Origin of the sequence: Microbispora sp. KK1-11, from assembly GCF_006874435.1 — a bacterium.
In the GTDB taxonomy this organism is placed as follows: Bacteria; Actinomycetota; Actinomycetes; order Streptosporangiales; family Streptosporangiaceae; genus Microbispora; species Microbispora catharanthi.
This window is the reverse complement of record NZ_VIRJ01000004.1, coordinates 1-229,120: the sequence shown is the minus strand read 5'-3', so window position 1 is coordinate 229,120 and position 229,120 is coordinate 1. Positions and strand designations below refer to the sequence as shown.

The 229,120-nt window shown below is 72.6% G+C and carries 200 protein-coding genes and 2 pseudogenes (1 of these 202 cut by a window edge); 116 read left to right on the top strand and 86 right to left on the bottom strand.

From position 1 onward, the window contains the following. Positions 1-316: the 3' portion of an ABC transporter ATP-binding protein gene (locus tag FLW16_RS08690; protein WP_142559450.1), read on the top strand. It extends 1,571 nt beyond the left edge of the window; the window shows 316 of its 1,887 coding nt (coding positions 1,572-1,887); its start codon lies off the left edge, out of view; the stop codon is at positions 314-316. A 68-nt stretch (positions 317-384) separates the two neighbouring features. On the opposite strand, the gene FLW16_RS08685 is transcribed toward FLW16_RS08690, so the two are convergent. Further along, positions 385-1,263 carry a sulfotransferase gene (locus FLW16_RS08685; protein WP_142559448.1) on the bottom strand — a complete coding sequence of 293 codons (879 nt, stop codon included), beginning with the start codon at positions 1,261-1,263 and terminating at the stop codon, positions 385-387. Between the two features lie 31 nt (positions 1,264-1,294). Between FLW16_RS08685 and FLW16_RS08680 the strand changes: the two genes are divergently transcribed. Further along, on the top strand, positions 1,295-2,257 hold the full coding sequence (locus FLW16_RS08680; RefSeq protein WP_142559446.1) for an LD-carboxypeptidase: 963 nt from the start codon (positions 1,295-1,297) through the stop codon (positions 2,255-2,257). A gap of 45 nt (positions 2,258-2,302) precedes the next feature. Further along, positions 2,303-3,208, top strand: coding sequence for a hypothetical protein (locus FLW16_RS08675; protein ID WP_226873960.1), 906 nt, complete (start codon positions 2,303-2,305; stop codon positions 3,206-3,208). A 58-nt stretch (positions 3,209-3,266) separates the two neighbouring features. Here the strand turns inward: FLW16_RS08675 and add are convergent, their stop codons facing one another. Continuing rightward, positions 3,267-4,274: an adenosine deaminase gene (add, locus tag FLW16_RS08670; protein WP_142559444.1), complete on the bottom strand. Its 1,008-nt coding sequence runs from the start codon at positions 4,272-4,274 to the stop codon at positions 3,267-3,269. Further along, positions 4,271-5,224 (bottom strand): nucleoside hydrolase, encoded by a 954-nt coding sequence (locus tag FLW16_RS08665; RefSeq protein ID WP_142559442.1) that lies wholly within the window; start codon positions 5,222-5,224, stop codon positions 4,271-4,273. Before FLW16_RS08665 ends, add begins: the two co-directional genes overlap by 4 nt. 132 nt (positions 5,225-5,356) lie before the next feature. Here FLW16_RS08665 and FLW16_RS08660 point away from each other — a divergent pair, with 132 nt between their 5' ends. Then, positions 5,357-6,340 (top strand): LacI family DNA-binding transcriptional regulator, encoded by a 984-nt coding sequence (locus FLW16_RS08660; RefSeq protein WP_142559440.1) that lies wholly within the window; start codon positions 5,357-5,359, stop codon positions 6,338-6,340. 55 nt (positions 6,341-6,395) lie between these two features. After that, positions 6,396-7,283, top strand: coding sequence for a GNAT family N-acetyltransferase (locus FLW16_RS08655; RefSeq protein ID WP_142559438.1), 888 nt, complete (start codon positions 6,396-6,398; stop codon positions 7,281-7,283). Here the strand turns inward: FLW16_RS08655 and FLW16_RS08650 are convergent. The 3 genes from FLW16_RS08650 to FLW16_RS08640 all read right to left on the bottom strand — a co-directional run bounded on the left by FLW16_RS08650 (position 7,265) and on the right by FLW16_RS08640 (position 11,642). Beyond that, positions 7,265-9,037, bottom strand: a complete 1,773-nt coding sequence (locus FLW16_RS08650; protein ID WP_142559436.1) for a glycoside hydrolase family 15 protein — start codon at positions 9,035-9,037, stop codon at positions 7,265-7,267. The two genes, FLW16_RS08655 and FLW16_RS08650, sit on opposite strands and share 19 nt — an antisense overlap. Before the next feature lie 51 nt (positions 9,038-9,088). Continuing rightward, positions 9,089-10,885, bottom strand: coding sequence for a glycoside hydrolase family 15 protein (locus FLW16_RS08645; protein WP_142559434.1), 1,797 nt, complete (start codon positions 10,883-10,885; stop codon positions 9,089-9,091). Between the two features lie 118 nt (positions 10,886-11,003). After that, positions 11,004-11,642 (bottom strand): YitT family protein, encoded by a 639-nt coding sequence (locus tag FLW16_RS08640; protein WP_142559432.1) that lies wholly within the window; start codon positions 11,640-11,642, stop codon positions 11,004-11,006. A gap of 64 nt (positions 11,643-11,706) precedes the next feature. On the opposite strand from FLW16_RS08640, the gene FLW16_RS08635 reads away from it, so the two are divergent. Next, positions 11,707-13,140 (top strand): PLP-dependent aminotransferase family protein, encoded by a 1,434-nt coding sequence (locus FLW16_RS08635; protein WP_142559430.1) that lies wholly within the window; start codon positions 11,707-11,709, stop codon positions 13,138-13,140. Between the two features lie 3 nt (positions 13,141-13,143). Here FLW16_RS08635 and FLW16_RS08630 read toward each other — a convergent pair whose 3' ends face one another. After that, the gene (locus FLW16_RS08630; protein ID WP_142559428.1) at positions 13,144-14,649 is read right to left on the bottom strand and encodes a peptide MFS transporter; all 1,506 of its coding nucleotides are present in this window, start codon (positions 14,647-14,649) and stop codon (positions 13,144-13,146) included. Positions 14,650-14,829: 180 nt separating this feature from the next. Between FLW16_RS08630 and FLW16_RS08625 the strand changes: the two genes are divergently transcribed. The 4 genes from FLW16_RS08625 (at position 14,830) to FLW16_RS08610 (ending at position 19,633) form a co-directional block, all read left to right on the top strand. Further along, the gene (locus FLW16_RS08625; RefSeq protein WP_142559426.1) at positions 14,830-16,671 is read left to right on the top strand and encodes a long-chain fatty acid--CoA ligase; all 1,842 of its coding nucleotides are present in this window, start codon (positions 14,830-14,832) and stop codon (positions 16,669-16,671) included. A 122-nt stretch (positions 16,672-16,793) separates the two neighbouring features. Further along, a complete protein-coding gene (locus tag FLW16_RS08620) occupies positions 16,794-17,699 on the top strand; it encodes a hypothetical protein (protein ID WP_142559424.1) in 906 nt (301 codons plus the stop codon). 169 nt (positions 17,700-17,868) lie between these two features. Then, a complete protein-coding gene (locus tag FLW16_RS08615) occupies positions 17,869-18,786 on the top strand; it encodes a hypothetical protein (RefSeq protein ID WP_142559422.1) in 918 nt (305 codons plus the stop codon). 190 nt (positions 18,787-18,976) lie between these two features. Next, positions 18,977-19,633: a DNA-binding response regulator gene (locus tag FLW16_RS08610; RefSeq protein WP_142559420.1), complete on the top strand. Its 657-nt coding sequence runs from the start codon at positions 18,977-18,979 to the stop codon at positions 19,631-19,633. Here the strand turns inward: FLW16_RS08610 and FLW16_RS08605 are convergent. The 9 genes from FLW16_RS08605 to FLW16_RS08565 all read right to left on the bottom strand — a co-directional run bounded on the left by FLW16_RS08605 (position 19,535) and on the right by FLW16_RS08565 (position 30,319). Next, positions 19,535-21,343, bottom strand: a complete 1,809-nt coding sequence (locus FLW16_RS08605) for an ABC transporter ATP-binding protein (RefSeq protein WP_142559418.1) — start codon at positions 21,341-21,343, stop codon at positions 19,535-19,537. The genes FLW16_RS08610 and FLW16_RS08605 overlap by 99 nt on opposite strands. After that, on the bottom strand, positions 21,340-23,103 hold the full coding sequence (locus FLW16_RS08600; protein WP_142559416.1) for an ABC transporter ATP-binding protein: 1,764 nt from the start codon (positions 23,101-23,103) through the stop codon (positions 21,340-21,342). Before FLW16_RS08600 ends, FLW16_RS08605 begins: the two co-directional genes overlap by 4 nt. A gap of 122 nt (positions 23,104-23,225) precedes the next feature. Next, on the bottom strand, positions 23,226-23,357 hold the full coding sequence (locus tag FLW16_RS08595) for a SapB/AmfS family lanthipeptide (protein WP_142559413.1): 132 nt from the start codon (positions 23,355-23,357) through the stop codon (positions 23,226-23,228). Positions 23,358-23,424: 67 nt separating this feature from the next. Further along, the gene (locus FLW16_RS08590; RefSeq protein ID WP_142559411.1) at positions 23,425-23,553 is read right to left on the bottom strand and encodes a SapB/AmfS family lanthipeptide; all 129 of its coding nucleotides are present in this window, start codon (positions 23,551-23,553) and stop codon (positions 23,425-23,427) included. 7 nt (positions 23,554-23,560) lie between these two features. After that, a complete protein-coding gene (gene lanKC, locus FLW16_RS08585) occupies positions 23,561-26,176 on the bottom strand; it encodes a class III lanthionine synthetase LanKC (protein WP_142559409.1) in 2,616 nt (871 codons plus the stop codon). A gap of 407 nt (positions 26,177-26,583) precedes the next feature. After that, positions 26,584-27,297 (bottom strand): sensor histidine kinase, encoded by a 714-nt coding sequence (locus tag FLW16_RS08580; protein ID WP_142559408.1) that lies wholly within the window; start codon positions 27,295-27,297, stop codon positions 26,584-26,586. A gap of 296 nt (positions 27,298-27,593) precedes the next feature. Next, entirely contained in the window at positions 27,594-28,655 is a 1,062-nt protein-coding gene (locus tag FLW16_RS08575) for an NAD(P)/FAD-dependent oxidoreductase (protein WP_142559407.1), read from the bottom strand. Further along, complete coding sequence (locus tag FLW16_RS08570) at positions 28,652-29,212, bottom strand: isoprenylcysteine carboxyl methyltransferase family protein (RefSeq protein ID WP_142559405.1); 561 nt, start codon at positions 29,210-29,212, stop codon at positions 28,652-28,654. The genes FLW16_RS08575 and FLW16_RS08570 overlap by 4 nt, the downstream gene beginning before the upstream one ends. A 39-nt stretch (positions 29,213-29,251) precedes the next feature. After that, positions 29,252-30,319, bottom strand: coding sequence for a type III polyketide synthase (locus FLW16_RS08565; protein WP_142559403.1), 1,068 nt, complete (start codon positions 30,317-30,319; stop codon positions 29,252-29,254). A 119-nt stretch (positions 30,320-30,438) separates the two neighbouring features. Here FLW16_RS08565 and FLW16_RS08560 point away from each other — a divergent pair, with 119 nt between their 5' ends. Then, positions 30,439-31,329 (top strand): UbiA family prenyltransferase, encoded by an 891-nt coding sequence (locus FLW16_RS08560; protein ID WP_260615034.1) that lies wholly within the window; start codon positions 30,439-30,441, stop codon positions 31,327-31,329. Positions 31,330-31,363: 34 nt separating this feature from the next. On the opposite strand, the gene FLW16_RS08555 is transcribed toward FLW16_RS08560, so the two are convergent. Beyond that, positions 31,364-32,521 (bottom strand): MFS transporter, encoded by a 1,158-nt coding sequence (locus FLW16_RS08555; protein ID WP_260615033.1) that lies wholly within the window; start codon positions 32,519-32,521, stop codon positions 31,364-31,366. 75 nt (positions 32,522-32,596) lie between these two features. Between FLW16_RS08555 and FLW16_RS08550 the strand changes: the two genes are divergently transcribed. Beyond that, entirely contained in the window at positions 32,597-33,340 is a 744-nt protein-coding gene (locus tag FLW16_RS08550) for a helix-turn-helix domain-containing protein (protein WP_142559401.1), read from the top strand. Positions 33,341-33,349: 9 nt separating this feature from the next. Here the strand turns inward: FLW16_RS08550 and FLW16_RS08545 are convergent, their stop codons facing one another. Beyond that, on the bottom strand, positions 33,350-34,888 hold the full coding sequence (locus tag FLW16_RS08545) for a DUF2079 domain-containing protein (RefSeq protein WP_185949324.1): 1,539 nt from the start codon (positions 34,886-34,888) through the stop codon (positions 33,350-33,352). A gap of 179 nt (positions 34,889-35,067) precedes the next feature. Between FLW16_RS08545 and FLW16_RS08540 the strand changes: the two genes are divergently transcribed. The 3 genes from FLW16_RS08540 to FLW16_RS08530 all read left to right on the top strand — a co-directional run bounded on the left by FLW16_RS08540 (position 35,068) and on the right by FLW16_RS08530 (position 40,083). After that, positions 35,068-37,761, top strand: a complete 2,694-nt coding sequence (locus FLW16_RS08540) for a helix-turn-helix transcriptional regulator (RefSeq protein WP_142559397.1) — start codon at positions 35,068-35,070, stop codon at positions 37,759-37,761. Between the two features lie 79 nt (positions 37,762-37,840). Continuing rightward, positions 37,841-39,088 (top strand): Xaa-Pro peptidase family protein, encoded by a 1,248-nt coding sequence (locus tag FLW16_RS08535; protein WP_142559396.1) that lies wholly within the window; start codon positions 37,841-37,843, stop codon positions 39,086-39,088. Further along, on the top strand, positions 39,085-40,083 hold the full coding sequence (locus FLW16_RS08530) for an MBL fold metallo-hydrolase (RefSeq protein ID WP_142559394.1): 999 nt from the start codon (positions 39,085-39,087) through the stop codon (positions 40,081-40,083). Before FLW16_RS08535 ends, FLW16_RS08530 begins: the two co-directional genes overlap by 4 nt. 78 nt (positions 40,084-40,161) lie before the next feature. Here the strand turns inward: FLW16_RS08530 and FLW16_RS08525 are convergent, their stop codons facing one another. The 3 genes from FLW16_RS08525 to FLW16_RS08515 are packed head-to-tail and all read right to left on the bottom strand — an operon-like array spanning position 40,162 to position 42,064. Further along, positions 40,162-40,773: a methyltransferase domain-containing protein gene (locus FLW16_RS08525; RefSeq protein ID WP_221890959.1), complete on the bottom strand. Its 612-nt coding sequence runs from the start codon at positions 40,771-40,773 to the stop codon at positions 40,162-40,164. Next, the gene (locus tag FLW16_RS08520; RefSeq protein WP_312847124.1) at positions 40,770-41,423 is read right to left on the bottom strand and encodes a TIGR04282 family arsenosugar biosynthesis glycosyltransferase; all 654 of its coding nucleotides are present in this window, start codon (positions 41,421-41,423) and stop codon (positions 40,770-40,772) included. Before FLW16_RS08520 ends, FLW16_RS08525 begins: the two co-directional genes overlap by 4 nt. Then, positions 41,420-42,064 (bottom strand): glycosyltransferase family 2 protein, encoded by a 645-nt coding sequence (locus tag FLW16_RS08515; protein ID WP_142559392.1) that lies wholly within the window; start codon positions 42,062-42,064, stop codon positions 41,420-41,422. The genes FLW16_RS08520 and FLW16_RS08515 overlap by 4 nt, the downstream gene beginning before the upstream one ends. A gap of 104 nt (positions 42,065-42,168) precedes the next feature. Between FLW16_RS08515 and FLW16_RS08510 the strand changes: the two genes are divergently transcribed. Beyond that, positions 42,169-43,431 (top strand): hypothetical protein, encoded by a 1,263-nt coding sequence (locus tag FLW16_RS08510; RefSeq protein WP_142559390.1) that lies wholly within the window; start codon positions 42,169-42,171, stop codon positions 43,429-43,431. A 12-nt stretch (positions 43,432-43,443) separates the two neighbouring features. Here FLW16_RS08510 and FLW16_RS08505 read toward each other — a convergent pair whose 3' ends face one another. Then, complete coding sequence (locus FLW16_RS08505; protein ID WP_142559388.1) at positions 43,444-44,457, bottom strand: NAD(P)-dependent oxidoreductase; 1,014 nt, start codon at positions 44,455-44,457, stop codon at positions 43,444-43,446. Positions 44,458-44,605: 148 nt separating this feature from the next. Between FLW16_RS08505 and FLW16_RS08500 the strand changes: the two genes are divergently transcribed. Together FLW16_RS08500 and FLW16_RS08495 are read left to right on the top strand one after the other, a co-directional pair. Beyond that, positions 44,606-45,754, top strand: a complete 1,149-nt coding sequence (locus FLW16_RS08500; RefSeq protein WP_185949323.1) for a cellulose binding domain-containing protein — start codon at positions 44,606-44,608, stop codon at positions 45,752-45,754. A gap of 58 nt (positions 45,755-45,812) precedes the next feature. Further along, entirely contained in the window at positions 45,813-47,096 is a 1,284-nt protein-coding gene (locus FLW16_RS08495) for a cytochrome P450 (RefSeq protein WP_142559384.1), read from the top strand. Here FLW16_RS08495 and FLW16_RS08490 read toward each other — a convergent pair. Continuing rightward, positions 47,084-48,238: an RtcB family protein gene (locus FLW16_RS08490; protein WP_142559382.1), complete on the bottom strand. Its 1,155-nt coding sequence runs from the start codon at positions 48,236-48,238 to the stop codon at positions 47,084-47,086. The genes FLW16_RS08495 and FLW16_RS08490 overlap by 13 nt on opposite strands. Positions 48,239-48,355: 117 nt before the next feature. On the opposite strand from FLW16_RS08490, the gene FLW16_RS08485 reads away from it, so the two are divergent. Further along, complete coding sequence (locus FLW16_RS08485; RefSeq protein WP_221890958.1) at positions 48,356-49,384, top strand: phosphotransferase; 1,029 nt, start codon at positions 48,356-48,358, stop codon at positions 49,382-49,384. Positions 49,385-49,445: 61 nt separating this feature from the next. After that, positions 49,446-49,574, top strand: a complete 129-nt coding sequence (locus tag FLW16_RS45040) for a hypothetical protein (RefSeq protein WP_260615031.1) — start codon at positions 49,446-49,448, stop codon at positions 49,572-49,574. Between the two features lie 24 nt (positions 49,575-49,598). Here the strand turns inward: FLW16_RS45040 and FLW16_RS08480 are convergent, their stop codons facing one another. From FLW16_RS08480 to FLW16_RS08460, 5 genes are read right to left on the bottom strand one after another with little or no spacing between them, the layout of a single operon-like run. Further along, positions 49,599-50,294 carry a nitroreductase family protein gene (locus tag FLW16_RS08480; RefSeq protein ID WP_142559380.1) on the bottom strand — a complete coding sequence of 232 codons (696 nt, stop codon included), beginning with the start codon at positions 50,292-50,294 and terminating at the stop codon, positions 49,599-49,601. After that, positions 50,281-51,594: an MFS transporter gene (locus FLW16_RS08475; RefSeq protein WP_142559378.1), complete on the bottom strand. Its 1,314-nt coding sequence runs from the start codon at positions 51,592-51,594 to the stop codon at positions 50,281-50,283. The genes FLW16_RS08480 and FLW16_RS08475 overlap by 14 nt, the downstream gene beginning before the upstream one ends. A gap of 22 nt (positions 51,595-51,616) precedes the next feature. Further along, on the bottom strand, positions 51,617-52,432 hold the full coding sequence (locus FLW16_RS08470; protein ID WP_142559376.1) for an alpha/beta fold hydrolase: 816 nt from the start codon (positions 52,430-52,432) through the stop codon (positions 51,617-51,619). Between the two features lie 10 nt (positions 52,433-52,442). After that, a complete protein-coding gene (locus tag FLW16_RS08465) occupies positions 52,443-53,207 on the bottom strand; it encodes an SDR family NAD(P)-dependent oxidoreductase (protein ID WP_142559374.1) in 765 nt (254 codons plus the stop codon). After that, positions 53,198-54,049 (bottom strand): sugar phosphate isomerase/epimerase, encoded by an 852-nt coding sequence (locus FLW16_RS08460; RefSeq protein WP_142559372.1) that lies wholly within the window; start codon positions 54,047-54,049, stop codon positions 53,198-53,200. Before FLW16_RS08460 ends, FLW16_RS08465 begins: the two co-directional genes overlap by 10 nt. A 169-nt stretch (positions 54,050-54,218) precedes the next feature. Between FLW16_RS08460 and FLW16_RS08455 the strand changes: the two genes are divergently transcribed. Then, positions 54,219-55,091, top strand: coding sequence for a LysR family transcriptional regulator (locus tag FLW16_RS08455; RefSeq protein WP_142559369.1), 873 nt, complete (start codon positions 54,219-54,221; stop codon positions 55,089-55,091). Positions 55,092-55,132: 41 nt separating this feature from the next. On the opposite strand, the gene FLW16_RS08450 is transcribed toward FLW16_RS08455, so the two are convergent. After that, positions 55,133-55,780, bottom strand: coding sequence for a nitroreductase family protein (locus tag FLW16_RS08450; RefSeq protein WP_142559367.1), 648 nt, complete (start codon positions 55,778-55,780; stop codon positions 55,133-55,135). 12 nt (positions 55,781-55,792) lie between these two features. Further along, positions 55,793-57,148 carry an MFS transporter gene (locus FLW16_RS08445; RefSeq protein ID WP_142559365.1) on the bottom strand — a complete coding sequence of 452 codons (1,356 nt, stop codon included), beginning with the start codon at positions 57,146-57,148 and terminating at the stop codon, positions 55,793-55,795. 133 nt (positions 57,149-57,281) lie between these two features. On the opposite strand from FLW16_RS08445, the gene FLW16_RS08440 reads away from it, so the two are divergent. The 4 genes from FLW16_RS08440 (at position 57,282) to FLW16_RS08425 (ending at position 59,999) form a co-directional block, all read left to right on the top strand. Then, positions 57,282-57,752 carry a MarR family winged helix-turn-helix transcriptional regulator gene (locus FLW16_RS08440; RefSeq protein ID WP_142559363.1) on the top strand — a complete coding sequence of 157 codons (471 nt, stop codon included), beginning with the start codon at positions 57,282-57,284 and terminating at the stop codon, positions 57,750-57,752. Between the two features lie 309 nt (positions 57,753-58,061). Next, entirely contained in the window at positions 58,062-59,051 is a 990-nt protein-coding gene (gene moaA / locus FLW16_RS08435) for a GTP 3',8-cyclase MoaA (RefSeq protein WP_142559361.1), read from the top strand. A gap of 43 nt (positions 59,052-59,094) precedes the next feature. Continuing rightward, complete coding sequence (locus FLW16_RS08430; protein ID WP_142559359.1) at positions 59,095-59,715, top strand: molybdenum cofactor guanylyltransferase; 621 nt, start codon at positions 59,095-59,097, stop codon at positions 59,713-59,715. 11 nt (positions 59,716-59,726) lie between these two features. Further along, complete coding sequence (locus FLW16_RS08425) at positions 59,727-59,999, top strand: DUF6457 domain-containing protein (protein ID WP_142559357.1); 273 nt, start codon at positions 59,727-59,729, stop codon at positions 59,997-59,999. A gap of 308 nt (positions 60,000-60,307) precedes the next feature. Here the strand turns inward: FLW16_RS08425 and FLW16_RS08420 are convergent, their stop codons facing one another. Next, positions 60,308-60,631 carry a DUF3099 domain-containing protein gene (locus FLW16_RS08420; protein WP_260615027.1) on the bottom strand — a complete coding sequence of 108 codons (324 nt, stop codon included), beginning with the start codon at positions 60,629-60,631 and terminating at the stop codon, positions 60,308-60,310. A gap of 85 nt (positions 60,632-60,716) precedes the next feature. Between FLW16_RS08420 and FLW16_RS08415 the strand changes: the two genes are divergently transcribed. Next, positions 60,717-60,932: a dodecin gene (locus tag FLW16_RS08415; RefSeq protein WP_139573056.1), complete on the top strand. Its 216-nt coding sequence runs from the start codon at positions 60,717-60,719 to the stop codon at positions 60,930-60,932. A 184-nt stretch (positions 60,933-61,116) separates the two neighbouring features. Here the strand turns inward: FLW16_RS08415 and FLW16_RS08410 are convergent, their stop codons facing one another. Both FLW16_RS08410 and FLW16_RS08405 read right to left on the bottom strand, forming a co-directional pair. Beyond that, positions 61,117-62,499 carry a metallopeptidase TldD-related protein gene (locus tag FLW16_RS08410; protein ID WP_142559353.1) on the bottom strand — a complete coding sequence of 461 codons (1,383 nt, stop codon included), beginning with the start codon at positions 62,497-62,499 and terminating at the stop codon, positions 61,117-61,119. Continuing rightward, on the bottom strand, positions 62,496-63,992 hold the full coding sequence (locus tag FLW16_RS08405) for a TldD/PmbA family protein (RefSeq protein WP_142559351.1): 1,497 nt from the start codon (positions 63,990-63,992) through the stop codon (positions 62,496-62,498). Before FLW16_RS08405 ends, FLW16_RS08410 begins: the two co-directional genes overlap by 4 nt. A gap of 77 nt (positions 63,993-64,069) precedes the next feature. On the opposite strand from FLW16_RS08405, the gene fabG reads away from it, so the two are divergent. The 3 genes from fabG (at position 64,070) to FLW16_RS08390 (ending at position 66,819) form a co-directional block, all read left to right on the top strand. Continuing rightward, positions 64,070-64,774 carry a 3-oxoacyl-[acyl-carrier-protein] reductase gene (fabG, locus tag FLW16_RS08400; RefSeq protein ID WP_030507227.1) on the top strand — a complete coding sequence of 235 codons (705 nt, stop codon included), beginning with the start codon at positions 64,070-64,072 and terminating at the stop codon, positions 64,772-64,774. A gap of 29 nt (positions 64,775-64,803) precedes the next feature. Next, positions 64,804-65,568, top strand: a complete 765-nt coding sequence (fabI, locus tag FLW16_RS08395; protein WP_142559349.1) for an enoyl-ACP reductase FabI — start codon at positions 64,804-64,806, stop codon at positions 65,566-65,568. Between the two features lie 240 nt (positions 65,569-65,808). Then, entirely contained in the window at positions 65,809-66,819 is a 1,011-nt protein-coding gene (locus tag FLW16_RS08390; protein WP_142559347.1) for a helix-turn-helix domain-containing protein, read from the top strand. 106 nt (positions 66,820-66,925) lie between these two features. Here FLW16_RS08390 and FLW16_RS08385 read toward each other — a convergent pair whose 3' ends face one another. The 5 genes from FLW16_RS08385 to FLW16_RS08365 form a co-directional block, all read right to left on the bottom strand. Next, the gene (locus tag FLW16_RS08385) at positions 66,926-68,083 is read right to left on the bottom strand and encodes an LLM class flavin-dependent oxidoreductase (RefSeq protein WP_142559345.1); all 1,158 of its coding nucleotides are present in this window, start codon (positions 68,081-68,083) and stop codon (positions 66,926-66,928) included. 10 nt (positions 68,084-68,093) lie between these two features. After that, positions 68,094-68,645 carry an NADPH-dependent FMN reductase gene (ssuE, locus tag FLW16_RS08380; protein ID WP_142559343.1) on the bottom strand — a complete coding sequence of 184 codons (552 nt, stop codon included), beginning with the start codon at positions 68,643-68,645 and terminating at the stop codon, positions 68,094-68,096. Between the two features lie 53 nt (positions 68,646-68,698). Then, positions 68,699-69,919: an SfnB family sulfur acquisition oxidoreductase gene (locus tag FLW16_RS08375; protein WP_142559341.1), complete on the bottom strand. Its 1,221-nt coding sequence runs from the start codon at positions 69,917-69,919 to the stop codon at positions 68,699-68,701. 4 nt (positions 69,920-69,923) lie between these two features. After that, the gene (sfnG, locus tag FLW16_RS08370) at positions 69,924-71,057 is read right to left on the bottom strand and encodes a dimethylsulfone monooxygenase SfnG (protein WP_142559338.1); all 1,134 of its coding nucleotides are present in this window, start codon (positions 71,055-71,057) and stop codon (positions 69,924-69,926) included. 160 nt (positions 71,058-71,217) lie between these two features. Further along, positions 71,218-72,144, bottom strand: coding sequence for a LysR family transcriptional regulator (locus tag FLW16_RS08365; RefSeq protein WP_185949322.1), 927 nt, complete (start codon positions 72,142-72,144; stop codon positions 71,218-71,220). 154 nt (positions 72,145-72,298) lie between these two features. Here FLW16_RS08365 and FLW16_RS08355 point away from each other — a divergent pair, with 154 nt between their 5' ends. After that, on the top strand, positions 72,299-73,522 hold the full coding sequence (locus FLW16_RS08355) for an acyl-CoA dehydrogenase family protein (protein WP_221890957.1): 1,224 nt from the start codon (positions 72,299-72,301) through the stop codon (positions 73,520-73,522). A 130-nt stretch (positions 73,523-73,652) separates the two neighbouring features. Here the strand turns inward: FLW16_RS08355 and FLW16_RS08350 are convergent, their stop codons facing one another. The 3 genes from FLW16_RS08350 to FLW16_RS08340 form a co-directional block, all read right to left on the bottom strand. Then, a complete protein-coding gene (locus tag FLW16_RS08350; RefSeq protein ID WP_142559336.1) occupies positions 73,653-74,249 on the bottom strand; it encodes a DUF2690 domain-containing protein in 597 nt (198 codons plus the stop codon). Positions 74,250-74,406: 157 nt separating this feature from the next. Further along, positions 74,407-75,459 (bottom strand): hypothetical protein, encoded by a 1,053-nt coding sequence (locus tag FLW16_RS08345; protein WP_142559334.1) that lies wholly within the window; start codon positions 75,457-75,459, stop codon positions 74,407-74,409. 150 nt (positions 75,460-75,609) lie between these two features. Beyond that, positions 75,610-76,548 (bottom strand): aldo/keto reductase, encoded by a 939-nt coding sequence (locus FLW16_RS08340; protein ID WP_142559332.1) that lies wholly within the window; start codon positions 76,546-76,548, stop codon positions 75,610-75,612. Positions 76,549-76,583: 35 nt separating this feature from the next. Between FLW16_RS08340 and FLW16_RS08335 the strand changes: the two genes are divergently transcribed. The 6 genes from FLW16_RS08335 to mshC all read left to right on the top strand — a co-directional run bounded on the left by FLW16_RS08335 (position 76,584) and on the right by mshC (position 81,595). Next, on the top strand, positions 76,584-77,402 hold the full coding sequence (locus FLW16_RS08335) for an undecaprenyl-diphosphate phosphatase (RefSeq protein ID WP_142559330.1): 819 nt from the start codon (positions 76,584-76,586) through the stop codon (positions 77,400-77,402). Continuing rightward, entirely contained in the window at positions 77,399-78,100 is a 702-nt protein-coding gene (locus FLW16_RS08330; protein ID WP_142559328.1) for a histidine phosphatase family protein, read from the top strand. The genes FLW16_RS08335 and FLW16_RS08330 overlap by 4 nt, the downstream gene beginning before the upstream one ends. Positions 78,101-78,109: 9 nt before the next feature. Then, on the top strand, positions 78,110-78,685 hold the full coding sequence (locus FLW16_RS08325; RefSeq protein WP_142559326.1) for a DUF3090 domain-containing protein: 576 nt from the start codon (positions 78,110-78,112) through the stop codon (positions 78,683-78,685). 55 nt (positions 78,686-78,740) lie between these two features. After that, complete coding sequence (locus FLW16_RS08320; RefSeq protein WP_142559323.1) at positions 78,741-79,502, top strand: SCO1664 family protein; 762 nt, start codon at positions 78,741-78,743, stop codon at positions 79,500-79,502. Between the two features lie 106 nt (positions 79,503-79,608). Beyond that, entirely contained in the window at positions 79,609-80,373 is a 765-nt protein-coding gene (locus FLW16_RS08315) for an NRDE family protein (RefSeq protein ID WP_260615024.1), read from the top strand. 10 nt (positions 80,374-80,383) lie between these two features. Continuing rightward, positions 80,384-81,595, top strand: a complete 1,212-nt coding sequence (gene mshC, locus FLW16_RS08310) for a cysteine--1-D-myo-inosityl 2-amino-2-deoxy-alpha-D-glucopyranoside ligase (RefSeq protein WP_142559319.1) — start codon at positions 80,384-80,386, stop codon at positions 81,593-81,595. Between the two features lie 68 nt (positions 81,596-81,663). Here the strand turns inward: mshC and FLW16_RS08305 are convergent, their stop codons facing one another. The 3 genes from FLW16_RS08305 to FLW16_RS08300 all read right to left on the bottom strand — a co-directional run bounded on the left by FLW16_RS08305 (position 81,664) and on the right by FLW16_RS08300 (position 83,238). Then, positions 81,664-82,251: a snapalysin family zinc-dependent metalloprotease gene (locus FLW16_RS08305; RefSeq protein WP_142559317.1), complete on the bottom strand. Its 588-nt coding sequence runs from the start codon at positions 82,249-82,251 to the stop codon at positions 81,664-81,666. Between the two features lie 179 nt (positions 82,252-82,430). Continuing rightward, a complete protein-coding gene (locus FLW16_RS43535) occupies positions 82,431-82,571 on the bottom strand; it encodes a hypothetical protein (RefSeq protein WP_185949321.1) in 141 nt (46 codons plus the stop codon). 16 nt (positions 82,572-82,587) lie between these two features. Then, positions 82,588-83,238, bottom strand: coding sequence for a class E sortase (locus FLW16_RS08300; protein ID WP_260615022.1), 651 nt, complete (start codon positions 83,236-83,238; stop codon positions 82,588-82,590). Positions 83,239-83,479: 241 nt separating this feature from the next. On the opposite strand from FLW16_RS08300, the gene FLW16_RS08295 reads away from it, so the two are divergent. The 3 genes from FLW16_RS08295 (at position 83,480) to FLW16_RS08285 (ending at position 86,636) form a co-directional block, all read left to right on the top strand. Beyond that, positions 83,480-84,199: a hypothetical protein gene (locus FLW16_RS08295; protein ID WP_142559313.1), complete on the top strand. Its 720-nt coding sequence runs from the start codon at positions 83,480-83,482 to the stop codon at positions 84,197-84,199. Then, the gene (locus FLW16_RS08290) at positions 84,189-85,955 is read left to right on the top strand and encodes a DUF4012 domain-containing protein (protein ID WP_142559312.1); all 1,767 of its coding nucleotides are present in this window, start codon (positions 84,189-84,191) and stop codon (positions 85,953-85,955) included. Before FLW16_RS08295 ends, FLW16_RS08290 begins: the two co-directional genes overlap by 11 nt. Positions 85,956-86,042: 87 nt before the next feature. Further along, positions 86,043-86,636 carry a low molecular weight phosphatase family protein gene (locus FLW16_RS08285; RefSeq protein ID WP_142559310.1) on the top strand — a complete coding sequence of 198 codons (594 nt, stop codon included), beginning with the start codon at positions 86,043-86,045 and terminating at the stop codon, positions 86,634-86,636. Positions 86,637-86,724: 88 nt separating this feature from the next. Here FLW16_RS08285 and FLW16_RS08280 read toward each other — a convergent pair whose 3' ends face one another. From FLW16_RS08280 to FLW16_RS08260, 5 genes are all read right to left on the bottom strand, one after another. Then, positions 86,725-88,131, bottom strand: a complete 1,407-nt coding sequence (locus tag FLW16_RS08280; protein ID WP_142559308.1) for a polysaccharide biosynthesis tyrosine autokinase — start codon at positions 88,129-88,131, stop codon at positions 86,725-86,727. 5 nt (positions 88,132-88,136) lie between these two features. Next, the gene (locus tag FLW16_RS08275; RefSeq protein ID WP_142559306.1) at positions 88,137-89,165 is read right to left on the bottom strand and encodes a glycosyltransferase family 4 protein; all 1,029 of its coding nucleotides are present in this window, start codon (positions 89,163-89,165) and stop codon (positions 88,137-88,139) included. Next, the gene (locus FLW16_RS08270; protein ID WP_142559304.1) at positions 89,162-90,160 is read right to left on the bottom strand and encodes an NAD-dependent epimerase/dehydratase family protein; all 999 of its coding nucleotides are present in this window, start codon (positions 90,158-90,160) and stop codon (positions 89,162-89,164) included. The genes FLW16_RS08275 and FLW16_RS08270 overlap by 4 nt, the downstream gene beginning before the upstream one ends. Before the next feature lie 65 nt (positions 90,161-90,225). Next, the gene (locus FLW16_RS08265; RefSeq protein WP_142559302.1) at positions 90,226-91,170 is read right to left on the bottom strand and encodes an NAD-dependent epimerase/dehydratase family protein; all 945 of its coding nucleotides are present in this window, start codon (positions 91,168-91,170) and stop codon (positions 90,226-90,228) included. Further along, a complete protein-coding gene (locus tag FLW16_RS08260; protein ID WP_260615018.1) occupies positions 91,167-92,324 on the bottom strand; it encodes a glycosyltransferase in 1,158 nt (385 codons plus the stop codon). The genes FLW16_RS08265 and FLW16_RS08260 overlap by 4 nt, the downstream gene beginning before the upstream one ends. A 448-nt stretch (positions 92,325-92,772) precedes the next feature. Here FLW16_RS08260 and FLW16_RS08255 point away from each other — a divergent pair, with 448 nt between their 5' ends. The 7 genes and pseudogenes from FLW16_RS08255 to FLW16_RS08225 form a co-directional block, all read left to right on the top strand. Continuing rightward, a complete protein-coding gene (locus tag FLW16_RS08255) occupies positions 92,773-94,956 on the top strand; it encodes a hypothetical protein (protein ID WP_185949320.1) in 2,184 nt (727 codons plus the stop codon). Positions 94,957-95,089: 133 nt separating this feature from the next. Then, a complete protein-coding gene (locus tag FLW16_RS08250) occupies positions 95,090-95,821 on the top strand; it encodes a class I SAM-dependent methyltransferase (protein WP_142559298.1) in 732 nt (243 codons plus the stop codon). Between the two features lie 61 nt (positions 95,822-95,882). Then, positions 95,883-96,962 carry a glycosyltransferase gene (locus FLW16_RS08245; RefSeq protein ID WP_185949319.1) on the top strand — a complete coding sequence of 360 codons (1,080 nt, stop codon included), beginning with the start codon at positions 95,883-95,885 and terminating at the stop codon, positions 96,960-96,962. Positions 96,963-96,968: 6 nt separating this feature from the next. Then, positions 96,969-98,231, top strand: coding sequence for a hypothetical protein (locus tag FLW16_RS08240; protein WP_142559295.1), 1,263 nt, complete (start codon positions 96,969-96,971; stop codon positions 98,229-98,231). A gap of 10 nt (positions 98,232-98,241) precedes the next feature. After that, positions 98,242-99,408 (top strand): glycosyltransferase, encoded by a 1,167-nt coding sequence (locus tag FLW16_RS08235; protein WP_142559294.1) that lies wholly within the window; start codon positions 98,242-98,244, stop codon positions 99,406-99,408. Positions 99,409-99,414: 6 nt separating this feature from the next. Then, complete coding sequence (locus tag FLW16_RS08230) at positions 99,415-100,734, top strand: lipopolysaccharide biosynthesis protein (RefSeq protein ID WP_142559292.1); 1,320 nt, start codon at positions 99,415-99,417, stop codon at positions 100,732-100,734. Further along, positions 100,647-101,678, top strand: a pseudogene (locus FLW16_RS08225) (glycosyltransferase family 4 protein); the annotation flags it as partial. The gene FLW16_RS08230 and the pseudogene FLW16_RS08225, both read left to right, overlap by 88 nt. On the opposite strand, the gene FLW16_RS45035 reads toward FLW16_RS08225, so the two are convergent. After that, complete coding sequence (locus tag FLW16_RS45035; protein ID WP_260615013.1) at positions 101,633-105,331, bottom strand: DUF4082 domain-containing protein; 3,699 nt, start codon at positions 105,329-105,331, stop codon at positions 101,633-101,635. The pseudogene FLW16_RS08225 and the gene FLW16_RS45035 sit on opposite strands and share 46 nt — an antisense overlap. A 424-nt stretch (positions 105,332-105,755) precedes the next feature. Between FLW16_RS45035 and FLW16_RS44405 the strand changes: the two genes are divergently transcribed. The 7 genes from FLW16_RS44405 (at position 105,756) to FLW16_RS08185 (ending at position 115,761) form a co-directional block, all read left to right on the top strand. Then, positions 105,756-106,940, top strand: a complete 1,185-nt coding sequence (locus FLW16_RS44405) for a hypothetical protein (protein WP_221890956.1) — start codon at positions 105,756-105,758, stop codon at positions 106,938-106,940. Positions 106,941-107,316: 376 nt separating this feature from the next. Continuing rightward, a complete protein-coding gene (locus FLW16_RS08210) occupies positions 107,317-109,371 on the top strand; it encodes a DUF4082 domain-containing protein (protein ID WP_185949317.1) in 2,055 nt (684 codons plus the stop codon). A 182-nt stretch (positions 109,372-109,553) separates the two neighbouring features. After that, positions 109,554-110,681: an ice-binding family protein gene (locus tag FLW16_RS08205; protein ID WP_185949316.1), complete on the top strand. Its 1,128-nt coding sequence runs from the start codon at positions 109,554-109,556 to the stop codon at positions 110,679-110,681. A gap of 108 nt (positions 110,682-110,789) precedes the next feature. Continuing rightward, positions 110,790-111,944, top strand: coding sequence for a dTDP-4-amino-4,6-dideoxygalactose transaminase (gene rffA, locus FLW16_RS08200; protein WP_260615012.1), 1,155 nt, complete (start codon positions 110,790-110,792; stop codon positions 111,942-111,944). Between the two features lie 91 nt (positions 111,945-112,035). Continuing rightward, complete coding sequence (locus FLW16_RS08195; RefSeq protein ID WP_142559284.1) at positions 112,036-112,467, top strand: GtrA family protein; 432 nt, start codon at positions 112,036-112,038, stop codon at positions 112,465-112,467. A 19-nt stretch (positions 112,468-112,486) separates the two neighbouring features. Then, positions 112,487-113,185 (top strand): bifunctional 2-polyprenyl-6-hydroxyphenol methylase/3-demethylubiquinol 3-O-methyltransferase UbiG, encoded by a 699-nt coding sequence (locus tag FLW16_RS08190; RefSeq protein WP_142559282.1) that lies wholly within the window; start codon positions 112,487-112,489, stop codon positions 113,183-113,185. A gap of 338 nt (positions 113,186-113,523) precedes the next feature. Beyond that, positions 113,524-115,761 (top strand): hypothetical protein, encoded by a 2,238-nt coding sequence (locus FLW16_RS08185; protein WP_142559280.1) that lies wholly within the window; start codon positions 113,524-113,526, stop codon positions 115,759-115,761. Here the strand turns inward: FLW16_RS08185 and FLW16_RS08180 are convergent. Continuing rightward, positions 115,728-116,462 (bottom strand): WbqC family protein, encoded by a 735-nt coding sequence (locus FLW16_RS08180; RefSeq protein ID WP_142559278.1) that lies wholly within the window; start codon positions 116,460-116,462, stop codon positions 115,728-115,730. The genes FLW16_RS08185 and FLW16_RS08180 overlap by 34 nt on opposite strands. Next, entirely contained in the window at positions 116,459-117,433 is a 975-nt protein-coding gene (locus FLW16_RS08175; protein ID WP_142559276.1) for a glycosyltransferase family 2 protein, read from the bottom strand. The genes FLW16_RS08180 and FLW16_RS08175 overlap by 4 nt, the downstream gene beginning before the upstream one ends. Positions 117,434-117,682: 249 nt before the next feature. Here FLW16_RS08175 and FLW16_RS08170 point away from each other — a divergent pair, with 249 nt between their 5' ends. The 4 genes from FLW16_RS08170 to FLW16_RS08155 are packed head-to-tail and all read left to right on the top strand — an operon-like array spanning position 117,683 to position 121,572. Further along, complete coding sequence (locus FLW16_RS08170) at positions 117,683-118,198, top strand: GNAT family N-acetyltransferase (RefSeq protein ID WP_142559275.1); 516 nt, start codon at positions 117,683-117,685, stop codon at positions 118,196-118,198. A gap of 37 nt (positions 118,199-118,235) precedes the next feature. Further along, on the top strand, positions 118,236-119,303 hold the full coding sequence (locus FLW16_RS08165) for a glucose-1-phosphate thymidylyltransferase (protein ID WP_142559273.1): 1,068 nt from the start codon (positions 118,236-118,238) through the stop codon (positions 119,301-119,303). Then, a complete protein-coding gene (gene rfbB, locus FLW16_RS08160) occupies positions 119,300-120,277 on the top strand; it encodes a dTDP-glucose 4,6-dehydratase (protein WP_142559271.1) in 978 nt (325 codons plus the stop codon). Before FLW16_RS08165 ends, rfbB begins: the two co-directional genes overlap by 4 nt. Before the next feature lie 38 nt (positions 120,278-120,315). After that, complete coding sequence (locus FLW16_RS08155; RefSeq protein WP_142559269.1) at positions 120,316-121,572, top strand: nucleotide sugar dehydrogenase; 1,257 nt, start codon at positions 120,316-120,318, stop codon at positions 121,570-121,572. A 67-nt stretch (positions 121,573-121,639) separates the two neighbouring features. Here the strand turns inward: FLW16_RS08155 and FLW16_RS08150 are convergent, their stop codons facing one another. After that, a complete protein-coding gene (locus tag FLW16_RS08150; protein WP_260615010.1) occupies positions 121,640-122,455 on the bottom strand; it encodes a peptidoglycan recognition family protein in 816 nt (271 codons plus the stop codon). A 471-nt stretch (positions 122,456-122,926) separates the two neighbouring features. Here FLW16_RS08150 and FLW16_RS08145 point away from each other — a divergent pair, with 471 nt between their 5' ends. From FLW16_RS08145 to FLW16_RS08115, 7 genes are all read left to right on the top strand, one after another. After that, a complete protein-coding gene (locus tag FLW16_RS08145) occupies positions 122,927-124,297 on the top strand; it encodes an MFS transporter (RefSeq protein WP_142559267.1) in 1,371 nt (456 codons plus the stop codon). Between the two features lie 236 nt (positions 124,298-124,533). Beyond that, positions 124,534-126,621 (top strand): molybdopterin oxidoreductase family protein, encoded by a 2,088-nt coding sequence (locus tag FLW16_RS08140; protein WP_260615074.1) that lies wholly within the window; start codon positions 124,534-124,536, stop codon positions 126,619-126,621. Then, positions 126,618-128,027, top strand: a complete 1,410-nt coding sequence (locus FLW16_RS08135) for an FAD-dependent oxidoreductase (RefSeq protein ID WP_142559263.1) — start codon at positions 126,618-126,620, stop codon at positions 128,025-128,027. The genes FLW16_RS08140 and FLW16_RS08135 overlap by 4 nt, the downstream gene beginning before the upstream one ends. Beyond that, positions 128,024-130,495: a nitrite reductase large subunit NirB gene (gene nirB / locus FLW16_RS08130; RefSeq protein WP_260615009.1), complete on the top strand. Its 2,472-nt coding sequence runs from the start codon at positions 128,024-128,026 to the stop codon at positions 130,493-130,495. The genes FLW16_RS08135 and nirB overlap by 4 nt, the downstream gene beginning before the upstream one ends. After that, positions 130,492-130,848, top strand: a complete 357-nt coding sequence (nirD, locus tag FLW16_RS08125) for a nitrite reductase small subunit NirD (RefSeq protein ID WP_142559261.1) — start codon at positions 130,492-130,494, stop codon at positions 130,846-130,848. Before nirB ends, nirD begins: the two co-directional genes overlap by 4 nt. After that, positions 130,845-132,023: a uroporphyrinogen-III synthase gene (locus FLW16_RS08120; RefSeq protein WP_142559260.1), complete on the top strand. Its 1,179-nt coding sequence runs from the start codon at positions 130,845-130,847 to the stop codon at positions 132,021-132,023. Before nirD ends, FLW16_RS08120 begins: the two co-directional genes overlap by 4 nt. After that, on the top strand, positions 132,020-132,751 hold the full coding sequence (locus tag FLW16_RS08115; RefSeq protein ID WP_260615008.1) for a sirohydrochlorin chelatase: 732 nt from the start codon (positions 132,020-132,022) through the stop codon (positions 132,749-132,751). The genes FLW16_RS08120 and FLW16_RS08115 overlap by 4 nt, the downstream gene beginning before the upstream one ends. A 32-nt stretch (positions 132,752-132,783) precedes the next feature. Here the strand turns inward: FLW16_RS08115 and FLW16_RS08110 are convergent, their stop codons facing one another. After that, positions 132,784-133,113 (bottom strand): ribbon-helix-helix protein, CopG family, encoded by a 330-nt coding sequence (locus tag FLW16_RS08110; RefSeq protein WP_142559258.1) that lies wholly within the window; start codon positions 133,111-133,113, stop codon positions 132,784-132,786. Then, the gene (locus FLW16_RS08105; RefSeq protein ID WP_142559256.1) at positions 133,110-133,373 is read right to left on the bottom strand and encodes a hypothetical protein; all 264 of its coding nucleotides are present in this window, start codon (positions 133,371-133,373) and stop codon (positions 133,110-133,112) included. The genes FLW16_RS08110 and FLW16_RS08105 overlap by 4 nt, the downstream gene beginning before the upstream one ends. A gap of 529 nt (positions 133,374-133,902) precedes the next feature. Here FLW16_RS08105 and epsC point away from each other — a divergent pair. Genes epsC through FLW16_RS08075 form a run of 5 tightly spaced genes read left to right on the top strand, consistent with a single transcriptional unit; the run spans position 133,903 to position 140,156 of the window. Next, entirely contained in the window at positions 133,903-135,873 is a 1,971-nt protein-coding gene (gene epsC / locus FLW16_RS08095; RefSeq protein ID WP_221890953.1) for a serine O-acetyltransferase EpsC, read from the top strand. Between the two features lie 47 nt (positions 135,874-135,920). Next, entirely contained in the window at positions 135,921-137,207 is a 1,287-nt protein-coding gene (locus FLW16_RS08090; RefSeq protein ID WP_142559254.1) for a hypothetical protein, read from the top strand. Then, positions 137,204-138,547 (top strand): MFS transporter, encoded by a 1,344-nt coding sequence (locus tag FLW16_RS08085; protein WP_221890952.1) that lies wholly within the window; start codon positions 137,204-137,206, stop codon positions 138,545-138,547. Before FLW16_RS08090 ends, FLW16_RS08085 begins: the two co-directional genes overlap by 4 nt. Continuing rightward, the gene (locus tag FLW16_RS08080; protein WP_142559252.1) at positions 138,547-139,224 is read left to right on the top strand and encodes a TRM11 family methyltransferase; all 678 of its coding nucleotides are present in this window, start codon (positions 138,547-138,549) and stop codon (positions 139,222-139,224) included. The genes FLW16_RS08085 and FLW16_RS08080 overlap by 1 nt, the downstream gene beginning before the upstream one ends. After that, positions 139,221-140,156: a PLP-dependent cysteine synthase family protein gene (locus FLW16_RS08075; RefSeq protein WP_142559250.1), complete on the top strand. Its 936-nt coding sequence runs from the start codon at positions 139,221-139,223 to the stop codon at positions 140,154-140,156. Before FLW16_RS08080 ends, FLW16_RS08075 begins: the two co-directional genes overlap by 4 nt. 21 nt (positions 140,157-140,177) lie before the next feature. Here FLW16_RS08075 and FLW16_RS08070 read toward each other — a convergent pair whose 3' ends face one another. Beyond that, positions 140,178-141,032 carry a PAC2 family protein gene (locus tag FLW16_RS08070; RefSeq protein WP_142559248.1) on the bottom strand — a complete coding sequence of 285 codons (855 nt, stop codon included), beginning with the start codon at positions 141,030-141,032 and terminating at the stop codon, positions 140,178-140,180. A 218-nt stretch (positions 141,033-141,250) separates the two neighbouring features. On the opposite strand from FLW16_RS08070, the gene metH reads away from it, so the two are divergent. The 8 genes from metH (at position 141,251) to FLW16_RS08030 (ending at position 152,354) form a co-directional block, all read left to right on the top strand. Further along, positions 141,251-144,715, top strand: coding sequence for a methionine synthase (gene metH / locus FLW16_RS08065; RefSeq protein WP_142559246.1), 3,465 nt, complete (start codon positions 141,251-141,253; stop codon positions 144,713-144,715). An 80-nt stretch (positions 144,716-144,795) separates the two neighbouring features. Further along, on the top strand, positions 144,796-145,437 hold the full coding sequence (locus tag FLW16_RS08060; RefSeq protein WP_142559244.1) for an HAD family phosphatase: 642 nt from the start codon (positions 144,796-144,798) through the stop codon (positions 145,435-145,437). A 69-nt stretch (positions 145,438-145,506) separates the two neighbouring features. Beyond that, on the top strand, positions 145,507-146,001 hold the full coding sequence (locus tag FLW16_RS08055) for a cellulose synthase (protein ID WP_142559242.1): 495 nt from the start codon (positions 145,507-145,509) through the stop codon (positions 145,999-146,001). 366 nt (positions 146,002-146,367) lie between these two features. After that, positions 146,368-147,360, top strand: a complete 993-nt coding sequence (locus FLW16_RS08050) for an ABC transporter permease (RefSeq protein ID WP_142559240.1) — start codon at positions 146,368-146,370, stop codon at positions 147,358-147,360. A gap of 52 nt (positions 147,361-147,412) precedes the next feature. Then, a complete protein-coding gene (locus FLW16_RS08045; protein ID WP_142559238.1) occupies positions 147,413-149,188 on the top strand; it encodes an ABC transporter substrate-binding protein in 1,776 nt (591 codons plus the stop codon). A 90-nt stretch (positions 149,189-149,278) separates the two neighbouring features. Beyond that, positions 149,279-150,298 (top strand): ABC transporter permease, encoded by a 1,020-nt coding sequence (locus tag FLW16_RS08040; protein ID WP_142559236.1) that lies wholly within the window; start codon positions 149,279-149,281, stop codon positions 150,296-150,298. Continuing rightward, positions 150,295-151,320 carry an ABC transporter ATP-binding protein gene (locus FLW16_RS08035; RefSeq protein WP_142559234.1) on the top strand — a complete coding sequence of 342 codons (1,026 nt, stop codon included), beginning with the start codon at positions 150,295-150,297 and terminating at the stop codon, positions 151,318-151,320. The genes FLW16_RS08040 and FLW16_RS08035 overlap by 4 nt, the downstream gene beginning before the upstream one ends. Further along, positions 151,317-152,354 (top strand): ABC transporter ATP-binding protein, encoded by a 1,038-nt coding sequence (locus FLW16_RS08030; protein WP_185949314.1) that lies wholly within the window; start codon positions 151,317-151,319, stop codon positions 152,352-152,354. Before FLW16_RS08035 ends, FLW16_RS08030 begins: the two co-directional genes overlap by 4 nt. A 210-nt stretch (positions 152,355-152,564) precedes the next feature. Here FLW16_RS08030 and FLW16_RS08025 read toward each other — a convergent pair whose 3' ends face one another. The 4 genes from FLW16_RS08025 to FLW16_RS08010 form a co-directional block, all read right to left on the bottom strand. Then, positions 152,565-153,248 carry a response regulator transcription factor gene (locus tag FLW16_RS08025; RefSeq protein ID WP_142559232.1) on the bottom strand — a complete coding sequence of 228 codons (684 nt, stop codon included), beginning with the start codon at positions 153,246-153,248 and terminating at the stop codon, positions 152,565-152,567. 160 nt (positions 153,249-153,408) lie between these two features. Then, complete coding sequence (locus FLW16_RS08020) at positions 153,409-154,608, bottom strand: sensor histidine kinase (protein ID WP_142559231.1); 1,200 nt, start codon at positions 154,606-154,608, stop codon at positions 153,409-153,411. 250 nt (positions 154,609-154,858) lie between these two features. After that, entirely contained in the window at positions 154,859-155,719 is an 861-nt protein-coding gene (locus FLW16_RS08015; RefSeq protein ID WP_142559229.1) for a PD-(D/E)XK nuclease family protein, read from the bottom strand. Positions 155,720-155,785: 66 nt separating this feature from the next. Then, complete coding sequence (locus FLW16_RS08010) at positions 155,786-156,034, bottom strand: sensor histidine kinase KdpD (protein ID WP_142559200.1); 249 nt, start codon at positions 156,032-156,034, stop codon at positions 155,786-155,788. A gap of 149 nt (positions 156,035-156,183) precedes the next feature. Here FLW16_RS08010 and FLW16_RS08005 point away from each other — a divergent pair, with 149 nt between their 5' ends. Together FLW16_RS08005 and FLW16_RS08000 are read left to right on the top strand one after the other, a co-directional pair. Then, positions 156,184-157,314, top strand: a complete 1,131-nt coding sequence (locus FLW16_RS08005; protein WP_142559198.1) for a site-2 protease family protein — start codon at positions 156,184-156,186, stop codon at positions 157,312-157,314. 187 nt (positions 157,315-157,501) lie between these two features. After that, positions 157,502-159,034 (top strand): FHA domain-containing protein, encoded by a 1,533-nt coding sequence (locus FLW16_RS08000; RefSeq protein WP_142559196.1) that lies wholly within the window; start codon positions 157,502-157,504, stop codon positions 159,032-159,034. Between the two features lie 42 nt (positions 159,035-159,076). Here FLW16_RS08000 and FLW16_RS07995 read toward each other — a convergent pair whose 3' ends face one another. Next, positions 159,077-159,667, bottom strand: coding sequence for a TetR/AcrR family transcriptional regulator (locus FLW16_RS07995; protein WP_142559194.1), 591 nt, complete (start codon positions 159,665-159,667; stop codon positions 159,077-159,079). Positions 159,668-159,719: 52 nt separating this feature from the next. On the opposite strand from FLW16_RS07995, the gene FLW16_RS07990 reads away from it, so the two are divergent. Both FLW16_RS07990 and FLW16_RS07985 read left to right on the top strand, forming a co-directional pair. Then, positions 159,720-160,640: a carbohydrate kinase family protein gene (locus tag FLW16_RS07990; RefSeq protein ID WP_142559193.1), complete on the top strand. Its 921-nt coding sequence runs from the start codon at positions 159,720-159,722 to the stop codon at positions 160,638-160,640. Between the two features lie 49 nt (positions 160,641-160,689). Continuing rightward, entirely contained in the window at positions 160,690-161,913 is a 1,224-nt protein-coding gene (locus FLW16_RS07985; RefSeq protein ID WP_142559191.1) for an aminotransferase class III-fold pyridoxal phosphate-dependent enzyme, read from the top strand. Positions 161,914-162,029: 116 nt separating this feature from the next. Here the strand turns inward: FLW16_RS07985 and FLW16_RS07980 are convergent, their stop codons facing one another. Continuing rightward, entirely contained in the window at positions 162,030-163,142 is a 1,113-nt protein-coding gene (locus FLW16_RS07980) for a GNAT family N-acetyltransferase (RefSeq protein ID WP_142559189.1), read from the bottom strand. Between the two features lie 301 nt (positions 163,143-163,443). Here FLW16_RS07980 and FLW16_RS07975 point away from each other — a divergent pair, with 301 nt between their 5' ends. The 4 genes from FLW16_RS07975 (at position 163,444) to dop (ending at position 169,337) form a co-directional block, all read left to right on the top strand. Further along, positions 163,444-164,307: a tRNA (adenine-N1)-methyltransferase gene (locus FLW16_RS07975; protein ID WP_139572988.1), complete on the top strand. Its 864-nt coding sequence runs from the start codon at positions 163,444-163,446 to the stop codon at positions 164,305-164,307. Between the two features lie 205 nt (positions 164,308-164,512). Beyond that, complete coding sequence (arc, locus tag FLW16_RS07970) at positions 164,513-166,276, top strand: proteasome ATPase (RefSeq protein ID WP_142559187.1); 1,764 nt, start codon at positions 164,513-164,515, stop codon at positions 166,274-166,276. 235 nt (positions 166,277-166,511) lie between these two features. Beyond that, complete coding sequence (locus FLW16_RS07965; protein WP_260615004.1) at positions 166,512-167,744, top strand: acyltransferase; 1,233 nt, start codon at positions 166,512-166,514, stop codon at positions 167,742-167,744. Between the two features lie 75 nt (positions 167,745-167,819). Next, a complete protein-coding gene (gene dop / locus FLW16_RS07960) occupies positions 167,820-169,337 on the top strand; it encodes a depupylase/deamidase Dop (protein WP_142559540.1) in 1,518 nt (505 codons plus the stop codon). A gap of 28 nt (positions 169,338-169,365) precedes the next feature. On the opposite strand, the gene FLW16_RS07955 is transcribed toward dop, so the two are convergent. Continuing rightward, on the bottom strand, positions 169,366-169,848 hold the full coding sequence (locus FLW16_RS07955) for a septum formation initiator (protein WP_142559185.1): 483 nt from the start codon (positions 169,846-169,848) through the stop codon (positions 169,366-169,368). Positions 169,849-169,941: 93 nt separating this feature from the next. Here FLW16_RS07955 and FLW16_RS07950 point away from each other — a divergent pair, with 93 nt between their 5' ends. From FLW16_RS07950 to FLW16_RS07935, 3 genes are all read left to right on the top strand, one after another. Further along, positions 169,942-170,634 (top strand): response regulator transcription factor, encoded by a 693-nt coding sequence (locus FLW16_RS07950; protein ID WP_142559183.1) that lies wholly within the window; start codon positions 169,942-169,944, stop codon positions 170,632-170,634. A 4-nt stretch (positions 170,635-170,638) separates the two neighbouring features. Continuing rightward, positions 170,639-171,919, top strand: coding sequence for a HAMP domain-containing sensor histidine kinase (locus FLW16_RS07945; RefSeq protein ID WP_142559181.1), 1,281 nt, complete (start codon positions 170,639-170,641; stop codon positions 171,917-171,919). A gap of 248 nt (positions 171,920-172,167) precedes the next feature. Continuing rightward, entirely contained in the window at positions 172,168-172,497 is a 330-nt protein-coding gene (locus FLW16_RS07935; protein ID WP_142559179.1) for a PepSY domain-containing protein, read from the top strand. A 114-nt stretch (positions 172,498-172,611) separates the two neighbouring features. Here FLW16_RS07935 and FLW16_RS07930 read toward each other — a convergent pair whose 3' ends face one another. Continuing rightward, entirely contained in the window at positions 172,612-173,661 is a 1,050-nt protein-coding gene (locus tag FLW16_RS07930) for a serine/threonine-protein kinase (RefSeq protein ID WP_142559177.1), read from the bottom strand. Positions 173,662-173,965: 304 nt separating this feature from the next. Here FLW16_RS07930 and FLW16_RS07925 point away from each other — a divergent pair, with 304 nt between their 5' ends. Further along, positions 173,966-174,175 carry a ubiquitin-like protein Pup gene (locus tag FLW16_RS07925; protein WP_079315247.1) on the top strand — a complete coding sequence of 70 codons (210 nt, stop codon included), beginning with the start codon at positions 173,966-173,968 and terminating at the stop codon, positions 174,173-174,175. A gap of 249 nt (positions 174,176-174,424) precedes the next feature. Here the strand turns inward: FLW16_RS07925 and FLW16_RS07920 are convergent, their stop codons facing one another. The 7 genes from FLW16_RS07920 to FLW16_RS07890 form a co-directional block, all read right to left on the bottom strand. Further along, positions 174,425-177,172: a glycoside hydrolase family 38 C-terminal domain-containing protein gene (locus FLW16_RS07920; protein ID WP_260615002.1), complete on the bottom strand. Its 2,748-nt coding sequence runs from the start codon at positions 177,170-177,172 to the stop codon at positions 174,425-174,427. Between the two features lie 10 nt (positions 177,173-177,182). Next, positions 177,183-178,394 (bottom strand): Gfo/Idh/MocA family protein, encoded by a 1,212-nt coding sequence (locus tag FLW16_RS07915; RefSeq protein WP_260615001.1) that lies wholly within the window; start codon positions 178,392-178,394, stop codon positions 177,183-177,185. A 68-nt stretch (positions 178,395-178,462) separates the two neighbouring features. After that, positions 178,463-179,722, bottom strand: a complete 1,260-nt coding sequence (locus tag FLW16_RS07910; RefSeq protein ID WP_260615000.1) for a CehA/McbA family metallohydrolase — start codon at positions 179,720-179,722, stop codon at positions 178,463-178,465. Continuing rightward, complete coding sequence (locus FLW16_RS07905; protein ID WP_142559175.1) at positions 179,719-180,777, bottom strand: ABC transporter ATP-binding protein; 1,059 nt, start codon at positions 180,775-180,777, stop codon at positions 179,719-179,721. Before FLW16_RS07905 ends, FLW16_RS07910 begins: the two co-directional genes overlap by 4 nt. Then, positions 180,774-181,598: a carbohydrate ABC transporter permease gene (locus FLW16_RS07900; RefSeq protein WP_142559173.1), complete on the bottom strand. Its 825-nt coding sequence runs from the start codon at positions 181,596-181,598 to the stop codon at positions 180,774-180,776. The genes FLW16_RS07905 and FLW16_RS07900 overlap by 4 nt, the downstream gene beginning before the upstream one ends. Next, positions 181,595-182,500 (bottom strand): carbohydrate ABC transporter permease, encoded by a 906-nt coding sequence (locus tag FLW16_RS07895; RefSeq protein WP_142559171.1) that lies wholly within the window; start codon positions 182,498-182,500, stop codon positions 181,595-181,597. Before FLW16_RS07895 ends, FLW16_RS07900 begins: the two co-directional genes overlap by 4 nt. A 2-nt stretch (positions 182,501-182,502) precedes the next feature. Then, positions 182,503-183,876 carry an extracellular solute-binding protein gene (locus FLW16_RS07890; protein WP_142559169.1) on the bottom strand — a complete coding sequence of 458 codons (1,374 nt, stop codon included), beginning with the start codon at positions 183,874-183,876 and terminating at the stop codon, positions 182,503-182,505. Between the two features lie 233 nt (positions 183,877-184,109). Between FLW16_RS07890 and prcB the strand changes: the two genes are divergently transcribed. The 5 genes from prcB to FLW16_RS07865 all read left to right on the top strand — a co-directional run bounded on the left by prcB (position 184,110) and on the right by FLW16_RS07865 (position 189,098). Further along, the gene (gene prcB / locus FLW16_RS07885) at positions 184,110-184,925 is read left to right on the top strand and encodes a proteasome subunit beta (RefSeq protein WP_142559536.1); all 816 of its coding nucleotides are present in this window, start codon (positions 184,110-184,112) and stop codon (positions 184,923-184,925) included. 21 nt (positions 184,926-184,946) lie between these two features. Beyond that, positions 184,947-185,771, top strand: coding sequence for a proteasome subunit alpha (gene prcA, locus FLW16_RS07880; RefSeq protein WP_185949313.1), 825 nt, complete (start codon positions 184,947-184,949; stop codon positions 185,769-185,771). Between the two features lie 178 nt (positions 185,772-185,949). Then, positions 185,950-186,636 carry a hypothetical protein gene (locus FLW16_RS07875; protein ID WP_142559168.1) on the top strand — a complete coding sequence of 229 codons (687 nt, stop codon included), beginning with the start codon at positions 185,950-185,952 and terminating at the stop codon, positions 186,634-186,636. 69 nt (positions 186,637-186,705) lie between these two features. Continuing rightward, positions 186,706-188,064, top strand: a complete 1,359-nt coding sequence (gene pafA, locus FLW16_RS07870; protein WP_142559166.1) for a Pup--protein ligase — start codon at positions 186,706-186,708, stop codon at positions 188,062-188,064. Between the two features lie 71 nt (positions 188,065-188,135). Continuing rightward, complete coding sequence (locus FLW16_RS07865; RefSeq protein ID WP_142559164.1) at positions 188,136-189,098, top strand: FKBP-type peptidyl-prolyl cis-trans isomerase; 963 nt, start codon at positions 188,136-188,138, stop codon at positions 189,096-189,098. A 77-nt stretch (positions 189,099-189,175) separates the two neighbouring features. Here FLW16_RS07865 and FLW16_RS07860 read toward each other — a convergent pair whose 3' ends face one another. Continuing rightward, a complete protein-coding gene (locus FLW16_RS07860; protein ID WP_312847123.1) occupies positions 189,176-190,042 on the bottom strand; it encodes a chitosanase in 867 nt (288 codons plus the stop codon). A 202-nt stretch (positions 190,043-190,244) separates the two neighbouring features. Between FLW16_RS07860 and FLW16_RS07855 the strand changes: the two genes are divergently transcribed. After that, on the top strand, positions 190,245-190,901 hold the full coding sequence (locus FLW16_RS07855; RefSeq protein WP_185949312.1) for a metalloregulator ArsR/SmtB family transcription factor: 657 nt from the start codon (positions 190,245-190,247) through the stop codon (positions 190,899-190,901). 14 nt (positions 190,902-190,915) lie between these two features. Continuing rightward, on the top strand, positions 190,916-191,392 hold the full coding sequence (locus tag FLW16_RS07850; RefSeq protein ID WP_142559162.1) for a DUF3291 domain-containing protein: 477 nt from the start codon (positions 190,916-190,918) through the stop codon (positions 191,390-191,392). Here the strand turns inward: FLW16_RS07850 and FLW16_RS07845 are convergent. Beyond that, entirely contained in the window at positions 191,338-192,405 is a 1,068-nt protein-coding gene (locus FLW16_RS07845) for a DUF3866 family protein (protein WP_142559160.1), read from the bottom strand. The two genes, FLW16_RS07850 and FLW16_RS07845, sit on opposite strands and share 55 nt — an antisense overlap. A gap of 39 nt (positions 192,406-192,444) precedes the next feature. Here FLW16_RS07845 and FLW16_RS07840 point away from each other — a divergent pair, with 39 nt between their 5' ends. From FLW16_RS07840 to FLW16_RS07815, 7 genes are all read left to right on the top strand, one after another. Then, a complete protein-coding gene (locus FLW16_RS07840; protein ID WP_142559158.1) occupies positions 192,445-193,386 on the top strand; it encodes a YafY family protein in 942 nt (313 codons plus the stop codon). Then, positions 193,383-194,333: a YafY family protein gene (locus tag FLW16_RS07835; protein ID WP_260614998.1), complete on the top strand. Its 951-nt coding sequence runs from the start codon at positions 193,383-193,385 to the stop codon at positions 194,331-194,333. The genes FLW16_RS07840 and FLW16_RS07835 overlap by 4 nt, the downstream gene beginning before the upstream one ends. A gap of 14 nt (positions 194,334-194,347) precedes the next feature. Beyond that, positions 194,348-194,491, top strand: coding sequence for a hypothetical protein (locus FLW16_RS43530; protein WP_185949311.1), 144 nt, complete (start codon positions 194,348-194,350; stop codon positions 194,489-194,491). Positions 194,492-194,605: 114 nt separating this feature from the next. Beyond that, positions 194,606-194,929, top strand: a complete 324-nt coding sequence (gene tatA, locus FLW16_RS07830; RefSeq protein ID WP_142559153.1) for a Sec-independent protein translocase subunit TatA — start codon at positions 194,606-194,608, stop codon at positions 194,927-194,929. A gap of 34 nt (positions 194,930-194,963) precedes the next feature. Continuing rightward, positions 194,964-195,833 (top strand): twin-arginine translocase subunit TatC, encoded by an 870-nt coding sequence (gene tatC, locus FLW16_RS07825; RefSeq protein WP_142559151.1) that lies wholly within the window; start codon positions 194,964-194,966, stop codon positions 195,831-195,833. Between the two features lie 48 nt (positions 195,834-195,881). Then, positions 195,882-196,778 (top strand): diacylglycerol kinase family protein, encoded by an 897-nt coding sequence (locus FLW16_RS07820; protein WP_142559150.1) that lies wholly within the window; start codon positions 195,882-195,884, stop codon positions 196,776-196,778. A gap of 79 nt (positions 196,779-196,857) precedes the next feature. Beyond that, positions 196,858-199,575: an RNA helicase gene (locus FLW16_RS07815; protein WP_142559148.1), complete on the top strand. Its 2,718-nt coding sequence runs from the start codon at positions 196,858-196,860 to the stop codon at positions 199,573-199,575. 21 nt (positions 199,576-199,596) lie between these two features. Here FLW16_RS07815 and FLW16_RS07810 read toward each other — a convergent pair whose 3' ends face one another. Genes FLW16_RS07810 through FLW16_RS07800 form a run of 3 tightly spaced genes read right to left on the bottom strand, consistent with a single transcriptional unit; the run spans position 199,597 to position 202,887 of the window. Beyond that, positions 199,597-201,024 carry an RNB domain-containing ribonuclease gene (locus FLW16_RS07810; protein WP_260614997.1) on the bottom strand — a complete coding sequence of 476 codons (1,428 nt, stop codon included), beginning with the start codon at positions 201,022-201,024 and terminating at the stop codon, positions 199,597-199,599. 50 nt (positions 201,025-201,074) lie between these two features. Beyond that, positions 201,075-201,965, bottom strand: a complete 891-nt coding sequence (locus FLW16_RS07805; RefSeq protein WP_142559531.1) for a 5'-3' exonuclease — start codon at positions 201,963-201,965, stop codon at positions 201,075-201,077. 25 nt (positions 201,966-201,990) lie between these two features. Further along, positions 201,991-202,887 carry a PP2C family protein-serine/threonine phosphatase gene (locus tag FLW16_RS07800; protein WP_142559146.1) on the bottom strand — a complete coding sequence of 299 codons (897 nt, stop codon included), beginning with the start codon at positions 202,885-202,887 and terminating at the stop codon, positions 201,991-201,993. Positions 202,888-203,105: 218 nt separating this feature from the next. Here FLW16_RS07800 and FLW16_RS07795 point away from each other — a divergent pair, with 218 nt between their 5' ends. From FLW16_RS07795 to FLW16_RS07785, 3 genes are all read left to right on the top strand, one after another. Beyond that, positions 203,106-204,224 carry a Xaa-Pro peptidase family protein gene (locus tag FLW16_RS07795; protein WP_142559530.1) on the top strand — a complete coding sequence of 373 codons (1,119 nt, stop codon included), beginning with the start codon at positions 203,106-203,108 and terminating at the stop codon, positions 204,222-204,224. A 66-nt stretch (positions 204,225-204,290) separates the two neighbouring features. Next, positions 204,291-206,066 carry a tetratricopeptide repeat protein gene (locus tag FLW16_RS07790; RefSeq protein ID WP_142559143.1) on the top strand — a complete coding sequence of 592 codons (1,776 nt, stop codon included), beginning with the start codon at positions 204,291-204,293 and terminating at the stop codon, positions 206,064-206,066. 76 nt (positions 206,067-206,142) lie between these two features. Beyond that, positions 206,143-206,616 carry an Lrp/AsnC family transcriptional regulator gene (locus FLW16_RS07785; RefSeq protein ID WP_142559142.1) on the top strand — a complete coding sequence of 158 codons (474 nt, stop codon included), beginning with the start codon at positions 206,143-206,145 and terminating at the stop codon, positions 206,614-206,616. 83 nt (positions 206,617-206,699) lie between these two features. Here the strand turns inward: FLW16_RS07785 and FLW16_RS07780 are convergent, their stop codons facing one another. From FLW16_RS07780 to FLW16_RS07755, 6 genes are read right to left on the bottom strand one after another with little or no spacing between them, the layout of a single operon-like run. Continuing rightward, a complete protein-coding gene (locus tag FLW16_RS07780; RefSeq protein ID WP_221890951.1) occupies positions 206,700-207,698 on the bottom strand; it encodes an N-acetylglucosamine kinase in 999 nt (332 codons plus the stop codon). After that, entirely contained in the window at positions 207,695-208,957 is a 1,263-nt protein-coding gene (locus FLW16_RS07775; protein ID WP_142559140.1) for a 6-phospho-beta-glucosidase, read from the bottom strand. Before FLW16_RS07775 ends, FLW16_RS07780 begins: the two co-directional genes overlap by 4 nt. Beyond that, positions 208,954-209,778 carry a carbohydrate ABC transporter permease gene (locus FLW16_RS07770; protein WP_142559138.1) on the bottom strand — a complete coding sequence of 275 codons (825 nt, stop codon included), beginning with the start codon at positions 209,776-209,778 and terminating at the stop codon, positions 208,954-208,956. The genes FLW16_RS07775 and FLW16_RS07770 overlap by 4 nt, the downstream gene beginning before the upstream one ends. Further along, a complete protein-coding gene (locus FLW16_RS07765) occupies positions 209,775-210,713 on the bottom strand; it encodes a carbohydrate ABC transporter permease (RefSeq protein WP_142559136.1) in 939 nt (312 codons plus the stop codon). The genes FLW16_RS07770 and FLW16_RS07765 overlap by 4 nt, the downstream gene beginning before the upstream one ends. A 4-nt stretch (positions 210,714-210,717) precedes the next feature. Further along, complete coding sequence (locus FLW16_RS07760) at positions 210,718-212,055, bottom strand: ABC transporter substrate-binding protein (protein WP_142559134.1); 1,338 nt, start codon at positions 212,053-212,055, stop codon at positions 210,718-210,720. Positions 212,056-212,068: 13 nt separating this feature from the next. Beyond that, positions 212,069-213,286 carry an ROK family transcriptional regulator gene (locus FLW16_RS07755; RefSeq protein ID WP_142559132.1) on the bottom strand — a complete coding sequence of 406 codons (1,218 nt, stop codon included), beginning with the start codon at positions 213,284-213,286 and terminating at the stop codon, positions 212,069-212,071. A gap of 175 nt (positions 213,287-213,461) precedes the next feature. Here FLW16_RS07755 and FLW16_RS07750 point away from each other — a divergent pair, with 175 nt between their 5' ends. From FLW16_RS07750 to FLW16_RS07735, 4 genes are all read left to right on the top strand, one after another. Next, positions 213,462-215,711, top strand: coding sequence for a PhoH family protein (locus FLW16_RS07750; RefSeq protein WP_142559130.1), 2,250 nt, complete (start codon positions 213,462-213,464; stop codon positions 215,709-215,711). Positions 215,712-216,192: 481 nt separating this feature from the next. Then, positions 216,193-217,749 carry an apolipoprotein N-acyltransferase gene (gene lnt / locus FLW16_RS07745; RefSeq protein WP_260614996.1) on the top strand — a complete coding sequence of 519 codons (1,557 nt, stop codon included), beginning with the start codon at positions 216,193-216,195 and terminating at the stop codon, positions 217,747-217,749. Beyond that, complete coding sequence (locus FLW16_RS07740) at positions 217,749-218,492, top strand: polyprenol monophosphomannose synthase (protein ID WP_139572946.1); 744 nt, start codon at positions 217,749-217,751, stop codon at positions 218,490-218,492. The genes lnt and FLW16_RS07740 overlap by 1 nt, the downstream gene beginning before the upstream one ends. 77 nt (positions 218,493-218,569) lie before the next feature. Beyond that, on the top strand, positions 218,570-219,106 hold the full coding sequence (locus FLW16_RS07735) for an FxsA family protein (protein WP_142559128.1): 537 nt from the start codon (positions 218,570-218,572) through the stop codon (positions 219,104-219,106). 182 nt (positions 219,107-219,288) lie between these two features. Here FLW16_RS07735 and FLW16_RS07730 read toward each other — a convergent pair whose 3' ends face one another. Next, a complete protein-coding gene (locus tag FLW16_RS07730; RefSeq protein WP_142559126.1) occupies positions 219,289-220,065 on the bottom strand; it encodes a PRC-barrel domain-containing protein in 777 nt (258 codons plus the stop codon). 476 nt (positions 220,066-220,541) lie between these two features. Between FLW16_RS07730 and FLW16_RS46140 the strand changes: the two are divergent. Further along, positions 220,542-222,620, top strand: a pseudogene (locus FLW16_RS46140) (DUF222 domain-containing protein); the annotation flags it as partial. A gap of 279 nt (positions 222,621-222,899) precedes the next feature. Here FLW16_RS46140 and FLW16_RS45020 read toward each other — a convergent pair. Then, complete coding sequence (locus FLW16_RS45020; protein WP_142559123.1) at positions 222,900-223,601, bottom strand: CBS domain-containing protein; 702 nt, start codon at positions 223,599-223,601, stop codon at positions 222,900-222,902. 223 nt (positions 223,602-223,824) lie between these two features. Here FLW16_RS45020 and FLW16_RS07715 point away from each other — a divergent pair, with 223 nt between their 5' ends. From FLW16_RS07715 to FLW16_RS07695, 5 genes are all read left to right on the top strand, one after another. Beyond that, positions 223,825-224,484, top strand: a complete 660-nt coding sequence (locus FLW16_RS07715) for a CBS domain-containing protein (RefSeq protein WP_142559120.1) — start codon at positions 223,825-223,827, stop codon at positions 224,482-224,484. 21 nt (positions 224,485-224,505) lie between these two features. Further along, positions 224,506-225,498 (top strand): Acg family FMN-binding oxidoreductase, encoded by a 993-nt coding sequence (locus FLW16_RS07710; protein ID WP_142559118.1) that lies wholly within the window; start codon positions 224,506-224,508, stop codon positions 225,496-225,498. Between the two features lie 20 nt (positions 225,499-225,518). Further along, complete coding sequence (locus tag FLW16_RS44400; protein ID WP_142559116.1) at positions 225,519-225,623, top strand: LamG domain-containing protein; 105 nt, start codon at positions 225,519-225,521, stop codon at positions 225,621-225,623. A 285-nt stretch (positions 225,624-225,908) separates the two neighbouring features. After that, positions 225,909-226,550 carry a hypothetical protein gene (locus tag FLW16_RS07700; protein ID WP_142559114.1) on the top strand — a complete coding sequence of 214 codons (642 nt, stop codon included), beginning with the start codon at positions 225,909-225,911 and terminating at the stop codon, positions 226,548-226,550. 55 nt (positions 226,551-226,605) lie between these two features. After that, a complete protein-coding gene (locus tag FLW16_RS07695; RefSeq protein ID WP_142559112.1) occupies positions 226,606-228,318 on the top strand; it encodes a GAF domain-containing protein in 1,713 nt (570 codons plus the stop codon). 16 nt (positions 228,319-228,334) lie between these two features. On the opposite strand, the gene FLW16_RS07690 is transcribed toward FLW16_RS07695, so the two are convergent. After that, positions 228,335-228,718: a hypothetical protein gene (locus FLW16_RS07690; protein ID WP_142559110.1), complete on the bottom strand. Its 384-nt coding sequence runs from the start codon at positions 228,716-228,718 to the stop codon at positions 228,335-228,337. Between the two features lie 151 nt (positions 228,719-228,869). Continuing rightward, a partial coding sequence (locus FLW16_RS07685; RefSeq protein WP_142559108.1) for a response regulator transcription factor occupies positions 228,870-229,120 on the bottom strand: 251 nt, incomplete at its 5' end.

Genomic DNA, 229,120 nt, shown 5'->3' with positions numbered 1-229,120 from the left:
GGAGAAGCAGCGCATCGCCCTGGCCCGGCTCCTGCTGAAGGCGCCGCGGGTGGTGGTGCTGGACGAGGCGACCGCCCACCTGGACTCGGAGTCCGAGGCCGCGGTGCAGCAGGCGCTGAAGACCGCCCTGCAGGGCAGGACGTCGCTGGTGATCGCCCACCGGCTGTCGACCATCCGCGAGGCCGACACGATCCTGGTGGTCGAGGACGGCAGGGTCGCCGAACGCGGCCGGCACGAGGAGCTGCTGGAGCGGGGCGGCGCCTACGCCGAGCTGTACCGCACCCAGTTCACCGGCTCTGGCCAGGGCGGTTCCTGAGGCGCCGAGACTCCCAGACGTCTGAGCCATGGTTCGAGCGGTAGTCATGGTTCAGCGGTAGTCACGGTTCAGCGGTAGCCGAGGCGGGCGAGCTCCTCCCTGGCCACCTTCTCCACCAGTTCGGCGTCCTCGGCCGACAGTCGCCTGCGCCAGCTTCCCGGCCGGGGGATCGCCGTGCCGTACAGCGCGATCGTGGAGATCTTGGCCTCCAGGAAGGACGACACCGCGTCGATCGCCTCTCCCGGCGAGGCCACCATGTCCTCGTACCGCAGGGTGAGCAGGTGCTCGCCGGGCAGTTCGCGGCGCAGGGCGGCGCTCAGCCGTACGGCGCCGCGCCAGCGCAACGCGCACTTGCCCGCGGGCGGCATCCCGGCCCATCGCTCGCGGTGCTCGGCCGAGCGCACGCCGAGGAACGGGTTGGGAAACTCCGCGTCCTCGCTCAGCATGTGGGGCTTGACCCAGGTCATGCAGGCGGGGTCGGCGAGCATGTCGGCGACGACGTCACGGCCGTCGCGGATGATCTGGATGAGCCGGGCGTCGGGGAACGCCCGCAGCAGCACCGGCGCGCTGTAGAGCAGGTCGGGGCTGGCGTCGCCGAACCGGGACAGCGTGCCCGGCCCGACGCACGGCCCCGCGCCGACGATGCCGCCCGCCTCACGACAGGCGGCCGGGCACTCCGCGCACGCCGCCGGGACCACCTGCCACGCCTCCGCCAGCACGTCGCGCAGCACCTGCGGGGCGCCGCCGCTGCGGGCGATCGAGGGTCTCCTGGCGAAGGCGTGGACGACCCGGGCCACCGGGCCCCTGCCCATGGTCACGTGGAACCCGGGCGAGCGCTTGAGGGCACGGCCCAGCAGGTCCGCGCCGGAGTGCGGCGCCGCGACAACGAACACCGGACGACGGACCTTGACACCGTTGACCACGAGGATGTGCGTCGGAGGTCGCATAGATACCGCTAAGTCTGACACCCTTTGAAGGGTGAGCGAGCGCTTCCGCGGCGGGGCGGGCGGTGACGCCTCTGTAACGGTCCCGAGCCTGCCCCGGCGGCTGCGGCCCGGCGACACCGTCGCGCTGGTCGCGCCGGCCGGCCCCGTCGATCCCGTACGGCTCGAGCGCGGCACCGAGGTCCTGGCCGGGCTCGGGCTGCGGGTCGTGCACGGGGCGTCGATCCTCGCGAGGGAGGGCTACCTGGCCGGGCCGGACGCCGCACGGGCGGCCGACCTCCAGGACGCGTGGTGCGATCCCGGGGTGGCGGCGGTCGTCTGCGCCAGGGGCGGCTACGGCACCACCCGGCTGCTCGGGCTGCTCGACTGGGACGCCATGGCGGCGGCCGGTCCGAAGATCCTGCTCGGGTCGAGCGACATCACCGCGCTGCACCGGGCCTTCGCCGACCGGCTGGGCCTGGCGACGCTGTTCGGGCCGATGCCGGCCTGCGCGACGATCAGCGACCCGGAGGGGCCCGAGCCGGTCACCTTCGCCCACCTGCGCGAGGCCCTGTTCGAGGGCGGCACGCCGGCGCCGGTCACGGGCGACCGGGTGATCGTGCCGGGCCGGGCCGAGGGCCGGCTCACCGGGGGCAACCTCGCCCTGCTGGCCGCCCTGTGCGGCACGCCGTACGCGCTGCGCGCGCGGGGCCGTATCGTGCTGCTGGAGGACGTCACCGAGGAGCCGTACCGGATCGACCGCATGGTGACGCAACTGCTGCAGGCCGGGTGTCTCGACGGCGCGGCGGGCATCGTGCTGGGATCGTGGGTGGACTGCGGTGACCCGCTGCCCGTGCTGACGGAACTCCTGGCCCCGCTGGGCGTGCCGACCGTCGCGGGCCTGCCAGTCGGCCACGGCACACCACAGATGGCGATGTGGTTGGAGACGAATGTGGCTATTGTGACCGAATCGTGCTCTGTCGCGGGCACCTTCCGCGACTCTTACGCGGCAACCTGAGACGCGCCCGGATGCGTGCCCGGGCCGTGGCGAAGGGATGGTGCGTTGGGACTCTTGCGGCGACTGCTCAGCCGGACGCGGCCGGACCATCCCGCCCCGAGAGCAGTCGAGGACGTCGATCTCGACTCCCTGCTCGCCCTGGTCGCCGAGACCATGGGCTACACCTGCGCGTTCGCGGCCGACGGCACGTCGCTGACGCTGACCTCGCCGGAGCGTGAGCGGGTGGTGAACCTCGTCGGCCTGCGCCGGGAGGCCGGTCGCCGCGCCCGCGAGGACTGGCCGATGCTGGTCTCCGAGCATCTGGCCCACGCGGTGTCGGGCGAGCCGTTCGACGCCTGCAACCTCACGCCCATCAAGCCGCTGCTGCGCACGCGGGTCCACGCCGCCGACGACCCCGCCTTCCCCGACCCCTCCCGGATCATCGGCCGCCACCTCAGCGCCGACCTGATCGAGGTGCTGACCATCGGCGCCCGTCCGGTGCGCCCGGAGGAGGCGTTCTGCTGGCCGATCCCGCCGGCCGAGGCGCTCGACGTGGCCATCGGCAACGCCCTGACCGACGAGCGGCCCACTGTGTCGCGGCTCGACCTCGCCGGGACCGAGGTCTCGCTGCTGACCGCGCCCAGCGCGGCGGCCCACCTGCGCCGCCTGACGGCGTACATGGACGTGCCCGAGGACGGCATGCTCGCCGTGCTGCCGCACCGGGGCATGGTCGCGGTGCACCCGGTGGCCGGCATCGGCGTGGTGCGCGCGATCGAGCGCCTGCGCATCTTCGCCCACCGGGAGCACGCCGGCCGGGCCGACGGGCTCAGCCCCCACGTGTACTGGTGGCGCCGGGGCAAGCTGACCCGCATCCAGGCCGACCTCATCAGCCACGACGGGCAGACCCGGCTGGTCGTCGCGCCGCCGCCGGAGTTCGCCCGGCTCCTCGCCCGCATCGCCGGCCAGTCGTGACCCCGCCCCGCGCCCGGGGTGACGAGTGCGGGAGGGACGGCGCCGGGGGAGGCCGCGGTCAGGCCGTCTCCGGGCTGGTGCCCTTCGGGAGGTCCGGCCGGGCCGGGGGCCAGGCGAAGGCGGCGGCGGCCGCGTGCGCCTGACAGGCCGTCTCCTCGTCGGCCGTCCAGCCGAACGTCTCCCGCAGCGCGTCGAACTCCCGCCGCAGCGTCGTCCCCGAGGTGGTTCGCGTGTCGGTGCTGATGGTGACGCCCAGGCCCGCCGCCAGGAGCGCGTGGGCCGGGTGGTCGGCCAGCCGGGGGACCGCGGCCGTCTGGACGTTGCTGGTGGGGCACATCTCCAGGGCGATCCGCTCGCGTCCGAGCCGGTCGAGCAGGGCCCGGTCGGAGGCGGACCGCACGCCGTGGCCGATGCGGCACGCGCCCAGGACGTCGATCGCCTCCCAGACGCTCTCCGGCCCCGAGGCCTCACCCGCGTGCACGGTGCAGGGCAGTCCCGCCGCCTGCGCGACGGCGAAGGCGGGCCGGTGCGGCGCGCCGGGGAACAGGCGCTCGTCGCCCGCCAGGTCGAGCCCCGCCACCTTGTCGCGGTGCCGCACCGCGGTCTCCGCGACGGCGACGCTCTCGTCCGGCGTCTGATGCCGCAGGCAGCACAGCACCAGCCCAGTGCGCACGCCCGTGGCCGCCGCGCCGGAGGCGAGACCGCCGGCGACCGCTTCGACCGCCTCGTCCAGGGTCAGGCCCCGCCGGCCGTGAAGTTGCGGGGCGAAGCGCGCCTCCCCGTACACCACGCCGTCCGCGTGCCAGTCCTCGACGAGTTCGCGCGCCGCGCGTCGCAGCGCGTCCGGCGTCTGCAGGACGCGCAACGGGAGGTCGATGAAGGTGAGGAACCGGGTCAGGCTCCCGCACCGGGCGGGCGCGGTCACGAGCGTGTGCGCGGGCCGCGTCAGCGTGATCCCCTGGGCCCTGGCGAGATCCGCGACCGTGGCGGGCCGGACCGAGCCGTCGAGATGGCAGTGCAGCTCGAAGCGCCCGTCCGGCCGCGGGGTGGACGATGCGAGGGTCATGCGGCCCGGCCCGTTCCGGCGCACGTGGAGAACAGCAGGTCCTTGAAGCCGGCCTCGTCGACGCGGCGCACCAGGGTCAGATTGGGCTCAGGGGCCGCACGGCGGCGATCGACGATCATCTGCCCCCGGGTCTCGTCGCCGAGTGCGACCGTCACGTGCGCCCGCTCCTCTTCGAGGACCAGATCGGGCCGCAGCGCCACGGCCATGGCGATCGGGTCGGGCAGGTCGTAGCCGGCCAGGCCGGTGACCTCGCGCGCCCATTCCGCGACCGTCCGGTTGATCCGATGGGCGAAGACGGCGATGGGAGTGCCGAGCCGTTCGAGACGCCGCTGGTCCTCCGGCGTCATGACGGCGTACTTGCGGGAGACGTCCCAGCCGACCCAGGTGACCGTGTCCGGGCGCGCCGCCCGCAGCACGACGCCGGCCGCCTCGGGATCCGCCCACACGTTGAACTCCGCGGTGGCGGTGATGTTGCCGTGGGCGTCCGCGGCGCCCGCCATGCAGTACACGTGCCGGAAGCGGCCGAGCAGGCCGGGCTCCCGCAGGAGGGCGGCGGCGAGGTTGGTCAGCGGGCCCAGGGTGACCAGGGTCAGCTCGCCGGGGAACCGCCGGGCGTAGGACAGCAGGACGTCGGCCGCGTGCCCCGGTTCCGGACCGCGCCGCGGGCCGGGCAGGCCGATGTCGCCCATGCCGTCCTGCCCGTGCACGTGCTGCGCGGTGGACAAGGGTCTCAACAACGGGCGGTCGCACCCTTGGTGGACGGGGACGTCGGCCGCTCCCGCGACCTCCAGGGAGATCAGCGCGTTGCGGGTGGCCGTCGGCAGCGGGACGTTGCCGGCCACGGTGGTGACGGCCCGCACGTCGCCCAGGCCGCTGGCGGCGGCCAGCAGCAGGGCCACGGCGTCGTCGGATCCGGTGTCGGTGTCGACCAGGAGAGGTGTCGGGGTCATGCGGGGGCTTTCTTCGCAGGGGCGGGACGGCGGATGAGGACGAGGCGGGGCCGGCCGTCCACGGACGGCTCACGTGGCAGTTCTAATCGTTTAGATGAGAGGATGCAAGCCGCACGAGGAAAGGAGCCTCCCATGGCCGTCACGCTCGCGGACGTGGCCCGCCGGTCCGGCACGTCCACGGCGGTGGTCAGCTACGTGATGAACAACGGCCCGCGCCCGGTGGCGCCCGGGACCAGGGAGCGGGTCCTCGCCGCGGCCGCCGAGCTGGGCTACCGCCCCAACCGGATCGCGCGGGCGCTGCGGGCCGGCACCACCGGGGTCGCCGGCCTGGTCCTGGCCGACGCGTCCAACCCCTACTTCGCCGCCCTCGCGCGGAGCGTCGAGCGTGCGCTGGACAGGCGCGACACGCTGATGATGACGGGCAACGCGGGCTACCTCCCGGACAGGCAGCAGCACCTCGTCGAACGTTTCCTCGCGGCGCAGGTCGACGGTCTGATCGTCGTCTCCGCCGACGGCGGCGCCGACGTCGCGGCCCAGGCGGTGGCGGCGGGCGTGCCCTCGGTCTACGTCCACCACCGGCCGGTTCCGGGCCAGGCCCCGCTCGTGTCCGCCGACAACGACGCCGCGGTCCGCGCGGCCGTCGAGCACCTGCGGGGCCACGGGCAGCGGCGCATCGCCTTCCTGTCCGGTCCCCACGACGCCGGCCCGGTCGCCGAGCGGCGGGACGCCTGGCAGCGCGCCGTCTCCTCCTCCGGCTCCGAACCCCTGCTGCTGCGCTGCGACTACTCGCGGGAGGCGGCGGCGCGGCTGACGGCGGAGCTGATCGCCGGGGGGACGATGCCGCGCGCCCTCATCGCGGCGACCGACGAACAGGCCATCGGAGTCCTCGCGGCCGCGTCGTCCGCCGGTCTGCCCGTCCCCGGCCGCCTCGCCCTGATGAGCTGCGACGGGACTCCGGACAGCGCCTACACGGCCCCCGCGCTCAGCGTCATGGAGCAGCCGCTGGACGCCATGGCCGAGCAGGCGGTCGCGCTGCTCCTCGACCGCGCGCCCGCGTCCGCGCCGCTTCCCGCCGCCCACCTGGTCCCGCGGCGCAGTTGCGGCTGCGACGCATGACCGCCGCGCGGAAAATCCCGTGCGGGGGACGCCGGCCGGGGGGAGACCGGCCGGCATGACGACCGCGCGCTTCGCCCGCAGACCGTACGCCGGGGTGGATGATCTGCGGGCGATGCAGGAGCTGACCGCCCGGTTGTGGTCGCCGGGGGCGACCTGGCACGTCGGGGATCTGGCGTGGGAACGCTTCCAGCACACGGGCAGGGAGCACGAGTGGGCGACCATGCTCTGGGACGCCGGCGACGCGACCACGGCCTGGGGATGGGCCGATTCCGGCCACCTCGGCCTGGTGGCCGATCCGCGGCACCCCTCGCCGGCCGGCGAGATCCTGGACTGGTTCGCCGCGACGGCGCCGGGGCCCGGGCAGGTCAGGACGGTCACGGTCTCCAGCACAGAGACACACCTGTTCGCGGCGCTCGACCGGCGCGGCTACCGGCGTACGGGCGAGGGGCCCTTCTTCCTGCACATGGTCATGGACCTGGACGACGGCCTGCCCGAGCCGAGCCGGCCCGCCGGATACCGCCTGCGCGCGGTTGCCGACGCCGACGTCCCCGAACGCGTCGCCGCGCACCGGGCGGCGTTCCATCCGTCGAGGGTGACCGAGGAGAGCTACCACGCGGTCCGGCGGGCCTGGCCGTACCGGTCCGACCTGGACTGGATCGCCGAGGCGCCGGACGGAAGCGCCGCGGCGTTCTGCCTGGTCTGGCTGGACGAGGCCAACCGGGCCGCCCGGATCGAACCGGCGGGCACCGCGCCGGGCCACCGCCGGCGCGGTCTCGCACGGGCCGTCTGCCTGGCCGCGCTGCATGCGGCGCGGCGGGCGGGAGCACGTCGGGCGGTGGTGAGCCCGCGCGGCGACGACGCCTATCCGGTGCCCGCCCGGCTGTACCGGTCGCTCGGATTCCGCGAGTGCGCCAGGAGCCTCGGCTACCGCCGCTCGGCGTAGCGGGCCAGCGCCTGGGCCGTGCGGATCAGGTGGATGTGGGTGAACGCCTGGGGGAAGTTGCCGAGTTGGCGGCCTGTTCTGGGGTCGTATTCCTCGGCGAGGAGGCCGACGTCGTTGGACAGGGCGATGAGGCGTTCGAACAGTTCGACGGCGTCGTCGTGGCGGCCGATCATCGCTCTGGCTTCGGCGAGCCAGAAGCTGCAGGCGAGGAAGGCGCCTTCGCCGCCGGGGAGGCCGTCGACGGGGTTGTCCTCCGCGAGGGGGTAGCGCAGGACGAAGCCGTCGGTCATGAGTTCGCGTTCGATGGCTTCGACGGTGCCGATGACGCGGGGGTCGTCGGGGGGCAGGAAGCCGACGATGGGGATCTGCAGCAGGGCCGCGTCCAGCTCACGCGAGCCGTAGGACTGGGTGAAGGTGTTGCGTCCGGGGTCGTAGCCCTTGTCGCAGACCTCCGTGTGGATGCGGTCGCGCAGGGCCCGCCAGCGCTCCACGTCGCCGCGCCGGCCCAGCTCCTCGATGACGCGGACCATGCGGTCGGCCGCGACCCAGGCCATGACCTTGGAGTGGACGAAGTGGCGGCGGGGGCCGCGCACCTCCCACAGTCCCTCGTCGGGCTGGTCCCAGTTGTGCTCGAAGAACTCCATGACCTTCGTGACCAGGGCCCAGGCGTGGTCGTCCGGCGCCATGCCCTGCTTGCGCGCCTGATAGAGCGCGTCGACGAACTCCCCGTAGATGTCGAGCTGGAGCTGGGTCGCCGCGCCGTTGCCGATCCGCACGGGCGTCGAGTTCTCGTAGCCCGGCAGCCAGTCGAGGGTCATCTCCGGCAGGCGGCGTTCACCGGCCACGCCGTACAGGACCTGGACGTCCTCGGGGCGGCCGGCGATGGCCCGCAGCAGCCAGGAACGCCAGGCGGCGGCCTCCTCGACGTATCCGGCCCCGGTCAGCGCGTCGAGCGTCATGGAGGCGTCGCGCAGCCAGCAGTAGCGGTAGTCCCAGTTGCGCACCCCGCCCAGATGCTCGGGCAGCGAGGTGGTCGGCGCGGCCACGATGCCACCGGTCGGGCTGTAGGTGAGCGCCTTGAGCGTGATCAGCGAGCGGACGACGGCGTCCCGCCAGGGACCCCGGTGACCGCACCGCGAGACCCACTCCTCCCACAGGAGCCTGGTCTCGGCCAGCTGCTCCAGCGGGTCGATCCGCTCCGGCTCCGGCTGATGTGACGGGTGCCAGGTGAACACGAACGGCACCCGCTGCCCGGCGGCGACCGTGAACGTCGCCTCGTGCCGGTAGTCGCCGCCGCGCAGCGGGACGCCGGAGTGGATCCAGACCGAGTCGGGGCCGCCGATGGCGTGCAGGTGCCCGTTCCTGCGGCGCACCCAGGGGACGATGCGGCCGTAGTCGAAGCGGATGCGGATCTCCGTCGTCATCTCCACGGTGCCGGACAGGCCCTCGACGATCCGTACGAGATCGGGGTTGGCGTGCCGGGGCGGCATGAAGTCGATGACCTTGACCGCGCCCGTGGGCGTCTCCCAGACGGTCTCGAGGATGAGCGTGTCCTCGACGTACGCGCGGCGCGTGGCCTGCTCGTGTCCCGCCGGGGCCAGGCGCCAGAAGCCGTTGGACTCGTCGCCGAGCAGCCGGGTGAAACAGGAGGGGGAGTCGAACCGCGGCAGGCACAGCCAGTCGATCGAGCCGTCCCGGCCGACGAGGGCGGCCGACTGCATGTCGCCCACCAGGGCGTAGTCCTCGATCCGCATGCCCGTCACGCTACCGGGCGCAGGCCGTCCTCTCACCCGCGAGCGTGGCTGTCACAGGCTCATCACCGTCGCCGTGCCCGCGCCGCGTACCTCCCGGCTCAGCGCCTGGGCGGTGTGGATCAGGTGGATGTGGCTGAAGGCCTGGGGGAAGTTGCCGAGTTGGCGGCCTGTTCTGGGGTCGTATTCCTCGGCGAGGAGGCCGACGTCGTTGGACAGGGCGACGAGGCGTTCGAACAGTTCGACGGCGTCGTCGTGGCGGCCGATCACCGCTCTGGCTTCGGCGAGCCAGAAGCTGCAGGCGAGGAAGGCGCCTTCGCCGCCGGGGAGGCCGTCGACGGGGTTGTCCTCCGCGAGGGGGTAGCGCAGGACGAAGCCGTCGGTCATGAGTTCGCGTTCGATGGCTTCGACGGTGCCGATGACGCGGGGGTCGTCGGGGGGCAGGAAGCCGACGATGGGGATCTGCAGCAGGGCCGCGTCGAGCTCGCGGGAGCCGTAGGACTGGGTGAAGGTGTTTCGCTCGGGGTCGTAGCCCTTGTCGCAGACCTCGGCGTGGATGCGGTCGCGCAGGGCGCACCACCGGTCGAACGGCCCGGTGCGGCCCAGCTCCGCGGCCCCTCGGGTCATGCGGTCCATCGCGAGCCACGACATGATCTTGGAGTGGACGAAGTGGCGGCGGGGGCCGCGCACCTCCCACAGTCCTTCGTCGGGCTGGTCCCAGTTGTGTTCGAGGAACTCGGCCCCTTTCACCAGCAGCGACCAGGTGTAGTCGTCGGGCGGCATGCCCTTCTTGCGTGCCTTGTAGAGGGCGTTGACCACCTGACCGTAGACGTCGAGCTGGAACTGGCCGGCGGCGTCGTTGCCGATGCGGACGGGGCGTGAGCCCTCGTACCCGGACAGCCAGTCGAGGGTCATCTCCGGCAGGCGGCGTTCGCCGGCCACGCCGTACATGATCTGGTGGTCCTCGGGGCGGCCCGCGATGGCGCGCAGCAGCCACACGCGCCAGGCGTCCGCCTCCTCGAGGTACCCCGCCCGCAGGAGCGCGTCGAGCGTCATGGAGGCGTCGCGCAGCCAGCAGTAGCGGTAGTCCCAGTTGCGCACCCCGCCCAGGCGCTCGGGCAGCGAGGTGGTCGGCGCCGCGACGATCCCGCCGGTCGGGCTGTAGGTCAGCGCCTTGAGCGTGATCAGCGAGCGGACGACGGCGTCCCGCCAGGGTCCCCGGTAGCCGCAACGGGCGGCCCAGTCCCGCCACGCCTGGACGGTCAGGCCGAGCTCGGCGAGGGGGTCGATGGCCTGGGGCTGCGGCTGGTGGGAGGGGTGCCAGGTGAACACGAACGGCACCCGCTGCCCGGCGGCGACCGTGAACGTCGCCTCGTGCCGGTAGTCGCCGCCGCGCAGCGCGACGGGCGAGTGGATCCAGACCGAGTCGGGGCCGCCGATGGCGTGCAGATGGCCGCCCGCCCGGCGTGCCCACGGCACGATCCGGCCGTAGTCGAAGCGGATGCGGATCTCCGTCGTCATCTTCACGGTGCCGGACAGGCCCTCCACCACCCGGACCAGGTCGGGGTTGCCGGAGCGAACCGGCATGAAGTCGACCACCCTGGCCGTCCCGGTGGAGGTCTCCCAGTCGGTCGCGAGCACCAGCGAGTCCTCGACGTACGCCCGCCGGGCGGCCGTGTCGCGTTCCGCGGCGGCCAGCCGCCAGAAGCCGTTGGACTCGTCGCCGAGCAGCCGGGCGAAGCAGGAGGGGGAGTCGAACCGCGGCAGGCACAGCCAGTCGATCGAGCCGTCCCGGCCGACGAGGGCGGCCGACTGCGTGTCCCCGATCAGGGCGTAGTCCTCGATCCGCATGCTGCTCACCTACCCGCGCCGGACGGCGTGTCCCGCCGGGCGGAGACCGCGTTCCCGCGCCCCGGAGGCCGCGGACATCCGGCAAGCCCGACCAGGCCTTACTGGAGCGCTCGCCTCATCATGACGGCTCCGCACCCGGCGGCCGGGCGGTGTCCCCGGCGGGAGCCCACAGCTTCATGAAGACCTGCGTCACGGGGCCGATCGTCAGGGCGAACACCACCGTGCCGATCCCGACCGTGCCGCCGAGCAGCCAGCCCACGGCGAGCACGGTGATCTCGACGACCGTGCGGGCGAGCCGGATGGACAGCCCGAGCCGGTTGAGGCCCGTCATCAGGCCGTCGCGCGGCCCCGGACCGAAGCCCGCGTGGATGTAGAGCCCCGAGGCGGCGGCGATGGCGACGATGCCGCCCAGGAGGAAGGCCCACTGGACCGGCCAGGCCGCGGGCGCGGGGACCAGCGCCATCACCCCGTCGGCGCTGGTGCCGACCACCAGGACGTTGCTGATCGTGCCGAGGCCGGGCCGTTGCCGCAGGGGGATCCACAGCAGCAGCACCAGCGCGCCCACCAGGTTGATGCACAGGCCGATCGACCACCCGGTGCGCACCGACATCCCCTGGTGGAAGACCTCCCAGGGGTCGAGGCCCAGCCCGGACCTGACGAGCAGGGCGATCCCGGCGCCGTACAGCGCCAGGCCGGTGTAGAGGCGGATGAGCCGCAACGGGAGCGAACGAGGGCGGGGGAGGGAGAGTTCGGTCATAGTCGGCCCATCGTGCAGGCATGCGGGGTTGCGAGAAAAGGGCCAATCAGAGAAATTGGCCTTTATGGACCGATATCTCAGCGCTCCCCAGCTCGCCAGGCTCGTCGGGAACGGCGCGGAAGATACGGCGGACGTGCGGCCCTACTACCGGGCGCTCGCGGAGGCCGTACGCGGCCTGGTCCTCGACGGGAGGCTCGCGGTCGGGGTGCGCCTGCCGGCCGAGCGGCACCTGGCAGAGGCCCTCGGCGTGAGCCGCACCACCGTGACCGCGGCGTACGACCGGCTGCGCGAGCAGGGCTACCTGGAGAGCAGGCAGGGATCCGGCAGCCGCGCGGCCCTGCCCGACCCCGGGGCGCTCGGGACCGACAACCCGTGGCTGGTGTCCGACGACGACGGGCTGCTGCCGCTGCACTCGGCCGCGCCCCCGGCGACCGCCCTGCTCGGCGAGGCCATCGAGGAGGCGGGCCGGGCCTACCACCGGTACGCGCTGGGCATGGGCTACCACCCGGCCGGACTCGCGCCGCTGCGCGAGGCGATCGCCCGCAGGTACGGCGAGCGTGGGCTGCCCACCCGGCCCGAGCAGATCCTCGTCACGGCCGGAGCCCAGCAGGCCATCCACCTGCTGATGTCGGCGTTCGCCGGGCCGGGCGACCCGGTGCTGGTCGAGTCGCCGACCTACCCGCACGCGATCGACGCGGCGCGGATGCGGGGAGCCCGCCTGGTGCCGGTCGGCGTGCAGGAGGACGGCTGGCATCTCGACCTGGTGAGCTGTGCGATGCGCCAGTCGGCGGCCCGTCTGGCCTACGTCATCCCCGACTTCCAGAACCCGACCGGCCATCTGATGGCCGACGCCGCCCGCGCCGAACTGGTGGAGGCGGCCCGCCGGTACGGCGTCACGCTGATCGCCGACGAGAGCTGGGCGGAAATCGTGCTGGACGAGACGGCACGTGCGGCGCCGCTGGCCGCGTTCGACACCGACGGCCGGGTGATCAGCGTGGGCTCGGCCTCGAAGCTGTGGTGGGGCGGCCTGCGGGTCGGCTGGATCCGGGCGAGCGCCGCGACCGTCCGCCGCCTGGCCGCGCTGCGGGCCGCCGTGGACATCGCGGGCGCGGTCTTCGAGCAGCTCGTGGTCGCGCGCCTGTTCGAGCGGATCGAGGAGGCGCGCGCCGAGCGCCGCCGTGCGCTCGGCGCCTCCTGCGCGGCGCTCGCCGCGGTCCTGCGCGAGGAGCTGCCCGGCTGGGCGTTCACGGCGCCACGCGGCGGCGGCTCGCTGTGGGTGCGGCTCGACGGGCCGGTGTCGCGCTCGGTCGCCGAGGCCGCCGCCGCCCGTGGCGTACGGCTGGCTCCGGGGCCGTGGTTCGGCGTGGACGGCACGCTGGAGCGCTACCTGCGGCTGCCGTTCACCCAGCCGCCTGCCGTGATGGAGGAGGCGGTGCGCCGCATCGCCCGCGACCCCGCCGGATATCGCCCGTGCGAGCCGCTCACGCCGACCCTGTGAGCGTCAGCTCGGTGTGGGCACGGACGGCATGTGGTGCTCGGCCATCAGCGTGCGGAGCCTGCGGACGAACAGCAGCATGACGAGCCCCGCCGCGATCGCGGCGAGCGCGAGGGTGAGGAAGTACACGGGCATCGGCACGACCTTGGTCAGCCGGTAGGCCTGGCCGCCGACGGAGTCGCCGAGGGCCATGGAGAGGAACCACAGGCCCATGAGCTGGTTCTCGAACGCCCGGGGGGCGAGCTTGTTGGTGACCGACAGCCCGGCCGGGCTGAGGAACAGCTCGCCGACGGTCTGGATGAGGTAGACCGACAGCAGCCACATGATCGAGACCTTCACCCCGCCGGAGGCGACGCCGGCCGCGACCGACATGACGACGAAGCTCAGCCCGACGATCACCAGGCCGACCGCGAACTTGAGCGGTGTGCTGATCCGGGTGCCCGCCCTGAGGAACATCTCCGCGAAGAGAGGGGCGACGATGATGATCGCGAGCGAGTTGACGTTGCCCACCCAGCCCGGGGGGATCGTGAAGCCGAGCACGTTCAGATCGGTGTCGTTCTTCGCGAACAGCAGCAGGGCGCTGCCGGCCTGGTCGTAGACGAGCCAGAAGATCGCGGCGGCCAGGAACAGCCACACGTACGCGAACAGCCCGGTCCGCTCCTCCTCGGTGACCTCGCGCGAGGAGAACAGGAAGGCGAAGTAGGCGACCGGCACGGCCGCCGTCACGACCGTGAGCACGAGGGCGAAGCGGTCCACGGTGAGCGTGCCGCTCAGCGCCCACAAGGCCAGCGCGCCCGCGCCGGCGGTCAGCGAGACGCCCGCGACGACCTTGAAGCGCCGCTCCTCGTCGGGGGTCAGGCGGTGGTCCGGCTCCTCGCCGGCGCCGCACAGGGTGGCCCGGCCCCGGATGTACTGCGTCAGGCCGACGGCCATGCCGAGCGCCGCCGCACCGAAGGCGAGGTGCCAGCGGCCGCCCGTCTGGAGCCAGGGCACGACCATGATGCCGAGGAAGGCGCCCAGGTTGATGCCCATGTAGAAGATCGTGTAGCCGGAGTCGCGCCGGGCGTCGTCCTCATGCCGGTACAGCTCGCCCACCAGCGCCGACATGTTCGGCTTGAGCAGCCCGCTGCCGAGCGCGATCAGCACGAGGCCGAGCCAGACGAACCCGCCGCTCATGGGCATCGCCATGCTGACATGGCCGCCCATGATGACCAGGGCGCCGAACAGCACGGTCCTGCGCGCCCCGAGCAGCCGGTCGGCGAGCCAGCCGCCCGCTAGGGCGAGCAGGTAGACCGAGGCGATGTAGACGCCGTAGATGCCGACCGCGGTCGTCTCGGGCAGGCCCATGCCGCCGCGCGTGACGGGCGCGGTCAGGAACAGCACGAGGACGGCGCGCATGCCGTAGTAGCTGAAGCGCTCCCACATCTCCGTGCCGAACAGCGTGGCCAGCCCCCGTGGATGGCCGAAGAACGTCCGCTCGCCCATCGGCGGACCCGATCTTCCGGATGCCATGCGATCCCCCCGATCACGCATCATCCCGTGTACCTTACCTGCCTTTATGTCTTGTTTGTCCGATTGTGATGGCCGCCCATAACACATCCCGCCGTGCTTCCCGCCATCGGGGTCTTGTCCGTGGCGATCTCGTGTGGTGCGATGCATGCCACGCGTGCGAGATGCCCGTTGGGAGGCGCGATGACCGGCGTGCTTGAGGAACGGGCCGCGATAGAGCGGGAGATCGCGGGCAGGACGGTATGCGAGCAGCTCAGGTGGGCCGGGCAGGAGCATCCGGACTCGCCGGCCTACTCCGACCCGGCGGGGGACGGCTGGACGACCCTGACCTACGCCGGGGCGCGGAGCAGGGTGCTGCAGATCGCCGCGGGCTACGCCGCGCTCGGCGTGCGGCCGGGCGACGCCGTCGCGCTGATGCTGGTCAACCGCAGCGAGCACGTGCTGGCCGACCTCGGGGCCGTTCACGCGGGCGCCGTCCCCTGCTCGATCTACGCGACCTTCGCCCCCGAGCAGGTCGCGTACGTCGCCCGCGACGTCGGGGCGCGGATCGCGGTGCTCGGCGGCCCGGCCGACCTGGCCCGCTGGGAGCCGGTCCTCGGCGAGCTGCCTGCGCTGACGAGGATCGTCATGCTGGAGGGCGCCCCCGAAGACGACGAGCGCTTCCTGAGCTGGGAGGCGTTCCTGAAGCTCGGCGCCGGCGCGCTGGCCGCCGACCCCGCCGCCGTGGACGCGCGCTGGCGCGCGGTGGCCCCGGAGGACACGCTGGCCGTCCTCTACACCTCGGGCACGACGGGCAACCCCAAGGGCGTCCCGCTGACGCACGCCAACGTGCTGTTCGAGATCGCCACGACCCAGCGGATGATCCGTCTGCCCATGCACGGCACGCAGATCTCCTACCTCACCTACGCCCACATCGCCGAGCGGGTGCTCAGCCTGTACCTGCCGCTGGTCAAGGTCAACCACGTCTACTTCTGCACGGACATGGCGAACCTGGGCGCCACGCTCGGCCGGGTGCGTCCCGTGCTGTTCTTCGGCGTCCCCCGCGTCTGGGAGAAGATGACGGCCCGGCTGCAGGCGCTGCTGGCCGGCCAGCCGCCCGAGCAGCAGGAGAACGTGCGCGCCGCGATGGCCGCCGGGCTCGCGTACGTCGAGGGGCTGCAACACGGCCACACGGTCACGCCCGAGGTGCGCGAGGCGTACGAGCGGGCCGACGCCGCGCTGCTGTCCGTCGTCCGCGGCCTGATCGGGCTCGACCAGGCCCGCTGGTGCGCGACCGCCGCCGCGCCGATGCCGGTCGAGGTGCAGCGGTTCTTCGCCGGCCTCGGCCTGAAGGTCATCGACGTCTACGGCATGACCGAGACGACCGGCGCCTTCACCGTCAACTCGCCGGACGTCTTCAAGCTCGGCACGGTGGGCAGAGCCGAGCCGGGCGTCGAGGTGCGGATCGCCGAGGACGGCGAGATCCTCACGCGCAGCCCGCTCAACACCCGGGGCTACCTCGGCCTGCCCGAGGCGACCGCCGAGCTCCTCGACGACGACGGCTGGCTGCACACCGGCGACGTGGGGTCGATCGACGAGGACGGCTTCGTCCGCATCGTCGACCGCAAGAAGGAGCTGTTCATCACCTCGGGCGGGGAGAACGTCTCCCCGGCCGGGATCGAGGGCCATCTGAAGGAGCACCCGCTCATCGGGCAGGCCCTCGCGTACGGGGACCGCCGGCCCTACCCGGTGGCGATCCTCACCCTGGACGGCGAGGTGGCGCCCGAGTGGGCGCGGGCGCGCGGCATCGCCTTCGGCTCCCTGGCCGACCTGGCCGCGCATCCGGACGTGCTCAAGGAGGTCGAGGCGGCGGTCGAGTCCGCCAACCGCAAGCTCGCCCGGGTGCAGCAGGTCAAACGCTGGCGGCTGCTGCCCGTCGAGTGGACGGCAGAGACCGCCGAGCTCACTCCCAGCCTGAAGCTCAAGCGCCGGGTCGTCCACGCCAGGTACGCCGAGGTGATCGAGGAGCTCTACACGACCGGCTGATCACGAGGCGGGTTCTCGGGCCGAATTCCTACCGGGCCGAATTCCTGCCGGGCCGAATTTTTACCGGGCCGGGAGTGTGTCGGGGGCGGGGCGGCCCACGGGCGTGCGTACGGTCACGGGGCATGATGAGACCTCTGCTCGCGACGCTGGTGCTCGCGGCCGCGACGGCCGCGACGACGGCGGCGGCCGCGCCTGCCCCCGCCTCCGGCGACCTGGCCATCCGCTCGGTCGAGGTGCGCCCGTCCGACCCCGTGGTCGGCCCGAGCGGATCGGTGCGGCTGGTCGTCGACGTGGTGGCGCGCGGCGCGGACCGCGTCTCCGTCGTCCTGGAACCCGGCCGCGCCCCCTCGGGAGGCGACGAGCCCGGAGGGGAGCCCGGCAAGGAGCCCGAGCCGGACGCGACCCCCTCGCCGCCGTCCGGCGACGCCGTGCCGGTGCCGCCCGGCTCCCCGGACCCGATGGTCCCCCCGGACGCCGCCGTACCCGCGGCCGTGCCCCTGCCGGGCCTGGGCGGGCTGGCGTCCGCCGCGATGCCCCGCATGGTGGGCGCGTCGCGGAACGGCCGCCCGGTCCGCCGGATCTCGTCGGGGGAGTGGGAGACCTGGCGGTTCCTCCCGGACAAGCCGCTGTCGCGGTGGTATCCGAGCGGCCCGTGGACGGTCACCGCGACCGCGGTGAACGCGCGGGGCGAGCGGGCCGTCGCCCGGGTGGGGTTCAACCTGCGCAGGGCGACCGAGATCGAGGGCCTCAAAGTGGTGCGCGACGGGGACGGCGTGCGCGTCACCGGGACGCTGCTGCGGGTGGACCCGGTCGGGAAGGTCGACTACCGGCCGTTCGCCGGGCAGCGGGTCAGGATCTGCTTCCGCCCCGCGGGGTCGTCCCGCTGGAAGACCGTCGGGGAGGCGGTCACCCGCAGGGACGGCTGGTTCACCGCCCGGGTCCGTGCGGACGGCGAGGGCGCGTGGCGTGCCGAATATGCAGGTACATCCCGGTATGCCGCCGATGCCAGCCCGCAACGAGAAGCATGAACAAGCCGCTAATACCCCAAAATTCATAAAGCAGACATAGGGGACAGTTATCGTTTTGTAATCTCTTTTCTGTAGGTGTGAGGCAACTTTCCTTCCCCTTGTGACGTCTATGACGTAGGCGCGCCCCAAACCGGGGGTGCGTTCCTGAACGGGGAGAGGAATTACCCTCATGGTGAAACGAGCTGCTACCACCCTGGTAGCGGTCGCCATGGGCGCCACGGCGCTCGCGACTGCGCCCGCGTACGCGGACACTGTCGCGCCTACGTCGTCGCCCACGCCGAGCCCCACTGGGGACAACTTCCACAAGCCGTACACGCCCGACCCGAGCATCGTGTCCGTCGCCGTCGACCCGAGCGTGGTCGTGGTGAGCAAGGGCCGTTCCGCCCAGGTCACCGCCCGGGTGACGACCAAGGACGTCCAGAGCGTGGACATCGACCTGTGGAGCCCGAGGGGCCACGGCGACCACGGCGGCGACCACTGGTTCGGCAAGCGGAAGGGCGGCCACAACGACGGTCCGAAGTTCGACCACGCCTCGCGCTCGTGGAGCTTCGACTGGAACGACCGGGCGGGCACCTATCGGGTGCACGTCGAGGCGATCGGGCTCGACGGCAAGAAGTACACGGCGGACCGCTCCTTCACGGTGAAGCGCAAGGAGTGGCACGCGCCGCGTCCGACGGGCGCCAAGGCGACCCGCATCGCCGGCTTCGACGCCACGCCCAACCCGGTCCGCAAGGGCCGCGCGCTGACCCTCAAGGGCAAGCTGCAGGTCGCGCAGTGCTGGGGTGACTGGTACTACGACGACTGGGACAACTTCTCCGGCCGTCGCGGCGGTGACCGCTACTGCTCCGACAGCCGCAACTACTGGAACGACTGGCGCTGGCTGGGCTCGCAGGACGTGAAGGTCTACTTCCAGTCCTCGGGCTCCCACAAGTGGCAGTACGTCGACACGATCGAGACCGACGGCGACGGCGACTTCGCCACCAAGGTGCGGGCCTACCGGTCCGGCACCTGGGCGGTGCGGTTCGACGGCAGCCGCGGGCTCAAGGGCTCCCAGGCGACCGACTACGTGAGGGTCTGGCGCCACTAGAAGACCCGACCGCGACGCCCGGCTCCCGCACAGGGGCCGGGCGTCCGGCTTTTCTCTGACGCGCTTCCTGATTAAAGGTGACAGTTCGGGTAGACAGGTCACGGAATACGCGCGGAACCTTCATAGTGAGTGAAGCGCGGCGGTCACCAACGGCGAGCATCCGCTCGCACCGCGTGTAGGGGGGTCTGGTTTGATCCGACTGATGCTCGCCGAGGACATGCACCTCATCCGCAAGGCGCTGGTCGCTCTGTTGTCGAGCGAGGACGACCTCGAGGTGGTGGCCGAGGCGGACAAGGGCGAGGACATCGTGCGGCTCGGCTGCCTGCGGCGCCCCGACGTCGCGGTGCTCGACATCGGGATGCCCGGTGTCGACGGCCTCACCGCGGCGGCCGAGCTGCACCGCCGATTACCCTCCTGCAGGACCGTCGTCCTCACCGGGCTCGGGACGCCCATGGCGCTGCGCAAGGCGCTGGACGCCAACGTGCGCGGCTTCGTCGTGAAGGACGCGTCCCCAGGCCACCTCGTCGACTGCATCCGCCGCGTGGCGAAAGGGGAGCGGGTCATCGACCCCGAGCTCGCCGTGGCCGCGCTCGACGCCGACAGCAACCCGCTGACCGCCCGCGAGCTCGACGTCCTGGAGACCGCGGCCGGCGGCGCCACCGTCGGCGAGATCGCCGACCGCCTGTCGCTGTCGCGGGGCACGGTCCGCAACTACCTGTCCCGCATCCTCACCAAGGTCGGCGCCCGCTCACGCGTCGAGGCGATCCAGATCGCCTCCGAGTGCGGCTGGCTGTGGCCGGCGGCCGGCCGCGACATCGGCATCCTCCGCTACCGCTCCCGCCGGTAGCCTCCCCGGGCCCTCCCAGTGACCCACCAGGTCGGCGTACAGCGGTGAGGAGGCCACCATCTCCTCGTGCGTGCCCAGCAGGACGCGGGTGCCGTCCATGACCAGCCCCCGCCGGGCCCGCAGGGCCGAGGAGATCCGGTGCGCCACGACGATCACCGTGCCCCCGCGCGCCGCGAAGGCCGCCTCCGCCCGCGCCTCCGCCGCGGGGTCGAGATGGCAGGTCGCCTCGTCGAGCACGACCAGCCGGGCGGGGGACAGGTAGGTCCTGGCCAGCGCGACGAGCTGCCGCTCGCCCGCGGACAGCTCGGCCGGGTCGAGCGGGCCGCCCGCGGCGCGCTGCGCGAGCTCCGTCAGCCCGAACGCCGCCACCGCCTCGTCCACCCGCTGGGGAGGCGTCCCCGGCGCGAGGTACGTCAGGTTCTCCGCCAGGGTGCCGGGGAAGACGTACGCCTCCTGGGGGATCAGCGCGCGGGCGGCCGGGTGGACCCGCGCGGCCGGGACGCCGCCGACGAGGACCTCGCCGTCGTCCGGGGTCAGCAGGCCGGCGACGAGCGCGGCCAGCGTGGACTTGCCGATCCCGCTCGGGCCGACGACGACCAGGTGGTCGCCCTCGGGCACGTCGAGGTCCAGGCCGTCGATCACCGGCTCGGGGGCCTTCTGCCCGGACGTGCCGTAGGCGAAGCGCACCCCGCGCAGCTCCAGACGCACCCCGCCGGGCTCCCGGTCACCGTGCGGCACGGGCGGGCCGGGCGCGTGCAGGATGCGCTCCAGCGTGACGGCCAGACGGACGCCGCTGACGCCGAGGCCCTGGACCAGGCCGCCGAGCGCGGGGGAGAGCGACTGCATCACGTAGGTCAGCGAGCCGAGGATCACCCCGCCGGTGATTCCCTGGCGCACCAGCCAGGGCGCGCCCGCGAGCAGGAGCACCACCGGCAGCCACGCCCCCACCGCCAGCGACAGCGTCCGCGACGCCGTCACCCGGGCCAGCGCCCGCGCGGCCCTCGCCTGCCGGGAGACCTCCCGCCCGACGCTCGCCGCGACGCGCGCCTCGCCGCCGCAGGCGGTCACGTCCCGCAGGCCGCCCGCCATCGCGGCCACCGCGGTGGCCGTGCGCTCGTCGGCGACGATGAACTCGCGCTGACGCCGGGCCAGGGCGGGCAGGGAGACGAGGAACAGGCCGAGCCCCAGGGCCACCGGCGCCAGCACGAGCGGGACGACCTCCGGGGCCAGGGTCGTCAGCCCCACCGCCACGCCGGCCAGCGTGAACACGAAGGTCCTGACCACCGTGATGATCGCGCCGAAGGCGTCCCTGGCCAGCTCGACCTGGTGGTTCATCCGGGCGACCGCCGCGCTGTCGCCGCCCCGCCCGGCCCGCAGCGCCCCGGTCACCACGCGCTCCAGCAGGTCGTCGCGGAACGGCTCGACGATCCCGGCGATGAGCAGCAGCACCTGCCGGGCGGCCACCGCGGCCACCCCCCACGCGGCGGCGAGCACGCCCAGCCACATCAGGCCGGTGCCGGGCCGCCCCGCGGCGAAGCCGTCGTCCACGGCCCGCGCGATCGCGTACCCGCCGGTCAGCGCGGGCAGGGCCTCCGCCACCGACCAGCAGGCCAGCCACAGCAGCCGGGAGGGCTCGCGCCGCAGGGCACTCACGACCACCTGTCTCGCGGCCGCTCCCGGCCGCCCTCCGGCAAGGGCGCGGCGCTTCACGAGGCCTCCTCGGCGCGGAAGACCGCGCGGTAGCCGGGGTCGTCCCACAGCCGCTCGTGCGTGCCGGTCGCGCGGACCCGCCCGTTCTCCAGCCACACGACCTGGTCGGCCTGCGCCGCCGTCGTCACCCGATGGGCCACCACCAGGCGGGTGCGGTCGGACAGGCTCCCGGTGAGCGCCCGCCCGACCTGCCGCTCGGTCACCGTGTCCAGGCTCGACATGGCGTCGTCCAGGATCAGCAGCCGGCCGGCCTGGGCGAACGCGCGGGCCAGGCCGACCCGCTGGATCTCGCCCCCGGACATCGGCGCCTCGCCGACCGGGGTGGCGTACCCGAGCGGCAGCCGCCGGATGAAGGCGTCGGCGCGGGCGGCGGTCGCGGCCGCCCGCACCGCGTCTCCGCTCCGCTCACCGGCGTCGTCCCCTGCGTCGTCCCCTGCGTCGTTCACTGCCCCGAGGCCGAAGGCGACGGCCTCGCCCAGCGTCTCGCCGAACAGCGCGGGCCGCTCGAACGCGTACCCGACCGCGCGGCGCAGCGGCTCCCTGCCGATCTCGCGCAGGGGCACGCCGTCCAGCAGGACCGCGCCGCGTTCGGGATCGACGAGCCGGCCGGCGACGGCGGCCAGCGACGACTTGCCCGAGCCCGAGCGGCCCACCACGGCCGTGCACGTGCCGCCGGGCACGACCAGGCTGACACCGCTCAGCAGCCGCACGCCGTCGGCCCGCACGGTCACGTCGCGCAGTTCCAGGGTGCCGGAGCCCGGTGGCAGCGGCCGGTCCCCGTACGCCGGGGGCGGCACGGCGAACAGCTGCTCCAGGCGCTGGGCGGCCGACCGGGCGCGGGCGATGCGGGCCGCGTAGCCGAGCGCCGACCCCAGGCCCGCCCCGAGCACGACGTAGCGCGCGGCGGCGAGCAGTTCCCCGACGGTGAGGCCGCCGGCCGCCAGGCGCAGCCCGCCGACGGCGAGCACGGCGATCTCCAGAAGCGGGACGACGACAGCGGCCTGGACACCGGCCCGGGCCTGCAGGCGCCACAGCGCCAGGCCGTGGGCGCGCAGGCGGGGGAGCGGGGCGAGCACGCGTGCGGCCTCGCGGTCCTCGGTTCCGGCCGCGGTGATGGTGCGGGCCCCGGCGAGCGCGCCCACCAGCATGGCCGCGATCTCCCCCTGCGCCTGCTGGTAGCCGCCGGAGGCCGCCGTGGTCCTGCGCATGAACGCGCGCAGCACGGCGACGATCAGGAGCAGACCGGCCACGAGCGTGACCGCGAGCCACGGGTCGATCAGCGCGAGGGCGACGACGCTTCCGGCCGCCGGAACGATCAGTGTGGCGGCGGTGACCACCGCCTCGGGGGTCCGTCCGGCCTCCTCGACGTTCACCCCGGCGCGGGTGACGATCTCACCCGGCGTGAAGTGGCGGGTCATGCCGGCGCCGACGGACAGGGTGTGGGTCACCACCCGGGAGCGCAGCCACCGCGCGGCCCGCGCCCCGCTCACCCCGGCCGCGAGCACGCCCAGCGCGTCGCACGCGACGACCAGCGCGACCAGCAGCGCGGCGGTCGCGAGCGGGCCGGTGATCCCGGAAGCGCCCCCCGCTTCGGCCCCCGCCTTGGTCCGCGCCACGGCGTCGACGGCGTGGCCGAGCGCCGCCGGGAGCAGCAGGTCGGCCGCGGCGCCCAGCAGCGCCGTCGCCGTCAGCGCCGCGAGCCACGGGCCGCCGCGACGCACGGCCCGCGCGATCAGCAGGTCCGCCGGACGAGAGCTCACCGGGTCCTCCAGAGGGGAAAGGCCGGACGGGAGACGGGAACGGCACCCGCGGCCGGCCGGGGCCGGAAACGCGGAAGCCTGGGCGGCCGCGACGGCCGCCCAGGACTCCGGTGCACGTGCTATCAGCCGCAGATCAGGCTCAGGCTGCTGTTCTCGTGCGGGGTGCAGCCCAGCAGCGACAGGTTGCTGCCGCCGCCACCGCCGCCGCCGTGGCCGCCGGGAACCTCGAGGGTCTGCAGGTCGAGAAGCGCCATGTTGAACATCTCCCTTGTATGAGTTCTGTCAGCCGTTGGCTGAAGTTCGTGTTCACCGGAGGATCCGTCAGCCGCAGATGATGCTGAGGCTGCTGTTCTCGTGCGGGGTGCACCCGAGCAGGCTCAGGTTGCTGCCGGCGTCACCACCGCCGTGGCCGCCGGGGGCCTCGAGGGTCTGCAGGTCGAGGAGCGCCATTGTGCGTTCACCTCCTCTCGGGGCTGGTCGGGACATGTGACCCGGCGGCGGTGCGCAGGGGCCCCTGCGCCTGGGACCGTCCGGGGGGCTCGAGGAACGGGAGGTGAACCGGCTCGTCGTGCAGCGCGGTGCCGAGCGCGAGCAGCACGCCGGCGCTCCCGGTGGAGAGGTCCATGGACAGGCGGAGCAACTGGGCTCCGGGGAAGGCCAGCCCGCCCCGGTAGGGAAGCTCGTGCCAGGCCAGCCGGGCGATCTGCGCCGCGGCGGCCTCCGGGTCGGGGCGGGAGCCGGACGACAGGCAGGCGATCATGCCGGCCCGTCCGGCGAACAGCCCCGACTGGACGTAGTAGTGCAGGGTCGTGACCGGCCGGATGGCGGCCAGCGACTCGGCGAAGGTCTCGTCGTGCCGGTGGGTCAGGTAGCGGTCCAGCACCAGGCCGATGCCGGCCGACCCCTCGTCGAGGTAGGGGTTGGTCCGCCAGCCCTGCTGCACCTGGAGCTGACCGTCCTCGCGGCCGACGCACCGGCGCAGGTCCTGCCGCAGCGCGGTGGCCGCGAGGTCGAACAGCCCGGGGTCGCCGGTGCGCTCGTAGGCGTGCAGGAACATCAGGGCGGGTCCCGACGAGCCGTACATCAGCCCCGCGTGCGGATACTTCCCGCCGCTGATCTCGGGCACGTCGTCCGGGCCGCCGAGCCGGTCGGCCACCACCTCCACGACACGCGCGGCCCGCTCGCGGAACTCCGGCTCGCCGGTCGCGTCGTGCAGGTGCATCAGGGCGAGGGCGATGCCGGACAGGCCGCGATAGAGGCTCAGGTCCAGCCCCTCACGGAGCTCCCGCGCGCATCGCCGCGCCACGTCGAGCGCCTCATCGCGGCGGCCGAGGGCCTCCAGGGCGTACGCCACCCCGTGCAGGCCGTTGTAGAAGCCGGGCCCGATGCCGGGCCTGGCGGCCTGCCTGAGCAGCCACTCCTCGTGCTCCGGGAAGCGCCCCGCCCCGGTCGCCTTCAGCGCGTACAGGACGCCGGCCGCGCCGTTGGCGAGGCTCACCCCGCCGCCGGGCTCGAACTGGACGATGTCGCCGGGGAACAGCCGGTCGTCGCGGTCCGGCGTCGCCGAGGCGAGGATCGCCTTCGCCAGCGCCTCCCGGACGGCGGGCCACCCCTCGATGAGCCGGTCCGGCCGGGGGAGCCTGCTCGGCTCCGGCGCGGGCGGATCCTGGCCGAGGATCGTCCGTACGGCTCCCTCGATCAGCGCGGGGGGCACGGGGAACATCTCGACGATCAGCCGGCCGAGCTGGGCGGCCTTGGGCCGGTGGAGCTGCAGCAGCATGGTGGTCATCGGGGCGAACACGCCCAGGTGCAGGCAGGCCAGCGCGTACTCGTCGGCCTCGACGCCGGCCAGCTCGCGCGGCGGCACGAAGCCGGGATTGGCGAGCGTGGGCCGTCTGCGCTCCTCGACGGGCGAGGAGACCTCGAAGTCGATCAGGACCACGCGGTCGCCGTCCACCAGGATGTTGAAGGGGTGCAGGTCGCCGAACACCACGCCGCGCCCGTGCAGCGCCGAGACCGCGGCCCGCACCTTGGCGAGCATCCCGATGGCCCACTCGGCGTAGTCCGCGTCCAGCTCGGGAGTGCGGTCGGCCCGAGTGAGGGGGTGCTTCTGGGCGATGAGCTGGCTGAGCGAGGTGCCGTCGACGTACTCCTGCACCAGGAAGTGGTGCTCGCCGACCGTGAAGTAGTCGCGCAGCGCCGGCACGACGTCGAGACCGGCCAGGCGCTCCATGATCGTGGCCTCGTGCCGCAGGCGGGTGACGGCGTCGCGTCCCTCGACGTCGAGCCCGGCGTGCGGGCGGGCCTCCTTGAGCACCACCTTCTCCCCGGTGCGCGTGTCGCGCCCCAGGTAGACGCCGCCGCCGTTGGAGAAGTGCAGGACGCCGTCCACCGCGTACGGCACGCCTTCGAGCGTCACCGCGTTGCGGGCGGCCAGGTGGGGTTCGAGGAACGCCGGCAGGGTCACCCAGGAGGGCAGGGCGAACGCCGGGCCGCGCACATCGGGGACGAGGGTGCCGTCGGCGTCCTCGATCGCCAGCACCCGCTCGCCGTTGTCGTCGAGGCAATGGCGCTCGGCGAACCCGCCGTACCGGACGAACAGGGGTCCTTCGCCGTAACGCAGGTCGCTGAGGATGTACGGGCCCTCGACGCCGTCGAGGATCCCGGCGAGCTCCTTGAGCGTCAGCTCCAGCTGAGCCTCGTCCACGGGATAGATGGTGACCAGCTTGCCGCTCGACCCGCGGAAGGCGTACTTGGAGTTCTGCATCGTCATCACGCGCCGGCCGCGCAGGAACTTGAAGGCCAGCCCGCGGGGCACGCAGTAGTCCCAGGCCGCCGCGATCACCCGCTCCGCCTCCGGCACGGAGGAGGAGATGTGGATCTTCCAGCCCTGTGTGGGCAGGGTCGCGCCGGCCGGCGCGTAGTGCAGCCAGGTGTCGCTCTCGGCGTGCGCCCACCCCTCGGGCGTGGGCCGGGCGGCGATGGCGAAGTCGGGATGCTCCGCGCGCTTCGTGTCGAGGGTGTCGTAGAACAAGGGATCTGCGAGGCAGTAAATCTCGTACTTACTAATCACCAGATGTCCCCTTAGGCCGGTCACATCAAAGAATTCCGGAAATAAAGAGAAGGGCCAAGTTACGCCCGTCAACTGCGCTATGTGAAATCTGCACATAACAAACCATGACGCAGTCATGGGTCGACGGTGATGCTTTTCACGGCCGTCTTCGGGATACCGAACGGACTATTCGGTCAAGGCGCTGGTCAAACGAGCCACGCCGCTGCGCGGGGCCTTGTGCAGGGACTTGTGCAGGGACTCGTGCAGGGCCTTGTGCAGGGGCTTGTGCGGGGCGGTGAGCGGGTGGGTCCGGGGCCCGGGTAGTGCGCGAGGCGCACGCGCGTGGCCGGCGGGCGCTCGGAGATGTGCGGCGGCCCGCGCATCGCGCCGCGGGGGCCGGGCCGCCCGGCGGGCGGGCGCGGCCGGCGTCAGCGGCGGTCCCCGCCCCTGCGGGGGATCTCGGCGATGAGGCGGAACCAGCCGTCCGGGTCGAGGACCGTTCCCACGACGCCGTCCAGCGCCGCCGCCCGGTTGCGGAGGTTGTCCAGCCCCGTGCCGTCGCCGGGCGGCGTGGAGGGGTCGACGCCGTCGTTGGCGACGGTGAGCGTCGCCACGCCGCCACGCACGACGATCTCGATCGCGCACAGGGTCGCCCTGCTGTGGCGCAGGACGTTGGTCACCGCCTCCCGCACCATGATCGCGAGCACCGCGCTCACCTCGTCGCCCAGCTCCGCCTCGGTCGCCTCGACCTTGCAGTCGGTTCCGTACGCCCGGAGCACGGCCCGCGCGTTGGCCAGTTCGGAGGCGAGCGAGACGTCGCGGAAGGAGCGGGTCACGTTGCGGATGTCGGCGGAGGCCTGGCGGATCGACTGCACCACGTCGGCCAGCGCCGGTCGCAGGGGGCTGTCGTCGTCCGCGAGCCGGTAGGCGAGTTCGCTGCGCAGGGTGGCCAGCCACAGGCGGCTGCTCACGAGGTCGTGCACGTCGCGGCCGAACTGCTCGCGGGCTTCGGCCGCCGCCTGCCGTACGGCCTCGGCCTGCATGACGCGCAGCCTGCGCAGGCGCATCCCGAGGACGACCAGCGCGGCGATCAGGAGCGTACCGAGCAGGGCTAGCAGTGCGAGCAGAGCGATGTGCGGCAAGTGGGGCAAGTGACGACCCTCCAGTCATCCTTGCCGTAACATCGGCCTCGCCATTCGGTACACACGCTAGATCTTTGCATACCGGTCACGAAATATGGCTACTTCATTCATGTCGAAGTAGGTTCTATTACTACCGCGTATAGAGACCTCCGGGGGCGACCTAAAAACGGGCGTTCATGAACTGTGAATCCGGCTGTAACAATTCACCGGCGCCGTGCCTGTTTCGCGCGGAAGGCGCGGGATCGCGGGAAGTGCGGGGGGCGCGGGAGGTGCGGGGGGCGGGGAAGGCGCGGCGCTCAGGCGAGCGACCGCACCGCCGCCCCGAACACCGCGGGCAGGCGCCGCGCGGCGGGCACGATCATCCGGGCCACGGGAGGATGCCGCCGGGCCTGCACCAGCGCGGCCGTCAGCAGGCGGGATCGCCACGACAGGCGCCGCCAGGCGGTCTCGTACTCCTCGGGACGGCCCGCCCGCAGGCACCCGACCAGGGCACGGGCCGACAGCAGCGCGAGCGAGATCCCCTCGCCGGTGAGCGCGTCCACGTAGCCCGCGGCGTCACCGACGAGCAGGACCGGCCCGGCCACCCGCCGCCGCACCCGCTGGCGCAGCGGCCCTGCCCCGCGCACGGGGGTGGCGGGCGGGCCGTCCAACCGGGCGAGCAGGCCGGGGAACCGCGCCAGGTGCTCGTCGTAGGTCCGCCGCTCGCTGCTCAGCACGGCCACGCCGACCAGGTCGTCGCCCACCGGCGTGACGTACGCCTCGCCGCCGGGCGCCCAGTGCACCTCCACGAAGTCGGTCCACGGCGCGATCCGGTAGTGGCGGCGCAGGCCGTACCTGCGGGGGCCGCCGCAAGGCAGGTCGAGCCCGAGCCGCGCCCTGATCGGCGAGTGCAGCCCGTCGGCCGCCACGAGCCACCGCGCGCCCAATTCCGGACCATACGGCTCCGGCCGGCACAGTTCAGGCCCGCCCGTCACGTGGGCGCGTACGCCCTCGCCGGTGGCGCGCACCGCGTCCACCCGGCCGGGCACCACGCGGACGCCGAGGTCCCGGGCGCGGTGGGCGAGCGCGGTGTGCAGGGCCGTTCTGCGCACGCCCAGCCCGGGGCCGTCCCGGAACTCCGCCTGCACCCGATGTGGCCCGTCCACGTAACGGATGCCGCGGAACGGCCTGCCGTCCGGCACCGCCACCCCCAGGTCCGCCAGGGCGGCGGCGCCGGTGGGCATCAGGCCCTCCCCGCACGCCTTGTCGACCGGGCCGGGCCGCGGCTCGACCACGACCGCCTCCATGCCGGCCAGCGCCGCGTGGATGGCCGTGGCCAGCCCGGCGGGCCCGCCGCCGGCCACCAGCACGTCGATCACGCCGCGGTCCCCGCCCCGGCCTCGGGCGCGGCGGATCCGGGGGCCGCGGTGGCGAGCGCGGCGTTCTCGCAGCGCAGGCGCACGACCATGAGCGGCACGTTGAGCAGGGTGAAGGCCAGCGCGGTCAGCCAGGCGGAGTGCACGAGCGGCAGCGCCGCGCCCTCCACCGCCACCGCGATGTAGTTGGGGTGGCGCAGCCACCCGAACCGGTACGGCCCGCGCGTCACGAGCGGCAGGCCGGGCACGACGATGACCTGGGTGTTCCACTGGGGGCCGAGCGTGGTGACGCACCACCACCGCAGCGCCTGCGCGGCCAGGACCAGCCCGAGCATCGGCCAGCCGAGGCCGGGGACGAACGGCCGGTCCGCCAGCCACACCTCAAGCAGGCATCCGGCCAGCAGCCCGGTGTGCAGGGCGACCATCCAGGGATAGTGGCCCCTGCCGTACATCACGCCGCCCCGGCCGAGGCTCCAGCGGGCGTTGCGGCGGGCGACGACCAGTTCGGCGAGGCGCTCGACCGCGACGAGCGCGACGAGCAGCACGTACCAAGGCGACACGGGCCAAGGCGACACGGGCCAAGGCGACACGGCTCCCCCCTACCAGCGCAGCAGGACGAGTTCGGAGCAGAACCCCGGGCCCATCGCCAGCAGCAGGCCCGGCGTGCCCGGCGGCGGGGGCCGCAGTGTGAGGGTGTCGCGCAGCACGTGCAGCACCGAGGCCGACGACAGGTTTCCGTTGGCGGCCAGCGAACGCCAGGTGAGGTCGAGCGCGCCGTCCGGGAGCGCGAGCGTCTCCGCGACGGCCTCCAGCACCTTGGGGCCGCCGGGGTGGCAGACCCAGGCGGTGACGTCGCCCGCGGTCAGGCCGTGGTCGGCGAGGAACCCGTGCACGTCGTCGCCCAGATAGGCGCGGACCACGCCCGGCACCCCGGCGTCCAGCACGACCCGGAAGCCGCTGTCGCGGACGTCCCAGCCCATCACGCGTTCCGAGCCGGGATACAGGCGGCTGCGCGTCGCCACCACAACGGGCCGCGCCGCGTCCGCGGGAGGCGGCTCGCGCTCGTCCCCGTACGCGACCACCGCGGCGGCGCCGTCCCCGAACAGGGCGCCCGCCACGAGGTTGGCCGTGGAGGTGTCGTCGCGTTGCAACGTGAGGGAGCACAGCTCGACCGAGAGCAGCACCGCCACGTGGCCGGGCCAGCCGCGCAGGTAGTCGTGCAGCCGGGCGATTCCCGCCGCGCCCGCCACGCACCCGAGGCCGAACACCGGCACCCGCTTCACGTCCGGGCGCAGCCCGATCCGGTTGGCCAACCGGGCGTCCAGCGACGGCGCGGCGACGCCGGTGACCGACGTGCACATGATCATGTCGACGTCCGCGGGGGTGAGGCCGGCCGCCTCCAGCGCCCCCGTGACGGCCTGCGCGCCCAGGTCGAGCGCGGCCTCGATGAACAGGTCGTTGGCCGCGCCGAAGCCGTCGAGCTTGCCGTACTGGTCGAGCGGCAGCACCAGGTTGCGGTGCTCCACCCGGGCACTGGCGTGCAGCCGGTCGAGAAGCCGGCGATCGGCGCCCGGCGGAAGGCAGACCCTCGCCAGCGCGTCCGCGACCTCCGCCTGTGAGTGGCGATGCGGGGGAACGACACCATGGACGGCCGCGATCCGCGTCATCTCACATCCCCGTGCAGGCGAAAACCTCGACAAGTCTGTCTTGCCCGTTGGTGGCCGCCGCATACCTTCCAGGGCCCGATCGTGATCTGTACCCGGGTTGCCCGGTTACGCTCGGGATCGTGACCGGTTCAGGGGAGCCGCCCGACGACGCGGCGGACGGGCGCCGCCGGGCCGCCGGGGCGGCGCGGACGGTGGCCGGACTGGCCCGGGCATGCCACCCGGGTCCGGCCGCGGCGGTGACGGCCCTGGTCACGGCGCTCGTGGCGGTCGCCGGGTGGGGTCCGGCGGGGACGGCGCTGACGGCGCTCGCCGTGCTGACCGGTCAGCTGTCCGTGGGCTGGTGCAACGACGCCGTGGACGCCGCCAGGGACGCCGCGGCAGGGAGGACCGCCAAGCCGATCGTCGCGGGCCTGGTGTCCGCGCGCACGGTGCGCGTCGCGGCGTTCGCCGCGCTGGCGGCCTGCGTGCCGCTCTCGCTGGCCTGCGGCGTGGTGGCCGGGGCGACGCACCTGCTGGCCGTCGCCGCGGCCTGGGTCTACAACGTGTGGCTCAAGGGCACGGCGGCCTCGTGGGCGCCGTACGCGGCCGGGTTCGGCGCGGTGCCGGTGTTCGTGACGGCCGGAACGCCGGGCGACGCCCTGCCGGCGTGGTGGGCCGTGCTCGCCGCGGCGCTACTCGGTTGCGCGGCGCACCTCGCCAACGTGCTGCCCGACATCGAGACGGACGTGGCGACGGGGGTGCGGGGCTGGCCGCAGCGTCTCGGCCCCGCCCGGGTGCGGGTTCTCCTGCCGCTGCCGTTGCTGGGCGCGTCCGCGCTGCTGGTGGCCGCGCCTCCGGGACCGGCCGGCCCGGTCCGATGGCTCGCGCTCGCCGGGGTGGCCGCGTGCGCCGCGGCCGGCCTGCTGCTCGGCCGGCGTGTGCCCGTGGCGCCCTTCGCCGCCGCGATCGCCGCCGCCGGGATCGACGTCCTGCTGCTCGCGGCCACGCCGGGCGTCGTCACCGCCGGCTGACTCCCCGCCGTGGCCAGGCTCCGTCCGCGGCAAGTCACCTGCGGGGGAGGAAGAGCCCCAGTCCCACGGCGGCGATCGGCACCAGGCAGAGGATCGTGAAGACGCCTTGCGGGCCGTACGCCTCCGCCGCGACGCCGAGCACGGGCGCGGCGAGCCCTCCGACGCTCACGGCGAGCCCGAGCGTGACACCGGCCGCGGTGCCCGGCCGGTTCGGCAGGTAGTCCTGGCCCAGCTTCACCAGGACGGCGAACGGGATGTTGATGGCGATGCCCGCCAGCACGGCGAACACCAGCGGCAGGTAGGGCCCCGGCAGCAGCCGCAGCCCGGCGAGCGCGGGGATGGCCAGCAGGCCGCCGATCTGCACGGTGCGCACGAGCCCGATCCGGTCGGCGAGGCGCCCCCCGATCAGCGTGCCCGCGACCCCGCCGACCAGGAAGCAGGCCAGGGCCGTGCCCGCGAGGCCGCGCCCGGCGTCCAGGTGCCTGATCCAGAACAGTTCGACGAAGGTGAGCACGCCGAAGAACGTCACCGACCTGACGATCTCGATGCCGGTGAGGACCATGAACGGCGCCCACCTGTCGGTGCCCGCGCGCGTGCCCGCGGTGGCCGCCCGGGCCGGGGGCCGCTTCCTGAGCAGCGCGAACGCGACGATCAGGGCCGGGGGGATGAACAGCGCCGTGGCGCCGACGCCCATCGCGATGAGGGCGGGCGTGGCCAGCACCGGCGCGAGGAAGAAGCCGACGCTCCCGCCCGCCGCGAAGACGCTCATGGCCGTGGCGCTGTCTCCCGCCGTCTCCCTGGCCCCCTTGCCCGCCGCGGGGTGGAACATGGCCACGCCGAGCCCGGACAGCAGGACGAGGGCCCAGACCGCGGGGTACGGCTCCATCAGCCCGGACAGGCCGAGGCCGAGCCCGGCCAGCGCGATGCCGGCGGCGGCCAGCCAGCCCAGGCGGAAACGGTCGACCGCCAGGCCGATGAACGGCTGCGGGATCGAACTGCCCAGGGCCGCGGCCAGCGTCAGCCCGGATGCCGCCACGTAGCCGTAGTGCCGGTCGAGCACGAAATAGGGCACGCAGGCCGGGACCAGTCCCTGGTAGAGGTCGTCGACGGCGTGCGCGGCCGCCCACAGCCACATGCGCCGCCACGCGGACGCCGCCCGCGCCGCCGGCGCCGAAACGGATGTCTGTGTCACTGATCGTCTCCTTGGGAGGCTCCGTCGAGCATCCCGGACGACCGAGTCGGCGAACTAGCGATACTCTGCCGAGTCATGTCGGCAACCCGCCATCCCGCGAGCGGCGGCCCGTCCCGCGTGCCGCTGGCCCACCGGCAGCGCATCGACTGGCACGACCACGCCGCGCACCAGCTCATCCATCCGCACCGCGGGGTGCTGCGGATCTCCACCCCGATCGGCGACTGGGTGGTGCCGCCGCATCGGGGCGTGTGGATACCGGCAGGGGTGGCGCACGCGCACGAGGCGTACGGGCCGACCGAGATGCGGGCGCTGGTCTTCGACCCCCCGGTCAACCCGCTGCGGCTGGACCGGCCCACAGTGCTGGCGATCACGCCGCTGCTGAGGGAGGTGGTGGTCGCCCTGACCGGCGACGACGAGCCGACCGCGACGCAGCGGGCCAACCTGGAACGCGTGCTGCTCGACCAGCTCCGCGAGGTCGAGGCGCTCCCGCTGTGCCTGCCGGCGCCGTCCGACCCCCGGCTGCGCGACGTGGCCGCGATCCTGGAGGCGGACCCGGCGGACGGCCGGACGCTCGCCGAGCTGGGCGCGGCGGTGGGCGCCTCGGAACGCACGCTCAGCAGGCTGTTCCGCGCGGAGACCGGCATGAGCTTCCCGCAGTGGCGCACCCAGCTGCGGCTGCATCGCGCGCTCATCCTGCTGGCCGGCGGCCGGTCGGTGACCTCGACGGCCGCCGCCTGCGGCTACAGCGGCCCCAGCGCGTTCATCCAGGCGTTCAAGCACGCCTTCGGCACGACCCCGCACGCGTACGTCCGCCCGTGAGGCGGCCGGCTACGGCCGGGTGAGCACCACGTAGCCGGCCTCCCGGAACACCACCCGGTAGCCCTGCCGAACCAGCGTCTCGACCCTGGCGATCTGCCGGCGGACCGAGTCGAACGGGAAGTCCCTGGCCCCCACGTCGGCGGCGACCCACGGCGCCCCGCGCGGCGTGCGGTCCCACAGCAGGGTCCGCGTACGCGGCGACAGGGCCGGGGCGAGGGAGCCGGCCGCCTCGACCAGCACGCCGTCGGGCACGGCCGCGACGGCGCGCCCGGCCGCGCGCGTCCGCGCCGTCTCCGCGTGGAAGGAGGGCGTGAACAGCGCCCCGAACGAGAAGAACGGCACGAGTGCGAGCGCGGCGGCGAGCACGAGCAGCGCCCATCCGTGCACGAGCCTCCCGGACCGTCGTGGAAAGCGGGCGGCCGCCCGCAGCGCCCCGTCGATCCCGGCGGCGAAGACGACCGCGACGACGAAGGCCGTGTAGTGGTATCTCGGGGTCCACCAGTTGGGATAGGTGCTGGCGAGCATCCGTTCCAGCAGCGGCGGCAGCAGGGCGAGGCCCAGCGGGGACAGCACGGCGGTGAACAGCACGGGGGCGAGCGTCAGCACGAGCGTGCGCGGCTTCAGAGGCGGATCGGCGAGCAGCGCGACGACGTCGCCGGGCCGTGTGACGGCGTGCACCGCGGCCCGGCGCAGGTCCGGGCCCAGCGTCCAGTACGCCCAGTAGTAGCCGGCCCTGCCGCCGAAGTGCGGGATGAGGATCCGCGTGGCGACCAGGGTCGCGGCGACGCCGCCGACGACGAGCAGCGCGCCCAGCATCCGGTCGCGGCGCCGGGTGAGGAGGAACAGCCCGAACCCGGCCAGCAGCAGGCCCATGTCCTCCTTGACCAGCAGAAGTGCCAGCCCCGCGAGGACCGCCGCCCGCCTGCGCCCGGCCTGGTGCCGTTCCAGCATGGCCGCCGTGAGCAGCGGCGCGAACGCCACCTCGTGGAAGTCGAAGGCCACGGCCTCGGTGATCGGCCACGACAGGGCGTAGGCGACCGCGACGGGATAGGCGACGCGCCGCCCGGCCGTGACCGCCGAGGAGGCGCGGAAGGCGTACGCCCACACGAACGGGATCGACAGCGCGAGCAGGACGGCCTGCGCGACGAGCAGGGTCGCGGGCCCGTCGTGGATCCAGTACAGCGGCGCCAGCAGCGCGAGCGCAGGGGACCAGTGGTCGCCGAGCACGCAGAAGCCCGGCCCGAACCCGTTGTGCACGCCCTTCAGCATCGACACCGGCGGCTGGAAGCGCGCGTACGAGCGGATCGCCTGGTCGAATATCACCAGGTCGTACGCGCCCGCCCGGAACCGCGCCAGCGTCACGCACGAGTAGAACGCGTAGAGCGCCGCCGCCGCGACGGTGAGAACCGAGACACAGGCGAGGTCCCCGCCGGCCACATTTCCGCCGGCCACATTTCGGGTCGCCACATTTGGGGTGGCGAGGTTTCCGGTGGTGCGGTTCCCGTGGATGCGGTCGCCGTGCCGCGCCCGCCCCCGTTTTGCGACCATCCGTGCGACTGCGCGCGCGATCCCCGCCATCCGTCCCGTTCGCTTCCGCCTGCCCCCCTACGGCAGCCTATCGACGCCGCCACGCCGCGCACCGGAACCGCCGCCTCGTTTCGCGGCAGGGAGACGCCCGGGTCGGACGAGTGGATCATCCCGCTCCTGTGTGCGGCACACTATGAGGCATGCTCCACGGCCGCGAAGCGGAACAGGCGGCGATCGATCGTCTGCTGGCCGACCGCACCGGTGTGATGATCCTCCGCGGCGAGGCGGGGATCGGGAAGACCGCGCTACTGGAGTACGCCGCCTCCGCCGCCAAGGGCCGCGTCCTGCGGGTGAGCGGGGTCGAGTCGGAGGCGGAACTGCCGTTCGCCGCCCTGCACCTGCTGCTGCGCCCGATGCTCGGCCGCATCGCGGCGCTGCCGGACCAGCAGGCGGACGCCCTGTTGAGCGCCCTGGGGCTGGGCCGGGCGGCGCCCGGTGACCGCTTCCTCGTCCGGCTCGCCACCCTGAGCCTGCTGACCGAGCTGGCGGCCGGCCAGCCGTTGGTCTGCCTGGTGGACGACGCCCAGTGGCTGGACCAGGAGTCGGCGGACGCGTTGCTGTTCGCCGCCCGCCGCCTGGACGCCGAGCCGATCGCTCTGGTCTTCGCCGCGCGGGACGACGGGACGTCCTTTCCCGCGCCCGGGCAGCCGGAGCTGTGGCTGACCGGGCTGGCCCGGCGGCCGGCCGCGAGCCTGCTCGCCGAGCGGGCCGGCGGGCTTCCGCTCGCCGTACGCGAGCTGATCGTGGACGAGGCGCAGGGCAATCCCCTGGCGCTGCTGGAGCTGCCGCGTACGCTCACCGCCGAGCAACGGGCCGGAGCCATCGGGCCGCCGGCCTTCTCCCTCGGCGGCGCCGAGCCGGTCTCCGGCCGGGTGCTGGCGGGCTTCCGCGCCGCGATCCTGGCGCTTCCCGCCGAGGCCCGGTCATGTCTGCTGGTGGCGGCGCTGGACGACAGCGGTGACGCCGACACGCTCAACCGCGCCCTGCGCGGCATGGGCGTCTCGCTCACCGACTTCGCGCCCGCCGAGCGCGCGGGGCTGGTCAGGGTCACCGCCACGGGCGTGGCCTTCCGCCACCCCCTCGTGCGCACGGCGGCGCGGCTGGCGACGGACGTGGCGCAGCGCGTCGCCGCGCACCACGCCCTGGCCGGGGCCACGGACGAGGACCGCCGCGCCTGGCATCTGGCGGCGGTGGCCACCGGGCCCGACGAGCGGGTGGCGGGGGAGCTGGAGGGGGCCGCGATCCGGGCCGCGAGGCGCAGCGGCCAGGCGGCGGCGTCGGCGGGGTACGAGCGGGCGGCCCGGCTCTCCGTCGATCCGCCGGCCGCGGCCCGCCGCTGGGCCGCCGCGGCGGCGGCCGCCCTGGACGCCGGCCTGCGGCGGCGCGCCGAGGAGCTCACCCGCCGGGCCTCTCCGGCGGCGCCGGACCCCGCGATGGCGGCCGAGCTGGCGAGGGTGCGGGCCACGCTGGCCTTCGAGGCGGGCAGGCCGCTGGAGGCGACCCGGCTGATCCTCGACGGCGTCGAGGCTCTGGTCCCGGTCGACCCCGAGGCGGCGCTGCCGATGCTGGGCCTGGCCGCCGTCTCCATCTGGAGCAGCGCTCCCCATCCCGACCAGATCGGCCTGGCCCGCCGCATCGCGGAACTGACGCCGCTCGTAGAGGGGCCCCTGAGCGTCATCAAGGAGTTCAACCAGAGCATCGTCCACCTGCTGGAGGGCGATGACACGGCCGTCTTCGGCATCCCGTACTCCAGCCTGGGGCGCCAGGCGGCGCTCCCGTTCGAGCTGCGCGCCATGGCGACCTACCTCGGCTTCGTCCACGGCCGGCAGCGCATGATGCTGGAGGATGCCGGCGATCTGGTCGCCGAATGCCGCCAGGCCGGGCGGGTCGGCCGTCTCCCGCAGGCCATGATGCTCCAGGCCGCGGCGCAGATCATCAACGGGCGCCACCGCGCCGCGCGGGCCGGCGTGAGCGAAGGGCTGCAGATCGCGGCGGACATCGAGCAGCCCTACTGGCACAACTACCTCACCGGAGTCTCCGCCTGGCTAGCGGCGGTGGCCGGAGCCGAGGAGGAGTGCCGCCGGCTGGTGGCGCAGGCATGCGCGGCCGAGGCGTGGATGACCGGCGCCACCTGGGGCACGTGCGCGGCCATCATGCTGGACCTGGGGGCGGCCCGCTACACGTCGGTGCTCGAGCGCATGGACGAGCGCATGACCGGACCCGGACGGCACGCGTTCATCTGGCGGTACGCCTACCCCGACTACGTCGAGGCGGCGGTCCGGGTGGGCACCCCCGAGCGGGCACGCGACGCGCTCGAGCGCTTCTCCACGTGGGCGCGTGCCATCGGGCAGCCTTGGGCGCTCGCCGTACTGGAGCGCTGTCATGCGCTGATGACCGGCGATGGCGCGGCGTACGAGCGGGCGCTGGCCCTGCACCGCGAGGCCGACCACCCCTTCGAGCAGGCCCGCACGGAGTTGCTGTACGGCGAATGGCTGCGACGTCACCAGCGCCGTGCCGAGGCCCGCACCCGGCTGAACGCCGCCATGGAGGCGTTCGCCCGCCTCGGCGCGGCTCCGTGGTCCGCCCGCGCGGCGGCGGAGCTGCGTGCCACCGGAGTCTCGCCGTCCCCCCGCGACCACGGCCGCGACCCGCTGGCCACGCTCACCCCGCAGGAGCTCCACGTGGTGCGGCTGGCGGCGGGCGGGGCGTCGAACCGGGAGATCGGCACGCAGCTCTTCCTGAGCCCGCGTACGGTCGCCTACCACCTGTATAAGGCGTTCCCCAAGCTGGGCATCACCTCGCGCGCCGAGCTCGCCAGGTTCGTGATGACCTAAGCGGACCCGGGTGACGTGCTCGCCACTACCGTCACATGACGGAGGCGGTGCGGACGCGTCCGTTCCTAGCCTCGGCGGCATGAGCATTCCCACCTATTCACTGGCGGAGCGGGACCGCCGCTGGGCGCTCGCCCGCGGCATCATGGAAGCCGAGGGCGTGCAGGCGCTCATCGCGTACGGCGAGCACGAGTGCGTGGATCTCGCCCCCTTCGCCCCGGACGCCTACTTCACCAACGACCGGCCCGGCGCGATCGTCGTGTTCTGCCGCGACGCCGATCCCGTCGAGCTGACCTGGTCGACGCTCCCCGTCGCCGACCATATCCAGGCGAGCAGGCGGGGCGAGGAGCTGTGGATCCCCCCGGAGCGCATCCGGGTGGCCAAGCACGCGGCAGGCGTGGCGGAGGTCCTCAGGGAACACCACCTGGAGACGGCGTCCGTCGGGGTGCTGGGGCTGGACCCCTACCCGCCGTTTCACATCAATCCGATCATGCCGTACGGGCTGTGGTCCCAGGTGCTGGCCGAGTTGCCGGAAGTGACCTTCAAACCCGTCGGGTTGAGCTACCTGCTCGCCACCATCCGGCAGTCGGAGGAGGAGCTCGCGGTCATCCGGTATTCGGCCGAGACGGGCGACGCGATGGCCGAGGCCATGGTGGAAGCCGCCCGGCCGGGGGTGAGCGAGGCGGAGATCTATGCGGCCGGCATGGCGGCGGCGTTCCGGCGCGGTCTGGCCGCCCCGGGCATGCTGCTGTCGTCAGGGCCGGGCTTCGTCTCCTGGGGGCCGCCCGCCTGGTCCTACCGCCCCCAGGCGCCGCGCGTCGTCGAGGAGGGCGACGTGGTCATGGCCGAGGTGTTCTGCCGCTTCGGGATGAAGGAGACCCAGCACCAGGTGGCCATCGCCGTGGGCGAGCCGCACCCGGACATCGAGACCGGTGCGAAGGTGGCCCGCGCCGGCTACGAAGCGGGTCTGGCCGCGGCCCGCCCGGGCGGGACCTTCGGCGACCTGGTGGAGGCCATGCAGGGGCCGCTGCGCGACGCCGGCGCGTGGAACGTCCACCCGCTGGTGCACACGCTCAACCCGATGGGCCCCGTCGGCGGCTTCGGCGCCGGCCTGCGCAGGCTGCCCGAGGCGGCGCGGTACGGCCGGCTGTTCGACCTGCCGACCATGGGCGGTCAGCTTCCCCTGATGCCCGGAATGACCTTCGCCTTCGAGCCCAACGCCGTCATCGGCGACCGCCTGACCAATCTCGGCGGCACCGTCGTCATCGGCGAGGACGGCCCCATCGAGCTCAACCCCTTCACCGCCCGTCTGCTGAGGAGCGAGGGATGAACCCGACGACGCACATCCCGGAACGCGAGCTGGCCGAGCGGCCGAGCGGATACTCGGGACCGAACCTCTCGCCCTCGGGCCTGCGGCTGATCCCGCACGCTCTCGCGGACGGCGTCCACGCGCTGATGGCGACCATCCCCCCCAAGGACAACAACGGGCTCGTCGTCGGGAGGGACGCCGCCCTGGTCGTGGACGCGGGAATCACCCCGGAGGTGTCCGGGCGGATCCAGGGGCTGGTCGCCGAGCTGACCGACCGGCCGTTGCGGTTCCTGGTCAACACGACCTACCACGGTGACCACACTTTCGGGAACATGGCGTTCCCCTCCGACACCGTCATCGTGTCGTCGCGGCCGAACAAGGAGAACATGGCCGACCTCGACTACGAGAAGCGGGTCAGGTCGGGCAACATGTACGGCGACGAGGCGCTCTTCGACACCGTGACCCGATGGCGCACTCCCGACGTCGTGTTCGACGGCTTCGCCGAGATCGACCTGGGCGGGCGAGCCGTGCAGCTGTGGCACTTCGGCCCCGGGAACGGGCCCGGCGACACGGTCGTGTACGTGCCCGACGCCCGGGTCGCCTGGACGGGGAACCTCCTGTGTCACGCGGGGACCGCCCACATGCTGCTGCAGGGCGGTCCCGAGCCGTACGCCGGCACCCTCCGCCGGATGAAGGACGCGCTGCCCGATCTGGTGACCATCGTGCCGGGTCACGGGCCCTCCGGGGACGGCCATGCGGCCATCGACGCGCTGCTCGCCTATCTCGAGCGGCTGCACGACGAGGTGCTCGGAGCCGTGGAAGCGGGCCGTACCTTGGAGGAGACCATGGAGGCGTGCACCGACCCGTGGACGGAGGGCCTGGACCCGAAGCTGTCCGCCGCGCTCGCGCGGTATCGCATCCCCCAGGACCCGGCCCGGCGCGGCATGCTCTACCTGTGCCGGAACCTGCACCGGCTCAACATCCTGGCCACCTACCGTCTCTACACCCGTCCCTGAACCGGGTGTCGCAGGGACGGGGGTCTTTCGAGGCGGCGCGATCGGATGACCCGCGGGCGAACGGTCGCCGTACGCGGTTCAGCTCAGGACGGAGAACCAGCGGCCGGCCTCGGTCCACACCTCCTCCGGGCGGAAGCCGGTGCGCCCGGCGAGCGGCCCGATGTCGGACACGCTGACCCGTGCCCAGGCGAACCACCCGGTGACCCTGCCCTCCCGGCGCAGCCGGACCCGTTCCACGCGGGTCGCGGCGCCGGGCGGATCGAGCTCGGCGACGACCTCGCCACCGGGCCGGAGCAGCTCGCGGACCCGCCGCAGCAGGGCGTCGGGGTCGCCGCCGATGCCGATGTTGCCGTCGGCCAGCAGCACGGTGCCCCAGCGGCCGGCACCGGGCACGTGGCCGAACACGTCGCGGCACAGGGCCCGCCCGCCGGCCAGCCGGGTGAGCCGGACGGCCCGGGGGGTGACGTCGATGCCGAGCGCCCGCACCCCGCGCCTCGTCAGCGCCACCGTCAGCCGCCCCGGTCCCGAGCCCACGTCGAGCGTGGGGTCGGCGCAGCGGGCGAGCATGGCCTCGTCCCCCTCGGCGCCGTCGAGCCAGCGCCCCGACTCCAGCGGCCACGTGCCGCCGTCGGCCGACTCGACCTCGACCCGTGCGCCGTCAAGCGACTCGGCGTAGAGGGGGCCGATCACGAGGGGACGTCCGCGCCGAGGGCCGCCAGCGCCGCCGCGAACCGCGAGGAGGGGACCCGCGCGGCCACCGCGCGCGCGTCGGCGGCGGTGTCCACGTCGGTCAGCTCGGGCAGCAGGGCGGCCCGCACGCCCGCGGCGCGGATCCGCTCCATGAGCAGCGCCCCGGTGTCGGGCCGGGACATCGGCAGCCCGGCCAGCAGGCCGGGGTCGGGCCTGCGCTGCCCGAGCAGCCAGAACCCGCCGTCGGCGGCCGGGCCGACGACGACCTCGTGCCCGCCCAGCGACCGCCCGGCCTCGGCCAGCAGCGCGGGGGTGACCTGCGGGGTGTCCATGCCGATGAGCACGACCGGGACGGGTAGGGCCGCCCACGCGTCGGCGAAGGCGGCGGCCAGCCGTGCGGCCAGATCGTCGCCCCGCTGCGCGACCACGTCGTATCCCGCGGGCAGCCAGGGCCCCGGCTCGCCGAGCAGGGCCAGCACCCGGCGCGCGGCCGGGGCGGCGGCGACGGCCGACAGCGTGTCGCGCAGCGCCGCCTCCGCGAGCGCGGCGGCCTCCCGCGCGGTGTAGGGCGGCGTGAGCCGGGTCTTGACCGCTCCGGGCACGGGCGCCTTGGCGATGACGACGATCTGTGTCATGGCCTTGGTCTTCACGCCGCCCGCCACATGTCGCGGACCGTCCGGACGGTGCCGCGTACGGTGCCCGTCACCTTCGAGCGGCCCACCCGCGGCAGGTAGTCGACCTCGACCTCGCGGATGCGCCAGCCCGCCTCGCTCGCCCGCAGCACCATCTCCAGGGGGTAGCCGAACCGCCGGTCCCGCAGGCCCAGGGCCAGCAGCGCCGTACGGCGGGCCGCGCGCATCGGGCCGAGGTCGTGCAGCGGGGCCCCGGTGCGGCGGCGCAGCCGCCAGGCGAGCACCCGGTTGCCCAGCCGGGCGTGCGCGGGCCACGCCGATCCGGTGACGGGCCTGCGGCGGCCCAGCACCAGGTCGGCCGCGCCGCTCACCACCCCCTCCGCTACGTACGGCACCTGCCGCGGGTCGAGGGAGGCGTCGGCGTCCATGAAGCACACGACGGGGGCGGTCGCGGCCGCCAGGCCGGCGTGGCAGGCGGCGCCGAAGCCCGGCCTGGGCTCGGTCACCACGAGCGCGCCGTGCCGGGCGGCGACCTCGGCCGACCCGTCGGTGGACCCGTTGTCCACCACGATGGCGCGGCAGCCGTCCGGCATCCGGCCGAGCACCCAGGGCAGCGCCGCCGCCTCGTCGAGGCAGGGAAGCACCACATCGATCTGCATGCCGCAGAAGCTAGGGCCGCCGGGGCCGCCCAGTTCTTACGAAGTGACTACGGAGCCGTCCCAGGGGCGGGGAGGGCGGCCCCGGCGCGCCTACCGTGTCGGTCGTGACGGCACGGTCGATGGCGGGGCGGCGGGCACTGGCGGCCTGGGCGGCGCTGGTGGCGGGCGCGTTCGCGGTGGGCGGTCTGCTGCACGCCCGCGGGCTGCTGCGCATCGACCACCTCCCGCCGCTGCACGCGCTGGCGCGCCTGCCCACGCTCGCGCTGCTTCCCGCCGCGGCCTTCGCCGCGGTCGCGGTCCCCGCGCTGCCCCGGCTGGCCGCGCACCTGCCGATGCGCGCGGCGCTGGCGGCGGCCTTCGGCGCGTCGCTCGCGTGGACCGTCCTGCTGGCCGTGTCGGGGGAGGGACTGGCGTGGCCGTTCACCCATCCGCAGGAATATCTGGCCGGGCTCGGGGCCGTGGGCGACGACCCCCTCGGCTGGCTCGCCGGGTTCACCCGCGACCTGCCGGCCTATCCCACGCACGTGCGCGGCCATCCGCCGCTGCCGGTGCTGGTGCTGTGGGCGCTGGCGGCCGCCGGGCTGCCGGGACCGTTCTGGGCCGCCGTCCTCGTGGTCGTGACGGGATGCTCGGCCACGGTCGCGATCGGGCTGGCCGTGTGGCGCGTCGCGGGGGAGGAGGCGGCCAGGCGGGCGCTGCCGTACCTCGCCCTGTGCCCGGCGGCGGTGTGGATCGCGACGACCATGGACGCGTTCTTCGCGGGCGTGGGGGCGTGGGGGACGGCGCTGCTGGTACTCGGCGCGCGGAGCCGGGCGGGCCGGGTGGTGCTCGGCCTCGGCGCGGGGCTGGCCCTGGGCGCGCTGCCCTACCTCAGCTACGGCCTGGTGCCCTACCTGCTCGTCCCCCTCGCGGCGGCGATCACGACGGGGGTGCCGCGCACGACCGTGGCCGCCTGCCTGGCCGGGATGGCGGGGGTGAGCGCCCTGTTCGCCGCCGGGGGGTTCTGGTGGCCCGCCGGAGTGCTCGCCACCCACGCCGAGTGGGCGGCCGACCCCGGCGCGGCCCGGCCGTACCTGTACTTCCTGGTCGCCGACCTGGCCGTGCTCGCGCTGGTGACCGGCCCCGCCGCCGCCGTGGGGCTGGTGGCGCCCGGGCGGGCCGGGGAGCGGATCCTGCCCGTGGCGGCGCTGGCCGCGGTGCTCGCCCTCGACGTCAGCGGTATCACCCGGGGCGAGGTGGAGCGGATCTGGCTGCCGTACGCCCTGTGGGTCGTGGCAGCGGCCGGGCGTACGGCAGACCGCCGGCTGCTCGCCGCGCAGGCGGTGGCCGGCCTGCTGCTGCAGGGGTTCGTCCGGTCGCCCTGGTAGGCGAGCCGTTCGTCAGCCGGCCAGCGGCGCGTGGGCGAACGCGCGCATGCCGTCGGCGAAGCGCACCCGGGCCCGGAAGCCGAGGTCGGCGGCGGCGCGGTCCGGGGAGGCCACGATGTGCCGCACGTCGCCGAGCCGGTAGCGGCCGGTCACCTCGGGGGCCGGTCCGCCCCGGGCGGCGCTGAGCGCGTCCGCCAGGTCGCCGATCGTGCGGGGCTCGCCGCTGGCCACGTTGTACGCGCGAAGCCGCCCGGGCGGGGCGGACTCCAGCGCGTCCAGCGCGGCGAGGTTGGCCGCCGCGACGTCCCCGACGTGGACGAAGTCCCTGCGCTGGCCGCCGTCCTCGAACACCAGCGGCGCCCGCCCGGCCTCCAGCGCGGACCGGAAGATCGCGGCCACCCCCGAGTAGGGGGTGTCGCGCGGCATGCCGGGGCCGTACACGTTGTGGTAGCGCAGGGCGACCGCCGCCCCGCCGGTCTCGCGGGCCCAGCTCGCCGTCAGGTGCTCCTGGGCGAGCTTGCTCGTGGCGTACGCGTTGCGCGGATCGGCCGGGACGTCCTCGTCCACGGTCCCCGGCGTCAGCGCCCGCCCGCAGCGCGGGCACGCCGGCTCGAACCGCCCCGCGGCCAGGTCCTGCTCGTCCCGGGGGCCGGGGCGCAGGCGGCCGTGCTCCGCGCAGTCGTAGACGCCCTCGCCGTAGATCACCATCGACGACGCCAGGACCAGCCGGGCGATCCCGCGCCGCGCCATGGCGGCGAGCAGCACCGCGGTCCCGAGCGCGTTGACCGACACGTACTCCGGGAGGTCCCGCACGTCGACGCCGAGGCCGACCTTGGCCGCCTGGTGCACGACGGCGCCGGCGCCGTCGATCGCGCGGCCGACGGCGTCCTCGTCCCGCACGTCACCCGCCGTGACGTCCTCGCCGCCGCGCAGGTCGAAGCCCCGCACCTCGTGCCCGGCGTCGCGCAGCAGCCCGGCGACGCGGCTCCCGATGAAACCGGCCGCGCCGGTGACCACGATCTTCATTTGGTGACGGTAACAACGGCCCACCGCGCTGAAAGTTTCAAGTTCCTTACGGAATGACGGGCACGGATGCGCGCGCAGTTGACGGGCCCGCCCCGGCGAACCGATGATCCGGGCGATGTCGTCGGCGGATCGTCCCGGAGGGTGGCTCGTGTCCAGACTGTCGTGGCCGGCCGCGTGGACCGCGGCGGGCGCCATCGCCGCCGCGCTGCTGGCGGCCAACATCGCCGCGCCGCCCGTCCTCGCGACGAGTGTGACGACGGCGTACGCCGCTTCCGCGTCCGCGGGCGAACCGTCGCCGCAGCCGTCCGGGACGGGTTCCGCCGGTACGCCCACGACGCCGGGTGAGGTGCGGCCCTGCCCGCCGCCCCTGCCCACGGGCGGCACGCCTCAGGGCGTGGTCGGCCTGTGCTGGACGCCGTCCACCGACGACGTCGGCGTCACCGGCTACGAGGTCTACCGCCTCACGCCCGACGGCTTCGTGAAGGCGACCTCGACCACGTCCACGATCACCGTGATCACCGGCCTGACCATCGGCCGCACCTACACCTTCTTCATCGTGGCCAAGGACGCCGACGGCAACACCAGCCCGCCCACCGCGCCGTTCAGCACCACGGCGGTCACCGGCATGTCCGTCTCGCCGAGCCCCGGCACGGGCGACACGACCCCGCCGACCAAACCGACCGGGATGCAGGCGAACTGCCTGCCCGACTTCCGCGGCACGTCGTTCTGCTGGACGCCGTCCACCGACGACGTCGGCGTCACCGGCTACGACGTCTACCGGCGCACCGACACGGGCTGGACGCGGGCGGGCGCGGCCTCCGGCACCGCCAGGTACTTCACCGAGGGCAACCTCGTCACCGGTCAGTCGTACGTCTACTTCGTGGTGGCCAAGGACGCAGCGGGCAACCTCAGCCTGCCGTCCGACCTGGTGACGACGGTGGCGTCGGGCGGCTTCCCGCCGTACACGCCGCCTCCGGTGAGCTGCAAGATCGAGTACACGGCGTGGTCGTGGAGCGGCGGCTTCTCGGCCACCGTGAAGATCATCAACCTCGGTCAGACGCCGATGAACAACTGGACGCTGCGCTTCGTCCTCCCCGACGCGGGACAGAAGGTCTCCAGTGGCTGGTCGGCCACCTGGTCGCAGTCCGGCAAGGACGTCACCGCCGCGGCCATGCCGTGGAACTCGGTGATCCAGGGCGGCGCGTCGGTGCAGATCGGCTTCAACGGCACCCTCACGGGCGCCAACCCCGATCCCACCGGCTTCACGCTGAACGGCGGCGTCTGCATCCGGGGCTGACGCCGTACCGGCCCGATCGGGCCGTTTCCCCGGGGCGAATCGGGGCAGGCAGGACGATATGCCGCTGCTCGACACCACGCTGCTCCTGCTGCTCGAGGGCTACGCCTGGCTGCCGGCCCGCTGGCGGGAGACCCAGGGAGAGATGGTCCACACCCGGCTGATGGGCCAGCGCGCCGTCGTGCTGCGCGGGCCTGACGCCGTCCGCTTCTTCTACGACGACAACCACGTCCAGCGGGCTCCCGCGCTGCCCGAGCCGATCAAGAGCACGCTGTTCGGCCACGGCGCGGTGCACACGCTCGACCAGGCCGCGCACCGGGCGCGCAAGGGCATGTTCATGTCGCTCATGACGCCCGAAAGCGTCGCCGCTCTGGTGGGCGAGACCGCCGCGGCGTGGGACGTGGCGGTGGCGACGTGGCCGGACAGGGGACACGTCGTGCTCTTCGACGAGGCCGCCCGCGTCATCACCCGGGGGGCGTGCCGGTGGGCGGGCATCCCGCTCACCGAGGAGGAGACCGGGCCCCTCGCCGCCGACCTCGTCGCGATGGTCGACGGCTTCGGGTCACCGGGGCCGCGGCACTGGCGGGCCCGCGCCGCCCGCGAGCGCCGCGAGGCGTGGCTGGCGGGACTGGTCGAGGACGTGCGGCGCGGGGACCTGCGGGTGCCGGACACCTCGGCGCTCGCCGTGGCCGCCCGCCACCGGGAGCCCGACGGGGAGCCGCTCGCGCCCCGGATCGCGGCGGTCGAGCTGCTCAACCTGGTGCGTCCCACCGTCGCCGTGAGCTGGTTCGTCACGTTCGCCGCGCACGCGCTGCACTACTGGCCGGTCACCCGCGTCCGCCTGACCGAGGACGCCGACGGCACGTACGCCGAGGCGTTCGCGCATGAGGTGCGGCGCTTCTACCCCTTCGCGCCGTTCGTGGCGGGAAAGGCCGTCAAGGACCTCACCTGGAAGGGCGAGCAGATCCTGGCCGACTGGCTCGTGCTGCTCGACGTCTGGGGCCAGAACCACGACCCGGCGCTCTGGCCGAACCCCTGCGCCTTCGACCCGCGCCGCTTCATCGGACGCGAGATCGGCCCGTACGACCTGATCCCGCAGGGCGGGGGCGACCCGGCGGCCGGCCACCGGTGCCCGGGCGAGCCGGTCGCCGTGGGCCTGCTGGAGGCCCTCGCGCCGCGGCTGGCCCGGCTGGACTACACCGTGCCGGAGCAGGACCTCACCATCTCGCCGTACCGGATCCCGGCCCGGGTGGCGAGCGGTTTCGTCCTGCGCCCGGCCGGCGCGGCCGTGACCCCCGAGCCCGTGGGGGCCGAACGGCGGCGCCCCTCCGTTCATCCCTTGTAGTTGAAGACCTGGCGCAGCGTGTGCCGGACCTCCACGAGGTCCTTCTGGTCCGCCATCACCTGGTCGATCGGCTTGTACGCCTCGGGGTGCTCGTCGACCAGGGCGGCGGCGCGGTCGGAGTTCCAGGTCCGGCCGCGCATCGCCTCCCTGAGCGAGGCCGGCGACAGCTCGCGCTTGGCCCGGCTCCTGGACATCCTGCGCCCCGCGCCGTGCGAGCAGGAGTTGTACGACAGCGGGTTGCCCCGCCCGCGCACGATGTAGGACCGGGTGCCCATCGAGCCCGGGATCACGCCCTCGTCCCCGGTGTCCGCCTTGATCGCGCCCTTACGGGTGATCCACAGCTCCTTGCCCTGATGGGTCTCCATCTGGGTGAAGTTGTGATGGCAGTTGATCGTCCGGACCCGGGCCCCGGCGCCGACGACGCGGAACAGCGCGTCGCTCAGCACCCTGTCCATCCGCGCCCGCGACGCCATGGCGTAGCGCTGCGCCCACAGCATGTCCTCGATGTACGCGGTGAACTCCGGGGTGCCCTGGGTGAAGTAGGCCAGGTCGTAGTCCTCCATCCCGATCCCCAGGCTCCGCATGAGCCGCTTAGCGCCGTTGATGTGCGCGGTGGCGAGCTGGTTGCCGATCCCGCGCGAGCCCGAGTGCAGCACGGTCCAGACCCGGTCGCGCTCGTCGAGGCAGACCTCCACGAAGTGGTTGCCCGAGCCGAGGGTCCCGAACTGGCAGGCCACGGTGTTCTCCTGCTTGGGCGTCAGGCCGGTGTGCGGCCGGCCCAGCTCGCCGAGCGCGCGGTCCACCGCGCGGTCGTCGTGCCCCTTGCCCACGCCCGCAGGGATGCGCCGCTCCACCAGCCGCATCAGCGGGTCGAGCGAGTCGGGCAGGTCGGCGGCCGTGAGCGTGGTCTCGGTCGCGACCATGCCGCAGCCGATGTCCACGCCGACGGCGGACGGGATGATCGCGCCCTCCGTGGGGATGACGGAGCCGACCGTCGCGCCGATGCCCACGTGCGCGTCCGGCATGAGCGCGACGTGACCGGGCACGAACGGCAGGCGCGCCGCCCGGGCGGCCTGGTCGATCGTTCCGTCGTCGATCTCGCTCGCCCAGGACAGCAACTTCGGGGCGATGTGCTTCGGCATGGTGGAAACTCCTCCTCGGTCGAGATCCACTGTGCCGGGCGCGGGCGGGAATCCCAACCGAATATCGCGGCGGAAAGTCGTTTGCCGCCCTACCCGCCCGCCGCCCATCATGCCGAAATGAGCGACGATTCCCCGGACCCCGGCGGCAGGACCGAGCAGGAGCGGCATCGCCGCCCCGGTGACGACGGCCCGCCCCCGCCCGCCGGCGGCGTACGGCTGCCGTGGACCGCGGTGCCCGCGCACCTGCGGCTGGCCGTCGAGCTGCGTCTGGGGGACCGCGTGACCGAGGCCGTCACCCAGCCCGGCGGATTCTCCCCTGGCGTGGCGGCCCGCCTGCGGCTCGCGGGGGGCGGAAGGGCCTTCGTCAAGGCGGTCGGGCCCGAGCCGAACCCGGTCAGCCCCGGCATCCACCGGTCGGAGGCCCGGGTGGCCGCCGCACTGCCGGCCTCGGCGCCCGCGCCCCGGCTGCTCGCGTCCTTCGACGAGGACGGCTGGGTGGTGCTGCTTTTCGAGGACGTCGAGGGCCGCACGCCGGCCCAGCCCTGGGTTCCGGCCGAGCTGGACCTGGTGCTCGGCGCGATCGCCGAGCTGGCCGAGTCGCTCACCCCCGCGCCCGTGGCCGTGCCGCCTGCCGCCGAGCGGTTCGCGGAGGAATACCGGGGATGGCGGCGCCTGGCGGCCGGCCCGGACGGCCTGGTAATGGACGGATCCGATGCCGCCTGGGCCCGGCGGCACCTGGACCGGCTGGCGGAGCTGGAGGCGGTCTGGGACCGGGCGGTGGAGGGCGACACGCTGGCCCACGCCGACCTCCGGGCCGACAACCTGCTGCTCACCGCGGACGGGCGCGTTCACGTGGTGGACTGGCCCTGGGCGTGCCTGGCGGCCCCGTGGTTCGACCTGCTCGCGATGCTCCCGAGCGTGGCCATGCAGGGTGGGCCGCCCCCGGCCGAGGTCTTCGGCGGCCACCCGGTCGCGGCGAAGGCGGACGGCGACGCCGTCACCGCGGTCCTGGCCGCCGTGACCGGCTACTTTGTGCAGCGGGGAAGCCTTCCCCCGCCGCCGGGCCTGCCCACGCTCCGCGCGTTCCAGCTCGCGCAGGGCCGGGCGGCGCTGGCCTGGCTGCGGCAGCGAACCGGCTGGAGGTGACGCCGGAGCCCGGCCCCCGCCCGCCCCGCCGGTTTCGCGTGTGCGCGAGAGGAGAGCGAGAATGAACCCCGCCTCGGCCGCCGTGGGCGGCGCGGCACAGGCGAGGGCGCACCTCTACTACGTGGCGCTGGAGGCCGTGAAGGTCCTGGCGCTGCTCGCCCTGGGCTGCGTCCTGCTGGGGCGGATCTGACCCGGATGCGGCGGCCGCGTCCGCCTACTGCGCGCTCTGCCAGTGGTTCCAGTGGACGACCTCCGTGACCGGGACGCGGCGGGCGGGTTTGAAATCGGTGCCGATCGTCCAGGCGACGGGGATGAGCGCGCATTGGACGGTCGTCTCGTACGGAAGGCCGAGCAGCGTGGCCGCCTCGCGTTCGTAGTTGAGGTGCGGCGTGGTCCACACGGTGCCGAGCCCGCGGCTGCGTGCGGCCAGCATGAAGCTCCACACGGCGGGCAGCACCGAGCCCCAGGTGCCGGCCTGTGTCGCCGGATCGTCGAGCTCCGCCCGCGATCCCACCCGGATGCAGGGCACCAGCAGGACGGGTACCTGATCCAGGATGTCGACCAGGTGGCGCAGGCTGTCGGCGATCGCGTGCCAGCCCGCCTCGGCGGTGAAGTCGTGGCGGCTGGGGCCCTGGTGGGACTGCGGCGCGGCGGGGCTGGTCAGGCCGCGTCGCCACAGGTCGGCCAGGGCGCGTCGCCGGTCGTGGTCGGTGACGAAGACGAAGTCCCATCGCTGCCGGTTGCGTCCGCTGGGGGCCTGCTGGGCCAGGCGGGTGCACTCGAGGAGCACCTCGCGCGGGACCGGTCTGGTCACATCCAGCCTGCGGCGTACCGCGCGGGTCGTGCCGAGCAGTTCGTCAGTGGTGAGGTTCAGCGGGCTGCGGTTGTGGGGGATTTCAGGCTGGGACATGGTCGCTCCTGGTGTGGCGGTCGCGTTCGGGGTGGACCAGAAGGGCGAACAGGGCTCCGGCGAGGGCGAGCAGGATGCCGCTGAGCAGGAAGGCGGTCGTGTAGCCCGCCTGTGGGGTGGCGGCTCGGTCCAGCAGCCATCCGGTGATGACGGGGCTTGCGATCCCGGCGGTGACGCTGAGCCCGGAGAAGACGCCGAGGATGCCGGCTCGTTGGTGGGGCGGCACGAGCTCGGCCACGGCCGGGTTGGCGAAGGTGTTGACGGTGACGGATATGCCGTAGCCGAGCATCAGGAGGGCGATGGCGGGGATCGGCGCGTGAATCAGCGGCAGGCCGGTCAGCAGGATGCCGGCGCCGGCCAGGCAGGTGCCGCCGAGCAGGCCGCGGGCCCGTCTGGAGGTGATGCCCGCGCGCAGGAGCCGGTCGGTTACCGCTCCGGAGGCGACCAGTGCCACGATGCCGAGCGCGCTGGGCAGGCCGAACAGCGACCCGGCCGCCTCCGGGGAGAATCCGAGGGCGTTCTCGAAGTAGGAGGGCAGCCAGGTGAAGATGATGGCGGCGAGCGCGTTCTGGGCGAAGTAGGCGATGAGGCAGCCGATGAACGTGCGGTTGAGCAGCGCGCGGCGCCAGGGGACGCCGGCGGCCTGACGGTGCTGCGGCCGGCCGCCCCTGCCGGGGGCGGCCCCGTACGGACCGAGCCGTCCGGTGGCCAGCCACAGCAGCGCCCAGCCGAGCGCGAGCGCTCCGACGGTGAGGAATCCGGCTCGCCAGCCGAATCCGATGATGACCAAGGTCAGGAGGGGCGCCATGGCGATCTTCGCGACGGCGGCGCCCGCGGTGTAGAGCGCCTGCGGCAGGCCGCGCCGCTCGTTGGGGAACCACGAGTACAGCACGGTCATGGACAGCGGGTTGGCCGGTCCTTCCGCGGCCCCGACCAGGATCCTGCTGGCGTACAGCATGCCGCCGGTGGCGGCGACGACGGCGGGCACCTGACCGGCTGCCCACAGTAGGCCGCAGGCCAGCAGGACCCACCGCGGGGAGATCCGCTGTGCGGTGAAGCTGACGGCGATGCAGGTCACGCCGAACAGCACGTAGGAGGCGCTGCCCAGGCTGCCGAAACCGGCGGCGGACATGCCGAGCTCAGCGCTCATCGGCTTGGCGACCAGGCCCAGCAGGGCCTTGTCAAGGAACACCACCACCGCGGAGAGGACCAGCACAGCGGTGACGCCCCAGGCGCGGGCTTTGACGGGTGAAGAGGACATCGGAGCGCCGGGCGGTGCCAGGCTTTCGTCGACTGCCACTGCTGCTTTCCTTTCCTGCGGGCTATCGGGGAAGGGCCGACAGCCAGCGCATGAGGGAGTCGTTGACGTCGCCGACCAGTTCCTGGTGGATGAAGTGGCCCGCCTCCGGACGCAGGACCACCTGGCTGTAGTCGTGGGACAGGCACATCCGTTCCATCTGTGCCCGTACCGCGTGGCGGTGGAAGGCCAGCACCGGCTGGCGGCGGCGGCGTAGGACCGGCTCGGCCTGGGGACGGAAGCGCAGGCTGCCGGGACCGAAGGCGCTGTGCCGGAAGGTCTGTGCCCTGAGCCAGGCCGGTCGCGACAGGACCTCCAGCAGATGCCAGGTACGCAGGTGCCCGGGGGTGGCCGGAGTGTGGAAGCGGTCGCTGAACAGGTCCTGGGCGACCTGGTCGGCGTCCGGGCCCTCCAGGTCGTCGGCCAGCCGGGCCATCCACTCCCGATCGCCGGGGTCACCGGCGTAGTCGGGGTCGATCATCACCAGAGCGCGGACGAGATCGGGGTGACGGGCGGCCAGTACGGTGGCCGCCGAGCAGCCCATCGAGTGGGCGAGCACGACGACCGGCGCCAGGCCGGCGTGGCGGATCAGGGCCGCCAGGTCCTCGGCGTGGTCGCCGACGTCGTAGCCCGTCGGCGGGCTGCCGGAACGTCCGTGGCCGCGCAGGTCGATCGCCACTGTGCGGTAGTGGGACCGCAAGGCGGGGATCTGGTAGATCCAGCCTTCGGCCGCGCCCCACATGCCGTGCACGAGGAGCAGATTGAGCGGCGGCCGGGCCGGGGTGGCGGGCGGGTAGTCGGCGTAGAACAGGCGCACGCCGGAGTGTTCGAAGTAGGGCACGGGAACTCCGTCAGGCTGAGGGGGCGAGCTGGGCGCCGCCGCACACGTGCAGCACCTCGCCGGTGATGAAGCCCGCCCGGTCGCCGGCGAGGAAGGCGACGGCGTCGGCCACGTCCTGGGGCCGGGCCAGCCGGCCCAGCGGTGTCATCGCCCGGTGGCGGGCGGCGAATTCCTCGAACTCCCTGCCCGTACGCCCCGCCTTGGTCAAGGGGGTCTCCACCACGCTGGGCGCCACGGCGTTGACGGTGACACCGATGGGGCCCAGTTCGACGGCGAGGGTCCGGGTCAGGCCGACGACGGCCGCCTTGGAGGTGACGTAGCCCGTCGGGCCGCCGCCGAGCCAGGTGCGGGAGCCGACGTTGACCACCCGTCCCCAGCCGTGACGCTGCCACCAGGGCCGGATCGCCTGGCACAGCAGCATCGGCCCGCGAACGTTCACCGCCATCGTCGCGTCCCAGCCGTCGGGGGTCTGCCCGGCCAGGGAGTGGCGGACGTTGACGGCGGCGTTGTTCACCAGGCAGTCCAGTCGTCCGCCCGCGTGCTCTGCGCGCGCGATTCCTTCGCGGACCGCCTCGGGGTCGCTCACGTCCACCCGGAAGGCGCGGACAGTTCGGCCGCTGGGTGCCGACAGGCGGCCCGCCGCATCGGCGACGGCCTCCTCGTCGACGTCGAAGAGCGTCACGTCGAATCCGTCGGCGGCCAGCTGAGCGGCGATGGCCGTGCCGAGGACGCCCGCTCCTCCGGTGACGATCGCCCCTTTCGCACTCACCGCCATCCTCCCTCCGCGGCCTCGAACGAGACGTGGCCGCGCAGATAGGCGGCGTTGAAGGCGAGGGCCTCGCGCGGTGGCCTGTCGGTGCTGAAGTCCTCCACCGACACCCATCCGCGGTAGCCGGCGTCGTGGAGCAGCCGCAGGATCGCGGGCACGTCGAGCACGCCGTCATCCATCGGCGTCCAGCGATGCCGCCATGGGCCTCCGCCCTCGGGACGTTCGAAGGCGGCGTTCTTGATGTGCACGTGCGCCAGATGTTCGCCGAGGATCTGCAGCGCCATCCGGGGATCTTCCGACCCCTCCACCACGGTGTTGCCGGGATCGTAGACGACCCCTACCAGGTGCGGGGGCAGGTGTCCCACGACCTGCTTGGCCAGCGCCGCACTGGGGCAGATCGTCCGCTGGTGCATCTCCAGCAGTGCCTGGACGCCGAAGCGGCCGGCCAGCGCCGCGACCTTGTCGAAGAACTCGATGCCCAGGCCGAGTGCCTGGTGGAATCCGCCGTCCGTCATGCGCGGAGCCCACAGCCGTACCCGCGGCGTTCCCGCCTCGGCCGCCAGCCTCATCAGCCGCTCGACTCCCCGCATGTCGCCGGCCGGGACGTAGCCGCTGAGGCCGATGACGGCCAGGCCCGCGCGGTCGCACAACTCTCGCGCCCGGCGGATGTCGCCTTCTTCCGGACGAAGGGTGCAGCGGTTGTTGGTCAGAAAGTGCGCCGGGCCCGGTGAGCCGGTCTCAGTGGAGACCCGCCATTCGATTCCGGCATACCCGGCCGCGACCGCCGCCTCGGTCGCCTGCCGCGGCGTCAGCTCCGGCAGGCAGGCCGAACACACGCCAAGCCTCATCGTGCTCCTCGAAGAACGCAGCATGGAGAGCTGCTCACCGTTCCGCGTCACCATCGGTGATGGCCGTCGACATCAGTACAGAGCCGGACATCCCTCGCAGTCCAAGTCCTTCTAGGCAGTCCTGGTATGTTCTGCAGGCATATCTGAGCGATCAGACGGGGGAGAGGCCGTGGAACTCCGGCACCTGCGCTATTTCGCCGCGGTGGCCGAGGAGGGCTCGTTCTATCAGGCCGCTCAGCGCTTGCTGGTCTCGCAGCCGTCACTGAGCCGGCAGATCATGGATCTGGAACGGCGACTCGGGCAGCGGCTGTTCGAGCGCACGTCACGGGGGGTGCGGCTGACGCCGAGCGGAGAGGCGCTGCTGCAGCACGCCCGGCAGATCCTCGGTCTTGCCGCAACCACTCAGGAGATCGTCTCGGAAGCGGCGCGGGCCCGCCAGGTGGTCTCCATCGGCGTGCCTCCTGCGACGCCTGGTTCCTGGCTGTCGTCCGTCGTCGAGGCGGTGGACCGGACGCTGCCCCACGCCGAGCTGAACTACGTGGAGGCCACCAGCTTCGACCAGCTCCGCCTGCTGCACGAGGGCAGGCTTGACCTGTGCCTGGTCCACCGGCAGCCACCTGGTCACCACGGCTCGTGGCTGTTGCGGCAGGAAATCCTCGGGCTGGCGGTGCGGCCCGGCCATCCGCTCGCCGACGAGCCGCGCTACCGGATCGGTGATCTCCACGCGCTGCGGGTGCTCGTGCACGCCCGTGAACGGGAACCCTCCCGTGAAAGCGTCACGGCGGCCGTGCTGGCCGCCGGAGTCCGGCCGTACTGGCGATTCGCCCAGTTCACCGAGCACGTTCTGGCCTGCGCGCAGGCGACGCGGTCCGATGCCGCGCTGGTCGCCTCGCACGTCGCCGCGCTGCGGCTGCCCGCTTGGCGCTGGCGGCCCGTAGAGGGGCTGCCCGAGGCCGTGATGACCACGTGGCTGGTGTGCCAGCGTCCCACGCGGGCGGTGGTGGACGAGGTGGCCGACGTGGTGCGAGCCGTGCCGGCCTGACCAGGCCGCCCCGGGAGCGCGGGCGGCCTGGCCTGACGCGTTCACCATCGGTCCCAGTGCAGGACCTCCTCCCGCGGGATGCGGGGGGCGGGCTTGAAGTCGGTGCCGACGGTGAAGGCCAGCGGGATGAACGCAGCCAGCATGACCTCCTCGTACGGCACGCCGAGCACCTCGGCGAGCTCGTGTTCGAGCGGCGCCTGCGCGGTGGTCCAGACCGTGCCCAGGCCGCGCGCCCGGGCGGCCAGCATGAAGCTCCACACGGCGGGCAGGATCGAGCCCCACGCCCCCGCCTGCACGGCCACCGGGGCGTGATCGGTGCGTCCCTCGACGCCGGGGATGACGAACGCCGGCACCCGATGGATGTTGGCCGCCAGATGGCGCAGACCGTCGAAGACGCGATCGGTGGAGCCGCGGTGATAGTTCATGCGCCACAGGTCGCGCTCGGTCAGCGGCTGCCCGGTCGCCAGCGGCAGGGCGCGCAGGAAGACGTCGGCCACGGCCCGCCGCCGCTCCGGCTCGGTGACCACCAGGAAGTGCCAGCGCTGCCGGTTGCGCCCGGTGGGGGCCTGCACGGCCAGGTCCACGCATTCTTCGATGAGCTTGCGGGGCACCGGCCGGTTGAAGTCCAGGCGCTTGCGGACGGCACGGGTGGTGCTCAACAGCTCGTCGGGGGTGAGATCCAGCGTCATGATGTGTCTCCTTCAGGTGGTGGCCACGGGGGCGGGGTGGCGCGAGCGCAGACCGTACGCGGCGATGAGGGCGCCAACCAGGGAGAAGCCGCCTGCCGTCAGGAACGCGATCCGGTAACCGGCCGGTGCGGACTCACCCAGGGGCATGACGGCGGCCAGTGCCGCGACGCCGATCCCCGCGCCGATCTGTACGGAGGAGGTGACCAGACCCGAGGCCAGACCCTGCCGCTCGTCCGGCAGGCCGCCGACCGCGGCGATGTTGAGACTGGGAAACGACAGCCCGTTGCCGACGCCGTGGACGACCAGCGCGGGCAGCAGCACGGTGAGGTAGGCGCCGCCGGCACCGGCTCGCAGGAACAGCAGGATTCCCGCCCCTTGGACCAGCATCCCGGCCGCGGCCACCCGGCCCAGTCCCCATCGGGCGATCAGCCTGCCGGCGAGGTTGGCGGTGATGACGATGGCCAAACCCATCGGGACGATCCCGAGCCCAGTGGACAGCGCGCTGTAGCCGAGTTCCCCCTGCAGGTACAGGACGGCGACGAACTGCCAGCCGATCGTCGCACACGCCCAGGCCAGGGCCGCGAGATTGGCGGCGGCCACCGTGCCGGACCTGAACACCTCCAGCGGGACCAGCGGCGCGTGCCGCCGGCGCTCGATGGCCACGAAGGCGCCCAGCAGCAGCACGGCCACCAGGCCGGCGGGCCGGTTCCTCTCCGTCAGAGCGAACACCAGCAGCAGCACCCCGCCGGTGACCGCGACCGCGCCGGCGGCGTCGAACCCCTCGCGCGTCCCGGGCGGCCGGAGGCCGCGCGGCAGCAGCAGCGGCGCCACCACCAGGACCGGCACCGCGATCGGAACCGGCAGGAAGAACACCAGCCGCCAGCTGATCTCGGTCAGCAGGCCGGAGGCGATCAGCCCCGCGGTGTAGCCGGTCGCCCCGGCCAGCGAGTAGACCCCCAGCGCCCGATTGCGCTGCGGCCCCTCGGCGAAGGTGGTGGTGATGAGCGACAGCGCGGCGGGTGCGGTGAGCGCGGCCGCCACCCCCTTGATCACCCGGGTGACGACCAGCGGCCATCCCGCCGACAGCAGCCCACCGGCCAGGCTCGCCGCCGCGAAGACCGTCAGCGACAGCAGGAACACGCGGCGGCGGCCGAACAGGTCCGCCACCCGGCCGCCGAGCAGCAGGAACCCGCCGTAGGCGACCGCGTATCCGGACATCAGCCACTGCAGGACGCTCTCCGGCAGCGACAGATCGCGCCCGATGGCGGGCAATGCCACGCCCATCAGGGACAAGTCCATCGAATCCAGGAACACCGCTGCGCACAACACCATCAGGGCCGCCTGTCTGCGGCCATCGGTCAGTGGCACGACCACTCTCCATCTGTGGACAAACAATTTGCTGACAGACGATCCGGACCGTATGGCTGCAAATCATCTTCTGTCAAACGATTGGATTGAAGATGGTCTGTTGTAGACTGGTCGCAGAGCGAAGAGGAGAGCGATGGCGACCACGACCAGGACAGCCGAGCGGATGCGCGTGACGTACTTTCCGCGGCTAGCGGCCGAGCGGCTCGACATCGCGCTGTGCCGGGCCTCGGCAGCGGTGGCGCGCGCCGCGGACGACCACGCCACCGAGGAAGGTCTCGGCGTCGGGCAGCATCTCGTGCTCCAGATGCTCGACGCCGTCGGTCCTTGCTCCCAGCAGACGCTCAGCGAGGAACTGCGCATCGACCGCAGCGTCATGGTCGGCGTCTGCGACGACCTGGAGCAGGCGGGTCACGTGCGCCGGGAACGCAACCCCCGCGACCGCCGTTCCTACGCCGTCACCATCACCGACTCGGGCCGGCGACGGCTGGCCGAGGCCCAGACGTCGATCCCGGCCTTCCTCGAGGACGCCTTCCACCCTCTTACACCCGAGGAGCGTGGCCAGTTGAGCGCGCTTCTCGGCAAACTCCTGGGAACCGGCGCCTGACACGAGCCGGCTGGGACCGGCGGTCGCAGGCTTCGTTCGTACGAGCTCGGATCCAGGCGCCCGAGCCGGGGACGGGCGAGAGCACCGAGGGCCAGGCGCGCGTGAACCGGCGCGAGCGCGAGCGCGCGCTGGCCGAGCACCGCCGCGAGGTGGCCCGCCGCAAGCGGATCGAGCGCCGCCGCGACAGGTGACCGAGGGGGCGGAGCCGTTCCGTCCCCGGGTGGGGGAATCACGCCGGGGCGACCGAGGTTGCCGCCATCGTGACGTCAGGGCTTAGGCTTGAGGCTCTCTGGGGTTGGAGGTCCTCTCGTGCTGGTTGACTCGTTCGGCCGGGTCGCGACCGATCTGAGGGTGTCGCTGACCGACCGGTGCAACCTGCGATGCGCGTACTGCATGCCGCCCGAGGGCCTCGACTGGCTGCCCAAGCCCGACCTGCTCACCGGCGAGGAGATCGTCCGCCTGGTGACGATCGGCGTGGAGCGGCTCGGCATCCGGGAGGTCCGCTTCACCGGGGGCGAGCCGTTGCTGCGGCGGGAACTCGCCGAGATCGTGGCCGCGACCGCCGCGCTGCGCCCGCGTCCCCAGGTGTCGCTGACGACCAACGGCATCGGCCTGGCCCGCCTCGCGGAGCCGCTCGCGCGGGCCGGTCTCGACCGCGTCAACGTCTCGCTGGACACGCTCGACCGCGACGTGTTCGTCCGGCTGGCGCACCGCGACCGGCTGCGCGACGTGCTGGACGGGCTCGCCGCGGCGACGGCGGCGGGCCTCACGCCTGTCAAGGTCAACACGGTGCTGATGCGCGGCGTCAACGAGCACGAGGCAGCCCCGCTGCTTCGCTACTGCATCGAGCAGGGGTACGAGCTGCGCTTCATCGAGCAGATGCCGCTCGACGCCCAGCACGGCTGGCGTCGGGAGGACATGATCACGGCCGATGAGATCCTCGGGCTGCTGAAGGACTCCTTCGACCTCACCGAGGACGACCCGCGCGAACGGGGCAGCGCCCCCGCCGAGCTGTTCCTGGTGGACGGCGGCCCGCACCGGGTGGGCGTGATCGGCTCGGTCACCCGGCCGTTCTGCGGCGCCTGTGACCGCGTCCGGATCACCGCCGACGGCCAGGTCCGCAACTGCCTGTTCGCCACCGAGGAGTCCGACCTGCGCACGGCGCTGCGCTCGGGCGCCTCGGACGAGGAACTGGTGGCGCGGTGGGTCGCGGCGGTGCGGGGGAAGAGGGCCGGGCACGGCATCGACGACCCCGCGTTCCTCCAGCCGGCCCGCCCGATGTCGGCCATCGGCGGCTGACGGACCCACACGAGAGCCACGAGAGAGAGTTCAGGGAGCACCCGTGCGTCCCCGTTCCGGAACCGGCGCCGGTGAGGCGGCCTCCCCGCCGCCGTACGACGCCGTGATCCTGGCGGGGGGCCGGGCCGAGCGGCTCGGCGGGGCGGACAAGCCGGGCGCCCTCGTCGGCGGGCTGCCCCTCGTCGAGCGGGTGGCGTCGGCGGTCCGCGACGCCCGCGCGGTGGTCGTGGTGGGCCCGCCCAGGGACATGCCGGGCGTGCTGTTCACCCGTGAGGACCCGCCGGGCGGCGGGCCGGTGCCGGCGCTGCGCGCCGGTCTCGCCGAGGTGACGTCCCCGCTGGTCGTCCTGCTCGCCGCCGACCTGCCGTTCGTCGTCGCCGGCCACGTCAGGGCGCTCCTGGCGGCCGTGCCTGAGGACGGCGCGGGCGCGGTGCTCGTGGACGACGAGGGCCGCGAGCAGTGGCTGACCGGCGCGTGGCGGACGGCCGCGTTGCGGGCCGCGCTCGGCGCGTACGAGGGGCGGTCGCTGCGCGGGCTGCTCGGCCCGCTGGGGCCGGCGCCCGTGCGCCCGCCGGTGGCGCCCGGGGAGACCCCGCCGTGGTTCGATTGCGACACCGTCGACGATCTCCGCGCGGCCCGCGAGCGGGCGCGAGGGCGCGGGTGAAGGGAGTGCGCGTGAACGTGCTGGAGGAATGGACGGCACTGGTCTGCCGAGAGCTGGGCATCGACCCCGCACGGGTGGACCGGACCGCGGTGCTCGACCTGACCAGGGATGTGGCGCACGGAGTGGCGCGGCCCGCCGCCCCGCTGACCGCCTATCTGGTGGGGCTGGCGCAGGGGGCCGGCACCGCGCCGCCGGATGTGGTGGAGCGGCTGTCCCGGATGGCGAAGGACTGGGCGGAGGCGACCGCGCAGGCGGGCGCGACTACGGACACCCCCGACTCCTGACTCCGGCTTCCACGGCCCCGGCGCGCCGCGTAGAGGGGAAGGGCGGGCGCCGGAGGCCGCTCGGCGGAAGGGCCGTCCCTGTCGGGGGACGACCGCGACGGCCGGTCTGTGAGACCTGTGCGAGGTCAAGACCAGTGCAAAGTTGTCGGAAAAGGGCGACGCCGGGTGGTTACGGGGGCAAACCACCCGGCGCCGCTTCATCGGCGTTCCGACGGGGGCCCGGAACGCCGGCACCAGCGCTCCGACGGGGGACCAGAGCGCTTGGCTAAACTGTACACCTCCAACCCATGGGTTGCGTCAAGACTTTGTCACGACCCGATCTCGCGTCGATGGCGTGGTATCTCGTTTTGGTTAGACGAGGTCAAGTCTGGGGGCGGAGGAGGCTCGTGACCTCTCTGATTGGCCCCGATAACGGCAAGGTATGGCAAAAGAACCGCCCCCGCGACGAACAGGGCCTTGACGGGCCAGGGGGCCGGCACCGCCACCGCCAGAATGAGGCACACGAGCCGGATGCCCATCTTGATGAGATAGCTGATCTCCCGCTTGCGCACGTCGTCGGACAGCGACGGCTGGGCGTCCGTCACCTGGTGAACGACCGCGCGGTCTTTTCGCAACCAGCGCCATGGATTCACGATTTCCACGGTAGACCCCGGGGGAGGCGGGGGTGACTCCCGCACGGCGATACGATCACGCGACAGGCACAGGCAGGAGGACGTGATGTCGGACCGCACCTACCGGGTGACCGAGATAGTGGGCACCTCGGCCGAGAGCGTCGACCAGGCCATCCGCAACGGCGTCAGGCGGGCCGCCCAGACGCTGCGGCACCTGGACTGGTTCGAGGTGACCGAGGTGCGCGGCCACATCGTGGACGGCGAGGTGGCCCACTTCCAGGTCGGCATGAAGGTCGGCTTCCGCCTCGAGGACACCGAATAAGACCTGGTGCCGTGACCGGAGCCGGGCACCCGACCGTCAGGCGCTGCGAGACGCTCGCCGAGGCCGGGTTCGCCCGGATCGACCAGGAGCTGCGCGCGGCGCTCGCGGGCGCTCGGCGCGGCCGCAGCCGCGCCGTTCGAGCAGATGAACGACATGATCGCGGGGGGCGGGCCGCCTCACCGCGCTAGCTGGCCTGGCTGACCGTCGACATGTTGAAGTCCGGCACCCGGACCGGCGGCATGACGGCGCGGGTGAACCAGTCGTTCCACTCGCGCGGCAGCGTCTGCTCGCTCGGGCCCACCTCGCTGAGGCGGCCGAGCAGGTCGACCGGCGACTCGTTGAACCGGAAGTTGTTGACCTCGCCCACGACCTCGCCGTTCTCCACCAGGTAGACGCCGTCCCTGGTCAGCCCGGTCAGGAGCAGCGACTGCGGGTCGACCTCGCGGATGTACCACAGGCAGGTCAGCAGCAGTCCCCGCTCGGTCGAGGCGATCATCTCCTCCAGCGAGCGGCCGTCCTCCGGTCCCGTCATGATCAGGTTGTCGATCTGCGGGGTGGTGGCGAGCCCGGTCAGCTCGGCGGAGTGCCGGGTCTGCACGAGATTGGCCAGCGTGCCGTCGCTTATCCACTCGGTGTGGGCCAGGGACAGGCCGTTGTCGAACACCGACTGCTCCCGGCTGGAGGAGTGCGCGACGACGAACGGCGCGCACTCGACGCCGGCCCGCGCCGGATCGCTGTGCAGCGAGATCGGCAGCGTCGAGAGCCGCTCGCCCACACGGGTGCCGCCGCCCGGCCGGGAGAACACCGTGCGGCCGTCGGCGGCGTCCCGCGCGCCGGCCGCCCAGTACAGGTAGATCATCAGGTCGGAGACCGCCGTCGGCGGCAGGAGCGTCTCATAGCGGCCCGGCTCCAGGCTGATCCGCCGCTTGGCCCAGTCGAGCCGCCGGGTGAGCGTCTCGTCCAGGGCGGCCACGTCCACGTCCGAGAAGTCGCGCGTGGCCACGCCCGTCCACGCCGAGCGCGTCATGTCCGCCGACTTGGCGTTCAGTTCGAGCCGCCCGGTCGGCTGGTCGTGACGCAGCCGCAGGCCCGTCGACGACCCGACGAACGTCGAGGTCATGCTGTGCTCGGCGAAGCCGTACAGCCTGCGTCCCGAGGCGTCGGCGGCGGCGAACGCCTCGCCGAGCGCGGGGGTGAAATCCCCGAACACGCCGATGGAGGTCGGCTCCACCGGGCGCTCCCAGCCCGCACCCGCCGTGCCCTCCACCAGAGGCCGGGCGTCCTCGGACGACCGGGCCTCCCGCGCGGCGCGGTCCGCCGCGGCCACCACGTCGGCCAGCTGGTCGGCCCGTACGGCGGAGCGCGAGACGACCCCCACCCCGGCGCCCACGACGGAGATCACGGTGAGCCGGGAGGAGCGCGCGACCCCGTTGGTCGTCAGCGTGTTGCCCGCGAAGCGCAGGTTGGCGGTCGAGCCCTCGTCCACGATCACGACGCAGCCGTCGGCCTCGCTCAGCGCGAGCGCCCGCTCCACCGTCTCCTGCGGTGTGGTCACCCCGTCGCTCACTTGCTGCCACCCTCCTGGACGGTGTTGAGGATCCGTACGCCGCGGAACAGGGCCGCCGGAGCGCCGTGACTGACCGGCGCGACCTGGCCCGGCTGGCCCTTGCCGCAGTTGAAGGCGCCGCCGAGCACGTACGTCTGCGGGCCGCCGACGGCCTCCATGGAGCGCCAGAAGTCCGTCGTCGTCGCCTGGTAGGCCACGTCGCGCAGCTGCCCGGCCAGGCGGCCGTTCTCGATGCGGTAGAACCGCTGGCCGGTGAACTGGAAGTTGTACCGCTGCATGTCGATCGACCAGCTCTTGTCGCCGACGACGTAGAGCCCGCGCTCGACCCGCGAGATCAGCTCGTCGGTGGAGGGGCCGTCCGCCGCCGGCTGGAGCGACACGTTGGCCATCCGCTGGATCGGCACGTGCCCGGGGGAGTCGGCGAACGCGCAGCCGTTCGACCGCCCGAGGCCCTTCAGCAGCGCCATCCGCCGGTCGAGCTGGTAGCCCACCAGCCTGCCCTCGCGGACGATGTCGAACGACTGTCCGGCCACGCCCTCGTCGTCCCAGCCGACGGTGGCCAGCCCGTGCTCGACCGTGCGGTCGCCCGTCACGTTCATCACCGGCGAGCCGTAGTGCAGCGTGCCGAGCTGGTCGAAGGTGGCGAACGAGGTGCCGGCGTAGGCCGCCTCGTAGCCGAGGGCCCGGTCCAGCTCGGTCGCGTGGCCGATCGACTCGTGGATCGTCAGCCACAGGTTCGACGGGTCGATCACCAGGTCGTATGGCCCGGCCTCGACCGAGGGCGCCTTGAGCTTCTCGTCCAGCAGGTCGGGGATCTCGGCCAGCTCGGCGGGGAAGTCCCAGCCGGTGCCGGTCAGGTACTCATACCCCCGGCCGACCGGCGGGGCGAGCGTGCGCATGTCGTCGAACCGGTCGCCGTCGGCCCGCATCGCCGTCAGGACCGGGTGCAGCCGCACGCGCTGCTGCGTGGTGACCGTGCCCGCCGTGTCGGCGTAGAACTTCTGCTCCTTGACCTGCATGAGCGAGGCCGAGACGTGGTCGACCCTGCCGAGCAGGCCGGACGACCACTCCGCGAGCAGCGCCGCCTTGTCCGGCAGCGGCACGTCGAACGGGTCGACCTCGTAGGCCGACACCCAGGTCACGTCGCCGTACACCGGCTCGGGGGCGAGCTCCACCGGCTCGCGGTTGATGGGCGCGCTGACCGCCGCCACCCGCACGGCCTCCTCGGCCGCCCGGGCCGCCGCCTCCGGGGTCAGCTCGATCCCGGACGCGAAGCCCCAGGTGCCGTCCTTGATCACCCGTACGGCGAAGCCGAGGTCGTCGGCGTCCGAGGATCCTTCGAGCCGGGCGTCGAACAGGCGCAGCGTCTCGGCGCGCACGCGTTCGAGCCGGAACGAGGCGTGCTCGGCTCCCAGGTCACGGGCGCGCTGCAGGGCCGCGTCCGCCAGCCGCCGCAGAGGCAGGGCGAGGAAGTCGGGGTCGATCTGGCGCATGTCCACGATCCTAACCCTGTGATCTTGTGCCCTGCGGACAAGTGGACTACCCCCAAGTAGCCGATACGGTCGGTCGCATGGTTCGCTCTGTTCTCGTCACCGGCGGAAATCGCGGCATCGGCCTCGCGATCGCCCGCGAGCTCGCCGCCGCGGGGGACGCCGTCGCCGTCACCTACCGTTCCGGCGAGCCCCCGGAGGGGCTGTTCGGGGTTCGCTGCGACGTGACGAGCTCCGCCGACGTCGACGCCGCCTTCGAGAAGGCCGAGGCCGAGCACGGCCCGGTCGAGGTGGTCGTCGCCAACGCGGGGATCACCAAGGACACGCTGCTGCCGATGATGAAGGAGGAGACCTTCACCGACGTCATCGACACGAACCTGACCGGCGCCTATCGCGTCGCCAAGCGGGCCGTGCGGCCCATGCTGCGCCTGCGGCGCGGGCGCATCATCCTGATCTCCTCCGTCGTCGGCCTGTCCGGCTCCGCCGGTCAGACCAACTACGCCGCCTCCAAGGCCGGTCTGGTCGGCTTCGGCCGGTCGCTGGCCCGCGAGCTCGGCTCGCGCGGCATCACGGTCAACGTGGTCGCGCCCGGGTTCGTGGAGACCGACATGACCGCGGTGCTCGACGAGGCGCAGCAGGAGCAGATCCGTAAGAGCATCCCGCTCGGGCGGCAGGCGCAGACCGAGGAGATCGCCCGGGTCGTCAGGTTCCTGGCGAGCGACGACGCCTCCTACATCACCGGGGCGGTCATCCCCGTCGACGGCGGCCTCGGCATGGGCCACTGAGCCGGACACCCGACTGACTGGAGCTGGACATGGGTTTGCTGGACGGGAAGCGACTGCTGGTCACCGGCGTCCTCACCGACGCGTCGATCGCCTTCAACGTGGCGAAGCTGGCCCAGGAGGAGGGCGCCCAGGTCGTGCTGACCGGTTTCGGCCGCCTCAGCCTGGTCGAGCGCATCGCCAAGCGGCTGCCCGAGCCGCCACCGGTGATCGAGCTGGACGTCCAGAACAACGATCACCTCGACACGCTCGCCGACCGCGTCGGCGCGCACATCGACGGGCTGGACGGGGTCGTCCACTCGATCGGGTTCGCCCCGCAGTCCTGCCTGGGCGGCAACTTCCTCAACACCTCGTGGGAGGACGTCGCCACCGCGGTCCACGTCTCGACGTTCTCGTTCAAGTCGCTCGCCGTCGCCTGCCTGCCGCTGATGAAGGAGGGCGGCGCGGTCGTCGGCCTGGACTTCGACGCGACCAAGGCGTGGCCGGTCTACGACTGGATGGGCGTGGCCAAGGCCGGGCTGGAGTCGTGCTCGCGCTACCTCGCGCGCGACCTGGGCAAGCACGGCATCCGGGTCAACCTCGTCGCCGCCGGTCCGCTGCGCACGATGGCGGCCAAGAGCATCCCCGGGTTCAAGGAGTTCGAGGACTCCTGGCCGGAGCGCGCGCCGCTCGGCTGGGACCTGGCGGACACCGCCCCCGCCGCCAAGGCGTGCGTCGCGCTGCTGTCCGACTGGTTCCCCGCCACCACCGGCGAGATCGTCCACGTCGACGGCGGCGTGCACGCGATGGGCGCCTGACGGCACCCCGTTCGCGACGTCCCGCCTCTCGCATCGGACGGGCTCACGGGCCGCGGCGGCTTGCGAATCTTGCCGCGGCCCGTCCCTGCGCTTAGCATCTGGGCGTGTCTGACGCCCGCCCGTTCCCCTGAGTGGGCATGGACGGTCAGACGCGAGCGTGGTGCCCGGGCCGCCCCGTCCCCGTACGCCCCCGGACGGCGTCGCCCGCGGCGACGTGGCCGCCGAACTCGTGTGGGGACCATGGGACGACCAGAGCGCGACCTCAGCCCCGAGGAAGGGCCCGTACAGGCGTTCGCCGTCTCCTTGCGGCGGCTGCGCGAGGAGGCCGGGTCGCCCACCTACCGGGCCCTCTCGGAAAGGGCGCACTACTCGCCCACGGTGCTGTCGCGGGCCGCGGGCGGCCGTGTCTTCCCGAGCCTGGAGGTCACCCTCGCCTTCGTGCGGGCCTGCGGGGGCGACGAGGACGCGTGGGCGCGGCGCTGGCATCGGGTCAGCGAGGAGGTCTCGGAGCGGACGGCGGAACCGCAGGAACAGGCCGGGGGAGGACCCTCGTCTCCGGCTCCCGGCGCCGCCGAGGTCGTCCCACCGGCCGGAGACGGCAGCGGGCGCGGTGGCCGGCAGGGCAGCGTGCAGGGCGGCGCGCACGACGGCGGCCCTGACGCCGGGGCGGACACAGGGGTAGACGCAGGGGCAGACGCAGGGCGCGGTGGCCTCGCGGGCTGGGCGCGGCGGCGCGGGCGTCTGCTCGCGCTCGCCGCCGTCCTCGTGGTCGTCGGAGTGGTGGCGCTGGGCGCCGCGTTGCGCGGCGTGGGGTTCGCGCCCGGCTGGACCTCGCGCAACCAGCACGTCACCGACAGGGCGGGGGACGCGAGCCGGGCCGAGGACATGGACGGCGACGACCCCCGCGCCCGCGGGTGCGGAGACGACCTGGAGACGATCGAGACGCTCGACGCCGTCCCTTTGAACCTGCCCGACGGCACCCGCTTCGGGACGTTACGGCTGCGGCGCAGTCCCGAGTGCGACACGGCCTGGGCCTCGGCGCACTTCGACAATCCCCATCTCTACACGGTGTGGCTCGCCGCGCATCGTCCGGCGGACAACGCCCAGGTGCGCTCCCAATGGTCGAACAACACGCCGCCGGGCAGCTACGGGGACATGCTCTCCCTCGCACGCGGATGCGTCTGGGTGGAGGGATGGGTGGTCATCGGGCGGAAGGAAGGCCCCCACGCGAGAACCCGCTGCGCGCGCTGACCCCGCACGCCCGCACGCACTCCCTCGCGCCTGCCCTCGTCTCGCTCCGCCCTCGGCGGTGCCGCGGTGCGCACGGCGCCCCCGGGAGTCCCGCGTCGTCGGGAGGTCACCGCGACGCGGCGCCGGCGAACGGGATGGCGGCGGGGATCGGGTCGTCGGGCGCGTCCACCGGGTGCCGCCACAACCCCCTGCGGCGCAGCAGGGGCAGGACGCCCTCGCCGAACCAGTAGGCCTCCTCCAGGTGCGGGTGACCGGACAGCACGAACTCGTCGATGCCGAGAGCGTGGTACTCCTCGATCCGTTCGGCCACCTCGACGTGGCTGCCCACGAGGGCCGTGCCCGCGCCGCCGCGGACGAGCCCCACACCGGCCCACAGGTTCGGCGAGACCTCCAGCGCGTCCGTGCGGCCCCCGTGCAGGGCCAGCATCCGCCGCTGCCCCTCCGACCCGCTGCGCGCGAGACCGGCCTGCACCGACGCGATGACGGCCGGGTCCAGGGCCGACAGCAGCCGCTCGGCCTCCGCCCACGCCTGCGCCGAGGTGTCCCGGCTGATCACGTGGAGCCGGATGCCGAAGCGCACCTCGCGGCCGGCCGCGGCGGCCTCCCCGCGGATCCAGGCGAGCTTCTCGGCGACCTGCGCGGGCGGCTCGCCCCAGGTCAGGTAGACGTCGCTGTGGCGCGCCGCCACCCTGCCCGCGGCCGGGGACGACCCGCCGAAGTACACGGCCGGCACCGGGGAAGGCACCCGGCTCAGCGCGGCGTCCTCGACCCTGACGTGCCTGCCCTCCAGGGTGACCCGTTCCCCGCGCCACAGGGCGCGTACGACCGTGAGGAACTCGTCGGTGCGCTCGTAGCGCTCGTCCTTGGCGAGGTGGTCGCCGTAGGCGCGCTGCTCGTGGTCCTCGCCGCCGGTGACGACGTTGACCAGCAGACGCCCGGCCGAGTGGCGCTGGAACGTGGCGGCCATCTGCGCGGCGAGCGTGGGCGACAGCAGCCCCGGCCGGAAGGCGACCAGGAACTTCAGCCGCTCGGAGCCCGCGACCAGCATGGCGGTGGTCAGCCAGGCGTCCTCGCACCAGGCGCCGGCCGGGGTGAGAGCCCCCTCGAAGCCGAGTTGCTCGGCGGCGCGCACGATCTGGCCCAGGTACGCCAGGGTGGCGGGCCGGTCTCCGCCGGCCGTGGTGATGTCCGTGCCGTGCCCGCCGCCGACGAGGTGGCGGCTGTCGCCGTACGTGGGCAGGAACCAGTGGAACGTCAGTGTCATCGGGGTCCCCTCAGGACGCGGCCAGCAGCGGGCGGCGCGCGGCCACGGCCGACGCGAAGGCGTCGACCACGCGGTAGAGCGGGGCGGAGTGGTCCGGGTCGAGGCCGGCCTCGTCGCCGCGGACCGCGATGTGCCGGTCCAGGACGAACCATCCCGGCACGACATGGTCGGCCCCGAGCGAGGTCAGGACCGGGCGCAGCGCGTAGTCGATGGCCAGCACGTGGGCGGGGCTGCCGCCGGTGACGATCGGCAGCACGACCTTGCCCGCGAACGCGAACTGCGGCAGCAGGTCGAGCAACGTCTTCAGCAGTCCGCTGTAGGCGGCCTTGTACACGGGCGAGGCGACCAGGACGCCGTCCGCCTCGCCGATGAGGCCGACGACCTCGGCGATCCGCGGGTGCCCCGTGTCGGCCGACAGCAGCGCCTCCGCCGGCAGGTCGCGCACGTGTACGGTGCGGACCTCGTGGCCGAGGAGGCGCAGCCGGCCGGCGAGGTGCGTGCACAGGGCCGCGGTACGCGAGACCGCGGAGGGACTGCCCGACAGGACGACGATGGTGGACATGGCGGAACCTCCGTCAGATGGGACCGGATTCGGAGTGGGGCCGGGTTCGCGGATCAGATCAGGCCGTGCCGTGGGGGCGGGGTCCGGTTCAGCGCGTACCGGCCGATGTGCTGGATCTTCCAGCGCACCGGATCGTGCAGGGTGTGGGTGCGGGCGTTGCGCCAGTGCCGGTGCAGGTTCAGCGAGTCGAGCGCCGACCTGGTGCCCGACACCTCGAACAGGGCATCGGTCACCTCGACGGCCGCCGGGTCGGCGAACGCCTTCGCCGTGGCGACCGCGATGGAGGCCGCCGCCGCGGTCTCGTCGTCGAGCCGTTCCCGCGCCCGGTCGACCGCCCGCCCGGCCTCACCCAGCAGCGCCTCCGCGGCCCGCACGGAGACCTCCAGCTCTCCGAAGCGCTGGATGGTCAGGGGGTCGTCGGCGGCGTGGTCGAGGCCGCTCTCGAACCAGGGCCTGCTGCGGGTCCGGACGAACTCGGCGGCCTCGGTGAGCGCGGCGCGGGCGATGCCGACGTCGATGGCGGCGTGCAGCAGTTGCGCGTGGGCGCCGTGCAGCTGCGGCCCGGTGAAGGTCAGGTGATGGGGGACCACGCGGTCGGCCGGCACCCGCACGCCCTCCAGCCGGACCGTGCCGCTGGCCGTGGTGCGCTGGCCCATGCCCTCCCAGTCGTCCACGACCGTGAGGCCGGGCGCGCCGGCCGGCACGTACGCGACGACGAGCCGGTCGGCGGGGTCCTTGGCCAGCACGGTGATCCAGTCGGCGAACAGGGCCCCGGTCGAGTAGTGCTTGACGCCGTCGAGGACGAAGCCGCCGTCCTCCGCGGAGCGCAGCCGGGTGCGGTAGTCCTGCACGTGCCGGGTGCCCGCCTCCGACTGGGCGTTGCCGAACCGCCTGCCCGCCAGGACCTCGGCGAAGAAGAACTCCCGCTGCGCCGCGGACCCCTGCTGCCGCAGCACGTTGACGTACACGAAGTGGCTCTGCGGGATCTGGGCGATGTTGGGGTCGGCGGTGGCGAGCAGGCGGATGACCTCCGCCAGCGTCGCGGTCCGCACGTCGGCGCCGCCGTGCTCGCGGGGGACGGTGATGCCGAGCAGGCCGCTCGCCGACAGCTCGGCCAGCTCGGCGTGCGGGAGCTCGCGGCGGGCGTCGCGTCCGGCGGCGCCGTTGGCGAACCGGCCGGCGAGCCCGGCGGCGACGGCGAGGGCCTCCTCGTCACCGGTGACGACGTGCGCGGTCCCCAAGGGGTGAACGGGTGCGTGGGTGAGATCGGTCATGGGATCAGGCCCGGGCAGGTTCCGCCGGGAACGCGCCCTTCGCCGCGAGTTCGCCCTCCAGCTCGCGGATGATGGGCAGCACGTGGCGGCCGAAGTACTCGACCTCCTCGTGGTAGTGCAGGAAGCCGAGCAGGAGCAGGTCGACGCCGCGCTTCTTGTACTCGATCGCCCGGTGCGCGATCTGCTCCGGAGTGCCGATGAGGCGGGGGCGGAAGCCGTCGTTGTACTGCACCAGGTCCTCGAACGAGGAGTCTGCCCACATTCCCCGTCCGTCCTGGGTGGACCGGCCGGCCTGGCGGACCGCGTCGCGGAACCCGTGGACGGCCTCGACGTCGGCCTTGGCCACGATCTCGCGCAGCGTCTCGCGCGCCTCCGCCTCGGTGTCCCTGGCGATGAGGAAGCCGTTCAGGCCGAACCGCACCCGGCGGCCGTGGGCCCGCGCCGCCGCGCCGACCTCCTCGATCTGCTCGGTGACGCCGTCGAAGTCCTTGCCGTTGCTGAAGTACCAGTCGGAGACCCGGCCCGCCATGGCGCGCGCCGCCGTGGAGTTGCCGCCCTGGAAGACCTCGGGGTGCGGGCGGTCCGGCCCGGAGAGCGGCTTGGGCTGCAGGTCGTACCCGTGCAGCCGGTAGAAGTCGCCCTGGAACTGCGCCTTGTCCTCGGTCCAGCTCGTCCGCAGGACGCGGATGAACTCCTCGGCCCGCCGGTAGCGCTCGTCGTGCTCCAGCCACGGCTCGCCCAGGGCGGTGAACTCGCCCTTGAACCAGCCGCTCACGACGTTGACGGCGGCCCGGCCGCCCGAGAGGTGGTCGGCGGTGCTGAGCAGCTTGGCCAGCACCGCCGGGTGCCACAGGCCGGGGTGCACGGCGGCGATCACCTTCAGCCGCTGGGTGGCGAGCAGCAGCGCCAGGCTGAAGCTCGTCGACTCCTGCTGGTACGCGGCGCCGTAGCTGGCCATGTAGCGCACCTGGGACAGGGCGTACTCGAAGCCGTTGTTCTCCGCGAGCACCGCCAGCTTCCGGTTGTAGTCGTAGCTCCAGTCGGTGCGCTGCTCGATCGTGCTGGTGACGAGCCCGCCGCTGACGTTGGGCACCCAGTAGGCGAACCGCAGCGGCTCGGGACTGACGTTCGCGGACACGAAGGACCCCTTTCAGGCATTCCCTACTTGAACAATTGGGATCGTATGTCCGCCGCGCCCCGGAGTTCCACATGCGATCGGCGGGGGAGTGATAGGGCCGCCCTGTAACTCCACCACTGGCACCCCGCCCTGTCACTTCCGCCCTGTCACTCCTGCGCTTTCACCCCGCGGCGCGCGCCCGGGCGTCGGCGCGGCACTCTCGTGCCCGGTCGAGGAGGAACCGGTGCAGGTCGCGGGCCACCCGGGGGCCGGAGGCGGACCGCTGTGCCTGGATCACCAGGAGGACCTCCGCCACGTGCCGCGCCAGCGGCCGGTAGGTGATCGCGCCGCTGCGCAGGAGGGGGTCGCCGGCCACGCTGAACTCGGGCAGCACCGTGGCGCCGAGCCCCTCGGCGACCATGAGCTTGCCCATCTCGGCGCCGTCGGTCGAATACGAGAACGACGGCGCCCGCCCGCCGAGCAGGCGGTGCACCAGGCGGTGCATGACATAGCCGGAGCGCATCACGATCAGGGGCTCGCGGAGCAGGTCGGCGACCTCGACCGCGGGCAGCGAGGCCAGCGGGCTGTCGGGCCGTACGCACACGACCGGGCGGCCGCGCAGCAGCTCGGTCGTGGCGAGGTCGGGCGGCAGGTCGTCGCCGCTCAGGTAGTTCACCAGTCCGAGGTCGAAGCTCCCCTCCCGGATGCGCCGGTGGATCTCGGCCTGCTGCGCGCCGACGACCTCGACCTGGGTCGCCGGATGGGCCTCCCGGAACGCCCGTACGGCGGGGATCAGCAGCGGGACGGTGGCCGCGTTGACCGTGCCCAGCCTGACCAGGCGGGCCGTGCGATGCTGCTCGTCGGCCGCGCCGCGCAGGCGGTCCACCGCCTCCAGCACGCCGTTGATGTACGGCAGCAGCTCCCGGCCCTTGTCGCTGATCGTGGCGCCGGACCGGCGCCGCTCCAGGAGGTCGACGCCGAGCTCCCGCTCCAGGTTGCGCACGGTCTCGCTGAGCGCCGGCTGGGACAGGTGCAGGTGGTCGGCCGCCCGGCGCAGCGAGCCGAGGCGGGTCACCGCGCGGATGTACTCGAGCTGCTCGATGCGCATCGTCGTCCACCTCGTCCAAGGGGGTTTCGCCGGTGGTGTTCAAGGGCGACCCTACCGGCCGTTCGGCAATTTTCCTACTTAACAAGTAGAGAATGTTGCCTAACCTGGTGAGCGACAGCCGGCGCGACGCGCCGCACACGAGAGGAGACGACACGTGACCATCGCTCACGCCAGCCGTACGGACTGGACGGACGGCCCGGCGCCGCGCACTCCGGACGAGTGGATCGCGCGCGCCGGCGAGGTGGCCGCCGTCCTCGCGGTGGACGCCGCCGAGCGTGACAAGGCCGCGAAGACCCCGTACGCGGAGATCGGGCTGCTCAAGGACTCCGGCCTGGTCACGCTGCTCGGACCGGCCGGGCACGGCGGCGCGGCGCAGGACTGGCCCACCGCCTACCGCGTCGTCCGCGAGGTGGCCGCGGCCGACGGCTCCATCGGCCAGCTGCTCGGCTACCACTACCTCTGGAACTGGGCGGCGCGCCTGGTGGGCACCCGCGAGCAGTGGGAGCGCGTCGAGGCCGACGCCGCCCGGCACCGCTGGTTCTTCGGCGGGGCCGTCAACCCCCGCGACCGCGACATCGTCGTGCGCGACGAGGGCGACACCCTCGTCTTCGACGGGCGCAAGACCTTCTCCACCGGCAGCAAGGTCTCCGACGTCACCGTCCTCGAGGGCGTGCTGGAAGGCACGGACAAGCACGTCTTCGCCATCGTCCCCTCGGACTCCGAGGGGCTGACCTTCCATGACGACTGGGACAACATCGGCCAGCGGCTGACCGAGAGCGGCAGCGTCACCGTCTCCGGCGTGCGCGCGCCGTGGCGCGACGCCCTCGGCTACGTGGACAAGGAGTTCCGGCCGCGCGTCTACGCCACCCTCAACGTGCCGACCATCCAGCTCGTGTTCGTGAACTTCTACCTCGGCATCGCCAGGGGAGCGCTGGAGACCGCGCTGGCGTACACGAGGGAGCACACCCGCCCGTGGCTGCACGGCGGGCACGAGCGCGCGGTCGACGAGCCGTACGTCATCGACCTCTACGGGGACCTCACCGCCAAGCTGTGGGCGGCCGAGGCGCTGGCCGACGAGGTCGCCCGCGAGGGCCTGTGGTTCCACCTCAACCCGGACGAGGTCACCCCCCGGCTGCGCGGGGAGCACGAGGTGCGGGTGGCCGCGGTCAAGGCGCACGCCACCGACGTGGCCCTGGAGGTCACCTCGCGCGTCTTCGAGGCCACCGGGGCCCGCTCGACCGCGTCCCGATACGGGCTCGACCGGTTCTGGCGCAACGTGCGCACCCACACCCTGCACGACCCCGTGGCGTACAAGCGCCGCGAGGTGGGCGTCCACCGCCTGCGCGACGAGATCCCCGAGCCCACCTGGTACTCCTGACGGAGGCCCCGTCCGGCCTCCTCGCGGGCGCGTGACGAGGCCGGACGGCCGCGGGACCGGCCCCCGTTCCCGCGCCCGCCTCCCGCACGAGGCGGCGTACGGGCGCGGGACCGTCGGTTCCGCGGCGGGCTCAGCCCCGGGCCCAGGCGGAGGCGACGTCCGGCCAGGTGCCGCAGCACAGCGCGTACGCCGTCGCCTCCACGTCCTTCGCGTAGAGCTGGTCGGAGTACGCGGTGCCGCCGCGGGTCGCGTACGTCTCGGTGCAGTCGCCGAAGTCCTCGCCCCGGCACACGAGAACGCCCACAGGCGCGGTGCGCCCCTCGTCGAGCGTGACCCTCGACCAGTTGGTCCCGCATCGGGGGGAGTACCGCAACTCGACGGTGGCGCCGGCGGGCCGCGTGGCCCGTCCGCGGCCGTCGTGATACCAGAGCCGCGAACTCGCCACGGTGTACGCCCTGTCGTCGCAGTGGCTCCTGATCGGGTCGGTCCCGTCACAGGTCTGCGCGCTCTTGCGCCCCTGGTCGCACAGCGTGTCGGAGACGCGGCGCGGGAGGTGGGCGGTCCCGCCGCGCGCAATGCCGTCGAGCCTCACCGTGCCGGTCCGGCCCGACCCCGACCCCGATCCCGGCCCGTCTCCCGTTCCGGCGCCCGCACCGGTCGCCGTCGTCGTCAGCACGACGGCCGCCGCCGGGACGGCCAGCGCCTTGAGTGCGATGCTCCATCTCATCCCGAGCTGCTCCTTCCGTGGCCCCGGGCACCTCGCGGTGCCGTCACGGCATGGACAACCCGGTCCGCGGTTGATGCGCGATCATCCGGCGCGGGTTCGCATCAACCCATCAACCGGCGAGGAGCAGCGCGGGCCTGGCCCACGCGTTGTGTCGCCGTCAGGCGAGCCGGTGGCGCCCCGCCTTTCCCGGCAGCCGCAGGCCGCCCTCGAAGGGGATCGACTCGTGCGGCTCCTGCTGCCCGGCACGCGCCCGCCGGGCCGAGACCACGCGGGTGGCGAGCAGCGCCGAGAGCAGCAGAACCGCGGTGAGGGCCGTTCCCGCCGCGTCGTAGGACCGGTGGGCCCGAGCGCGCGCGCCCGCCGGGGCGCCCTGCAGTTCGGGCAGTTCGGGCATCTTCTGCCCGGGCCACAGGAGGGGGATCACGCCGTCCTCGTCGGGGTCCACCTTCGCCGCGCGGCCCGTCTCCGGCGTGTCGTCGAGCGCCGCGACGAGACGCGGCCGGTACGGCTCGGGCGAAAGGGTGCCCTCGGGCGTCATGGACGCCTTGGGCCGGGTGGCCTTCTTTCCGGCCGGCCGTGTCTTCCCGGCGCTCCGCCCGTCCTCGCCGCTCTCGCGGTTCTCGTCGGACGCGCAGCCCTCGCCGGCGACCAGGGGCAGGCAGGTGTCCTGGACGGCGCGGGTCAGCCCGTCGGTGAGCTTCTGGATGCTGGGGGCGGGGCTGTGCGCGGCTCCGGATTCGCCGCCCGTCAGCGCTCCGGTCGCCCCGCTCACCACTCCCGTGGCTCCGCCTACCGCTCCGGTCGCTCCGCTCACCGCTCCGCCGGCGTCTCCCGCCGATCCGCTCGCCGCGCCGGCCGCGGTGTCCGCCGCCCCGGTGAGCGTCCGTCCGGCCTTGTCGACCGCCTTGCCGACGTCGTTCACCGCCGTGCCCGCGGCTCCGGTGGTCGTCTTCAGCGTGTCGTCCACGGCCTTCGTGACCGGTTCCGTCGCCCCGCCGGTGGCCTTGTCCGCGACGTCGGTGACGCCGTCCGCCAGGCGGCCCACGCCGTCCACCAGGGAGCAGACGCCGCCGGTGATGCCCGAGACCAGGCCGCCGCCGCTCGTGCAATCGAGGGCCTGTGCCGGGGATGCGGCGAGAGGGAGTCCTCCGGCCAGGGTGATCGCGAGAGCCCCGGCGGAGATCGCGGAGGCCTTGCCTACGATCCCCATGTGTCCCCTTCCGCAGTGCTCTGGTCCATCCCCGACATACCCGCCACTCTTCGCCGGAGCGCGGGGTTATGCAGTAGAAAGTTGCAGTTCGGTATCGATGTGTGATACGTGAGGACGATTCTCGTTCGCCTCCCACGTCCGGCGCGGCCATCAGGGGTCGGAGACGTCGTCCAGAGCCTCGCGGATCTCCCACGGCAGCGTCAGCTTCTCGGCCTGCAACACGCCGAGGAGCTGCGCGTGGGTGCGCGCGCCGACGATCGCCGACGACACGCCCGGGCGGTCGCGCACCCAGGCGAGCGCCACGGCGAGCGGCGACACGCCGAGCCCCTCGGCCGCCGTGGTCACCGACTCCACGATGCTGCGGCACCGTTCGTCCAGGTATGGCCGGACGAACTCGGCGAAGTGCGGGGTGGCGGCGCGGGAGTCCGCGGGGATGCCGGTGCGGTACTTGCCGGTCAGCACGCCGCGTCCCAGCGGCGACCAGGCGAGGACACCGGCGCCCACGTGCCCGGCGGCCGGCAGCAGCTCCTCCTCGGCGTCCCTGGCCAGCAGGGAGTACTCCACCTGCGCCGCGACGACCGGGGCCCGTGAGTCGCCGCACCGCTGCCACGTGGCGGCGGCCGCGAGCTGCCAGCCCGTGTAGTTGCACACGCCCGCGTAGGCCGTACGCCCGGTGGAGACGGCGAAGTCGACGGCGGCGAGCGTCTCCTCCAGAGGAACCCGGGGGTCGAACGCGTGGAGCTGCCACAGATCGACCTCCTCCAGCCCGAGCCGGGCCAGGGAGGCGTCGAGCGCGCGGATGAGGTGACGGCGGGAGGCGTCGCGCTCGCCGCCGGGGGTGAGCACGGCCTTGGTGGCGATGACCAGCTCCGAGCGCGGCACCACGTCGCGGATGAGCCGGCCGATCAGGCGCTCCGCGTCGCCGCCGCCGTACACGTCGGCGGTGTCGATCAGCGTGCCGCCGGCCTCGGCGAAGGCGGTGAGCTGCGCCGTCGCCTCCTCGGCGGAGGTGTCGCGGGCCCAGGTCATCGTGCCGAGCCCGATCCTGGACACCGACAGACCGCTGCGCCCGACTAGTCGCTGGTCCATGGTGCGGACAGACTAGCCGATAGGCTGTCCGCACCATGGACGTACTACAGGCGATCGTGCTCGGGCTCGTGCAGGGTCTCACCGAGTTCCTGCCCATCTCCAGCTCGGCCCACCTGCTGATCGTGCCCAAGCTGGCCGGATGGGGCGACCCAGGCGCCGCGTTCACCGCGGTGATCCAGCTCGGCACCATGCTCGCGGTGCTCATCTACTTCTGGCGGGACATCGTCCGGATCACCTGGACCTGGCTGCGCAGCCTGTGGACGCCGGAGCTGCGCGGCGACCTCGACGCGCGCATGGGGTGGTACATCGGCCTGGGCACGATCCCGATCGGCGTCGCCGGCCTGCTGTTCAAGGACGCGATCGAGGGCCCGGCCCGCAACCTGTGGCTGAACGCGGCCATGCTCATCGTCTTCGGCCTGCTGCTGCTCGTGGCCGACCAGATGGGGCGCAAGAAGAAGGAGGTCGCCGACCTCAACATGCGCGACGGCCTCATCATCGGCGCCTGGCAGATGCTGCCGCTGATCCCCGGCGCCTCCCGCTCGGGCTCCACGATGACCGGCGCGCTGTTCCTCGGATACACGCGCGAGGCGGCCGCCCGCTACTCCTTCCTGCTGTCGATCCCGGCGGTGATCCTGTCGGGGCTGTTCGAGCTGCGGCACGTCGGCGACGGCGGCGGCCCGCCTGTCGCGCCGACCCTGATCGCGACCGTCGTGTCGTTCGTCGTCGGATACGCCTCGATCGCCTGGCTGCTGCGTTACGTGGCGCGCCACTCGACCATCGTCTTCGTCGTCTACCGCGTCTTCGCCGGAACGTTCCTCCTCACGCTGCTGGCCCTCGGGGTGGTGCAGTCATGACGACCGTCCTCCTCGTACGGCACGGCCTCACCGCGATGACCGGCCCCGTGCTGGCCGGCTGGACCCCCGGCGTCCACCTCGACGAGCGCGGCCGGGAGCAGGCGCGCGCGGTGGCCGAACGGCTCGCGCCCCTGGAGCTGGACGCCATCGTGTCCAGCCCGCTGGAGCGGTGCCAGGAGACCGCCGCCGCCATCGCGCACGGCCGCCCCGTCTCCGTGCAGACCGACGACAGGTTCGGCGAGTGCGGATACGGCGACTGGACCGGCAGGCCGCTGAAGGAGCTCGCCGAGGAGCCGCTGTGGCGGGTGGTGCAGGCCCATCCCAGCGCGGCGGTGTTCCCCGGCGGGGAGGCGCTGGCGGAGGTGCAGAACCGGGCCGTGCGGGCCGTACGCGACTGGAACGAGCGGCTCGGCGAGAAGGCCACCTATCTGGTGTGCAGCCACGGGGACGTGATCAAGGCGATCGTGGCCGACGCGCTGGGCCTGCACCTGGACCAGTTCCAGCGGGTCACGGCCGATCCCGCGTCCGTCACGGTGATCCGCTACACCCCCCTGCGTCCCTTCCTGCTCAGGGCCAACGACGTGGGCGGGGGAGTGGCCAACCTGGTGCCCCCGCCGGAGGTGTCGGAGGACCAAGACGGGGGAGAAACCATCACCGGAAGCGATGCCGCCGTCGGCGGTGGACCCGGGACCACATAAGGTCGGGCTATGCCGGTCTTCGACTACGATCCGCCTGACAGGTTCGTGGCCGGTGCCGTGGGGCAACCGGGCGCGCGAGCCTTCTTCCTGCAGGCCCGAGGCCAGGGCAGGATCACCACGGTGGCGCTCGAGAAGTTCCAGGTCGCCGTGCTCGCCGACCGCCTCGACGAATTGCTCGACGAGGTGCTGCGGCGCAGCGGCGGGCGCGCACCGGTCCCGGCCATGGCCCCCGCGGAGCTGGCCGACGAGGGCCCGCTCGACCTGCCGATCGACGAGGACTTCCGGGTGGGCACGATGGCGCTCGCCTGGGATCCCGAGACCGCCCAGGTGATCATCGAGGCGCAGGAGGCCACCGAGGACGACGAGGCGGACGAGGAGGACGAGCCGCCGCTGGACGACCGTCCCGAGCCCGCCGTCCTCAGGGTGCGGATCAGCGCCGCCGCCGCCCGCGCGTTCAGCCGCCGTGCGCTGGAGGTGGTCGCCGCGGGCCGTCCGCCGTGCCCGCTGTGCGGCCGGCCCCTCGACTCCGAGGGCCACATATGCGTCCGCCTCAACGGTCACCACCCCGGAGGATTGTCGGCATGAGGCGCGGCGGGAACGGGTGGAAGGGCGGCCTCGCGCCGCGCGGGCGAGGAACCGGATGACGGCCGAGGGCGAGGCGAGCATCAGCGACGTGGACGGGCCGGGGCTGGACGACGCGGCGGCCATGCGCCTGCTGCGGGAGGGCACCTTAGAAGTGGCAGGACGACTCGTCGAGGCCACGAACATGACGCTCTACTGCTCCATCAGGAACGGCGAGCACGCGGCGGCGTGCGTGTACAAGCCGGTGCGCGGGGAGCGCCCCCTGTGGGACTTCCCCGACGGCACGCTCGCGGCCAGGGAGGTGGCCGCCTACGAGGTGGCGGCCGCCACCGGATGGCGCATCGTGCCGCCGACGGTCTACCGGGACGGCCCCTTCGGCCCGGGGATGGTGCAGCTGTGGATCGACGCCGATCCCGAGACCGATCTCATGGCCCTGATGCGCAGCCGCAACCCCGCTCTGCGCCGCATGGCCGTGTTCGACGCAGTGGTGAACAACGCCGACCGCAAGGGGGGCCACCTGCTGCCGCTGCCCGACGGGCACGTGTACGGGGTCGACCACGGGGTCTGCTTCGCGGTGGAGGACAAGCTGCGCACCGTGCTGTGGCAGTGGCGCGGCAAGACGCTCCCGCGCGAGGCGGTCAACGTGCTGGTGCGGCTGGAGCGCGAGATCGAGCGGGGGCGCCTCGGCCGGCGCCTGCGCGAGCTGCTGACCCAGGCCGAGGTGGAGGCCACGTGGGAGCGGGTCAAGAGGCTGCTGGCCACCGGGGTCCACCCGCATCCCTCCGAGGACTGGCCGGCGATCCCGTGGCCCCCGATTTGATCGCCACTTTGATCGCCGCAGACAGGCTTGCGCAAAACGTGCGAATTGTGCACTCTGCAGGGGTCTCTACCGATATAGGAGGGAACACGCATTGTGTACGGTCATCGTGAGCGTCGAGCCGGAGGCCGGCGCGCCGGTGCTCCTGGCGGGAGTGCGTGACGAGTTCGTCACGCGGCCGTGGATGTCGCCGGACCGGCACTGGCCCGCGTACCCCGGCCTGATCGGAGGCCGCGACCTGGAGGCGGGCGGCACCTGGCTGGCCGCCGACCCCGCCGGGCGGCGCGTGGCCGCGCTGCTCAACGGCGATGGCGTCGCGGCCCCGGCGGGCAGGCGCCACTCGCGCGGCGAGGTGCCGCTCCTCGCCGCCGCCGCGGGAGAGCTCCCCCCGCTCGACCTGTCCTGGTATGACCCTTTTCATCTCGTCCTCGGCGGGCTCGACGGTGTACGGCTGTGGAGCTGGGACGGCGAGAGCCTGGCCGAGGAGAAGCTGCCCGAGGGCGTGCACGTGATCGTGAACTCGGGCTGGGACCGCGGCGAGAGCCGGCCGCGCACCGCCTGGTTCCGGCCCCGCTTCGCCCGGGCGGCCCGGCCCGGGTGGACCACGGGCGGCTCGTCCGAGCGGTTCTGGGGGGAGTGGCTCGACCCCGCGTCGGGCGCCGGGGTGCCCTGGGACGACCCCCGAGCGCTGGTCATGCGGCAGCGGCTGCCGGACGGGCGGGTCTTCGCCAGCCTCTCGATCACGCTGGTCGCCCTCGCGGAGGAGGGGCTGCGCTACGACTTCTGCCCCCAGCCGGACGACCCCGCCACCTGGCACGAGATCGACACCTCGTGGAGCGCACCGGCTGAACCGGTCCGTCGGCCGCGCGGATAGGCTTCACACCATGCGATCGTGGTCTGCTCCGAATGTCCCCAGATTGCCAGGTCCGGGCCTTCCGCTCCGTCTGTACGACACCGCTGCCCGTGAGGTGCGGGAGACGGCGCCCTCCGGCGAGGCCCGGCTCTACGTCTGCGGCATCACGCCGTACGACGCCACGCATCTCGGGCACGCCAACACCTACCTCGCCTTCGACCTGGTCAACCGGGTGTGGCGGGACGCCGGCCACGACGTGCACTACACCCAGAACGCCACCGACGTGGACGACCCGCTGCTCGAGCGGGCCGAGGCGACCGGGACCGACTGGCGCTCCCTCGGAGAGCGCGAGATCGAGCTGTTCCGCTCCGACATGGAGGCGCTGCGCATCCTGCCGCCCCGCGAGTACGTCGGGGTCACCGAGACCGTCGGGGAGATCGCCGAACTGATCGCCCGGCTGGCAGAGCGGGGCGCCACGTACGAGGTCGACGGGGACGTCTACTTCTCGGTCGCGTCCGCGCCCAAGTTCGGCGCGGTCTCCGGCTACTCCGAGGAGACCATGCTGGAGCTGTTCGGCGAGCGCGGGGGCGACCCCGGCAGGGAGGGCAAGCGCCATCCGCTCGATTGGCTCCTGTGGCGGGCGGAACGGCCGGGAGAGCCGTCCTGGGAGTCGCCGTTCGGCCGCGGCAGGCCCGGCTGGCACATCGAGTGCACGGCCATCGCCCTGCGCAACCTGGGCAGCGGCTTCGACGTCGCCGGCGGCGGCTCTGACCTGATCTTCCCCCACCACGAGATGGGCGCCTGCGAGGGCCACGTGGCCACCGGCGAGTGGCCGTTCGCGCGGGCGTACGTCCACGCGGGCATGGTCGGCCTGGACGGCGAGAAGATGTCGAAGTCCCGGGGCAACCTCGTGTTCGTCTCCAGGCTGCGGCAGACCGCCGACCCCATGGCCATACGGCTGGCCTTGCTGGCGCACCACTACCGCGCGGACTGGGAGTGGACACAGGACCAGCTCGCCGCGGCCGAGGACAGGCTGGCGCGGTGGCGGGCGGCGGTGGCCCGCCCGGCGGGCCCCGCGGGCGCCCCGGTGACGGCGGCGGTGCGCGAGCGCCTCGCCGACGACCTCGACGCTCCGGGCGCGCTCGCGGCGATCGACGCCTGGGCGGCGGAGGAGGGCGACGACGCCTCCTCTCCGGCGCTGGTGCGCGACATCGCCGACGCGCTCCTCGGCATCGCCCTTTGACACTCGCCCCCCGATCGCGGCTGCGACGAGGCCGGATCTCGGGGGGCGGTGACCGCGCCGGAAGCGCCCTACGGGGCGGAGACCAGGTCGCCGGCGGCGTCAGCGCGGTCGACGAAGAGCCCGGTGGTCACTTCGCCGGCGCGGAGGGCGGAGCCGGCGAAGTTCGCGTCGACCGCGCGGCGCTCCGCGATGCTGGGGGTGGCGTTGGTGCAGCTCACCGGGGCGCTGTGACCGGACATCAGGTCGGTGCACAGGCCGGTGCGCCGGTCGGGCAGGCCGAGGATGTGGCCGATCTCATGGGTCGCGATGCGCAGGGGGTAGTAGCCCTCGGCGGTCGCCTCCCTGCCCATCCAGATGGTGCCCCGGCCCAGCCTGGTGGCGCTCGTGCGGGGCCAGCCGTCGTCGGCGAGCACCACGAAGTCGGCGGGCGTGCCCGCCACGAGCCGGACGTTGGCGACGCTGGCGTTCCAGACCTGTGCGGCCTGGTCCATCACCGTGCGGAACTCGGCGGCCCGGCTCACGTCATACCTCAGCACGCGCACCGCCGCCGTGGCGGTCAGCGGCTCGGCGGCGCGCGCCGGTGACACCGTGAACAGCACGGCCAGTCCCAGGAGCAGGGCCGAGACGGCCCGGAGGAACCTTGACGAGATGTGCATCGGAGTCTCCTCGGTCGGGGGATGGCCACCACGAGGCGCACCGGAAGGATCGACGACGCGGGCACGCCGATGATCGGTGGAGTCTCGGGTGGGGCACCCGCAAACGTACGTTCGGCGGGTTCGGCGGGGGACAGGTCAGTTTGCCCCTACTGCGGTGTTATGGAGCCTGGACGGCTCGGCTAACCGAGCGGCACCCGCGGCGCCAGCCAGGGGAACACGACGTACCACAGGGCGGCCACGGCGACGCCGGTCAGCAGCAGCACGACGGCCAGCCGGAGCGCGGTGCCGCCGGGCAGCCGCCGCCAGAGGAACCTGTACACGCCGGATCTCCCTCGGTCAGTCTCGGCGTTCCTCGCGGCGGACGAGCATGCTCTGGACGACCAGGCGCTGCGCCGCGGAGAACTTGGGGTGGCAGGTGGTCATGGTCATGAACGCGGTCGTGGGCCGCTGCCCGGGGTGGCCGGGGACGGGATCGACGACGTCGACCTCGCCGGGGTCCACGACCTCCTTGCGCGTCACCTCGTAGGTGTAGCGGGCGTCCCGCGCGTCCACCACGATGTCGTCGCCGGGCCGCAGCTGGTCGATCCGGTTGAACGGCGCGGCGTAGGTGGTCCGGTGGCCGGAGAGCACGAAGTTGCCCACCTGGCCGGGCAGCGCCGTGCCGGGGAAGTGGCCGGGGCCCTTGCGCAGCTCCGCCGGGCCGACGCCCTCGACGACGGCGAACCGGTAATGAGCGCCCAGCCGCGGGATGCGCAGCAGCGCCAGGGCGTCGCCGAGGCGCACCGGGCCCAGGTCCGCGTGGCCGTCGTGCCTGCCGAAGACCTCGCCGAGCCGTCGTTGCAGGACGCGCTGCTCCCGCTCGGTCTCCGCGCCGGTGCCCCACAGCAGGTACGCGTAGAACAGCAGCAGGACCAGCCCCGTGGGCAGGCACAGCTCGCCGATGGCCCGCGTGACCGCTCTCACGGCTCCGTCGTCTGCTCCGCGCACGGACCGAGTATGGCCTTCGGGCATCCGCCGGCGACGGTCTCGCCGAGGGTGTTGGCGAACTCTTTGGCACGCCTATTCGGCTGTGGTCAACGAAGCGAAAACCTGGCCGATCCTTCGGTAAGCACCGTGCGCCGTGACGGAGCTGCTCTTCGCCGGGCGCATATAACAGTCGAGCAGCGAGATTTCGCTGGCAATCCGGGCAAATGCTCAATTAATCGAGCGGCCGTTATCGGGAGTCCAAGTGGCGCGAACTAAAATACCTATTTTCCTGGCGGCGGCGGTCGCCGGCGGCCTGGCCCTCGGGATACCCGGGGCCGCGGCGGCGCAGTCCGTCGGTTTCACCGTGCTGCCGTCGGACGACGGCGTCTATCCGCCGAGGCCCATCAAGGTGGAGAACGTTGTGGATCCGGGTGTGCGGCCGGTCATCCAGAACAACGAGCAGGCGGAGCCGCAGACCGTCTGCGAGGGCAACAACTGCAACAACAACGGCTGGAACTGGCCGCAGCAGAACTGGCAAGGCTGGAACTGGCCGCAGACCTACACGAACAACGACACCACCAACGGCAACGCGCAGCCCGTGGTCGCACCCGTCGGCGCGGGCGGCAACGGCGGGGTCGTGCCGGTGCAGAACGCGGCGCAGAGCGCCCAGGGAGCGCCGGAGGGGGTCGCCGAGGAGTCGGAGCCCACCGAGGAGGAGTCGGAGGAGGCCCCTGAGGAGACCTCCGAGGAGGAGGCTCCGGAGGAGGAGAGCTTCGAGGAGGGGCCGGGCGGCATGGGCCCGGAGGAGACCATGGGCGGGGACGGTCCCGCACCGGTCGCGGCCGGTCCGGCGGGCGGCGGTCAGCTGCCGTTCACGGGCGCGCCGGTGGGCGTGGCCGCCGCGGGCGCCGGCCTGCTGGCCGTCGCTCTGGGCTGCACCCTCGTCTCCGCGCGACGCCGCCGGTCGAGCGGTGCCGAGTAAGAGGAACCGTCGGCTGGTCGTCGTCGGCCTGCCGTCGCTGGCCCTCGGCCTCGTGCTGGCCGGGGGCTGGGCGGCCCACCTCGGGCTGAGCGTGCGCGACCATCTGGAGGCCACGCGGGCCGCCCTGCTCCGGCTGCGGCCGGGCGCCATCGGGCCGGCCCGCTCCTTCGCCGCGACGCTCGCCGAGGCACGCGCCCACGCGGCGGAGGCGCGGCGGCTGACCGGCGGTCTCTACTGGGCGCTGCTCACCCACCTTCCGGTGGTGGGCGACGGCGCGGCGACGACCCGGGGGCTCGCCGCGTCCGTCGCGGACATCACCGACGTGCTGTCCCGGGTGGAGCGCACGGCCACGCCGTTGCTGTCCGCGGGCGCGCGGGCGCCGGGGGACCTGCGGCGCGCGCTCGCCGCCCTCGACGCGATGGCGCCGGTGCTGCGCGACGGAGCCCTCCGTGTGGAGGCCGCGCGGTCACGCGTGGCGGGCACCCCGGCGTCGACGGGGCTGGCCGCCCTGGACGGGGCGCGCGAGACCGTGCTCCGCGAGGCGGGACGGCTGCACGGCATGCTGAGCCAGGGGGCCGACGCCGCCGCGCTCCTGCCGCCCATGCTGGGCCGCGACGGTCCCCGCCGCTACTTCCTCGCGTTCGAGACCAACGCCGAGGCCCGCGGGACCGGAGGCCTCGTCGGCGCGTTCGGCGTCCTGAAGGCCGACGGCGGCAGGGTGTCCGTCGCCCGGCTGTCCGCCAACACCGGCATGGCGGCCAGCACCGAGCCGGTCGCCGACCTCGGCTCCGCGTTCGCCTCCCGGTACGGGCGGGGCGCGACCACGACCCTGTCGGTGTCCAACCTGTCCCCGCACTTCCCCTACGCCGCGGCCACCTGGACCGGGCTGTGGCGCCGTCAGACCGGCCAGGAGCTCGACGGGGCCGTCGCGACCGACCCGGTCGGCCTGTCCTACATCCTTGGCGCGATCGGGCCGGTGAAGCTCCCCGGCGGTGAGACGGTGACGGCCGGCAACGTCGTCGACCTGACCGAGCGGGAGGCCTACGCCCGCTATACGGACCCGGCGGAGCGCAAGAAGTACCTCATCAGGATCGCCGGCGCGGTCAGCGAGGCGCTGACCGACCGGCTGGGGGAGCCCACGCGGTTGCTGCCCGCCTTCGCGCGCATGGTGAGCGAGCGCCGGCTCACCGTCTGGAGCCGGGCCGAGGACGAGCAGCGCCGTCTCGCGGCGACCCCGATCGGCGGGGTGCTGCCCGAGCGGCGCGAGCCGTACGCCGGGCTCGTGGTGAACAACTCGGCCGGCACCAAGCTCGACTACTACCTGGACCGCTCGCTCACCTACGAGCTCGGCCCGTGCCGCCCGGACGGGCTGCGCACCTCGCGGGTGCGGGTGCGGCTGACCAACGACGTGCCGCGCGGGCCGCTGCCCGCCTACGTCACCGGCCGGCTCGACGACCCGCGGCGTCCCCATGCCGCCGGCTCCAACATGCTGTGGGTGTCGCTGTACGCCGGCATCGGGGCGAAGGCGACGGCCGTCCGGCTCGACGGCCGGCCGATCTCGTACTACTCGGAGACCGAGCGGTCGCATCCCGTCTACTCCAAGGTGCTGGAGTTCGCGCCCGGCCAGTCGAGGACGCTGGAGTTCGACCTGCTCGAACCGTACTCGGCGGCGGCCCCCGCGGTCCCGGTGCAGCCGCTCGTCCGCCCGCAGCGGACGCTGGTGACGGCCGACGGCAGGGGCTGCGGGTCCTCCTGACACCGCCGCGAGGGAAACCGACAGGAACCGTAAAAGCCCGGCGTGCCGCGAGCGGCGGCGCGCCGGGCTCGGCCTAGCGTCCCGCCCATGGAGCGTACGCATACCCCGGAGGGCTCGGGGGCCTTCCGCATCCTGTTCGTGTGCACGGGGAACATCTGCAGGTCGGCCATGGCCGAGCGGCTCACCCTGGCCGCGCTCGGTCCCGGGTCGCCGATCCTCGTGGGCAGCGCGGGCACCCACGCCCGCGCGGGACTTCCGATGGCCGAGCGGGCGAGCGGGGTGCTGCTGCGGCTCGGCGGCGATCCCGGGGGCTTCGCCTCGCGGCCTCTCACCGGCGAGGCGGTGGCCGGGGCCGATCTCGTGCTGGCGGCCTCGTCCGAGCACCGCGCCGCGGCGGTGGCCCTGCATCCCGTCGCGGCCCCACGCGCGTTCACCATCGTCGAGTTCGGCGCGCTGGCCCGCGCGGTCCCCGCCGGGCGGGTGCTGGCCCACGAGGATCCCGTACGCCGGGCGCGGGCCCTGCTGGAGGAGGCCGGCGCGCTGCGCGGGCTGGTCCGGGTGGAGCGGCCCGACATCGCCGACCCCTACGGAGGCCCCCGAAGGGCCTATCGGGAGGCGGCCCGCCGCATCGCGGACGCGCTCGCCGCCCCGATCCGCCTGCTGACGCACGCGCCGGCCTGACGCCGCCGGGCGCCGGGCCTCCGAATCGCCGCACACGAACGCGTGGGGCCGCGTCACACGACGCGGCCCCACGCACCGGGTTCGTCCGCTACACCGGCATGGGCGCCTGGGGCTGCGGCGTCTCCGACACGGTCTCCTGGGCCGCCGAGTCGTACCCGTACCCGTACCCGTATCCGTAGCCGTAGTAGGAGCCGTGCTTGGCGGGCACGAAGTTCAACACCGTGCCGACGAGGCGGGCGTTGATCGACGACAGCAGCTCACCGGCCCGGAGCACCTGCTCGCGCCGGGTCTTGCCGTGCCGCACGACGAGCAGCGCGCCGTCGCAGATCGCTCCGAGGGCGGCGGCGTCGGTGACGGGCAGCAGCGGCGGCGCGTCGATGATCACCATGTCGTACTCCTCGGTGAGCTGGGCCAGCACCGAGCGCATGCCCCGCGAGCCGAGCAGCTCGCTGGGGTTCGGCGGGATCCGGCCGCTGGGCAGCACGGAAAGGCCCGGCTGCCCCCACGTCTGGATGACGTCGTGCAGCCGCGCCCGCTCGATGAGCACGTCGGTGAGCCCGGTGCCGCCCTCGATGCCGAGGTAGCGGGGGACGCTGGGACGCCGCAGGTCGGCGTCGACCAGGACCACCCGCCAGCCCGCCTGGGCCATGGTGATCGCGAGATTGGCGGACGTGGACGACTTGCCCTCGCCCGGCAGGCAGCTGGTCACGACGAGCGACTTGGGCTGCCTGTCCACGCCGATGAACTGGAGGTTCGTCCGCAACGACCGGAACGCCTCCGCGCGCGACGACCGGCCCTGGTCGCGCAGGATCAGCGGATGCCGCTTGGCGTCCCGTTCGTAGCCGATGACCCCGAGGATCGAACTCCTGGCGACCTGCTGCAGCGCCTCGGCGGTCTTGACGGTGGTGTCGAGGCGGTCGCGCAGGACGAGGACGGTGACGGCGGCCAACAGCGCGATGAGCGCGCCGAGCGCCATGTTGGTCAAGGGCTGCGGCGCGACCGGCTCCTTGGGGACCTCGGCTTCGTCGACCACCGTGACCCGGATCGTGGGCGGACTCTTCGGCGTGGGCCGCTCGATCTTGTCGATCAGCTGGGCGAACGCGGCGCCCAGCGCGTTCGCCCGGGCGGCCGCCCGCGCCGGGACGCTGTCGGCGACCGTGGCCCGCAGCAGCGTGGTGTCGGGGACGGCGCCGGCCGTGATCCTGGCCTGCAGGTCGTCGACGGCCTCCCCGCGGGCGATCCGGCCGATCACCTGGCGGCTGGTCAGCAGGGTGGCGTAAGACTGGACCCGCTGCTGGGACAGCGCCCCCGCCTGGAGCGCGGTCGAAAGACCGCCCTCCCTGGTGTCGGCGGACACCAGCATCGTGATCGACGCGAGGTACCTCGGCGGGGTGTTGACGGTCACGACGTGGGCGGTCCCCACTCCCGCCAGCACGGACAGCAGCAGGAGCGGCCAGTATCTGCGCATCAGCCGCGCGTAATAGAGCAGTTCCATCGGTGTCAGCCCCTTACAGGGATAGAGGTCTGGGGACGGGCCGGCGGGTAGACCGGCACGCGCTGCGGCAGCACGACGGCGACGCAGACGGCGGCGACGCCGCCGATCGCCGCGCCGACCGGCGCGATCCAGCCCAGCGTCATCGCCAGGTCGACCAGACCGGCGGCGGCCGCCAGCACGGCGAGCGCGAGGGCCGTGAGCCGCTTGCCGAGACCGAGCCGGTGCAGTCGATGTGAGAGGTGGTCGCAGCCGCCCTGCAGCAGCGGCCGGCCCGCCCTGCGCCTGGACACCAGCACGATCCCGGTGTCGACGGTCGCGACGAAGGTCGGCAGGAGCAGGCCCGCGACCGCCGTCCCGGTCCCGGTGCCGGTGATCACCAGCGCCGCCGAGGACGCCAGCACGAACCCGATGAACAGCGAACCCGCGTCCCCCATGAAGATCCGCGCCGGCGCCCAGTTGTACAGCAGGAACCCCAGGGCGGCGGGGGACAGGGCGGCCAGGAGCAGGCCGATCTCCGGACGCCCGGACACGAAGGCGGCGGCGGCCAGCAGCGCGGCGCTGACGACGGTGACCGCGCCCAGCGCGCCGTCCATGTTGTCGAGCAGGTTGAACGAGTTGGTCACCACGACGATCCACAGCAGGGTGATCGGCACGTCCGGCCAGGCTCCGGTCACCGGTGCCACGACCCCGCTCGTCACGGCCACGCCGGCCGCCAGCGCCTGTACGGCCAGCCGGGTCGGCGGGGGGAGCGGCGCGACGTCGTCGATCAGCCCGAGCAGGGCCATGGCCACGGCGCCGACGAGGATGCCGGCGATCCGCTGGCCGGCGGCGCCGGCGAGCGCCACCGGAGGGACGACGGTGCCCAGCATGATGGCGATCCCGCCCAGATAGGGCGTCGGCCGCCGGTGCGACTTGTGCCCGCCGGGCCTGTCGGTGAGTTCCCAGCGCAGCGCCAGGCGCCGCATCACGGGGGTCGCCGCCGCGCAGCCGGCGAAGGCGCCGATCGCGGTGACCAGGGCGGTGGTGCCGTTCACCGGCCCGGGGCCGCGAGTTCGGCGCGGGCGTCGGCGATGGTCTCCAGCAGGATGTCGTCCAGTGACAGGGCCGGCGTCCACCCGGTCAGCGCGCGCAGCCTGCCGGTGTCGGGAACGCGGCGCGTCATGTCCTCGAAGCCCGTGCCGTACGCCTCGGCGTACGGCACGAGGTCGACGCCGGAGGTGCTTTCCGTGAGCTCGACGATCAGCTTGGCCAGCTCCAGGATGCTCACCTCGTCGCTGGAGCCGACGTTGAACGTCCCGCCGACCGCGCGGTCGTCGTTGAGCAGCAGGAGGAGGGCCCGCACGACGTCGCGTACGTGCGCGAAGCAGCGGGTCTGTGTGCCGTCGCCGTGCACGGTGAGCGGCACGCCCGTCAGCGCCTGCCGGACGAGCCGCGGGATGACCATGCCGTACGCCGGGCTCTGCCGCGGCCCCACCGTGTTGAACAGCCGGACGACGACCGTCGGCAGGCCGCGCTCGCCGTGGTAGGCGTTGGCCAGGATCTCCTCCACCGCCTTGGCCGTGCTGTAGGCCCAGCGGACGACGTCCGGGCTGCCGAGGATCCGGTCGGACCACTCGGGGAGCGGGCCGGCCGAGTTCTTCCCGTAGATCTCGCTCGTGCTGGTCACCAGGATCTTCCGCCGGTAGCGGTGCGCCGCCTCGACGACGATCTCCGAGCCGCGGATGTTGGTGGTGAGCGAGCGCAACGGTTGCTCGACGATCAGCTTCACCCCCACGGCGGCGGCAAGGTGGACCACCACGTCGCACTCGTGCACGAGCTCGTCCACCACGAGTTCGTCCAGGACCGAGCCCTGGACCACGCGCAGCCGCGGGTCACCCGCGTGGTGTGCGAGGTTGGCCGGGCGGCCCGTCGACATGTTGTCCAGGACGACGACCGAGTCGCCGCGAGCGAGCAGGGCATCGGTCAGGTGGGATCCGACGAAGCCGCTCCCGCCCGTGATCAGATAGGTGTTCCCGCTTGACGTGGTCAAGGCCTTCTCCCAGCAAGTGGAGGTTGACAGGATCGCAATAGGACTTCGTGCGCAAAGGTGGTGTGTCAGGCGTCCCGGACGCCGGACGTCTTCTCGAACCAGGTCACGGTGAGGTGGAGGCCTTCCTCCAGCGGCACGGGCCGGACGCCGGGGAACCGGTCGAGCAGCAGGCGGGCCGACGCCTGCGACTCGCGGATGTCGCCCGCGCGGGGCGGCAGGAACTCCGCCTCGACCGGCCGGCCGAGCACGGCGGCCAGGGCGTCCTTGAGGTCGAGCAGGGACACGCGGGTGCCGAAGGCCAGGTTGACCGGCGTGTCGCCGGTGACCCTGCGGACGGCGGCGTCGGTGACGACGTCCACCACCGAGCCCACGTAGGTGAAGTCGCGCGCCTGCCGCCCGTCGCCGTGGATCGGGACCGGCCGGCCCGCCATCGCGGCGCTGACGAACGCCGGGATCACCGCGGCGTACGCGTGCCCGGCCGGCTGCAGCGGGCCGTAGACGTTGAAGAAGCGGAACGGCAGCACCGGCAGGCCGTAGCTGGCGGCGTACGCCAGCGCGTACGCCTCGGTGGCGAGCTTGCTCGCGCCGTACGGGCTCAGCGGCCGGGTCGGCAGGTCCTCGTGCTTGCACGCCTCGGCGCGGTCGCCGTACACGGAGGAGGACGACGCGAGGATCACGTGCGGGCGGGTGGCCCGGCACGCCTCCAGGACGTGCAGTGTCCCCGTCGCGTTGACGGCGTGCGAGGCGAGCGGGTCCTTCACCGACCGGGGCACCGAGGGCCGCGCGGCGAGGTGGATCACGTGCGTCGCTCCGGGCACGAGCTCGGCCAGCAGGTCCCGGTCGAGGATGCTGCCCGTCACGAGGTCGGCCCCGACGTCGGCGAGGTTGGCCGCGTCCCCGCTGCTCAGGTCGTCCAGCACGGTGACGCTCTCGACCTCGGGCCGGGTGGTCAGCGCACGGCAGAGGTTGGCGCCGATGAACCCGGCGCCTCCGGTGACGAGGACTCTCATGCGATGCTCCTTGGGAACGACGGGCTGGACGCGGCGTACAGCGACCGGTAGAGCGCCTCGGTGTCGGCCACCAGGCGCTCGACCGCGAAGGAGTCCGTCGTCCAGCGGCGGGCGGACTCGCCCATGCGGCAGGCGAGCACCGGGTCGGTCAGCAGCCGGAAGACGTGCTCGGCCAGTTCGCCCGCGTCCGGGGCGGCCAGCAGGCCGGTGACCCCGTGCCTGACGACCTCCTCGACGCTGCCCACGCGGGTGGCGACGACGGGAGTGCCCGCCATGCCTGCCTCGATCAATGTCAGCGGCGTGCCCTCGTTGTCGGAGGTGAGCAGGACGACGTCGGCCGCCGCGTAGACGGCCTCGACGTCCGCCCGCCACCCCAGCAGGTGGAAGGCGCCCGGCGCCGCGGCGGCGGCCCGCTCCACCTCGTCCGTGAGCTCGCCGCCGCCGCACACGACGAACCGGCAGGCGGGCAGGCGGGCGAGCACGGCCCGCGCCACCGCGAGGAACCGGTCGGGCCGCTTCACCCCGGTGAGCCGGCCGACGAAGGCGACGACCGGCGCGTCCGGGGGAAGGCCCAGCTCCGCGCGGGCGGCCTCGCGGCCGGGCACCCGGCCCAGCCGTACGCCCGGCGGGATCACGACGTACTGCCCGGGCCGGCCGATCCCGGCCGCGAGCAGGTCGTCGCGCACGTTGGCGCCCACCGTCACCAGCCGGTCGGTCATGGCGGCCAGCCGCCGCTCCGCCCATACGTAGAGGCGGCGCTTGGCCGGCGAGAAGTAGCCGTCCAGCAGATGGCCGTGGAAGACGTGCACAGTGCGCCCCCCACCCCAGGCCGAACCGACCCGGGCGAGGCGCGCGGCCACCCGGCCGAGCGCGCCCGCCTTGGCCGTACGGGTGTGCACGATGTGCGGCCGGAAGGCGCGCATCTCGGCGGCCAGCCGCAGCAGCGCGCGACAGTCGTCGCCCGGCCGGATCGAGCGGCCGAGGCCGGCGACGCGGTGCACCCGCGCCGCCGCTTCCCTGAGCCGGTCGCCCTCGGTCTCCTCGACATGCCCCGTGTAGAGGCGGTGATCGAACTCCTCGGTGTTCAGCCGTTCGTACAGCCCCAGGATCTGGGTCGCCGGGCCGCCGATGTTCATGCGCGCGATGATTTCCATGACCCGAATTCGGCCGTCCGGTCTCACCACGGGCTCTTCGGTGATGAGCCTGTTCACGTCGGAGAAGCTAACCCGCGATTTGAGCTTTTCGCCGACACCGTCACGGCGGCGGCGAAGCCTTTCCGCATTCCCTACCGAGGCATGATTCAGGCCGATGGGCGCGGGCCGGACGGAAAGGTAAAGCAATGGCGGGAAGCGGAATGCCACCGATCGCGCGGTCTCCACGGCCTTTTCCGCGGGGGAGAGGCGCTCCACGCGTACAAAGGAGTGGCAATGACTCCGCCGGGGGCAGGCGTCGTGCCCCGGGCGGACCTGCGGCGGTCGCGAGGCTTGCCGCATGGCCGAAACAGCACTCACCCCACCGCGACCGGTCGAGGGGCGCAGGCCTCACGGCCGGGCCGGCCGATCCGCCCCGGTCCTTCTCCTGAGATGGCTGCCGGCGGTGTCGGTGATCGCGTTCACGGCGGGCGTGGCGCTGTTCTACGGCGTCTCCGTGAGGGATCTCGGCCTCTTCGCGGCATACCTCGCCGTCTGCGTGGCGCTGCCGGGGACGCTTCTGGTGCGTGCCCTCTACCGGGGCCGCCGCACACTGGCCGAGGAGATCGCGCTGGGCGTGGCGCTGGGCTACGCCGTCGAGGTCGTCGTCTACACCGCCGCCCGGGCAGCCGGGGCGCCGCTGCTCGTGCTGGCGTGGCCGGTCGCCACGTTCGCGGCCGTCGCCGTGGTCCCCCGGCTGCGCGGACGCGGATCGACGGCGCTGCGCACGCCGGCGCCGGTGTGGTGGTCGTGGGCGCTGGCGCTGACCGTCGCGAGCCTGGTCGCCTGGAGCGCGGTGACCTTCTTCCGGCACACCGCCCTCACCTGGCCGGGGATGGCCTCGGCCAACGTCGACCTGCCGTACCACCTGGCGCTCATCGGGGAGCTGAGACACCACGTGCCGCCCGCGACCCCGATGGTCGCGGGGGAGCCGCTGCTCTACCACTGGTTCGTGTACGCGCACTTCGCGGCGGCGAGCTGGATCACCGGCGTCGAGCCGCTGGTGCTGCTGTTCCGGCTCGGCATGCTGCCCGTGCTGGCCGCGCTCGTCGTCCTGCTGGGGATGGTCGCCAGGCGCGGCGCGGGCTCCCGGGCAGGCGCGCTGGCGGCCGTCGCCGGCACGTTCTACGTCGCGGCGCCGAGCCTGTACCTCGGCCCGAGCACGGGAGTGTTCACCTGGAAGGCCGAGTCGTGGACGAGCCCGTCCCAGACGTTCGGGGCGCTGCTGTTCGCGCCCGTCGTCCTGCTCGTGGCCGACCTGCTCGAAGGCCGCGGAGGTGCGGGCCGATGGACCATGCTCGGCGTCCTCCTCGTCGGGGTGATGGGCGCCAAGGCCACCCAGTTGCCGCTGCTCGCCGCCGGCCTGGCGACGGCCGGCGCGGTCGGAGTGGTGAGGCGCCGCCGGGTCTCCCCGGCGCTGTTCGGCGTGGCGGCGATGACCGGGGTGTGCCTGCTCTTCGCGCAGTTCGTGCTGTTCGGCGGCGCGCGCAACGGCATCGTCGTCGATCCCCTCTCGCTGGTACGCGTCACCTGGGGCGAGCTGACCGGCCGGGGTGACGCGCGTCCGGGGACCGCCTCGCTGCTCGGGGTCGCCGCCCTGTACGCGGTGTGCTGGGCGCTGATCTGGTTCGGCGTCCTCGGGCTGCTCGCGGGCCGGCCGGGGACGCGGACGCCGCCGGCGGTGCTCCTCATGCTCGGCATGGGCGGATCCGGCCTCGGCGCGGTGCTCCTGCTCGGGCACTGCCAGATGAGCCAGATCTACTTCCTGGCCGGGTCCTACCCCTACCTGATGGTCGTCGCGGCGCGCGGGCTGTCCGCGGCCCGGGCCCGGGCGCGCCTGCCGTACCGCACCGCGGGCGCGGCGGTCGCGGCCGGGGTGCTGATCGAGGTCCTGGTGCGGTGGCTGTGCGGCGTCCGGGTTCCCCTGGAGCCCGGGCGGCCCGAGGCGCTCCTCTACCTGCCGTACGGCGTGCTGGCCCTGGTCGTGGCCCTGGTCGTGGGCGTCCTGGCGCTCAGGGGATGGCGGGGGGCGCGCCTGTGGGCGTGCACGGTGTTCCTCGTCGGCGCCCTCGGCCTGCCCGCCGCGTGGGTCACCAGGGCGCTCCCGAGCGGCGGCGCTCCTCCGGCCGGCGCCGGGGAGGACGCCGCCGAGGCCGGGGTGTCCGGGGGGACGGTTCCGGAGGGGACGGTGGCGGCGGCCAGGTGGCTGCGAGCCCATTCGAGCCCCGACGACCTGGTCGCGACCGACGCCCACTGCCGATGGGGGCATGAGAGCCCGTGCGACAGCCGGCATTTCTGGCTGTCGGCGCTGGCCGAACGGCGCGTGCTGGTCGAGGGCTGGACGTACACCACGGCGAACACGGCGCGCTGGCACCCCGGCGTGCGGGTGCAGGACATCCCGTTCCGGGACCAGCGGCTGCTGCGGGACAACGACGCCGCGGTCCGCGACCCCGCCTCTCCGGCGGGCCGGCTGCTGCGTGACAGGTACGGCGTGCGGTGGCTGGTGTCCGAGCGGCGGCCGGGGGATCCGGAGGCGCCGGCCGGCGCGAGACCGGTGTACCGCTCCGGCGATTACGCGGTCTACCGGCTCCGGTGAATTTTTCTTCCGCTCCGTTTTCCGAGATATTCCGATGGCGCTCCCGATGACGAATGAACGGCGCTCGTATCATTCGATTATGAATATTCGCGTCGTCGCCAGAAACGCCGCCCGTCCCGCTTATCTCCCCGTGATGACGCGGAAAATCTGGTCGCGGCTGAGTCATGGGCACGACCGGGAGCGGAACGCCGCCCGCGCGTGGGCGGCGGGACACGCGCAGGACATGGACGCGTGGGGCAAGGCCGTCGACCCGGTCCTGTGGCGGGAGGGCAAGGAGTTCGCCGAGTCCCTCGCGGACCTCGCCCGGCCGCGCATGGAGGCGCTCGCCGCCGCGGGGGTGGACCTGGGCGGGGGCGGCGGCCTGGAACTGCTCTATCTGCTGACCAGGATCGTCAGGCCCGCGCTCGCCCTGGAGACGGGAGTGGCGGCCGGCTGGTCCACCGCGGCGATGCTCGCCGCGATGCGGGTCAACGGGACCGGCCGGTTGATGTCCAGTGATTTCCCGTTCTTTCGGCTCGCCAATCCGGAGCGCTATATCGGATATGTCGTGCCGAACGACCTTAAAAGCCGGTGGTCCCTGCGGATAAAGGGCGACCGCCGCAATCTCGAGGAATTCCTGTCCCCGGACACGATGGTCGACCTCGTCCACTACGACTCGGACAAGACCAGAGACGGGCGGGAGTTCTTCCTCCGGCGGGTGCGGCCCCATCTGACCGGCAGGCACGTCATGGTCATGGACGACATCCAGGACAACCTGGTCTTCCGGGAGTACGCGGAGCGGCAGTCGCTCTTCCGCGTCTTCGCCTACGAGGGCAAGTACATCGGCGTCACGGGCTCGGGGCTGCGGGCCGTCGAACGCCGCTAGCACCCCGATGGAACGCCTTTCGAGGGGATCGAGCGCGATGCGCGGTGTCCATGTCTGTGAAGTGATCAAAACGCTCGACGTCGGCGGGGCCGAGGTGCTCCTCGTCGAACGGCTGCTGGCCACGTCGCGTCCGGCGAACCGCTACACGGTGGTGTGCCTGAGCGCGTCCACCGGCGAACTGACCGGGCGGCTCAGGTCGGCGGGGATCGAGGTCGTGGACCTCACCGCCTGCCCCCGGCCGCTGCGGCTCGCGCGCCTGCTCCGCGAGGTCGGACGGCTGCGGCCGGACGTCGTCAACCTGCACTCGCCGCTGCCCGGGGCGCTGCTGCGGCCGGTGTCCCGGTTGTGGCGGCCCCGGCCGGTCCTGGTCTCGACGGTGCACAACGTGCGCTACCGCCCGCCCACCATGCTGCTCGACCGCCTCACCGGATGGTTGGACAGCCGCACCGTGGCGGTCTCGCCCCAGGTAGCCCGGGCGCGCACCGGCAGGCGCGGGCGCGCACCGGACACCTGCGTGCACGGGGTGCGCGTGGCGGAGCAGCGGCACCGGGCCACGCTGGCCGCAAGCACCCGGCGGGAGTGGGGCGTCCCCGAAGACGCCTTCCTCATCGTGAACGTCGCGAACTTCCGGCCGCAGAAGAACCACGGACTGCTGGTCGACGCCGCCGCCAGGGTCGTGGCGGCCGATCCGCGCGCCGTGTTCCTGCTCGCGGGGTCCGGCCCGGAGCTGGAGCCGACGAGCCGCCGCATCGCCAGGCTCGGGCTCGACGACGCCGTCCGGATCGCCGGCCACGTGCCCGACGCGGGACGGCTGATCGCCGCCGCCGACCTGCTCGTCCTCAGCTCCTCATGGGAGGGGCTGCCGGTCGTCGTCATGGAGGCGCTCGCGGCCGGGGTGCCTGTGGTGTCCACCGCCGTCGGCGGCGTGCCCGATCTCGTCGAGAACGGGCGCAACGGCATCCTCACCCCGCCCGGCAGCGCCGGCGCGCTCGCCGAGGGCATCCTCCGGGCGATGCGGCCCGGCACGCTGGCCCGGCTCCGGGCGGGAGCGCGGGAGAGCGCCGACCTGGTGGACATCGGGCGGGCCGCGGAGTGGTTCGAGGCGCTGTACGCCGAGGCGTGCGCCGGAAACTCCAGGTGATCCCGGGTGGAGTACATCGTCGTCATCGTCGTCGCGGTGCTGCTGGTCGTGATGGCGCACACGACTCTGGCCCCGCCGGTGGCGCGCCGCGCGCTGCCCGTGCTGCTGGCCGCCTTCGCGCTCCGGCTGGCCGTCCACGTCCTCGTCCTGCGCTCCAACGGCCTCGGGTACGGCGGTGACAACCTCTCGTACGAGGCCAGGGCGCTCGGGATCGTCGAGCTGTGGCGGCACAGTGGAGTGCACTTCGTCACGTCCGACGAGCTCGGCTCCGTCTACGGGGTGGCGGTGCCGTGTCACGTCTTCGCGCTCGTCATGTACCTGTGCGGGGGACCGGCCCCGCTCGCCTGCACCGCCGTGGTGGCACTGATCGCCTGCGCAGTGTGCGTCGTCCTCTACCGGTTCGCCCGGGTCGTCGGCGCCGACGAGCGTGCGGCGTTCCGGCTGCTGGTCATCACGGCGTTCCTGCCCGGCTTCCTGCTGCACACCTCCGACACCTTCAAGGACGGCTTCAACGCGTTCCTCGTGGTGGCCTGCCTGGGCCTCGGCGCGTCGAACATGCAACGCTTCGACCCGCGCAAGGTGATCGCCCTGGTGCCGCTGCTGTGGGCGCTGTGGAACGTGCGGCCGTACATGGTGTTCATGTGCGCCCTGCCGCTGCTGGTCGGCGTCGCCCGGATCAGGCGCGCGGTGTCCGGTCGCGGGCTGGTCGTCTTCGCCGCGCTGCTGATCCCGGTCCTCGTGCTCCTGCAGGGCGTCGACCGTGGGGGCGACCTGGGCGCCGACCAGAGCGGGCCGTTCGGCACGGTGCAGGAACAACTCGACCGCGGGCAGTCGGAGCACACCCGGCTCGCGAACGCGGAGGGCGGCTCGGGCGTCGTCTTCGACGACGAGGGCAGCGCCTGGAACGCCCTGGGGCCGAAGCTCGTCTACACGCTGCTGTCCCCCTTCCCGTGGATGAGCGGGAGCCTGGCGCTCCAGCTCGGGAAGGTGGACACGCTCCTGTGGTACTGGCTGCTGTGCTGCGCCGTGCTCGGGGCGCGCCGGCTCTGGCGGCACGACCGGCGGATGCTCCTGATCATCCTGCTGTTCGTCATCCCCGGCTCCGTCGTGTACGCCACGACCATGTCGAACATCGGCCTCATCTTCCGGCAGCGCATGCCGATCGTGATGATCGCGAGCCTGCTGGCCGCGGTCGCGTGGACCAGGACGCCGCAGGACGGCAGGTCCGCCGACCCCGACCCCGCCGACTCACTCGTACACAGAACCTGAGGTCCCTCGTATGGCAATCGCGGACGAACGCACGGACGAGTGCACGGACGAGTGCACGGACGGAGGCAAGGTGCGGCGCGTCGTGCTCCTCATCGGGCATCTGGGCCTCGGGGGCGCGCAGCGGCAACTGTGCCTGCTCGCCGAACGGCTGCGCGACCGGGGCGTCGAGGTCCACGTGTTCGTCCTGTCCAGGGGCGGCCCGCACGAGGACGACCTGCGCGCGGCCGGGATCCCGGTGCACCGGCTCGGCTTCTCCCGGGGCGTCGCGTCGCCGGCCGGCAACCTGCGGGCGTTCGCCCGTCTGGTGCGGCTGCTGCGCCGCCTGCGGCCCGAGGTGGTGCATGGCTTCCTCTATGAGAGCTACCTGCTGGGCACGCCCGCCGCGCGGCTGGCCGGGGTCCCGGTGGTCGTCACCGCCCGCCGCACGCAGGGCTACCTGAGGCCGAAGGCGCCCTGGACGGCCGCCTTCGAGCACCTGGTGAACCTGATGACCGACCACGTCGTGGCCAACTCCGTGGCCATCGCGCAGGGCACGCGGGAGGTCGAGGGCGTGCCCGCCGGCAAGGTGAGCGTGATCTACAACGGGCTCGCGCCGTCGGCTTTCGACCGGGCCGAGCCCGAGCCGGTCGGCAGCGCGCTGCCGGTGGTCGCGTGCGTGGCCAGGCTCAGCGACAACAAGGGGCAGCGGTTCCTCGTCGAGGCGGCGGCGCTGCTCGCCCGGCGGCGCCGGCCCTGCACGTTCGTGCTCGTCGGGGACGGGCCCGAGCGCGCAAGGCTGGAGCGGCAGGCCGAGGAGGCCGGGGTCGACGTGCGGTTCCTCGGCTTCCGTCAGGAGAACGCGGGGCTGCTGGCCCGCGCCGACGTGGTGGCGCTCCCGTCGACGGAGGAGGGCCTGAGCAACGCGGTCATGGAGGCGATGGCGGCGGGCCGCCCGGTCGTGGCCACGGCCGTGGGCGGCACGCCGGAACTGCTGGAGGACCGCGGCGTCCTGGTGCCGCCCGCGGCGCCGGAGGCGCTGGCCGACGGCATCGCCCGGCTGCTCGACGACCCCGCGCTCGCCGCGTCGATGGGCGCGGCCGCGCGGGCGTGGGCGTGGAAGAACCTCGACATGGAGGCCGTCACCGAGGAGCACCTCGGCATGTACCAGCGGCTGCTCGCGGCTCGCCGCGGGAGGTAGACCGAGATGAGGACGGGCGTCAGGACTCTCCTGCAGACCATGGCCAGCCAGGCGATCCCGCTGGTCCTGGCCGCGGTGGCGGGCGTGTTCCTGGCCCGCTGCCTGCAGCCGGAGGGGCGCGGAATCTACGCGACGATCACCACCACGGCCGGGATCGCGACCGTGGTGGGCCACCTGTCGGTCGGGAGGTCGCAGATCGCGCTGTGGCCGGTCCTGGAGCGCCACCGGCCCCTGGTCGGCAACGCCGCGGTCCTCGGGCTGGTCCTCGGTGCCGCCTCCGCCCTGCTGACGCTGGGTGCGGTGAGCGCCCTGGCCCTGACCGCCGCCGCCCATCTGATGGTCGTCGCGCTGCTCGCCGTTCCGTTCGGCGTCGCGGCGGTCAACCTCAGGGGGATCGCGCTGCTGGAGTCCCGGGTGGGGCTGGCCAACCGGTCGGTCGTGCTGTCCGCTGTGGTGCTGTACGTTCCGATCCTGCTGCTCGCCGTGGCCGGCGGGCTCACGCTCACCGCGGTGGTCGCCTGCTGGGCCGTCTCCACGCTCCTGCCGTTCGTGGTGTTCGCCCGCCCGCTCGGGCTGCCCGTACGCGGGGAGGCGGCCCTCGCCCGCAGGCAACTGGCGCTGTCGGGCCGGTATCACCTTGGGACGGTGGCGTTCCATCTCCTGCTGACCGTGGACGTCCTGCTGCTGAACGCCTGGGCGGCGCCGGCCGAGGTCGGCCTCTACACGGTGGCGACGTCGTTCCTGTCGTTGTCCAGGGTGCCCACCGACGCGCTGGCGCAGATCGTGCTGTCCCGCCAGGCGGTCAGGGACGAGTCCGACGCCCGCGCGGTCACGGCGCGCGCCATCCGGCTCAACCTGATGCTCTCGTCGGCCGCCGTCGGCGTGCTCGCGTGCGCCGCGCCGCTGCTGATCCCGAGACTGTACGGCGCGGCCTTCACGGGCAGCGTGCTCCCGCTGCTCGCGCTCGCGCCGGGGACCGTGGCGTGGTCCCTGCTGCGGCCGGTCGAGCAGTACCTGGTGCGGCTGGGCCGCCCGATGACGATGACCGCCGTCGCCGCCGGCGCCCTCGCCTCGAACGTCGCGCTGAACGCCGTGCTCATCCCGATGTGGGGACCGGCCGGGGCGGCGCTGGCCTCCACCGTGAGCTACGGCGCCATGGCGGTGGTGGAGGTCGGGTGGTTCGCCCGGGTGGCCGGGCTGGGCGCCCGTGACCTGCTGCCCGGCGCCCGCGACGTCCGATGGGCGGCCGCCGCCGTGCTGCGGGGGCGCAGCGCCCCGCACGCCTCGCGCGTTGCGGACAGATCGATCTCGGGGAGGATGACGTGAGGATTCTGCACATCGGATATCGGCTGCCCCCGGACCCCGGAGGCAAGGAGCGCTACATCGCGCGGTTGGCGCGCGAGCAGGTGCTGCGCGGGCACGAGGTGCTGGTCGCCCGGCGGCGGGGCGACGTCCCGCCGGGCGTGGAGGCCGTGACGCTGAAGCCGACCCGCCTCGGCCGGGTCGCCGCCCGCAGGTCCGACCCGGTCGCGTTCGCCCTGGAGTGCGCGGCGGCGCTCCCCCGCCTGGGGCCGGTGGACGTCGTCAACCTGCACGGCGACCACCGTGAGGCGCTCTTCCTGGGCCCGGCCGCCCGGCGGCTGCGCGTCCCGCTGCTGCTCACCGTCCACGGCGCGCTCGCGATGGGGCAGCGCGCGGTTATGCCGTGGGCCTTCCGCCACGTCGCCGGGTTCGTCGCCATCGGCGCCAGGCCGACGGCCGACCTGCGCAGGGCCGGTGTCCCGGCCGAGGCGATCCGCACGATGTCAAGCGGCCTCGACCTGCCCCGCCTGGACGCGATCAGGGCGCGGACGGTCGTGGAACCGGGTCTGATCGTCAGCGTGGGCAGCCTCGTGCCGGTGAAGAACCACGCCCTGACGATCGAGGCCTTCCACCGGCTGCGGGCCGTACGCCCGGGGGTGCGCCTCGTCATCGCGGGGGAGGGGCCGGAGCGCGCCCGGCTCGAAGGGCTCGCCGGGGAGGGCGTGGAGTTCGCCGGGCAGCTGTCCGGCGACGACGTCCACGCGCTGGTCAGCCGGGCGGAGGTCTTCGTGCTCGCCTCCCGCAGGCTCGCGTCCATCGGTGAGGGGATCCCGACGGCCGCCCTGGAGGCCCTCGCCCTGGGCACGGCGGTCGTCGTGTCCTCCGACGCCACCCTCGGCCCGGTCATAGCGGACCGGGACGCCTACCGGGTGTTCCGCAGCGGGTCGGCCGAGGACCTGGTGGCGCACCTGAGGTGGGTGCTCGGCACCGGCGCCGCCCGCGCCCGGATGGTGGAGCGCGGGCGGCGGGCGGTGTCGGATCTCGACTGGCCGCGCACGGCCGCCGTCATCGAGGACTGGTACGAGGCGGCCCGCGCCGGTGAACCGGCGCCCCCCTCCCGGCCCTGCCGCGAGACCGCGCGCGGCTGACCGCTCACGACGGGGAGCGGGGCGCGGGACGCCGGGTGGCGTCCCGCGCCCCGCCGCTCACGACCGGGAGCCCGGCCGCCCGCCGCCGGGATGCCGCGCGTGCCCGCCGCCTCCCGGATGGAACGCCCCGGACCGCGGGGCCGCGCCAGGTAGGAGAACCTCTCCAGCATCGGCGCCCGCGCGGCGTCGCGCTGCGCCCGGCCGGTCCCGCGGACGAGCGGGGCCGGCGCGTACGGCGCCGCGGGCCGCCGCCCCGGAACCGAGTGCGGCACCGGGTTCCCGTACGCCCGGTCGGCTCCGTAACGCAGCGCCCGCCGGGCGGCGGCCTGCGGCTGGGCGGGGTCGAACAGCACGTCCACCCAGTAGTTGGAGGCGCGGTAGGTGGCGGTCGGGAACGTGTTCGTCCCTGCGTAGGTGTAGACGCCGTTGCCGCCGGACGCGGCGTCGGCCAGAGCGGTGAGCGGGCCGCGGCTGTACTGCGTGGTGAAGTAGAAGCGGTCCAGCGCGTAGAACCCGGTCGGCGTGAAGTACGACGCGATGTACGTGGTGCCCGGCGTGATGTTCACGGGTGTGGAGAAGAGCGCCTGCTGCCAGCCGGAAGGCGTCTCGTTGGTGAACGTCACGTTCGCCAGCAACTGCCCGTCGGCGGTCCACAGGCTGCCCACGTGGACACCCGTGTTCTGGGTGCTCTTGTAGAACCGGATCCCCCGGATGGCGCCCGACACGGAGGACTGGAACTTGACCCCGAGCGTGACCGCCTTGGTGTCGGGCTGGGCGACGACGTCCGGTGTCGCCGACTCGTCCCACAGCGTGGTCGCCTGCGAGTAGACCACGTCGACCCAGGCGTTGCTGGCCCGGTAGGTGCTGGTCGGGAACGTGCTCGTCTTGCTGTAGGTGTAGAGCCCGTTGCCGCCGTCCGCGCCGTCCGCCAGTCCGGTGATGAGGCCGTTGGAGTACTGCGTGACGAAGTAGTCCCGGTTGACCGAGTAGAACCCGGTGTTGGTGTGGTAGGAGGCGACGTAGGTGACGTCGTTGTTCACCGGGACGGGCGTCGAGAAGTTCACCTGCTGCCAGCCGGTCGCCGTCTCGCTGGTGAAGGTCGCCTGCGCCAGCAGCTGCCCGGTGTTGGTCCACAGGCTGCCGACGTGCGTCCCGGTGTTCAGCGGGCCCTTGTAGAACCGGATCCCGGAGATGTAGCCGGGGCTCCGGACGCGGAACCGCACGCCCACCTCGATGGCCTTGTTGTCGTCCTTCGTGACGTTGGCGGGCACGGTGTCGGGAGACCAGATGGAGCACGGGCAGCCCGCGTTGACGGTCACCGACCTGCTGGCCGGGGTCCGCTGGATGTTGCCGATGTCGTCGACGGCCCGGGACATGATCGTGACCGGACCCTGGCCGCTCGTCGTCGTCCAGGCGTACTGCCAGGCGGTCCGGCCGGTCGCCCGATGCCACGTGGTGCCGCCGTCGACCGACACCTCGACCCCCGCCACGACGCCGCCTCCGGTGTCGGCGGCTGTTCCGGCGACCGTCACGGTGGTGCCGCCGGGCACCGAGGCGCCGCTCGACGGGGTGGTGATCGTCGAGGTCGGGGGAGCGGTGTCGGTCGACGGCGTGGCCGGGACCAGGCCCGGCTGCAGGGTGGCCGGCTGCGTCCGCATGTCGGCGAGGAGGTTGACCGTCGCCTGCTGCATCCGGATGTCCGTCGGCGTGCCCGGCCGGTCGTGCACCGCGTCCAGCCCCCACGACCACTGGATGGTCCCCGCGCCGAAGATGTACGCGCCGCTCGGGTCGCGGTAGAGGACGAGGCTGTGCGTGGCGATCCCGGCGCCGTACGTCGCGCCGAAGTCGAGCAGGAACTTGTTGGTGGTGGCCACGGTGGTCTTGGAGAACAGGACCAGCCCCGCCGGGGCGAAGGTGTTGTCCGGCGCCTCGTCCCACTCGTAGCCGAGCGTCCCGTTCGGGAAGGTGGCGACCTGCCCGGGCTGCAGGTTCGCGACCGAGGTGTTGCGCCACAGGCGCATCGGGGCGTACTCCGCCGGAACGGTGATCGCGTTGTTGACGTTGCCGTTGATCATGAAGAGCGTCCCGGTCATGGCGTTCTCCGGATAGCCGCCGTTGGGCGGCTGGGCGAAACGCGGGTCGCGCCAGCTCCCGGTCCAGGTGGGACTCGGGTCGATCTTCATGTTGGCGACGGTCTCCTTGTAGCAGACCATCGTCCGGTTCGGGGTCGCCGAGGGGTCGATGCTGCTCTCCCACCTCGTCTTCCAGAACATCTCGTTGCCGGTGAAGAAGGCGATGTTGACGCCCTTGTTCTTGGCGTTGATGACGTTGTCGCGCGACTCCTGCGACCAGTACTCGTCGTGGCCGGAGGAGAAGAACACCTTGTGGTTGAGAAGTTGCGCGCCGCTGGTCACCGTGTCGACGCTGCTGCTGTAGCTCACGTCGTAGCTGTTGGACTCCAGCCACCTGATCATCGGGTATTCGGCGTTGAAGAAATAGGTCTCCGGCCATCCGGCGCGGGTGATGACCGGGCGGTTGTAGCTGACCTTGAAGGCGCGGCCCACGGGCAGGCCCTTGTACAGGCTGTTGCCGCCGTAGGTGTTGTACGCCTGCCAGGTCGAGTCGGAGGTCTGCACGAGGATGTCGGAATTACGCGCGTCGTTCCTGACGACGAAGATGTTCTGACTGACGCCGGTTGTGCCGTCGGTGCGGGTGAAGTTCGCGAGGTAGACGCCGGAGACGGCGTCGGCCGGCACCGCCCAGGAGGCCGAGACGCTCCAGTTGCCGCAGTCGACCAGGCCCGTCGTCGTGTCGTTGAGGCAGGCGGGCTGCGACTGCGGCAGCGATACGGAGGGGTTGACGGTGGCGATCTTCCGCGCCCCGAGACCGCTGTAGTAACCGACTCGGTAGATGTCGATCCTCCAGGAGGTGATCGACGGGGCGTTCACCTTGAACTGCTGGGTCTGTCCCGCGTTGACGCTCATCTGGGTGGCGTAGCCGGTGATCGTCGGGCTGCCCGCGCCGGGCACGTCCCACTCGGAGGGCGGGCTCCCCGGCAGGCTGTTCTCGATGCAGATGATCGACGTCGGCGGGCAGGTCTGACGGGACGCCCGGCCGTGTCCCCTGCGGAGGTGCCGCCAGCCGCCGAGGCGTGCGGCCTGCGCGTCCGCCGTGGGGCTCGCCTGGACCGCGTCGGCCGTCTGCACGGAGCCGGGCGGCTCGGGCGCCGCGGGTCCGGCGGGGCCGCCGGGCGTGCCGGGTCGTGTGGGGGTCGCCGGAACTCCGGGGGCCTCCGTGGGGGCGCCTGTGGAGGCACCGGGGGAAAGCTTGGCGTTGGGCGTGGGCGTGCCCTGCGGCGAGCCGGAGGGGTGCGTGCCTACGATCTTCACATCGCCCTGGCCCAGGTCTTTGGCGGAGTCTTCGGCGGACACCGGAGCCCAGCCCGTGGCGAGCAGGACGGCCGCGGCCGTCATAACGGTGCCGAAGATACGTGCGATGCGGGGAAATCCTGTTTTCCGGGCAGCGCCGATTGTTTTCCATTCGCCTGGCATGTACAACCTCTGGTTCGCGCGACGGAACGCCTTAAGCTGAGGACGGCTAGCGAAGGATAGCGGTGACCGAATATCGCCCGGCGAGATGCGCGGAAGCGGAGAGTTCCCTGCAGGGCGGATACCGTTTGCCATTTCGCGCGCCCTGTGCGCGCCGCCGGCGCCGGGCCGGATAAACCGCCGTCAAAGGGCGGGGCAAGGGATGCGCGTCGATTCGGCACGCCCCGGCCGCTCGGCGGCCGGAACACCCACGTGGCGGTTTCCCCGGGAAAAGAATTCGCCGGGATTTCGCGCCGGCCCTGGGACAGGGCATCAGAAGCTGGATTTCTCGCTGGAAGGACGGGTTCGGGTGAATCCTCGGGAAAGTGGGGCGACGTCGCGGTCGCCCGGCGGGGCGGGCGCACTGCGGCGTGCGGTCGCCGGGGTGATCGCCGGGGTGGTCGCCGGCGGAGTCGTGGCGCTGTCCGCTCCGGCCGGCGCGGGCGTCACGGCGAGCGGGACCGCGTCCGCGACCCTGGGCCACGGCCCGCGAGGGCCGAAGGCGGAAACGGAATGCGGCCCCGGGAGCGGACGTCCGCACGGTTCGGCGAACCGCGGCGCGAAGAAGGCGAGGAAGCGGCCGTGCGCCCCGCGGGGAGCGCCCGCGACGGAGGGCCGGGGCGCACGGGGAGGGACCGCCGCCACGTTCGCCGCGCCGCCCTGGCCGTGGGACGACGAGGCCGGAGAAGGCGCCGCCGCCGCTCCGCCGTCCGCGGTGCCGGATGCGGCGGGGGCCGCCGCACCGGTCCGGCCGGCCGGGCCCGCGGCAGCCGTACCCCGGTGGGACGACGACGGCGGCCCCCGCGACTCGGGCGGCGCCGCCGGGCCCTTCATGTCGGCGCCGCCCTGGCTGTCCGGAGCGGGCGGGCCCGCCGGTCCGTTCGTCCCGTTCGGCTCGTCCGGCGAGCGGGGAGCCGTGGGCCCGGCCGGGCCGGTGGGGGAGACCGGCGAGCAGGGACCACAGGGGCCGCCCGGGCCGGAAGGTCCGAAAGGGCCGGCAGGACCGGAAGGACCCGAGGGGAAGGCAGGGCCGGAAGGACCCCAAGGCCCCGAGGGAGAGGCCGGACCGGAAGGACCACCCGGGCCGCCGGGTCCCGCCGGACCGCAGGGACCGGCCGGACCGGAGGGGAAGGCCGGTCCGCAAGGACCACCCGGGCCCGCCGGCCCCACGACGAGCGTGGACTCGAGCTCCTTCGTCGGCAATCCCGGCTCGCTTCTGACCTTCCTCGGCCGTGTCCCCGGTGACGGCAGGACCCTGGTCCGGGATCCCCGCACGAACACCTGGTACGACCTGTCCCACGTCGCGGGCTATCCCGCCGGTGTGCTGGCCGTCTCCGTGGACGCCGAGCTCGCGGGCACGGGCAACGACCTGTACGTGACCGTGGCAACCGCCGATCAGGTGGCGCAGACCCGGTGCACGGTCTTCCCGGCCCCGGGCACCGGCGGCGTCCCCGCCTGGCCGGGCAACTGCCGTCCCTTCACCGTCCTGTCCTGACCCGTCCGGGGCCGGGCGGCGCTCCCGCCCGGCCCGTCGGAAAACGTCTGGCGCAAAAGGCGATTTGCTTATCTGGAAATGCGATGAAAGGGGAGGTGGACGCAGCAAAAGGAGCGGACCGTATGGAAACTCCGGAGGCCCCGGAGTACTATCCAACCCGAGCGGGCATTTCGTAGATCTTTTCCGCCCGCACATAGATCCTCTTCATCGGCGCGGCAATCACCCATTCCGCGGCGGCCTTCCTCGCGTCATCGTTTGCGCATCGCATCTGTCGGCTCCGCGAGCCGGTTCGCATAGAAAGTCCCATTGCGGTGTGCAGAGTTATGTGGCATTCGCCCGATTGCGCGAGAAAGGTCGGCAAATGAATGGCAATGCAATGAAACGCGGGCGTGAGCCCGCCCCGCGGAGGACGGGTGGCGGACACCGCCCCGGCTCCGGCGGAACCCTCCGGCGCCGCCTCTCGGCCACCCTCACCGCTCTGCTCGCCGTCCTCGCACTGGGGGTCGCGATCCCCGGCGGCGCGAGCGCCGACCCGTCCCTGACCATCGGCGACGGCGACACCTACGCGGTGCTGGCGGGCACGTCGGTGACGAACACGAACCTCACCTCGATCATCGGAGACCTCGGGGTGAGCCCGGGGACCACGGTGACCGGCTTCCCGCCGGGCACCGTGAGCGGCTCCATCCGGACCGGCGCCGCCGCCGCCGGCGCGAAGGCCGACGTGGTCGACGCGTACAACGCCATCGCCGCCATGTCCTCGACCGCCACGATCCCACCCGCCCTCGGCGGGACGACCAGGACCCCCGGCGTCTACGACTCCACCAGCGGCCCCTTCACCATCAACGGCACGCTCACGCTCGACGCGCAGGCCGACCCCGGCGCCGTCTTCGTCTTCCGGGGCACCACCCTCACCGCCGGCGGCGTGAGCAACATCGCCCTGATCAACGGCGCCCAGGAGGACAACGTGTACTGGGAGCTCACGGGCACCGCGTCGCTGGGCACGTTCTGCACCTTCCGCGGCAACGTGCTCGCCTCCGGCGCGGTGTCGGTCAGCTCGGGCGCCGCGGTGTACGGACGGCTGTTCTCGCTGAACAGCACGATCGGCCTGCAGGGCACCATGAGTCTCCCGGCCACTCGCGTCACGGTGCCGAACAATCCGCCCACGACCACGACCCTGACCTCATCGCTCAACCCGTCCGACACGGGGGACGCGGTGACCTTCACGGCCAACGTCCAGGCGCAGTCGGGGTCGATCGTCCCCGCGGGCTACGTGGCGTTCAAGGACGGGACGACGGTCATCGGCACCGACTACCACGACGACGGGCATCCCGCCAAGCTCACCACGTCGAGCCTCGCCGCCGGGCAGCACCGGATCACGGCCGTCTACCTCGGCGGCGACACCTTCGACGGCGAGCAGGTCATCCACTTCGCCCCGAGCACGTCGCCGGAGCTGGTGCAGAGCGTGTCGAGCGTCAGCCTGTGGAGCGACAGCGTGACCCCCGACCAGGCGTCGCGGAACGACCCGCAGGCCGTCGTGGTCGGCGTGAAGTTCCGGTCGGCGGTGGACGGCGTGATCACGGGCATCCGGTTCTACAAGGGCCCGCAGAACACCGGGACCCACACCGGCAGTTTATGGACGGCCGACGGCCAGAAGCTCGCCACCGTGACCTTCACGAACGAGACCGACACCGGGTGGCAGCGGATGGACTTCCCCAACCCCGTCGCCATCAGCTCCGGCACCACGTACATCGCGTCGTACCACACCACCTCCGGCTTCTACGCGATGGACCGGCCGTACTTCAACACCCAGTACACCAACGGGCCCCTGACCGCGCCCTCCGACAACGCGTCCGGCGGCAACGGGGTGTACGCCTACAGCGCCACCGACACCTTCCCGGCCAGCAGCTACCGGGCGTCGAACTACTGGGTCGACGTGATGTTCACTCCCGCGCAGACGCTCTGGGACAACACCGACGCCCCCGCGGTCGTCAACCAGCCCGACGACCAGGACGCGACGCTCGGCGTGAAGTTCACCTCCACGGCCGGCGGCCTGGTCACCGGCGTCCGGTTCTACAAGGGCCCGCAGAACACCGGGACCCACATCGGCAGCCTGTGGACGGCCGGCGGCACGCGGCTGGCGACCGCGACCTTCACCAACGAGACCGCCAGCGGGTGGCAGCAGGTCGACTTCCCCAGCCCCGTCGCCATCACCGCGGGCACCACCTACGTCGCCTCGTACCACACCTCGGGGCGCTACTCGCTGACCAGGCCGTACTTCACGTCGTCGCGCAGCAACGGCCCGCTGACCGCGCCCTCCGACGGCGCGTCGGGCGGCAACGGGGTGTACGCCTACAGCGCCACCGACACCTTCCCGGCCAGCACCTTCCGATCGTCGAACTACTGGGTCGACGTCGTGTTCCAGCAGGGCTGAACGAAACGGCCGGCGCCGGGCAAAGAACGGGCAACGAAACGCCCCCGCCCGGTGTCCGGCCGCGTCCCTGCCGATCCCCTTACCCAATGCTTACGCGCGGGCAGGCCGCCGCGACCCGCCGATCGACCCGTGTGGGCCGATCCCGCGGCAAGGCCGGATCCCCGAGAAGGAGGAGTCCTCTCATGGCGGCAGTCGCCGGTCACCGCCGGTTTCTCCCACGCGGCGCCACCGCGGTGTGGTTGTACGCGGCCCTGGTCGCGGCCCTGGTCGCGGGAGTCCTTGTCGTGATGGACGGCCGCGCGAGCGCGGACCAGCCCCCGGTGGACCTCGGCGCCGCCGAGCACACGGCGGTGCTGGCGGCGGGCACGGTCATCAGCGCGAACGCGACCCTGATCACCGGGGACGTCGACGTGAGCCCCGGCACCGCCGTCACCGGTTTCCCGCCGGGCGTGATCGAGGGGGACGTCCACGCCGGTGACGCCGAGGCGGCGCAGGTGATGGCCGACGCGACCGCCGCGTACGACGACATCTCGGGTCGCGGCCCCGCCGTCACCGTGCCCGCCGAGCTCGGCGGAACCCGCAGAACCCCCGGCGTCTACGACTCGTCGGACGGGACGTTCCGCATCGACGGGACGCTCACCATCGACGCCGGGGGGAACCCGGACGCGGTCTTCATCTTCCGCGCGAGCACGCTGACCACGGCCAGGGTCAGCAACGTCATGCTCGTGGGCGGAGCGCAGGCGGACAACGTCTTCTGGCAGGCCACCGAGGGCGCCACCCTCGGGACGTACTCCACCTTCCGCGGCACCGTCCTGGCCCGCGGTTCGATCAAGGTCGCGGAGGGCGCCGTCATCGACGGACGGACCCTCCTGCTCGACAACACGGTCACGATCGAGGGCACCACCGAGGCGGACAACGGGATCGACCGCGCGAACGAGGTCGACGCGATCGTCCCGCCGCCGACGCGCGTCACGCTGCCGTTCGACCCCGGCACCACGACCCAGCTGACCTCCTCGCCGAACCCCTCCCAGGCGAAGTTCCCGGTCACGTTCACCGCGCGAGTGCGTCCCCGCAGCGGCACGCTGGCGCCCGCCGGGAGGGTGGTCTTCAAGGACAACGGCGTCGTCATCGGCTCGGGGATGCAGACCGGCGCCGACACGCCCGCCACGTTCACGACCTCGGCGCTGTCGGTGGGGGAGCACCACATCACCGCCGTCTACCTCGGCGGCCTCACGGCGCAGGCCGAGGCGTGGGTGCGCTTCGCGCCCAGCACCTCGAACGAAGTGGTGCAGGTCGTCAACGCGAGATAGCCCGGCCCGCCCCCGTTCCCCGCCGCCGCCGTAAGGCTTGCGCCATGATTCGCCAACCGCGCGCGGCGGCGGCGGGGCGGGGGCGCGGGGCCGTTGTTCACTACGGCGGTGAGCACCACCAGCCTGAAGGCTGTCCCCTTCAACCGGACCCACGTCGCGGACAACGAGCTCGCCTACCTCTCTGAGGCGGTACGCCAAGGGTTCACCTGCGGGGACGGGCCGTTCACCGAGAGGGCCGGCCGGCTCCTGTGCGAACTGACCGGCGCCGGCCGCGCCCTGCTGACGACCTCGTGCACGCACGCCCTGGAGATGTCGGCGATCCTGCTGGACCTGCGGCCCGGCGACGAGGTCCTCATGCCGTCGTTCACGTTCGTGTCGACCGCCAACGCCTACGCCCTGCGCGGAGCGGTGCCGGTGTTCGTGGACTGCAGGCCCGACACCCTGAACATCGACGAACGCCTGATCGAGGCCGCGATCACCGAGCGGACCAGGGCCGTGGTGGTCGTCCACTACGCCGGGGTGGGCTGCGAGATGGACGCGATCGGCGCGGTGGCGCGACGCCACGGCCTGGCCCTGATCGAGGACAACGCCCACGGGCTGGGCGGGTCCTACCGGGGCCGGCCCCTCGGGTCGTTCGGGCTCATGGCGACGCAGAGCTTCCACGCGACGAAGAACGTGCAGTGCGGGGAGGGGGGCGCCCTGCTCGTCAACGACGCCGCCCTCGCCGCGCGGGCCGAGATCATCCGGGAGAAGGGCACCGACCGCAGCCGGTTCTTCCGGGGACAGGTCGACAAGTACCAGTGGGTCGACGTCGGGTCGAGCTACCTGCCCTCGGACGTCCTCGCCGCCATGCTGACCGCCCAGCTGGAGTCGTTCGACACGATCCAGCGGCTGCGCCAGGCGGTCTGGCGCGACTACCACGAGGGCCTGGCGGACTGGGCGGCCGAGAACGGGGTGGCGCAGCCGTCGGTCCCCGGCGACCGCGCGCACCCGGCGCACCTCTACCACCTGCTCCTGCCCGACCTGGGCAACCGGCAGGCGTTCATCGCCCACCTCGCGGCACGCGGCGTGCAGGCGGCGTTCCACTACCAGCCGCTGCACAGCTCCCCGGCCGGTCTGCGGCACGGCAGGACCGCCCCCGGCGGCTGCCCGGTCACCGAGAACGTCGCGGACCGGCTCGTACGGCTGCCGCTGTTCGCGGGTCTCGGCGAGGCCGGCGCGGCCCGGGTCGTCGACGCGGTGCGCGGCTACAGGGTGCGCTGACGTGAGACGGAACGCGGCCGGGTTCGCGGCGAGACCGGCACCGGGATCCGCTCGACCTCCAGGTCCGGGTGACGATCGCCGCCCGCCCGCGGTGCGCCGTCACCTCGCGCGGCGGGTCCTGGCCGTGGCGCTCGACCGGCGGCGCGTGCTCTACCTGGGCGGCGGCGCGATGTCGGCCGTGGTGTACTACGTGATCCTCGGCGTCCAACTGGCCGCGCTCGGGCAACGGGTCCCTTACCTCATCCTGCTCGTGACCAGCCAGTTCGCCGCCTCGGTCGTCGTCTATCCGTGGTATCGGCTGAGGGTCTTCCGCGTGTCCGGATCGTCCTGGCTGCTGGGCCACCTGCGGTTCTACGCCGTCGGGCTGGGCTTCCTGGCGGCGTCGGTCACGGGCGTTCCGCTCCTGGTGGAGCTCGCCGGGATTCCGATCATGGTGGCGCAGGCGCTGGTCATCGTCGTGAACGTGCCGCTGACCTACCTCGTGCACAGACTCTGGACGTTTCCCGCCCGACGTAAGAACTGATCATTAGGAAAGGCTGCCCATGGAGGCCACTGACATCCGCCGTACGGTCGAGCTGGAGGACCGGCACTGGTGGTACCGGGAGCGGCGCGCCATGCTCGCCCGGGAGCTGCGGCGGCTGGGCCCGCCCGGCAGGGCACTCGACATCGGCGCCGCGGGCGGCGGCAACACCCGCGTGCTCGTGGCGCACGGGTGGGACGCGCTGGCGGCCGACTACTCGGAGACCGCGGTCGAGCTGGCCGTCCGGCGGGGCCTGCGGGCGATCCACGCCGACGCGTGCGACCTGCCGCTGCCCGGCGAGTCCTTCGACCTCGTGCTCGCGTTCGACGTGCTCGAGCACATCGAGGACGACCACACGGCCGCCCGCGAGCTGGTGCGGGTGCTGCGGCCGGGCGGCCGGGCGCTGATCACGGTCCCGTGCGACATGGCGCTGTGGTCGGCGCACGACGTGGCGTCCTTCCACTTCCGCAGGTACGCCCGGGAGGAACTGACCGCCCTGCTGCGCGGGGCCGGGCTGGTCGTCGACCGCATGTGGAGCTGGAACGTGCTGATGCGGCCGATCGTGGCCTGGCGCAGGAAGCGCACCAGCGGCTCCGACGTCACGGACGTGCCGCGCCTGGTCAACCTGGGGCTGGGCGCCGTGGTCGCGGCCGAGAGATATCTGCCCGTCAAATCGCTTCCGGGGGTCACCCTGGTCGTGCGGGCGCACCGCCCTTCGTGACGGCGTGCCGGAAAGGCGGATCGCGATTTCCGCCTTTCCGGCCGGTGAGCGGGACACCCGCAAAAGAATGTCAAGGAATCCGCCCGGAACGAGGTCGCGGGCGAATCAGCGGTGCCGCCGCCGCGAGAATCGCACGCATGGCTGACACCTCGCCTCGGGAAATCCCGGCGACGGGCCCGTCCCGATCGAATGAGAAAACGTTGCTCGATTCGGTCGCGAGGAGCGCGACCGGGGGAAGTCCGCGGACCCGGAGCCCGGTGAAATCACCGCAGGAATCGACGACCGGTGCGGCGACGAATGCCGCGCCGATGAACGGCGCACCGGCACGGCGAACGCTGGTGAGATGGGCGCCGGCGGTCGTGGTGCTCGCGCTGACGGCGGCCGCGCTGAGCCGCTACGGCGTCCGCGTCTCCGACATGGCCCGTTTCTGCGGCTACGTCGTCGCCTGCCTCGCGGTCCCGGGAACGCTGCTGGTCCGCGCCCTCTACCGGGGTGACCGCTCCCGGGGCGAGGAGGTCGCGCTCGGGCTGGCCCTCGGATACGCGCTGGAGGTGTTCGCCTACATCGCGGCCCGGGCCGTGGGGGCGCCGCTGCTCGTCCTCGCCTGGCCGGTCGCGACGTACGTCGCCTTCCTCCTCGTGCCCCGCCTGCGGCGGCACTGGAGAAGCGCCCCCGCCACGGCCCGGTCGCCGATCTGGTGGTCCTGGTCGCTGGCCCTCGTCGTCTCCTACCTGGTGGTCTGGAGCGCGGTCAACTTCTTCCGTACGCAGGCCCTCACCTGGCCGGCGCTCGGGGCGTCGTACCCCGACATGCCCCTGCACCTGGCGTTCATCGGCGAGCTGCGGCACCACGTGCCCCCGACGATGCCGATCGTCGCCGGGGAGCCCCTGCCGTACCACTGGTTCGTCTACGCCCACTACGCGGCGGCGAGCTGGGCGACCGGCGTCGAGCCGCTGGTGCTGCTGTTCCGCCTCGGCATGCTGCCGATGATCGCGGCGCTCGTGGTCCTGCTGGGCATGGCCGCCCGGCGCGTCATCGGGTCGCGGGCCGGAGCCCTGACGGCCCTGGCCGCGGTCTTCCTCGTCGCGGCGCCGAACCTCTACATCGGCCCGGCCGGCGGGGCGCTGGTCTGGAAACCGGTCCAGTCCTGGTCGAGCCCCACCCAGACCTTCGGCGCGCTGCTGTTCGTCCCGGTCTTCCTCCTGCTGAGCGATCTGCTGGAGAACCGGCGGCGGAACCCGCGCGAGTGGCTCCTGCTGGCGCTCTTCCTGGCGGCCGTCATGGGGGCCAAGGCGACGTACCTGCCCCTGCTCACGGCGGGCCTGGCGGCGGTGGCCGTCGCCGGGTCGGTGCGGCGTCGTCGCCCGCACGGCCCCGCCCTGGTCGCACTGGGCATGAGCGCGGCCTGCCTGCTCTACGCCCAGTTCGTCCTGTACGGCGGGGTGCGCGGCGGGACGACGGCCGCTCCGCTGTCCCTGATGCGCGTGACGTGGGGTGGCGTGGTCGGCGACGGAAGGCCGCTCGGGGGGCCGCTGACGACGGTCCTCGGGCTCACCCTCCTGTGCGTCCTGTCCGGAGCCGTCGCCTGGTGCGGGACGCTCGGCCTGCTCAGCCGGCCCCGGGCGCTCGCCAGGCCCGCCGTCGTGCTGACCCTCGGCATGAGCCTGGCCGGGCTGGCCGTGGCGCTCTGCTTCGGGCATCCCGGCCTGTCGGAGATCTACTTCCTCCAGGCGCCCTATCCCTATCTGGCGATCGTCTCGGTCTACGGACTCGTCACCGTGATACGCAGATCGGGGACGTCGCCGCTGCCCATCGTGTGCGCCGCCGGCGCCGGGGCCGTCGCCGCCTACTGCATCCGGATCCTGTGCGACGTGCGGGTCCCGCTGCCCGACGGCGAGTCGCTCGGCGTGCTCGCCCTGCCGTACGCCGCCCTGCTGGTCTTCGTGGCGCTGACGGCGGTCGCGCTGGCCGCCGCGCGGCGCGGCGCGCTGCGCTCGTTCGCCCTCACGCTCGTGGTGACCTCGGCGTTCGCCGCGCCGGCCGCCTGGTTCACCCGGGTCCTTCCGGTGACGTACAAGACCCCGGTGAACGCGGCGGAGGACGCCGACCGCGCGGCACGGGCCCAGGCGATGCCGCAGGGCATCGTCACCGTGGCGCGGTGGCTGCGCGACCACTCCCGCCCCGGCGACGTCGTCGCGACGAACCTGCACTGCCGCCTCGGCGTCGACGGCCCCTGCGACAGTCGCGCGGCCTGGGTGTCGGCGCTGGCCGAGCGGCGGGTGCTCGTCGAGGGGTGGGCGTACGCGACGGCGAACCTGGACCGGTGGAGTCCGGGCCAGGTGCTCTGGTATCTGCCGTTCTGGGACCGCGAGCGGCTCCGGGCGAACGAGGCGGTGTTCGCCGCGCCCTCGGCGCAGGCGGCCCGGTCGCTGCGGGACCGTTACGGGGTGCGCTGGCTGTTCGTGGACGAGCGGCTGACGGTCCCCGGCGCGAGGATCGGGGACGTCGCCTCCCCGCGGTTCCGCTCCGGGGACTTCACCGTCTACGAGATCGCCGGCCCGGCCGCGGAGCGCTGAGCATCCTTGAGGTGCCGGGCGCACTTGAGATACCGGGCGGCGGCCGGCCCGGTGTTGAAGATCAGATCGAGCACGCTGACGTGGTGGTCGAACGGCGGGTGCGCCTGCGGATACTCCGGATAGCCGGAGTAGTCGAACCACCGGACCCCGATCCCGGCCCGGTCGAAGAGGCTCTCGTCCAGGTAGGCGCGGGCGGCCGGGCCGGTGAGGTACTCGTCGGCGCCCGCCTTGCGGCACAGGTCCACGAGGCGCTCGGTCTTGGCGCCCGCCGCGCCGTAGTCCTCGGCGCGGCTCAGGTTCGCCGGGATGCCGAGCAGGCCCAGCAGCCCATCGAGGAAGTGCCGGTTGACGTCCGACAGCCGGTCCGCGTGGCAGTCGAGGTAGAGCCGTTCGACCGCCGGCGCGACCTCCTCGAAGCAGGGGGCCTTGCGGTAGGTCTGCGCGAGCAGGAGCCAGTGCGCGCGGGGCCACTCCATGTCGCTCGTGACCACCTCGTTGATCAAGCGGCCGCGCGGGCCCCGCCGTACGGGGACGGACAGCCACTTCGGGCCGGCGGCCGTCTTGATCAGGTTGCGGTTGCGCCAGTCCCTGTCGGTGTACTGGACGTCGTCGAACAGGATGAACTCGTCGACGTGCGCGATCAGGTCGAAGTACCCCTTCCAGGGGATGTAGTTCGACTGCACGATGGCGACCCGCTTCACGCGCTCCACCCCTCCGGCCCGCCCGTCACCGTCATCGGCTGCGCCGCACCGCTCTCCACCCGGGTGCGGACGATGTAGGTGGGGCGTCCCATCCTCTCGACGTGGATCCTGCCGAGGTACTCCCCGATGATGCCCAGCGCGATCATCTGGGCGGACGCGAACAACGCGATCATCGACGCGGTCGAGGTGAAGCCCTTGACCGTGCTGTCGCCCGACCAGTACGTCCACAGGAAGACCGCCAGCAGGACGATGCCGAACGCCCCGGTCAGCAGGCCGAAGTAGGTCACCAGGCGCAAGGGGAGCGTGCTGTATCCGACGAACACGCCGATCGCGTGGCGGACGAGCATCGCGGGTGTGTAGTTGGAGCGGCCGACGAGCCGGCTCTGCATCCGCACCTCCACGGTGCCGACCCGGGTGGTCGCCCAGGAGAAGGCGATGTCGATCTGCGTGTGCGGACCTCCGACGCCGTCCAGCGACTCGCGCAGGAAGCTCCGGAAGGCGCGGAACGCGGAGATGTCCGCACCGTTTTCCGCGCCGAACCGCCCGGAAAGGCCACACTTCAGCGATTTGGAGGCGAAATCGCGGATTCGCCCGTGCGTTCCGCCGCTCGGCACTCCGTACACGATGTCGAGGTCGGGCCCCAGGCCCGCGAGGAGCCGGGGAATCTCCTCCGGCGGATGCTGCAGGTCGTCGTCCATCGTCACCATGACCTCGTAGCGCGCGCAGCGGATGCCCGCGACCAGGGCGTTGTGCTGCCCGTAGTTGCGGGCCAGCAGCACGGCGCGGACACTGTCGTGCCGCTCGGCGAGTCCCTGGGCCACCTCCCACGTGTCGTCGGGCGAGCCGTCCACGACGAGCACGACCTCGAAGAGGTTCGCGGCGGCGGGCAGAACGGCGAGAAGGCGTTCCACCAGGGCCGGCAGCGTCCGGGCGGATCGGTAACAGGGGATCACAACGGATACGTTGGTCATGGCGTCATTGTGATGAGCGGCTGTCGGCCTCCTCGTGCCGCACATCCGAATTTGCGGGATATTGAGAAACCCGATCCGCACCTTTCACGCTCGTTCGCAAGGTGGCCCGCCGGGTCCGCGCGAGTCCGCGCATAGCATTGGCGACTGGCGGGCGGCCTAACGGGAATTCCCGTGGCCCCGCCCGGGAGAAAAGCGCGGGACGTTTCCGTTCCTTCTGCGCGGCTCCCGCATGCCCGATGAGGGGAGATCATGGACGTCACATTGAGGCCGGTCCGCGAGGCGGACCTCGACGTTTTCGAAGCGGAACGGGCGACGCCCGACGCGCGGGGCGAATTCCAGTGGTACGGATATCGCCACTCCGGCGCGCTGCGCCGCCAGTTCGCGGACAACGGCCTGCTCGGCGACGACTACGGGCGGCTGGCCATCGACTCCGGCGGGGACACCGCCGGATGGGTGGCCTGGTGGAAGACGGCCTGGGGACCCGAGGCGACGTGCTGGTGCTGGGCGATCGGAATCTGCGTCTTCACGGGCTTCCGCAACCGCGGCATCGGCACCGAGGCGCAGCGCCTGCTGGCGGACTACCTGTTCGCGCACACCCGCGCCGAGCGCCTCCAGTGCTTCACCGACGTGGCCAACATCGGCGAGCAGCGCGCGGTGGAGAAGATCGGGTTCGTGCGTGAGGGAGTCCTGCGGCGGGCCCAGTGGCGCGACGGCGGCTGGCACGACCAGGTCCTCTACTCGCTGCTCCGCGGTGAGCCGCGTTGAACCGCCCATCGGATATCGGGGAAGGACGCGAACAGCGGTGAAGGCACTCGTCCTGGCGGGCGGCAAGGGCACGCGATTGCGCCCGCTGACCCACACCTCGGCCAAGCAGCTCGTCCCCGTCGCCAACAAGCCGGTGCTCTTCTACGGGCTGGAGGCCATCAGGGACGCCGGCATCACCGACGTGGGGATCATCGTCGGCGACACGGGCCGGGAGGTCCGCGAGGCCGTCGGCGACGGCTCGGCGTTCGGGCTCGACGTCACCTACATCCCCCAGGAGGCGCCGCTCGGGCTGGCGCACTGCGTCCTCGTCGCGCGGGAGTTCCTGGCCGGCGACCCGTTCGTCATGTACCTGGGCGACAACTTCCTGGTCGGCGGCATCCGCGGCCTCGTCGACGCCTTCCGCGCCGAGGAGTGCGACGCCCGCATCCTGCTCACCCGGGTGGCCGAGCCGCAGTTCTACGGCGTGGCCGAGCTCGGCACGGACGGGGAGATCGTCGCGCTGGAGGAGAAGCCCGAGCACCCGCGCAGCGACCTCGCGATCGTCGGGGTCTACACGTTCTCCCCGGCCGTCCACGAGGCCGTACGCGCCATCAGGCCGTCCGCGCGAGGCGAGCTGGAGATCACCGACGCGATCAAGTGGCTCATCGACACCGGGCACCGCGTGCGGTCGCACTTCGTCACCGGCTACTGGCGCGACACCGGCCGCCTGCAGGACATGCTGGAGTGCAACCGCATCGTGCTCGAGGCGGTCGAGCCCGACGTCGCGGGCACGGTGGACGGATTGTCGGAGGTGAGCGGGCGCGTGGTGATCGCCCCCGGCGCCGTGGTCGAGGGCTCGGTCATCCGCGGCCCGGCGGTGATCGGCGCCGACACCAAGATCATCGGCTCGTACGTCGGGCCGTACACATCGATCGGCGAGGGCTGCGTGATCGAGGACGCCGAGGTGGACTACAGCATCGTGCTCGCCGATTCCGCCGTCCGGGGTGTCCGCGGCATGACCCACTCGCTGATCGGCCGCAACGCGGAGGTCACCAAGGCGACCGGGGTGCCCAACGCCTACCAGCTCATGATCGGAGACCACAGCAAGGTGCAGGTGCGCGCATGAAGCTCCTCGTCGCCGGCGCGGCCGGCTTCATCGGCTCCCACTACGTCCGCTCGCTGCTGTCGGGCGCCTACCCCGGGTATGAGGACGCCCGGGTCACGGTGCTGGACACGCTCACCTACGCCGGCAACCCGGCCAACCTCGCTCCCGTGGAGACCAGCCCCGCCTTCACGTTCGCGTACGGCGACGTGTGCGACGCGGAGCTGCTGCGCGAGCTGGTCCCCGGGCACGACGTGATCGTGAACTTCGCCGCCGAGACCCACGTCGACCGGTCGATCACCGGCGCGGGCGACTTCGTGACGACCAACGTGCTGGGCACGCAGCGGCTGCTGCAGGCCGCCCTGGAGGCGGGCGTGCGCACGTTCGTCCAGGTGTCGACCGACGAGGTGTACGGCTCGATCGACGAGGGGACGTGGACGGAGGCGGAGCCGCTGCTGCCGAACTCGCCCTACTCGGCCGCCAAGGCCGGGGCCGACCTGCTCTGCCGCGCCTACCACCGCACGTACGGACTGGACGTCCGGGTGACCCGGTGCTCCAACAACTACGGGCCGTACCAGTACCCGGAGAAGGTCGTCCCGCTGTTCGTCACCAACCTGATCGACGGGCGGCCGGTGCCCCTGTACGGCGACGGCCGCAACGTGCGGGAGTGGCTGCACGTGGACGACCACTGCCGGGGCATCCAGCTCGTGCTGGACAAGGGGGAGCCCGGCGAGATCTATAACATCGGCGGCGGGGTCGAGCTGAGCAACCTCGACCTCACCCGTCGCATCCTGGACGCCTTCGGCGCGGGATGGGAGATGGTCGAGCAGGTGCCCGACCGGCCCGGGCACGACCGGCGCTACGCGCTGGACAGCGGCAAGATCCGGGCGATCGGCTACGAGCCCCGGATGGACTTCGACGAGGGACTCGCCGGCGTCGTGCGGTGGTACCGGGACCACCAGGACTGGTGGCGCCCGCTCGTGAGCCACCGCGGCTGAGACGGCACATCGTGACAGACAAGGGACGGGGGTCCTTGATGGAGAAACTGGTCGTGGTCGGGCAGGGCTACGTCGGCCTGCCGCTGGCCGTGCGCGCCGTGCACGCCGGGTTCGACGTGGTGGGCGTCGAGGTGGACGAGTGGCGGGTCAAGCGTCTCAACGCCGCCCAGTCGTACGTCGAGGACATCGGCGACGACGCGCTCGCGGCGGCGCACGCGACGGGCCGCTACCGGGCCAGCGCGGACTACGCCGACGCCGAGGACTTCGACGTCTGCGTGATCACCGTGCCGACGCCGCTGACCGACGGCGTGCCCGACCTGAGCCACATCGCGTCGGCCGGCCGGTCGCTCGCCCCGCGTCTGCGGCCGGGCGCGACCGTGATCCTGGAGTCGACCACCTATCCGGGGACGACGGAGGAGTACCTGCGCCCGATCCTGGAAGAGGGATCGGGCCTGCGCGCCCCCGGCGACTTCCACCTCGGCTACAGCCCCGAGCGGATCGACCCCGGCAACGCGCGGTGGCGCCTGGAGAACACGCCGAAGGTCGTCTCCGGCCTCGACGACGCCGCCCTCGCGCGGGTCCGCGCCTTCTACGAGGCCGTCGTCGAGCAGGTCGTCCCCGTGTCCTCGCCGCAGGTGGCCGAGTTGTGCAAGCTCCTGGAGAACACCTTCAGGCACGTCAACATCGCCCTGGTCAACGAGCTGTCGATCTTCGCCAGGCAGCTCGGCATCGACGTGTGGGAGGCCATCGACGCCGCCTCCACCAAGCCGTTCGGCTACATGCGCTTCACCCCGGGGCCCGGCGTCGGCGGCCACTGCCTGCCGATCGACCCGTCGTACCTGTCCTGGAAGGTCAAGCGCAGCCTGGGGCACAACTTCCGGTTCGTGGAGCTGGCCAACGACGTCAACGACCACATGCCCGCGCACGTCGTCGACCGGCTGGTGCTGGCGCTGAACGACCGGCGCAAGGCCCTGAACGGCAGCCGGGTGCTCCTGCTCGGCCTGTCGTACAAGAAGAACACCGGCGACTGCCGTGAGTCCCCGGCGCTCGAGGTGGCCAGGCACCTGCGCAAGCTGGGCGCGGACGTGCGCGCGGCCGACCCGCACGTCGACCTCGCCCTCGTGCCCGAGGGGGTGGCGATCGCCGAGGCGTCGCCGCGGGAGATCGCGGCGGCCGACGTCGTCGTGGTCCTCACCGACCACGACTGCTTCGACTACGCCCTCGTCCAGCGCGAGAGCGCCTTCGTGTTCGACACCCGCGACCGCTGCACTGGGCCCAACGTCGAGCGTCTGTGACCCGCGCCACCACGGGCGGCCCCCTCCCTGCCGGAGGGGGCCGCCCGTGCCGTTCAGGTGGGCCGTTTCAGCGGGTGAGGTCGTGCGGGCCCACTGCGGGACCGTGCTCCAACGGCAGGTCGCCGATGAGAGCGGCCCCCTCGTACGGGCCGTCGGGCAGCGCGAGCCGCGGCGGGGGTGGCTCGGCCCGCCCGGCCCCGCGCCCGCCCAGGCGGCGCGCGACGTCGTCCCGCAACCGCGGCAGGTAGGCGTAGAGGCGGTCGCCGGGGCAGGCGGTCCTGTTGAGGTCACGGTGGCCGACGATGGCCTCGTGCGGGTCGAGCGTGTAGACGTCGCACAGCCAGGCCAGCAGGGCGGTCAGCGCGGACAGCTGGCGGGCCGGGGGCAGGCAGGACGTGTACGTCCCCTCGGTCTCGATGCCCAGCGTGTGGTCGTTGTGGTCGGCGGCCTGCGCGCCCATCACGTGCTTGCCCGCCTCGACGGCCGGCAGCGAGCGGTTGCGGCCCTCCATGACGTATCCGCCCCGGCTGACGGTGAACTGCTCGCCGATGTCCTCCCAGCCGTTGTGCTTCATGTGGTAGCGCTGGATCGTCCGCGACAGCCGGAAGGCCGCGTCGAGGTCGGTCGCACCCGTGTTCGCCGTCGCCGTGTGGTGGACGACGAGCCGGTCGGGCGCACGGTCGAGCACCTCGGCCTTGCTCCTGGGCGGATCGGCCTTCCAGTCCGACCGGGTGTACACGCGCGGCCGCCGCGGCCGGTTCCCGGCCCAGACGGGCGTGGCCGTCGCGACGAGCCCGCCCTGCGCGGTCAGCATCGCCGCGGGCAGGCTCGCCGACCAGAGGAGCCCCGTCGAAAGAAACGCGCGGCGCGAGACCGCTGGCATCCGTCCTCCCCGAGTGCGCGGGGCCCTCGGGGGCCCTCGTACGGCGGGAGGCGGCATCGATATCCCCTTTCCCCGCCGCGGATATTCCTGCGAGCGGAAAACCGGTCACATGTCAACCGAAATGTCCGTGCCATGCCGCGGCGGAAAATGCCGTAGTCCGGTCAAAGAATGGCACTACCACGATCGCGGGAATGTCCCGAAATACCCCGCGTACGGGTCGTTGTGGCGTCGCTGACCTTGCGTGACGGCGGCCGGCCGGGGACGGCACGAGGGACGACACGCGGACGAAACGCGGGCCGCGTGAGGGGCGCCTCCGTGTTAACCCGATGTTGCGTCCGTTATGCGTGTGGATTGCATGTTTCGCGGGTGCGGCACATGTAACGGCCGCACGGTCACGCATGGTCAAAGTGCGTAACGCGCTCTTCCTAGTTTCTGTTACCGGCCCCAGCTGATGAGGACGCAGGAGGAACGATGACGGCGACGCAGGCGGCGCGCACGGCCCCGGAAGAACCCCGGAAGGGCCGCTGGATCGGTGACTGGCGACCGGACGATCCCGGCTTCTGGGAGAGCACCGGCAAGAAGGTGGCCCGGCGGAACCTGGTGTTCTCGATCCTGGCCGAGCATCTGGGCTTCACGCTGTGGACCGTCTGGAGCATCGTCGCGGTCAAGCTCGGCGCCTACAGGTTCTCCACCGACCAGCTGTTCTGGATCGTCTCGCTGCCCAACCTCGTGGGCTCCGCGCTGCGCATCCCCTACACCTTCGCGCCCGCCCGGTTCGGCGGCCGGAACTGGACGGTGGTCAGCGCGATGCTGCTGCTGGTGCCCGCCGTCCTGCTCGCGGTGGCGGTGAACGACCCGGGCACGCCCTACTGGGCCTTCCTGCTGATCGCGGCGACGGCCGGGCTCGGCGGCGGCAACTTCGCCTCCAGCATGGCCAACATCACCTACTTCTACCCGCAGAACAGGCAGGGCGCCGCCCTCGGCCTGAACGCGGCCGGCGGCAACATCGGCGTCAGCTCCGTGCAGTTGCTGATGCCGCTGGTCATCGCCGGGTTCGGGCTGGCCGCGGCCGGGTTGTTCTGGGTGCCCTTCGTCCTGGCAGCCGCCGCCGGGGCGTACTTCTGCATGGACAACCTCACCTCGGCCAAGGCCGAGCCGAGGGAGATGGCCAAGGCGGCCGGCCGGGCGCAGACCTGGATCATGTCGGTCCTCTACATCGGCACGTTCGGCTCGTTCATCGGCTACTCGACCGCGTTCCCGCTGCTCATCAAGTCGCAGTTCCCCGAGCACGCCTCGCTCACCTCACTGGCGTTCCTCGGCCCGCTGGTCGGGTCGCTCATCCGGCCCGTCGGCGGCTGGCTGTCGGACCGCCTGGGCGGCGCCTCGGTGACGTTCTGGAACTTCGCCGCGATGATCGCCTCGGTCCTGCTCGTCTGGCAGGCCATGTCGGCCCACGCCTTCGTGCTGTTCTTCGCCGCGTTCATGCTGCTGATCGGCACCGCGGGCGTCGGCAACGGCTCCACGTACCGGATGATCCCGGCGATCTTCCGGGCGAAGGCGGCGGCCGGGGTCGAGCCCGGCACCCCCGCGTACGAGGAGGCGCTGGCGACCGGCAAGCGCGACGCCTCGGCGGCCATCGGGTTCATCTCCGCGGTGGGCGCCTTCGGCGGGTTCTTCATCAACCGCGGGTTCGGCAGCTCCATCTCCGCCACCGGCGGCGCGGGGGCGGCGCTGGCGGCCTTCGCCGCCTTCTACGCCCTCTGCTTCGCGCTCACCTGGTTCTGCTACATGCGCACCCTCGGCGCGAAGTCGGCGCCGAGCCTGGCGGCCGCCCGGGTCTGAGCCGCGGCCTTTCGCGGGCGCCCGCGGGGCGCCCGCCTTTTCCTGACTCAGGCCTCACAAGCGGCGACAGCACAAGTGAGCTTTCGAGACGACGGGGTCTCTCACACGCCGCGCTCGCCGAAGTTAGCGCGGTTGGCGCCTTGTAGCACAGCGGTAACAGAAGGGACCCAGCGGTGAAACCGCCTGTCAGCACCATCGGATCCATGCCGATCTCACCGCACGCTCCCGGTCCTGTGATGTCACAGGCCACCGCGGACACGACTGTGGGCTCGGCCACGCACTGCCCGTACTGCGCGCTCCAGTGCGGCATGTACGTCGCGAAGGGTGAGATCACCCCGCGGGAGGACATCCCGGCCAACGCCGGCGGCCTGTGCCAGAAGGGCTGGACGGCGGCCGCGCTGCTGACCTCGCCGGAACGGCTCACGACCCCGCTGCTGCACGGCAGCCCGGTGAGCTGGGACGAGGCGCTCGACTACGTCGCCGCCCGGATCGAGGCGATCAGGGCCGCGCACGGACCGGACGCCGTGGCGGTGTTCGGCGGCGGCGGGCTGACCAACGAGAAGGCCTACCAGCTCGGCAAGTTCGCCAGGGTCGCGCTGCGGACCAGCCAGATCGACTACAACGGCAGGTTCTGCATGTCCTCGGCGGCGGCCGCGGTCAACCGGGCCTTCGGCATGGACCGGGGGCTGCCGTTCCCCATCACCGACATCGCCCGCGCGGGGGCCGTCCTGTTCGCCGGGGGCAACGTCGCCGAGACCATGCCCCCCTTCGTGCGCCACCTGACCGCGATGCGGTCCGGGGGCGGTCGGCTCGTCGTCGTCGACCCGCGCCTCACCCAGACCGCCAAGATGGCCGACCTGCACCTGCAGGTCACCCCGGGCACCGACCTCGCGCTCGCGCTCGGCCTGCTGCACATCGCGATCGCCGAGGGGTACGCCGACCTGGACTACCTGGCCGCCCGCACGACCGGCTTCGAGGAGGTGCGCACCTCCGTGTCGGCCTGGTGGCCCGAGCGGGTGGAGCGCGTCACCGGCGTCCCGGTCGCGCGGATGCGCGAGGCCGTACGGATCCTCGGCGAGGCGGAGCGCGCGATGGTGCTGACCGGCAGGGGCGCCGAGCAGCACGCCAAGGGCACCGACACGGTCACGGCGTTCGTCAACCTGGCGCTCACTCTCGGCCTGCCCGGCCGTGAGGGCTCCGGCTACGGCTGCGTGACCGGCCAGGGCAACGGCCAGGGCGGCAGGGAGCACGGTCAGAAGGCCGACCAGCTCCCCGGCTATCGCAAGATCGACGACCCGGCGGCGCGGGCGCACGTCGCGGCCGTCTGGGGGATCGACCCCGCGGACCTGCCCGGCCCGGGCCGGTCGGCGTACGAGCTGCTGGACGCGCTCGGCACACCGGAGGGACCGAAGGCGCTGCTGCTGTTCGGCTCCAACCCCGTCGTGTCGGCGCCGCGCGCCGGGCACGTCGCGCGGCGGCTGGAGGCGCTGGACCTGCTCGTGGTCTGCGACTTCGTGCTGTCGGAGACCGCGGCCATGGCCGACGTCGTGCTGCCCACGACCCAGTGGGCCGAGGAGGCGGGCACGATGACCAACCTGGAGGGCCGGGTCCTGCTGCGCCGCCAGGCCGCCGTGCCCCCGCCGGGCGCGCGTACCGACCTGGAGATCCTGCGGGGGCTCGCCGAGCGGCTCGGTTGCGGCGAGAAGTTCCCCGCCGACCCGCGCACGGTCTTCGACGAGCTGCGCCGGGCCTCCGCCGGGGGCGTCGCCGACTACTCCGGCATCACCTACGGCCGCATCGCAGCCGAGACCGGAGTGTTCTGGCCCTGTCCGGACACGGGGGAGGACCCGCACCCGGGGACGCCGCGGCCGTTCCTCGACGGCTTCGCCACCCCCGACGGCCGGGCCCGCCTGGTGCCGGTGGACCACCGCCCGCCCGCCGAGGACGTGGACGAGGAGTTCCCGCTCTACCTGACGTCGGGGCGGGTGCTCGCCCACTACCAGTCGGGGGCGCAGACGCGCCGCATCCGCCCGCTCACCCAGGCGTCGCCCGAGGTGTTCGTGGAACTGCACCCGGACCTCGCTGAGCGGCTGGGCGTCGCCCCCGGCGACCGCGTACGGGTGCGCAGCCGCCGGGGCGCCGCCGAGGGCGTGGCCCGGGTGAACACCTCGATCCGGCCGGACACGCTGTTCATGCCGTTCCACTGGGAGGGCGTCAACCTGCTCACCAACCCGGCGCTCGACCCCACGTCGCGGATGCCGGAGTTCAAGGTCTGCGCCGCCGCGATCGAGCGGTGCGCCGAAGACGGGGAGCGTGTCGCGTGAGGCTCGTCGTGGTGGGGAACGGGATGGCGGGCTCGCGCCTGGTGAGCGAGGTCCGCGCCCGGGACAAGGACGCGAAGATCACGGTGTTCGGCGCCGAGGCGTGGCAGCCGTACAACCGGGTCCTGCTGTCGAACGTGGTGGCGGGCACGTCGAGCCCGGACCAGGTCAGGCTCCTCGACCCCCGCTGGTACGCCGACCACGGCGTGACCGCCCGCCTCGGCGTCGAGGTCACCGCGATCGACCGGGACTGCCAGACGGTGGTCGCCGCCGACGGGACGCGCGAGCCGTACGACGTGCTCGTGCTGGCCACGGGCAGCGAGCCGGTCGTCCCGCCGATCCCCGGCGTGGAGCGGGCGACGGCGTTCCGCACGCTGGACGACTGCGAGCGAATCAGGGAGGCCGCCGCGAGCGCGCGCGGCGCGGTCGTGGTCGGCGGCGGGCTGCTCGGCATCGAGGCGGCGCGGGGCCTGGCCGGCCGGGGCGTCCCGGTGACGCTGCTGCATCTGGCCGGGCACCTGATGGAGCGCCAGCTCGACGAGGAGGCCGGGCTCATCCTCCGCGAGACGCTCGGCGCGCTCGGCGTCGCCATCCGCACGGGCGTCACCGTGAGCGCGATACGCGAGCGGCACGTCGAACTGGTCGGCGGCGAGCTGATCGAGGCCGATCTGGTCGTGCTCGCCTGCGGCGTCCGCCCGGTCGTCGGCCTCGCCGACCAGGCAGGACTGGAGGTGGAGCGGGGCATTGTCGTGGACGACGAGCTGCGCACCGAGGACCCGTCGATTTTCGCGATCGGGGAGTGCGCCCAGCACGCCGGCCGCGTCTACGGACTGGTCGCCCCCGGCTGGGAGCAGGCGTCGGTCGTGGCCGACCTCGTCACCGGCGCCGACAAGGGCGCGCGCTACCGGGGCTCGCGGCTGGTCACCCGGCTGAAGGCCAGGAGCGTGGAGCTCGCGGCGATGGGGGAGACCCAGCTGACGGAGGACGAGGCGGAGATCGTCCGCTTCTCCCACCGGCACAAGGGCACCTACCGCAAACTCGTCATCCGGGACGGCCGGCTGGTCGGCGCGATCCTGCTCGGCGAGACCTCCGCGGTGGGCACGCTGACCCAGCTCTTCGACCGGGGAGGTCCCCTGCCCGGCGACCGCACCGGGCTGCTGTTCCCCGATCTGGCGGGCGTGGGCGGCGCGGCGGTGGCCGACAGCCCCACGCGGATGCCGGACTCGGCCCGGGTCTGCCAGTGCAACAACGTGACGAAGGGCCAGATCAGGGCGTGCTGGGAGTCCGGCGCGCGGAACGTGGAGGCTGTGGCCGCCGCGACGAGGGCCACCACCGGTTGCGGGAGCTGCCGCGACGCGGTCGAGGGCATCGTCGGCTGGCTGTGTGAGCAGGAAGGCGTGAGCGCATGAAGGACCGTAAGCGGATGAGACTCGTCGTCGTAGGACACGGCCCGACGGCGCACCGCCTGATCGAGACGCTCGCCGGCCGGGGCTTCGACGGAACGGTCACCGTTTTCGGGGAGGAGCCCCGCCCGGCCTACGACCGGGTGGCGCTGACCTCCTATCTCAGCGGCAAGAGCGTCGAGGACCTCACCTATCCGGTGCCGGACGGCGTCACGCTCAGGACCGGCGTCCGCGTCACCGCGATCGACCGTGCGAACCGCACCGTCACCACCGACGCCGGTGACAGCGAGCCGTACGACGTGCTGGTGCTGGCCACCGGGTCGGCGCCGTTCGTGCCGCCCGTGCAGGGCAGGGACCTGCCGGGCTGCTTCGTGTACCGGACGATCGACGACCTGGACGCCATCAGGGACGCGTCGCGGGACGCCCGCGCGGGCGTGGTCATCGGCGGCGGCCTGCTCGGCCTGGAGGCGGCCGACGCCCTGCGCGGGCTCGGCCTCGACACGCACGTCATCGAGATGAGCGGCTGGCTCATGCCGCGCCAGGTGGACGAGGGCGGCGGCTCGGTGCTGCGGGGGCACATCGAGGGGCTCGGGCTGACGATCCACACGGGCGCCGGCGTGCGGGCGATCGAGGCCGGCCAGGACGGCCGGGTCGCCGCGCTCGTGAAGCCCGACGGCGAGGCGATCGACGCGCAGGTCGTGGTCTTCTCGGCCGGCATCCGGCCGCGTGACGAGCTCGCCCGCGCCTGCGGCCTGGAGGTCGGCGAGCGCGGCGGCATCGTGGTCGACGCGGGCATGCGCACCTCCGACGAGCACATCTACGCGATCGGTGAATGCGCCCTGGCCGGCGGGATGGTCTACGGCCTCGTCGGGCCGTGCTTCACCCAGGCCGAGGTGGCCGCCGAGCGGATCCTGGACGGGTCGGCCGCCTTCACCGGCGCCGACATGTCCACCAAGCTCAAGCTGCTCGGTGTGGAGGTGGCCCAGTTCGGCGCCATGTCGGGCGCGCTCGACGTCACCTACATGGACCCCGTCGGCGGCGTCTACAAGCGGCTGTTCATCAGCGACGACGCCACGACCCTGCTCGGCGGCATCTGCGTCGGCGACGCCGCGCCGTACAACGCGCTGCGGCCGTTCGTCGGCAAGCCGCTGCCCGGCGCGCCGAGCGACCTGCTGTTCGCCGGCGCGGGCAAGGCGTCGGTCGACCTGCCCGACGACGCGCAGGTCTGCTCCTGCAACAACGTCACCAAGGGGAGGATCTGCGCGGCCATCGCCGACAAGGGCCTCACCGACGTGCAGGGCATCAAGGACTGCACCCGGGCCGGCACCACCTGCGGAAGCTGCGTGCCGATGCTCAAGCAGATCCTGGTGAAGTCGGGCGTCGACGTCGGCAAGGCGCTGTGCGAGCACTTCCCGCACAGCAGGGCCGAGCTGTTCGACATCGTCAACGTCCGGGGGATCACGACGTTCTCCCAGCTCATCGCCGAGCACGGGACCGGCCGCGGCTGCGACATCTGCAAGCCCGCGGTCGCCTCGATCCTCGCCTCCCTCGGCCGCGGCCACATCCTCGACGGCGAGCAGGCCGCGCTGCAGGACACCAACGACCAGTTCCTGGCGAACATCCAGAAGAACGGCACCTACTCGGTCGTCCCGCGCATCCCGGGCGGCGAGATCACTCCGGACAAGCTCATCGTGATCGGCGAGGTGGCCCGCGACTTCGGGCTCTACACGAAGATCACCGGAGCGCAGCGCATCGACCTGCTCGGGGCCCGGGTCGAGCAGCTGCCCGCGATCTGGCGCCGCCTCGTGGACGCCGGCTTCGAGTCCGGCCACGCGTACGGCAAGGCGCTGCGGACGGTGAAGTCCTGCGTCGGGTCCACCTGGTGCCGGTACGGCGTGCAGGACTCGGTGGGCATGGCCATCGCCCTTGAGCTGCGCTACCGGGGCCTGCGCTCGCCGCACAAGCTGAAGTCGGCCGTCTCCGGCTGCGCCAGGGAGTGCGCCGAGGCCCGGTCGAAGGACTTCGGCGTCATCGCGACCGAGCAGGGCTGGAACCTCTACGTGGGCGGCAACGGCGGCTTCAAGCCCCGCCACGCCGACCTGCTCGCGTCCGACCTGTCCACCGACGACCTGATCAGGACGATCGACAGGTTCCTGATGTTCTACATCCGCACCGCCGACCGGCTCCAGCGCACCGCCGCGTGGCTGGAGAACCTGGACGGCGGGCTCGACTACCTCCGTGAGGTGATCATGGAGGATTCGCTCGGCATCTGCGCCGAACTCGACGCGCAGATGGAGCGGCACGTGTCCACGTACGCCGACGAGTGGCGCGCCACCATCGAGGACCCCGACAAGCTGCGCCGCTTCGTCAGCTTCGTCAACGCCCCCGGCGTACCCGACCCCTCGATCTCCTTCGAGACCGAGCGCGACCAGATCAAGCCGGTGCTTATCCCACTGGAGGTGACTCGCACATGACCATCCTCGACGAGACGCCGGCCCTTGCCGGCCACTGGACCCCGGTCTGCTCCTACACCGACCTGCTGCCCGAGCGGGGCGCGGCGGTGCTCGTCGGCGACCGGCAGGTGGCGGTCTTCCGCACCTTCGACGGCGCCCTGTACGCCCTGGGCAACCTCGACCCGTTCAGCGGGGCGTACGTGATGTCCCGCGGCATCGTCGGCACCAGGAACGGCGAGCCGACCGTCGCCTCGCCCATGCACAAGCAGGTGTTCTCGCTGGTGACCGGCGTGTGCGCGGACGACTCCGGCGTTGCCGTGCCGACCTACCCCATTCGCGTCACCGACGGAATCGTGGAGGTGAGCGTGGTATGACCGCGCTGATGGACCCCGCACTCATGGACGGGGCACCGATGAGCCTGGAGACGGCGCCGGACGCGCTGGCCGGGTTCACGATCGGGGTGACGGCGACCCGCCGCAGCGAGGAGCTGTCCGCGCTCCTCGAACGGCGGGGCGCCCGGGTCGTGCGGGCGCCCGCGATCCGCATCGTGCCGCTCGCGGAGGACGCCGGGCTGCTCGCCGCGACCCGGGCCTGCCTGGAGGCGCCCGTCGACGACGTGGTCATCACCACGGGGGTCGGGTTCCGCGGGTGGATGGCGGCGGCGGAGGGCTGGGGCCTGTCCGCCGACCTGAACGCGCACTTGGGCCACGCGCGGCTGCTCGCCCGCGGCCCCAAGGCGCGCGGGGCCGTCCGCGCGGCCGGCCTGGCGGACTTCTGGACGCCGGCCACGGAGTCGTGCGAGGAGGTCAAGGAGTACCTGCTCGCGCAGGACCTGCGCGGCCGCCGCATCGCCGTGCAACTGCACGGCGAGCCGCTGGACGGCTTCGTCGCGTCCCTGCGGGAGGCGGGCGCCGAGGTGATCGAGGTGCCCGTCTACCGGTGGCTGCCCTACCGCGACACCTCGCCGCTGCGCCGACTGATCAGCCAGGCGATCACCGGCTCGGTGGACGCGGTGGCCTTCACCAGCGCGCCCGCCGTGCTGGCCATGCTCGGCGCCGCCCGCGCCGACGGGCTGGAGGACGCACTGCTCGCCGCGTTCGACACCCGCGTGGTGGCGGCCTGCGTGGGCCCGGTCACGGCCGGGCCGCTGACCCAGCGCGGCGTGCGGGCCGTCCAGCCCGACCGGGCCCGCCTCGGCGCGCTCGCCCGGACCCTCGCCCGCCACCTGCCGGAGAGCAGTGTCACGCGGCTCGTCGCGGGCGGGCACGACCTGGAGATCCGCGGTCACGCCGTGGTCGTCGACGGCGAGCTCAAGCCGCTGCCGCCCGCCCCGATGGCCGTGCTCAAGCGGCTCGCCGAGCGCCCCGGGCACGTCGTGAACCGGGCCGACCTGCGGGTCGTGCTGCCCGGCGGCCCCTCCCGCGACTCGGCCGAGCACGCGGTCGAGATGGCCATCACCCGCCTGCGCCGGGCGCTCGGCCCCTCGGGCATCGTCGAGACCGTCGTCAAGCGCGGCTACCGCCTCGCCTGCGGCAGGGACGAGCGGTGACCCCGACCCTGGTGATGGCGGCGCACGGGGCGCGCAGCGGCCACTGGGAGTCGGTCATGGACTCCCTAGCGGCCCGCGTGCGCCGCGCCAGGCCCGGCGCGCCGGTCGAACTCGGGTTCCTGGAGATCAGCGCGCCGCTGCTGTCCGACGCGCTGTCGCGGGTGGCCGGGCCGGTCGTGGTGGTCCCCATGCTGCTCGCCGGGGGATACCACGCGCACATCGACCTGCCGGCCGTCGTCGCCCGCACCCGCCCCGACGCGGTCGTCGCCGGGCAGCTCGGGCCGCACCGGCTGCTGACCGCGGTGCTGGCGCGCCGCCTGGCCGCGGCCGGCCTGCGGCCCTGCGACGCCGTGATCCTGGGCGCGGCCGGCTCGTCCGATCCCGCCGCGCTCGACGACGTCCGCACCGCCGCCCGGCTGCTGTCCGTACGGCTCTCGCGTCCCGTCACCGCCGCCTTCGCCTCGGCCGGGACACCCACGCTCGCCGAGGCGCTCGAGCGCACCAGGGCCGGCCTCGCCCCGCGCGTCGCCGTCGCCTCCTACCTGCTCGCGCCCGGCTTCTTCCACGACCGGCTGGTGAGCAGCGGCGCGGACCTGGTCAGCGCGCCCCTCGGCGCGGACGACGACCTGGCCGCTCTCGTCTGGGCCCGCTTCGACGAGGCCCTCGCCCGGCCCGCCGTGGCCGTCCCGCCCGCCCGCGCGCCGTACTCCGCCGGCACCCGGGCCTGAGCGGACCGCGTCCGCGCCTTCTGAACGTCGGATCAGGCCGCGTGGTCGCGGAGGTACTGGGCGAACGCCTCCCTGGCCAGTTGCGACACGGTCTTGCCCTCCCGCTCCGCCAGCGCTCTGGCGGCCGCCTTCTCCTCCGAACTCAGGCGGAACGTGACCTGAGGTGAGCGCCTGCCCGGTGCCGTGAGAGAGGGACGGCCGACTGTCTGGCGCACATGCTCGACCGCGGCCTCGACATAGGCCTCGTCGATCCGATTCCCCCGCCTGTCGTAGAGCTCCTCGGCGCCCAGGTCGACGTCCGACTCGTCGTCCACGGCGAGTTCGACATCCTCCGGGGGCCAGGGGCCGGTGTACTCGGTCATGGCTCGTTCCTCCTGAGCGCGGTCGGCATCGCGTGGATCACCAGCAGGTACTTCTCGGTCAGAACGGCGATCACCTCGAGCTCCAGCCCGCGATCATCTACGCCGAGCCAGTGCCACTGCTCGTCCAGACCAGGCCCGGGTGGCGGCACTGTCCGGGGCGGCTGGCCCCGGATAACGGCAAGGACCCGCGCTGTCCCGATGCGATGCTTCCGCGCTGACTGCGTGAACCTGATTCTACGCACGAAGAGGAATTGTGCCATGCACAATTGATCGATGTTCACGCATCGTGATTGATCGTTTGCTTTCGGTTTGCCGAGGTGCTGTCTCGTCGAGGGCATCGGGCAGTGACGGCGACCTGTGCCCTCGCCCGGCCCGCCGTGGCCGTCCCGCCCGCCGGCGCGCCGTACTCCGCCGGCACCCGGGCCTGAGCGGACCGCGTCCGCGCCTTTTCTCTTTTTTCGCCGCGCCGGTCTGTTCTCAGGCCGGCGCGCGCGCGTTCTGCGACTCCGCCCCTCCGGAAAATTCCCCCTTGGGCTCGGAGAATTCGGTACGACGCTTGTCCGATCGGGGTTGTCGGCCCGCCGATTACCGGTCGAAGGCCGGTCGGGTAGGGGTTGACCTGTGGTTCCAGGGCCATCACGCTTACCCAATAACCGAGGAAAAAGGGTCCGTAATTCACTTTCCCGGAAATGGCCGTGGAGCATCTACCGGCCAGTGGCGGTCTGCCGTTCCATCGATCCGGGTATTCATTCATGGTTTATTCGCCGAGGTGAATGTGAGGAGGCGAAGATGCCGCATGCCGATTTCAGGTCTTCTCCGCCGCCCCCGGAAAGCGAACGGCCGGAGAGACTGCTGCGCCTCCTGGCCGAGGACCTGCGGACGATCGTCGAGCGGGACCCGTCCGTACGCGACAGGAAGGAGGCGTTGCTGCACCCGGCGCTCCCGGCGCTGTGGCTGCACCGGGTCGCCCACCGGCTGCACCGGCGCGGCCGGCGACTGCCGGCCCGGCTGCTGATGCTCATCGCACGATTCGTCACCGGGGTGGAGATCCATCCGGGTGCGGTGCTCGGGCGCAGGGTCTTCGTCGACCACGGCGCGGCCGTGGTGATCGGGGAGACCGCGGTCGTGGGCGACGACGTGACCATCTACCACCAGGTGACCCTGGGGGCGGTCGGCTGGTGGCGCGACAACCTGCGCGCGGACGGGGAACGACGGCACCCGGTGATCGGAGCCCGCGTGGTGCTGGGCGTCGGCGCGGCCGTCCTCGGCCCGGTGCGCGTGGGAGACGACGCCGTCATCGGGGCGCGGGCGCTCGTCCTCGGCGACGTGCCCGCCGGCGCGCGCGCCCTCGCCTCCGCCGGGACCGTGTCACCGCCGCGCGGCGGCACGGCCTCCCGTACGGCCCGAGCCGACCTGCCCCGACCCCCCGAAGAAAGGAATGGATCGATGAATCCGGACAGCACGGTCCTGATAGTCGGCGCCACGGACGAGACCGTGCGCAAGGCCAAGGAGCTGGGCCTGACCGTCCTGCTGCTCCAGCACCCCACCAAGGTCAGCCCCGAGCAGGAGGAGCTCGCCGACGTCCTGCGCGTCCTGGACTACACCGACTGGGCGGCCGTCGAGCCCGTCGCCAGGGAGCTGTGGCAGGAGCCGGGGTTCCGCGTCGCGCTGTCCATCACCGAGCCCGGCCTGGAGAACGCGGGACGGGTCAACGACCTGTTCGGCCTGGGGGGCACCGGCTACGAGGTCACCAGGAGGTTCCGCGACAAACTGGCCATGCGCCGCCACCTCGCGTCGGTTCCGGGCGCGGAGCTCGACCCCTCCGCAGTGGCCGCCGCGCCGCTCCTGCGGCGAGAGGACCTGGACTCCTTCGGCGCCGCCCACGGCTACCCGTTCATCGTCAAGCCGACCGACGCGACCGCGAGCATCGGCGTCTTCAGGATCGGGGGGCCGGAGGACGCCGAGTGGGTCTGGGCCACGGTGGAAGGGCTGCGCGGCACCCGGACCGACCGGGTCTCCACCATGTATCTCCTGCGGGACTTCCTCATCGAGGAGTACGTCGAGGGGCCGGAGTTCAGCGTCGAGGCGTTCAGCTTCGCGGGCCGCCACGTCGTCGTGGCGATCACCGAGAAGTTCGTGCACGCCGACCGGTTCGCGGAGCTCGGCCACGCCGTGCCCGCCCGGCTGGACGAGCCGGTCCGGGAGCGCATCCGCGCGAGCGTGTGCCGCTTCCTCGACCTGATCGGTCTCACGGACGGCGTCACGCACACCGAACTGCGGCTCGGCCCGCACGGCCCGGTGATCATCGAGAGCCACAACCGCGTCGCCGGCGACATGATCCCGGAGCTCGTGCGCGGCGCGTACGGCATCGACCTGGTGGAGTACGCCCTGGGCTGGCCGTTCGGGCTGGTCCCCGAGCTGCCGGACCGGCCGGAGGCGCATGCCGGGGCCAGCGTCCGCTCCCTGGTGAGCGAGCCGGGCCGGGTCGAGTCGGTGGAGGGCGTCGCCGACGCCGCGGCGCGGGACGGCGTGCTCGACGTGCGCGTCACCGCCAAGCCGGGCGACACCGTGCACGCGTTGCGCGACAACTGGGATCGGCTCGGCCTGGTGGCGGTGACCGGCCCCGACACGGACGCGGCCATCCGCCGCGGCGCGGAGGTCATCGACGACGCCATCCGGATCCGGATCGTGGGCGAGGACGGGCGGACCTGGCTCGCGCACGCGGCCGAGGCCCGATCCCTGGCGGAGGTGCCGGCATGAGCGAGCGAAGCGATAAGCACAGTGATCCGCTCAGGCGAGGGGGTGACATGAGTGTCGTCATCGTGCACCGCAACCCGCTGGAGCCGTTCCCGTACGACCGCTGGCTGCGCGACCACCAGGGCCCGGTGGTGATCCTCGCCGCCCGTGACAGGTTCGAGCCGTTCGGTGAGCGGATCCCCGACGGGAACCTCGGCTACACGCACCTGGAGCTCTTCGACCACGACGACGAGGTGGCCGGGCGGGTCGCGCGCCTCGCCGCCGAGTACGGCGCCACGCACCTGATCGGGGAGCACGAGGCCGACGTGCTGCGCGTGGCCGCCCTGCGCGAGGAGCTCGGGCTGCCCGGCGCGCGGGCCGCCGACGTGCTGCCGTTCCGGGACAAGGCCCTGATGAAGGAGCACGCGGCGCGGGCCGGTGTCGAGGTCGCCCCGCACACCGTGCCGCGGACCGCGGCTGACGTGCGGGCCTTCGCCGGCGTCCACGGATTCCCTCTCGTGGTCAAGAACAGGGCCGGTTTCAACTCCATCGGCCTGCGCATCCTGCGCGACCGGGACGCGCTGACGGCCTTCCTCGCCGAGGCGTACGGCTCGCAGCGGGACGAGCAGCGGGACGAGCAGCGGGACGACCTCCTGCTCGAGGCGTACGTGCCCGGCCGCATGTGCCACGTCGACGGGCTGGTGGTGAACGGCGAGGTCGTGCTGGCCTGGCCCTCGCAGTACCAGTATGAGCTGGCGTCGTTCGGCACCGACACCGGCTCCCGGGTCGACCTGGCGCTCGACCCCGGCGACCCGCTGACCGGCCGTCTGCTGGAGCTGACCGGGCGGACGCTGGCGGCGCTGCGGCTGCCCGGCGGCCGGCTGCGCGACCACGCCTTCCACGCGGAGATCTTCCACACGCCCGACGACCGGCTGGTGCTGTGCGAGATCGCCTGCCGGTCCGGCGGCGGGAAGATCCGCGAGGTCTTCCACACCCTGTTCGGGGTCAACCTCGCCGAGTGCTCCATCCGGGCCCAGCTCGGCCTCCCGCTCCCCGACGTGGAGCGGGCCGTACGCCCGGGGCGGCGGCCGGAGCCGGCGCGGATGGCCGGTCAGGTGCTGATGATGAAGCGGCCGGGACTCATCCACGCGCTGCCCGACGTCCCGCGCGAGCCCTGGGTGGAGCACTTCTGGCTCTACGCGAAGCCGGGCCAGGTGGTCCCGCCCGCCTCGGGCTCGGCCGACTTCCTGACCGTGGCCATCGCCTCGGCCCCCTCCCGGGCGGAGTGCGAGCGCAGGTTGCGCTCGCTCGGCGCGCGGCTGGAGGAGCAGGTGCGGATCGGGGCGGTGCCGTCGTGACCCGCCCGTCGACGCAGGCCCGCTACATGGCCGGAATGGTGGTCGACGCCACCGGCAGCGGCATGTACCTGCCCCTGTCCCTGCTGTTCTTCCACCACGTCACCGGGCTGCCGATCGAGCGGGTCGGCGTCATCATGACCGGGGCGGCGCTGTTCAGCCTGGTCGGCAACCCGATCGCGGGCGTGCTCGTCGACCGCTTCGGCGCGCGGGCCGTCGTCGTGGGCGGCTACCTGGTGCGCGCCGTGGGGTTCGCCGCCTACCCGCTGGTGGACTCGCCGCTGACGATGTTCCTCGCGGTGGCGCTGGTGGCGCTCGGCGACGGCTCCTACCCGCCGTCGATCCAGTCGTTCGTCGCCGCGATCGCGCGGGGCGCGGACCGCGACAGGCTCCTCGCCGCGCAGCGCAGCCTGCGCAACGCCGGACTCGGCGCGGGCGGCCTCATCGCGGGCGCCGCGCTCGGCCTGGGCAGCGACGCCGCCTACCGGGTGATCGTCCTCGTCAGCGCCGCCGCGTTCGCCGGCGCCGCGCTGATCCTCCGTACGATCCCAGTCCCCGGTGGCGCAGTCCCCGGTGGCACAGTCCCCGGTGGGCGGGACCGTACGGCCCCGCGGGCGGCGAAGGACCGGCGGGGCGGGGGATACCGGCTCGTCCTGCGCGATCGCACGTTCCTCGCGCTGACCCTGCAGAACGTGCCGACCGCCTTCGGCTACATGGTGTTGTCGGTGGCGCTGCCCGTCTACGTCACCCAGGAACTGGACGTCCCCGCGTCGCTGGTCGGCGTGCTGTACGCGGTCAACACCGTCGGCATCGCGCTGCTGCAGATCCCGGTGACGCGGCGGCTGATCCGGTATCGGCGCACCCGCACGGTCGCGGCGGGCGCCGCCACGTTCGCGGTGTCGTTCGCGGCGTTCGCCCTGCTGGCCGGGGTTCCCGTGCGGCCGGCCGCCCTGGCCGGGGTCTTCGCCGCGACGGCGCTGTTCACGGTGGGGGAGATGCTGCACGGCGCGCCGCTGTCCGCGCTCGTGTCGAGCGCGGCCCCCGAGGAGACCCGCGGCAGGTACATGGCGGTCTACCAGTTCTCCTGGGCGATCCCGATCACGCTGGCTCCGGCCGTGCTGACCGCGCTGCTGAGCCTGTCGCCGGTCTCCATGTGGCTGCTGCTGGCGGGAGGCGTCTCCTGCTCGGCCCTCACCATGCTCCGCCTGGAGCCACGGCTGCCCGCCCGGGCCGTCCACGCGCGGATCCCCGACGACCCCGAAGACGCCGACGACCCCGAAGACCCGGAAGAGACCGACAACCGTCGCGACGCGACGGCGACACAGAAGGCTGGTGTGGACTGATGGGCAGATCGAGTTGGCATGTGCTGCAGGGAGAGGACCCCGCGTACGCGCTGCCGGAGGCCGCCGGTCAGTGCGGCTGGGTGAGCCAGTTGCGGCCCTTGATCGTCGAGATGAGCAGGCCGGGCGACGTCGTGCTCGACCCGTTCGCCGGCTGGGGGACCACGCTGGTGGCGTGCGCGGTCGAGTCCCGGAAGGGGATCGGCCTGGAGGTCTCGCCGGAGCGCGCGGAGCAGGCGCGCAAGCGCCTGGAGAAGTATCCCGGCCAGACGATGCTGTGCGCCGACGCGCGCACGCCGCCGCTGCCGGAGGAGTCGGTGGACTTGGTCCTGGCGGACCTGCCCTATTTCGGCACCAACCTCGACACCAACTCCTCCGTGGAGGGCCAGTTCTACGCGCTGCGGGACTACGACGAGTACCTGAAGGCGCTCGACGAGGCGTTCGCCGCGGTGACGAGGGTCATGCGGCCCGGCGCGCGGGCGGTGCTGGCCGTGCAGAACCGCCGCCTGGCCGGCAGGTTCGTGCCGCTGGCCTGGGACGTCGCCCGGGTGCTCGGCCGGCACCTGACCCTCGGCGACGAGCGGATCCACTGCTACGACCGGCCGGTGAGCGACGACGACCCGATGCTGACCAACCGCTCACACGAATACCTGCTGGTGGCCGAGAAGGAGCAGGCATGATCCCCCTGATCGGCCGCGCCATAGCGACCAGGATCGACGATCTCATCGGCGACACGCCCCTGCTCCGCCTCGCCCTCGACGGCCTGCCCCCGGCCGCCACCGTGCTCGCCAAGCTGGAGGCGGCCAACCCGCTGTCGAGCATCAAGGACCGGGTGGCGCTGCGCATGATCGAGGAGGCCGAGGCGTCCGGGGCCCTGACGCCCGGCGCGACCGTGATCGAGTCCACGTCGGGCAACACCGGAATCGCCCTGGCGGCGCTCGCCGTCAGCCGGGGATACCCGTGCGTCGTCGTGATGCCGGACAACGCGTCGCGCGAGCGCGCGCTGACCCTGCGCATGCTGGGCGCCAGGGTCGAGTTCACCGACCACGCCCTCGGCTTCCAGGGATGCGTCGACCGGGCGACGGAGCTGCACGCCGCCGTCCCCGGGTCCTGGTACGCCCGCCAGCACGAGAATCCCGCCAACGTCATGGCCCACTACACGACCACGGGACCGGAGATCTGGGCCGGCACCGGCGGGGAGGTCGACGTGCTCGTGTGCGGCGTCGGGACCGGCGGCACCCTCACGGGCACGGCCCGCTACCTCCGCGAGCGCAACCCCCGGCTGCGCGTCGTCGCGGTGGAGCCGGAGGGCTCCCCCCTGCTGTCGGGAGGTGCTCCGGGGCCGCACCGGATCCCCGGCCTCAACGGCGGCTTCACCAGCCCCGTCACCGACGTCACCCTCATCGACGACGTGATCACCGTGCCGGACGGCGAGGCGGCCGCCATGACCCGGCTCATCGCGGCCACGACCGGGCTGCTGGTCGGGGTCTCCTCGGGCGCGGCGGCGTACGGCTGCGCCGAACTGGCCCGCCGCGAGGACCTGTCGGGGCGGACGATCGTCACGATCTTCCCGGACACCGGGGAGCGCTACCTCAGCTGGTGGCCGGCCTGACCCGTCGACAACTCCCGATGGTCAGCGGTCGGTGCCGCGGTCGCGGCGGCGCAGGTAGCGCTCGAACTCCGCCGCGATGGCGTCGCCGCTGGCCTCGGGCAGCTCGGCCGCGTCCTTGCGCTCCTCGAGCTCCCGCACGTACTCGGCCACCTCGCTGTCCTGGGCCGCCAGCTCGTCCACGCCGTGCTCCCAGGCCCTGGCCTCCTCGGCCAGGTCGCCGTACGGCATCGGGATGTCGAGCATGTCCTCGATGCGGCGCAGCAGCGCCAGGGTGGCCTTGGGGTTGGGCGGCTGGGCGACGTAGTGGGGGACCGACGCCCACAGGGACACCGTCCGCACCCCGGCGGTGCCGAGGGTGTGCTGCAGCACACCCACGATGCCCGTCGGGCCCTCGTACTTGGTCAGCTCCAGGTTGAGCGCGCGGGCCATGCCAGGGTCGCTGACCGAGCCGGTGATCGGCACCGGCCGGGTGTGCGGCGAGTCGTTGAGCAGCGCGCCGAGCAGGATGGCCAGCTCGATGCCGAGATCGTGGCAGAGCCCGACGATCTCGGCGCAGAACGACCGCCACCGCATGTTCGGCTCGATGCCGCGCAGCAGCACCACGTCGCGCTTGGCGCCCGGCGGGCGGGCCAGCAGCAGCCGGGTCGTCGGCCAGACGATGGAGCGGGTCACGCCGTCGCCGAGCTCGACCACCGGCCGGGTCACCTGGAAGTCGTAGTAGTCCTCGGGGTCCAGCTCGACGAGCGGGGTGGCCTTCCACTCGGACTCGAGGTGCGCGAGCACTCCGCTGGACGCCTCGCCGGCGTCGTTCCATCCCTCGAACGCGGCGATCAGCACCGGGTCGACGAGCTCGGGGAGCCCTTCGAACTCGATCACGCGCCGCCTCCTCACTGGCCTTGTGCAGTATGGCTCAGTCCAAGACTATTCGGTGAGGGGCCCCGTACGTCACCTCCGCCGGGCACCGGCCCGTCGCGCTGCGCCGACCTGCGGCGCCGCGCCGGCGGAGGTGGACCCGCCGTCCCTCACGCAACCGGTATTCCCGTTTCGCGCGCGCGGACGATATTCCGTCCGGCGGGGCCGATAGGCTTGCCTCCATGACCAGCAGACCGTCCTTCCGTGAAGTGCTGTCCGAGCGAGTTCTGATCGCCGACGGAGCCATGGGGACGATGCTGCAGTCCTACGACCCCACCCTTGACGACTTCCAGGGCCACGAGGGCTGCAACGACGTGCTCAACGTGAGCCGTCCCGACATCGTTCGGGCCGTGCACGACGCGTATCTGGAGGTGGGCGTCGACTGCGTCGAGACCAACACCTTCAACGCCAACCGTGCCGCCCTTGGCGAGTACGGCATCGCGGACCGTATCTTCGAGCTCTCCGAGGCCGGCGCCCGGCTGGCCAGGGAGCGCGCCGACCACTGGTCGACGCCGGACCGGCCCCGGTTCGTCCTCGGCTCGATGGGCCCCGGCACGAAGCTCCCCACGCTCGGCCACCTGCCGTACGAGACGCTGCGCGACGCCTACCGCGACAACGCCGCCGGCCTGATCGCGGGCGGGGCCGACGCCCTGATCATCGAGACCTGCCAGGACCTGCTGCAGGTGCGGGCGGCGGTCGTCGGCGCGAAGCGGGCGGTCGAGGCCGCCGGGCGGGACGTGCCGATCATCACGCAGGTCACCATCGAGACCAACGGCGCGATGCTGCTCGGCTCCGAGATCGGCGCCGCGCTGACCGCGATCGAGCCGCTCGGCGTCGACCTGATCGGCCTCAACTGCGCCACAGGCCCGACCGAGATGAGCGAGCACCTGCGCTACCTGGCCAGGCACTCGCGGATCCCGATCTCCTGCATGCCGAACGCCGGTCTGCCGCAGCTCACGGCCGACGGCGCGCACTACCCGCTGAGCCCGGGGGAGCTGGCGGACGCGCACGAGGCGTTCACCCGCGACTACGGGCTCGCGCTCGTGGGCGGCTGCTGCGGCACCACGCCCGAGCACCTGCGCCAGGTGGTCGAGCGGGTGGGCGGGCGCGCCCGCGGCGAGCGGCGGCCCCGCCCGGAGGCGGGGGCGGCGTCGCTCTACCAGCACGTGCCGTTCCGGCAGGACACCTCCTACCTCGCGATCGGCGAGCGGACCAACGCCAACGGCTCCAAGGCGTTCCGCGAGGCCATGCTGGCCGGCGACTACGAGGAGTGCGTGGAGATCGCCAGGGCGCAGGCCCGCGACGGCGCGCACATGCTCGACCTGTGCGTCGACTACGTCGGCCGCGACGGGGTCGCCGACATGAAGGAGCTGGCGTTCCGGTTCGCCACCGCCTCGACGCTGCCGATCGTGATCGACTCCACCGAGCCCGCCGTGCTGGAGGCCGGGCTGGAGATGCTCGGCGGCCGGGCCGTGGTCAACTCGGTGAACTACGAGGACGGCGACGGCCCCGACTCGCGCTACCAGAAGATCATGCGCCTCGTGAAGGAGCACGGCGCGGCCGTGGTCGCGCTGACCATCGACGAGGAGGGCCAGGCCCGCACCGCCGAGGGGAAGGTGCGCATCGCCACCCGGCTCATCGAGGACCTGGTGAACACCTGGGGCATGCGGGTCGAGGACATCATCGTCGACTGCCTGACGTTCCCGATCGCCACCGGTCAGGAGGAGACCCGGCGCGACGGCGTCGAGACGATCGAGGCGATCCGCGAGCTCAAGCGCCGCTACCCGGGCGTGCAGACCACGCTGGGCGTCTCCAACGTGTCGTTCGGTCTCAACCCGGCGGCCCGCATGGTGCTCAACAGCGTCTTCCTCAACGAGTGCGTCAACGCGGGGCTCGACTCCGCGATCGTGCACGCCTCCAAGATCCTGCCGATGAACCGGATCCCGGACGAGCAGCGGCAGGTCGCGCTCGACCTCGTGTACGACCGCAGGCGCGAGGGCTACGACCCGCTGCAGCGGTTCATGGAGCTGTACGAGGGCGTGGACGCGGCGTCCATGAAGGCCGGCAAGGCGGCCGAGCTGGCCGGGCTGCCCCTGTGGGAGCGGCTCAAGCGGCGCATCATCGACGGCGAGCGCAAGGGCCTGGAGGCCGACCTCGACGAGGGCCTGGCGCAGCGTCCGGCCCTGGAGATCATCAACGACGTGCTGCTCGACGGCATGAAGGTCGTCGGCGAACTGTTCGGCTCCGGCGAGATGCAGCTTCCCTTCGTGCTGCAGTCGGCCGAGGTGATGAAGACGGCCGTGGCCTACCTCGAACCCCACATGGACAAGGTCGAGGGCAGCAGCAAGGGCCGCATCGTGCTGGCCACGGTCAAGGGCGACGTCCACGACATCGGCAAGAACCTCGTGGACATCATCCTGTCCAACAACGGCTACGACGTGGTGAACCTCGGCATCAAGCAGCCGGTGTCGGCGATCCTCGAGGCCGCCGAGGAGCACCGCGCCGACGTGGTCGGCATGTCCGGGCTCCTGGTCAAGTCCACCGTGGTCATGAAGGAGAACCTCGAGGAGATGAACTCCCGGGGCCTCGCGGACAGGTATCCCGTGCTGCTCGGCGGCGCCGCCCTGACCAGGGCGTACGTCGAGCAGGACCTGGCCGACCTCTACCGGGGCGAGGTCCGGTACGCGCGTGACGCGTTCGAGGGCCTGCGCCTCATGGACGCCTTCATGGCGGTCAAGCGCGGTGAGGACGGCGCGACGCTGCCGCCGCTGCGCGCGCGGCGGGTGAAGACCGGCGCCGTGCTGAAGCGGACCGCCGAGGAGGACCTGCCGTCCCGCTCCGACGTCGCGGCCGACACCCCGGTGCCCGCCCCGCCGTTCCTCGGCGACCGGATCGTGAAGGGCATCCCGCTGGCCGACTACGCCGCCTTCCTCGACGAGCGGGCGACGTTCATGGGCCAGTGGGGCCTCAAGGCCGCCCGGGGCGGCGAGGGCCCGTCGTACGAGGAGCTGGTCGAGACCGAGGGCAGGCCCCGGCTGCGGATGTGGCTGGAGCGGCTGCAGACGGAGAACCTGCTGGAGGCGGCGGTCGCCTACGGCTACTTCCCCTGCGTCAGCGAGGGTGACAACCTGATCATCCTGGACGACGACGGGAAGGAGCGGACCCGCTTCACCTTCCCGCGGCAGCGGCGCGACCGGCACCTGTGCCTGGCCGACTTCTTCCGCTCCCGCGAGTCCGGGGAGACCGACGTCGTCGCCTTCCAGGTGGTCACGATGGGCAACCGGATCAGCGAGGCCACGGCCGAGCTTTTCGCCAAGGACGCCTACCGCGAATACCTGGAGCTCCACGGTCTGTCGGTGCAGCTCACCGAGGCGCTGGCCGAATACTGGCACGCGCGGGTGCGGTCGGAGCTGGGCATCGGCGGCGACGAGTCGCTGGCCGACATGCTCAAGGTGAACATCACCGGCTGCCGCTACTCCTTCGGCTACCCGGCCTGCCCCAACCTGGAGGACCAGGTGCAGGTCATGGAACTGCTCGACCCCGCGCGCATCGGCGTGACGCTGTCGGAGGAGTTCCAGCTCCACCCGGAGCAGGCCACCTCCGCCCTGGTCGTCCACCACCCCGAGGCGAAGTACTTCAACGTCTGACCGGCCGCATGGGCGTCCACGTGCGCCCCTTACCATGTTGGTCCCCCCTCATCGGGGGTCTCACCGGGGGAAGGGGCCACGTGGACGCCGTGCTGTTCGACATGGACGGGTTGCTCGTCGACACCGAAGGGGTGTGGTTCGAGGTCGAGACCGAGGTGGTCACCCGCCTCGGCGGGGCCTGGGGCCCCGAGCACCAGGAGCAGCTCGTGGGCGGTTCCTGGGACCGCACCGTCGCGTACATGCTGGAGCTGACGCAGGCCGACGTCGACCCCGCGCTCGTGGGGGAGTGGCTGATCGACGGCATGGAGAGCCGGCTGTCGAGAGGCGTCGAGCCCATGCCGGGAGCCCTCGACCTGCTGCGCGGGCTCGGCGACCAGGGCGTGCGCACGGCGCTCGTCACCTCGTCGCTGCGGATCATCGCCGACGCCGTGCTCAAGGCCGTCGGCCGGGAGCACTTCGAGATCGTCGTGACGGCCGACGACGTCACGCGCACCAAGCCGCACCCGGAGCCGTACCTGACCGCGGCCGGCCTGCTGTCGGTGGACCCGGAGCGGTGCGTCGCGCTGGAGGACTCGCCGAACGGCGTCGCCTCGGCGACCGCCGCGGGCTGCCGGGTCGTCGCCGTGCCCGGCGTCCTGCCGATCGCCCAGGCGCCCGGGCGGGTCGTCATGCCCTCGCTGCTCGACGTGGACGTGGACTTCCTGCGGTCGCTCGTCCGGTGACGCGGGCCCCCGCGTGATCGCTTGCGGAGTGCCAGGATGGGGGTACGCCGTGGACGAAGGGGACCCGCCATGACATTCAACGACATCGCCTGGCTGCCGCTGTGCGGCGGCCTCACCGCGGTGGGAATCGGGCTCAGCTATCTGGCCTTCCGGCGCAGGGGGGCGACCGCCGGTCTGCGGGCCACCGCGTGGTCCCTGCTGCCGCTGGCGGCCTACCTCACCGGAGCGCTGCAGACGCTCTGGAACGTCGGCGCGGCGGTGGTGGGCTTCGTGACCGGCCTGGTCCTGTCGCCCGCGGTATGGGCAGGGGTGGTCCTTGCCGGGCTGTCGGCGCTGCTGTTCATCGTCTCCGGCACGCTGCGCGGCCGTGCCCTGTCCCGGACCCGTACGGCACGGCCGGAGCAGGGCGGCGCCACCGCGGCGACCGAGCGGCCCGCCACGCCCAAGACGGCCACGCCTAAAACGGCACAGACCGGGAAGACGGCACCACGACAGGTGGAACAGCCCGCCGGGGATGATTTCTCCGACATCGAGGCCATTCTCAAGCGCCGGGGAATCAGCTGATCATCCCACATCGTGGGACCAAGTTACCGGCCAGTGCAATGTTACAGTTCCACGACATAATCGAAACGGGACGCGGACAAACCCTTCAAGATCAACACGAATGAGTTTCGCGTGAATCACAGTTGAGCCACAGGGCGCCTCTGGGGACTGGTCAGCCCAGCTCAGACCATAGATTCTGCCTCCGGGGGTCGCACACCACGCGACCCCTTCGGACAATGTCGTCTGGGATCCAGGGGGCCTGCGCCAAATGGCCGTGCGAGGCAAGGTCGTGAGCGGCCGCCGCTTCTCTGGCGCCGGATCGATCCCGGGCTACCCCGAGCGCGTCACCGCGGGCGCGGTCCGCTCGGGCAGGGCGAAGGAGGATCGATGACCGCGCCGATGGACGTCACCGGTGGGGACGCACAGGCCACGCCGGAGGCCGTCGTCGACGCGTCGGGCGGTAAGGCGATCCAGGGCCGGTCCCTCGGCCAGATCGCCTGGATGCGGCTCAAGCGCGACAAGGTCGCCCTGGCCGGTGGTCTGATCGTCATCTTCCTGATCCTGGTCGCGGTCTTCGCGCCGGTGATCGCCGGGGCGTTCGGGCAGGACCCGACGCAGTTCAACTCCGACCTCATCGACTCCTCCACGATGGCGCCCAAGACGGGCACCGGCATCAGCGCCGACCATCTGTTCGGCATCGAGCCGGTGAACGGCCGCGACATCTTCAGCCGGGTCGTGTACGGCGCCAGGATCTCGCTGCTCATCGCCTTCCTGGCCACGCTGCTCTCGGTGGTCATCGGGACCCTGCTCGGGGTCACCGCCGGATACTTCGGCGGCCTGGTCGACTCGATCATCAGCAAGGCCATGGACGTCTTCCTGGCGTTCCCGATCCTGGTCTTCGCGATCGCGCTCGCGGGCATCGTCCCCGACTCGGCGTTCGGCCTGACCGGCGACACGCTGCGCGTCTCGCTGCTGGTGTTCATCATCGGCTTCTTCAACTGGCCGTACATCGGGCGGATCATCCGGGGACAGACGCTGTCTCTGCGCGAGCGGGAGTTTGTGGACGCGGCGCGCAGCCTCGGGGCGCGCGGGCCGTACATCATCTTCCGCGAGCTGCTGCCGAACCTGGTCGCGCCGATCCTCGTCTACTCGACGCTGCTGATCCCCACGAACGTCCTGTTCGAGGCGGCGCTGTCGTTCCTCGGCGTCGGCGTGCGCCCGCCCACCCCCACCTGGGGCGGCATGCTGTCGGACGCGGTGCGGTTCTACACGATCCCGCACTTCATGTTCTTCCCCGGCATGGCGATCTTCATCACGGTCCTGGCGTTCAACCTGTTCGGCGACGGCCTGCGGGACGCTCTCGACCCGAAGGCCCGCTGAGCCCCTCCCTTCCCCGTAAAGTCCCCCGGCTCCTATCACCAAGGGGTTTGCAATGCTAAGAAGAAGACTGGGTGTGGCGGCCATCGGCGCCGTGCTCGCCCTCGCCGTTGCCGCCTGCGGCGGCGGTTCGGGTGGCAGCACGCCGTCGTCCTCCGGCGGCGCCGCGGCCGGCTCCGACTCCAAGAGCGAGTTCAACGCCGCCCTGACGGGGGTTGTGAACCCGTCGGACAAGAAGGGCGGCATCCTCAAGTTCGCCAACGGCGGTGACTGGGACTCCCTCGACCCGGGCGACACCTACTACGGCTACTCCTGGAACTTCATCCGGCTGTACGGCCGGTCGCTGCTGATGTTCAAGTCCGCGGTGGGCAAGGAAGGCAACCAGCTCGTCCCCGACCTCGCCGAGGACCTGGGCAAGCCGAGCGACGACGCCAAGACCTGGACGTACAAGCTCAAGCAGGGCATCAAGTTCGAGGACGGCACCCCGGTCACGTCCAAGGACGTGAAGTACGCCGTGGAGCGGTCGTTCGACAAGGAGGTGTTCCCCGACGGGTACACCTACTTCAACGACTTCCTCGACTGGCCGAAGGGCTACAAGGGCGCCTACAAGTCCAAGGACGTCAACACCGACAGCGCGATCGAGACGCCCGACGACTACACGATCGTCTTCCACCTGAAGCAGCCGCTGAGCAACTTCGACTACTTTGCCCAGCTTCCCGCCACGATCCCGGTCCCCAAGGACAAGGACACCGGCGCGAAGTACAAGGAACACGTCATCGCCACCGGGCCGTACAAGTTCGAGAAGAACGAGATCGGCAAGGGCTTCACGCTGGTCCGCAACGACCAGTGGGACGCGGCGAGCGACCCGAACCGCAAGGCGCTGCCGGACGGCTACGAGGTCTCCACCAACGTCAACGCCGACGACATCGACAACCGGATCATCGCCGGCGACCTCGACGTCGACGTCGCGGGCATCGGCGTGCAGTCGGCGGCCCTCGGCCGGGTCCTGCCCGACCCCGCGATGAAGGCGAACGCCGACAACCCGACCAGCACCCGCCTCTGGTACACCTCGATCAACGGCAACGTCCCGCCGCTCGACAACATCGAGTGCCGCAAGGCCGTCGAGTACGCCACGGACAAGGTCGCCCTCCAGACCGCCTGGGGCGGCGAGTTCTCTGGCGGCCAGATCGCGACCAGCCTGCTGCCGCCGGCGATCCCCGGTCACGAGGACTTCAACCTCTACCCGCCGGGCGCCGACAACAAGGGCGACCTGGCCAAGGCCAAGGAGGCGCTGACCGCCTGCGGCCAGCCCAACGGCTTCGAGACCAACATCTCCTACCGCGCCGAGCGGCCGAAGGAGAAGGCGGCCGCCGAGGCGCTGCAGCAGTCCCTCGGCCGGGTCGGCATCAAGCTCACGCTCAAGCCGTTCCCGCAGGCCGACTACTTCGCGCTGTACGCCGGCAAGCCGGGCTACGCCAAGGACAACAAGATCGGCCTGGCCCAGAACGGCTGGCAGTCCGACTGGCCCGACGGCTTCGGCTTCCTGCAGCAGATCGTCGACAGCCGCGTCATCCGTGACACCGGTGGCTCCTCCAACATCAGCGTTCGCGACCCCGAGGTCGACAAGCTCATCGACCAGGCGATGAAGGAGACCGACACCAGCGCCCGCAACGCGCTCTGGACCCAGATCGACAAGAAGGTCATGGAGGGCGCCTACATCCTGCCGAACGTGTGGACGAAGACCCTGCTCGTGCGCAGCAAGAACGCCACGAACATCTTCGTGAACGACGCGTACGGCATGTACGACTACCTCGGCATGGGCGTCAAGTAAGCGTCCGCCGAGACCAGACAGATCCGATAGACGCGTGAACGCGGCAAGGGGGCCGGTCCGACCGGGCCGGCCCCCGGAGCCGGGGGGACTGTGGTCACATACATCATCCGGCGGCTGATCTGGGCGGTCGTGATGCTCACCATCGTGAGCATCATCACGTTCGCCATCTTCTTCCTGGTGCCCCGCCTGGCGGGCGCCACCTCGGAGAGCCTGGCCGCGCGCTACGTGGGGCGCACCGCCTCGGCGGAACAGGTCAAGATCGCGGCTGACAAGCTCGGCTTCAACGATCCGCTGATCGTGCAGTACGGGCGGTTCGCCAAGGGCATCGTCGCCGGCGCCGACTACGACTACGGTCCCGGCGTGGAGCACTGCCCGGCGCCCTGCTTCGGCTACTCCTTCCTCACCCGGCTCCCGGTCTGGCCGGACCTGATGGACCGGCTGCCCGTGACGCTCTCACTGGCCATCGGGGCCGCCGTCATCTGGGTCATAGCCGGTGTGGCGACCGGCGTGCTGTCCGCGCTGAGACGCGGCAGCCTGTTCGACCGGGCCGCGATGGGCGTCGCCCTGGCCGGCGTGTCACTGCCGATCTTCTTCACCGGCATCGTCTCGCTGGTCGTCTTCAGCTACGGCACTCCGTTCCGCATCACGGCCCCGGGCGGCAGCTTCACGCCGTTCGACGAGAACCCGGCCATGTGGGCCTACAACCTGATCCTGCCGTGGATCACACTGGCCTTCCTGTACGCCGCCGGGTACGCGCGGCTCACCCGGGCGGGCATGCTGGAGACGATGAACGAGGACTACATCCGCACCGCACGGGCCAAGGGCCTGAACGAGCGGGCGGTCGTGGTCAAGCACGGCCTGCGCGGCGCGCTGACCCCGATTCTCACGATCTTCGGCCTCGACCTCGGCCTGCTGCTCGGCGGCGCCGTGCTCACCGAGAGCACCTACTCGCTGCCCGGCATGGGCAAGTACGCGATCGACGCGATCACCAACCAGGACCTGCCCAAGGTCATGGGCGTGACGCTCGTCGCCGCGTTCTTCGTGGTCTTCGCCAACCTGGTCGTCGACCTCCTGTACGCCGTCGTGGACCCGAGGGTGAGGCTGGGATGAGCTTCCTGGAACTGAAGGACCTGCGCATCCACTTCCCGACCGACGACGGCCTGGTCAAGTCCGTCGACGGGCTGTCGTTCACCCTGGAGCGGGGCAAGACGCTCGGCATCGTGGGCGAGTCCGGCTCCGGCAAGAGCGTGACCAGCCTCGGCATCCTCGGCCTGCACAAGGGCGGGCGCGCCCGGATCTCCGGCGAGATCTGGCTGGACGGCGAGGAACTCGTCGGCGCCAGCCAGGAGCACGTGCGGACGCTGCGCGGCAAGAAGATGGCGATGATCTTCCAGGACCCGCTGTCGGCGATGCACCCGTTCTACACGGTCGGCGACCAGATCATCGAGGCCTACCGCATCCACAACGACGTCGGCAAGAAGGTCGCCCGCAAGCACGCGATCGACATGCTCGGCCGGGTGGGCATCCCGCAGCCGGAGCGCCGCGTGGACAGCTACCCGCACGAGTTCTCCGGCGGAATGCGGCAGCGCGCCATGATCGCGATGGCGCTGAGCTGCGACCCCGAGCTGCTGATCGCCGACGAGCCGACGACCGCGCTCGACGTGACCGTGCAGGCGCAGATCCTCGACCTGATGCGCGACCTGCAGCGCGACTTCAACGCCGCGCTGATCATCATCACGCACGACCTCGGCGTCGTCGCCGAGCTGTCCGACGACATCCTCGTGATGTACGGCGGCAAGTGCATCGAGTACGGCACGTCCGAGGACATCTTCGAGCGGCCCGAGCACCCCTACACCTGGGGCCTGCTCGGCTCGATGCCGCGCCTGGACCGCGAGCCGACCGAACGGCTGATGCCGATCAAGGGCTCGCCGCCCTCGCTGATCAACGTGCCGTCCGGCTGCGCCTTCCACCCGCGCTGCGCGTTCGAGGAGCGTACGGGCGGGCGGGCCAAGACGGAGGTCCCCGAGTTGCTGGAGACCGAGGGCGGCCACCTCGTGCGCTGCCACCTGCCGCGCGAGCGGCGGCGCGCCATCTGGGAGAACGAGATCAAGCCGAACCTGGAGGCTTCGTGAACGAGGAGCCCTTGCTGTCCGTACAGGGGCTGGAAAAGCACTTCCCGGTCACGAAGGGCCTGCTCAAGCGGCAGGTCGGCGCGGTCAGGGCCGTCGACGGCATCAGCTTCGACGTGAAGAAGGGCGAGACCCTCGGCCTGGTCGGCGAATCGGGATGCGGCAAGACCACCACCGGACGGCTCGTCACCCGGCTGATCGAGCCGACCGGCGGCAGGATCCTGTTCGAGGGCAACGACATCACGCACATGTCCCAGAGCCGGATGCGTCCGCTCCGCCGCGATGTGCAGATCATCTTCCAGGACCCCTACAGCTCGCTCAACCCCCGGCACACGGTCGGCGCCATCGTGGGCGCGCCGTTCCGCATCCAGGGCATCAAGACCGAGCAGGGCACCAAGAAGGCGGTCCAGGAGATCCTCGAACTGGTCGGCCTCAACCCCGAGCACTACAACCGCTATCCGCACGAGTTCTCGGGCGGTCAGCGGCAGCGCATCGGCATCGCCAGGACGCTCGCGCTCAAGCCCAAGCTGATCATCGCGGACGAGCCGGTGTCGGCCCTCGACGTGTCGATCCAGGCCCAGGTCGTCAACCTGCTCGAGGACCTGCAGAAGGAGCTCGACCTCACCTACGTGGTGATCGCGCACGACCTGTCGGTGGTGCGGCACATCAGCGACCGCGTCGCGGTGATGTACCTCGGCAAGATCGTCGAGATTTCCGACCGCAAGGGCCTGTACCACGCGCCGATGCACCCGTACACCAACGCGCTGCTGTCGGCGGTCCCGATCCCCGACCCGAAGCGGCGCAAGGAGCGGGAGCGGATCCGGCTGCAGGGCGACGTGCCCTCCCCGCTCAACCCGCCGCCCGCCTGCCGGTTCCACACCCGCTGCTGGAAGGCGCAGGAGATCTGCAAGCAGGTCGAGCCGCCGCTGGAGACGCTCGCCCCAGGCCACCAGGTGGCCTGCCACTTCCCGGAGAACGCCCCCTCGGGCGGCGCGTCCGCGGCCTCGCCGGAGACGGCCGCCGCGCCCGCGGACTGAGTCTTTCCGCCGGTACGGCCCCCGCCGTCTTCCCCCCAGACGGTCCGCGGGAGCCGTACCGGCGGGGCGTGTTCCGCCACCTCGGCCACGCCCCTGTCACGACGGTATCGGGGCGCGCCCCCGCCCGGCATCGGCCTCCCGTACGGCTCTCGCCCGCGACCACGGGAGGACAGGGCCCGCCTCGCTCCTCCCGAGGTCGTAGGCCGAGCGTCAGGAGAAGGCGCCGGGGACGATCAGCCCGGTCTCGTACGCGAGCACGACCGCCTGGACCCGGTCGCGCAGCCCCAGCTTGGTCAGCACGTTGCCCACGTGGGTCTTCACGGTCGTCTCGCTCACCACGAGCCGGGCGGCGATCTCGGCGTTCGACATGCCCTTCGCGATCAGGCCCAGCACCTCGAGCTCCCGCTCGGTGAGCCGGTCGAGCCGCGCGGGGGTGGCCTGCTGGTGCGCGGGGGGCAGCCGGGTGGCGAACCTGTCCAGCAGCCGCCGGGTGACGCTCGGCGCCACGATCGCGTCGCCGGCCGCCACCACGCGGATCGCCTGGACCAGCTCGTCCGGCGGCACGTCCTTGAGGAGGAACCCGCTCGCGCCCGCGCGCAGCGCCTCCACGATGTACTCGTCCAGGTCGAACGTGGTCAGCACGAGCACCTTCGGCACGTGGGCGCTGGGCGCGGCCTCACGCACGATGCGACGGGTCGCCTCGATGCCGTCGGTGCCGGGCATGCGGACGTCCATGAGCACCACGTCGGGCAGCAGGGCCCGGGACTGCTCCATGGCCACCGCGCCGTCGCCCGCCTCGCCCACGACGGTGACGTCCGGCTCCGCCTCCAGGATGAACCGGAACCCGGTGCGCAGCAGCGGCTGGTCGTCGACCAGCAACACCCGGATCGTCATGATGCGTCCGTCCTGAGAGGGGCGGCGGGCCGCCGCCGGGTGGAGGGGGACACCCTGATCGTCATGGTCCGTCCTTGAAGGGGCTCTGCTTGAAGGGGCTCTGCTTGAAGGGGCTCTGCTTGAAGGGGCTGGGATTGCGGGAGCTGGGATTGAGGGGGCTCTACTTCAGGGGGAACTGCGCGCGGACCTCGAACCCGCCCCCGGCGCGGGGACCGATCCGCAGAACTCCACCATAGAGCGCCACGCGCTCGCGGATGCCGACGAGGCCGTGTCCCTTGCCTCCGATCCGCACCGGCTCCTCCGCAGCGCCGCGCCCGTCGTCCTCCACGTGGATGCTCAGCTCGTTGGGCTCGTGCCGTACGGTCACCCAGGCGCGGGCGGCGGGCCCGGCGTGCCGCAGGCTGTTGGTCAGCGCCTCCTGCACGAGCCGGTAGGCGGCCAGATCCACCCCTGGCGGCAGGCCGCGCCGTTCGCCCTCGATCCACAGCTGGGTCCCCAGCCCCGCCTCGCGCATCTGCTCCACCAGCGCCGGCAGGTCGTGCATGCCCGGCTGCGGCCCGCGCTCGGCCGGGCCGTCGGTGCGCAGCACGCCGACGATGCTGCGCATCTCCGCCATCGCCGTACGGCCCATCTCCTCGATGGCGGTGAGGGCGTCCCGCGCCACGTCGGGCTTGGTGTCGAGCATCTTGCGGGCGGCGGCGGCCTGGACCGTCATCACGCTGACGTGGTGGGCCACGACGTCGTGCAGCTCCCGGGCGATGCGGGAGCGCTCCTCGGCCCGGGCGGCCCTGGTGTCGGCCTCCCGCGCCCGCTCCAGCCGGTCGGCCCGCTGGACCAGCTCCGCGAGGTAGGCGCGGCGCAGCCGCAGCGCCCGGCCGCACACCCAGCACAGCAGCAGGACGGCGGTGACGACGACGTGGTCGGTCCAGGACGGGGTGATGACCCCGGCGAGGGCACTGGCGGCGTAGGAGGCGAAGGAGACGACGAGGGCGGCCAGGCTCAGCGCCAGCCCCCGGCAGGCGGCCACCGAATAGAGCAGCACGAGCCCGCCGAACTCGCTCAGGCCGGGGTCGTAGTGGAGCGTGTCGAGCGCCGCCTGAGGGACGCAGGTGGCCACCAGCAGCACGAAGGGCCGGCTGCGCCGCAGGGCCACGGGCAGCGTGCAGGCCGCCGCCAGGATCAGGTTCAGCGCGTCCGCCGGGCGCGGTGCCGCGGACCGCAGCCAACCGGCATCCTGTCCGGGGGCGGCCGAGGCGATCCACCACAGGGACGTGGTCGTCAGCACCACCGCGAGGATCGAGTCGTAGATCAGGGGATGAGCCCGAAGCCAGGACCGCGTACTGCCGGGGGTGGTGCGCACGTACCAAATCTAGGCGTTCACCGCCCGCGTCCACCCTGCCCGAGAGGGATATCCCCCTCCTCCCCACGGAGGAGCCCCGCCGGGGGAGCCGTGCGGAGGAGTCCGAGCGAGCCGGAGGGGCGCGCCGCGGGTCTGGGCTGAGGAGCGCGCGGGAGCGAAGCGACCAAGCGCGACGAGGGCTGTGTCCCTGGCGCGCCTTGGACACGACCGGCGGATGTGAGCGCCCCGATGAGCGAAGCGGGAGACACCGTCACAGTTCGTCGCTGGCCGACCTTCTGCTCACGCGGGCGGACAGCCCCGGCTCGCGGTCGGGCACGGGCGGCGGGGTGCCGCCGAACTCCGGGCACAGCGCCTGGTGGTCGCACCAGTCGCACAGCCGCGAGCGGCGGGCGCGCCACTCACGGGTGCGCACGGCGCGCTCGATGGCCGCCCAGAGCGCCTCCACCTTGCGCTCGGTCGCCCGCAGGTCGGCCTCGTCGGGGACGTAACGCACGATCTCGCCGTTGCCCAGGTACATGAGCTGGAGCATCCGGGGGACCTGGCCGCCGCGCCGCCACAGCGCCAGCGCGTAGAACTTCATCTGGAACAGCGCCTTGGCCTCCCACTCGCGCCCCGGCGCCGTGCCCGTCTTGTAGTCCACGACCCGCATCTCGCCGGTCGGGGCCACGTCGAGCCTGTCGATGTAGCCGCGCAGCAGCAGCCCGCTGTCGAGCACGACCTCGACGTACATCTCACGCTCGGCGGGCTCCAGCCGCTGCGGGTCCTCCAGCGTGAAGTAACGGTCGACCATGCCGCGGGCCTGCGCCAGCCAGGCGTCCCGCTCTGCGTCGTCCTCGAACAGCCCCGCGTAGTCGGGTTCCTCGGCGAGCAGCCGCCGCCACTGGGGCTCCAGCAGATCCTGGGCGGCGGCGACCGTCCGGGCCTCCGCGGGCAGGTCGTAGAGCCGTTCCAGCACGGCGTGAACGAGCGTGCCCCTGACCGCGGCGGCCGAGGGCCGCTCGGGGAGCTGGTCGATCACCCTGAACCGGTAGAGCAGGGGGCAGGTCATGAAGTCACCGGCCCGGGAGGGGGAAAGCGCCCCGATGATGGCGCGCTCTTCGGCGAGGGTCATGCCGGAACTGTAGGACACCGGGCCGACAGAACGCTCCCGTCCCCCTCCATGCGCGCCGTGGCGGGCTCAGGCCGAGCCCGCCCCCGCGGCGGCGAGCACCGGCACATCACGCCTCACCGGATCGATGGCGGGCAGCCGGACCACGAAGCGCGCGCCGCCGGCGGCGGAGTCCTCGATGTGTATGGTGCCGCCGTGCGCCGAGGCCATCTCCCGGCAGATCGCCAGACCGAGCCCGGCGCCGTGAGGATCGACTCGGAGCGACTTCTCCGACCTGAAGAACCGCTCGAAGAGCCGCTCCCGATCGGCGGGCGGCACCCCGCCCGCAGGCGCGCCGGTCCGCCGGTCCGCCGGCCCGGCCCGCGCACCGGGACGATCACACGGTACGCAACGGGCGGGCGAGCTCTTAGGCTGATCTCACGCCGTGGCGCGTAGCATCGAGGGGCGTGGGAGGGGAAGGCGGCCACATGAGCACACCGGTCAAGGAGTCCACCGGACTGCGGATGGGACGGCCGTTCGGCATCCCGGTTTACGTCTCACCCACCTGGCTCATCGTGGCGGCGTTCATCACGATCAGCTTCCAGCCCCAGTTCGCCGACAGGCTGCCGGGCTACAGCGAGGCCGCCGCGTACGCCGTCGCGCTGGCCTTCGCGGTCCTGCTGTACGTCTCCGTCCTGCTGCACGAGCTGGCGCACTGCGTGGTGGCCAAGCACTACGGCCTGCCGGTGCGCCGGATCACCCTCTACATGCTCGGCGGCGTCTCGGAGATCGAGCGCGAGCCGGAGACGGCGGGCAGGGAGTTCAACGTGGCCTTCGCCGGGCCGCTGCTGTCGCTGGGGCTGGCCGGGATCGGGGCCCTGGCGGAGGCGTTCGTCGTGCCGCCGGGCGGCCTGGCGCAGGTGCTCGTGTGGCAGCTGTGGCTGTCCAACCTGATCGTCGGGCTGTTCAACCTGCTGCCCGGCCTGCCGCTCGACGGCGGGCGGATGCTGCGGGCGGCCGTGTGGAAGATCAGGCGTGACGCGGGCACGGGCACGATGGCGGCCGCGTGGGTCGGCCGCGGCGTCGCGGTCGCGGTGGTCGTGGTGCCGCTCCTCATGAACCTGATGGCCGGGCAGGAGCCCGGGATCGGGAGCATGCTCTGGACGGTGGTGCTGGCGTCGTTCATCTGGCTCGGGGCCTCCCAGTCGCTGCGCGTGGCCCGCGTACGGGCCCGGCTGCCGCAGTTGCGGGCCCGGGTGCTGGCCCGCCGGGCGATCCCGGTCACCGCCGAGGTGCCGCTGTCGGAGGGCCTGCGCCGGGCGCAGGAGGCGGGGGCGGGGGCCATGGTGGTGGTCGACCACGACGGGCGGCCGGTCGGCATCGTCAACGAGGCGGCGGTCAACGCCACTCCCGAGCAGCGCAGGCCGTGGGTGAACGTCGGCGCCCTGTCACGCGCCCTGGAGCCCTCGCTGGTGCTCGGCGCCGACCTGGAGGGGGAGTCCCTGCTGGACGCCATGCGGGACACCCCCGCGCCGGAGTACCTGCTCGTCGAGCGGGGCGGCGAAATCTACGGAGTGCTCGCCACGGCCGACGTCAACCGCATGTTCAGCGGCGTGTGAGCGCGGCGCCGCCGGGGACTAGGGTGCTGATCGAGACCGGGGCCGGACGCCGTCCGGGCGCCCGCCGAGGGCTCCCGCAGGCCGGTTCACCACTCTTTTTTGCTACTTTCTGGGGTGATCGATCCGGCACATGGCGTGCCGGCGATGGTGCCGGTCATCCGGTGGCGTTTCCGGAGGGAGAACTTCTGTGACGGAACAGGGCGTGGGGGTGGTCCGCCCGCTGCCGGGGGAGGGCGTGGTCGCCCATCTGAACGGTTTGCTGCTCGTGTGCGCCACCGGCGGCGACCAGCCGGTCGACGACCTGCTGAGCGCGCTGAGCGAGACCGCCACGACGGGCGGGGACGGCCGGGCGCTGGCCCGGAGGGTGGCCCAGGTTCTCGCGCGCGCCATGGACAGGTCGATCGGCGGTGAGCCGGTGGCCTGCGCGGTCGCCGGGCCGGCCGGGGGCGGCGTGGCCGTGCTGGTCAGCGGGGCCGCGTACGCGACCGTGTCGGGCGGCCCCGACGGCGAGGTCCGCCTCGCTGGGCACGACGCGCTGACCTGGACCGACCGTCTCGTCAACGGCCCGGTGTCCAGGGTCGAGCTGCGCCTGCCCGGAGCGGGTCCTTCGAGCCCGTACGCCAGGCTGGACGGCGGTGTGGTCACCGGGGCCGGGCTGGAGTGCGACCTCACCCGGCACGGCGACCTCGCCTTCCCGCCGCTGCCCCCGCGCCCGCCCCAGCCGCAGCAGCAGGGCGTGCAGCCCCCGCCCATCGGTGCTCCGGAGCCGATCGCTCCGCGCGGGCCCGTGGTGCCGTCGCCCGTGCCGCCGCCGCCCGTGTCGCCGTTCCCGTCCGGTCCCATGCCCGGTGGCGGGCCGTCGGCCGAGCAGGGGGCGCCGTCCCCGGGATCGTCCCAGCCGCTCGCGCCGCCGCCCGTCCAGCCGCCGTCCCACGTCTCCCAGCCGCTGCCGCCGCTGCCGCCCGCCCGCTCCGACCCCAATCCGCCGCACCACTCGGGACCGCAGCCGATGCCCTCGCTGCCCGAGCCCGCGGAGGACCGCGGCGCCCCGCACGACCTGAACGCCCCGTATGACCTGAACCCGCCGCACGACCTCAACCCGCCGCACGACCTGGGCGGGCCGCATGACTTCGGCGGGCCGGACGGGCCGCCGAGCGGGCCGTTCGAGCCGGTGCCGCACGGACCCGCCGACGAGGAGCCGGGCGAGGCGACCCAGATGGACGCGGCGCCCGAGCCGGAGCAACGGCCGATGGTCTACGGCGTCGACTGCAAGAACGACCACTTCAACGACCCGCGCGCGTCCTACTGCGCGGTCTGCGGCATCCCCATCGACCAGCGGGCGGTGGTGCCGTACAAGGGTCCCCGGCCGCTGCTCGGCGTGCTGCTGCTCGACGACGGCATGGCGCTGCCGCTGGAGGCCGACTACCTGCTGGGCCGCGACCCCGAGCGCGCGCCCGAGGTGCAGTCGGGCGAGGCCAGGCCGGCCAGGGTCACCAGCCCCGACGGCTCGGTGTCGCGCCGCCACCTGCGGGTCTTCCTGGAGAACTGGGACGTCAACCTGCTCGACCTGGGCTCGGTGAACGGCACCCAGATCCAGCCGCCCGGCGACCCCAACTTCTACGACATCCCGCCGAACGAGCCGGTGCCGATCCTGCCCGGCACGACCGTGCGTGTCGGCGTCTCGCGCACGATGCGGTACGAGGCCCACCGCAACGCCTGACGATCCCGAGGCCGCCGGGGCCACCGGCTCCCGGCGGCCGGATCAGGGGCGTAGCCGGTCGATCTCGCTCAGGATCAGCCGTTCCAGCCGCTCGCCTGTCACATGCGCGGGATACAGCAGCCGGTGCACGCTCAGCCCGTCCACGAGCGCCAGCAGCCGTTCCGCCACGTCCTCCAGGTCCTCGTCCGTACGGATCTCCCCGGCCTCGGCGGCACACCTGAGCAGGCTCGTCACCAGATAGCGGAGCTCGGCGGCCTCCCGCCGCTGGACCTCAAGCAGCGCGGGGCTCGTCAGGCTGCGGCCCCAGAAGCCGACCTCCAGCCCGGTCTCCCCGGCCCGCTCGTCGTCGAGGGGCACGTTGTCGAGCAGCAGTTCGCGCAGCGCCGCCAGGCCGGTGCGGCCCGACAGCTTCTCCCGCAGCCGGTCGGCGATCCGGCGGTGGGACGCCTCCAGGGCCGACAGCAGGATCTCGTCCTTGTCGGCGAAGTAGTGCGTGAGCACCCCGTTGGAGTAGCCGGCCTCCTTGGCGATGGCACGCGTGGTCGCGGCCTCGATGCCGTCGCGCAGGATGATCCGGCGGGCCGCCGCGACGACCTCACCCCTGCGCTCCTCGTGATTGACGATCTTCGGCATGGTCCACCACCTCGGTTGACATTTTAGTCGGGCGCCCGTCTATTATCCGCTCATGACGGTAGTGACGGTCGGCGTGCATATCGTCGACGTCCTGGCCCGCCCGGTCGAGTCCATCCCGGCCGGTCAGGACACCCACCTGCTCGAGCAGATCCGCATCACCGCCGCCGGCGCGGCCGCGGGCACGGCCGTGACCCTGGCGAAGATCGGCGTGCCGGTCGCCTCGATGGGCGCCGTCGGCGACGACGAGCTCGGCGACTTCCTCCTGATGATCATGGCGCGGCACGGCGTCGACGTGAGCGGCGTGGTGCGCAGGGCGGGGGAGCAGACGGCCGCCTCGATCCTGCCCATCCGCCCCGACGGCGGACGGCCGTCGTTCCACGTGCCCGGGGCCAACCTGGGCCTGGCGACCGCCGACCTCGACGCGGACCGGCTCGCCGGCGCGAAGGTGGTGCACCTCGGCGGCATGGACGTCACGTGGGGTCTGCACGACCCCGCCTTCTTCGCGCTGCTCGACAAGGCCCGCGAGGGCGGCACGGCCGTCACGCTGGACCTGCTGTCGAACATGCCCGACCTCATGCCCGGCGTCCGCGCGTTCCTGCCCCACGTCGACTACCTCCTGCCGAACGAGGAGCAGGCGCTCATGCTCAGCGGGGCGCCGACGCCGGAGGAGGCCGCGACCGCGCTGCTCGCCGAGGGCCCGAAGGGCGTGATCGTCACCCTGGGGGCCGCCGGCAGCCTCGTGGCCACCGCAGCCGGACTCACCCGTGTGCCCGCCCTGGACGTGCCGGTGGTCGACACCACGGGCTGCGGCGACGCGTACTGCGCCGGATTCGCCGCGGGACTGCTGCGCGGCCGGGACGTCCTCGGCGCCGCCCGCCTCGGCACGGCCGTCGCCGCCCGGGTCGCGGGCGGGCTCGGCTCCGACGCCGGGCTGGACGGCTTCGTCCCCGGCGACCCCGGCCCGGACGCCTGATCCCCGGCTCCCCACCTCCCCGATTCCCCCGATCTCAGGAGTGCCGCCCATGTCCCTCGACGCCTCCCTGCGGGCCCGTGCCGCGAAGGTCATCCCCGGTGGCATGTACGGCCACCTCAACGCGGCCCTGCACGGGGACCGCTACCCCCAGTTCTTCGTCCGCGCCGAGGGCGCCAGGCAGTGGGACGCCGACGGCCGTGAGTACGTCGACCTGATGTGCAGCTGGGGACCGATGATCGTCGGCCACCGCAACCCGCGGGTGGAGGCGGCCGCCGCGGCGCAGCAGGCGGAGGGCGACTGCCTGAACGGCCCAGGCCCGGTCATGGTGGAGCTCGCCGAGCTGCTGGTGGACCTCATCCCCTCCGCCGACTGGGCCATGTTCTCCAAGAACGGCACCGACGCCACCACCCAGGCCCTGATGGTGGCCAGGGCGGCGACGGGCAGGACCAAGGCGCTGGTCGCCCACGGCGCCTACCACGGCGCCGACCCCTGGTGCACGCCCGGCCTGTCGGGGGTCACCCCCAACCAGCGGGCGGACACCATCGAGTTCACCTACAACGACCTCGCCAGCGCCGAGGCCGCCGCGGCCCAGGCGGACGGCGACGTCGCCGCCATCCTGGTCACCCCGTTCAAGCACGACTCGTTCGAGGACCAGGAGGACGCCGACGCGGAGTTCGCCCGGGGCGTGCGGGCGCTGGCCGACCGGATCGGCGCCGCGCTGGTCATCGACGACGTACGCGCCGGGTGGCGGCTTGACCTGCGCGGCTCGTGGGAGCCGCTCGGCGTGCGCCCCGACCTGACGGCCTGGAGCAAGGCGATGGCCAACGGCTTCCCCATCGCGGCGCTCACCGGGACCGACGCCCTGCGCGGGGCGGCCCAGACGCTGTATTCGACCGGCTCCTTCTGGTTCTCGGCCACGGCCATGGCCGCCGCCAAGGCGACGATCGAGATCCTGCGCGAGACCGACGGCGTCGCGCTCATGCACCGCGCCGGGACCCGGCTGCGCGAGGGGCTCGCCGCCCAGGCGGCCGCGCACGGCTTCGTGGTCCGCCAGACCGGCCCGGTGCAGGTGCCGTGGCTGTCCTTCGAGGGCGACGACACCCTGGAGAAGGGCATCGCCTGGGCCGGAGCCTGCCTGGAGGAGGGGGTCTACCTCCATCCCTGGCACAACTGGTTTCTGTCGGCCGCGCACACCGACGAGGAGATCGACCGGGCCCTCCAGGGCACCGACGCCGCCTTCGCCAAGCTGAGGGCCGCGTACGGAGCCGGCTGAGGGACCGGCCGGCACCGGCGTGGCCGGGACGCCCGTCGGGCGTGCCGCGCCGCGGACGGCCCCGCGCTCGGGCGCCGGGTTCCGGGCGGCGCCCGAGCGCGGGAGGTCCGTTCCGCTCAGGGGCGTGTCCTGGCCCACTGGACGTCGTCACGGCGGGTGCCTCCGGGGCCGGGCAGCAGCCCCTCGACGAGGTGCTCCCGGGTGAATCCCGCCCGTTCGAGCACCCGGTGCGACAGGACGTTGTCCGGCGTGGTCCCCGCGATGATCCGGCGCAGCGGCGTGTGCGTGAACGCCCAATCGACCAGCAGGTTCGCCGCCCGGGTCACCAGGCCGCGCCCGCGATGGGCGGGGTGCAGACTGTAGCCGAGCATCGCCTGGCCGAGATCCGGGACGACGCCGGTGAGCTGGATGTCCCCGGCGAACTCGCCGGTCGCCGCGTCCCTGATCGCGATGTCCGCCCGCTGGCCGGTCAGCCACCGGTGCCCCGCGTACCGGCAGACGACCTCGCTGTCCGCGTACTCCGGCCGTCCGGGCGGCACGTGCGAGTCCATCACGTCGGGCACCGACGCCAGCGCGAAATAGTCAGCGGCGTCGGCGGTGGTCAGCGGCGTGAGCCGGACGACGCCGTCGGTGAGCGAGCCGCCGGGGAACCCTCCGGGGAAGAACGGCAGGAAGGGCGCGATCGGGTCGCCGGGGTCGGTGCTCAGCCGCCCGAACACGGCGATGTCGCCGGGCGTGTCGCCCCGGGGAACGCCGGCCCCGCGCAGCACGCCCTCCGGGGCGAAGCCGCACCGGAGGGCGACCTGCTGGCTCGCGACGTTCTCCACGTCGGCGAGCAGCCCGATCCGGGGGATGCCCCGGGCGAAGGCCTGCTCGGCGAGCGCCCGCACGGCGGCCGTGACGACGCCGCGCCCGCGCGCCCACGGCGCCAGCCAGTAGCCCACCTCCGTCGCGCCGAACCGGTCGGGCGGCTTGAGCCCGGCGGTGCCGAGCACCTGGTCCGTGGCGGCGTCGGCGATGAGGAAGTCGGCGCCGCCGTTCTCCCAGGTGCCGGGGACGACCTTCGTGATCCACGCCAGCGCGTCGTCACGCGTGTACGGCGAGGGAACGAAGGGGATGAACCGCGCGATCTCGGGGTCGGCACAGGCTCGGGCGATCTGGTCGGCGTCCCCCTCGACCGGCAGGCGCAGAACGGCCGGCCCGGCGGGGATCGCCTCTTGGGGCAACATGTCCCATTGTTACCAGCAGTGACACCGCATCGGCCAGGTGTTTTCCCGGCCGCCCCCGCTCCTCCTCCGCCTTGCGATGCACCACTCTGGACACCGCTCCGCCGGGCAAATCTCGTCGGTCGCGGCACCGGTGCCCCTCCCTCCGATCTTCGCCCCGTCGCGTCGCCCAGAGCGGCACCTCGCTTCGTTGTCGTCGTCGCCGATGACGCTGTCATCGGCTCCTCCTCCGCCTTGCGATGCACCACTCTGGACACCGCTCCGCCGGGCAAATCTCGTCGGTCGCGGCACTAGCCTTTTCGGCATGGGTTTTCGCAGGCACGGCCCGTTCCGGGCCGGAGATCAGGTCCAGCTCACCGACCCCAAGAACAAGCGGCACACGGTGACGCTGAAAGAGGGCGGCGTCTTCCACACGCACAAGGGGTCGATTCCGCACGACGACCTGATCGGACAGCCCGAGGGGTCCGTGGTGCGGTCCTCCGGCGGCACGGCCTACCTGGCGTTCCGGCACCTGCTCGCCGACTACGCGGTGTCGATGCCGCGCGGCGCCGCGGTGGTCTACCCGAAGGACGCGGCCCAGATCGTCGCCATGGCCGACATCTTCCCCGGCGCCCGGGTGGTCGAGGCCGGCGTGGGGTCCGGCGCGCTCACCTGCTTCCTGTTGCGCGCGGTCGGCCAGGAGGGGAAGGTCACCTCCTACGAGCGGCGCGCGGACTTCGCCGAGGTGGCCACCAAGAACGTGGAGAAGTTCTTCGGCGGCCCGATGGGGCAGTGGCGCCTGGTGGTCGGTGACTTCGTCGACGCGCTCGACGAGGCGGACGTGGACCGCGTCATCCTCGACATGCTCGCGCCTTGGGAGTGCGTTGACGCGGCGGCGAAGTCCCTTACCCCTGGGGGAGTTATTTGCTGCTATGTTGCGACAACGACCCAGATGTCCAGAACGGTGGAAACCCTGCGGGAGCACGGGAGTTTCACCGAGCCTCACGCGTGGGAGACCCTGGTTCGCGACTGGCATGTCGAAGGTCTCGCCGTACGGCCCGACCACCGGATGGTCGGCCACACGGGATTCCTCGTCATGGCCCGTCGCATGGCGGACGGTGTCACGCCCCCGCCGCGGCGCAGGCGTCCGGCCAAGGGGGCGTATGGAGAGGGGATCGAACAAGTGTGACGATTCAGCCACAACCCGGCAAAGCCGCGTGACACGGGAACATATGGGTGTGTTCCTAATGGTGAACCGAACAATCGGTCCATAAGGTATCAAACGCCGAACACCCAACGTAACTACACGAACACTGCCCGGCCAGGTTACGTACAGCGCCAAGATAGGTAGGGTCTTGAGTAGTCGTTCTCGACGGGGAAGGAGGTGACGGGGCGTGGCAGCTCGCGACGACGCTGAGGCTCGAGCCGCGCAGCGCGAACGGGAGGTCGCGGATCTCACAACACAGGTCTCCTTCCTGCAAGAGGAGATCACCGCGTTGCGCCGGAAGCTGGCCGAGTCTCCCCGGCAGGCCAGGGTCATCGAGGAGCGTCTCCACGAGGCGCAGGCACAGGTGGCCGCCCTCACTAGCCAGAACGAGCGTTTGGTCGCCACCCTCAAGGAGGCCAGGGACCAGATCGTCGCCCTCAAGGAGGAGGTCGACCGGCTGGCACAGCCGCCGTCCGGATTCGGCGTTTTCCTCGAGGCCAGGGACGACGGCACGATCGAGGTGTTCACGGGCGGGCGCAAGCTCCGGGTGAACGTCAGTCCGGCGGTCGACGTCGACTCGCTCAAGCGTGGCCAGGAGGTCATGCTGAACGAGGCGCTCAACGTCGTCGAGGCCCTCGGCTACGAGGACGTCGGCGAGATCGTGATGCTCAAGGAGTTGCTGGAGAGCGGCGACCGCGCGCTCGTCATCTCGCACGCCGACGAGGAGCGGGTCGTCAAGCTCGCCCACTCGCTGCTGGACCAGCCGCTGCGGGCCGGCGACTCCCTCCTGCTCGAACCCCGTTCCAACTACGTCTACGAACGCATCCCCAAGTCGGAGGTGGAGGAGCTCGTCCTCGAGGAGGTCCCCGACATCTCCTACGAGGAGATCGGCGGTCTCGGCCGGCAGATCGAGCAGATCAGGGACGCCATCGAGCTGCCCTACCTGCACGCCGACCTGTTCCGCGAGCACAAGCTCCGGCCGCCGAAGGGCGTGCTGCTGTACGGCCCGCCCGGCTGCGGCAAGACGCTCATCGCCAAGGCGGTGGCCAACTCCCTGGCCAAGCAGGTCGCGGAGAAGACCGGCCAGTCCGGCAAGAGCTTCTTCCTCAACATCAAGGGCCCCGAGCTTCTCAACAAGTACGTCGGTGAGACCGAGCGGCACATCCGCCTGGTCTTCCAGCGGGCGCGTGAGAAGGCGTCCGAGGGCACCCCGGTGATCGTGTTCTTCGACGAGATGGACTCGATCTTCCGCACCCGCGGCTCCGGTGTGTCCTCCGACGTCGAGAACACCATCGTCCCCCAGCTCCTTTCGGAGATCGACGGTGTCGAGGGCCTGGAGAACGTCATCGTCATCGGCGCCTCCAACCGCGAGGACATGATCGACCCGGCGATCCTGCGGCCCGGCCGCCTGGACGTCAAGATCAAGATCGAGCGGCCCGACGCCGAGGCGGCCAAGGACATCTTCTCGAAGTACATCGTCAGCGACCTGCCGCTGCACCCGGACGACCTGACCGAGCACGGCTCCAGCCGTGAGGGCACGATCGCCGCGATGATCCAGCGGGTCGTCGAGCGGATGTACGCCGAGAGCGAGGAGAACCGCTTCCTCGAGGTGACCTACGCCAACGGCGACAAGGAAGTCCTCTACTTCAAGGACTTCAACTCCGGCGCCATGATTCAGAACATCGTGGACCGGGGCAAGAAGATGGCCATCAAGGAGTTCCTCGACACCGGGCAGAAGGGCCTGCGGATCTCGCACCTGCTGGCCGCCTGCGTGGACGAGTTCTCCGAGAACGAGGACCTGCCCAACACCACCAACCCCGACGACTGGGCCCGCATCTCCGGCAAGAAGGGCGAGCGGATCGTCTACATCCGCACCCTCGTGCAGGGCAAGCAGGGCACCGAGGCCGGGCGGTCGATCGACACGGTCGCCAACACCGGCCAGTACCTGTAACACCCCGGCTCCGGCCGGACCGGTGCCATCGAGGAGCGGCGCGACCCCGGGTCGCGCCGCTCCTCCGGCTTTCCGGGCCCTTTCCGGCGCCGGTACGCGGACAGAGTCGCAGCAGATGGGGCAAAAGCGACCTTTCGTGACGATCGTGATCTGAGGGAACCGAAACCCGGAGTGATCACGTCAAAGAGGGCATGATCTTCCTTGGCTCGCGCGGGTGACCGCTGTGGGACAGCCTGTGAGACAGCCCCTGCGCCAGTCCGATCCGGCCCCCGCCGCGCCGAGTGCGGTCCCCGCGCGGGGCGCCGCCCCGGCCATCAGGAGCCGCCGCCTTGTCGAGCTCGACGTCCTGCGCTTCGTGGCCGCCTTCGCCGTCATGGCCTTCCACTTCATGGCGGCCAGCAAATCGCTGTGGGACGAGTACCCGACCAAGCTGTTCGAGCCGGTCGCCCGGCTGACCACGCTGGGCATCCTCGGCGTCGAGCTGTTCTTCCTCATCAGCGGGTTCGTCATCCTGATGAGCGTCTGGGGGCACACGGTCGGCGAGTTCGCCGTCTCCCGGGTGTCGCGGTTGTACCCGGCGTACTGGTTCGCCGTGATCATGATCTTCATCATGTACCGGTTCAGCGGGGTCGCCGGGTTCGACCCCAAGCTCAGCGACGGCGAGTACCTGCTCAACCTGACCATGTTCCAGGGGGCCTTCGGCGTCGGCCACGCCGGCGGCGTCTTCTGGTCCCTCTGGGTGGAGCTGCGGTTCTACGTCCTCATGGCGCTGTTCTCCCTCGTGGGGATCACGCTGCGGCGCTGCCTGGTGTTCCTGGCGGCCTGGTCCGGCCTGGCGCTGCTGGCCGAGTTCACCCAGAACGAGACGCTGGCCTTCGTCTTCATGCCGCGGCAGGCGCCGTACTTCATCGCGGGCATGGCCTTCTTCCTGATCCACCGCTTCGGGGCGCGTTCCGGGGCCTTCATCCCGTGGCTGCTCGTGGCCGCGGGCTACGGAATGTCCCTGTACGCGGCCATGGAGCGCGTGGGGGAGCGGGTGCGCCTGGTCGGCATCAAGCACTACCCGGCGCCCCCTGAGGGCGTCGTCGTCGCGATCACGATCGTCTACCTCCTGATGGCCGCGGTCGCCCTCGGCTGGCTGCGGTGGGTGCGCTGGCGTCGCCTCGTCACCCTCGGGGCACTCACGTATCCCCTCTATCTCGTGCATCAGACGGTCTCGGCCGTCGTCATCCCCGCGTACCGGGACGTGATCGACCCGTGGCCGCTGGTCGCGATCACGATGGCGGTCTCGATCGGGCTCGCGTATCTGATCTACCGTATGGTGGACAAGCCCGGTCAGCGCTGGCTCCGTGCCAGGCTGGGGGCCCTGCTCGACCGTTCACGGAGGTCCCGTCCCCGGGGTCGCGGGGGTACCTCCCGGACTGCGACGGCCATTCCGGCGCAAAGTCCCGAGGCATCTGTGCCGTAACTGTTCGGTAGCAGGGCATAGAGAAAGGGCTAGGCTCGGATATGACTACGACGGCCTGAAGCAGGCGGGGTGCGAATGACGGTTCGGCGGGTGATGGGCATCGAGACCGAGTACGGCATCGCCGTGCCCGGTCAACCGGGAGCGAACGCGATGGTGACCTCCTCACAGGTCGTCAACGCGTACCTGGCGGCGTCGGCCGCCCGGGCTCGCCGGGCCCGGTGGGACTTCGAGGAGGAGAACCCGCTCCGCGATGCCCGAGGGTTCGACCTGGCCCGTGAGGTGGCCGACCAGAGCCAGCTCACCGACGAGGACCTCGGGCTCGCCAACGTGATCCTCACCAACGGCGCGCGCCTCTACGTCGACCACGCCCACCCGGAGTACTCCACACCCGAGTGCACCAACCCCCGGGCCGCGGTGATCTGGGACAAGGCCGGCGAGCGGGTGATGTACGACGCCGCCGTGCGGGCGTCCTCCGTGCCCGGCAACGCCCCCATCCAGCTGTACAAGAACAACACCGACGCCAAGGGCGCGTCGTACGGCTGCCACGAGAACTACCTCATGCGCCGCGCGACGCCGTTCGCCGACATCGTCAGGCATCTGACGCCGTTCTTCGTGTCGCGGCAGGTCGTGTGCGGCGCGGGCAAGGTCGGCATCGGCCAGGACTCGCGCGGCGAGGGTTTCCAGATCAGCCAGCGGGCCGACTTCTTCGAGGTCGAGGTCGGGCTGGAGACCACGCTCAAGCGGCCGATCATCAACACCCGGGACGAGCCGCACGCCGACCCGGAGAAGTACCGGCGACTGCACGTGATCATCGGCGACGCCAACATGTCGGAAATTTCGACATATTTGAAGCTGGGCACGACGGCGCTGGTCCTGGCGATGATCGAGGAGGGGTTCCTCACCATCGACCTGACCCCCGAGTCGCCGGTCGCGGCGCTGCGCGCGGTCTCCCACGACCCGACCTGCAAGTACGAGATCGCGCTGCGCAACGGACGGAAGATGACCGCCGTGCAGCTGCAGATGGAATACCTGGAGCAGGCCCGCAAGTACGTCGAGGACCGCTTCGGCTCGGGCGTGGACGACCTCACCAAGGACGTGCTCAACCGCTGGGAGTCGGTGCTCACCCGGCTCGCGGAGGACCCGATGCAGTTGTCGCGGGAGCTCGACTGGGTCGCCAAGCTGGAGATCCTGGAGGGCTACCGCACCCGCGACAACCTGCCGTGGTCGCATCCGCGGCTGCAACTGGTCGACCTGCAGTACACCGACATCCGCCCCGACCGCGGCCTGTACAACCGGCTGGTCGCCAGGGGCCGCATGCAGCGCCTGGTGACCGACGAGGACGTCGAGCGGGCGGTCGAGATGCCGCCCACCGACACCCGGGCCTACTTCCGCGGCCGGTGCCTGCGGCAGTACAGCGAGTCGGTCGCCGCCGCCTCCTGGGACTCGGTCATCTTCGACATCCCGGGCCGCGAGTCGCTGCAGCGCGTGCCGACCCTGGAGCCGCTGCGCGGCACCAAGGCGCATGTGGGCGATCTGCTCGACCGGTGCCGTACGGCCGCCGACCTCGTCGCCGCCCTCACCGGCGAGGGCTGAGCGGGACCGGCGCCGGCCGGTGACCCGTTCAGTCGTGCCGGGTGATCCGGGGGACCGGCACGCCGCCGGCGCAGCGCACCTCGATCTCGAACCTGCCCTCGTCCGACTCGAACTTCACCCGGGCGCGGTCGTCCGGCCCGGGGTCGACGTCGTCCACCTCGAAGCCCTGCGCCGGGGTCCACGACTGGAGCCGGACCTGCCCGCCCTCGCACCGGGCGATCAGGCTGCCCCCGGCCGTGGAGACGAGCCTGCGCCCCGTCGCGGGCGCGGCGCTCGGCGTCTCGCCGCCGGATGGGCCCACCGGGGCCGCACCGGTGGGTGTGGAGGCGGGGGAGGGCGGACCCGGAGTGTCGCGGGCGAGCGCGAGGCGGATCTCCTCGGCCGTCATCGGCCGCTCCGCCGGGCCCGTGAGCGGCCGGCCGAGCAGGCCGAGCACCGCCACGCCCGTACCGGTGGCGAGGGCGGCGGCCAGAAGCCACCCGGCGACGGCGAGTACGAGGCGGCTGTTCACGCCGCCACTCTCCCACCCCGAACGCTAAGGGATTGCTAAGGCCCGGATAACGGACTTATGCCGCTTTCGCCGGGCGGCTACCGTAGCGCTCAAATGCCAAGCGTGCTGCTCATCGAAGACGACGCCCCCATCCGCACCTCCCTCACCCGGAGCCTGCGTGATCGCGGCCATGCCGTCTCCTCCGCCTCCACCGCCCTCGACGGCCTGCGGTCGGCCGTCGAGGACCGCCCCGACCTGATCGTGCTCGACCTCGGCCTGCCCGACATGGACGGCGCCGACCTGCTGCGCATGCTCCGCGCGGTGAGCCGCGTCCCGGTCATCGTCGCCACCGCCAGGGACGGGGAGGCCGACATGGTCCGCCTGCTCGACGCCGGCGCCGACGACTACGTGGTCAAGCCCTACAGCGCCGCGCAACTCGACGCGCGCATCCGCGCCGTGCTGCGCCGGGTCGACACCGGACGTACGGACACCTCCCTGACGGTGGGAACGCTGCGCGTGGACGCGGGCACCAGAGAGGCGACGCTCGACGGCGCGGCGCTGGAGCTGACGCCGCGCGAGTTCGACCTGCTGCACTATCTGGCGGCCAGGGCCGGGCAGGTCGTCACCAAGCGCGAGCTGCTCACCGAGGTCTGGCGCGTCCCCTACGGGGGCACCGACAAGACGGTCGACGTCCACCTCTCCTGGCTGCGCCGCAAACTCGGCGAGACCGCCCAGCGACCGCGCTACCTCCAGACGGTCCGCGGGGTGGGCGTGCGCCTGACCGCGCCGCCTTCGCCCGGGGAGTGAGCCGATGAGGCGCTGGCTCGCGGTCCTCGTCGCGGCGACCACGTCGCTCGTCCTGGTGTCACTGCTGGTGCCGCTGGCGTTGCTGGTGCGGTCGGTGGCCCACAGCGAGGCCGTCGCCTCCGCGACCCGGGCCGCCGAGTCCGTCGCGGTGGCCGTCGGCGCGGTGGACGAGGAGACGCTGCGGCTGACCGCGGAGCAGGCGGGCGCGTCGAGCGGACACCCCGTCACGGTCTTCCTCGCGGACGGCCGCGTGCTCGGGGCCGCGGTGGCCCGCACCCGCGCCGTCGACCTCGCCGCACGCGGCCGGAGCCTGAGCGCGGCGGTGCCGGGCGGCAGGGAGATCCTGGTGGCGGTGCAGGGGGCGCCGGGCGGCACCGCCGTCGTCCGCGCCTTCCTCGGCGACGACGACCTCGACCGCGGCGTCCACCGGACGTGGCTCGCGCTGCTGATCCTCGGGGTCGCCCTGGTCGGGCTCGGCATCCTGGTCGCCGACCGTCTCGCCCGCGCGGTCGTACGGCCCACCACGGCGCTCGCCCAGGTCTCCCACCGTCTCGCGAAGGGCGACCTGACCGCCAGGGCGACCCCGCAGGGCCCGCCCGAGGTCCGTACGGCGGGCCTGGCCCTCAACCACCTCGCGGGACGCATCTCCGACCTGCTCGCCGAGGAGCGCGAGACGGCGGCGGACGTCTCCCATCGGCTCCGCACCCCTCTGACCGGCCTGCGGCTCGAAGCGGAGTCGCTGGCCGATCCCGGCGAGGCGGCCAGGATGGAGGCCCGCGTGGACGCGCTGGAGCGAGCGGTCACCGCCGTCATCAACGACGTGCGGCGGCGGTCGCGGGAACGGGCCTCCTGCGACGCCGTCGCGGTCGTGCGCGGCAGGGTGGAGTTCTGGTCGGTGCTGGCGGAGGACCAGTCCAGGACCTTCGCGCTCGACCTCGTGCCCGGCCCGCTGCCGGTGGCGGTCCCGGCCGAGGACCTGGCCGACTGCGTCGACGCTCTCCTCGGCAACGTCTTCGCGCACACCCCCGACGGGACGTCCTTCCGCGTGTGCCTGGCCTCCGAGCCGGATGGCCCGGTGGCCCTGACGGTCTCGGACGCCGGGCCCGGCTTCGGCCCGGGCGATCCGCCGCGACGCGGGGAGAGCGGCGCGGGCTCCACGGGGCTCGGGCTGGACATCGCCCGCCGTGTGGCCGAGGACTCGAGTGGATCCCTGACCGTCGGCCGATCGGACCTCGGCGGCGCGGAGGTGCGCCTGCTCCTGGGCTCGGTCCCCGTTCCCGGCTGAGACCGTGTGCCTCGACCCCCAGCGCCTCGACCCCCAGCGCCTCGACCCCCAGCGCCTCGGACCGGTGCCGAGCGCGCCTGGGCCGCGCCTGGGCCGGGGCTGGCACGGGGCTGATGTCCATGCTGACGCGGCCCGGTCGCGCGGGGCGAGCAGCGCTCCGACGAGTGAAGTCCGCGACGAGCAGGAGGAAACCACGCTTTAGGGACCGCTTAGCGCGGCCATAGCGTGATCGCTGCGAACCTCGGGGCATGAGACAGACAAACAAGATCGCTCTCGCCGCCGCCGTCACCGTCGCCGCCCTGGCCGCGGGGGGAACCGCCGTCGCCGCCGCCGCGCCCGCCCCTCTCTCCTCGACCGCCTCTGCTTCCATCGCCCAGACCTCGGTCACCCGTAGCCAGGCGATCGCGATCGCGACGAGGCGGGTGCCCGGCGCGCGGGTAACCGAGGTCGAACGCGAGTGGGAGCACGGCCACCGCACCTGGAAGATCGAGCTGCGCAAGGGCCACAGGGAGTACAAGGTGTACGTCGCGATCGCGACCGGGCGGATCGTCAAGTTCCGCGCCCATCACGACGACTGATCACAGGGAGGCGGACACGGGCGGCTTCCCCGGTCGCGTACCCGGGGGAGCCGTCCGGCGAGTCCGTCCCGCGAAGCCGGAGGCCTGACAGTCCGGGGACCCGGCGGTCCGGGGTTACGGGAGGCGCGGGGGTCCCGGCCGGCGGGGCCCGGTCGTGGGGGTGGGCCAGTAGGGATTGTCCCGGCGCCGCGACTCCACGTCGTGGAAGTGCCCGGTCGTGAGCTCTCCGGGTGCCAGGGGCCATCCGTGGCCGGAGGAGCGGCCGTGGGGGTGCGCCCCGCCCGGCTTGGGCGCGGTGCGGCTGGGCAACTCGCCGGCCGTACGGCCCGGCGTCGCCGCCGGGATGCCCTGCCGCCGCAACACGTCCACGAGCACGTGCATCGCCTGGTCGACCGTGAGCCGTTCGTCCGGGTCGTGCCGCAGCAGGCCCTCGATCAGCGGTCGCAGGAGGCCCGCCCGGCGCGGCGGCTCCGGCTCGCGGCCCAGCAGCGCCGCGGCCGGCAGCGGCTCCGTGGCCGGGTACGGCGGCCGCCCCTCGACCCCGCAGTACAGCGTGGCGCCGAACGACCACAGGTCGGCGGCGGGGGCCAGGCCCTTCCCGCGCAGCCGCTCGGGGGCGAGGTAGGCGCCGGACCGCGCCACGGGCACGGTCGTCGACCCGCCGGGATCCCGGTCGAAGGCGGCGATGCCGAAGTCCGTCAGCACCACCCGGTCCTCGGTCAGCATGACGTTGGCGGGCCGGATGTCCCCGTGGACGACGCCCATCGCGTGCGCGTGCCGTACGCCCGACAGGAGCTGGAAGCCCACCCAGGCGGCCCAGTGGACCGGCAGCCGGCCGAGGTGGCGGACGGTGGCGCCCAGCGTGAGGCCCTGCAGGAGCTCTGTCACGATCCAGAGCCGGCCCTTGTCCTCCAGCAGGTCGTGCACGGTGATGACGGCCGGGTGGCTGAGCCGGGCCGCGGAGCGGGCCTCCCGCAGCGCCTGCCGGCGGGCGGCCGGCAGGTCGGCCACGTCCACGCGGTACGGCGGCTGCACTTCCTTGATCGCGACGTCGCGCTTGAGGCGGAGATCGTGTGCCTGCCACATGATCCCGCCGCCGTCGCGACGGAAGGGCGTCAGCAGCTTGTACCGATCCGCCAGCAGTTGCCGTGCGTGCGATGCCATCGACCACCCGTGCGCTAGGTCGTGCCGTGATCCATCAATTGTCGTCCCGGACTCGGTCGCTCTGCGCCGAAAGGCGGCCACGGGGAGTGTGAGGTCGATAACGATCCGGTCTAACGAAGACGCTTCCCGCGGGCCGGGATGCCCGCCGCAGGGCCGGATCCCCGCGCGTTTGCCTTCCCGGCGCTCACCGGGTTGTCTGGCCACAGCGGCCGGCCGAAGATCGCACGCTCTTTCGCGCGCATTGTCGGTCGGTTCGGGGAAGATATGGGGAGAGGCGTCCCCCCGAGCAGCGGAGGTGTCAGGGATGGCGACCAAGGAGACCGGCGGCCAGAAGCAGACAGGGCGCCAGGAGCACGAAGTCGAAGAGACCGAGGCGCAGGCGTCCCCGGACGTCCAGGAGCGCCACGAGAAGCTCACCGACGACGTGGACGCGATCCTGGACGAGATCGACGAGGTCCTCGAGGAGAACGCGGAGGAGTTCGTCCGTTCCTACGTGCAGAAGGGTGGGCAGTAGCCCCGGCGGGAGGCGTCCGGGCCGGTGGCGGCCGCGCCGGGGGAACGTTCCCCCGGCAGGGCCGCCGCCGGGCCCGGGAACGCCCGTCGAACGCGCCCCCGCCGGCGCGCCGCGATGACGGGCGCACGAAGCCGCTTTCGGCGACGACGCGGCAGACGATGACGTGGCAGACGACGCTGCAGACGACGCGGTAAGCGACGCCGGCAGGCCCGTCCCGGTTCCACCGGCCCCGTGAAGCGAGACCGCGCGTCAGGCTGTGCCGAGATGGACGGTCGCGATCTCGAAGGGATTGAGCGGGACGCGCACCGTCCGCCACGACCCCGGGGACCCCGCGGGCCCCTGCCCGTCCGCCCCGTCGCCGCGGAAGTCGCCGTGGAAGTCGTCACGGAACACCTCGTCGCGGGACACCTCCAGAGGGCTCAGGGGAGAGCCCAGCACGCCGGCCGTCCAGGCCGCGGTGAAATCTCCCCGGACGACCGCCTCGGTGGCCGTGGGATGCTCGGCCACCAGGCGGACCTCCAGCCGTCCGTCCCGCTCGCGCAGAGCGGCCATCATGACGCCGTCCCCGCTGATCGCGACGCGACCGCCTCCGCCCGGGCCGTCCCCGTCTCCAGCCGTGGCGGCGCCGGTGCCCGGTACGGCGAGCAGGTCGTGGCGGAACTCCTCGGCGAGCCTCGGCAGCCCGGCCTCGTGCCACTCGCCCGCGTACGGCAGGACGGCGAAGCGCACGGCCAGCGGCCCCTGGCACTGGGCGGCGGGGGTGGGCACCTCGGGCCCGGCGGGCTCGTCGCGGTAGGGGTTGCGGTTCCTGGACAGGTAGCCGACGGACCGTACGAGCGTCAGCGCCATCTCGGTCCCGTCCCCGCCGATCTCGTATTCGGTGACGTGGTCGAGCAGCACGGCCAGGCCCCCGGCGGCGGCGAAGGACTCGGCGGGGAAGGTGGGGATCGGCCGCTCGCCGCCCCCGCCCTCGGCCGTCAGGCCGCGGCGCACCACGGCGAACTGCCCTTCGGCGTACGACTCGGCCGCCGCGCGGGGCAGCGGCGCCTGCCAGCGGACGCGGTGGTCGCGGCAGCGCACGTCCATCGTGATCTCGCACCGTGCGAACGGCTCGCCCGCCCTGAGCTCCACGCGGGTCGTGACGGCCGTAGGGACGGTCTCGTCGTCGCCGAGGCCGGCCGGCCAGTCGTACACCCGCGTGATCTCGTACGCGCCGGTCAGCGGGCCCGAGCAGACCTCCTCGACGAGGACGCGGGAGGGCCGGTCGAGGAGCCGGTCGTCCGGCGGGGGCGCGTGGTTGTAGCTGTCCCCGGCGTCCCCGCCGTGGACGATCCGCCCGACGCCGTGGATCTCGGCCCCGTCCGCGCCGCGCAGCGAGAGCGTCCCGTCGTCGGCCACGCGCACCCGCAGCAGCCCGTTGTCCAGCACCGGCTCGAACCCGTACGCGTCGTTTCTCAGGGCGTTCGCGACGGGAGCGGGGCGGCCGGGCGCGGGCGGACGGGCCGTGAGGACGGCACGGCCGAGCGGCGGCACGGTGACCAGCGCGGCCACCGTGACCACGGGCTCGGCCACCGTGCGGACGACCCACGGCCCGGGGCCGGCCCCCAGGACCGCCCCGCGCAGGTCCTCGTAGGCGTACGCGCCGGAGGCGTGCCTGCTCACGGTGACGGTGAACACGCCGTCCCCGGCGTGCCAGGAGACGATCTCGTGGCCGTACAGCTCCCGCTCGTGGACGCGCCCGAGAAGCCGGGAGAGGTCGTCCATGACGGTCTCGTCGAGCAGGGTCGGAGCGTGTTCGAGCCGCTGGACGGGGACGGCCCGCCCCGAGGCGTCCGCCAGGGACGCGCGGTCCTCCGGCAGGTCGGCGAGCACCAGGCCGGTCCGCTCGAACGGGGACGGGTTGACGACCACGAGCGCGCCCTTCGGCGCGGCCTCGGCGAGGGACGCCGCGACCAGGTCCACGACCGCCTGGGCCGTCTGTCCGGCCTCGGCGATCCGCGCGGCCACCTGCTGGGCGGTCTCGTCCGAACCGCACCCGGTGACCGAGTCGTGCCCGCCGCAGGCGATGACCGACCGCCAGGCCATGTCGATGAGGCGTTCACCGGCGGACCGGTCGGCGAGCCACAGCGCGGACAGCGGTTCCGCGTAGCGGGTGAGGATCCGCTCGGCGCGGGCCATGGCCTGCTTCAGCGGCACCCGGGCCGAGATGACGCCGGGCAGGATGTTGGCCCGCGCGTGTGAGCGCAGCTCGCCCACCACCCGCGGCACCTGTCCGTCCGCCGGATCTCTGGTGAGGGCCTCGGCGAGGGTGGCGACGCGGAGCCCGGACGCGGTGATCTCGCGGGCCGGCGCCGAGTGGTCCGCGCCGTACATCGCCAGCAGGGTGTCACCGGCCGCCCAGCCCTCCGCCGTGGAGACGAAGGCCGTCACGCGGTCGGGCATGCCCTCGGCCGGGCCGGTGAACAGGCCGAAGGCGTTGCCGTACCCGCCGGGCAGGTATCGGGTCCTGATCGTGGTGCCGTCGGCGCCGGTCCAGTCGAAGGCGTCGCGGTCCACGTGCGCGGGCACGCCGCGCCACAGGCAGGCCAGGCGCAGCCCCGCCAGCGCCAGCATCTGCGGCATCTGGGCGCAGTGGCCGAACTGGTCGGGCAGGTAGCCGACGGGCATCGCGCCGCCGAGCGCGGCGGCGCCCCGCATGCCGTACTCCAGGTTGCGCAGCAGGGTCTCGCCCGAGCACAGGAACTCGTCGGCGAGGATCAGCCAGGGCCCGACGGCCAGCCGTCCCTCGGCGACGAAGCGGGCGACGTCGCCGCGCCGCGCGGGCCGGATCTCGAGGTAGTCCTCGATCGCCGCGAGCTGGCCGTCCATCGTGAAGCGGTAGGCGGGGTCGGCGGCCATGGCGTCCAGGACCTCGTCGAGCACCCGCACCAGCCCGACCCGGAACCGCTGGAAGGGCAGGTACCACTCCCGGTCCCAGTGCGTGTGCGGGACCACCACGATCCTGTCGCTATCTGCTGAGGCTCTCCTCGGCGTGACCGCTGGCTCCACTCCCGCCCTCCTCGGCGTAGCTGCTGTCGGCCCCGGCGGTCGCCTCCCGCGGGGCGCCGGTGACCTCCTGGGCGCACTCTCCGCCGATGGGGATGCCCGCCCACCGCGCGTACCGGTGCACGATCCGCTGCGCCGTGACGATATCCTCCAGGGCCCCGTCGAGTCCGGTGAGCGGCGGTTCCTCCTGGGTGACGAAGCGGTGGAAGGCGCGCAACTGGCGCTCGAACGCCTCGGCGACGTCCTCGTTGACGACCGTCCGCTCGGTGGTGCCGACCCGGCAGGTGACCGTCAGCCGGGTGGGCGCGTTCAGCAGATAAGGGGAGGGGAAGCGCAGCTCCAGCGAGCCGTGATCGTGGTGCAGCGTCATGACCTCGTGGTAGGCCGGGTAGCTCGGCAGGTAGTGCCAGCGGATGCCGTACCTGCCTGAGCATTCGCCTCCGAGCGTCCCGCTCACCTCCAGGGACGGCGGGAACGCCTCCACCGGCCACACCGCCACGTGGTCCACCGTGTCGGGAGACCCCGTGAACAGCCGCATCAGTGACAGCTCGTGGCACAGGCTGCTCAGCAGCACCTCGGCGTACAGCCGCCGCAGCCGCTCCGACGACGTGCCGAGCGCGGCGGTGAGCGCCCGCTCGTCGGCCTCGGCGTAGGGGGCCACCCGCTCGGGCGCGGGATGTCCCGGCCGCGCCCGGGCGAACAGCAGCTGCGACTCCTCCGACGGGTGCAGCACGGTGGCGTCCAGGTGGCGGACGACCTCCGGCCCGCCGGCCTCGTGCAGCGCCTCCAGCAGCCGCTGGGAGGCCGGGTCGTACTGCTTCATGTAGCCGGCCATCAGCCGTTCGCCGGAAAAACCGCTCAGCTCGGCCCGGCTGTAGGCGAGGGGCTTCTCGCACAGCACCCACAGGCCGCGTTCGAGGGCGGCCCGCACCAGCGGCCCGTGGGATCCCGGGGTGAGCACGATCAGCGCGTCGAACCCGCCTCTGTCGAGCATCGCCAGCGGGTCGTCGTACGCCGGGACGCCGGCCTCCCGGCCGACCGTCTCCGCGTGCCCGCGGTCGAGGTCGCACACGGCCGCGACCCGGAACAGGTCGCGCCGCCGCGCCAGCAGGGGCAGGTAGACGACCTGCGCGACCACGCCCAGCCCGGCGATGCCCACCTTCACCGTCTCCACGTCCTCACCCTCCTCCGCTCGGCGACCTGCCCTGCACCTCCCCATCGGTGGCGGAGCGCAACCCCCCGTCACGTGCAGACGGCCACCACCTCGTTGGCGTGCGTCTCCAGCCGGTGCACCCCGGGACGGGCGGGCAGGAGGGCGAGGTTCCCCCTGACCACCCGCCGGGTCTGCGGTCCCCACAGCACCAGCCCGTCGGCGTCCACGGCGAGGAACTCGTCCTCCAGCCGCAGCAGCAGCGGGGCGCCGGGGGAGGCCGACACCGCCGTCCGCCCCTCCGCCACGGCCCGTACGACCGCCCCGGCCGCCTCGGGACCGCGGCCGTCGCCCTCGACGAGCACCCACGTCGTCGGCGCGCCGGGCAGGTGACCCTCCTCGGGCCGGTGGTAGTCGCCGCCGCCCACCACCACGAGATCGCCGGCCGGGTCACCCGTCCACGCCTGCGCCCAGGCCAGCGGCGCGCCCCAGCTGCGGTCCCACCAGCTCCAGTGCCACAGCTCGACGACCCGCGGCCGGTCGGCCATCGGGTGCCGCCAGGCGCAGTCGGCCGCCACCGGATGATTGACCGACAGCACCCCGCCCCGGTCCCGTACGGCCTTCGCCCACTCGTCGGGGGGCCGCCGGAAGTCGATCCAGCCGACGTCCCCGAGCGCGCCGGCGTGCCCGAGGTCGGTGGTCACCTCCTGCCCCGGCACGAGCACGAGACCGGCCAGCGCCGAGGCCGCCGCGAGCTCCACGTGGTGGCTGACGGTGTTGTGGTCGGTCACCGCGAGGAAGTCCAGCCCGGCCGCGGCCGCCACACAGGCCAGTTCGTAGACGCTCAGCGTCCCGTCCGAGTGGTCGGTGTGCGCGTGCAGGTCCCCGGCGAGCCAGCGGTATCCCGGCGGCGACGGCAGGCGGCGCCGTACGGCGGCGGGCGCGGGCGGGACGGGCCCCGGCACGCGGGAGAAGCGGGTGCGGCGCCGGCGCGGCCGGGCGGGCGGCCGCACGTGCCTGATCACCCGGATCTCGTACGGCAGGCCGCCGAGGGGCACCCGGTGCAGCCCGACCAGCACCCGCCACACCCCCGGCTCGATCTCACCGGGCAGGTAGCCGGGAGTGGCCCAGGAGGGGGTGATGGTGTACTCGGAGCGCGCGCCCCCCGACCAGCCGCGGAACCCGGCCGGCCCGGCGCAGCCGAGGTCGAGCACGCCGGCCGACCGGTTGTAGGACAGGCGCACCGTGAGGGCGGCCGTGCCGGGCCGCACCTCCACCGGCACCTCCGCCACCGGCCCGGCCAGCCGGTCGTCCAGCGTCCACGTCCCGCTGATCGCGGCCCTGGTCGTCACGCGCCACCCACCAGGGTGTCGTCGCGGTAGAGCAGCGCCCGGCCCGGGCGGGGCACCGCCCAGGCGGCCGTCCCCGGCGGCGGCTCGGCGCCCTCGGGAACCACCACCTGCAGCAGGTGGTCCGTGCACTCCAGCGTGACGAGATGAGCCGTGCCGAGGTTCTCCACCACCGCCACCTTCCCCCGGAACGCCCCCTTCTCCCCGGGCTCCCGGGTGGTCAGGTCGGCGTACTCGGGCCGCAGGCCGTACAGGACCTCGCCCTCGGGCGCGCCGGCCGGCAGGGGGAACTCGGCCCCGGCCACCCGCAGCACGCCGCCCTCGGCGACGCCCGGCAGCAGGTTCATCGGCGTGGACCCGATGAAGGAGGCCACGAACGTGGTGGCCGGGCGCCGGAACACCTCGGACGGCGTGCCGAGCTGCGTGATCCGCCCGGCCGACATGACCGCGATGCGGTCGGCAAGCGCGAGCGCCTCGCTCTGGTCGTGCGTGACGAAGACCGTGGTCACCCCCAGCTCGCGCTGCAGGCGCTTGAGGAACGTGCGGGCCTCCAGGCGCAGCCGCGCGTCCAGGTTCGACAGCGGCTCGTCGAACAGGAACGCCTTCGGGCGGCAGGCGACCGCACGCGCGAGCGCCACCCGCTGCTGCTGCCCGCCGGACAACTGCCCGGGCCTGCGGTCGAGCAGTTCCGACAGGCTGAGCCGGGACGCCGTCTCGGCGGCCTTGGCCGCACGCTCGGCCCGCGGGACCTTCCTGATCCGCAGCGGATAGGCGATGTTGGCGGTCACGTCCATGTGCGGAAACAGCGCGTAGTCCTGGAAGACCATCGCGACGTCCCGCCGTCCCGGAGGCGTCCCGGTCACGTCCACGCCGCCGATCTCGATCCGCCCCGAGGTGGGGGTCTCCAGGCCGGCGATCGTCCGCAGCAGCGTCGTCTTGCCGCAGCCCGACGGGCCGAGCAGCGCGAAGAACTCGCCGTCGCCGATCTCCAGGTCGAGCGAGTCGACCGCCCGCACCCCGCCGGGGAACTCCTTGGTCAGGCCGCGCAACGCGATCACCGCTTGATCCCCCCGTGGAATCGGAAGCCGTACCTCCGGCTGACGAACACGTACATCACCACCACCGGCAGCGAGTAGAGCAGCGAGAACGCCGAGATCACGTCGAGGCGCGGCGCGCCGCCCTCGGTGTAGAGCGTGTAGAGGATGACCGCGCCGGGGGCCTTGTCCGGGTCGCGCAGCAGGATGAACGGCTGCAGGAAGCTGCCCCAGACTCCTGCGACCGCCCACACCGCGATCGTCGCCAGGCCGGGCCGCACCAGCGGGATCACGACGTGCCGCAGCACCTGCCCCGATGACGCGCCGAACACCCGCGCCGACTCCTCGTACGACGTGGGCGTGGCGTCCATGAAGTCCTTCAGGATGAAGATCGCGGCGGGGAGCAGGCCGCCCGACAGCGTGAGCACGACGCCGAGGTGGGTGTCGATCAGGTTCAGCCGGGTCGCCAGCTCGAACAGCGGCACCATCGCCGCCGTCCCCGTCACCACCGACGACAGGAGCAGCAGGACGTACAGCAGCGCGTCGCGGCCGGGCACCCGCGCCCGCGACAGCGCGTACGCCGCCAGCGCGGCCAGCGTCACGACCAGGGCCGCGCTGCCGCACGCCTGGATCAGCGAGTTGCGCAGCGAGCCCAGCGCGTACGGGTTGTCCAGCAGCGCCCGGAAGTTCGCCAGCGTGAACTCCGGCACCGAGGCCGTGATCGACGGGTGGGCGTCGAACGGCGCCGAGGCCAGCCACAGCAGCGGCAGCGCGAAGAACCCCAGCACCAGGGCGAGGAAGGTGGCCCGCCCGATGGTCCCCAGCATGTGGCGCACCGGCGTCATGACGGCCTCACCCCGCCCCCCGAGACCTTGCCCCGGGACCGCAGGAGGCGCAGGTAGGCGAAGGCCAGGACCAGGTTCACCACGAGGACGAGGAAGGAGACCGCCGCGCCGAAGCCGAGCCTGCCGCCGCTCATCGCGACGTTGTAGATGTAGACGGGCAGGATCTCCGACCGCCCCTCGGGGCCTCCGGCGGTGAGCTGGAAGGCCGTGAAGTCGTTGAACGTCCACAGCGTGATCAGCAGCAGGTTCGTCAGCACGTGCCCCTTGATGTGCGGGAAGACCACGTCCCTGAGCTGCTGGAGCGTTGACGCGCCGGCGAGCCGGGCGGTCTCCAGGTGCGACGGCGGCACGTTCTCCAGCGCCGCGCCGTACAGCATCATCGAGAACGCCGTGCCACGCCAGACGTTGAACACGATGATCGACGCCATGGGGTGGTCGAGCAGCCAGGCGAAGCCGGGCGTGTGCAGGATCGCGTTCAGCGTCCCGCCGTCGCGGTCGAGCAGCGCGATCCACAGGAACGCGACGACCGACGACGGCAGGATCCACGCCAGCAGCACCAGCCCCTCGGTGAGGCTCTTCAGCGGCCCCCGCCGGTCGCGCAGCGCCCATGCGATCGCGAACCCGAGCACCGCCTGCCCGAGCACGGCCGAGCCGAGCACGAACTGCACGGTGAGCCACAGCGACGAGCGGAACCGCTCGTCGCCCAGCGCCTCGGCGTAGTTGGCCGCCCCGACCACCTGGGGATCGGCCGCCGCCAGGCCCGTGAGCCGGTAGTCCGTGAGGCCCAGGTAGACGGTCCACAGTGCGGGGAAGACCAGGAACACCCCGATCAGCACCAGCGCCGGCAGCACGAACCCCAGGGCGGGACGGCGGCCCAGCGTGCCCGACTCAGCTCGCGACATGCTCAGCTCGCGACATTGGCGGGGCCGCCGACGAGGGACTCGACCTTGCGCTGGTAGGCGGCGGCCGCCTCGTCCACGCTCGTGCCCGACACGACCGCGGCCGTGGACTCCTGCAGGGCGACCGACACCTGCGGGTAGACGGCCAGGGGCGGCCGGTACGCCGTGAGGGGCAGGACCTCGTCGGAGACGAACTTCAGCATCGGGTCGGCCCCCAGCACCGTGTCGTTCACGTCCTTGCGCGCCGTGATCCGGGCGGCCCCGGCGAGCTGTGACGTGGTGGCCTCGGCCGAGTGCATGAACGACAGCAGCTCCCAGGCCAGCTTCGGGTTCTTCGAGTTGGGGTTGAGCACCCGTACGGCGCCGCCGGACATGCTGACGTAGTCCTGGCCCCGGATGCCGGCGCCGGGGCGCTGGGCGGGGATCAGGGCGTAGCCGACGACGGAGTCGCGGTCCTTCATCGGGGCGACCCCGGCCTCGGGCTCGATCACCGACCGCCAGAAGTAGTCGCCCTCCGCCAGGATGCCGATCCTGCCCTCGGCGAACTGGGCGAACGACTTGTCCCGTCCCCGCGCCTCCTGCTGGAGCCCGGGGTCGCCGAGGCCGCCGGAGTAGACCTGCCGGTAGAAGTCCAGCACGTCCCTGAGCGCCCGGGAGGCGCCGGTCCACTTGCCGTCGGCGTAGATCTGCGCCCCCGCGCCCGCCAGCAGCGGCAGCGCGCCCTGCATGGTCGTCGCCTCGCCCATGGCGGTGCCGGCGTCGATCTGGATCGGGACGGGGACGCCGGCCCTCTTGAGCGCCCCGCCGGCGTCGAGGATCTCCTGCCAGCTCCGCGGCTGCCAGTGGTCCGGGAGGCCGGCCTTGCGGAACAGGGCCCTGTTGTAGAACAGCACCCGCCCGTCGGTGCCCTGCGGCAGGCCGTACCTCTTGCCCTCGAACGTACCGAGGCCCTGCACGGCCTGCGGGATCTGGCTCCAGCCCTCCCAGGAGTCCGCCTCGGGACCGGCGACCTCGGCGAGCGGCTTGATGTAGCCGGCCTGGGCGAACTCTCCCACCCAGATGCCGTCGAGGTCGATGACGTCGGCGCCCGCCCGCGACTTGAGGTCGAGGGCGACCTTCGTCTTGTACTGCTCGTCGTCCACGCCGCTCGGCTGGAACACCACGCGGACGTCGCGGCCCTTGGCCTTCTGCGCGGCCTCGAACCGGGGGACGACCCATTTGGCCGTCCAGTCGGCGGTCTCGGCGTTCTTGCCGCCGGAGATCGCGTTGGCGGTGATGGTCAGGGTGACGCCCTCGTCTGTGGAGTCGCCGGAGCCGCCGGTGCCGCAGGCGCCCAGAGCGAGCAGGGCCACCACCGTCACCGCGAGCGCAGGTCTCATGATCGACCTCCCCATAAGTCCTGACGTACGGACAAACCGACCCTCGCACGTGATTACCAACACGTAAAGAAACGGTTTGGTGAACGAGTAAGGGACGCGCGCCCGGCCTCTTGGGGGATGTCTGGTTCGCGCTGAGCTGATCGGGAAGAGTGCAACCAGTGCTGAGACCTGAGTATGGTCGGGCGTAACAACGCACGCTTGGAGGGAGTCGCGTGGCATCTCAGCCAGCCTGGATGAACAGCCTCTTCACATATACGGGATCGTCGTCGTTCTCGGAGTTCCTAGGCGTGCACGCGCCGAATCTGCTGCCCGCCCGCAACGAGTCGCTGGCGGCGCCGGTGGGTGACGAGATCCCGCACGCGACCACCATCGTCGCGGCGACCTGCGCCGGCGGCGTGGTGATGGCGGGCGACAGGCGTGCGACCTCCGGGAACATCATCTCGCAGCGGGACATCGAGAAGGTGTTCCGCACCGACGACTACTCCTGCATGGGCATCGCGGGCACCGCGAGCACCGGCCTGGAGCTGGCCCGGCTCTACCGGGTCGAGTTGGAGCACTACGAGAAGACCGAAGGTCGCTCGCTGTCGACCGAGGGCAAGGCGCACCGCCTGGCCACCATGATCCGCGGAAACCTGCCCATGGCCATGCAGGGCCTCGTGGTCGTGCCGCTCTTCGCGGCCTACGACCCGTCCCGCGACACCGGGCGGATCTTCAGCTACGACGTGGGCGGCGGGCCGTACGAGCAGAGGGAGTTCCACTCGATCGGCTCGGGTTCGATCTTCGCCCGGGGCTCGCTCAAGAAGCTCTACCGGGAGAACTCCAGCCCGGAGGACACGGTCCTGGCCTGCCTGCACGCCCTGTATGACGCCGCCGACGACGACTCGGCGACCGGCGGCCCCGACGTGATGCGGAAGATCTGGCCGGTCGTGGCCGTCATCACCGCCGACGGCTTCCGCCGCCTCCCGGACGACGAGGTCGCCGAGTTCGTGGAGTCCATGCTGGAGAGGCGGATGACCGCCCCCGAAGGCCCGACCGCGCCGCTGCGCTAACCCAAGAGAGGATCACCCCCGGTGTCCATCCCCTTCGGAGGATATGCCTCGCCCGAGCAGATCATGCGGGACAGGGCGGAGTATGCCCGCAAGGGCATCGCTCGCGGTCGCAGCGTGGTCGTGATGCAGTACGCCGACGGCATCCTGTTCGTGGCGCCCAACCCGTCCAAGGCGCTGCACAAGATCAGTGAGATCTACGACCGCATCGGCTTCGCCGCGGTGGGGCGCTACAACGAGTTCGAGTCGCTCCGCCTGGCCGGCATCCGCTACGCGGACATCAACGGCTACACGTTCAACCGCAACGACGTCACGGGCCGCGGCCTGGCGAACCTGTACGCCCAGCAGCTCGGCATGATCTTCACCGAGTCGATCAAGTCGTTCGAGGTGGAGATCGTCGTCGCGGAGGTCGGCGAGTCGGCCGAGGACGACCAGATCTACCGGATCACCTTCGACGGCTCGGTCTTCGACGAGCAGGGCATGGCCGTGATCGGCGGCCAGGCCGAAGCCGTCGGAGGGCGCCTGAAGGAGCGCTACAGCGAGGGACTGCCGCTGCCGCAGGCCCTCGACGCCGCGCTGGCCGCCCTGACCGAGCCGGGCGGGGAGCGCCCCCCGGCGCCCCAGATCGAGGTCGCCGTGCTCGACCGCGGCAGGGAGCACCGCAAGTTCCTGCGCCTGACCGGCCCCCGCCTGGAGAAGCTCCTGGAGGCCGCCAGGGAGAGCGAGGGGGGCGCGCAGCGGCCCGCCGCCGAGGAGGCCCAGGCCGAGCAGGCACAGGCCGAGCAGGCTCCCGACACCGCCCCGCCGATCGCCCCCGAGGGCGACATCGACACGGGCTCCGGCGAGTAGCCCGCCCTCCCGTCCCCGTACGTCCGCGGCGCCGCGCCCTCACCAGGGGCGCGGCGCCGCTGTGTCATGGGCCGTGTCATGGGCCGTGTCATGAGGCCGGCGTCAGGGGCCGGCGTCATGGGGCCGGCTCGGGCGTTTCGGTCCAGCCAACCCGTGATTTCGCTACCCTCATCCGGTTATGACGACTTTTGATCTCTTTCGGCGAGCGGGCGTTCCGGCCGCCGCCGTCGCCCTCCTGTCGCTGACCGCATGCTCCGGAGCCTCCGGCACCTCGGCCTCGCCCACCGTGACCGCCACCGTGACGGTGACGGCCCCGGCGTCGCCCGCGGAGCCGTCCGCCGACCCGGCGGCCTCCGAGACCCCGGCGGCGGACACGCCCACCGACTCGGCCACGACCGCGCCGACGCGGAAGCCGGGCAAGGCAGGGCCGCCGATCACGGACAAGACTCCTGCCCCCTTCGGCGGGACCATCCAGTCGGACCCCGGGCACGACTTCACCAAGGGACTCAGCCCCAGCAGGAACGGTGTCGTACGCGCGCAGCTGGTCGCCATGCACGACGAGAACGTGGCGGAGTACCGGCCCGTCAAGTTCGTCAAGGAGTACGGCGGCAGCACCAGCGGCCACTTCGAGGGGCCGCCGGAGGGGGACGTCACGGCCTTCGCCGCGCCGATCGCGAAGAACGTCGTGTTCCTCAGCGCGGTCGGCTGCGACGGCAAGGACCAGACCATCGATAGCGAGTACCTCGGCACCCAACGCTGCTCACGGGACAAGCTGGTCCTGCGGGCCGACGCCGGCGACCTGCGGGCTCTCGTCACCGTTCAGGGCGGGCAGATCGTCAACGTGACGGAGATTTACGCCGCCTGACCGCCCCTTCTCGGCATTCCCCCGCCTGATCACTGTTCGGCCGCCGGTTTATGGGAATAGTGTGAGGTGATGGATCGACGCATATTCGGGCTGGAGAACGAGTACGGCGTCACCTGCACGTTCCGCGGGCAGCGGAGGCTGTCGCCGGACGAGGTGGCGCGGTACCTGTTCCGGCGAGTGGTGTCCTGGGGCCGATCGAGCAACGTCTTCCTACGCAACGGCGCACGTCTCTACCTGGACGTGGGCAGCCATCCCGAGTACGCCACCCCTGAGTGCGACAACGTCGTGGAGCTGGTCACCCACGACAAGGCGGGGGAGCGGATCCTGGAGGGCCTCCTCGTGGACGCCGAGAAGCGGCTCCGCGAGGAGGGCATCGCGGGAGACATCTACCTGTTCAAGAACAACACCGACTCGGCCGGCAACTCCTACGGCTGCCACGAGAACTACCTCGTGGGCCGGCACGGGGAGTTCGGGCGGCTGGCCGACGTCCTGATCCCTTACCTGGTGACCCGCCAGATCATCTGCGGTGCGGGCAAGGTGCTGCAGACCCCGCGCGGAGCCGTCTACTGCGTCTCCCAGCGGGCCGAGCACATCTGGGAGGGCGTCTCCTCGGCGACCACCCGGTCCCGGCCGATCATCAACACCCGCGACGAGCCGCACGCGGACGCCGAGCGGTTCCGCAGGCTGCACGTCATCGTGGGCGACTCGAACATGAGCGAGACCACGATGCTGCTCAAGGTCGGCGCCACCGACCTGGTGCTGCGCATGATCGAGGCCGGTGTGGTGATGCGCGACCTGTCCCTGGAGAACCCCATCAGGGCGATCCGGGAGGTGTCCCACGACATGACGGGCCGGCGCAGGGTGCGCCTGGCCAACGGCCGCGAGGCCTCGTCGCTGGAGATCCAGCAGGAGTACCTGACCAAGGCGCAGGACTTCGTCGAGCGGCGCGGCGGTGACGCCACCGCCAAGCGGGTGCTGGAGCTGTGGGAGCGCACGCTCCGGGCGGTCGAGACGGGCGACCTCGACCTCGTCTCGCGGGAGATCGACTGGGTCACCAAGTACCAGATGATTGAACGTTACAGACAGAAGTACGACCTGCCGCTGTCGTCGCCGCGCGTCGCGCAGCTCGATCTGGCCTACCACGACGTCCACCGCAAGCGCGGGCTGTTCTACCTCCTGCAGAAGCGGGGGGCCGTCGAGAGGGTGGCCGACGACGTGCGCATCTTCGAGGCCAAGTCGGTTCCGCCGCAGACCACACGGGCCAAGCTGCGCGGGGAGTTCATCCGCAAGGCCCAGGAGAAGCGGCGCGACTTCACCGTCGACTGGGTCCACCTGAAGCTCAACGACCAGGCCCAGCGGACGGTGCTGTGCAAGGATCCGTTCCGCAGCGTCGACGAGAGAGTCGAGAAGCTCATCGCGGGCATGTGATCTCTTACACCGCTCTGACGGCGGGTTCGGGTAGCCTGGCCCGGACCCGCTGTCTGTTTGAGGATTCCCATATGCGCCGTCGTACGGCACTCGTCGCCGCCCTACCCCTGTTGCTCGCCGCCGCCTGCGGAACCGCGCAGAAGAGCACGTCCAGCGCGAGCCCCACCTCCAGTGGCCAGGCCGCCGCCTCGGCCATCAAGGTGACGGGAGAGGCCGGCAAGAAGCCCACTGTGACCTTCCCGGCGGGCAAGCCCTCGCTCACGTCCGCCTCCATCAAGGTCATCGAGGGCCAGGGCACTCCGGCCAAGGACGGCGACGTCCTCACCGCCAACGTCACCGTCTACAACTGGGACGGCAAGGAGAACAAGGCGGCAGGCTCTGACTACGACCAGGGCAAGTCGGAGTTCGTCTCGGTCAGCCCGCAGCTGCCCAAGGCGCTGCACGAGGCGCTGATCGGCGCCAAGCCGGGCGGCCGGGTGATGGCCGTGGTCGCCAAGGACAACCTGAGCACGGAGCAGGTCGACCAGGCCAAGCAGCAGGGCCAGGACTTCAACGCCGCGTCCCAGGTGCTGGTCATCGACGTGGTGGGGGCCGCGCTGAAGTCCGTCCAGGGCACCGCCGTCGACCCGGGCGTCGCCGGCGTGAAGGTCGAGAACCCGGCCGGTGACAAGGCCCCGACGCTGACCACCAAGACCAGTGAGAAGGCGCCCAAGAAGCTGGTCGTCAAGACCGTGATCAAGGGCGGCGGCCCGGAGGTCAAGGCCACCCAGACGGTCCTCGCCCACTACGTCGGCAAGATCTGGGGCACCGACAAGCAGTTCGACTCCAGCTGGGAGCGGGGCCAGCCCGCGACGTTCGCCCTCGACCAGGTCGTCAAGGGCTGGGCGCAGGGCCTGACCGGCGTCCCGGTCGGCAGCCGCGTCCTGATCACGATCCCGCCGGACCTCGGTTACGGCAAGGAGGGCAACGCGCAGGGCGGCATCAAGGGCACCGACACGCTCGTCTTCGTCGTGGACGTCCTCGGCGCGGCCTGACGGCCCGACCCCACGGACAGCAGGGGCCCCTCTCACCGGGCGGTGGGAGGGGCCCCTGGCGTACGGGCGTACGGACGTCAGCTGAGGATCTGGTAACTGTCGCCGTAGACCTTCCAGCGCAGCGGCGGGTCGAGGTCGAGGTTGCCGTTCTTGAGGAACACCCGCTGGGCGGTGTCGACCCGGCTGGTGTCGCTGTGCGCCTCCTCGGTCTTCATCGCCGCCTTGCGGGCGTCGAGGAACGCGTTGAGGTAGGCGACCTCGTCGCCGCCCTGCGCGGGGGTCTTCGCCTTCTTCATGGCCGTCTTGCGGATGCCGCCGAAGCTGACGGGGTCGGTGCCGGGGCCGTGCATCACGATGGCGTCGTAGTAGACGAACTGCCCGAGCGCGCGCAGGCCGTCGGCCTTGGCCTGGGCCACGGCCGGGTTGAAGTAGACCCGGTCGCGCTCGTCGTTCTGCGCCTGCTGGAACACGGGATCGGCGGCGGCGGCGCGCCAGTCCTTGGGGAAGTTCGGGTCCAGCCCCTGGTGCGAGTCGGTGCCGTTCACCTTCCGCAGCGCGGGCAGATACCTGGCCAGTACGTTGCCAGGCTTGCGCGCGGTGTAGAGCTCGAGCAGGTCGAGCATGTCGCCGGTGCCCGAGCAGAAGCCGATGATCCCGGCGGTGTAGCCGCGCCCGTCGTCGATGTCCTCGATGTACTTGTACTGGGCCTTCCAGTCGAGTGAGGAGTTCTCCGCGCTGGAGACGAGCTCCATCGCGATCTCCTTCTTCTTCGGGTCCGTGAGGTCGACCGGCGCCGCCTTGACCGTCACCTTCACGGTCTCCCCGGTGGCGGCCGGACCGCCGGCGGCGGCTCCCGCCGCGTTCGCGGGGAGTACGGCCGCGGCGGCGGCCACGAGCAGCAGAGCCGCGCGCCGGGGAGTGCGCCTGATCAGCGGGTCTTTCACGTGCGTCGCTCCGTTCTCCGCCCGCGGCCGTGCGTCGTGACGGGAAGGGGGGCGCGGGGCGGGGGATGAGCCCTCCGTGAGGAAGTTTAGTTAGTAAGGTTTCCTAATGAAAGCAGTGATCCACGGCGGTGTCAACGGACTCCTTGACCGGCCGTCCCGGCCGGCGTCCGATCGTCCGGGCGGCCCCGCCTAGACTCCGGCTGTGACGAGCGACGACCTGGAGTCGATGAGCGTGCTCGGCGATCCCGTACGACGGGCGCTGTACCGGTTCGTGGCCGAGCAGGGGCGGGACGTGGGCCGCAACGAGGCGGCCGAGGCGACCGGCGTCCAGCGCACGCTGGCCGCCCACCACCTGGACAAGCTGGTTGACGCGGGGTTGCTGGAGGCGGGTTTCCGGCGGCTGAGCGGCAAGGCCGGCCCCGGCGGCGGCCGCCCGGCGAAGGTCTACCGGCGGGTGCGCGAGGAGCGGACCGTGAGCCTGCCGCCCCGCGACTACCGCACGCTCGCGCTCGTGCTGGCCGAGACCGTCGACCTGCTGGGCGGCGAGGAGAAGGCCGAGGAGGCCGCCCGGCGGGCGGGGGAGCGCCTCGTCGCCTCCGGCGCCGCCTCCGGCGATCTCCTGGAGGTGCTGCGTGCGCGCGGCTACGAGCCGTACGAGGAGGACGGGCGGGTGCGGTTGCGCAACTGCCCCTTCCACGTGCTGGCCGACAGTCATCCGCTGCTCGTGTGCTCGATGAACCTCGCGCTGTGCGAGGGGCTGCTGGCCGGTCTGGGCGAGACCGGGGTCGCCGCGGCGCTCGACCCGAGACCGGGGGAGTGTTGTGTGGCCTTCTCATCTTCTAAAAATAACGTAGATTGACATAGAATCCGGGTATGCATCTCGCCCAGCTCAACGTCGCCCATCTCAGGGAACCCCTCGACTCCCCCACGCTGACCGACTTCCTCGCTGCCCTGGCGCCGATCTACCAGGTGTCGGACGCCGCGCCCGGCTTCGTCTGGCGCATGAAGGAGAGCGATGAGCCCACGGAGTTGATCCAGCACGACTACGGACCGATGCTGGTCGTGAACCTCTCGGTCTGGGAGTCCCGCGAGACGTTGTGGAACTTCGTCTACCGCAGCGCTCACCTGGAGGTGATGCGGCGCCGCCGGGAGTGGTTCCATCGGATCGCCGAGCCGTACACGGTGATGTGGTGGGTGCCCGAGGGCCACCTGCCGCCGCTCGACGAGGCCACGGCCCGTCTGGACCTGCTCCGGGCTCAGGGGCCGGGCCCGGAGGCGTTCACGTTCAAGGATTTCTACGACAGCAGTGACGCCGCGTGCCTCCCGGCGGCGGCGGAGGTCACGAAGTAGGCCAGGTCCTCCTCCAGGCCGCGGCCCATGGTGGACAGCCGCACCGGGGACGCCTTGAGCGCCTCGTGCAGGCCCTCCACCGGCACGGTCACGATCTCGTGACGCGTGGCCAGGGCCGCGGCCTGCTCGCGCACCGTCGCCCCGAACGCGCCGGGCAGATCCGGCACGGCGATCTGGGCCGGGGCCAGCGCGACCCGGCCGTACGCCGTGAGCGAGTGGTGCGACACTCCGACATGCCGCTCGCGGCGGTCGCCCTCGCTGACCCGCAGCGCGGCCACGGGCCGCCCGGCCAGCACGGCGGCGGCGTTCACGGCCTCGCCCGCGGCGACGCCGGAAAATCCCCAGCGGGTGCCGGTGCCGAGGTTGCCCGGCCCCTGCGCGACGACGGCGACGTCGGCGCCGAGCACGTGGCGGGCGGCCAGCAGGCGGGTGGGGAGCGTGACCGCCTCGACGTCCCCGCCGAAGGACTGGCCGGTCGTCACCACTCCGCACAGCCAGTCGCGCTCGCGCAGCGTCGCGCACGACATCGAGAACCAGGCCGGCAGCGCCCCGCCGTCCTGCATCACGTACGCCACCCTGATCCCCGGGGAGTCCGCGTACAGGCCACACAGGATCGCGGGCAGGGCGGAGTGCAGGTCGGCGACCACGACGGGCATGCCGTCGACCGAGTCGGCCTCCCGCAGCGCCTCGTGGTGCGGGGACCCCTGCTCGTCCGCGCCGAGCACGGTGGCCTGCAACGGGGTGTAGCGTGCTTTCACCAGATGGCCGGGGCCGGAAGGATCTTGCGGTAAACGGTCCGGGACGGCCACCACCATGGCGTACCCTCCCGTACCGAGACCCATGGCGAGGGCGGTCGTGTTGAGCAGCACGGTGTCGCCCACTTCAGGGCGTCCCACCAGCGGGGGATAGGCGAGCGCCCGGCACTCGCCCTCGGCGACGGCGACGTCGAGTTCCACCGCCCCCGGCCACTCGCGCCGGACCCGCACCACTTCGCCCTTGCGCCATCTGATCACGCCGAAAAGGGTAGCGTTCTCGACTGGAAGGGAGGCCCGATGTCGCGGCGGAAGACCGAGCGGCTGCTCAATCTGGTTATCTGCCTGCTCGCGACGCGGCGGCCGTTGAGCGCGGAGCAGATCCGGCAGGCCGTCCCCGGGTACGACCCGGACAACGACGAGGCCTTCCAGCGCATGTTCGAGCGCGACAAGAACGAGCTGCGCGAGATCGGCATCCCCATCGAGGTCCACAAGGACCCCTGGGAGGACGACCCCGGATACCGGATCGTACGCGAGGCGTACGAGCTGCCCGAGATCACCCTGGAGCCCGACGAGGCCGCCGTCATCGGCCTGGCCGCGCAAGTCTGGCAGCGGGCGAGCCTCGCCGAGGCGGTCGGCGGGGCGCTGCTGAAGCTGACCGCGGGCGGCGTGCACGCCGACCTCGCGGAGAGCCCGCTGGAGCTGCGGGTGGACACCCGCGACCCCGCGTTCCCCGCGCTGTGGGAGGCCGTGCGGGACCGGCGCGCGGTCGCCTTCGACTACCGGTCGGCCGGCAGCGAGTCGGTGTTGCGGCGGACGGTCGAGCCGTGGGGGGTCGTCAGCAGGCGCGGCCGGTGGTACCTGGTCGGGCACGACCGCGACCGCGGCGCCGCCCGGGTCTTCCGGCTGAGCCGGATCACGGGGGCGGTGTCCACGCTCGGCCGGCCGGGGGCGTTCACCGTGCCTGAGGGGCTGGACCTGCGGGCCATGGTGGGCTATCAGGAGCTGCCGAACGAGCGGGTCGCCCTGGTGCGCGTGCGCAAGGGCACCTGCCTCGGCCTGCGGCACGCCGCCCAGGCCGTGCGCACCGGGCCCGGGGAGTGGGACGAGGCCGAGGTGACCTTCGCCGACGCGGAACGGCTCGCCGGATGGCTGGCCAGCCTCGGCCCCGACGCCGTCGTGCTGGACCCGCCGGACGCGCGCGAGGCCGTGATCCGCCGTCTGAAGGGGGCGTTGCAGTGAGTTCGGACCGGCTGCCGCGGCTGCTCGCGCTCGTGCCCTACCTCATGTCGCATCCGGGCGCGCAGGTGCCCGAGGTGGCACGGCTGTTCGGCCTGTCGGAAAAGCAGCTCATCGACGACCTCCAGCTCGTCTGGATGTGCGGCCTGCCCGGGCACACACCCGGCGACCTGATCGACGTCTCCTGGGACGGCGGCGAGATCCTCATCGACAACGCCGAGGCGATCGCCCGGCCGCTCAAGCTCGGGGTGGACGAGGCGAGCGCGCTGCTCGTCGCGCTGCGCATGCTCGACGAACTGCCCGAGTTCCAGGGCCGCGACGTGCTCGGCCGGGTCATCGCCAAACTGGAGCAGGCGGCGGGCGAGGGCGCGGCCACGGTGAGCAGCCAGGTGCAGGTGGAGATCGGCGCTGCGCCGGACGCCCACGCCGTCATCACCGACGCCGCCCGCAGGGGCCGCAGGCTGTCGCTGCGCTACTACGTGCCGGGACGCGACGAGATCACCCCCAGGGAGGTCGACCCGCTGCGGGTCGTGCTCGTGGACGGCCGGCACTACCTGGAGGGCTGGTGCTACCGCGCCGAGGCGATGCGGATGTTCCGCGTCGACCGGATCCTGGACGTCGAGATCCTCGACGTGCCCGTGGACCCGCCGGCCGGCGCCGAGCCGATGGACGTCACCCGGGGCGTGTTCCGGCCGTCGGACAGCGACGAGCTGGTGGAGCTGGAACTGACCCCGGCGGGCCGCTGGGTGGCGGAGTACTACCCCTGCGAGGAGGTCGTCGAGCTGGGCGAGGGCCGTCTGCGTGTCTCGCTGCGGGCCCGCGACCAGTCCTGGCTGGTGCGGCTCGCGCTCCGGCTGGGGGACAGCGGCCGGGTGCTGTCGCCGGCGTCCCTCGCCGAGCGGGCGACCGCCACCGCCAAGCAGGCGCTGGCCAACTACGAAACCGTGTGACCTGGGAAAGTGACATGACTTTGCTCTTCGCCCTGTCCGCGGTGGCCGTGGCGGGGCTCGCGGCCCTCATGTGGCCGGCCGTCCGGGTGCTCACCGCGGCGCGGGACCTGCACGCCGAAGTCAAGCGGGCCAAGGGGCGGCTTCGAGTGCCCGAATAAGGGACTTTGCCCACGATTGATGTGATTTTGAGGCCCGCGGACAGGTGAACTTTGGCGCGTGGTGCGCGTACGATCGGGGGGTAGTACCCACGGCCCTCGCGGTAAGGACATGACATGCCCAACCTCGGACCCATGGAATGGATTCTGATCCTCCTGGTTCTGATCCTTCTTTTCGGCGCCAAGAAGCTCCCGGACACCGCGAGGGCCCTTGGGCAGTCGCTGCGCATGTTCAAGAAGGAAACCAGCAAGATGAGCGAGGAGGACGAGGAGCGGCAGACGGTCAAGGCGCAGGCCGAGCCCGTCGCTCCGCCGGCGGCGCAGATCCCGCCGACCACCCCGTCCGTCGAGGAGCGGCTGCGGGCCCTGGAGGAGGAGAACCGGAGGCTGCGTGAGAGCCAGCAGCCGGTGAGCTCGCAGAACGAGCAGCGCTCCAACTAGGCGCCGCACCCCCACTGACCCCAGGACGAACCAGATGGCCCTGTTGAAACGGTCGACTCCCGCCGCCTCGGCGGACGACGGGCGGATGACGCTCATGGAGCACATCCGCGAGCTGCGCAACCGGCTGATCAAGGCCATCCTGGCGGTGGTCGTCGGAACCGCCGTCGGGTTCATCTACTTCGAGCCCATCTGGAACTTCCTGAAGCAGCCGTACTGCCGGCTGCCGCAGGCCCACCAACTCAACGGCGACAAGTGCACGCTGGTGGTGAACGGGGTCTTCGACTCGTTCTTCGTCAACCTCAAGGTCGCCGTGATCTTCGGTGTGGTGGTCTCGGCGGTGTTCTGGATCTACCAGCTCTGGGCGTTCGTGACTCCCGGGCTGTACCAGAACGAGCGCCGCTACACCATGGCGTTCCTCGGGCTCTCGGTCCCGCTGTTCACCGCGGGCTCGGCCCTCGCCTACGTCACGATGGACAAGGGCCTGTCCCTGCTCCTCGGCTTCGCGCCCGAGGGCACGCTCACGCTGGTGAGCATCAACGAGTACCTCAGCTTCGCGCTCGCGATGCTGATCATCTTCGGCGTCTCCTTCCTGATGCCGCTGCTGCTGGTGTTCCTCAACGTCATCGGGGTGCTCCGGTTCAAGACGGTGTCCAAGCACACCCGCATGGTCGTCTTCCTGATGTTCGTCTTCGCGGCCGTCGCGACGCCGAGCCAGGACCCCGTCACCATGCTGGCCCTGGCGCTGCCGATGGTCGCGCTGTTCTTCGTCGCGATGGCGTTCATGTACTTCCACGACAAGAAGCGCGACGCCGCCGACGCGGCGCACGCACGGGCCATCGAGGAGGAGCTCGACGGGCCGTCCGCCGCAGAGGGCGCGGCGGACTCGGTCGATGTGAGGGACTGACCGAATATCCCTCTGGTGTCGTCCGATGGGCGGCGGTAGGTTCCGCGTATGGCCGATGAGATCGTCGTCCTGGTGAACCCCGCTGCCCGCGGTGGTCGTACGCTGCGCCTTCTCGACCCGGTGCTGCGCCGGCTGAGGGCGGGCGGCCGCCCGGTCTCGGTGGTCGTCGGGACCTCGGCGGCGGACGCCCTGGGCCGGGCCCGCGAGGCCGTCGCCGCCCGGCCGGCCGCGTTCGTCGCCTTCGGCGGCGACGGCCTGGTCCACCTGGCCGTGCAGGCCGTGGCAGGGACGGACGTGCCGCTCGGGATCGTGCCCGCCGGGACCGGCAACGACATCGCCGACGCCCTCGGCATCCCACGCAAGGATCCGCTCGCCGCCGCGGACATCGTGACCGCGGGCGACCGCCGGGTGGTCGACGCCGCCAGGCTGGGCACGGGCGAGTGGTTCGCGGGAGTCCTCGCCTGCGGGTTCGACTCCCGCGTCAACGAGCGGGCCAACGCCATGACCCGGCCGCCGGGAATGGCGAAGTACCTGGTCGCGCTCGCACGAGAACTGCGATCGTTCACCCCGATCCCGTTCCGGATCACCCTCGACGGGGAGGCCGTCGAGCGCGAGGCGATGCTGGTGGCGGTGGCCAACACCCGGTCGTACGGCGCCGGGATGCGGGTGTGCCCGGACGCCCGGCCCGACGACGGCCTGCTCGACGTCCTCGTGCTCGGGGCGGTGCCCAAGGGCGAGTTCCTGCGCACCTTCCCCCGCGTCTACCGGGGCAGCCACACCGGGCACCCCGCCGTGACCCTGCGGCGGGCCCGGCGGGTGGAGATCGAGGCCCTGGACGGGGACGTCGTCGCGTACGCCGACGGCGAGCGGGCCGGCCCGGCCCCGCTGACCTGCGCCGTCGAGCCGGGAGCGCTGCGCGTCCTGGTCCCGGATCTACGGCGCTGATCTACGGCGTAAAGGCGGCCGCGTAAAAGGATCACCGATGACGGACGCCCGGAATCCCGTTATCGGTAGGGTTGACGGTATGAGTACGCCAGCGGAACGCTATGCCGCCTTCCGCGAGGGGCAGTCCGGAGCCGGACCCGCTCTCGCCTCGTTCCGCGAACTTTACGACTTCGAGCTCGACGAGTTCCAGATCGACGCCTGTCAGGCGCTGGAGGCCGGGGACGGCGTGCTGGTGGCCGCGCCGACCGGGTCGGGCAAGACGGTGGTGGGGGAGTTCGCCGTCCACCTGGCGCTGGAGCAGGGCCGCAAGTGCTTCTACACGACGCCGATCAAGGCGTTGTCCAACCAGAAGTACAACGACCTGGTCAGGCGGTACGGCGCGCGCAAGGTCGGCCTGCTGACCGGCGACAACAGCGTCAACGGCGAGGCCCCGATCGTGGTCATGACCACCGAGGTCCTGCGCAACATGCTGTACGCGGGCTCGAACACGCTGACCGGCCTCGCGTACGTGGTGATGGACGAGGTCCACTACCTGGCCGACCGGTTCCGCGGCGCGGTCTGGGAAGAGGTCATCATCCACCTGCCGGAGTCGGTGCGGGTGGTGGCCCTGTCGGCCACGGTCAGCAACGCCGAGGAGTTCGGCGAGTGGCTGGGCGAGGTGCGCGGCGACACCACCGTCATCGTGGACGAGCACCGGCCGGTCCCGCTGTGGCAGCACATGCTGGTCGGCAACAAGATGTTCGACCTGTTCGTCGACGAGGGCGACGGCACGCTGCGGGTCAACCCGTCCCTCATGCGGATCTCCCGCGACGAGATGCGGCTGGCCCAGGCCAGGGGCAGGCGGGGCTACTCGCGGCCCGGCCGGGGCACGACGCCGAGCCGTTCCGACGTGATCGAGAAGCTCGACGCCGAGGGCCTGCTGCCGGCGATCACCTTCATCTTCTCCAGGAACGGCTGCGACGCCGCCGTCATGCAGTGCCTCTACTCGGGGCTGCGCCTCACCACAGAGGCCGAGAGCCACGAGATCCGCCAGATCGTGGACGAGCGCACCGCGCACCTGCCCGACGAGGACCTCGCGGTGCTCGGCTACCTCGAATGGCGCGACTGCCTGGAGCGTGGGCTGGCCGCCCACCACGCGGGCATGCTCCCGGCGTTCAAGGAAGTCGTGGAGGAGCTGTTCACCAAGGGGCTGGTGAAGGCGGTCTTCGCGACCGAGACGCTGGCGCTCGGCATCAACATGCCGGCCAGGTCCGTGGTGATCGAGAAGCTCGACAAGTGGAACGGCGAGACCCACGCCGACCTGACCCCGGGGGAGTACACCCAGCTCACCGGCCGGGCCGGGCGGCGCGGCATCGACATCGAGGGCCACGCGGTGGTGGTCTGGCAGCCGGGGATGGACCCCCTCTCCGTCGCCGGTCTCGCCGGCACCCGCACCTATCCGCTGCGCTCCAGCTTCAAGCCGTCGTACAACATGGCGGTCAACCTCGTCGGGCAGGTCGGCCGGGAGCGGGCGCGGACCCTGCTGGAGGACTCCTTCGCCCAGTTCCAGGCCGACCGCGCCGTCGTCGGGCTGGCCCGCCAGCTCCGCAAGGCGGAGCAGGCCATCGAGGGCTACGCCGAGGCCATGACCTGCCACCTCGGCGACTTCGAGGAGTACGCCGCGATGCGCAGGCGGCTGTCGGACCGCGAGGCCGAGCTGTCGCGCCAGCGGGGGGCGGCCCGCCGCGCCCAGGCCGTGCAGTCCCTGGAGGTGCTCAAGCCCGGCGACGTCATCCGGGTGCCCGGCGGGCGCCGCGCGGGCATCGCGGTCGTGCTCGACCCCGGCGTCAACGGCCGGGGACACGAGGGCCCCGCGCCGCTCGTGCTGACGATCGGCAAGCAGGTCAAGCGCCTGTCGGCGGCCGACTTCCCGGTGCCGGTCGAGCCGGTCGACAAGATCAGGATTCCGAAGGGGTTCAATCCGCGCTCGCCGAAGGAACGGGCCAACCTCGTCTCGACGGTGCACGCCAAGCTGGGCGACCGCGACCTCGGCAAGCCGCCGCGGGCGCGCGACCACGCCGCGGAGGACGAGGAGATCACGCGCCTGCGGCGGGAGCTGCGCCAGCACCCCTGCCACGGCTGCGACGAGCGCGAGGACCACGCGCGCTGGGCCGAGCGCTACCACAAGCTGCTCAAGGAGACCGAGGGGCTGCGCCGCCGGGTCGAGGGACGCTCCCACGTCATCGCCCGGACCTTCGACCGGGTCTGCGGCGTGCTGGACCAGCTCGGCTACCTGGACGGCGAGACCGTCACGGAACAGGGCCGCAGGCTCGCCTCGCTCTACACGGAGCTGGACCTGCTCACGGCCGAGTGCCTGCGGGCGGGCGTGTGGAACCGTCTCGACCCCGCCGAGCTGGCCGCGTGCGTGTCGTCGCTGGTGTACGAGTCGCGGCAGGCCGACGACGTCCGCAGCCCCAAGATCCCGGCCGGGGCGACGCGCGATGCGCTCGCGGAGATGGTGCGGCTGTGGGGCGAGCTGGAGGGCATCGAGGAGGACCACGGGCTGTCGTTCGTCCGCGAGCCCGACGTGGGCTTCGCCTGGGCGGCCTTCCGCTGGGCCAAGGGCCACAGCCTCGACGCCGTGCTGACCGACTGCGATCTCGCGGCGGGCGACTTCGTCCGCTGGGTCAAGCAGCTGCTCGACCTGCTCGGCCAGCTCAGGGACGCCGCGCCCAAGGGGAGCAAGGTCGCGGAGAACGCCCTCAAGGCCATCGACGCCATGCGCCGCGGGGTCGTCGCCTACTCCTCCGTCAGCTGAACTGTCGCTCCACCTATCCGCTCACACGGCGGTGAAGCGGACCTCGCGGGTGGCGGGGTCGGCGCGCGTGAGCCGTACGGGGACGCGCTCGCCGAGCGGCAGGCGGTCTCCGTCGCACCGGGCGATGACGGCGGGCTCGGTGACCTGCACCTGCCCGCCCGGCTTTCCGTCGGTGACGTCGACGACGACCGCCTCGAAGACCTCGCCGATCCTGGGGTGCAGCACGGCCGCCTCGACCAGGTCCACGCAGGCCCGCTCCACCGCGCCGGCCCGCCTGCCGCCCGCGGCCATCTGCTCCGGCAGGTCGGGCAGCGCCGCCGCGACCTCCTCGGGCACCTGGCGGCCCGCGGCCACGGCGAGGCAGACCTCGGTGCCGTACCGGTCGACCAGCCGCCGCAGCGGCGCGGTGACGTGCGCGTACGGTGCCCCCAGGGCGGCGTGCAGCACCTGCGCGGGTGCCGGACCGTCGAAGGCGACGTAGGCCGCGCCGCGCAGCAGCACCGTCGACTCGTGCAGGAAGGCGGCATGGCCGGGGATCTTCGGGTCGAGCCCGTGCACGACCTCGGCGTACGACGTGCCGCCGGGCCAGGGCACGCCGAGCGCGGCGGCGACCCTGCGGACCTTGCCGACGTCCTCAGGGCCCGCCTCGGGGAGGACCCGCAGCACGCCGACGCCCGCGTCCAGCATCATCCGGGCGGCCGCCATGCCGGTGAGCAGCGAGATCTGGGCGTTCCACGCCTCGCAGGGGTGGTTCGTGCGGAACTCCACCCGATAGCCGCCGTTCCCGTCGGGGACCACCTGCTGCTCGGGGGTCGGCAGCGACAGCCCGCCCCTGGCGCGCTCGCGTTCCAGCCGCAGCGGCCCCACCTCGGCGAGCAGCGCGATCGTCCCCTCCGCCCGGCCCGTGTCCACGGCGGCCTGGACCGTCTCGTAGTCGAGCCGCTCCCGGCTGCGTACGAGCGCGCGGCGCAGGTCCACCGCCTCGATCTCCCCGTCGGACCCGAGGTCGAGCCGCCACAGGGCCGCGGGCCGGGCCTGCCCGGGCAGCAGGCTGGCCGCGCCCTCCGACAGGACCGGCGGGTGCAGCGGCACGCGCCCGTCGGCCATGTAGACGGTCTCGGCGCGGCCCCGCGCCTCGGCGTCGATCGCCCCGCCGGGCCGGACGAACGCCGCGACGTCGGCGATCGCGTACCAGACGCGGTAGCCCGTCCCGCGCCGCTCGATGCACAGCGCCTGGTCGAGGTCCATCGATCCCGGCGGGTCGATCGTCACCAGCGGGAGATCGGTCCGGTCCTCCTGCGGCACGGCGGGGGAGGCGGCGGCCCGCTCGGCCTCCTCCTGCACGGGGGCGGGGAAACCCTCCGGCAGATCGAACTCACTGCGGATGCGAGCGAACCCGTCGCGGAGCCCGTCCGCGGTGTCCGGGAGGCGGATCGTCGTGTACGGCACGCGATCAACCTACCCGAGTGCGGACATTCCGGGCCGTAAACGGCCGGGGGTCAGGCCAGCGCGGCGAGCAGGCGGTTGAGCGGGCTGTCCAGGCCGTGCTTCTCCGACAGCGCGACCAGCCGCTCGGGGTCGCGCGGCGCTGCGGGCAGGGTGATGTCGACGTCCGGGACCGGGACGTCGTGGGCCACCCGGACCACGGCAGGGGCGACCTCCAGGTAGTCGCGGGCGGCGGCGAGCTTGTTGCGTGCGCCCGCGGGGAAGCCGTCGGCGCCGCCGTCGTCCAGCGCGGCGAGCAGAGCGGACAGCGACCCGAAGCGTGTGATGAGGGCCGCCGCCGTCTTCTCGCCGATGCCGGCGACACCGGGCAGGCCGTCGCTCGGGTCGCCGCGCAGCGTCGCGAAGTCGGCGTACGCCCGGCCGGGGATGCCGTACTTCTCCCGGACGAACGCCTCATCGATGATCTGGAGGTTACGGATTCCCCTTACTGTGTAAAGGGCGCGGCAGGGCTTCTCGTCGTCGACGAGCTGGAACAGGTCGCGGTCGCCCGTGACGATGTCCACGGCGCCGCTGGCGGCGGTCGCGTAGGTGCCGATCACGTCGTCGGCCTCGTATCCGGCGACGCCGACGCGGGCGATGCCGAGCGCGTCCAGGACCTCCTCGATGACCGGGACCTGCGGGGCCAGCGTGTCCGGCACCTCCTCCTCGTCGCCGATCGCCACCCGGTGCGCCTTGTACGACGGGATCGCGGCCACCCGGAACGCCGGCCGCCAGTCGGCGTCCATGCACGCCACGATCTGGGCGGGGGAGTGCTGCCGGACCAGGGTGGCGATCATGTCGAGGAGCCCGCGCACCGCGTTGACCGGCATGCCGTCCGGCGAGGTCACCGACTCCGGGACTCCGTAGAAGGCGCGGAAGTACAGCGACGGGGTGTCGAGAAGCATCAGCACCCTGCCATTGTCACGCCTGTCAGGGGTGCCGCGGACCCTCTCCGGTCACCGCCACGGCCAGCAGGCAGGTGTCGTCCTCGGGGTTGGGGCCACCGATCGCCTCCAGCAGGCGGTCGAGGCCCGCGTCGAGGTCCGCTCCGGCCGTGCCGAGCCCGGTCGCCACGGCCGCCTCCACGATGAGGGACACCCCGGCGCCGATGTCGCGCGAGCGGCGCTCGACCAGACCGTCGGTGAACATCAGCAGCAGGTCGCCGGGCTCGAGGCGGACGTCGGCCACCCCGTACGGCAGGCTCGACGTCGCCCCGAGCACGACCCCCCGGGGCGCCCCGAGCTGGCGCGCGCCCCCGCGACGCACCAGGATCGGGGCGGGGTGGCCCGCCTGTGCCCACGTGAAAAGGCGGGTCGCCGGGTCGAAGTGGCCGCACACGGCGGTCGCGGTGGTGTCGTCCAACCGGGTGAGGACGAGGGTGTTCAGCCACGTCAGCAGCCTGCCGGGGCAGGCCCCCGTCATGCTCAGGCCGAGCAGCGCGTGGCGCAGCTGAGCCATCTCGGCGATCGCGGGCAGGCCGTGTCCGGACACGTCGCCCACCGCGAGGAACATGCGCCCGTCGGGCAGCGGCGCGGCGTCGTACCAGTCCCCGCCGAGGCTCGACGCCCGGCCCGCCGGGACGTACCGGACCGCGATCCGGGCGTAGGGCAGGTCGATCGACGCGCCGGGCTCGGGCAGGATCGCCTCCCGCAGCGCCAGGGTGACGCGGCGCTCCTCGGCGGCGCGTTCCCGGCGCTCCGCCCACCGCCGTCCGCCGATGTCCTGAACCATGAGGGTGCCGACGGGGGCGGCGCCGGGCGTCGTGTCCGGGTCGCGGTCGTCCGCGGGGGGAAGGGCGGGCTTCGTGCCGCCCACTACGCCGACCATTTGTCTCGCTCTCGATGCCGCTCTTGCAGTGCTGTGCGGACGTTCTGTGCTCGTCCTGACGCGGAGCGTAGCAGTCCTGCATTCCACAGGGGTTGGTTTTCTTCTATGGCGTGGAATAAGCCAGAGCCCCGCGAAGCTCGCCCGCGTGGCGGCTGTGGTATGCGCACCTGAGTACGTCGTCGGGGCCCGCGCTCGTTAGATTAGGTGGCGTGACGACGATGTCCCCGGAGCCCTCCGACCTGTATCCCACGACCCGTCCGGCCGCAGTGAGCGAGGCCGTCGACCGCGCCGGCCTCGACGCGCTGCTGCTGACGCCAGGCCCCGACCTGCGCTATGTGACCGGCTACGACGCGATGCCGCTGGAACGCCTGACCTGCCTCGTCGTGCCGGCCTCCGGCGAGCCGTTCCTGATGGTGCCACGCCTGGAGCTGCCGGCCGCCGAGCACTCGCCCGCCTCCCGGCTCGGCATCGAGTTCGTCGCGTGGGACGAGACCGACGACCCGTTCACCGAGGTGGCCCGCCGCCTGGGCCCGGTCACCCGGGTCGGGCTCGCCGACCGCATGTGGGCGTTGCAGTCGCTGCGGTTCCGCGCGGTCATGCCCGGGGCCGAGCAGGTGCTGGCCGGGAGCGTCCTGCGCGAGCTGCGCATGCGCAAGTCGCCCGCGGAGAAGGCGGCGCTCGCGGAGGCGGGGGCGGCCATCGACGCCGTGCACAACCTGGTGCCCCGGTTGCTGAAGGCCGGTCGCACCGAGCGGGAGGTCGGCAAGGACATCGCGGAGGCGATCATCGACGCGGGTCATGCCCGGGTCGACTTCGTGATCGTGGGCTCGGGCCCGAACGGCGCCAGCCCGCACGCCGAGCTGACCGACCGGGTGATCCGGCCCGGCGAGCCTGTCGTGGTCGACATCGGCGGCGTCATGCCGAGCGGCTACTGCTCGGACTCCACCCGCACGTACTGCGTGGGCGAGCCGCCGGCGGAGTTCACGGCCTACTACGAGGTGCTCAAGCGCGCCCAGGAGGCCGCCTGCGCCCACGTCAGGCCCGGCGTGAGCTGCGAGTCGGTGGACGCCGCCGCCCGCGAGGTGATCGCGGAGGCGGGGTACGGCGAGTACTTCGTCCACCGCACCGGGCACGGCATCGGCCTGGAGACGCACGAGGAGCCGTACATCGTCGCGGGCAACACCGAGGAGATGCGGCCGGGGTTCGCCTTCTCCGTCGAGCCGGGCATCTACCTGCCCGGACGGCACGGCGCCCGGATCGAGGACATCGTCGTCTGCGGCGAGACCGCCGGAGAGCGGATGAACACCACCACCAGGGACCTGGTGGTGGTCGACTGATCCCCGCGGCCGTGCTCTCCGTCGCTCTGGCAGAGTGATGATCACGACTGCCGGATCGGAGGACGTATGACGCACGAGGGCATCGACGAGGGCATGGACGATCCCCGCGCCCAGGCCGAGGGCGAGGTCAGCATGGCGCGGCTGGCCCTGGCCGACGGGGAGACCGGGCACGCCGCCGCGCACGTCGCGGCGGCGCTGGCCCACGATCCCGCCCTGCCCGAGGCCCACGAGATGCTGGCCCGGCTGCTGGCCGGGCCGGGCGGCGGGCCGGACCTGTTTCCCCTGGAGGAGCCGGTCTTCCTCGGCACCGCGCTGGCCCGCGCCCACGCGCTGGCCGCGCGAGGCGAGCACGTGCCCGCGCTGCGCCTGCTGATCTCCGTGCAGCGGCACGAGCCGGGGGGACGCTGGGCGCACGTGCCGTGGGTGCTCGACCCCGAGCTGCCCGGGCGGATCCCGCCGGGCGAACTGGGCTCGCTCGTCTCGCTGCTGGCCTCCGGGCTGCCCGGCACGGTGCCTGAGGACGGCCGCGAGGCGCTGCTGCCGTACGTCGCCCTGGTGCGGGGCGCGCTGCGCGCCCACCCGGACGACGCGTCGCTGCTCTGGCTGGCCTCGCTCCTCCTGCGCCGGGTGGGGGAGGCCGAGGAGGCGGTGGAGCTGGCCGCCCGCTCCTACGCGCTGGCGCCGTCCTTCCAGGCCGCCCTGGCCGAGGGATACGCGTGCCGCGACCTGCAGCGGTGGCCCGAGGCCGAGCGGGCGATGGTGCGGGCACTGGAGCACGACCCCGCCAACCTCGCGTTGTACACCGACATCGGCGAGATGCTGTACAGCAGCGGCCGCCCGGAGGAGGGCCTGGAGTGGGTGGAGCGCGCGCTGCGGCGCGAGCCCCGGCACCCGAACGCCTATCCGACGGCCTGCGGGATGCGTTTCGAGCGGGACGGGGACGTCCGGCACCTGGTGGAGCTGGCCGACCACCTGCGCGACGACCCCGGCAACGAGCACGGTGACGCGGTCCTCGGCGAGCACTGCGGGCTGCGCCTCTGGCTGGGACGCGTCCCGGGCCCGACGGAGTCGGTGATCGACGTGCTCTACCAGATGGTGGAGCAGGAGGAGATCCCGGCCGGCGGCGAGCTCACGGTCTCCGCCCCCGAGCCGCCCAGCGCGCTGCTCGCCTTCTCCCTCGTCGTGCCCGGATTCGCGCTGACCATCGCCGGCGCGCCGGAACCCGACGCGCGGCTGACCGTGCCCGAGGTGTACGCCCACGGGCCGGTGCGGAGCGTGGCACGCCGGGTGTGGCGTTACGAGGGCCTGACGGCCGTGCCCGCCGTGCCGCCGCCGTCCCGCGAGGCGCTGGAGGCCGTCGCCGCCGTCGCGACGCTGCGCTGGCCGCACCTGCCGGGCGCCTACGACCACGCCGTACGCCTGTCGGGCCTGTCCCTCGGCGACCTGCTCGGCGTGCTCGCCCACCCGCCGCTGTCGCCGTACGGCGAGCCCGCGGCCGTGCCGCTGTGGATCAGGCAGGTCCAGGCGTGGGCCTGCCTCGGCATCGCCCACCACCAGGCCGGCCAGCCGTGGGCGGAGTCCGAGCGCAGGAGCGTGCTGGCCGACCTGGCGTACGGGCCGGAGGACTGGGTGACCGAGGCCGCTTTGCTGGGAATGATCGCCACGGCCTGGGTGGACCCGGACGCCCGCGCCGACGTGGCCGAACTGGTGGCCTGGCGCTACCTGGCCGCCGTGGAGGCGTCCAAGACGCGGCCCGTGACGATTCTCGGCTCGCTGGCCGCCCTCGTGTCGGCGACCCCCGGCATGCACCCCGACGTACGGGCACTGGCCGCGGAAGGGTGATCGCGGCATTGCCGGCAACGCGGCATTTCGGCGGCTTCGGGACGAGACAGTCTCGGGCGGCGCTACCGTTGCTGGGGTGGAGGAGATCGATCGCCGAATCGTCACCCTGCTGGCGACTGACGGCCGGATGAGCTTCACCGATCTGGCCAAGGAGACCGGGTTGTCGGTCTCCGCAGTGCACCAGCGGGTACGCAGGCTGGAAAAGCGTGGTGTGATCCGTGGATACGCCGCTCTCGTGGACTACGACGAGATCGGTCTTCCGATGACCGCGTTCGTCTCGATCAAGCCGATCGACCCCTCCGCGCCGGACGACGCGCCGGAGCGGCTGAGCCATCTGACCGCCATCGAGGCGTGCCACAGCGTCGCGGGCGATGAAAGTTACATTCTCAAGGTCCGCGTCGCCTCCCCTCTGGCGCTGGAGGAACTCCTCCAGCACATCCGCGCCTCGGCCAACGTCAGCACGCGTACGACGGTCGTCCTCAGCACGCCGTACGACTACCGTTCCCCGGTGATCGAGAAGGAGCCGGAAGAGGACGCCGCCGAGGGCTGAGCGCCCGGCGCCTGGGGCTTCCTGTTCCAGCTCGACTCGTGCGGCACGCTGCAGGAGGTCAACTTCGGCGACGTCGGCGTCGGCTACGGCTTGGCAGTGCTGCTGAGGACGTGCGGCAGGAAGTGCGCACGCACCCGGGCGTACGCCTCGGGGGGCGCGCCGAGACGGTCGAGGCCGAGCAGGGCGGCGCCCACGATCGGCGGCACGTCGGCGACGACGAGCCGGGCGAGCGGCGCGCGTTCGGCGTAGCGCCGCTCGACCAGCGACGTCAGCAGGGGATGCCGTGCGGTCAGCACGCCGCCGCCGAGCACGACCTCGCAGGGCGCGGCGAGCAGGCCGAGCCGCCGCATGGCGACGACGCCGAGCAGCGCGATCTCCTCGGCCTGCCGCTCCACCAGGGACCCGGCGATCGCGTCCCCGTCCGCGGCGGCGGCCAGCAGGGGCGGCACGAGGGCGTGCAGCTCGTCGGCCGGCAGGTCGCCGAAGTGCAGCCCGACGACGACCTCCTCGACCGTTGCGGCGCCGAAGCAGGCGCGCACGACGTCGGTCAGCGCGGTCGCGGGGCCGCGGCCGTCCTCGGCGCGCACGGCGTGCCAGAGCGCCTCCTCGCCCAGGTGGTGCCCGCCGCCCCAGTCGCCGCTGAGGCGGCCGAGCGCGGGGAAGCGGGCGACCTGCCCGGCGGGGGAGACGCCCACCGCGTTGATCCCGGCGCCGCAGACGACGGCCACACCCCATCCCGTGCCCGACCCGGCCCGCAGCAGGGCGAAGGTGTCGTTGCCGACGACCACGCTCGCGCCGTAGCCGCGGGCCAGCAGTTCGGCCCGCAGCCGCTCCTCCTCGACCGGCAGGTCCGCGCCCGCGACGTACGCCGCGACGTGGTCGGCGTACGGCGGCGCGGCGATCTCGTCGGCGAGGGCACGCCGCACGGTGCTGCCGACCACGTCGACGGCGGCTTCGGCTCCGGCGCTCTGCGGCAGGAACGCGGGCCCGCGCGCGGTGGCGAGCACCGTGCCGTCCTCGCGGACGAGGGCGACGTCGGTCTTGCTGTTGCCGCCGTCCACGGCGAGCACCGTACGGGTCACCGGGCCACCGCCCACGGCAGGAAGTCGCGGTTGGCGTCCACGAGGCGCGCGGTGAGGCCGTCGGCGAGGGAGGCCTGGCCGACCAGCGGATGGGCCAGCAGGGCGTCCCTGACGCGGTTCTCGCCGCCGTGCAGGGCCGCCTCCAGGGCGAGCGACTCGTACGCCGACACATGGGCGATCAGGCCCCGATAGAGCGGCTCCACGGGATCGACGGGCAGCGGCACGGCCCCGGCGGCCCCGACGGCGGCCGGGACCTCGATCACCGCGTCGTCGTCGAGGAACGGCAGCGTGCCGTTGTTGCGGGTGTTGACGACCTGCACGTCCCCGCGGTCGCCCATGAGCGAGGCGACCAGGGCGACGGCGGCCTCCGAGTAGAAGGCGCCGCCGCGCTTGTCCAGCAGGTCGGGCTTGGTGTCCACGGCCGGGTCGGCGTACATCTCCAACAGCGCCGACTCCACCGCCGCCACCTTGGCGGCCCGCGACGGCGAGGTCCGCTGCTCGGCCACCACGCGGTCGTGCTCGTAGAAGTACCGCAGGTAGTACGACGGCACGGCGCCCAGATGGCGGACCAGGCCGACCGGCAGGCCGAGGGCCTCGGCGATGCCCTCGCCGTGCTCGTCCAGAAGGCGGGGCAGCACGTCCACGCCGTCGAGCAGGACGGACCGCTCCCAGGTGAGGTGGTTGAGCCCGACGTGGCCGAGCGCGATCCGCTCGGGGGCCACGCCGAGGAGGGCGGCGAAGCGGCGCTGGAACCCGATGGCCACGTTGCACAGCCCGATGGCCCGGTGCCCGGCGTCCAGCAGCGCCCGGGTGACGATGCCGACGGGGTTGGTGAAGTCGACGATCCACGCGCCGGGCGCGTGCGCGCGCACCTTCTCCGCGATGTCGAGCACCACCGGCACGGTCCGCAGGGCCTTGGCGAGGCCCCCTGCGCCCGTGGTCTCCTGCCCGACGCAGCCGCACTCCAGCGGCAGGGTCTCGTCGACGTTCCTGGCGGCCTGGCCGCCGACGCGCAACTGCAGCAGCACCGCCGCGGCCCCGGAGACGCCGTCCTCCACGCGGGTGGCGGTGGTCAGCGCGGCCGGGTGCCCGGCGCGGGCGAGCATCCGCCGGGCCATCCCGGCGATCGTCGCGAGCCGCCGCTCGTCGGGGTCGACGAGCGCGATCTCCGACAGCGGCAGTTCGCCGCGCAGGCGGGCGAAACCGTCGATCAGCTCCGGCGTGTACGTGGAACCGCCCCCGACAACGGCCAGCTTCATTTGACTCCCGTCAGCTTGACGCCCTCGATGAAGACCTTCTGGGCGAAGAAGAACACGATGATCACCGGGGCCATGGCCAGCAGTGTGGCGGCCATCGTGAGGTTCCACTGCACGCGGTGCACCGACCGGAACGCCGCCAGCCCCAGCGACAGCGTCCAGTTGTCCAGGTCGGTCCCCGCGTACAGCAGGGGTCCGTAGTAGTCGTTCCAGCAGTAGAAGAACTGGAAGAGCGCGACGGCGGCGATGGCCGGGCGGGCCATCGGCAGGATCACCCGCACGAGCGTGCGGAACTCGCCGCATCCGTCGACCTTCGCCGCGTCGGAGTACTCGCGCGGGATCGTGACGAGGAACTGGCGCAGCAGGAAGATCGAGAACGCGTCGCCGAGCAGCATCGGCAGGATCAGCGGCCACAGCGTGCCGGTCAGGTGGAAGCGGGCCCAGATCAGGTAGATCGGCACCGCCACGACCTGCGGCGGCAGCATCATCATGGTGATCACCAGCAGGAGCGCCGTCCGGCGGCCGCGGAAGCGGAACCGCGCCAGCGCGTACGCCACGGGGATCGACGACACCAGCATGAACGCGGTGGCGAGCACCGAGTAGAGCAGCGTGTTGCGGATCCAGGTCAGCAGCGGCGCCTTCTCGAAGATCTCCGTGAAGTTGCCCCAGTTCCAGGTGTGCGGCCACAGATCGGAGGTGAGCGCCTGCCGGTCGCTCATCAGGGCCGTGAGCGCGATGAACACCAGCGGGCCGAGGAACATCAGCGCGAGCGCGATGGCCAGCGCGTGCCGGGCGACCCACAGCAGCACCGTGCCCCTCGTCATGCGTCCTCCTCGCCGAGGCCGCGGAACTGCCGCAGCAGGATGAGCGTGAACACCATCGCGACCGCGAACAGCACGAGCGCGAGCACGCAGGCGTAGCCCATCGCGTAGTCCCGGAAGCCCTGCTGGAACAGCCACTGCGGGAACGTCAGCGTGGACTGGTCGGGGTAGCCGGGGGTGAAGACCGACCCGGCCGAGTCGGTCGCCCCGGACGCGACCCGCGCGGCGACCTCGGCCTGGGTGAAGTACTGCAGGGTCTGGATCACCCCGGTGACGAGGGCGAACATCAGCACCGGCCGGATCACCGGCAGCGTGATCGAGGTGAACTGCCGCCATCCGTTCGCGCCGTCGATCGCGGCGGCCTCGTAGAGCTGTTTCGGCACGTCGAGCAGTGCGGCCATGAAGATGACCATCAGGTCGCCGACCGACCACAGGCCCAGCAGAGTGAGGCCCCACTTCGACCACGCAGGGTCGCCGAACCAGTCCGGCGCGGGCAGCCCGACGGCCGACAGGATCGCGTGCACCGGCCCGGTGCCGGGGTTGAGCAGGAACACGAACCCCAGCGTCCCGGCCACCAGCGGCACCAGCGCCGGCAGGTAGAAGATCGTGCGGTAGACCCCGGCGCCGGCCTTCAGCCGGGTCACCAGCTGGGCGACGCCGAGGCCGAACAGCACCCGCAAGGGGACCATCACCACGACGAGCCACAGCGTGTTGCGGATCGCCGTCCAGGCGGCCTGGTCCTTGAAGAAGTACTCCCAGTTGAGCAGCCCGACGGGCTCCAGGGTGAACAGGTCGTAGCGCTGGAAGGAGAAGTAGACCGTGGACAGCAGCGGGTAGACGAAGAAGATCGCGAACCCGGCGAGCCAGGGGGACAGGTAGAGCAGGGCGCGCAGGTTTCCCCGGCCGGGATTCCTGTGGCGCAGCGCCGTCGTCGCCATCGGCTCAGCCGCCCGCCGTCAGCTTGAGCTTCTCGTCGATCTTCTTGTCGACCTCGGCGAGCAGCGCGTCCAGGTCGGACGCGCGGCCCGACTCCCACTTGATCTGCGCCTCCTGCAGCGTCTGCTGGTTGAAGACGGAGTTGACGTGGGCCGGCATCGTCGTGCTGTTCGGGTTGGCGAAAATATCGAGGAAGGTCTGGAAGTTCGGGTCCTTCTTGAGGTCCGGCGACTGGAGCGCGGGCAGCGTGCTCGGCACGTTCCTGATCGCGTTCGACAGCGTCACCAGCGAGCCGGTGTCGGTGGTGAGGTATTTCACCAGCTCCCAGGCGGCCTCCGCGTGCTTGGCGCCGCGCGGGATGCCGATGACGGTGCCGGTGATGAAGCCCGCGCCGTACCGCTGGGGCTGGTCGTCGGCCACCGGCAGCGGCGCTGTGCCGTAGTCGAGGTCCGGAGCGTCGGCGGCGAGCATGGCGGTGCGCCACTCGCCGTCGACGGCCATGGCGACCTTGCCGGTGGTGAACGGGTTCTCGGCCGACCACTCGTCGCCGAGGCTCTTGCGGAACTTCTCGAGCTTGTCGTAGCCGTACCAGTCGGTGAGGTCCTTCTGCCAGGTCATCAGCTTCTTCCACTGCGGGTCGGAGCCGATGGCCGAGGTGCCGTCGGGGTTGGTCCACTTCGCGCCGACCATCACGCCGGTGTGGATGGGGGCGTTCTCGTACATCTGGCTGGTCGGGACGAACCCGGCGACCTTGATGTCGCCCTTGTCGTCCTTGACCGTCAGCTTCTTGGCGAGGTCGGCCAGCTCGCTCATCGTCTTCGGGGGCTGGTGGCCCTTCATGAGCGTCTTGTTGTAGTAGAGGCCGTACGCGTCGGCGAGCATGGGCATCACGCAGCGCTTGCCCTGATACTGCGTGTATTCGGCGATCACCTTCGGGAACAGCGACGCCGGGTCGATGCCGCTCGCCTTCAGGTAGGGGTTGAGGTCCTGGAAGATCCCGGCCTTGCAGAACTCGGCGACGCTGTCGGTGGTGAACGACAGGGCGACGTCGGGCGGGTTGCCGCCGCGTACGGACTGGAGGATCTGGCTGTCCTGGACGGCCTTGGTCGGCTTGACCGTGATCCAGGGGAACTTCTTCCGGAAGCCGGCGAGGGTCTCGTCGAAGGCCTTGAGCTCGTTGTCGGCGCTGAAGCCGTGCCAGAACTCGATGGTGACCGGGTCGTGGCTCGCCCCGCTCTGGGCCACCTTGGGCGGCGCGCTCTCGGTGCCGGCCGTGCAGGCGGTGAGCGCGGCCAGCCCGGTCCCGATGGACAGTGCCGTGGAGAGGAAGAGAAGGCGTTTCATGGGGGGTGCCTCCCTAGTGCGTCGAAGGGGACTTGTTCACCGCGCCGAACAGTTCCTCGCGTACGGCGCCGAGCGCGAGGTCGAGGGCCCCGGCGAGGACCGGATTGCCCTCCAGGGTGGACAGCAGCACGCGGGGCCGGGGGATGGTCAGCGCGTGCAGCTCACGCTCGACCGTCTCCCGTAGGACCTCGCCGCCGGCCAGCAGCACGCCGCCGGACAGCACGACGATCTCGGGATCGACGACGGCCGTGATCGCCGCCAGCCCCAGCGCGAGGCGGCCTGCGAGGTCGCGGAGGGCCTCGCGCGCGCTCTCGCCGTCCGGGCCGCCGCGCCCGGCCGCGGCGACCGCGTTGCGGACGGCGCCGCTCGGCGTGGAGCCGCGCACGCCGTGCGCCCGCAGGAGGGCGAGCACGGCCGGGCCGCCCGACAGCGCCTGGAACCCGTGGTTGGCCCGCCTGCCCACGTCCCGCGCGGTGGGGGCGCCCACCACGGGCATGTAACCGACCTCGCCCGCGCCGCCGGTCGCCCCGCGATGGAGGCGGCCGCCGATGACGAGGGCCGCGCCGATGCCCTCGTCGGCCCACAGCAGCACGTAGTCCTGGTGGCCCCGGGCGCTGCCCCTGGACCGTTCGGCCTGGGCGACCAGGTTGACGTCGTTCTCCACGTCGATCGGCACGCCGATCCCGTCGCGGAGGGTCCCGATCAGGTCGGGGATGTGCCAGCCCGGGATGTGGGCGGCGTAGCCGAGCCTGCCCGTCGAGGGATCGACGGCGCCCCCGATGCCGACGACCACCCGGCTCAGCTCCGTCGGGTCGAGCCCGGCCGGGCCGCCCGCCCCCGCGAGCGCGGCCCGGACCCGCTCCACCACGTCGCCCCCGGTGCGCCCGGGGGTGGCCAGACGGTGCTCGGCGACGACCCTGCCGGTGACGTCCGCGACCGCCACGGCGATGCGCGCCGGCGTGACGTCCAGCGCCGCCACGTGCGCCGCGCGAGGGTTGATCCGGTACAGCTCGGCCGTACGGCCCGGCAGGCCCTCGCGGATGCCGTCCAGGACGACCAGGCCGGCCTCCTGGAGCCGGGCCAGCAGCTGGGAGGCGGTCGGCTTGGACAGGCCGGTGAGGGTCCCCAGCTCGGGCCGGGTCAGCGGGCCGCGTTCGAGCAGGACCATCAGCGCGGCACGGTCGTTGATCGCGCGCAGCAGGCTCGGCGTCCCCGCGATCGGGCGGGTCATACGTTCTCCCAGCAGCCGGTTAGGAAAGTTTCCTAACTTTTGAGGCGACCGTACGAACGGGCTCGAGTGCCGTCAAGACCGCGATCCGCGCCGAGATCCATCTGTGACCGCGCCTGTGACCCCGCTGTGCCCGATGCGGGAGAAGAGCGGGACGGCACGTAGAATCTGGCGGCCTATGCCAGAGTCTTCGACGGGCGAGCTGGCCCGGGAGCAGAAGTACGTCGCCGCGCTGTACGAGCGCCTCGACGTGCTGCGGGAGCGCACGCGCGGGCAGCTCGACGCCGTGCTGGCCCAGGGGGCCTTCGGCACCCACCAGAACCGCTCGGAGCGCGACAACTTCGCCGTCATGTACACCCAGCGGCTGGCCCGCCTGTGGGCGGTGGAGAACGGCCTGTGCTTCGGCAGGCTCGACCACGCGGAGGGTGAGCGGCTGTACATCGGCCGCATCGGCCTGTCGGACGACGACCAGCACCGGCTGCTGATCGACTGGCGGGCCCCGGTGGCGCAGCCGTTCTACCGTGCCACCCCGGCCGCCCCGATGGGCGTCACCCGGCGGCGCCACCTGCACACGCGGGGCCGCAGGGTCACCGCGATCGACGACGACCTGCTCGACCTCGACAGCCTCACCGACGCCGACCGGGCCTCGCTGAACGGCGAGGCGGCGCTGCTGGCCGCGCTCGGCGAGAAGCGCACCGGCCGCATGCGCGACATCGTCGCCACCATCCAGGCCGAGCAGGACAAGATCATCCGAAGCGACCTGAACGGCGTGCTCGTCGTCCAGGGCGGCCCGGGCACCGGCAAGACCGTGGTGGCCCTGCACCGCGCGGCCTACCTCCTCTACACCTACCGTGAGCGGCTGGAACGCCGGGGAGTGCTGATCCTCGGGCCCAACCCGACCTTCATGCGCTACATCGAGCAGGTGCTGCCGTCCCTCGGCGAGACCGACGTGCTGCTGTCCACCGTGGGCGAGCTGTACCCGGGCGTCACCGCGACCCGGGAGGACCCGCCCGAGGCCGCCGCGGTCAAGGGCCGGATCGCGATGGCCGACGTGATCGCCCGGGCCGTACGGGAGCGCCAGCGGATGCCGCGCACTCCCGTGGAGATCAAGCTCGACAAGTTCACGCTGAAGCTCGACCGGCAGACGCTGGAGGCGGCCCGGTCGAAGGCCGGCCGTTCCCGCCGCCCGCACAACCAGGCCAGAGCCGTCTTCATCCGCCACCTGCTGACCGTGCTCACCCGGCAGGCGGCCCGCCACCTGGGCCGCGGCGCACTCGACGACGCCGACTTCGCCGACCTGCGCGAGGACCTGCGCACCGAGGAGCCGGTGCGGGTGGCGCTCAACCGGCTGTGGCCCTACCTCACGCCGCAGCAGCTGCTCATCGGCCTGTTCACCGACCGCGACCGGATGGCGGCGGCCGGGCTGGGCGCGCCGGAGCGCGACCTGCTGCTGCGCGAGCCGCCCAAAGCGGGGGAGAAGCCGGGGGAGAACTGGTGGAGCGCGGCCGACGTGCCGCTGCTCGACGAGGCCGCCGAGCTGCTGGGGGACATCGACGAGGGGGTGCTGCGGGCGGCGCGCCGGGCCGAGCAGGAGCGCGAGGAGCGCATCGCCTACGCCCGCGAGGTGCTGGAGCTGACCGGCCTGGCCGACATCATGGACGCCGAGCGCTTCGCAGAACGGCAGCAGGCCGAGGAGACCTATCTCACCACGGCCGAGCGGGCCGCCAGGGACCGCACGTGGGCCTTCGGCCACGTGATCGTGGACGAGGCCCAGGAGCTGTCCGAGATGGCCTGGCGGATGGTCATGCGGCGCATTCCCGGCCGGTCGATGACGATCGTCGGCGACATCGCGCAGACCGGGTCGGCCGCGGGCGCGGCGAGCTGGGCCCGGGTCCTCGATCCGTACGTCGCGGGCCGCTGGCGCGAGGAGCACCTCAGCGTCAACTACCGCACCCCCGCCGAGCTGATGGAGGTCGCCGCCCGCGTGCTCGAACTGGTCGGCTCCGACCTGAAGGCGCCGGAGTCGGTGCGGGAGACGGGCGAGCGGCCGTGGGCCCTGCGGGTCGCCACCCTCGCGGAGGCGGGCCCGGTGGTCGCGGCGGAGGTCGTCGGGGAGGGCCGCCTCGTGGTCATCGCCCCGGCCGGGATGACCGAGGAGATCGGGGCGATCGTCCGGGCGGCCGTGCCCGAGGCGGCCACAGGGCCCGGCCCGGCCGCGCTGGACGCGCCCGTGGCGGTGCTGTCGGTGACCGAGGCCAAGGGGCTGGAGTTCGACTCGGTGATCGTGGTCGAGCCCGGCCGGATCCTGCGGGAGTCGCCGCGCGGCCCGAGCGACCTCTACGTCGCACTCACCAGGGCCACGAGCCGCCTCGGCGTGGTCCACACGGAGGAGCTGCCCGAGGTCCTCAACGGTCTGGAACGGCGTTGACCGGAACGGTGCCGAACGGGCACCGCTCCTACCTGCGGAAATGTGGTATTTCCGCTGATCGGGACGCGGTTGACATCTGCGCTGAGGTCGGTAGTTTGCTGCGCAGTCCAGCACGGGACTGACCGGTTGGCCGCTCTATGGCGCCGCCGACCTCTGCGTCGATGACGGAGCGTGACCCCGTCAGCACACCAGGCGCAGGGCGGCGTCCCGCCGAGGCGGGGCACCCCATCCGGCCGGGGGGTTGGACCCAGGAGGGGCCCGGGCACCCAGTAGACAACGGAGCTCCGCGCCCGCCGCCGACGGGACGGAACCGGTCCGAAGGGCCGCCCGGGCCTTCTTCCCTTCCTCTCTCCTCCTCCGCCTGCTCCTCGCCGCCGTACAGTGGCTGAGGCCGGTTTGGCGGCCTGCGCCGCCGTCTGCGACCCTGACCTGGAATGATTTTTGGCGTCGGGACCATCGACATGCGAGGAGATACTGCCCCGTGGCACTGAAGACGGCACAGGACGCGGCTCCGCCCGCCGCCGCGGCGTCGAAGCCATGGGTGCCGGGCGTGCTGATCCGCCTCGCCGCCTCCGTCGCGGGCGGCCTGGTGCTCTACCTCGCCTTCCCGCCCATCGGATGGTGGTTCTGCGCGCCGGTGGGCGTGGCGCTGCTCGCCCTCGCGTTGTACGGCCTGCGGCCGCGCCGGGCGGCGTGGATCGGGTACGCCGGGGGGCTGGCGTTCCTCCTGCCGACGCTGGCCTGGGTCCGCCCGATCGGGGACGACGCCTGGCTGGCCCTGTCGGGCATCGAGAGCCTGTTCTGGGCCGCGCTGGCCTGTGTGGCCGTCCTCGTCATGCGGCTGCGCCTGTGGCCGTTGTGGGTGGCCTGCCTGTGGGTCGTGCAGGAGTGGGCCCGTGGCCTGTTCCCCGTCGGAGGCTTCCCCTGGGCGCGGCTGGCCTTCAGCCAGGGCGAGTCGCCGTACACCGGCTTCGCCGCGCTGGGCGGCGCCCCGCTTGTAAGTTTCACGGTCGCACTCACGGGGGCGCTGCTCGCCGCGCTGGTCACACGGCGTCCGCCGAGGTGGCGGGCCGACCGGGTGCTTGCCGGGACGCTGCTCGCCGCGATAGCCGTACCGGTGCTGGGGCTGGTCGTGCCCCGGCCCGGCGACGAGGGCAGGACAGTGCGGATCGGTGTCATCCAGGGCAACGTCCCTGGGCGGGGGATGTACTTCCTCGGCGACGAGCCCGCCGTCGTGCTGCGCAACCACGCGGACGAGACGCACCGGATGGCCGAGGCGGTGCGCGCGGGGAAACTCCAGCGGCCCGACATCGTGGTGTGGCCGGAGAACTCCACCGACATCGACCCCTACACCAGCGCGTACGCCAGGCAGGTGATCGACTCCGCCGCCAAGGACATCGGCGTGCCGATCCTCGTCGGCGCGGTGGTCAAGATCGGCACCGAGAACCGGGCCACCCGCGGTGTGGTCTGGGACCCGGTCACCGGCCCGGGCGCGTACTACGACAAGCGGCGGCTGGTGCCGTTCGGCGAGTACACCCCGATGAAGGACCTGTTCCTGGCGCTGTCGTCGCGAGCCCAGCTCGTCGGCCGGCAGTCGGTCCCCGGCGACAAGGTGGGAGCGCTGCGGATGGGGCCGGTGACGATCGGCACCGTGGAGTGCTACGAGGTGGCGTTCGACAGCACGGTGCGCGACACGGTGCTGGCCGGCGGCACGCCGCTGGTGGTGCAGACCAACAACGCCAGCTACGCGCTCACCAACCTGCCGCCCCAGCAGCTCGCGATGTCGCAGCTGCGGGCGGTGGAGTTCAACCGGGCCGTGGTCACCGCGGCGACCACGGGCATCTCCGCGTACGTCGGCCCTGACGGCCGGGTCGGATGGCGTACCGGCGAGCTGGTGGCGGGGATGAACGTCCTGGACGTCCCCGTCAGGACGAAGAACACGGTGGCGGCGGAGCTAGGTGCGCTGCCGGAGTGGATCATGGTACTCATGGGAGCCGGAGCGACGGTGGCGGCCATCTCTGGGCGGAGGAGAAGCTGATGGAGCGGACCCCAGGGCGGGTGCTCGTGATCGTCCCCACGTACAACGAGCGGGAGAACCTCCCGTTGATCACGCGGCGGCTGCGCGAGGCGCTGCCCGACGTGCACCTGCTCGTGGCCGACGACAACAGTCCCGACGGCACCGGCAGGATCGCCGACGAGCTGGCCGAGGCGGACGATCACGTCCACGTCCTGCACAGGACGAGCAAGCAGGGGCTGGGCGCCGCCTACATCGCCGGATTCCGGTGGGGCCTGGCCGAGGGCTACGACGTGCTGGTGGAGATGGACGCCGACGGCTCCCACCAGCCCGAGGAGCTGCACAAGCTGCTCGACGCGGTGACCGACGGCGCCGATCTGTCGATCGGCTCCCGGTGGGTGCCCGGCGGCAAGACCGTCAACTGGCCGTTCTCGCGCGAGTTGCTGTCCCGGGGGGCCAACACCTACGTCCGGCTGGTGCTCGGCATCCCGGTGCGCGACGCCACGGCGGGCTTCCGGGCCTATCGTGCGGCCACCCTGGAGAAGATCGGGCTGGACGACGTCGAGTCGCAGGGCTACTGCTTCCAGGTGGACCTCACGCTCCGCACCGTACGGCAGGGCCTGCGGGTGACCGAGATACCGATCACGTTCGTCGAGCGCACCGTGGGCAGCAGCAAGATGAGCCGCAAGATCATCTTCGAGGCCTTCTGGCGCATCGCCGTCTGGGGGGTCGCCGGGTTCGGTGATCGGTTTCGCCCGAGGCGATAGCCACGATCCACAGGAACCCCAGCGGCCGCGGGGACGTTGACGCAGACGTACGAGTGCCGGGGTGAGTGGGGCAAGACATGGTGCGGATCGGGCTGTTCCTCGGGTTCCTCCTGGTTCCCATCCTGGAGATCTGGATTCTGATCCGGGTGGGGTCCGTGATCGGCGGGTGGGAGACGGTCGCTCTGCTCATCGCCGACAGCATCCTCGGCGCCTGGCTGGTGCGCCGCGAAGGGCGGCGGGCGTGGGCGGCAGTGCGCGCCACCATCGAGTCGGGGCGCATGCCCGACCGTGAACTCGCCGACGGGGCGATGATCGTCGCCGGCGGCGCCCTCCTGCTTGCCCCCGGCTTCCTGACCGACGTGTTCGGGTTCTTCATGATCCTGCCGTTCACCCGGCCGATCGCGCGGCGGTGGCTGTCGTGGTTCTTCGGCCGCCGCGTGCGGTCGCTCGCCGCCCGCTCGCCGTACGCGCCGCTCTTCGACCGGACCGCGGGGTTCGACGAGGGGGCGGGCTTCGGCGGTGCAGGTGGCTTCGGCGGTGCGGCCCGCTCCGGCGGGCCCGCCGGAGCGGGCCGGGGCCGTGTGGTGCACGGCGAGGTCATCGACGACGACTGAAAGACGCCTCGAAAGCGGGCCGGGTAAGCGGCCGGGCATGCCGTTGCCCCGGCGGCGGAGGCGCACCGGGGCAACGGGGCTGGTGACGAGCGGCTTCCCCGGTTCTGCCGGGTTCGCCGGTGTTCGTCCGTGTTCGTCCGTGTTCTTCGGTGTTCTTCGGTGTTCTTCGGTGTTCGTCCCGGTTACAGGTGCGGCTCGTCCTGGCCGGGGATGTCCCGGCGACGGATGTCCCGATCGCGGGCGTCCTTGTCGGTGACGAACCGGTCGCCGGCGCCGGTCACCGGATCGCCGGTGCCGAACCGTTCCTGTGACCGGGCCGCCGGGTCCTCGGTGCCGTACCGCTCGCTCGACGTGCGCGAGGGATCGCCGCTGCCGAACAGCTCCTCGGACCGCGTCTCGGGCTCCCGCCGCGCCAGCGGCTCACCCGGTCGCGTGCCGGGGATCTCGGCGTCCAGGCGGTCCCTGGAGCCGAGCGCCGGATCGTCGGTGCCGTACCGCTCCCCGCCGCGGGTCACGGCGTAGTCCCTGTACTCGCCGGGATCGTCGGCGCCGACCCCCAGCCGTTCGCGTTCGCGCCGCCCGGCGCTGTCGGCCCAGCCGGCGAGGCTGTCGGGCCGGTTGGCGCGTTCCCAGGCACCGTCCCAGTCCATGTCGTAGTGACGGTAGAGCTCACGCTCCTGCTCGGCGGACAGGTGCCCGTCGGCGTCCAGGTCCACGTCGGGCGCGTTCTTGACGTGCTCCTTGTCGTACGGGACCTCGACATGGCCGGCCGTCAGGCTCGCGTCGTGCAGCGGGACGAAGGTCTCCTTGGTGTGGAGAAGTCCCGTCTTGATACAGAGCCACTTCGGCCGTCCGGTCGCGTCATCGAGGAAGACCTGTGCGACCTCGCCGATCTTGTCGCCGTCGGGGTCGTAGACCGGGTTGTCGAGCACCATGGGGATCTGCTCGTGGGTGATCACGTGCTTCTCCTTGTCTCTCGCTTGGTCGGTCCCTTACTGGGCTACCGCCGACGGGCGGACGGAAACCACCTTTTCTGGATTTCGCCTCTCCAATGCCCAGACGGCTACGCCGGTGCGTCCGGCATCGGCGCAGGTGAAGCCGCGCGTCGCGGTATCCCTTGCCGCTGCGGAATTCGCCGCCGCGATCGTCCGGACGGCACGGACCGCGGTCTCGCGCTGACCGAGCCGCGGGGCGCCACAGAGGAGCCGGGGGCGGCACCAGCGCGGCTCTCCTCGTCGGCGGGACCTGGGATTCGCGAGCGAATTCTGGGGCCCTGGCAATCGGGAGGCCATGGAGCGAGCCGGGTGAAAATGGAATCTATACCCCGAATTGTGGTTCTGCCTGTGACTCCATTTAATTCGCCTCCGCGCTTGAGCGGGGTGAGTGGCGCGTGAAAGAATTCATACAGATTTTCGAATGAGCATGAGGAGGTGTCATGGAGTCGCCGCTCGTCGACCCTGGCCGCCTCGGTCGTTCGAACATTCCCGATGAGCACTGGTGGGAGCGGCTGACTTCTCGATCGCCCCTCTGGTCTCCCGAAAGCGCGACCTCCGGCGGCGAGCACGTTCGGGGACCTTTCGGTGAGTCGGGCCGGGATGCTCGTGTCACACAACGATGGAAGTGCCTCCTCGGACAAATGCGACTGCATGCGAATGCCGCTGCCGGAAATCGTGCATCTGCGACCTCGCATGCCGGTGCCTCCACCGGCGCTGACTCCGGCGCCCGCAGGGCTGGTGCCGGTAGTGCCCATGGCTTGGGTGCCGGTGGTTGTGGGGGCGGCGCCGGCCGGGACAAGTTCCGGTCGTCGTGGGCTTTGGTGGCGTCGTTGCGTGAGTCGGCGCAGGCGTTGGCGTTGGCGCCGTTGCCGGATGATGCGGATATCTGTCTTGCTGAGGCTGAGGAGTTGCTGTTCGCGCGGGATCGGATCACCTCCGCGTTGGCGGATCGGGTGGGGCGGGTGCATGGTGCGGGGCAGGCCAAGCGGCATGGGCATGCCTCGACCCGTAGTTGGTTGCGCACCGCCGCGGGGATGAGCGTCGCGGGAGCGGGCCGCTTGCTGACCTTGGCGGTGGAGTTGGCGCGTCTGCCCCGGGTGCGGGAGAAGTTCGCTGAGGGTGGGTTGGCGGCGGGGGTGGTGGAGGCGATCTGCACCGCTACCGCCCAGTTGAGTGACGAGCACGCCGCCCTGGCCGAGCCGATCCTGCTGGAGCTGGCGGGTAAGGCGGGGGCGGCGGAGGTGGCCAAAGCCGGCCGCTACCTGCGGGCGGTGCTCGACCCCGACGGGGAGGACCGCGACGAGCAGGCCGACTACGCGCGGCGGTTCCTGCGGGTCCGCCCCACCAAAGGTGGGGGCCTGGAGGGGGAGTTCTACCTGCCGCGCGAGGCGGCCGCCCGGCTACGGGCCCTGCTGGACGCCTACGCCAAACCGCGCGCGGAGGGCGACGACCGGCCGCTGCGGGTCCGCCAGGCGGATGCGTTCATCGCGCTGCTGGAGCAGAAGATCGCCATCGAACTCCTGGTCCTGGTCAACGCCGAATCCCTCCCTGCCGACCCCCAACCCGCTGCCCCCGGCAACGATCACACCGAAGACGCCGAAGACGCCGAAGACGCCGAAGACGCCGAAGACGCCGAGGGCGCTGAGGGCGCCGAGGACGCGGAGGATGGCCGGGACAGCGAGGACATCAGCGCCCCCGGCGACGCCGGAAGCGCCGACGACCCTTGCGACCCCTGCGACGCCGACAACACCGCTGCCTTCGGCGACACCGGAACCAGTGACGGGCCCGGCGACGTCGAAGACACCAACTCCGGCGAGATGGGCGACCACGGCGACGTAGACGCAACGCACGCCACCGCACCTGCTCAGGGTGAGGGCTCCTGCCCGCCCAACGATGCCGGCACTGCCGAGGTCGAGGCAGATGCCGGGTTACCTTCGCAGACAGCGCGGCGGGATCCTCCGCCCGAGAACGCCAATGCGCATCACGCCCACGCCGGGCATCGGCCTGCGGGGGACTGCCGGCATGCGCAGGACACGCCCGAAGGCCGCAACGACGTGCGCCGTGGACAGTGCCGCCACGAGCCGGGCCGCCGCCGGGAGCCAGGCCGCGAGGAGCAGGACTGGGCTCAGGAGGATGCAACCGTTGGCCTTGGCACATGCGGGCGCGGCCGCGAGGCGCGGTGCTCGCGTGCGACGAGGATGCCAGCGACGCCCGGGACGCCAGGAACGGCGCCGGGCGCGGCGGAACCGGAGCTGGGGAGGCCAGCGGGGACAGCGCCGGGAACGCCGCTCGGGACGGCGCAGGAAGCGCCACCGGGAACTTTGTGGGGAGCGGTGCCGGGGGTGGCGCTGGGGACGGTGCCGGGGTTGTTGCTGGCGACCGGGCAGGTGCTGCCGGTCTCCAGCGTGCACCGCCTTGCCCGCACCTCCACCCTGGTGCGGCTGGTGATGGACGCCGAGGGGCAGGTGCTGGACATGGGCCGCAAGGTCCGCCTGGCCACCCCCGCCCAACGACGCGCGATCTACGCCCGCTACGCCACCTGCTGGATCGACGGCTGCCCACTGCCCGCCACCATGTGCCAGATCGACCACGCCGACAACTGGAGCACCGGCGGCTTGACCGACCTCAAACTGCTCGGCCCGGCCTGCCAGTTCCACAACCGCGACCGCTACCAGCACCCCGACCGCTACACCCGCCGCAAGATCGGCACCGACCGCTGGGCCTTCACCTACCGCCCGGCCCACATCAGGGTCCGGAGCCCCCGACGTGAACCGGGAACAGGAGGCCAGGCTCCGGGATCAGGCTCCTTCCCAGGGGCCGACGTCGTCCTCCTTCCACTCCAGGCGGTCGACGACCCCGATCACGCCGTTGGTCCGTTCGACCATCCGGGTGAGCACCCGCGCCTGCGAGCGGCGTTCCAGGGCGCCGGTGAGCGTCACGACGCCTTCCGACGCCGAGACCTCGACGCCCGACAGGTCGGCCCACAGGCAGTTGTCGATGATGTCCTCCCGCACCTCGCGGGCGATGTCGGCGTCCGCGCGGGCGAGAACCTTGAGCAGGTCGTGACGGCTGATGATGCCCATGAGCACGCCCTCGTCGTCCACGACGGGCAGGCGTTTGACGCCGTGCTGGCTCATCTGCCGCGCCGCGCTGACCACGCTGGTGTACGGCCGGGTGGTGACCGCGGGAGTGGACATGAGTTCGGCGGCGGTCACCCCACGGGCCCGCTCCTGGGTCCTGGCGGCCCCGTGCCCCACGGCCTCGCGCAGGCGGGCGCGTAGCGGCGGGCGGTAGCCCTCGCGGTAGAACTGCTCGCGGAACTCCTCCTTGCGCAGCAGGTCGGCCTCGGAGACCACGCCGACGACGTGGCCCTCACCGTCGACGACGGGTACCGCGCTGACCTCGTGCGCGATGAGCACCTCGGCCACGTCCCTGAACGGCGTGCTGCCGTTGACGGAGGCGACCTCGCTCGTCATGACGTCCCGCACCTTCATGTGCATGATCGGCTCCTTCCCGGGCCGTCTGCCGTTCCCAGTCCCATCGCACCGCCGTACGGGCCGGATGCGAAGGGACGGACGGCCCTGCCGGTGGGGCCCTTGGCCATACCCCGCCGCGGGCGGCTCGATGGGTGGCCGAAAGTCCCGGGCGGTCAGGACCTTCACCGCTGACCTCGGAAGACGTGGCGAGGCACGCTGGGCACTGGGAGAGATGGGAGGCGTCGTCATGACGGCGAAAGTGAAGGATGTCATGGGCAAGGTCGCCATCGCGGTGCCGATGGACGCGTCGTTCGCCGACCTTGTCGCCACCATGCAGCGGTTCAAGGTGGGCGCCGTCACGGTGATCGACGCCGACCGGCGCCCGGTCGGGGTGGTGTCGGAGGACGACATCCTGCTGAAGGAGATCGATCCGGGCGAGAGCGTGCTCGACGGTTCCCGCAGGCGTGAGGAGCACCGCAAGGCGACGGGCACGAAGGCCGGCCAGATCATGACACGTCCCGCGATCACGGTCACCGGCGGCACGTCCGTGCGGGACGCCGCCCGGCTGATGCACCGCAACCGCGTCAAGCAGCTGCCCGTGATCGACGCCATGACCGGCCGCATCGTGGGGACGGTCCATCAGGGAGACCTGCTGCGTGTGTTCGTCCGCCCGGCCGAGGACATCCTGGCCGACATCGAGGAGATCGCCGCGCGGCTGAACCTCGGCCCCGACGACCTCCGGATCACCGTTACCGGCGGCGTGGTGGCCATCAACGGACAGGTGCCCCGCAGGTCGGACATCAAGCCGCTGCTGCACGCCGTACGCCGGGTCGAGGGCGTCGTCGAGGTGGACGCCGACCTCGCCTTCCTCGTGGACGACCTGCTCATCGCCCCGCCGTTGCTGTGACCGACCGCCGGGGAGGAGACCGTGAACACTCGGACCGCTGAAGGGATCGTGCAGGCCGCGAGGACGGCGGTGGAGGCGGCCCTGTGGGCGCCCTCGATCCACAACACCCAGCCCTGGTCGTTCGGCGTCTCGGGCGACGAGATCTGCCTGCGCGCCGACCCCGACAGGAAGCTGCGGGTCTCCGACCCCACCGGCCGGCAGATGACGATCAGTTGCGGCGCCGCGCTGTTCAACGTGCGGATCACGCTGCAGGCCCTCGGCTACGAGCCCCAGGTGCGGCGCTTCCCCGACCCGGAGCGCCCGCTGCTGCTGGCCACCGTACGCGTGCGGCCGGGGCGGGAGCCGGGCGAGCACACCCGCCTGTTGCATGCGGAGATCGAGCGCCGCCGTACCCACCGGTCCGGGTTCACCGCTCTGCCGGTCCCCGACCGCCTGGTCGACTCGCTCGTGGCAGAGGCGGCGGCCGAGAATGATGGCCACCTGATGCCGATCGGGTCGGAGGCCGCCGCGCGGGTGCTCGCCGCGCTCACCGGCGCGGCCCAGGACGTGCAGTCGCAGAACCGGCTGTTCGTCCTCGAACTCATGCGCTGGGCCCGGCCGCCCGGCAGTTCACGCCGCGATGGGGTGCCCGCGGCGGGCTATCCGACCGATCCCCGGCGTACGCACCCCCAGCACTTCGCGCAGCGGGACTACGCCCGGGGCCACGAGTGGGGGATGGCGCCGGACGAGCGGGTGTCCGCCTCGACGGGCCTCGTGGCGCTGCTCACCACCGCGGGCGACGGCCGGGAGGACTGGCTGCGCGCGGGCGAGGCGCTGCAGCGGATGCTGCTGCACGCCTCCGCGTACGGCGTGAGCGTCGCCTTCCACACCCAGGCACTGGAGATGCCTGAGTTGCGGGAGTTCATCCGCATGCACCTGTGCTCAGGAGAGGCGCCGCAGATGATCATGCGGCTGGGGTTCGTCATCGACGAGAGCGAGAGCGTCCGCCGCGCCGCCTCCGACGTGATGGACTGATGGCGTGACGGACTGACTCGGTGGCCGTGCCGCCGGACCCGGCCGTGACCAGGGCCCCGAATGTCTCGTGCAACGAGTTCCAGATCTACGACCGCGCGCTCAGCGCGTCGGAGGTCAAGGCCTGACGACCGCCGCGGACGGCGGCCTGGGCGGCGGGAACGTGGCGTGGTACCGGTTCGATCCTCGACGCCGTCTGAGAGCAGGCCCCGTTCGGCAACCGGGGCCGGTTCCAGTCGGCGGTGGCCAATGCCGCCGAGGAGTGGGTCGCCCCCGGCCTGCTGTCGCCCGCGGAGAAGGACAAGGTCGTGTCCACGGATGCCCGGGCGAAGCTGAGCTGAACCCACCCAGGCGGGCGTGGACGGGCCCGCCCGGGGAAGTGGGACCTCCTGTGGCCCGACAGGAGGTGCGCGATGAGGTCGATCGTCCGCTGGGTCGCGTCGCGGTTACGCCGCTACCGGCCCGATCGCAACCCGCTGCGCCGCCGTTCCGACCGGATCGAGGCGGCGCTCGCCGCGGCGGCGCTGGCCGCCGTCCTGTTCGCCGCGTGGCCCGCGGCGCTGGCCGCTCGTACGGTGTACGACGGCGGCGTCGCGGCCGAGCGGGTCGGGCCAGGGACACGGCAGCTGGTCCCGGCCACCCTGGTCGAGGCCACATCGATCGGAGGCACGTCGATCGGAGGCACGTCGATCGCGAACACGTCCGCCGTGACGGCCAACGGCCGCGGTCTGCCCGCGGTGAGCCTGGCACGGTGGACGCTGCCATCCGGTGAGGTCAGGGAGGGCATGGTCCCGGTGGCGCTCCTCCTGCGGGACGGCCCGGCGAACGCGCGGCTGTGGGTGGACGCCGCGGGCAGGCCGGCCGCGCCGCCGCCCCAGCGCGCCGAGACGGTGACGAGGGCGGGACTGGCCGCCGCCGGCGTCGTCGCCAGCGCCGCCGTCCTGGCCTGGGCCTGCTTCGCGCTCGCACGTCACCGGCTGGACCGCAGGCGCTACCGCGAATGGGAGGCCGCCTGGGCGGCGGCCGACCAGAGGTGGCGCCGTCACCACATCTGAAGGCGCGCCGGACCCCCGTGCCCACCAGACCACCGTGCTGCCAGACTTCTGCACTATGACGGAGAACGAGCCGCGGTCGCTGATCCCCAGCATGCGCTTGGACGATCTGCTGGCGGAGTTGCAGTCGCGTCTGGAAGCGGTGCTGGCCACCCGGGATCGGGTGCACGCGTTGCTGGAGGCGGTCGTCTCGATCGGCAGCGACCTCGACCTGGAGGTGGTGCTGCGCCGCATCGTCGCCACCGCCGCGACGCTGGTGGACGCGACGTACGGCGCGATGGGCGTGATCGGGGAGGAGAACACGCTCGTCCAGTTCGTCCCCGTGGGGCTGAGCGAGGAGGAGATCGCCAGGATCGAGCACTGGCCGCACGGGCTCGGCCTGCTCGGCCTGCTGATCAAGGAGCCGCAGACATTGCGGCTGTCGGACATCTCCCAGCATCCCGAGTCGTACGGCTTCCCGCCCGGCCACCCGCCCATGGGCAGCTTCCTGGGGGTGCCGGTCCGGGTGCGCGACGAGGTGTTCGGCAACCTCTACCTCACCGAGAAGCGCGGCGGCGGGAACTTCGACGAGGACGACGAGGCGATCGTGGTCGCCCTGGCCACCGCCGCCGGTGTGGCGATCGAGAACGCCCGTCTGTACGAGGAGAGCCGCCGCCGCGAGACCTGGTTGCAGGCGTCCTCGGACATCACCACCCGCCTGCTGTCGGGCGGCGAGCCGCAGGAGGTCCTCACGCTGATCGCCCGGCGCGCCCGCGAGATGGCCGACGCCGACGCCGTGGCGATCCTGCTGCCGGGCAAGGGCGGAGACAGCCTGCAGGTGGCACTGAAGGACGGCGCCCTGCAGGACGGCGCACTGCAGGACGGTGGCCTGCAGGACGGCGACGTGCCGATCGAAGGATCGCTGTCGGGCCGGGCGTTCCTGAGCGGCGAGCCTCTCATGCTGGACGACCCCGTCGGCGGGGACGTCCATCTCGCCGGCGACCTGGACCCGGGCCCGGTGGCGGCCGTGCCGCTGGGCGCGGCCGGGGCCGTACGCGGGGTGCTGGCCCTGGTCAAACGCCCGGGACGGATGCCGTTCAGCCAGTCGGAGCTGCGCACGCTGCACGCCTTCGCCGGGCAGGCGGCCGTCGCGCTTGAGCTGGCCGAGACCCGCAGGGACGCCGAGCGGCTCGGCCTGCTGGAAGACCGCGACCGCATCGCCAAGGACCTGCACGACGTGGTCATCCAGCGGCTGTTCGCCGTCGCCATGACGCTGATGAGCGCCGTGCGCCTGGTCGAGCGGCCGGAGGCGTCCTCTCGGCTGCAGAGCGCGATCGACGAGCTGGACATCACTATCCGGCAGATCCGCTCGACCATCTTCGCCCTGCAGACCCCGCGCGAGGACGCCTCGCCCAGCCTGCGCGCCCAGGTGGTCGATCTGGTCGAGGGCGCCCGCGGGCACCTGGGCTTCATGCCGGGCCTGAGCCTGGAGGGCCGGCTCGACAACGACGTGCCAGCCGAGGTCGCGGAACACCTGCTCGCCGTCCTGCGCGAGGCCCTGTCGAACGTCGTCCGCCACGCCAGGGCCAGCCGCGCCGACGTCGCCGTCCAGGCCGGGGACGGGCGGCTGACCCTCGTGGTGGAGGACAACGGCGTCGGCATCCCGGCCGAGGGCCGCCGCAGCGGCCTGCGCAACCTCGCCGACCGGGCCGAACGGCTCGGCGGCGCCCTCACCCTCGCCGCTCCGGAGGCCGGCGGCGCCCGGCTGGAGTGGAGCGTCCCGCTGGGCTGATCACCTCACGTTCTGATCACCTCATGTTCTGGGAGATGTTGCAGGACCGGCTGCCGGGGGCGCAGTAGGCGCCCTGGCTGGTGATCTTCCCGGCGGACGTGACGGCGGTCGACTGCGGGCCGCTCAGCAGCGAGGGCGTGTAGACGCCGTTGAGGTTCTGGATGTTCCTGCCGCGGCCCGACTTGTACTGCCTGGCGCTGGTCCGCCCGCCTCGGGCCATCTGGTAACCGCGCGGGCCGGGCCTGGGCCTGGCCGGCGCCTTCGCGCGGGCTGCCGCCTTCGCGGCGGCCGCGGCCGCGTGCGGTTTGCGGCGCAGCGGAGCGGAGGCCGCGTCCGCGGATCCCGGAACGGCGAGACCGGCCAGTGAGACGACGAGCGCGGCCACCGAAAGCCGCCGCACCGCCGAGACGAGATCGGTTCGGAAGACGTCCGCGCAGTGACGAGACACCTGGCAACCACCTGCCCATGCGCCAGTTGGGTATAAGCGACATAGGGCATATGCCCGAATCGCCGGGTCCCGCCGGCTTCCTGGGAAACTCCGGCACGGATGATTACCCTGTCCCGGCGCGCCGGCCGGCCTTGAGGCGGGCGGCGAGCGCGGCGGCCTGGGTGCGGCGCTGCATGTCGAGCTTGCTCAGCAGGTTGGACACGTAGTTCTTGACCGTCTTCTCGGCCAGGAACATCCGCTCGCCGATCTGGCGGTTGGTCAGGCCCTCGCCGATCAGTTCGAGGATCTGCCGCTCCTGGTCCGACAGCGCGGCCAGCGGGTCCTTCTTCGTGGCCTGGTCGCGCAGCCGGTGCA

What these genes read in the sequence shown, in the direction of transcription:
- epsC (WP_221890953.1), top strand. Translation starts at nt 133,903, where the DNA reads ATGCCGCATGCCGATTTCAGGTCTTCTCCGCCGCCCCCGGAAAGCGAA.
- FLW16_RS45040 (WP_260615031.1), top strand. Translation starts at nt 49,446, where the DNA reads ATGAACCCCGCCTCGGCCGCCGTGGGCGGCGCGGCACAGGCGAGGGCG.
- FLW16_RS08390 (WP_142559347.1), top strand. Translation starts at nt 65,809, where the DNA reads ATGGGACGACCAGAGCGCGACCTCAGCCCCGAGGAAGGGCCCGTACAG.
- FLW16_RS07740 (WP_139572946.1), top strand. Translation starts at nt 217,749, where the DNA reads ATGGAGCGGACCCCAGGGCGGGTGCTCGTGATCGTCCCCACGTACAAC.
- FLW16_RS07820 (WP_142559150.1), top strand. Translation starts at nt 195,882, where the DNA reads ATGGCCGATGAGATCGTCGTCCTGGTGAACCCCGCTGCCCGCGGTGGT.
- FLW16_RS08155 (WP_142559269.1), top strand. Translation starts at nt 120,316, where the DNA reads ATGGAGAAACTGGTCGTGGTCGGGCAGGGCTACGTCGGCCTGCCGCTG.
- FLW16_RS08250 (WP_142559298.1), top strand. Translation starts at nt 95,090, where the DNA reads ATGACGCGGAAAATCTGGTCGCGGCTGAGTCATGGGCACGACCGGGAG.
- FLW16_RS08440 (WP_142559363.1), top strand. Translation starts at nt 57,282, where the DNA reads ATGGCGACCACGACCAGGACAGCCGAGCGGATGCGCGTGACGTACTTT.
- FLW16_RS07925 (WP_079315247.1), top strand. Translation starts at nt 173,966, where the DNA reads ATGGCGACCAAGGAGACCGGCGGCCAGAAGCAGACAGGGCGCCAGGAG.
- FLW16_RS08110 (WP_142559258.1), bottom strand. Translation starts at nt 133,113, where the DNA reads ATGACCGAGTACACCGGCCCCTGGCCCCCGGAGGATGTCGAACTCGCC.
- FLW16_RS08320 (WP_142559323.1), top strand. Translation starts at nt 78,741, where the DNA reads ATGACGGCCGAGGGCGAGGCGAGCATCAGCGACGTGGACGGGCCGGGG.
- FLW16_RS08660 (WP_142559440.1), top strand. Translation starts at nt 5,357, where the DNA reads ATGGCCGTCACGCTCGCGGACGTGGCCCGCCGGTCCGGCACGTCCACG.
- metH (WP_142559246.1), top strand. Translation starts at nt 141,251, where the DNA reads ATGACCAGCAGACCGTCCTTCCGTGAAGTGCTGTCCGAGCGAGTTCTG.
- FLW16_RS08025 (WP_142559232.1), bottom strand. Translation starts at nt 153,248, where the DNA reads ATGACGATCCGGGTGTTGCTGGTCGACGACCAGCCGCTGCTGCGCACC.
- mshC (WP_142559319.1), top strand. Translation starts at nt 80,384, where the DNA reads ATGCGATCGTGGTCTGCTCCGAATGTCCCCAGATTGCCAGGTCCGGGC.
- FLW16_RS08530 (WP_142559394.1), top strand. Translation starts at nt 39,085, where the DNA reads ATGAACCCGACGACGCACATCCCGGAACGCGAGCTGGCCGAGCGGCCG.
- FLW16_RS07950 (WP_142559183.1), top strand. Translation starts at nt 169,942, where the DNA reads ATGCCAAGCGTGCTGCTCATCGAAGACGACGCCCCCATCCGCACCTCC.
- FLW16_RS08120 (WP_142559260.1), top strand. Translation starts at nt 130,845, where the DNA reads ATGACCGCGCTGATGGACCCCGCACTCATGGACGGGGCACCGATGAGC.
- FLW16_RS08550 (WP_142559401.1), top strand. Translation starts at nt 32,597, where the DNA reads ATGTCGGCAACCCGCCATCCCGCGAGCGGCGGCCCGTCCCGCGTGCCG.
- FLW16_RS08260 (WP_260615018.1), bottom strand. Translation starts at nt 92,324, where the DNA reads ATGGAAATCATCGCGCGCATGAACATCGGCGGCCCGGCGACCCAGATC.
- FLW16_RS08545 (WP_185949324.1), bottom strand. Translation starts at nt 34,888, where the DNA reads ATGGTCGCAAAACGGGGGCGGGCGCGGCACGGCGACCGCATCCACGGG.
- FLW16_RS08235 (WP_142559294.1), top strand. Translation starts at nt 98,242, where the DNA reads ATGGCAATCGCGGACGAACGCACGGACGAGTGCACGGACGAGTGCACG.
- FLW16_RS08190 (WP_142559282.1), top strand. Translation starts at nt 112,487, where the DNA reads ATGGAGGCCACTGACATCCGCCGTACGGTCGAGCTGGAGGACCGGCAC.
- dop (WP_142559540.1), top strand. Translation starts at nt 167,820, where the DNA reads ATGACGGTTCGGCGGGTGATGGGCATCGAGACCGAGTACGGCATCGCC.
- FLW16_RS08090 (WP_142559254.1), top strand. Translation starts at nt 135,921, where the DNA reads ATGAGTGTCGTCATCGTGCACCGCAACCCGCTGGAGCCGTTCCCGTAC.
- FLW16_RS08485 (WP_221890958.1), top strand. Translation starts at nt 48,356, where the DNA reads ATGAGCGACGATTCCCCGGACCCCGGCGGCAGGACCGAGCAGGAGCGG.
- FLW16_RS08335 (WP_142559330.1), top strand. Translation starts at nt 76,584, where the DNA reads ATGGACGTACTACAGGCGATCGTGCTCGGGCTCGTGCAGGGTCTCACC.
- FLW16_RS07895 (WP_142559171.1), bottom strand. Translation starts at nt 182,500, where the DNA reads ATGTCGCGAGCTGAGTCGGGCACGCTGGGCCGCCGTCCCGCCCTGGGG.
- FLW16_RS08015 (WP_142559229.1), bottom strand. Translation starts at nt 155,719, where the DNA reads ATGACCCTCGCCGAAGAGCGCGCCATCATCGGGGCGCTTTCCCCCTCC.
- FLW16_RS08415 (WP_139573056.1), top strand. Translation starts at nt 60,717, where the DNA reads ATGTCGGACCGCACCTACCGGGTGACCGAGATAGTGGGCACCTCGGCC.
- fabG (WP_030507227.1), top strand. Translation starts at nt 64,070, where the DNA reads ATGGTTCGCTCTGTTCTCGTCACCGGCGGAAATCGCGGCATCGGCCTC.
- FLW16_RS07770 (WP_142559138.1), bottom strand. Translation starts at nt 209,778, where the DNA reads ATGACGAGGGGCACGGTGCTGCTGTGGGTCGCCCGGCACGCGCTGGCC.
- ssuE (WP_142559343.1), bottom strand. Translation starts at nt 68,645, where the DNA reads ATGTCCACCATCGTCGTCCTGTCGGGCAGTCCCTCCGCGGTCTCGCGT.
- FLW16_RS08635 (WP_142559430.1), top strand. Translation starts at nt 11,707, where the DNA reads ATGGACCGATATCTCAGCGCTCCCCAGCTCGCCAGGCTCGTCGGGAAC.
- FLW16_RS07765 (WP_142559136.1), bottom strand. Translation starts at nt 210,713, where the DNA reads ATGGCGACGACGGCGCTGCGCCACAGGAATCCCGGCCGGGGAAACCTG.
- FLW16_RS08490 (WP_142559382.1), bottom strand. Translation starts at nt 48,238, where the DNA reads ATGCCGAAGCACATCGCCCCGAAGTTGCTGTCCTGGGCGAGCGAGATC.
- FLW16_RS08565 (WP_142559403.1), bottom strand. Translation starts at nt 30,319, where the DNA reads ATGACGCGGATCGCGGCCGTCCATGGTGTCGTTCCCCCGCATCGCCAC.
- FLW16_RS07995 (WP_142559194.1), bottom strand. Translation starts at nt 159,667, where the DNA reads ATGCCGAAGATCGTCAATCACGAGGAGCGCAGGGGTGAGGTCGTCGCG.
- FLW16_RS08055 (WP_142559242.1), top strand. Translation starts at nt 145,507, where the DNA reads ATGACATTCAACGACATCGCCTGGCTGCCGCTGTGCGGCGGCCTCACC.
- FLW16_RS08150 (WP_260615010.1), bottom strand. Translation starts at nt 122,455, where the DNA reads ATGCCAGCGGTCTCGCGCCGCGCGTTTCTTTCGACGGGGCTCCTCTGG.
- FLW16_RS08630 (WP_142559428.1), bottom strand. Translation starts at nt 14,649, where the DNA reads ATGGCATCCGGAAGATCGGGTCCGCCGATGGGCGAGCGGACGTTCTTC.
- FLW16_RS07980 (WP_142559189.1), bottom strand. Translation starts at nt 163,142, where the DNA reads ATGTTGCCCCAAGAGGCGATCCCCGCCGGGCCGGCCGTTCTGCGCCTG.
- FLW16_RS45020 (WP_142559123.1), bottom strand. Translation starts at nt 223,601, where the DNA reads ATGCACATGAAGGTGCGGGACGTCATGACGAGCGAGGTCGCCTCCGTC.
- FLW16_RS07945 (WP_142559181.1), top strand. Translation starts at nt 170,639, where the DNA reads ATGAGGCGCTGGCTCGCGGTCCTCGTCGCGGCGACCACGTCGCTCGTC.
- FLW16_RS07795 (WP_142559530.1), top strand. Translation starts at nt 203,106, where the DNA reads ATGTCCCCGGAGCCCTCCGACCTGTATCCCACGACCCGTCCGGCCGCA.
- FLW16_RS08305 (WP_142559317.1), bottom strand. Translation starts at nt 82,251, where the DNA reads ATGCACATCTCGTCAAGGTTCCTCCGGGCCGTCTCGGCCCTGCTCCTG.
- FLW16_RS08625 (WP_142559426.1), top strand. Translation starts at nt 14,830, where the DNA reads ATGACCGGCGTGCTTGAGGAACGGGCCGCGATAGAGCGGGAGATCGCG.
- FLW16_RS08285 (WP_142559310.1), top strand. Translation starts at nt 86,043, where the DNA reads ATGGAGCGTACGCATACCCCGGAGGGCTCGGGGGCCTTCCGCATCCTG.
- FLW16_RS08385 (WP_142559345.1), bottom strand. Translation starts at nt 68,083, where the DNA reads ATGACACTGACGTTCCACTGGTTCCTGCCCACGTACGGCGACAGCCGC.
- FLW16_RS07975 (WP_139572988.1), top strand. Translation starts at nt 163,444, where the DNA reads ATGGGTTTTCGCAGGCACGGCCCGTTCCGGGCCGGAGATCAGGTCCAG.
- FLW16_RS07790 (WP_142559143.1), top strand. Translation starts at nt 204,291, where the DNA reads ATGACGCACGAGGGCATCGACGAGGGCATGGACGATCCCCGCGCCCAG.
- FLW16_RS08465 (WP_142559374.1), bottom strand. Translation starts at nt 53,207, where the DNA reads ATGGCGGTGAGTGCGAAAGGGGCGATCGTCACCGGAGGAGCGGGCGTC.
- FLW16_RS07990 (WP_142559193.1), top strand. Translation starts at nt 159,720, where the DNA reads ATGACGGTAGTGACGGTCGGCGTGCATATCGTCGACGTCCTGGCCCGC.
- FLW16_RS07800 (WP_142559146.1), bottom strand. Translation starts at nt 202,887, where the DNA reads ATGGTCGGCGTAGTGGGCGGCACGAAGCCCGCCCTTCCCCCCGCGGAC.
- FLW16_RS08640 (WP_142559432.1), bottom strand. Translation starts at nt 11,642, where the DNA reads ATGACCGAACTCTCCCTCCCCCGCCCTCGTTCGCTCCCGTTGCGGCTC.
- FLW16_RS08620 (WP_142559424.1), top strand. Translation starts at nt 16,794, where the DNA reads ATGATGAGACCTCTGCTCGCGACGCTGGTGCTCGCGGCCGCGACGGCC.
- FLW16_RS08655 (WP_142559438.1), top strand. Translation starts at nt 6,396, where the DNA reads ATGACGACCGCGCGCTTCGCCCGCAGACCGTACGCCGGGGTGGATGAT.
- FLW16_RS07850 (WP_142559162.1), top strand. Translation starts at nt 190,916, where the DNA reads ATGCATCTCGCCCAGCTCAACGTCGCCCATCTCAGGGAACCCCTCGAC.
- FLW16_RS07930 (WP_142559177.1), bottom strand. Translation starts at nt 173,661, where the DNA reads ATGGCATCGCACGCACGGCAACTGCTGGCGGATCGGTACAAGCTGCTG.
- FLW16_RS08210 (WP_185949317.1), top strand. Translation starts at nt 107,317, where the DNA reads ATGAAACGCGGGCGTGAGCCCGCCCCGCGGAGGACGGGTGGCGGACAC.
- FLW16_RS07695 (WP_142559112.1), top strand. Translation starts at nt 226,606, where the DNA reads ATGACGGAGAACGAGCCGCGGTCGCTGATCCCCAGCATGCGCTTGGAC.
- FLW16_RS08645 (WP_142559434.1), bottom strand. Translation starts at nt 10,885, where the DNA reads ATGCGGATCGAGGACTACGCCCTGATCGGGGACACGCAGTCGGCCGCC.
- add (WP_142559444.1), bottom strand. Translation starts at nt 4,274, where the DNA reads ATGACCCTCGCATCGTCCACCCCGCGGCCGGACGGGCGCTTCGAGCTG.
- rfbB (WP_142559271.1), top strand. Translation starts at nt 119,300, where the DNA reads ATGAAGCTCCTCGTCGCCGGCGCGGCCGGCTTCATCGGCTCCCACTAC.
- FLW16_RS08105 (WP_142559256.1), bottom strand. Translation starts at nt 133,373, where the DNA reads ATGGCACAATTCCTCTTCGTGCGTAGAATCAGGTTCACGCAGTCAGCG.
- FLW16_RS07775 (WP_142559140.1), bottom strand. Translation starts at nt 208,957, where the DNA reads ATGAAGCTGGCCGTTGTCGGGGGCGGTTCCACGTACACGCCGGAGCTG.
- FLW16_RS08590 (WP_142559411.1), bottom strand. Translation starts at nt 23,553, where the DNA reads ATGGCGCTCCTCGACCTGCAGACCCTCGAGGCCCCCGGCGGCCACGGC.
- pafA (WP_142559166.1), top strand. Translation starts at nt 186,706, where the DNA reads ATGGATCGACGCATATTCGGGCTGGAGAACGAGTACGGCGTCACCTGC.
- FLW16_RS07760 (WP_142559134.1), bottom strand. Translation starts at nt 212,055, where the DNA reads ATGAAACGCCTTCTCTTCCTCTCCACGGCACTGTCCATCGGGACCGGG.
- FLW16_RS07865 (WP_142559164.1), top strand. Translation starts at nt 188,136, where the DNA reads ATGCGCCGTCGTACGGCACTCGTCGCCGCCCTACCCCTGTTGCTCGCC.
- nirD (WP_142559261.1), top strand. Translation starts at nt 130,492, where the DNA reads ATGACCATCCTCGACGAGACGCCGGCCCTTGCCGGCCACTGGACCCCG.
- FLW16_RS08035 (WP_142559234.1), top strand. Translation starts at nt 150,295, where the DNA reads ATGAGCTTCCTGGAACTGAAGGACCTGCGCATCCACTTCCCGACCGAC.
- FLW16_RS08460 (WP_142559372.1), bottom strand. Translation starts at nt 54,049, where the DNA reads ATGAGGCTTGGCGTGTGTTCGGCCTGCCTGCCGGAGCTGACGCCGCGG.
- FLW16_RS08050 (WP_142559240.1), top strand. Translation starts at nt 146,368, where the DNA reads ATGACCGCGCCGATGGACGTCACCGGTGGGGACGCACAGGCCACGCCG.
- prcB (WP_142559536.1), top strand. Translation starts at nt 184,110, where the DNA reads ATGAACAGCCTCTTCACATATACGGGATCGTCGTCGTTCTCGGAGTTC.
- FLW16_RS08650 (WP_142559436.1), bottom strand. Translation starts at nt 9,037, where the DNA reads ATGCGGATCGAGGACTACGCCCTGGTGGGCGACATGCAGTCGGCCGCC.
- FLW16_RS45035 (WP_260615013.1), bottom strand. Translation starts at nt 105,331, where the DNA reads ATGACGGCCGCGGCCGTCCTGCTCGCCACGGGCTGGGCTCCGGTGTCC.
- FLW16_RS07935 (WP_142559179.1), top strand. Translation starts at nt 172,168, where the DNA reads ATGAGACAGACAAACAAGATCGCTCTCGCCGCCGCCGTCACCGTCGCC.
- FLW16_RS08405 (WP_142559351.1), bottom strand. Translation starts at nt 63,992, where the DNA reads ATGCGCCAGATCGACCCCGACTTCCTCGCCCTGCCTCTGCGGCGGCTG.
- FLW16_RS43530 (WP_185949311.1), top strand. Translation starts at nt 194,348, where the DNA reads ATGACTTTGCTCTTCGCCCTGTCCGCGGTGGCCGTGGCGGGGCTCGCG.
- FLW16_RS07735 (WP_142559128.1), top strand. Translation starts at nt 218,570, where the DNA reads ATGGTGCGGATCGGGCTGTTCCTCGGGTTCCTCCTGGTTCCCATCCTG.
- FLW16_RS07805 (WP_142559531.1), bottom strand. Translation starts at nt 201,965, where the DNA reads ATGCTTCTCGACACCCCGTCGCTGTACTTCCGCGCCTTCTACGGAGTC.
- FLW16_RS08345 (WP_142559334.1), bottom strand. Translation starts at nt 75,459, where the DNA reads ATGGGGATCGTAGGCAAGGCCTCCGCGATCTCCGCCGGGGCTCTCGCG.
- FLW16_RS08685 (WP_142559448.1), bottom strand. Translation starts at nt 1,263, where the DNA reads ATGCGACCTCCGACGCACATCCTCGTGGTCAACGGTGTCAAGGTCCGT.
- FLW16_RS08480 (WP_142559380.1), bottom strand. Translation starts at nt 50,294, where the DNA reads ATGTCCCAGCCTGAAATCCCCCACAACCGCAGCCCGCTGAACCTCACC.
- FLW16_RS08495 (WP_142559384.1), top strand. Translation starts at nt 45,813, where the DNA reads ATGCCGCTGCTCGACACCACGCTGCTCCTGCTGCTCGAGGGCTACGCC.
- FLW16_RS08615 (WP_142559422.1), top strand. Translation starts at nt 17,869, where the DNA reads ATGGTGAAACGAGCTGCTACCACCCTGGTAGCGGTCGCCATGGGCGCC.
- FLW16_RS07700 (WP_142559114.1), top strand. Translation starts at nt 225,909, where the DNA reads ATGAGGTCGATCGTCCGCTGGGTCGCGTCGCGGTTACGCCGCTACCGG.
- tatC (WP_142559151.1), top strand. Translation starts at nt 194,964, where the DNA reads ATGGCCCTGTTGAAACGGTCGACTCCCGCCGCCTCGGCGGACGACGGG.
- FLW16_RS08450 (WP_142559367.1), bottom strand. Translation starts at nt 55,780, where the DNA reads ATGACGCTGGATCTCACCCCCGACGAGCTGTTGAGCACCACCCGTGCC.
- FLW16_RS08340 (WP_142559332.1), bottom strand. Translation starts at nt 76,548, where the DNA reads ATGGACCAGCGACTAGTCGGGCGCAGCGGTCTGTCGGTGTCCAGGATC.
- FLW16_RS08350 (WP_142559336.1), bottom strand. Translation starts at nt 74,249, where the DNA reads ATGAGATGGAGCATCGCACTCAAGGCGCTGGCCGTCCCGGCGGCGGCC.
- FLW16_RS08505 (WP_142559388.1), bottom strand. Translation starts at nt 44,457, where the DNA reads ATGAAGATCGTGGTCACCGGCGCGGCCGGTTTCATCGGGAGCCGCGTC.
- FLW16_RS08175 (WP_142559276.1), bottom strand. Translation starts at nt 117,433, where the DNA reads ATGACCAACGTATCCGTTGTGATCCCCTGTTACCGATCCGCCCGGACG.
- FLW16_RS07715 (WP_142559120.1), top strand. Translation starts at nt 223,825, where the DNA reads ATGACGGCGAAAGTGAAGGATGTCATGGGCAAGGTCGCCATCGCGGTG.
- FLW16_RS07815 (WP_142559148.1), top strand. Translation starts at nt 196,858, where the DNA reads ATGAGTACGCCAGCGGAACGCTATGCCGCCTTCCGCGAGGGGCAGTCC.
- FLW16_RS08140 (WP_260615074.1), top strand. Translation starts at nt 124,534, where the DNA reads ATGTCACAGGCCACCGCGGACACGACTGTGGGCTCGGCCACGCACTGC.
- FLW16_RS08325 (WP_142559326.1), top strand. Translation starts at nt 78,110, where the DNA reads ATGCCGGTCTTCGACTACGATCCGCCTGACAGGTTCGTGGCCGGTGCC.
- tatA (WP_142559153.1), top strand. Translation starts at nt 194,606, where the DNA reads ATGCCCAACCTCGGACCCATGGAATGGATTCTGATCCTCCTGGTTCTG.
- FLW16_RS08075 (WP_142559250.1), top strand. Translation starts at nt 139,221, where the DNA reads ATGATCCCCCTGATCGGCCGCGCCATAGCGACCAGGATCGACGATCTC.
- FLW16_RS07900 (WP_142559173.1), bottom strand. Translation starts at nt 181,598, where the DNA reads ATGACGCCGGTGCGCCACATGCTGGGGACCATCGGGCGGGCCACCTTC.
- FLW16_RS08365 (WP_185949322.1), bottom strand. Translation starts at nt 72,144, where the DNA reads ATGCGCATCGAGCAGCTCGAGTACATCCGCGCGGTGACCCGCCTCGGC.
- FLW16_RS08230 (WP_142559292.1), top strand. Translation starts at nt 99,415, where the DNA reads ATGAGGACGGGCGTCAGGACTCTCCTGCAGACCATGGCCAGCCAGGCG.
- FLW16_RS08540 (WP_142559397.1), top strand. Translation starts at nt 35,068, where the DNA reads ATGCTCCACGGCCGCGAAGCGGAACAGGCGGCGATCGATCGTCTGCTG.
- FLW16_RS08280 (WP_142559308.1), bottom strand. Translation starts at nt 88,131, where the DNA reads ATGGAACTGCTCTATTACGCGCGGCTGATGCGCAGATACTGGCCGCTC.
- FLW16_RS07890 (WP_142559169.1), bottom strand. Translation starts at nt 183,876, where the DNA reads ATGAGACCTGCGCTCGCGGTGACGGTGGTGGCCCTGCTCGCTCTGGGC.
- FLW16_RS08205 (WP_185949316.1), top strand. Translation starts at nt 109,554, where the DNA reads ATGGCGGCAGTCGCCGGTCACCGCCGGTTTCTCCCACGCGGCGCCACC.
- FLW16_RS08595 (WP_142559413.1), bottom strand. Translation starts at nt 23,357, where the DNA reads ATGGCGCTTCTCGACCTGCAGACCCTCGAGGTTCCCGGCGGCCACGGC.
- FLW16_RS08330 (WP_142559328.1), top strand. Translation starts at nt 77,399, where the DNA reads ATGACGACCGTCCTCCTCGTACGGCACGGCCTCACCGCGATGACCGGC.
- nirB (WP_260615009.1), top strand. Translation starts at nt 128,024, where the DNA reads ATGAAGGACCGTAAGCGGATGAGACTCGTCGTCGTAGGACACGGCCCG.
- FLW16_RS07985 (WP_142559191.1), top strand. Translation starts at nt 160,690, where the DNA reads ATGTCCCTCGACGCCTCCCTGCGGGCCCGTGCCGCGAAGGTCATCCCC.
- FLW16_RS08515 (WP_142559392.1), bottom strand. Translation starts at nt 42,064, where the DNA reads ATGCAGATCGATGTGGTGCTTCCCTGCCTCGACGAGGCGGCGGCGCTG.
- FLW16_RS08665 (WP_142559442.1), bottom strand. Translation starts at nt 5,224, where the DNA reads ATGACCCCGACACCTCTCCTGGTCGACACCGACACCGGATCCGACGAC.
- FLW16_RS08375 (WP_142559341.1), bottom strand. Translation starts at nt 69,919, where the DNA reads ATGACCGATCTCACCCACGCACCCGTTCACCCCTTGGGGACCGCGCAC.
- FLW16_RS08170 (WP_142559275.1), top strand. Translation starts at nt 117,683, where the DNA reads ATGGACGTCACATTGAGGCCGGTCCGCGAGGCGGACCTCGACGTTTTC.
- FLW16_RS07750 (WP_142559130.1), top strand. Translation starts at nt 213,462, where the DNA reads ATGCCAGAGTCTTCGACGGGCGAGCTGGCCCGGGAGCAGAAGTACGTC.
- FLW16_RS07755 (WP_142559132.1), bottom strand. Translation starts at nt 213,286, where the DNA reads ATGACCCGCCCGATCGCGGGGACGCCGAGCCTGCTGCGCGCGATCAAC.
- FLW16_RS08265 (WP_142559302.1), bottom strand. Translation starts at nt 91,170, where the DNA reads ATGAGAGTCCTCGTCACCGGAGGCGCCGGGTTCATCGGCGCCAACCTC.
- FLW16_RS08535 (WP_142559396.1), top strand. Translation starts at nt 37,841, where the DNA reads ATGAGCATTCCCACCTATTCACTGGCGGAGCGGGACCGCCGCTGGGCG.
- FLW16_RS07875 (WP_142559168.1), top strand. Translation starts at nt 185,950, where the DNA reads ATGACGACTTTTGATCTCTTTCGGCGAGCGGGCGTTCCGGCCGCCGCC.
- FLW16_RS08005 (WP_142559198.1), top strand. Translation starts at nt 156,184, where the DNA reads ATGAGCACACCGGTCAAGGAGTCCACCGGACTGCGGATGGGACGGCCG.
- FLW16_RS08080 (WP_142559252.1), top strand. Translation starts at nt 138,547, where the DNA reads ATGGGCAGATCGAGTTGGCATGTGCTGCAGGGAGAGGACCCCGCGTAC.
- FLW16_RS08145 (WP_142559267.1), top strand. Translation starts at nt 122,927, where the DNA reads ATGACGGCGACGCAGGCGGCGCGCACGGCCCCGGAAGAACCCCGGAAG.
- fabI (WP_142559349.1), top strand. Translation starts at nt 64,804, where the DNA reads ATGGGTTTGCTGGACGGGAAGCGACTGCTGGTCACCGGCGTCCTCACC.
- FLW16_RS07840 (WP_142559158.1), top strand. Translation starts at nt 192,445, where the DNA reads ATGTCGCGGCGGAAGACCGAGCGGCTGCTCAATCTGGTTATCTGCCTG.
- FLW16_RS08045 (WP_142559238.1), top strand. Translation starts at nt 147,413, where the DNA reads ATGCTAAGAAGAAGACTGGGTGTGGCGGCCATCGGCGCCGTGCTCGCC.